We start from the raw sequence: 230,686 nt of genomic DNA, 5'->3' as shown, positions 1-230,686 counted from the left end.
ACTGCTGATTCCGGGTGAGCGCTTTAATAAAGCGATTGTGGATTACTTACGCTTTGCACGTGACTTTAACCAACGGTTCCCGGGCTTTGAAACCGATATCCATGGCCTAGTTAAAAATGCCGATGGCAATAACGGTTACTACGTCGACTGCGTGCGTGCTTAACGAGTTTTAATTACTTCTTTTTCAGGGCGGTGCGGGCACGTTTAATAGCTGCAATGACCTGTTTGGGGGCAGTACCTCCCAAATGATTGCGGGCACCCACTGAACCCTTAGGGGTTAATACCGCAAACACATCCTGAGTAATTAACTTAGATTTGGTGTTTAATCTGCAAGCCTTAATGAGCTCTGCCAGAGTGAGATCGCTTAAAGCACAATCTTTCTCAACGCAGCGTTTGACTGCATGAGCAACCGCCTCATGCGCATCCCGAAATGGCAATCCTTGCTTAACCAAGTAATCGGCCAGATCCGTAGCGGTTGCAAAACCCTCTTCTGCTGCGTATTCCATTGCGGCTTGATTAACCTTGATGTGAGGGACCATATCCGCAAAAATTTGGATCGTTTGGCTAACTGTATCGACGGCGTCAAAGAGAGGCTCTTTATCTTCTTGATTATCTTTGTTATAGGCAAGAGGCTGCCCTTTCATGAGGGTGAGAAGAGCAATCAAATCACCATTCACCCGCCCGGTCTTGCCACGGGCTAACTCAGGGACGTCGGGATTTTTCTTCTGCGGCATGATTGAGCTGCCGGTACAAAACCGGTCTGGCAAATCAATAAAACCAAAGCGTGGGCTGAGCCACAAAATCAACTCCTCAGATAATCTGGAGACATGCATCATGAGGATTGCAGCGTTTGCACAAAACTCAATTGCGAAATCACGATCAGACACTGCATCGAGCGAGTTTTGGCAGACTCCATCAAAACCCAGGGTTTTGGCAACACGGGCCCGATCAATCGGATAGCTGGTACCAGCCAGAGCGGCGGCACCCAAAGGCAATTGGTTCACTCGCGCACGGCAATCGACCAAGCGCTCTGCATCACGGGTAAACATCTCGTAGTAAGCGAGCAGATGATGGCCAAATGTCACGGGTTGAGCTACTTGCAGATGGGTATGACCCGGCATGATGGTATTGGCGTGTTGCTCCGCCAAGTTGAGAAATGCCTCGCGTAAACGTGTGAGGTCACCCAAAATTAAATCAATTTCACTTCTTAGCCATAAACGAATATCGGTGGCAACTTGATCATTGCGTGAGCGGCCAGTATGTAGACGTTTGCCCGCATCCCCGATCAATTTGGTAAGCCTAGCTTCAATATTGAGGTGAACATCTTCAAGGGCTAATTGCCAATCAAAGCGTCCAGACACAATTTCTTTTTCGATCTGGGCCATGCCCTTTTGAATGGCCATGAAATCAGCCTTCGAAATGATTTTCTGGGCAGCCAGCATCTCGGCGTGGGCCAGAGATCCGGCAATATCCACAAGGGCTAGCCGCTGGTCGAAGGCCAGTGAGGAAGTGTAGTGCTGAACTAGGGAATCGACGGGTTCAGCAAAGCGGCCAGACCACGCTTTGGATTTATTGGCTAAAGAATTTTTGGATGAGCTCATAAACACAGTATATTGTGTGTCGTAACAGTTTATTTTAATTCTGAAGTTGCCCTATGAGCCCAACGCGTTTAGTTATTGCCTCTCGTGAGAGTAGGCTTGCCATGTGGCAAGCCGAACATGTTCAAGCATGCCTTAAAAAGTTGTACCCCAGCTGCGAGGTCATCATCCTAGGAATGACCACCAAAGGCGATCAAATCTTAGACCGCGCCCTCTCTAAAGTGGGGGGCAAAGGACTCTTTGTAAAAGAGCTGGAAACCGCTCTAGAAGATGGTCGCGCTGATCTTGCCGTGCACTCATTAAAAGACGTGCCGATGGTGATGCCAGAGGGCTTTGATCTTTCATGCATCATGGTGCGCGAGGACGCGCGCGATGCCTTGGTATCCAATGACTATGCCAGCTTGGCTGAGTTACCCGCAGGAGCAGTGGTCGGTACCTCAAGCTTGCGGCGTGAAGCGATTATTCGGAGTCAGTATCCTCATTTACGGGTTGAGCCATTGCGCGGTAATTTAGATACGCGGATGGCGAAGCTGGACCGCGGTGAATACCAGGCCATTATTCTGGCTGCCGCTGGCTTAAAGCGCCTAGGGATGGGTGCTCGCATTAAAGCACTGTTGCCTTATGATCCCCATACCCCAGCTGCTGGCCAAGGGGCATTAGGCATTGAAACCTTAAGTGCACGCCCTGATGTGAAAGCCTGGCTGGCGCCTTTAAATGATTTACCAACCGCTCTCGCAGTGACCGCCGAGCGGGCGGTATCACGTAAATTGGGTGGCTCGTGCGAGGTGCCTCTGGCGGCTCACGCACAATGGCAAAACCCGCAAGAGCTCTCGATGCGCTCCTATGTGGCCAGTACTGATGGTCGGCAAATTTGTTTGGCTTCTGGTTCGCGTGCGATCAGCAATTATCAAGAAGCGGAAGCATTTGGCCTGGCGATTGCTGATGATCTGATTGCGAAGGGGGCGGCAGCCTTATTGCCGCACTAAATCTGTGAAGGGGTTTGAACCGGCGATCATCGTAACCCGACCGACCGGTCAAGCACGCCGCTTAACTGAATTAATCCAAGCAGCTACGCAGGCAGTTTATCCATCGGTGCGGATGGTGAGTCTTCCCTTGCTGACGATTATTCCAAAAAATGATTTCGCGCTCCTAACGCAATTACGCACAGCCTTACAACGCTCAACACTGATCATTTTTGTGAGCCCCAATGCGATTGAGTGCGCCATGCGAGCCGTTGATGATGCGAACTCGTCTTGGGGGCAATTAGTGAATCCTGGAGTAAAGATTGGGGTGGTGGGGCAGAGCAGTCAAGAGGCGCTGATCCGGCACGGCCTAACCAAAGCATCCATCTTGGTTCCCGCCCACGATGAATCGGACTCTGAGGGTCTATGGAGGGTCCTTCAATCCAAGATCACTGACTGGCCTAAGGAATCTGTTTTGATTATTAAGGGAGAGGGGGGTCGTGAGACCCTAATCGAGCAATTGCGTTCAGTTGGCGCTGGGCTTGAGATCGTATCAATTTACTCGCGTGTTCCATTAGATCTTGCTAGCCCATTATGGCAGTCGTGCACCGAACTTGATCCACTGCATACGTTGTGGACCTTAACCTCGTCTGAGGCGGTGCGGCATTTGGGTGAGCGCTGTAAAGAGGTCAACCGAATTCCAAGACTTGCGATTGAGAATAGCTCGGCTTTGTGCAGTCATGCCAATATCGCATATGCAGCTCAGCAAATCGGTTTTAGAAATATCTCGGTTTGTGAGCCGCGGGACGAGTCGATTAGTCAGTCTGCGGCAGCTTGGTTAGTAGAGCAGGTAAAAAGATTTCCATAACCAGTAGAGGGTGACCGTTGAGTTGGTAGAGTGTGCGTCTGGCCCAAACGCGTTTGGGGAGATCCGCATACCGTCGTTGGCAGGCTTTCCACTCTGGATGATGATGGTCCAAACGAACAATTTGCCGAATGGGGCGAAAGCGCCCTTTGAGAACTTTGGCAAATAAAACGGCACCCAAGGGTTTATGACCCAATTTCAGAATCGTATGGTTACTGCCAATCGAACTTGTGATGGGCAATACGCTACGCGCCATCACAATTGGCTCACCCTGATCGCACAGCAAAATCTCACGAACCCGCGAGCGATGGATTGGGCGTCGAAAGAATTTTTTTTCGGATGCAACTAAATTTTGTTTGCCATCGGCAAGGATTTGTAATTCAAGGTGGCGATCTTCGGGATAGTGAAGTGCTTTCTCGAGTTTGCGTGTGAGCGATCCAGTATCGCTTAACCATTCTTGTAATGCCAATGGAGCACCCAAGGGTGCTCCATGGTCAAGTTGATGCCAGGTCGATGGGGAGCGAGACTTCCGCCACAACATACAAGGCGCTAATTAGTGCTGACGTGTGCTATTTTGAAATGAGCCAGTACGTGAACCAAAGCGCGGCCCTGAACTTTTACGCGCCTGACCCCCAAACTTGGGTTTAGTGCGTTTGGCAGCTCCAGGGCGATGATTAGGTTTATGTGAGCTTGGTTTTTGTTGAGGCTCAAGACCTGCAATTTCAGCAGCAGCCATGGGTTGCTGAGTAAATCGCTCAATCGCTCTAATCTTCACGCGATCACGATGCTCGGCTAGTGTAATGGCAATGCCATTGCGTCCAGCACGACCAGTACGACCGATACGGTGTGTATAGTCCTCTGGTTTCATGGGCAGACCAAAATTGATCACGTGACTGATTCGGGGCACGTCAATTCCACGCGCAGCTACATCAGTGGCGACCAAAATCCGGGTTTGGCCTTTGCGTAATGAATCGAGGCGACGGTTGCGAACGGCCTGTGGCATCGCGCCATGCAAGGCGCTCGCTTGATAGCCATTGGCACGCAAGGTGTCAGCAATCTTTTCGCTTTCTACTTGGGTGCTCGCGAAGACAACTGCTTGATCGAGCTCGGGGTCGGAGAGCAGGTGCTCCAACAGGCGATGCTTGTGCGCCATGTTGTCAGCCCAATGAAGTTTCTGGGCGATATTGGCATGCGCTTCACCAGCATGGGCAAGCTCGATCCGTTTGGCGTCTTTTGTGAGGTTTGACGCTAGGCTCATGATGCGCGGGGCAAACGTTGCTGAGAACATGAGTGTTTGAGAACGACCTTTGCAACGCTCATCAATTGCCTCAAGATCTTCAGCAAAGCCAAGATCCAACATGCGATCAGCCTCATCGACCACCAGGCACTCAACTTGATCTAAGCGAATGGCGCGTGAGTTAAATAAGTCCAGTAAGCGACCTGGAGTCGCTACCACTAAGCTTGCCCCCTTAATCGCTTGGATTTGCTTGCCGTAGGGCATACCACCCATGATGGTGGCAATCCGTAGGCTCTTGATACCGCGCGCCAGATTAATCGCATCGGTGGCAACTTGTTGCGCTAGTTCGCGGGTTGGACACAAGACCAAGATCTTGGGCTGAGCGCGACCAGGTACAGGGCTACCATTGGGATTGGCAAGAACAAGTTGATGAAGAAGTGGCAATAAAAAAGCAGCAGTTTTACCGCTTCCAGTTTGGCTGCTCACCAATAAATCGCCGCCCTCGAGGGCCGCAGGAATAACCTGTGCTTGGACGGGGGTGGCTTGTGTATAGCCCAGCGCCTCAATGTTCTTGAGTAAGGGCGCAGCTAAGTTCAATGAAGCAAATGAATGGTTCGTAATTTCAGCAGAATGTGACATGCAATACCCATCCTCTTATAGGATGGTCTCCGGTTGTGCGCCAAGTTTATGTAAAGGCGCGATGGTCAAGGGCATCGACCATCAGACAAGCGGCAGCGGGGTAAAAACCAAAACGCTGAAAAATGTAAATTGCTGGGGACGATGTTTCAAAAAGCCCTCTATTATGACATGTTTCCTGTTTATGATCTAGTCATGCTGGATTGGATGAATTTGACCCATGTTGGCGTCGTACAGTTGCCAACCTTTATTCTGGGCACCATCGCGATTGTTTTATTGCCGGGCCCAAACTCCCTTTATGTTCTGACAGCCTCATCCAAGCTGGGCTGGAGGGCCGGGGTGTGGGCATCATTGGGCATTGTGGTGGGCGATTCAATTCTGATGATTGCCATTGTTTTAGGGGCTGCATCCCTCTTACAAAACTCTTCTGGCATTTTTATGGCATTACGTTGGCTGGGGGCGATTTACTTGCTGTGGCTAGCTTGGGGCCTGATGCAAACCGCTTGGAATCGTTTGCAAAGGTCCTCCTCACAAAATAGCGCTCCAGCAAGCACCATGCGACTTATACATATGCATCCATTTGTGGCTGCACTCGGTTTATCGCTCACCAATCCCAAGGCCATTTTTTTCTTCATCTCCTTCTTTACCCAGTTTGTCGATCCACAATTTGCCAATCCAGCCCAGAGTTTTTTATACCTTGCCATCATTTTGCAGATGATTAGCATCACCTACTTGGGGGTACTGATTTGGGTTGGTGAAACTCTGGCTCATCGAATGGAGCGCCATCCGCAATGGGCGGCTATGCTGTGGTTTGGGGTTGGCGCACTATTTATCTATTTTGCGTTACGCTTATTGATAGGCGGTTAAGTAAAAACAGTATTGGAGAATCTTGGTGGCAACGATCTTAGAGAAGGCTATATTGGGCGGTGGGTGTTTCTGGTGCCTCGAGGCGGTCTATCAGCGCGTTCAGGGCGTTACGCATGTGATCTCGGGATATGCTGGTGGCCATGTTGTTAATCCCAGTTATGAGGCGGTCTGCTCGGAGTCGACTGGGCATGCCGAGGTTGTTGAGATTGAGTTTGATCCCAGCATTATTTCCTATCGGCAGTTGCTAGAGATCTTCTTTGTAATTCATGATCCAACCACATTGAACTACCAGGGTAATGACGTAGGAACGCAATATCGCTCGGTGATTTATGCCCTTAACGATCAGCAATTGCAAATCGCTAAAAACCTAGTCAAAGAGCTTGAGGAGCAAAGACAGTTTTCTGATCCGATTGTTACGGAAGTGATCATGGCCCCCGTTTTTTATCCTGCGGAAGACTACCATCAGAATTACTATCGCAATCACCCATTTCAGGGTTATTGCATGGCAGTTGTAGGTCCTAAGGTTAGTAAGTTTAAAAAGACTTTCTCATCTTTACTGAAAGATTGAGAGAGAACCTTCTATGGCGCCAAGCGACTAATGCGCCATGTCTCTTGAGCCTTGGTGTACAAAATACGATCATGTAAACGTGAGGGGCGACCTTGCCAAAACTCAATCTTCTCGGGCCTTAAACGATATCCTCCCCACTGGCTTGGTCTTGGGGGATTTTCACCAAATTGTTGTTTAAAGCGTAATTCTTCTTGTTCTAAAAAAGCACGACTTTCAATTTCTCGGCTTTGGGGTGAAGCCCAGGCGCCTATGCGAGAGGCTGGGGGGCGTTGAAAAAAGTAATCATCGCTCTCAGCTGCACTTAGTTTGGAGACAATCCCATTAATCCTTACTTGGCGTTCTAGCTCGTGCCAATGAAATAGTAGTGCCGCTTGTGGGCGGATTGCAAGCTCTTGCCCCTTTTGACTTTCGTAATTCGTAAAGAAACAAAAATCACCTTGGCTGATTCCTTTTAATAAAACCACCCGGGCTGAGGGCGTACCTGATGCATCTGCTGTTGCTAGCACCATGGCATTGGGTTCCGGACATTCTGCCTGACTAGCTTGCTCAAACCAGCTTTCAAACAGGATGATGGGATCGAGAGGCAGCTCACGTTCCGATAGTTGCCCTGCGGTATAGTTTTTCCGTAAATCGGCTAAGTTTTTACTGATTGAACTCATGGATTGAGTATAAAGAGAGCGTATGACAAACGAAAGAGTGCTTGGCCCAAGTACGTGTGAGAGCAATGAAGTGGCAGATCGACGATTTGCTGGGGTGGCTCGTCTTTATGGAGAGGATGCCTTTAAAGCATTTGGCCAAGCCACGGTTGCGGTGATCGGCTTGGGTGGGGTTGGCTCATGGGCTGCTGAGGCTTTGGCTCGCTCTGCGGTTGGGCATTTGGTTTTGATCGATTTTGATCATATTGCCCCCAGTAATGTGAATCGTCAGTTGCATGCCATTGAAGGTAGTTTTGGGAAAGCTAAAGTGCTGGCTATGGCTGAGCGTCTTCAAGCCATTAATCCAATGATCACGATTACCATGCATGATGTATTTGCGGAGCCAGCCAATTTGGAGCAGATCATTCCGCATAACTCTTTTGTACTGGATGCCTGTGATGATGTATCGGCGAAGGTAGCGCTGGCTAGTTTTTGTAAAAAACAGAAGATTCAATTGGTGATGTGCGGAGGCGCAGGCGGAAAGGTCAACCCACGTTTTTTAAATGCGGATGATTTAGCCAAAGCCACACACGACCCCCTATTAGCAAAAATCAGGGCTGAGCTCAGAAAAAACCATTCTTTTACCAAGGACCTGAAGTTGCCGATGGGGATTCGGGCGGTTTACTCCGCAGAGAATATGCGTGGAGACGGAAGTAGTGGCTTGGCATGTTCAGGTTATGGCTCTACAGTGAACGTCACCGCCTCTTTTGGGTTTTTGGCTGCCGCAGAAATTTTGAGTGCAATCCAAAGTCAAACCACAAATTAATAACTAACTAATTGTTTTTGAACAGTTATTTTCAATTCAATGGCGTGTCAACCCTTTCCAATCAATAAGCGTTAAAGGATTAGTCTTCGAAAAAGCCATTCGTAGCTACATTGGTTTTTCCTAGGCTGTAGTAATTCCGTAGGAGACTACGTTTATTAATTTTTACTTTGGAGTTTTACATGAAAAAGATCGTTGCTATGTTAGTTGCTGGTTTGTTCTCTGCTGGTGTTTTCGCTCAAGCTGCTCCAGCTAAGAAAGATGACAAGAAAGACGCTAAGCCAGCTGCTGCTGCTCCAGCTCCTGCTGCTGCTCCTGCTGCTCCAGCCAAGAAGTAATTCTTCTTGTTTAAGAGAACCCCAGCTTGCTGGGGTTTTTTTTCATCCAAAATTTGCTCAGAATCACTAGGGCTATCCCTGTAAGAATTTACTGATTTTTCTGTAAGTAACTATTTTTTTAATGGCAGCTTTCATTGATTATTCAGTAGATTCTCAAAGTTACTTAATTATTAATTTCGTTCTTGATACTTCTATAGTTTTTAAGCACTAGTTTCAAACGTATTCGCTCCATAGACTCTCATGCGGTGGCGTTGTGCCACTGTCATCATGAAAGGAGTTCTCTTGGAGAAGAATGAAGAAGGCTTAAAGCGCCATCTCAAAGTCAGACACATTCGCTTAATGGCTTTGGGTTCGACCATTGGTGTCGGATTGTTTTTAGGATCTGCCACCGCAATTCAAATTGCGGGACCATCAATTTTGCTTGCTTATTTTTTAGCCGGCCTGGTTGCATTCGTGGTTTTACGAACCTTAGGTGAAATGGCGGTTCACGAGCCAGTCACAGGGTCATTTGCCACCTATGCCAATACCTATGTCAATCCCTTAGCTGGATACATGGTGGGTTGGGGCTATTGGACCTACTGGGTGGTGGTAGCTATTGCCGAAGTCACCGCGGTTGGTATCTATATGGGGGTTTGGTTCCCAGATATACCGCAGTGGATTTGGGCGCTATCGTCCATCATCCTGATGGGGCTCATTAATCTGATTGCAGTCAAAGTATTTGGTGAGTTTGAGTTTTGGTTTGCGCTCATCAAGATCATGGCGATTGTGCTCATGATCGCTTTGGGCTGCTCGGTCATTTTCTTTGGGTTTACCAACGATTGGGTACCAATGGGATTGGGAAATCTTTGGCAGCATGGCGGATTTTTCCCGAACGGCTTTAGTGGATTTTTGCTCTCCTTGCATATGGTGTTGTTTGCCTATGTTGGTATTGAGATGATCGGCCTATCGGCGGGCGAGGCACAAAATCCAAAACAGACGATCCCAATGGCTATTGATTCATTGATCTGGCGCATCCTGATTTTTTATCTGGGCGCATTGATGGTGATCTTGGCTATCTTTCCCTGGAATGAAGTAGGTCAGCAAGGCAGTCCATTTGTAGCGATGTTTGAGCGGATTGGTTTGCGTGAGGCTGCAGGTGTTGTTAATTTTGTGGTCATTACCGCTGCCTTATCTGCTTGTAACGCTGGTGTATTTAGTGGTGGTAGATTACTGTATGCACTCTCAGCTAATGGCTACGCACCAAAGCCTTTTGTCAAGCTGTCAAACAATGGTGTGCCGCATCGTGCTGTGATTGGAACGGTTTGCGTACCAATGGTAGGCGTGATCCTGAACTATTTTGTCCCCGAGAAGGCATTCCACTACATGATGGCAGCCGTTACATTTGTGGGCCTCATGGTTTGGATTTCCATTCTGTATACACACTATCGCTTTCGGGCAAGCCTTAGCAAAGATCAGCTTGCTCAATTGTCGTATCGCACACCGTGGTGGCCGTATTCCAGTTGGTTTGCCTTGGCCTTCATCGCGCTCGTCATTGTCTTGATGAGTTTTCATGAGGATGCGCGCATGGCACTCATTGTGGGTCCGATCTTATTAACCATTTATTTGATCCTGTATTTCGTATTGGGGATTGATAAAAAACACGTACTTCAATTAGGAGAGCAAAAATGATTATTGGTATTCCAAAAGAAATTAAGAATAATGAGTTTCGAGTTGGCCTCACCCCTAGTTTGGTGAGTAGTCTGACGCGGCAAGGTCACACAGTGTTAGTGGAGCAACATGCTGGGGCACAAATTGGTTTTGCTAACGAGCAATACGAAGCAGCTGGAGCAAAATTAATGGCAGATGCTAAAGCGGTTTTCGCAGATGCTGAGTTGATTGTGAAGGTGAAGGAGCCACAGCCACAGGAGTGCGCGATGCTTCAAGAGGATCAAACTCTCTTTACCTATTTACACCTGGCCCCTGATCCAGTGCAAACGGAAGCATTAATCAAGTCCAAGGCCATCTGTATTGCTTATGAGACGGTGACCTCATCGAGTGGCGCACTCCCGCTCTTGGCACCCATGAGTGAGGTGGCTGGGCGGATGTCCATTCAGGCGGGGGCGGCGCATTTGGAGAAATCCAAAGGTGGCTCTGGATTATTGTTAGGCGGCATTCCTGGGGTTACTGCGGCAAAGGTATTGATCTTAGGTGCAGGTGTTGTAGGGCGCCATGCCTTACAAATTGCCGTCGGTATGGGCGCCCACGTGAGCATTATGGATCGCGACTTGGATCGACTGCGGCAGATTGATGCACTCTATGGCAATCGAGTCCAAACCCTATTTTCTGATCAGCAGAGTATTGAGAATGCAGTGAGAGATAGTGATTTAGTGGTTGGCGCAGTGTTATTACCAGGTGGTTCGGCGCCAAAATTGGTGACCGCAGCCATGATCGGGCAGATGCGAGCTGGATCGGTGGTGGTGGATGTAGCGATTGACCAGGGCGGTTGCTTTGAGACCTCGCGACCCACCACCCATGCGGAACCCACTTATGTTGAGCATGGGGTGATTCATTATTGTGTGGCTAATATGCCAGGCGCGGTTGCCAGAACATCCACGATTGGTTTAACCAATGCAACCTATCCCTTCATTGAGCAGATTGCTAATCTTGGGGTGATAGAAGCATTGCGCCAGAGCACGCATTTAAGGAATGGCTTAAGCGTCTATCAAGGACAACTCACTTCTGCGCCCGTCGCCCGGGCACAGAAGCGGTTGTACGTCTCAGCAGATGAGGCTTTGCTGCGCCCCGATTTAGTCGAGGTCTGTGACTAAGGAGGCGAGTGTTTCATGGGGGAGGGTTTCGACATGCATGGGGTATCCCTTGTGGTCGCAACCCACCATCATTTGAGCACCGGCCTTTAGCGCCTCTTTCATCGCAGGTGTTAATGGAATGCGCAGGAAGTGCACGGCCGAGGTTTTCTCGGTCGTTGCTCGCTCTAGATCCTCGTCGGCAATTGCATAGACCCGTGGCTGACCTTCAATCTCAATAAAAATCCGATCTTCTACACCAACTAATTTAGCCAGTGCTACGCGACGATCGGCCTCATTGGGATACTCAATCATCATAGTGACCTTAAAGTCCGAACCACTCGGTACCATTGGATTGTAGGCATCTAACTCGTCTTGAATGCCTTCGTCTTCAAAGGTTTTCTCAACGCGTAACATCTCCTGAATCTGATAGCGCATTAAGAACTCGTTTTCAAAAATGAGCGTGAGATGCTCGCCCAAGTGGACGGTACGTAGTTTGCGTTCCGCAATGGCGCGCGCTCTCATTTCAGGGCGTGCTTTGTGATAAGCCTCAAGGCTTAATAAACTATCGCGAGTAATTTTTCCCATTTCAATTGATCCTGTTGTCATGATTTAGAGTCCGTAGGCCTTGGCCATTAGTGTGAGTGGATGAGCCATCGCGGTCTTGGGCAGACCCAGTTCATCCATTCCTTGCGCAATGTGGTGGCCAGCGAGTTGGCAATCGGAGCTAATATAGTTTGGTGATTCTTCAGCCATGCTACGGAATACTGGACGTCCAATCTTCATTGCCATCGCATGAAACTCTTTCTTGACGCCCCAGGTTCCGGAGTGGCCTGAGCAGCGCTCCACCACATTCACTTCGGTTCCTGGAATGAGTTTCAATGCCTCAGCGGTTTTCTGACCAACGTTCTGCACGCGGGAATGGCAGGCGACGTGATAGCTCACATGACCCAACTCCTCTTTGAAGTCTTGGTTTAAGAGACCATCTTTGCTGCGAGCAATAAAGTACTCAAAGGGATCCCACATCGCGTCTTTGACTGCTTGCACATCAGCGTCATCAGGGAACATCAATGGCAGCTCTTGCTTAAACATTAAAGTGCACGATGGAATTGGGGTCACGATGGCATAGCCCTCACGTGCCAACTTCGCAAGTTTGGGGATGTTCTTTTCCTTGTTTTCTTTTACGGACTCAAGGTCACCTAATTCGAGTTTAGGCATACCACAGCAAGCCTCTTTATCAACCAGGGCATACGGGATCTGGTTGTGATTGAGGATCTTAATGAGATCTTGACCAATACCAGGCTCGTTGTAGTTGATGTAGCAAGTAGCATAAATCGCGACTTTACCGGGGGTGCGTTGACCATCTTTCACTGGAAACGCTGCCGATGGCGTCGCCAATTGGGGGAAGGTCTTCGAAGCGTATTCAGGAACCCATGCTTTTTTATCAACGCCTAAGGCGCCTTCCATCATTAAACGGGTGACGCCCATATTGTTCACCGCATTGACCGCTTGGGTCACGATTGGAATGCCTGCAAACTGACCAAGCTTGTCGGTGGAAGATAATAATTTGTCACGGAAGGTGGTTTTCCCTTCTTTGAAGGCAACCGCCTTCGCGCGCAACATCAAATGCGGGAAGTCAATATTCCAAGGGTGAGGTGGGGTGTAGGGACACTTGGTCATGTAGCAAACGTCGCACAGATAGCACTGATCAACCACCTTTTGATAATCGGCTTTTGCCACACCTTCTACTTCACCTTCCTCGGTCGCATCGACGAGGTCAAAGAGGGTAGGGAATGAGCCGCAAAGATTGACGCAACGACGGCAACCATGGCAAAGATCAAATACCCGCTCCATCTCGGCTTCGAGTTTCTCGGTGTTGTAGAAGTCCGGATTGGTCCAGTCCAAGGGGTGTCTAGTTGGGGCTTCGAGATTGCCTTCGCGTAAAGTCATGGAATTGCCTTTAGAGAAAAATTAAGATGCACGCAGTTTAGGGTTTTTTCCTATGATAGCCAAATTGTATTAATTAAAAATATTGATAGATTTTATTTAAATATCTGATTTATATGGATTTTTATGGATTATTCATTTCTACCGGGGTGGTTGCCCTCGCAGAAATCGGGGACAAGACCCAGCTTTTGTCACTCATGCTCGCAGCGCGCTATCCCAAGCATGCCTGGCCGATTATTTGGGGGATCTTGCTGGCAACGCTTGTTAACCATGCGCTCGCTGCTTATGTGGGACATTGGGTTGCTGGGCTACTCAGTCCTGATCTATTGCGTTGGATTCTGGGAATTGGATTTTTAGCCCTTGGCGCTTGGCTACTTATCCCCGACAAATTGGATGAGGACCAAGCTGCAAAAGCAGCAAAAGGGGCTTGGGCAATTTTTGTATTGACCACCAGCTTATTTTTCATTGCCGAAATGGGTGATAAGACCCAAATCGCCACGATTGCTCTGGGAGCGAAGTATGACAGTGTGGTGTCGGTCACGATTGGGACAACTCTTGGCATGATGCTCGCGAATGCTCCTGCGGTATGGCTTGGTAAGCAATTTACCAAGCGCTTGCCAATTACGTGGGTGCATCGTATTGCGGCGATGATATTCATTGTGCTTGGAATGGCGACCTTACTTTGGGGTGGGGATCTTGCGTAAGCGCTAAGTAAAGATCCAACTAAAATCGTTCCATGCGAACCGATTCTGCCAAGCGCTTTTTGCGCTCTCAATACAAAGCTCCCGATTATCAATTTGGCCAAGTAGAGCTTGATTTTGAATTAATGCCGCAACGCACCCTTGTGCATAGTCGCATTGAGGTGATCCCTAGTGAGATCACGCAAACCTCGAAAGACGAGCTTCCCCTTATTTTGCATGGCGAAGATCTCGAGTTCATTAGTCTGCGTATCAATGGCGAGACGCATCGCCATTTGGAGCTAACGCCGGGGAGACTGGTGATTCATGGTTTACCTCAAGGAGGCAAGCAACGTTTTGTGATTGAAATCAAAACCGCATGCATTCCTGAGAAAAACACCTCATTGATGGGCTTGTATGTCTCACGTGGTAATTTCTTCACGCAGTGCGAAGCAGAGGGTTTTCGGAAAATCACGTATTTCCAGGATCGTCCCGATGTGATGGCGCGCTACCGCGTGACTATGCGAGCACTCAAAGCCGATTACCCAGTCTTACTCTCGAATGGCAATTTGATTGCTAAAGAGGATTTGGCCGATGGTTGGCACAGCACCATTTGGGAAGACCCGTTTCCAAAGCCTTCCTATCTGTTTGCCTTGGTGGCTGGAAAATTAGTTTGCTCAGAGGATGTGATTACTTCTCGGAGTGGTGATAAAAAACTATTGCAAATTTGGGTTGAGCCGCGGGATCTGCATAAAACCTACCACGCGATGGACTCGCTAAAGCGATCGATTGTTTGGGATGAGAAGCGCTTTGGTTTAGAGCTTGATTTAGAGCGCTTCATGATTGTGGCGGTGAGTGATTTCAATATGGGGGCGATGGAGAACAAGGGCCTCAATATCTTCAATACCAAGTTTGTGCTGGCGGATGCGCAAACGGCAACGGATACGGATTTTGCCAATGTTGAGAGCGTAGTAGCCCACGAGTATTTTCATAATTGGACAGGCAACCGCGTGACCTGTCGGGATTGGTTTCAACTATCCCTGAAAGAAGGTTTAACCGTCTTTCGGGATCAAGAGTTTTCAGCCGATCAAATAGGTACAGAGTCTGGTCGGGCGGTTAAGCGCATCGATGATGTGCGTTTACTTCGCCAGCTACAGTTCCCCGAGGATGCGGGGCCCATGGCTCATCCGATACGGCCCGATGAGTATCAAGAAATTAATAACTTCTATACAGTAACGGTCTATGAGAAGGGTGCGGAGGTAGTGCGCATGTACCAAACCTTACTTGGGGTTGATGGCTTTCGTCGCGGCATGGATTTGTATTTCAAGCGTCACGATGGGACGGCGGTGACCTGTGATGAGTTCATTGCCGCGATGGCTGATGCGAATGAGCGCGATCTCAGCCAGTTTAAAAACTGGTACAGCCAATCGGGTACTCCGCGAGTTCAAGTCAATGAACAGTTTGATGCACGGAAGAAAGAATATCGCTTGACCCTCAAACAACATTGCCCCCCAACACCTGGGCAGAAGACCAAAAAACCATTTCATATTCCCTTGAAGGCGAGTTTGTTATTTGAAAAGGGCGCATCCATTACTGCAAAAGAAGCAAAGCATTTTGGTCAAGAAGTATTGCTAGAGCTAACCCAGTCAGAGCAAACGTGGGTAGTCAAGCAAATCCCGGCAAAACCAGTGCTTTCGATCAATCGGGATTTCTCGGCACCCATTGTGATTGAGCACGAGCAAAGCGAAGCAGAGTTGCTCGCTCTCATGGCAAATGAGACGGATTCATTTAATCGGTGGGAGGCTGTGCAAAAACTAGCTCAGCAATTGATTTTGGTAGGTCGAGAGCCCGATCGGCGATTGCTAGAGGCCTACCGTGAATTGTTGGTCGATCCGCAATTGGATCCGGCGTTCAAACAACTTCTCTTTACACTGCCAGCCGAAACCTATTTGTATGAGCAGGTTCAGTTGGTTGACCCTCAGCAATTGCATTGGGCGCGTAGAGGTTTTAAGTCTGCTCTAGCGCAAGCGCTTAAATCCGACTGGGAAAAGACCTACCGCTCGCTCCAAACCTCAGCGAGCTATAGCCCGGACGCAATGAGTATGGGTCGGCGCGCTCTCAAAAATGATGCGCTGATGATGCTTTTAGAAACGAAGGACACTCACTGGTATGAGGTGGCCGAAGAGCAATACGAGTTAGCGAACAACATGACCGATCGCTTTGCGGCATTACAGGCCCTTGTATTCGCTCATGCACCCCAGGCTGAGAATGCCTTAGCTGATTTTTATCAGCGCTTTGCGGAAGACCCGCTCGTGGTTGATAAGTGGTTTGCCTTACAAGCAATGCGACCCCCGCAAACCAAGGGTCAGTCTGTGCTTGGTCATGTGCAAGAGCTGATGCGACACCCCGCATTTCAGATGAATAATCCTAATCGGGTGCGCAGCCTCATTCATGCATTTTGTTTGAGTAACCCAGGTGGATTTCATGGGGTCGATGGTGTGACCTATGCCTTTTGGGCCGAGCAAGTGATTGCATTAGATGAGATCAATCCTCAAGTAGCGGCGCGACTGGCCCGTGGCTTAGACCGTTGGCGTCAGTTTGCATCACGCTACCAGAAGCCGATGAAAGCGGCGCTAAAGACCCTAGCAACAGTCAGTCGGCTTTCCCCAGACGTGCGCGAGGTTGTTTCTAAAGCGTTGGGAGACGCTCAACCTAGCGCCTCGCAAAGGCATTGATTTTGCTGGGATAAAATCTCAGTCTGAACGCAGTATTTTCCAAAGGTTCATGCCGGAATAGCTCAGTTGGTAGAGCAGCGCATTCGTAATGCGAAGGTCGTAGGTTCGATTCCTATTTCCGGCACCAGTTTGCCCCTTAAATAAGTGCTTAAAGTACGGGTTTTCACTAGTCAGTACGGGTTTTACTTATGTGAAAATTTTTGTTTGTTGATGTCTGTCAATTTTTGTCTAAAACTTTTATTGAAGAATTAGTCATCAAAGTTGCTACATAACAAATTTAATACTTTGAAAAAACTTTTTGGAGGAGCAGCCATGCGTTTGAAATTCAAGTCCACTTTATTGAGTGTTGCGTTAATGGCAGGTTTTGCTGCCACCACCACCGCTCAAGCACAGGCTAAGTGGGAGCCAACAAAACCAGTTGAATTCATTATCTCCGCCGGTCCTGGCGGTGGCGCTGACCAAATGGCGCGAATGATTCAGGGAATTATTACAAAGAACAACCTAATGAAGCAGTCAGTCATCCCTGTGAATAAGGGTGCTGGCGCAGGTGCTGAGGGTTATCTGGCAATCAAGGAAGCCAAAGGTGATCCCCATAAGATCATTATTACTTTGTCTAATCTTTTCACCACCCCACGCGCAACCGGAGTGCCTTTCAAATGGCAGGACATGACTCCAGTGGCGATGTTGGCTCTTGACCAATTCGTGTTGTGGACTAATACCAGCAAAGGTTACAAGTCTGCCAAAGACTACATCGATGCTGCTAAAGCTGCAGGACCTGGTAAGTTCAAGATGGGTGGAACTGGATCCAAACAAGAGGACCAAATCATTACGGTAGCGCTTGAGAAAGCAACGGGTACTAAGTTCACTTATGTGCCATTTGCTGGTGGTGGCGCCGTAGCGGTTCAGTTGGTGGGTAATCATGTGGATTCCACGGTTAACAACCCAATCGAAGCTGTTGCTCAGTGGCGTGCTGGCTCTCTAACTGCCCAGTGTGTGTTTGACACGCAGCGTATGCCTTACAAAGAGAAAATTACAGCGACTCAATCATGGAATGATGTTCCAACTTGCCGTGAGGTTGGTGTGAACACCGACTATGTCATGTTGCGCGGCATTTTCATGCCACCTGGAGTGACTCAGGCGCAAGTAGACTTCTATGTCGACTTGTTCAAAAAAGTTCGTGAGACACCCGAGTGGAAGAAATTTATGATCGACGGCGCATTCAATCAAACCTTTATGTCAGGTAAAGAGTTTGTCAGCTGGTTAGAAAAGGCTGATGCTACCCATGCTCAGCTCATGAAAGAAGCAGGATTTCTTGCGAAGTAATTATGTGACTTGAAAAATAAGACCTCAATGTGGGGTCTTATTTTTTTACCTAATGATTTAAAACTACTAGAAAAGTACGGTTATGTCAGAGCAATCTAATCAAAACGCTTTATTGAGTATGCGTACCGCCGAAATCGTGGTTGCGCTTGCCTTCCTTGTCTTTGCAATCGTCATCATGCAAGGCAGTATTAAATTGGGGTCGAGCTGGGGTAGCGATGGCCCTCAAGCAGGCTATTTCCCTTTTTACATTAGTTTGATTATTTTGATTTCTAGTGCTGCAACCCTGATTCAGGCGATTCGCCAAAAAGAATTGAGTAATGAGTCTTTTGTAGACAAAGGTCCATTTCGTCAGGTTTTGGCCGTTTTGATTCCCGCCTTTGTTTTTGTTCTCTTAATGCAGTTGATTGGAATCTATGTTTCTGCTGCCATCTACATTACCTTTTTTATGATCTGGATTGGCAAGTATGCCGCCTGGAAATCATTTGCTCTCGGCGTTGCCATTAGCGTAGCGCTCTACATGATGTTTGAGTTCTGGTTCCAGATCCCATTGCCAAGCGGTTCGTTAATTAACCCGCTTGCATTGGTTGGTATTCAATAAACACATTCATCCCAAAAACTAAAACGATAAGAGGAACGTACGGTGGAAGAACTTAACGCACTATTTAACGGTTTTGCAGTTGCGCTAACCCCATTTAACATTATGTTAATGTTAGTCGGCGTGACGCTTGGGGTAATTATTGGCGTCTTGCCTGGCTTGGGTGGAGCCAACGGCATTGCAATTTTGTTGCCATTGACCTTCACGATGTCGCCAACCTCGGCCATCATCATGCTCTCTTGTATTTATTGGGGGGCGTTATTTGGCGGTGCGATTACCTCTATTCTCTTTAATATCCCGGGTGAGCCGTGGTCAGTTGCAACAACCTTTGATGGCTATCCGATGGCTCAGCAGGGTAAAGCAGGTGAAGCCTTAACAATTTCCTTCACCGCATCATTTGTTGGCGCCTTGTTTGCCATCATTATGATTACCTTCTTGGCCCCGATTGTGGCTAAGTTTGCTCTGCGGTTTGGTCCACCAGAGTTCTTTGCGGTCTACCTTTTAACCTTCTGTAGCTTTGTGGGCATGAACAAGGGTTCGCCATTTAAGGTGCTCTCGGCCATGATGCTCGGCTTTGCTCTGGCAGCCGTTGGTATGGATAGCGTGACCGGTCAATTACGTTTGACCTTTGGTTCTACTGAACTGATGCGCGGCTTTGATTTCTTGATCGCGGTGATCGGCCTCTTTGGTATCGGTGAGATCTTGCAATCAATGGAAGAGGGCTTGAATTTCTCGGGCAAGACCGCCAAGATTCGTGCGAAGGTGGTGTTTGAGACCTGGGCGCGCCTGCCTCGTTACTGGGCAACTACACTCCGTAGTTGTTTAATTGGATGCTGGATGGGTATTACTCCCGGTGGCGCAACACCAGCTGCATTTATGAGCTATGGCCTTGCCAAGCAAATGTCCAAAAATCCTAAAGAATTTGGTAAGGGTTCTGAAGAGGGCTTGGTTGCTCCTGAAACAGCAAACAATGCAGCAGGTACCGCTGCGCTTTTGCCAATGTTGTCTTTGGGTATCCCCGGCTCACCTACTGCCGCCGTGTTGTTGGGCGGTCTCTTAATCTGGGGTTTACAGCCCGGCCCATTACTGTTTGTGGAGCAGCCTGACTTTGTTTGGGGCTTGATTGCTAGTATGTACCTGGGCAATATTGCGGCCTTGTTTGTGGTCTTAACCTGCGTTCCCATCTTCGCATCGATTTTGAAGATCCCATTCTCGATCATTGCGCCAGTAATCATTGTGATTTGCTCGGTTGGTGCTTATACCGTGAACAACGCGATGTTCGATGTATGGCTGATGTTAGGCTTCGGTGTCTTGGGTTATCTCTTTAAGAAACTTGACTACCCGATGGCGCCGATGGTTTTGGCCTTGGTATTGGGCGATCGCGCAGAGGATTCTTTCCGTCAGGCGATGCTGGTGTCCCAAGGTCATCTTGGAGTCTTCTTCTCGAACCCCTTGGTCGGTTCGATCACAGGGCTAGCATTGATTCTGTTGTTCTGGCCTTTGATCTCAAAATTGAGACCTCAAAAGGCAGCAGCTGCATAATCACCAAAAGGGGGCGCAAGCCCCCTTTCTTCATCCAGAGCCTTTCTGGATAAAATAACGATATGCTTTTCCCCCACCAAAAACTGATCCATTGGCTTTGTGCAATCGCCTTTTCATGGAGTATTTTTACCCCATCTCTAGCCCAAGCCTTTTTCCAATCGGCCAATACAAATTTTCTGACCATGGAACTGTGTGTGGTGGATGGTTCCAAGCAAACCGTTAATTTAGATACTGAAGCGCCGACTACGATGGCCGGCGACTGTCCCTACTGTGTCGCGCAATCAATGGCGCCATTGAACCTACTAACCAATCTTGGATTTGCAAGCCCTGCAATACCTATTTTGACTCCCAGTCTCTATTTGGAGTCTCCCAAAACTCTCTTTGCGTGGGTCAAGCTCCCCTCTCAGGGACCGCCTTCAAATCATTGCGTCTAATTTAGTGGCAGGGGTTTTGAACCCTTTATGCAATGTAGTTTTCATTTGAAGGATTTATATGAACATCAATTTTTTACAAGCAGTGACAGCAAGTGCTCTGATCGCGTTTTCAAGCTCCACTTTGGCGCACAATGATATGAAGAGCCCAGAGTATCGAATTGGGCAACTCAAGATTGAGCACCCTTATGCACGCGCGACGGCCCCTGGGCAAAAAGCTGCGGGCGGATTTATGAAGATTGAAAACAAAGGGGCTGCTGATCAATTAATTGCAGCAAGCTCCCCAGTCGCTGGCGAGATGCAATTGCATACCATGACAATGGATGGCAACGTCATGAAAATGCGCGAGGTGAAAGTGATTGATGTGCCAGCAAACGGGTCCGTCGAGCTCAAACCAGGTGGTTTGCACCTGATGTTTATGGACATCAAAAGCCCGCTTAAGGCTGGTGAGGCTGTACCAGTTAAGCTGAAATTTCAGAAAGCCGGTGAAGTTGAAATCAAGGTACCGGTGCGCGAGATGGGCTCAGGTTCTGGGCACATGAAGCACTAGTCAGGCCGCAGTAGTCATACAGCCTGCCTCGCTATGGGCGATTCAGGCTGTGTCGAGTTAAGTTAATTAATCCAGATTTTGGTCAGTAACAGCTCCTTTGCTGGCAGAGCTTGCTAAACGGGCATATTTAGCCAATAAACCGCGTGTGTAGCGGGATTTTGGTTGTTTCCAGGCGGCGCGCCGTTTAGCAATCTCTTCCTCAGGAACATTGAGTTGGATTAACAACTTATGCGCATCGATCGTGACCGAGTCACCTTCTTCAATCAGGGCAATGGTGCCGCCTACAAACGCTTCAGGAGCGACGTGCCCGACCACCATTCCCCAGGTACCCCCTGAGAACCGCCCATCGGTGATGAGTCCAACGGTCTCACCAAGCCCCTGGCCAACTAGAGCGGAAGTAGGAGCTAACATTTCTCGCATACCGGGACCGCCTTTGGGACCCTCATAACGAATCACGACCACATCACCATGCTTAATTTTCTGAGCCATGATGGCCTCCATGGCCTCATCCTCGGAGTTGAATACGCGAGCTGGACCTGTAATCGATGGATTCTTGAGGCCAGTAATTTTGGCGACACAGCCCTCGGGCGAGATATTGCCCTTGAGGATTGCCAAGTGCCCTTGGGGATAGAGCGGATTATCTAAAGTCCGAATGACCTTTTGATCGGCTCTTGGTTTGGATGGAACGTCTTTGAGGGTCTCCGCAATCGTTTTGCCGGTGATGGTCATGCAATCACCATGGAGTAGACCGCCGTCTAACAAAATCTTCATAACCTGTGGAATGCCGCCTGCTAGATGCAGATCGGGTGCCAAATACGTGCCCGATGGTTTCATGTCGGCGATCACGGGGACGCGTTTACGAATCCGCTCAAAGTCATCAATGGTCCACTCAATCTCCGCAGCACTGGCAATCGCCAAGAAATGCAAGACAGCATTGGTCGAACCGCCGACGGCCATGATGACACTGACCGCATTCTCAAGGGATTTTTTGGTAATGATGTCGCGTGGCCGAATATTATTTTTGATCGCTTGAACCAATACGCGGGCTGACTCGGCTGCGCTATCGACCTTTTCTTGGTCTACGTTGGACATGGTTGAAGAGTAGGGCAGACTCATCCCTAGCGCTTCAAAGGAGGAGCTCATGGTATTGGCGGTATACATGCCACCACAAGAACCACTGCTTGGACAAGCGTTTTGCTCAACGCCTTTGAGGTCCTCCTCGGTTAAGCGTCCGGAGGTAAATTCACCAACAGCCTCAAAGGCAGAAACGATATTGAGCTCTTTACCTTTGTAATGGCCTGCTTTGATGGTGCCGCCGTATACATAGATTCCAGGAACATTGGTGCGCGCTAGCGCAATCATGCCGCCGGGCATGTTTTTGTCACAGCCACCAATGACCACCACGCCGTCTTGCCAGAGGCCGTTGACACAAACCTCAATACTGTCAGCAATCACCTCGCGTGAGACCAGGGAGTATTTCATACCCTCCGTGCCCATACCGATTCCATCGGAGACTGTGGGCGTACCAAAGACTTGGGCTTTGGCACCCGCTTTCTCCAGAGCATCGATTGCCGCATCGGCTAGTTTTTGTAGGCCGCTATTACATGGGGTAATGGTGGAGTGGCCGTTGGCGACGCCCACCATCGGCTTCACAAAATCTTCCTCTTTGTAGCCCATGGCGTAGTACATGGATCGATTGGGTGCGCGTGCAACCCCTTCGGTCACCATGCGTGAACGCTCATTCATGCGTTTTGGGGTTTGTTTTTGGTCTGCCATGTCATTGTCTCCGCGATTAAATTGCCATCATTTCAAAGCTGTCTTTTCCTGCCCCGCAATCAGGGCAGGCCCAATCGGCAGGGACATCGTCCCATTTGGTGCCAGGTGCAATGCCATCCTCGGGGCGGCCTGCTGATTCGTCATAAATAAAGCCGCAAACAATACAAAGATAAGTTCTCATGGGTTTGTGATTCACGTATTGATGTAGAAAGGTATTTTAGGGATATCCAGCAAAATTAGCCTTATAGCTAATAGCCAGTCCAGTTATGGGGGGTTACATTGTTGATCTATAAGTAATTTCAAGGTAATGATAAGCCATGACGCGATTAACCGGCACCGTGTATCTCATCGATGATGACAACTCGATGAGAGATTCATTGGCGCGGATGTTGCGCGATGTTGGTTACTCGATACAAGATTTTGAGAGTGCCACTTCGTTTTTACAAAATTCATTACCGGTTGCACCGGCAGTCATCATTCTTGATATGCAAATGCCAGATGTGAGTGGTCTCGATTTAATGGAGCTCTTGGAAAAGCTAGGTCGTAAAACTCCGATTGTGTTTTTGAGTGGCCAGAGTCATCCCCAGCAGATCGTCAAAGGTCTTAAAAAAGGTGCGCTGGATTTTCTGTTTAAGCCCTTCAATATTGATGAGCTCTTGCAAGCTATCGATCAAGCTCTTGATTACGACCAAAAACAACTGAAACGTAATTTAAAAGATGGCGAGATCAAGCGTAACTTCAGTTCGCTAACACCTCGAGAGAAAGAGGTCTGCGCCTTGCTCGTGGAGGGCCTCATGAATAAAGAAATTGCTGAGCGCTTAGGCACGACTGATGCCACGATTAAGGTCCATAAGGCCAGGGTCATGGAAAAAATGCAAGCGAACTCGGTTCAGGATTTGGTGAAATTCTATTTGGAGTCCAATTTAACAAGGTAAGTATTAGCCCTAGAGTCGATAGCCAAATATTGTTATTTATGTCATATTCTGAAGTAATTAAGCCGATACGATTGATATACAAGGCATTGATTCAATTACAAATAATTATAAAAACTATATAAAAGTGAGACGCATTTGGTGATGAATAAACGCGTTCCAGATGTTCGAGGAGAGGTTCTTAAAAAGGCTCGTGAAGCCAAGGGTCTCACTGTCTCCGAATTAGCGAGCAAGGTTTGCTTTTCGACTAAACAAATTGAGCAGCTTGAAAATGGTGAGAAAAGCCATTTCTATTCCCTGGCGATTAAAGCGAATGCAGCAAAACGGGTAGCCGATGAGTTGGGCATCAGCCAAGAGGATGTATTTGATTTTGGACCTGACTTGATCGAAGCTGCAAAAGTCCGTCAAGAGACTTCAAAGGAAGTAGTAAGTCTATCTTCGCCACTAGAGGCACAATCGAACTCTTCTGAGCCTGTTAAGGAAGAAGAATCTCAGAAGAAAACTTCTCAACCTAAACGCACGACTCCAAAAAAGACTGCAGACCAAAAGGTGGAGCAGCTTGAGCGGTTTGATGAGACTCCCAAGCCAATTATTAAAAAGAATCGCACTCTCATTTACTTTGGTAGTGCTGCAATCGCCGCCGCCATTGGAATGGTGACTCTGAATATGAATCAACCGCAGCCATTGAAGTCAGTAGAGGTCGCAAAACTGCCATCGGAAACGATTGCAGCAGAGTCCAAAAAGGAAGAAGTAGTAAGTCCGGCACCAACTGCCAACGCCCCAGCACTCGTTGCTTCAGAGGCGACAAATACTTGCCCATCGGAAGATGCCAGTCCAAAAAGTTACCGCATGGCTAGCGCATCAAAGCCTGGCAATATGGTCTATGTGCAAAGCCGAAGTGCCCAAACGATCTGCATTAAAGATGCAAGCGGCAAACTGGAGAAAAAGAGCTTAGAAGCAGGGGGCTCATATTCCTTCTATGGAAAGGCCCCCTTTGTAGTGATGACCTCTGGCTTAGGTCAAACGGATCTCTTTTTTCAGGGTTATAAAGTGAAAATTGATAACCCAAATGCCAAGAGCATTATTTTGGAAGAAGTGGCCTTCTAGACAGCGGCGTCGTCTACTTCACCGGTACGAATGCGGATCGCCTGCTCAACTGGGCTCACAAAAATTTTGCCGTCCCCAATTTTTCCAGTACGCGCTGCTTTGATGATCGCTTCGGTGACGATTTCCACCAAGTTATCGGCCACAACCACTTCCACTTTCACCTTGGGTAAAAAGTCGACAACATACTCGGCGCCCCGATAGAGTTCGGTGTGACCCTTTTGGCGACCAAAGCCCTTCACCTCAGTGACCGTCAGACCAGTAACGCCAACTTCGGCAAGTGCCTCACGGACCTCATCAAGTTTGAACGGTTTAATAATGGATGTAATCAGTTTCATAGTGTCTCCTTTGCCTCCATCATACTCAAGGATCATGACCTATTCATGTCCCCACTATTTTTAGGTCTAGAGCTTCGCTCCAGAAGTAATGGGGTAGCGCCAATCTCGGCCAAAAGCGCGTGCAGTAATTCTGACACCCGGGGGCGCCTGACGCCGTTTGTATTCATTGATTTGAATGAGGCGGGTAATTTTTTGCACTGCCGCAGAATCATAGCCTGCTGCAATGATCTCAGCGCTTGATTGATTCTGTTCCATATAACGCGCCAAGATCGCATCAAGCACCTCATACGGTGGCAGACTATCTTGATCAGTTTGATTGGGGCGCAGTTCTGCCGACGGTGGGCGCGTCAGAATTCGCTCTGGAATCACTGGTTTGATCTGATTGCGATAGCGACATAATTGATAGACCAAGGTCTTGGCAATATCTTTAATCACCGCAAAGCCCCCAGCCATATCACCGTAGAGGGTGCAATAGCCAACCGCCATCTCACTCTTATTGCCGGTGGTAAGAACCAAGCGACCCGTTTTATTGGAGAGGGCCATCAAGATCGTGCCACGCACCCGTGCCTGAATATTTTCTTCGGTGGTGTCGCTCGGTAAATTGGCAAACTGTGCTTGTAGAGCATCTTCAAAAGCCTTCACCGGCTCCTGAATCGAAATCTCATCGTATTGCACGCCCAAGTTGGATGCCAACTCACGGGCATCGAGCCAAGAAATTTCAGCGGTGTAAGGCGAGGGCATCATGACTGCGCGCACTTTCTCTGCGCCCAGTGCATCGACTGCAATCGCTAAGACTAAGGCGGAGTCCACGCCACCTGACAAGCCAAGAATTACTCCTGGAAAACGGTTCTTGTGGACATAATCACGCGTCCCCATCACTAGTGCGGCATAGACTTGCGCCTCGAGAGTTAATGCGGGAGTAATCTCGCCTCGTTGCGGTTCGCCTCCTATAAGCTCAATAAATCCGACCCCTTCCTGAAACTGCGGCATGGCAAACACCAGCTCGCCATAGGAGTTCACAGCGCAGGATCCGCCATCAAAGACGAGTTCGTCTTGTCCACCCACCATATTGAGATAAAGGATGGGTAGGCCACAGGCTTGACTCTGCTCTTTGAGTAGTTCGTAGCGAGTCTGTTCTTTTTGCAAATGGTAGGGTGAAGCATTGAGGACTACCAGTATTTGCGCCCCCGCATTCTTGGCTAGACGCGCTGGCTCTGAATGCCAAATGTCTTCGCATAACAAAACACCTAGTTTTAAACCGTGATGATCAAAAACACAGGCATTCTCACCCGCCACAAAATAACGCTTCTCATCAAATACTTCGTGATTGGGCAATTCCTGTTTGAAGTACGTGGCAATCACTTTGCCATTCTGAATAACTGATGCTGAATTGCGCAGACCCGCATCGGATTCGCAGGGGTGGCCCACAATCACGGTGAGGCCTTCCAATCCCTTTAATTGTTCGCAAAGGGATTGCAAAACGGTCTGCGTCTCTTGAATAAATCCGGGGCGCAGTAATAGATCTTCTGGAGGGTAGCCAGTTAAAGAAAGCTCTGGAGTTAAAAGTAGACTGGCGCCGTGTTCATGGGCATCTTGCGCTGCCTGAAAAATCGCTTGCGCGTTGCCAACGCAATCCCCTAAAAGAGGATTGAGTTGCGCCATGGCAATCTGCATGGGGGAATGAGTGCGCTGACTCATAACCTACGCCATGCACGATTCATATTTATGCCTTCTCTTTCTGATAGCGGGCCATACCATCGGTAATCTCTTTGTGCGCGTCGGCAATCGAGCCCCAGCCTTTGACCTTGACCCACTTGCCTTTCTCAAGATCTTTGTAATGCTCAAAGAAATGCTGAATCTGATTCAAACGCATCTGGTTGATATCCTCGGAGCTCTCCCAATGGCTATAGATCGATAAAATGCGATCTTCAGGAACGGCTAGTAACTTGGCATCGTCACCAGCTTCATCGTTCATTTGTAAGACGCCTAGGGCACGGCAGCTAACCACCACGCCAGGAATCAATGGAAAGGGTGTAATTACCAAGACGTCGACTGGATCACCGTCGCCCGCAATGGTCTTGGGAATGTAACCATAGTTGCAGGGATAGTGCATGGCGGTGCCCATAAAGCGGTCCACGAAGATCGCCCCGGTTTCCTTATCGACCTCATATTTAATGGGGTCGGCGTTCATGGGGATTTCAATAATGACGTTAAAGTTCTCGGGAACCCGTTTTCCTGGGCTGACGTTATCAAGACTCATACATACTCCAAATTAAATAAAAATCGGTCTGCTTAGTAGATACCCTGATCTTAGCAAAGTGGCAAATCACTAAATCTGTTGGATACTTTTGAAAGCTAGGCTTGCTATTTTAAGCCTTTAGGCGAATAGCAAGATTGTCGTATCAAAATTAAATTGAATCCTCAACCAAGTAGGAGTGATTTAGCATGAGTGATGTGACTGTAGGTCTGTATTTTGCCTTAGCGTGCGGCGTCATCGCAGTGGTTTATGGCTTTGTGATGCGTACGTGGATTCTTAAACAAGACACTGGCAATGCCAAGATGGTTGAGATTGCCGAAGCGATTCAGCAGGGTGCGGCTGCTTATCTCGCGCGCCAATATAAAACGATTGCAATTGTGGGCGTAGTGCTAACCATTCTGATGGCGGTCTTCCTCGATTTAGCAACTGCGATTGGTTTTGTGATCGGCGCTGTTTTATCGGGAGCTTGCGGCTTCATTGGTATGAACGTCTCCGTGCGTGCGAATGTGCGTACTGCGCAAGCAGCAACTGAGGGCATGAACCAAGCTTTGAACGTCGCCTTCAAAGGCGGCGCTATCACCGGCATGCTCGTGGTTGGTTTAGGACTCTTGGGCGTCGGTGTATTTTTCATGCTCCTGGTGTCGATGGATAACGGTCAAGACCTCTCGGACGTGTTGCACCCCTTAATTGGTTTAGCCTTCGGATCTTCCTTAATTTCAATCTTTGCACGTCTGGGCGGCGGTATCTTTACTAAGGGCGCCGACGTCGGCGCCGACTTGGTGGGTAAAGTCGAAGCAGGTATTCCAGAGGATGATCCGCGCAATCCGGCGGTGATCGCCGATAACGTAGGCGATAACGTGGGTGATTGCGCAGGAATGGCCGCCGACTTATTTGAGACCTATGCGGTGACCTTAATCGCAACCATGGTCTTGGGCGCACTAATGGTGATGAATGCTCCCGTTGCGGCAGTGGTCTACCCGTTAGTCCTTGGCGGTATTTCGATCATTGCCTCGATTATTGGCTGCTCGTTTGTTAAAGCAAGCCCCGGCATGAAAAATGTCATGCCCGCTTTGTATAAAGGCTTGATCATCTCAGGTGTGATCTCACTCGTTGGTTTTTACTTCGTGACCAACTGGATCATTCCAGACGATGCCTTGGGGATTCCGGGTAGCCAGTGGCGCTTATTTGGCTCATCGATTGTGGGCCTGCTACTCACTGCGGGTTTAGTGTGGATCACCGAGTACTACACCGGTACCGATTACAAACCGGTCAAGCATATCGCTGAAGCCTCCACCAAAGGTCATGGCACAAACATCATTGCAGGCTTAGGCGTATCGATGCGCTCGACAGCTTACCCAGTGATCTTCGTCTGTATCGCCATCTTTGCCGCGTATTACTTAGCAGGTCTTTACGGTATCGCTGTAGCCGCAACGGCCATGCTTTCACTCGCAGGGATTGTGGTGGCGCTCGATGCCTATGGCCCAATTACAGACAATGCTGGTGGTATTGCCGAGATGGCAGGTTTGCCGGATTCGGTCCGCGATATTACTGATCCATTGGATGCGGTGGGTAACACCACCAAAGCGGTCACTAAAGGTTACGCGATTGGCTCAGCCGGTCTTGCATCCTTGGTACTCTTTGCCGACTACACCCATGCTTTAGAAGCAATTGGTCAGCAAGTCACCTTTGATCTTTCGAACCATATGGTCATCATCGGCCTCTTTATTGGTGGCTTGATTCCTTACCTCTTTGGTGCGATGGCGATGGAGGCAGTAGGGCGTTGCGCTGGAGCTGTGGTGGAGGAAGTGCGCCGTCAGTTCAGGGAGATCCCCGGCATCATGGAAGGAACTGCAAAGCCAGAGTACGGCAAAGCGGTCGACATGCTCACTTCTGCAGCGATCAAGGAAATGATCATTCCTTCGCTCTTACCAGTGGTGGTTCCGATTCTGGTCGGCCTATTCTTGGGACCAGCAGCATTGGGCGGACTCTTGATGGGCACGATTATTACGGGACTCTTTGTCGCAATCTCCATGTGTACCGGTGGCGGTGCTTGGGATAATGCCAAGAAATACATTGAAGAGGGTAACCATGGTGGCAAAGGTTCAGAAGCGCACAAAGCTGCCGTGACTGGCGATACCGTAGGTGACCCCTACAAAGATACTGCGGGCCCAGCAGTCAACCCACTCATTAAGATCATTAATATCGTGGCACTCTTAATCGTGCCACTCTTGCCTGTGGTTCGTTAGGTCGTAACGGATCAAATTAAAACGCCCAGCATTGCTGGGCGTTTTGCTTAGGGAGCAGGCTTAAGTCAAGAACAATTACTCGAGACCTTCCAGATAACGCTGCGCATCCAATGCTGCCATACAACCCGTGCCCGCACTGGTAATGGCCTGGCGATAGATGTGATCTTGGACGTCACCTGCTGCAAAGACACCAGGGATATTGGTTGCTGTGGCATTGCCCTCTAAGCCCGAGTGCGTTTTGATGTAGCCATTGTTCATATCAAGTTGACCTACGAACAAATCGGTATTGGGTTTGTGACCAATCGCAATGAAGGCACCTGATACCGCAATTTCTTCGGTGCTGCCATCCTGTTTTTTGATACGAACTCCCGTCACCCCCTTGTCATCACCCAAGACTTCATCGAGGGTGGCGTTGAGTTTGAGTTCAACCTTACCTTCGGCTACTTTTGCCATTAAGCGATCATTCAGAATCGGCTCTGCACGGAACTTATCTCGGCGATGGATGACCGTTACCTTTCGGGCAATGCCAGTCAGATAGAGCGCTTCCTCAACGGCCGTATTACCACCGCCGACTACGCACACATCCTGACCCTTGTAAAAGAAGCCATCACAGGTTGCACACCCTGAAACCCCCCGACCCATGAATGCCTCCTCACTAGGAAGCCCAAGGTATTGAGCGGAAGCTCCCGTCGAGATGATGAGCGCATCACAGGTGTAAGTTCCTGAGTCACCTACCAGACGAATCGGTTTTTCAGTGAGGGCTGCCGTATGGATGTGATCAAAAATGATCTCGGTATTAAAGTGCTCGGCATGCTTTAGAAAGCGATCCATGAGCTCGGGTCCTTGGACGCCATTGGGGTCAGCAGGCCAATTTTCCACATCGGTGGTGGTCATGAGCTGGCCGCCTTGCGCGAGCCCGGTAATCAGGGTGGGCTTGAGGTTGGCGCGGGCGGCATAGACCGCAGCGGTGTAGCCGGCTGGGCCCGAGCCCAGAATCAGTACTTTAGAGTGTTTAGTAGTTGTCGTCATCCCTAAATTATAGAGTTTGAAGGCCAATGCTTGTTTACAATCAGGTGAACATGGCTCGTAGCTCGCTCCCACAAATTAAGACCCCGCTGCCTCCCGAAGGCGGCACTGGCAAGATGTCTCGCTTAATTGCTGAAGTACGCTGGATGCTGATGCTTGCCATCTGCCTTGGCTTATTTGCGGTTCTGATTACCTACACTAAATCCGATCCAGCCTGGTCGCACGCTAGTTTTGAGGTTCCTAAAAATATTGGTGGTCGTATTGGAGCATGGACCGCTGATTTGATGCTCTACATTTTTGGGGTATCGGCATTTTGGTGGGTCGTATTATTTGGTCGGCGTGTGTATCAAGGTTGGCGTGAGCTCTGGAGTGTGCCATTACCAGTTGATCCAGAGGCTAGACCCGAATCCTTTTGGACCCGTTGGTTGGGCTTTGCCTTGACCCTCACCTGCAGCATGGGACTAGAGTCGATTCGGATGCATTCTTTGAAATGGGAGCTGCCCAGACCCCCGGGCGGTATCTTGGGCGAAGTAATCGGGGATCCCCTGCAAATGGCGTTTGGCTTTACGGGCGCCACTCTGATTTTGATCTTTGGCTTGGCAGCTGGCCTCTCTCTGTTTTTACATTTCTCGTGGCTCACGCTTTCTGAGCAAGTGGGACGATTTATCGAGCTAAGTATTCGACGTCTGCGTGAGAAGCGCGAGGAGCAAGAAGATCAAAAGATTGGCGAGCAAGCTGCGGTTGAGCGTGAAGAGCACGTCGAGGAAGTGCGGATTCGGGAAGAAGTGGCACCCAAGGTACAAATCTTTAATCAACCCTTAAAGATTGTGAAGAGTGAGCGGGTTGAGCGCGAGAAGCAGCAACCACTCTTTGTAGAAATTCCGGACTCGGAGTTGCCACCACTCTCGCTTCTTGACCCAGTTCCGGAGGCAAAAGAAACAATTTCTGCTGAGACCCTAGAGTTCACCTCCAGATTGATTGAGCGCAAGCTCGACGATTTTGGGGTGCAAGCTAAGGTGATTGCTGCTTATCCAGGACCGGTTGTGACGCGTTATGAGATCGAGCCTGCAGTCGGTGTGAAGGGCAGTCAAATTGTGAACCTCTCACGCGACCTATCACGTTCTTTGGGTGTCGTGAGCTTGCGCGTGGTCGAGACCATCCCCGGTAAGACCTGTATGGCGCTTGAGTTACCCAATCCAACGCGACAGTCGGTCTACCTCTCGGAGATTTTGAGCTCCCAGGTCTATAACGACAACCATTCTCTACTCACACTAGCCTTGGGTAAGGATATTGCGGGTAGCCCCATGGTTGCAGATTTAGTGAAGATGCCACATTGCTTGGTGGCGGGTACTACGGGTGCGGGTAAGTCGGTCGGGATCAACGCCATGATTTTGTCGATCCTCTTTAAGGCCAAACCGGATGAAGTACGACTCATCATGATCGATCCCAAGATGCTAGAGATGTCGGTCTATGAGAAGGTGCCCCATCTGTTGTGCCCCGTAGTAACCGACATGAAGCAGGCCTATAACGCGCTCAATTGGGCAGTCAATGAGATGGAGCGGCGCTACAAACTCATGAGCAAGTTTGGTGTGCGTAACTTAGCGGGCTTTAACAAAAAGATTATGGAGGCCGAAGCCAAGGGCGAGAAACTCACCAACCCCTTTAGCTTAACTCCTGAGGATCCTGAGCCACTCTACAAGGCCCCCATTATTGTGGTGATCATCGATGAGCTTGCAGATCTGATGATGGTCTCAGGCAAGAAGATCGAAGAGTTGATCGCACGGATTGCACAAAAAGCACGTGCCGCCGGAATTCATTTGGTGTTGGCAACCCAACGTCCGAGTGTGGATGTCATCACCGGTTTGATCAAAGCCAACGTTCCAACACGTATTTCATTCCAGGTGAGTAGCAAGATCGATAGCCGTACCATCCTAGACCAACAAGGCGCTGAGACACTGTTGGGAATGGGTGATATGTTGTATATGCCACCGGGAACGGGTTTACCAATTCGGGTGCATGGTGCATTCGTATCCGACGATGAGGTGCATCGCGTGGTTTCCTGGCTTAAAGAGAAGGGTGAGGCTAACTACATCGAGGGTGTGCTCGAAGGTGCCGATGAGTCCACCATGGACGCCTTAAATGGTGGCGGCAATGGCGGTGGCGAAGCCGATCCACTCTACGATCAAGCCGTTGCTATCGTCCTTGAGAACAAGCGTGCTTCGATCTCGCTCGTGCAGCGGCATTTACGCATTGGTTATAACCGCGCTGCGCGCCTTTTAGAGGATATGGAAAAAGCGGGCCTAGTCTCGAAGATGGGCGGCAATGGTAACCGTGAGATTCTGGTTCGCCCCAGCGAATAAGTCATCAAATCCTAAACAATGAAGCGTTTTATTTTCTATTTCGTCGTCGCAGCATTGGCTATTCCAAATGCGATTCATGCGCAACCCACAACTCCTTCGGGGATTGAACAGCTCAAGCAATTTGTGAAGACCGTGCGCTCTGCCCAAGGTGAGTTTGTGCAGCAACAAATGCGCACCCCCAAACCTAATGAGCCGCAAGATCAATTGAAAATGATTCGGCAAACCTCAGGGCAATTTATCTTCCAGCGCCCGGGGCGCTTTGTGTGGGATACCCAAAAGCCGTATGAGCAAAAACTCATCATGGATGGTAAGCAATTGCTCATGTGGGATAAGGACCTCAATCAATTAACCATCCGATCAGCCAATCAGGCCTTAGCCGCCTCGCCTGCCGCCATCCTGTTTGGGGATGTCGCTCTTGATCAGCAGTTTGATTTAGAGGAAGCGGGCACCAAAACCAATTTGCAGTGGGTAAACCTAAAGCCAAAGGCAAAACCCGGGCAGGGCGATTTACCTTATACGCAAATTGCGATTGGCATGGGCTCTGGATTGCCTAAAGCATTGGAGCTGACCGACGGATTTGGCAGCATGGTGCTCGTGATTTTCAATCAGATGCAAATCAATCCGAGCGTGGATAGTAGCCGCTTTCAATTTAAGCCTCCACAGGGTGCCGAGGTCTTGCGACTAAACTAATGGCTTGAACCCGAAGGAATCGTATGCTAGACCCCCAACTGCTTCGTAAAGATTTAGAAAGCGTTAAGGCACGCTTGGCCACGCGCAAGTTTGAGCTAAATACCAACCTGTTTACACAGCTTGAGAATGAGCGCAAACAGCTTCAAGCAGGTACCGAAGAGTTGCAAGCCAAACGCAATCAATTGGCCAAAGCCATTGGTATGAAAAAAGGCAAAGGTGAGAATGCCGATGCAGAACTTGCTGAGTCGGCGAGCGTTAACCAAGCGCTTGAGAAAAATTCCACTCGCTTATCGACCTTACAAGATCAAATTAAAGACTTGATGCTCAACATCCCGAACTTACCGGATGAGAGCGTACCGGTTGGTATGACGGCCGACGAAAATAAAGAGATGAAGGTCTGGGGTAAACCGACAGAATTTGATTTCACCCCCAAGGATCACGTCGATCTAGGTGCCCCTATTGGGCTAGATTTTGATGCAGCATCCAAAATCAGTGGCGCGCGTTTTGTGGTTCTTAAGGGCAATGCGGCGAAGTTGCATCGTGCACTCGCGCAATTTATGCTGGATGTACACACCGAACACCATGGCTATCAAGAGGTTTATGCGCCGTATATGGTGAGCGCGCAAGCGATGCAGGGAACCGGACAGTTACCCAAGTTTGAGGCTGATTTATTCAAAGTACCGCGTAAGATGGGTGGTGAGCATCCGGATGATGGTGGCGAGCGGATTGAAAACTTTTATCTCATTCCCACTGCTGAAGTGCCGGTGACGAATCTGGTCCGTGATGAAATTATTAATGCAGACCAGTTACCACTCAAGTATGTGGCCCATACCCCATGCTTTCGCTCGGAAGCGGGTAGTTATGGGCGTGATGTGCGCGGCATGATCCGTCAGCATCAATTTGACAAGGTCGAGTTAGTTCACATCAGCCATCCCGAGAAATCGATGCAGGCTTTGGAAGAGCTCACCGCCCACGCTGAGAGAATTCTGGAACTTCTCGAATTACCGTACCGACGCATGCTTCTCTGTACCGGTGATATGGGCTTTGGAAGCGCCAAGACCTATGATCTCGAAGTCTGGATCCCATCACAAAATGCCTATCGGGAAATTAGTTCGTGCTCCAACATGGGCGACTTTCAAGCTAGGCGGATGCAAGCGCGTTATAAAGTCGGTCAAAACAAACCCGAACTACTTCACACTCTAAATGGCTCGGGCCTTGCGGTTGGTAGAACTGGTGTAGCTCTACTGGAAAATTATCAGCAAGCCGATGGCAGCATCCGGATCCCCAAGGTACTGCAGCCCTATATGGGTGGTTTAGAGGTGATTCGCTCGATCGCCTAAAGAACGAGCGCTTTAATCTTTACTCTCTCTGAGTTCTTAGCCAGCACTTTATCGAGCGTCACAATTAATTTTGACTTCATTTCTCTTGCAGCGGATAGATGCAATGCATCGCCCGCGCGAAGGTTGGACTTCGCATCCAGTGTAAAAAGACCAGCAGAATAAAAAGTATTGACTTTAATTGGAAGCAATTCCACATCATTCGAGCAAATTTTTTCAAAAAGAGCCCAGGCTCCCCGACTTTGTTTATGGGTGATTTGTCCAGTTCGCTCTTTAATTGCTAGGGCGCTGGCAAACTCAGTAAAAGTCCAGACCGAGCTAATAAGATTGCTATCAGCTTTTTCATACCAAGCCTCTACAGCTTTGCTCTTGGCCTCGCGCGAACACAGAGCGACAAAAACACTCGTATCGATATAAATCATTTGAATTAGTACCGAGCGGATTCTCGTAATTGCTTAATGACCGATTTGCTCATTGGCATCGACTCGCGAAATTCATGAAGCTCGCGGATGATTGATTTGCGGTCAATCTGTTTAGTCCGTAGCACAATTGTTCCGTCAGGAGCGAGGCTGGCGCTCAAAAAATCGCCTTCAGTAAGATTGGCTTCTTTTAAAAGATGCTGAGGAATGCGCAAGGCAAGACTGTTACCCCACTTTGCTATTTGAATGTCCATATGGAGCTCCCAAAACTTAGGTAATGTATATCTATGAATGTAGATACATTATATGAGACATGAACATACTTAATCAAGGCCATACCAGTCTATCTAAAGGCCTAGGTATAATTGACATTGAGTCGGAGAGGTGGCAGAGTGGTCGAATGTACCTGACTCGAAATCAGGCGTGTCCGTTAGGGCACCGTGGGTTCGAATCCCACCCTCTCCGCCAATGAAAATCATCCAATGCTGCTTACTTTCACTTTCTTCGTTAATGCGTTCATCGCATTTGCAAGTATTCTTTTGCACTACGAGGTGCTTTATAAGCTCAATACGACCATGCCGAAATTACGGCATATCAACTCACACTACAAGGTGCTGATTGCGGTTAGTGTTATTTTTATTGCCCACATTGTTGAGATTTGGATCTTTGCGTTAGGCTATTACATCATGGTGCATTACCCAGAAATCGGCTATTTTGTTGGCACGATCTCAGACCATGGATTATTGCTTGATAGTATCTACCTATCATTTATTACCTATACTACTGTTGGGTATGGCGATATTGTGGTGAACGGCTATTTACGATATTTGACCGGGATTGAGGCGCTTGTGGGTCTCATTTTGATTACATGGTCCGCATCGTTCTTATTTATAGAGATGCAAAAGTACTGGGGTTCGCAAAGCCCAAACTAAATCATCCCGGAGCTTAGAACGCTTTGGTGAAGCGTAAAACGAGTCGTCGACTTTCCATAAAGCCATTCATTGTTGCAAGATCATTTCCATACTGAAGCATGAAGCGTCCAATGCTGGTATGAGCAACGCCGCTCACAAAGTAGCGCTGAGTAACCACAGTGTTATTTCGTTCCACGCCGTTAAAAGCCGTTTCTCCACCCGTAACATAGACATAGGTTGCGGCCACCGTATAAGTTTGATTGATACGATAAATGGGACCAATTTGGGTGCTGTAGAGAGGTTTTTGTGTTAACTGAAGATTAATTAGAGATGAACATGCGGCAGCACATTGACTATTGGCCCCATACCAGACCGTATCAAAGGCAAATGCTGCATCGATACTATTAGAAATGGGACGCTGATAACCGACCTGCAGTGCCTGACTATAGCGATTACTGCCAAGATTAAATGCTTTGGTATTGGAGTATTCGCCAGTGGGCAAGGATAGATAAGCTGCAATCCCTAGATATGTTCGAGTAGCCTGGTTTGCATACGGCCAAATTGCCGTTGCTATGGTGGTGTCGGTCATACCCTGGCTGGCTGGAAACGCTGACAAGGATCCATCCGGAGAAAGTGTTCCTCCACCAGTTTGTACGTAACTCACTGCTGGCAAAGAGCCAATCGTATAGGTATGGCCTAAACGAAAAAGCCCAAGATTAGATTCTAGATTGGGTGATGTACCAGTAGGTACGTTATTGACATACAGGTTATTGTTTTGAGCATTGACATAAGAGATCGTTACAGCTGTTCGTCCAGGGGCTGGGGCTACGATATCGTTGGGCTGTAGATCAATTGCCAAAACATGGCTGCTAATTAGCAGTAATGCTAAAGATATAAGTGGGCAAGATGTATTTTTATAAGACATCAATTACTCAGGAAGGCAATTCAAGTACGATAAGAATATGAAAGTTTTACTGGCATTAAATTTCTTCATCTTTGCTGCAATCCAGCTCGGACTGCTTCTTGGGATACTACATTATCTGCAAGGTGAGTCGAAATCTAAGCCGAATCCCTATTGGCTATTGGCACTTATTACGAGCGTAACAGGACTCACATTTTTTGCGGTTGGACTTTTAAACACCGATGATATTCAAAGAGTGCCACCCATATTCACGCTTGCGAACGCCTTGTTTTATGCTGCGGCCATTCTTCAGGGTTTATTTTTTTACTCATTTAATCATCCTGTAAGTAAATCCTTAAAGTGGGCTCTTGGAGTGTCAATACTTTGTTACGGGATTTTCTTTGAGTACCTCAGGCAGAATTGGACGTTCGAGGCCCGTACTATTTTTGTGGCATCGACTTATGCAATTATTCTTGCCTGGCAGATTCGTGAAGCTCGTATCGTCAATCGTAATCTGGGTTTACAGCAATTAAGGTATTTTCAATACGCAGCAATTGGTGAGGCACTCTTTTTAGCCCCGCGACTCGTTGTTTTATTAGGATCCAGTCATCCAATTAATAAAATGGAGCAATTACCGCAATTGCTCATCATCTTTACGTTCGGTCAGATTTTGATGAACACATTGTCATTTATCGCGATCTGGGGATACTGGTCTGAGAAATTAGCTATTGACAGTCGCCAGACCGAATCCCAAAATTTAACTTACAAGAAACTACTTGAAGAGCGCGAAACCCTAATTGGTTCATTAATTAGGGCGAACAAAAGTAGTACCACGGGCGCCTTGTCAGCATCCATTGCTCACGAGATCAATCAGCCACTAGGCGCTATTCAGATTAATAGCGAATACTTACAAAAAAAGATTTCTGAGGAAGTGGTTGATCGAGAGCTGATAAAAAAACTGGCTGATGATATTTCTAAAGACAATATGCGAGCGGCTCGGATTATTCGAACCCTTAAGGCGATCTTCTCTGAAAAATATGACGCTTTTCCTGAAAAGGTATCGATTGCAGAAGTGATCGAATCAGTAATCCTATTATCCAAATCTGATCTAGGTGAAAAAAATGTTCGTGTCGAAGTTAATATTCCGAACGGGATAAGCATGCCGATGAGTTTTGGAGAGGCACAGCAAATTTTCTTAAATCTGATTAATAACTCGGTTCAGGCTTTACAAGCTAGCACCCAGTCGGAGCGAGTTATTCGCGTTTCTGGACATGAGGATGCTGAGAACATCATGATTCGTTGTGAGGATAACGGACCAGGTGTACCTTCTGATCAGGCTCAATATTTGTTTGATCTATTCTCGGGAACGAAGCGTGAGGGGATGGGGCTTGGGCTTTGGTTATGTGAGTACATCATCGGTCGTCATGGCGGCAAGATTCGTTTCGACTCCGCTTATCAAGGCGGCGCTGCCTTTGAAATCACCTTCCCCAAAACCGAATAAAATAGTGAAACGAGGGAGATCATCATGTCTATTTTCTGGGCTTTACTAGGTATTTTCGCCACCATCGGTGGCATTATTGCGTATGTCACCACTAGCAACGTGATCTATTTTGCGATTGGCTTTCTGATCCTGTTTTATCAAGCGTGGTTTCGATCTAAAGACGATGAAGAGATTAAAACGTATTTCTAATGGGGCTCTAGTAGCATTTTGATGTGATCAATACCGGCCTCCTCAAATGGGAGGCCGATTGCCTTAAAGCCATGACGTTCATAAAAGCCAATAGCGGTTGTCTGAGCGTGCAAAAAGAATTCCTTGATTCCTTCTTGGTGGCCATACGACAACAAAGTCTTCAGTAGTTCGCCCCCAAGACCTAGACCGCGATACTCTTTGAGTACCGCCAAGCGACCAATCTTGCCGTTTCTTAACAAGCGACCTGTTGCAATTGCTTTGCCATGGTCTAGTACAAGCATATGCCAGGCCATTGCATCATCGTCATCGAGCTCGAGCTCTTCGGGGACTCCTTGTTCATGAACAAATACGGTCAAGCGAATCGGGTAGGCAAGGTCTTTCGCCTCATCCCATTGCATGATCCTGATTTCTTGCATGGATAAATCATAAACTGCTATCGTTATGGCCTATGATTCGGATTACTGAGCTCCGCCTGCCAATTGACCATGCACCAGAGGCACTTGAAGCAGAAATTCTGAAGAGGCTTGCAATTGCACCCAAAGATCTCATGCGATTCGAGGTCTTCAAGCGCAGTTACGATGCCCGTAAAAATAGTGCGCTCACCTTAATCTATACCCTCGACGTATCCGTTCGTGATGAGGCGGGTATTCTCAAGCGGCATGCACATGATCCCCATGTACGTCCCAGTCCTGATACTTCGTATCACTTTGTGATTCAACGGGATCATAATCAACCAGCTAAATCCACATTGCGACCCGTCGTGATTGGTTTTGGTCCCTGTGGGATCTTTGCAGCGTTGCTCTTGGCGCAAATGGGATTCAAACCGATTGTGCTCGAGCGTGGCAAGGTCGTACGTGAACGTACTCAAGATACCTGGGGGCTATGGCGCAAAAAGATTTTGAACCCGGAATCCAATGTGCAGTTTGGTGAGGGCGGGGCAGGCACCTTCTCGGATGGCAAGCTATGGAGCCAAGTGAAGGATCCCAAGTTCTACGGTCGCAAGGTCTTGCAAGAGTTTGTGAAAGCCGGCGCTCCCGAAGAAATTCTATATGTCTCGAAACCACACATTGGTACCTTTCGCTTAGTCGGAATGGTGGAGAAGATTCGTCAGGAGATTATTGACCTGGGCGGTGAGGTGCGCTTTGGTCAAAAGGTGGTGGGATTTGATATCAATGATCACGCCCTCAAAGGTTTGAAGTTGGAGACTGGCGAGTATCTCGCGGCCGATCACGTCGTCCTCGCACTTGGTCACAGTGCCCGCGATACCTTTCAAGAGCTCTTTGATGCAGGCGTCTATATGGAAGCGAAGCCGTTCTCGGTTGGTTTTCGAATTGAGCATCCCCAATCCGTAATTGATCGTGCTCGCTTGGGGCCGCATGCCGGTCATCCACTCATAGGTGCGGCAGACTACAAGCTCGTGCATCACGCTAAGAACGGACGCTCAGTCTATAGTTTTTGCATGTGCCCAGGCGGCACGGTCGTAGCTGCAACCTCCGAGCCTAATCGGGTGGTGACCAATGGCATGAGTCAGTATTCACGCAATGAGCGCAATGCCAATGCGGGAATTGTGGTGGGGATTGATCCGAGTGATTATCCCGGCGGGCCGCTTGCAGGCATTGATTTTCAACGCGAGTTGGAATCGAGAGCGTATACCTTGGGGGGGTCGACCTATGAAGCTCCCGGGCAGTTGGTGGGTGATTTCTTAAAAGGTAAGCCATCGACTGAATTTGGCTCAGTCATCCCATCATATAAGCCAGGCGTACATCTCACCGATCTCGCCACGAGCCTACCCAGTTATGCCATTGAGGCGATTCGAGAGGCGATTCCCGCGTTTGAGAAAAAGATCAAAGGTTTTGCGATGGCCGATGCAGTACTCACGGGCGTGGAGACTAGAACCTCATCACCCTTGCAGATTAAGCGTGGACCCAATTACCAAAGTATCAATACCAAAGGCCTTTACCCAGCCGGTGAGGGTGCAGGCTACGCCGGTGGAATTATGTCGGCTGGGATTGATGGCATCAAAGTCGCTGAAGCGATTGCGCTGGATCTCACGAGCGCCTAATTAGATCTCAATATTGTCGAGTACCGAATCAGTGAGGTGACTCGTATCGCCCCAGCGCTCAATTGACCAAGTATTGCCATCATGAGCGATCCAATTGAGCGAGGTATTCGGAACCACCGCGACACGCTCGGCATCTAAAGCTTGTTGGGTGACAATGCGATAAATCATATCGAGAGCACCGCCGTGACTCACTGCCAAAATCTGCTCACCAGTATGCTTCATTAATAAATGATCGAGCATGCGCTTCATCCGATCATGAAACTGCACAATGCTCTCACCGCCACCAAGATCAAAGTCTAAATCACGTACTAGATGACGCTGCCACAATTCAGGTTCGAGCTGGGGTGCATCAGCAAGGAGCAGTCCTTGTAGTTTGCCCACATGGCGCTCGCGTAAATCAGGATGAGCAGTAATCTCCATAGAGTGCGGCTGTGCAATCGTCTTAGCAGTATGAAAAGCGCGCTCCAAATCACTTGAGTAGATGCAATCAAAGCGATGACCGGTTCGTAGGAGGGCTTTGGCTAAGCGCTCAGCCTGCATCACACCGTGGGCATTGAGAGGAATGTCAGTATGACCTTGCATCCGCTTTTGCACATTCCAATCGGTCTCACCATGACGGACAAAGCAAATACGAGTTTGATGATGGGTTGGCATATTAGGCTTTTACAAAAGAAAGTAATTCAGAGTAATCGGATCGGTTAGCTTTGCGGAGGGCATCTATTCCTGCTTGGGAAAAGATGATCAATAGTAATTGATGATGGAAGCGAGAAGCTATCTCATCAATAGACTCATCAGGGTCCAAAGGGGTGGACCCAAACGGATACTCAAACTGAATCACCAAAGATTCCGTCGTGATCCAGCCAAAATCTCTAGCGCAAGAAACTCTAGTTGCTTTTCTTTATTCTGATAATCAACTTGCTGCCCTTCTAGTTCCATAGAGTGAGAAACGGTCGCAAGTCTTTCTCGGGCTAAGTCGTATGCTCGATGTTTAATCATTTCTTCAATTGGTTCACGAGGCACCAAGGCGTAATGCACTTCGCAATTGAGTGCATCGGCTAGCTTTCGAAGGCTTGCCAAAGTAATTCGGTCTTCCATTTCTGCTTTTTCTAACTTTGCTACACCCGCTTGGGTAATGCCGAGACGTTTGGCTAGGGCAGCCGCAGTCATGCCGAGCCCTTCTCGAATCGCCCTTGCCCAGCCAAGATGGGGTCTAGGAAGCCCCCGAATCGCTTGCCAAGGTAGTAAACTACTATCTAATTGATATATATGAAGTTTTTTAAATCGACTGGTCATAAATTAACCTATAAGTTAATATTAAATACTTAATCAGGTTAGGCTAATGTTCATTTTCTCGAACACACGAATACGAGGCTCAATCTTTTTTTGTAGGGTTCTCTTGGCCACCCGAATTTCGTACTCCATTTGGAGATTCATCCAAAAACGGGGATCCATCCTAAAAAATAAACCCAATCGAATGGCGGTATCTGGTGTAACAGGGCGGCGCCCATGAACAATATCGCTAATTCGGCTTGGCGGGACATCAATATCAGCCGCCAGTTGGCGGGCAGTAATTTTCATGGGGATCATGAAGTCCTCCAACAGGATTTCTCCAGGATGAATTTCATCTAACTTATTCATAATGTTTACACCTCAGCTATTGGTGATAATCCACAATCTCTACGTTATAAGCCCCATCACTCTTCCAGATAAAACAAATACGCCACTGGCTATTGATTCGGATAGAGCACTGACCTTTTCGATTGCCTATTAAATGCTCCAAATGATTTCCGGGAGGTACTTTTAAATCCTCAAGACGAGTGACTGCATGTATTTGTAAAAGTTTGCGCCGCGCTACCCGTTCAATCTGCTTAAATCGTCTCACATTCATACTGGCAAATAAGTTTTCTGTTTCTGAGCATTTAAAAGAGCAAATCATTTAGAATGATAATCCGTGTAATAGATTCTGTCAAATAGAACAATACTGGCGATTGGTATGACCAAAATGTAATGAAATCAAAGTAAGAAGAAAAACTACATCTCAGTCTGATAGATAAGACCCGCATGCTCTCGCAGCGCATGAAACTCAATTTGCTCCCAGCGCTGCTGGGCGACATCGAGCTCTGACTTGTGAGCCGCCAAAAAGACCGAGGCACCGACCACATCTTCGGCCATACGGTGGCTGTTTTCAGCAATGAACTTCTTGAGCGCGACCGGATCCTCGGAAGTTACCCACCGAGCCATGGTGTAGCGTGCAGGTAATAAGCGCACTTCGGCCCCATACTCGGTTTGTAAGCGGTGTGCCACCACCTCAAACTGCAACTGGCCAAAGGCACCCAAGAGCATGGTGCCACCACTCATGGGGCGAAACACTTGAATCGCACCTTCTTCGCCGAGTTGCAATAGACCCGTGCGTAGTTGCTTATTACGCATTGGATCAGCCGCCTCAACCATGCGAAAGATCTCCGGGGCAAAAAACGGTAGACCTGTAAATTGCAGCTCCTCGCCTTCGGTCAGCGTATCACCTAAATGCAAGAGTCCATGATTGGGTAAACCAATAATGTCACCGGGAAACGCTTCATCCAAGATATCGCGCCGCTGCGATAAAAACGAGAGGGCATTGTTCGTCCGAATCTCTTTGCCATTGCGTACGATCTTGAGTTTCATACCGCGCTCAAAGTGACCCGAGCAAATTCGCAAGAATGCCACCCGATCCCGGTGCGCAGGATCCATATTCGCCTGAATCTTAAATACAACCGCAGTAAATTTTTTCTCATGCGGGTCGACCTGGCGTTGCACGGCTTTGCGTGATCCAGGGCCAGGAGCTAAATCCACCAAGGTGTTCAAGATCTCACGAACGCCAAAGTTATTAATCGCTGAGCCAAAGAATACGGGTGATTGCTCTCCCGCTAAAAACGCATCTCGATCAAAAGCGGGCATGGCGTTTCTCACGAGATCCACTTCGGTCAAGGCTTCTTCGAGCTCTGTACCAAAGCGCTCTTTGAGCATGGGATCATCTAAGGACACGACGAGGTTCGAGTCTTCGGTAACGCGATCCTCGCCGGCTTTAAATAGGCGCATTTGATTGTTAATGATGTCAATCACTCCAGCAAAGGATTTGCCCATGCCGACTGGCCAAGTAAAGGGCACCACGGCCATTCCCAGTGCTGCTTCAATCTCATCCATGAGATCGAGTGGTTTTTTGACCTCACGATCGAGCTTATTAATAAAAGTCACCAAAGGGGTATGGCGTGCGCGACACACATCAATTAAACGCCTCGTTTGCGGTTCCACACCGTTCGCTGCATCAATCACCATCAATGCGGAATCCACCGCAGTTAAGACCCGATAGGTATCTTCAGAGAAGTCTTGGTGACCGGGAGTATCTAAAAGATTAATGATGGCGTTGCGATATTCCATCTGCATCACCGAGCTTGCAACCGAGATACCACGTTGCTTCTCAATTTCCATCCAGTCGGAGGTTGCATGGCGACTTGCTTTGCGGGCCTTCACGCTCCCGGCAATTTGAATGGCACCCGCATAGAGTAGTAATTTTTCAGTGAGTGTGGTCTTACCCGCATCGGGGTGCGAGATGATGGCAAAGCTTCGGCGGCGGGCAACCTCATCCAAAGTGGATAAGGTCGATGATGAATCGGGGGAGTTAATGGAAACACCTCAGGAAAAGCATCATTATAAGACGCTTAGACGAATAAACCGTTGATAATGATGAGTTATGGCATTGATTACTTTAACGGACGCCAAGCTAGCATTTGGTCATCACCCCCTCTTAGACCACACCAACTTTGCACTCGAGACAAGTGAGCGCGTGGGCTTGATTGGACGCAATGGCACGGGGAAATCCTCCTTTCTAAAGATCCTTGCTGCTATTGAAAAACTCGACGATGGACTGATGCAAGTTCAACAGGAACTGCGCATTGCCTATGTGGCGCAAGAACCGATCCTAAATACCAACAGCAGTATTTTTGAGGCAGCTTCCGAAGGTTTGGCCACCATCAAGCAAATCCGATCGGAGTATGAAACGCTTGCGCAAGCCGATTGGAATGAAGCCAATCAAGAGCGCTTAGATACCCTGCAATCCCAGCTAGATGCCACCCATGGGTGGAACTGGGAACAGCGTGTCTTTGAAATCCTCAACCGCTTGCATCTCAACGCCGATCAAACCATTGGAACTCTCTCAGGGGGCACTAAAAAACGCGTGGCGCTTGCGCAAGCCTTGGTCACCCAACCAGATGTGCTCTTGCTCGATGAGCCCACCAATCACCTGGATTTAGATTCGATTACGTGGCTTGAAGGGCTTCTGAATGAGTACGCTGGGTCGATTGTCTTTATTACCCATGACCGCAGCTTCTTAGATCAAGTTGCAACCCGCATTATGGAGCTCGATCGCGGGGTACTACGCAGTTACCCCGGTAATTACAGTCGCTATGAGTTTGTTAAAGAGGAAGAGCTCAACGCCGAGGCGCTTGCCAATGCACGAGCCGATAAACTACTCGCGCAAGAAGAAGTGTGGGTGCGCAAAGGGGTAGAAGCTAGGCGCACGCGCAGCGTCGGGCGCGTGGCGCGTCTTGAGAAACTTCGAGCCATGCGCGCTGAGCGACGCAATGCGATGGGGCAGGTGAAGCTCTCGATTGCCTCTGGTGAGCGCAGCGGCAAAATTGTGGCAGACCTCGATACCATCTCCAAGTCCTACGTAAAACCGATTGTGAAAAACTTCACCGCCACCATTTTGCGAGGCGATAAGGTCGGCATCTTGGGCCCTAATGGAGCAGGTAAAACGACACTCCTCAAATTAATCTTGGGCGAGATTGCGCCCGATACTGGGATCGCTAAATTGGGCACACGCATTGAGGTGGCCTACTTTGATCAGATGCGCGAGAGCCTCAATCTGGAGGCGACGCTCGAAGACTTCATTAGCCCGGGGAGTGAATGGGTGGAGATTGGCAATCAGCGCAAGCACGTGAAGAGCTATTTAGGGGATTTTCTATTTGCACCCGAGCGCACCAACTCACCCATCAAAACCCTTTCTGGCGGCGAGCGCAATCGCTTGTTGCTCGCAAGACTCTTTGCCAGACCTGCAAATGTCTTGGTGCTCGATGAGCCTACCAATGATCTTGATATTGATACCTTGGATCTCTTAGAGCAGCTTCTTCAAGATTACCAAGGTACTGTATTTTTAGTTAGCCATGATCGAACCTTTTTAGACAATGTGGTCACCAGCATGATTGCCTACGAAGGTGATGCAATGTGGCGCGAATATGAGGGTGGTTACGAAGATTACAAAGTACAAAAGGCACGCTCGGATACGGTGATACCAAGTCCTCTCATGAAAGTGGCCGAAAGTAAGGCCTCCAGTAAACCATCAAATCCAATCATTGCTAGCAAGCCAAAGCTGAGTAGTAAGGAAAAAATTGAGCTGGAAAAATTACCCACTCAAATTGAGGCGCTTGAAGAGCAGCAAGCGATGCTAAGCGAGCAATTGGCCGACCCTGCCCTTTACAAGGGCGATCCGAGTGCGAGCATTGCACTTAAAGAGCGGGCACTGGCGATTGATGCGCAACTCAAAGTGCTAATGGCGCGCTGGGAGCAATTGCTGGAGCGGGAGACGGGCTAGCTAGTTTTTGTCTCAACAACGCTTTACGATCCGGTGCGCTCTGACTCACTTGCACCATCGCTTGCTTCTCCATCATTGGCGGTGTTATCGGTATTTTCAATTCCGGCACACTAATCCCAAATGTAAGACGGGCGCACTGTTGTAGGGTTTTATGTCGTAGCATCCGCCTGGGCATTTGTTGCCAAATGGGATGCTCGGTTTTGAGTTCTGCGTAGTATTCCCGTACGGTAATGGGTTGGATTAGATCTGCGCGATAGATGGAGCATTCCATCCAAAGGGGAACGCCGCCCTCTTCGGTCTCAGTGGCTTGGCTAAAGGTGAGCCCTTTAAAACTGGGTTCCCGGTGGATCATGGCAATCCAGCCATCAATCGGAATATAAACTTCATAGCTTCCATCTAGATTGAGTTCCCAGTCAATCTGGCCCAATAGTGGATTAAGTTGATACCGATTAGCAACCCTTAGAAGCAATTTCAAGACCTCTTCTGGAACCACAGCTTCCTTGGCCCAATGACTGAGTTCTTGGGAGGCTATCGCGAGGGCATTAGCCACCTCCGTCACCAATGGATCGAGAGTGGGTTCGCTTGACCGATTAGGTTGATCCTCTTCCAAAAGATCCTCGGGCAAATCCAGGATGGATAGTCTCTTCATAAAGCTACCCCTTCCATTACTTTTTCTCCAAGGATTGGTTCATGTGGCATCAGTTCCTCCGGTAAATCCTTCACCACAAAGCGCCGACTATTGATGACTGGGTTCTGATAAGCCTTGATGAGTTCGGGATGCTCTAGACCCAAGCGTTTGGTATCAATCCGATAACTGGGCTTGGGAGCTTTCCAAGTGATTACAGGTTTGCCAAGGTAAGTCAGCACTTCAGCATCCGCCATATGTTCCATGAGGGCTTGCTTAATCGCATCAATTTGCTCTTCCTCAGCAAAGGTTTGAGCCTCTAAGGCTTTGAGCTTTCGAATGAGATTCAACGTTTCCGAGGAAGCTTCCAGCGTTTTACCCGAGCTCGCTCGCTGAAAGAGCGCTTGGCAATCGGAAATCGACTGTGGTTTGGGTGGAATGTCTTTTTGAACATGCTCGGTCCAAAAGAAAGCGGCTTTCTCAAATAGTAAGGACTCAAGTTCTAAGTCTCTGGTAATCGTATAGATCCGTAGATCCGATCCTCCCAAGAGAACAGCAACATCAATCTCTGATAGATTGGTAATCCCTAAGTACCACAAGCATTGACATAAGTAGGGTAGGGGAATCGCGTCCGTCCCGGGTTCACCCCAATCCCCTTGACTGAAATGATTAGCGGTTTTGCATTCCAAAAGCTTCTTTGCATTAAGACCACCGTCAGAATGAAAGAGGGATAACCCTTTTTTCTCCAACACAAAACGATCAATGTGTCCGACGCAAAATGAGTAGTTGGGATGAACAAGACTCTCCGGATGATCAACCAAATACTCACCGGTGAGCAAAGCATATTCATCGGCGATAAACGATTCGGCAAACGAACCAAAGCGCAGAGCAAAGCTATCTTTGGTATCCACACGCTTGCGTGTTTTCTCCAGCCAAACATCCATCGCTGAGCGGTACTTCGAGACTCCCAGAATCGCTCCAATGTCGCTGCCACCTAGGAAAGCAGCGCGATTGTGTGTAAAATCTTGATTATTAAGCATTTTTTAATCCTTTAGTTGGTATTTTTAATCAAAATAAATAATAAATTAGTTATTTTGATTAATTCTATAACTTTTTTTATTATGATTACAAGCGCTCAAATACGCGCCGCAAGAGGGTTGTTAGATTGGTCGAGAAAGGATCTAGCCGATCACTCTGGGGTGAGTTTTGCCTCCATGATGCGATTGGAGTCGTTTGATGGCGTTCCCTCTAGCAATGTGAGAACCCTCGAGGCAATTAAAAAAGCTTTTGAAGATGCGGGAATTGAATTTATCGGTGAACCCAACCAGGGTGCTGGAGTGCGGTGGCGCTTGAAGTAATTCTATTTACTTCGCTAGTACCATTAACTCACCAATAGCCGTTGATAGTTGTCGAGAGAGTGTGGTTTGGTAGCGCATGAGACGATCAAGATCATCAAAATTTGGTAAAGCAATATTAAATTTTTCTTTATCAGGATCAAGCGAGTCTCGCAGCTCTTCAATGTATGTGGGGACCTTGCTTAATTCACCATTAAACCAACTATCGAATTGATAAAACTCGTAGTAGTTTTTTGTTTCGATCGATTCAGTATGATTCGTTAGGGCTTTGCGATCTATAGCGTCTCCCAAGATTTCTAAATTGATATCCTTATATAAACCTCTATCGTATTCTCTATGTGAAATTGCTTCAATTTTGTCTTTTAGATACTCATCCATATTTTGTTGATAGAAATCGGCCTCACTGTAAAGATAAGCTCCTAGCAAGGTATCCTGGGTGATTACCCGTGGGTTTTCATCCCATTCTTTAGCGCTAGATTTAATTTTGTGATGTTGAAAAGCTGCCACTAGTTTTTTTGAAAAAAGTGCATCGTCAATTTTTTCAAGTAATGAGCTATCAAGTACTTTTAGCGTTAATTTAAGCTTTAGCTCTAAAAGCATTAAGTTCATTGCCGAAAACTTTTCTTTCTTATCTCTTGCTGGGCTTGCTTGCTCAGATTTGCGATAAAGAATGTCAATTCCATTTTGAATTCTTTCTAATTGAATATGAAGACGCGCAATGCGTTCAATTTGCAAGGGCACTAGCGGATTGGGTGAGTTGTAGTGGGCACTCAACTCTTTAATCAGTTGATTAAAGCGCTCTAATTCATGATGGTTCAGCAGTTGTTTAGTGGTTAAGCCGCTCTTAATCGCATTTCGAGAGCTTACGAGTTTGCCCTTATCGGTATTTGGCCCACCGGTTTTAGGTGCTTGGGGTGCTAGCTTTTTCATTGCATCGCCTTCTCGGAAAAACGGAACATGAATTAGCGTAGCCGATCGTTTGAAATTTTGTAAGCAATTCCACAGAAAAACACAGTTTTTGCAAAACGAACTTCGTATCCTATTGAAAAAATTGAACTTTTTAAATTAGAATCTGAAGAATTTAAGGGCTTTTAGTGTTTAATCAGCCGCACCAATTGAGGGATGCTTACGTTTCGAAAATACCCAAAATGGCTTTAGAATCAACGCTTCACTGCAAATAACTATGTCTATTTACCATCGTATTCTTTCCATTGCCATTTTCGGTGGCGGACTCCTTGGTGGAAGTCTCGCATTGGCTCAGGCAAATCCACCGCCCCCAATTAATCAGCCCCCCGTTGATGCTGGCGCCTTGCAGCAGGGTCTTGAGCGGCAATTACCCATGCCGTCTCCATTGCAGCTTCCGCAGCCTGCACCAGAGCCTGTAAAGCCAAAGGATCCTAAGGCTCAAGAAGTACGGGTCGATGTAAAACGTTTTGTGCTTGAAGGCATCAAAACTATTCCTGAAGAAAAAGTGCAAGCCATCTTGCAACCCTATCTCAATAAATCCTTGACCTTTGATGAACTGCAAAAAGTCTGCGATGTGATCGTTGATTTTTACCGTCAAAATGGATTACTTGTGCAAGCCACCTTGCCACCGCAGCGCATTGCTGATGGCGTAGTTCGTATTGCGATTACCGAAGCGAAGTTAAGTGATGTGATTGTTGATACCACCAAGGGCCCTACGCGTTTTAGTAAAGATAGCGTGCGTGCCTATATTACTGATGTGAATCCGATTGGTTCACCACTAAATACCCAAGCGATTGAGCGTGCCTCTTTGATTCTGAATGAAACACCCGGCGTGATTGTCGAGAGCAAATTAGAGCCCGGTCAAAATCCAGGAGACACCGCCTTACGCATGGAGTTGGCCGATGGCCCACTCATACAGGGAAAGGCCGAGGCGAACAACTACGGTAGCCGCAGCACCGGCCAGAACCAAGGGATTGTGGCCTTTAACCTGAATAACCCCACGGGGATTGGCGATCAGGCTTCGGTCAACGGTATTTATTCCGAAGGCTCGCAATACATTCAGGGCGCATATTCATTACCAGTGACGCGCACCGGTTTGCGTCTTGGTGCATCTGGTACTTACTTGAACTATAAAAATGTTAGTAACTATGGCTATCCCAATGGCGGATATGGTGATGCCTGGACCGCGGGTGTGAATTTAGCGTATCCACTGATTCGTCGCCAAGGCACCAATGTGAACACGACCTTAGGTTATGACATCAAAAGTTACATGAACAAAAGTTTTCTGACCAATGCCGTGATTAGTGCGTATGACATCAAAAACATTACCTTTGGAATTTCTGGTAACCACTACGATGGGTTTGGTGGTGGGGCCATTAGTGCTGGCTCGCTTGGTTTCGTCATTGGTAATTTAGCAATCTCGCCAACCAGTGGCCAAGGTTATGGCTCTAATACCCCCACATCCTTTACTAAGATGACATTTTCCGCAAACCGGAATCAGCAATTCGGTAGCGCAACCGGAACCACGGTATATGTTGGGTTCTCTGGGCAAGTGGCATCGGTCAATCTGAACTCTGCAGAGCAATTTTATTTGGGTGGGCCTTATGGGGTACGCGCCTATCCGGTCGCCCAAGGGGGTGGCTCCCAAGGGGGCTTGGGCACGATTGAGCTGCGCCAACAACTGCCCTATAACGTCTTAGGCTCCATTTTTTTTGATGCGGGCGTCGTCCAACAATATAAAAATACCCCTGCCGGGAATTGGCAGGGGGCCACCAACGCGAATAACACCTATTGGCTAAAAGGCGCTGGTTTTGGAGCCAAATGGAATTATGAGGGCTGGAACCTAGGCGCTATGGTGGCTTGGCAGGTTGGCCAGAACCCCCTCTATACCTATACTGGTCAAAAAGTAGCGGTCGATGGCACCACCACCAACCCCCGCGGCTGGGTCACCGCCAGCTACCAGTTTTAAGTCCTAAAATGCAGTCAATTTTGACCCTTTTGCTGGTCTTTTTGGGCTGGTTTTTACCCGATTTTGTACTCGCTCAAACCGTCTTTGATCGTTGGACCTTGGAGTCAAAAGAAATCATCACCGAGGCGTACACCACGAGTGAATCCAATACCACTTTCGGTATTTTTTGCTCAGCGAATCAATGCATGTTTTATCTGCATCAACCCACGGCGTGCTTACCCAATCAACGCTATCCCGCATTGGTTCGCAATCAAATTCAAGCGCAAGCCATCACCATGAAGTGCACACTTGTGGGTAATAAATTGTTCCTGATTTTGGAGCCCTTTAATGCACTTTTGCAGGCAACGCAAATTGGTGAGCAAATTAGTTTTGCTGTCTCGCTGCAGTCGAATGAATTCATCACAGCGCGTTTTAGTTTGTCAGGAGCTCGCCAAGCAGTGACGCAAGCCTTACAAATTTCATCCCAAAAAGCAGTACCAAAAGTAGCGCCTCCGGCGCAACCATCACCTCCAAAAATACCGCAACCGGTTCGACCCAATGCGAAAGATTCGGTTACATAAAGCAACTCATTTGTTTACAAAAAATAGCGTTCATTTTTGCCAATAATGAGGAGTAAAAATCGGTGCTTTTGATGCTTAATTTGCTTAAATTTTAAGCAGCTTTAATGGACTCGTTTTTGTCCTTTTTCACAAAAATCAGCCCCATCTAGAAATCTCATGAATTTGCCCAAACCTGATACTACAAGGCTTAGCGCTTACCCTTTCACTGGGATGGCTTTTTGCGTGTCGTTTCTGTTAACCTTAGGGTGTAGTCCCAATAGCTAGCAAGCCATATCCAGCTTAGTTTTGCGGACTAAATCCAGTGAGTTTTTTTAATCTAATTAATGAACCAAAAGTACGAATTATTTGAAGACAAATGCTGTAACTTTTCTGATGGAGACGTATCACTTTTCTCTGCGTAGCGCGAGAGATGTCTTCCTCTTGTTTTCTTCAAATCGTAGTCATTCATTCTCAGTCGCAAATTTCATTTCATCGATTTCAATTTCCAAAAAACTCCAAAAAGAAATTTTTGTTGTTTTCTTAATCGGCTCGCAAACGCATTTTGCGATCGCGCAAAATAATCCAAACACACTTCCCACCGGCGGAAAAGTTGTCGCTGGATCAGCAACGATTTCGCAAACAGCGAATGCTACTTCTGCAACGATGAACATCAATCAAACATCGCAACGCGCAGTGGTGAATTGGGACTCGTTTAATGTCGGTAGCAATGCGCAGGTAAACTTTAATCAACCGAATAGCAGTGCAGTTATTCTCAATCGCGTAAGTACTGGTGCGAGTCCATCGGTGATCGATGGTGCACTCAAAGCCAACGGTCAAGTGGTCTTGGTCAACCCCAACGGCGTGACCTTTGGTAAGGGCGCCCAAATCAATGCGGCCGGGGTGGTCGCCACCACCATGGATATGGCCAATAAGGACTTTATGGAGGGTAAATCCACCTATGCGGGTAATGGCAAGGGCAAGGTCCATAATCAAGGCACGATTAGCACCAACGACCCCAATGGCTATATAGCTCTCCTGGCACCTGAGGTCCGTAACGAAGGCTATTTATTGGCCCAAAAAGGTCCCAATAACACCATTGCCATGGCCGCGGGCGAGCAAATTACCCTGGATTTCCGGGGAGATCGCTTGATGCGCGTCTCCGTGGATATTCCCACCTACAACGCCCTGATTGAGAACAAGCGCGTGGTCGAGACCAAGGGCGGCCTAATTATTGTCGCTGCCGGATCTGCTAGAAACCTGATGAACTCAGTAATAAACAATAAAGGTGTCATTACTTCTAGTAATATGGTTGAGAACGGTGGCGTCATTGAGCTCGTTGCTGCCAACGTGACCCAAGCGGGTAGAGTCAGCGCCAATGGCAAAGGCGAGAACAGCACCGGCGGTCAGATCAATGTCGTGGGCGAGACCATTACGCTTGCGTCAAACTCTGTAACCTCGGCAACCGGTAAAGCAGGTGGTGGTCAGATTGAAATCGGTGTTGGCAAAACGATTGCTACGAACACCACTAGCGCACCCCATGTCCAAATTCAAACACAGTTGGCAAGTGCCGTTGCAAATAATGTAATTAATAATTTTGCGAACACCGCTGTAACTGCAGCAGCAACACAAACACAAACTCAAACACAAACATTACGCTTAGATCAACTCCAAGCATCTGCGCTTGCGAAAGCGCAGGCCGCGAGTGATGCGAAACAAATGGCCAAGACCGTCACGATTGAAAGTGGTGCACGTGTTAATGCATCGGCAACCAACACCGGCAATGGTGGCTCGATTGTGATTTGGAGTGAAACAAAAACTGTAGTGGCAGGACTCTTACAAGCACTCGGTGGTAAGAATGGTGGCAATGGTGGCTTTATTGAGACAAGCTCTAAAGGTGAAGTACTCCTTGGTAAGACGTTTACTGTTCAAACCAATGCACCCCGCGGACAAACGGGCCGTTGGCTCTTAGACCCGATTGATCTCACCATTGATCGCACTGCTGCGAATGTCATTTCTGCAGCATTGACTAACAATAACGTGAGTATTGCTGTGAACGGCAATACCTGTCCAAGCTTAGGCAGCTGCACCCAGAATGGCTCTGGTAGCTTAACGCTTGCGAGTGGCGCGGATATCTTAAAAGAGGGCAACACACTCACGACGCTGACGCTTACTGCATCGGGTATTTTTAATCTCAATGCCAATATTAGTGGCGCAAATCTAAACGTCATCATCAACAGCTCGATTGCATATCTCAATGTCGGTACGAGTATTGATGTCAATCAAGTAACCGTGCAAGCACAAACGATTTACGCGAACGGCAACATCACCGCACGTGGTGGCTATGCAAGTAATAGCAATAACAGCATTCGTGCCGCGATTGAGCTGTTAGCGCAAGCGCTTTATATCTCGGGACGTTTGAGCATTACACAAGCGAGCACGAACACATCAACGAATACTACATCGACTGCACTTACCATCAATGGCACGGTGGTGCGGCGTGAAGATTTACCGCAATACCTCACGCAACAAAACAATACATTCGATCTCAATGAAATTGTGTATGCCACAATCGCTGCAAATGATGCAAATATCGTTAACGCGCACAGCAATGTGATTGATTTGTTTGCAACTCAACAGATCACAATGACAAGTAGTGCAGAAATTCGTGCAAATGGTACCACCGGTGGTGTAATTTATTTTTCTGCGCCACAAATCAACACCCAAAATGGGTCTTTAATTCAAGCGCATGGCAATAATGGGCCTGGCGGCGTGATTGCATTTACCGGAAATCAAATCAATTTAGCGGGAACCGCGACTGCCAATGGAAGCAGTGGAGGTTTTGTTGCCGTTTCTGGTGATACAGCAACATTCGACAGTGCAACATTGATCCAAACCAATGGTAGTGCGGGCCCTGGCGGTACTATCAACGTCGATATTGAGAATCATTTGCAAATCAATAGCGCGCAATTACAAGCCAATGGCACCACTGATGGTGGATCCATTCGTATTTTGAGTCGTGCAGGCAACATTAATCTTTACGATTCACTCATCCAAACCAATGGTGGCAGTGGTCGTGGAGGTACGATTGAAATTTCTTCAAATGCAGGCCGTCTAAATTTTGATAGCACCATTTATTCAACTGGTGCAACTGTTGGCGGAACAGTTCAATTAACCGCAAAACACATTCTTCTCGATTCAAATTCAATTATCAATGTCACTGGTGACTTTGGTGGCGGCTCTGTATTGGTAGGTGGTGGTTGGCAGGGCACTGGTAATGTATTTCAAGCAACAACGGTCGCTATGAGTAGCGGGGCATCGATTGATGCAAGCGCTATCCTGAATGGTAATGGCGGTACAGTAGTTTTGTGGAGCAACGTTGCTTCAGAAAATTCATTGACCACTGTAAAAGGTTGGATTTTTGCAAAAGGGGGCCTATTTAGCGGAGACGGTGGTCAGATCGAAACATCTGGCTATAACTTAAGTGTTGACAATGCTTTAATTTCTACTCAGGCTCCAAGTGGAAAAATTGGTGAGTGGTTATTAGACCCTCGGAATATCACTATTAGTTCAGGTTCCGATTACGGCACCTCCTCCTTTACAGCTTCGGCAGACAGTGCTGTTATTAATGTCACCACTCTAACAAATGCATTGGCAAGCAGTAACGTTACTGTGTTCACAGGATCGACGGGGAATACTCAAGCTGGAAATATTACAGTGAGTAGCGCAATAAATGTCGGTGGTGCTAATACACTTACCTTGCGTGCTGCTGGCGATATCGTTATCAATGCCGATATCACGCGTTCATCAACGGGTGGATTAATTCTTCGCACGGGCTCAGGATCAGTTTCTGGTTCAGGCAGTCTAAATCTGAGCGGTGGAACAACTCTCGAGTTGTCTCATGGAAGTACGGTTTCTAACAATATTGTGGTTGGAACTGGTGGCGCCATCATCAAACTATTCCAAGAATTAGATCTTCAAGTCCTTGTTGTTGCTGGCGGTGGCGCAGGTGGAGGAAGTGCTTGGGCCGGTGGAGGTGGAGGCGGTGGTGTTATCTACGGAAATACTTCTTTAGGTTTGGTAACAACATCCATTACGGTTGGTGCTGGTGGATCGGGAAGAGCTGATTCTAGTTATCGTGGCGCTAATGGCGGTAACAGTCAATTTGGCACCACTGCGATCGCATTAGGTGGTGGTGGTGGTGGTGGATATGGATGGGGTAATGATGGTGTAACTGCAAATGGTGCTGCAGGGGGTTCTGGTGGTGGTGCGGGAGAAGATAATTACACATCCCAAATGCAGGGAGGCGCAGCATCAATCCAAACGGCTCCCAGCGGATGGACGGCCTATGGAAATACTGGCGGAAGCGGTTCATATACATCCGGAGTTCAAGCTGGCTCTGGAGGCGGTGGAGCTGGGTCATCTGGAGGAGGTACTTCAGCATACCGAGTGCCTGGAAATGGCGGTAACGGAATTACTTTCAATATTTCAGGATCAAGCCAAACTTATGGCGGAGGCGGGGGCGGAGCAACTTGTTGGAACTGTGGTACCCAGGGTTCAGGAGGATCTGGTGGTGGTGGAGGTGGGGGTGATAGCCTAGGCACATCTGGCACAAATGGATTGGGTGGTGGTGGTGGTGGCTCACAAGGCGTTACAAATGCCTCTGGGGGATCTGGTGTTGTCATTGTTAGATACGCCGGTACAAGTGCCATTGCAACGGGTGGGACGGTAACAACATCGGGCAATAGTCGAATCCATACTTTTTCGACGGTTGGTAGCTCTAATTTTGTTATCAATGGCTCATTCTCTGCTTCATTAACCGGCACCATTTCAGGAGAAGGTTCGTTAACGGTTAATGCTACTGGTGGATCGATCACTTTAGCTGGTGCTAATACCTATGGCGGTTCTACTAGCGTTACAGCAGGTATTCTTCGAACAGGTTCAAATAGCGCACTACCATCGACGACTGCTTTAACTATTAATAGTGGAGCAACTCTGGATTTGTGGGGGTATTCGCCCTCGGTTGGTTCGCTATCTGGCGCTGGAACGATCATATCAAGTAGGATTCCTGCGGAATACAGTCAAACTGGATTATTAGTTTTTCTGAACGCAGAAGATAGTACCTCTTATTCAGGATCAGGATCTACATGGACCAACTTAGCTAATGGCGCTTTAAATGCGACCATTGTTGGAAGTCCCACCTACAACTCTGATGGTTATTTCACATTGAATGGTACGAGTCAGTATTTTGATTTAGGAACTAATTCGTCTTTAAATTTCACATCAAGCTACACTCTAAATCTTTGGGTTCGATTGCCCAGTCAAGTGGATCCAGATCACAGTACATTAGTTAGTCGGTATAACTATGGCGTTGCTGGAAACTATTTATTACGTGTCAATCAAAACGGAAAGCTTGGAACCTATCACAATATCAGTCCTTGGGGATTTGCCTCTACAAGTTCAATAACTACCAATTCGCTATCTCTTGTAAGCGTTATATATAACGGTTCGACTCTTACAACTTACATCAATGGAGTTTCACAAGGATCCTCTAATATCGGCATTGTGGGTGCTTCCACAACAAAAACATTAATCGGCGCCGCATTGAATAGTGGAGCTACCGATTATTTCTTAAAAGGGGATGTGCATGCTGTTCAAATCTATAACACTGCATTAACTTCAACCCAAATTGAGACGTCGGCCCAAGGAGCAAAGCTAACCGTAGGGGGGAATAACGCGGACAGTACATTCTCCGGCGTTATTGGAGGGGCATCCTCCAAAATTGTAAGTTTAATTAAAGATGGTACTGGCACCCTTACTTTGGGTGGCAACAATACCTATAGCGGAGGCACCACGATTAGCGCCGGCACTCTCAAAGTTGGCTCTGCAACTGCATTGGGTGATTCCAGTGGCGCAGTCTCTATTACCAGTGGTGCGGTCTTGGACCTTAATGGTCAAACCATGACGAATACCAATGCCCTTTCCATTAATGGCACTGGAATTGTTAGTGGTGGCGCACTTATCAATAGCAGTACTAATGCTGCTACATACGCAGGACTAGTAACTCTTGTAAGTACCAGTTCAATTGTTGGCGGTAGCGGCACTATTGCACTAACTAATGTAGGTACCATTAGCGGCACCTTTAGTCTCACCTTGGGTGGCGCTCAGGGGGGTTCCATCGCCTCGATTATCGGTATTGGCACTGGTACCCTCACCAAAGCTGATGCAGGTACGTGGGTACTATCCGGGTCGAATACTTATACGGGTGCTACCACCATCAGTGCGGGTACTCTTCAAATTAGTGGATCTGGTCAACTTGGGTCTGGATCTTACTCTGGATTAATCACAAATAATGGCACACTTTTGTATTCATCAAGCGCTGATCAGATTCTGTCGGGCGCTATCAGTGGGACGGGTGCCTTAACTAAAGACACAGATTCAAGTTCAACGCTGACACTATCAGGCCTAAATACCTATAGCGGCACAACGACGATTTCTACGGGGTACTTAGCGTTAGGTGCAGACAATGCGCTTTCCTCAGCCAGTGATTTAGTACTTAATGGCACCCTCAATCTTGCTGGATATTCGGCAACGGTTGGTTCCTTATCAGGCTCCGGCACAATTACAAACGCTCTGAATATCTCCATGAGCAGTTTGATTTGGTATTTTGATGCCGGTAATAATCAATCATACTCAGGCTCTGGCAGTACATGGACCAATTTGAGTGGCGCTGGATCCAATGGCACGATTTCTGGCACCCCCGTTTACAACGCTTCCAATAAGACGATTACCTTTTCAGGCGATGACTTTGTAACGGTGGGCGCAACGGGATTAACAAACTTTACCTCCGGCCTCACCATTTTTTCAAAAGTTAATCTTGGAACGGCAAATGATTGGGAGCGAATTATTGATATTGGGAATGCTAATAATAGTAATAATATTCTCCTGGCACGTGCTGGTACAACAAATAATTTAGCATTCCAAGTCCATAACGGCGTGAATCAAGCAATATCGCTAGACTACGTAATTACCAATGGAGTGGTCAATAATACGCTTACCACCTATGCCGCAACATTATCGGCAGCGGGTGTTCCTGCCGCTTATGTCAACGGGACTGCAGGGGGCTCAATTATTACTGGCACTAACACAGTACCAACCAATATTGCTCGTAGCTCGAACTTCATTGGTGAAAGTAACTGGGTAGCAGATTCTCTAATGCTTGGTGATGTTGGAGTTGTTTTACTGTACGCAAGACCGCTATCTGTCGCGCAAATTTCTGCGTTGAATACGGAAGTTAATCGAACGATTTCAGCATCTACGCTGACGGTTGGTGCTTCATCGAATACCACTTTTTCTGGGGTCGTTAATCATGCGGTCGCTGAAATTGCAATTGTTAAGCAAGGGTCGGGCACCTTAACACTCTCCGGTACCAACACCTACACCGGTACCACCACCGTTAATGCCGGAACCTTAGCGATTACCAATGCTTCCGCTTTAGGAACGACTGCCGCTGGTACTACCATTGCGAGTGGCGGCACACTCGATATCCGCAATGTCAGCATAGGGGCTGAAGCATTCACCATTAATGGTGGCACCTTACTCACAAGTACTGGCACCAGTAGTCTTTCTGGAACGGTAGCTTTAGGTGGAAATGGCACCGTCACCGTGGATGGCACGCAACTCACCCTCAGTGGTGATATTTCAGGTAGTAATGCACTGACCAAATCTGGATCTGGTCTCCTAATCGTTGGTGGTGCTAATACTTACAGTGGTGGTACCACCATCAGCGCCGGTACTCTCAGAGTGGGCTCAGCCACCGCGCTTGGTAATTCCAGTGGCGCCGTATCGATTACTGCAGGCGCAGCACTGGATCTGAATGGTCAAACGATGACCAACACTAACGCTCTAACAGTGAATGGCTCTGGAATTAGTAATGCTGGAGTAATTACCAACTCAAGTTCTTCAACTGGAACGTATGCTGGCGCAGTTAGCTTAGGAAGCGCATCAGTAATCGGAAGTACTACTGGAGCAATCACAATCACAGGCACAATTTCTGATAGTAGTAATTTCGGCTTAGGTTTCGTTGGTAATCAAGCGATTACGCTTAGCAATACAAGCAATACTCTTGCCACGATTGCATCGGGATCCTCCCTGGGCGCCTTAACAATTGTGAACGCTGCAAATCTAAGTATTGGATCAGTCACTGCAAATAGCGTTACCTACAATGGAATTAATTCTACGGGCAGAATTTCAATTCAAACAACGCGTGATTTAACTATTTCTCAGAATGTAGTAACAACGAGCACATCAGCAGTTGCAGCCACCCCAGCATTATTGCTAGCAGCCGGAAGTGCCGATGGTGTTGGTAATGTCACATACAACATCAAATTGAGTGGTTCACCAACCCTCACCGTTGGTTCTGGCGGCATCGCCAACCTGTATTCGGGTGGTACGGATGAAAGCACTGGCTTATCAACCTACATCGATACCAGGACACCTAAGTCATATACCTATAGTGCGACTTTATCAACACAACCAAGTAGTGCTGGATACAACGTGATTTACCGTGGTAGCCCACCTGTGATTTACCTCACGATTGTGGATGGGCAAAGTAGCACCTATGGAACAGCAAGCGCCTTAAGTTTTTGGTACTCCTCAAGCCCAACCTTGTATGGTGAAAGCTATGTACCAAGCTCTCTTTCTGCATACGGCACTGTTCAAAGCTTTACTGCTGGGCAAAGTTCTATTTCACTCACTGGCAGTTTAAGTGGCACTATTGCGATTAGTACTGCGCTGACAGCGGCCACGAGTGCAAATACCTATAGCCTGACCTTAACACCCACGCTCACGCTCTCGGGTTCAAGCTCAACCTTCCAAGCGGGGACTGCTAAGAGCTTTACCGTTAACCCCAAAGCATTGAACATTAGTATCACGAAGGCATACGATGGAACCAATAGTTATACCAATGCCCATTCCTACACCTTAACGGGAATGGCCAATAGTGAGAGTGCGCCAACGATTAGTTCAGGATCAGCCACCATTAATACGGTCAATGTCACGAATACACCAGTCACCTCGTTTGATAGCAATACGTTTGCTTTAAGCAATAGCAACTACACCTTGACCGGTGGTACGGTCAGCGCTGCAATCACTCAACTTGCCTCGGTAACGTACACGGGCGCAAGCGGCGGACTCTGGTCCTCGGGTGCGAACTGGACAGTGACTGGTGGTGTAGCGACTGGCGCCACACCAACTTTGGGTAACGTTGCCACCGTGGTCATTCCCAGTGGTGCATCGGTGACTTACAGTGATGCAATGGCTGGCTTGGCACCAACCAGTGCAACTGCGATTACCAATAATGGATTAGTTACCTTCACAAACACCAGCGCGGTCACCTTGCCCAGCGCGATATCTGGAACTGGGCAAGTCACACTATCTAATAGCGCACCTTTAATTTTGAGTGGTAGCAATTCGTATAGCGGTGCTACCACGATAAATGTTGGCTCGACCTTAAGGGCAGGAAGCACCGGCGCACTCTCTAGTAGTTCTGCATATGTGATCGATGGCACCTTAGATCTAGCAGGCTACTCCGTATCTGCTGGATCAATTGCAGGGGCAAGTAGCGGCGTGATTACTAGTTCTGCTACTGGCACACCAACCTTGACCGTAGGTGGCAATAATTCCAGTACCACCTTCTCGGGAGTGATTGAAGATGGCTCGGCAAGTAGTGTGGCGCTCACCAAAGCTGGAACTGGTGTTTTCACACTTGCTAATGCGAATACCTACAGCGGCCTCACCACCATTAACGCAGGTACGCTAAAGATTACTGATGCTGCTGGATTGGGTTCTACGACTGGTGCCACGACGATTAACTCAAGTGGTGTGTTGGATTTGCATAATGTGGCCGTTGGCACGGAGGCCGTCACACTGGCGGGCGGCATACTTAAGTACGTCACGAGTAGCCTTGCGGGGAACATCACACTAACGGCTGATAGCACTATTAGCGCCACTAATGCTGATGACACCCTTACCTTAAGCGGTGTCATCTCTGGTGGTTTTGGAATAACCAAAACCGGTTTGGGTCTCGTGGTCCTCACCAATGCAAATACCTATACGGGCGCTACCACCATTAGCACAGGTACATTGAGCCTTACTGGTAGTGGCTCTATTGCTACCTCCTCGGTTGTCACTGCCACCGGAACCTTTGATATCAGTGGCACAACTTCTGGCGCAAGCATTAAGAGCTTAGCTGGTGCCGGCTCAGTCAATCTCGGTGCGCAATCGTTATCGCTAACCGCGGCCAATAGCGATAGCTTTAGCGGTTCGATAAGTGGTACGGGCGGTAGCCTCACCTTAGTATCCGGTACCCAAACCCTCTCTGGAACCAGCACCTACTCAGGTGGAACCACGATTAATGGCGGTACCTTGATTGTGACCGGTGCTTCTGCGTTAGGATCTTCTGCTGGAGCGCTTTCTATGAGCGCAAGTGGTGTTTTGGATTTGCGTACTGCGCTTACCGTCGGTAGCTTGACCATGGCCTCGGGTAATACCGTCATTAATACCTCCGGTACCTCGAGTCTCGCAGTGAGCGGTGCGGCGACTCTGGGAAGCGCAATCACAACTTCGGGATCGCAAACCTATAGTGGTGCCGTGACCTTGATTACAAACTCCAGTCTCAATACAACAGATAGCTTGATTAGTTTTGGCTCAACGCTCGATGGTGCATTTGGCTTAACTGTGAGTAATGGCAGTGGCTCGATCACACTTGGCGCAATTGGTGCCAATACGCCACTCACCAGCCTGACTTTGCAAGGCACCGGTAGCAATACTTTGGGTGGCAACATTATCACCAGTGGTAATGTTGATTTAAAAGGTAGTTCGCGTACAACCGGATTCTCAGCAGATCGAACCATTACCACCAGTTCTGGCAATGGAAACGTTACTTTAGGGGAAGTAAATAGCGCCTTTGGCTTAACGATTAACGCGGGTAGTGGCACGATTAGTGCTGATGCCATAGGAACAAGCGCTATGGGAACAAGCCAAGCTTTGGCCTTCATTACCTTTAGCGGAACAGGTATCAATACCATTGGCGGCCTTGAGTTGCGAAGTAGCGGTGCTATTGATTTGGGCTCATCCCGAACCACTAATGTTGCAAATAGCCAAACCATTCGTTTTGACACCAGTCTAAATGCTGGCGCAATAACGATTGCAGCGGCACAAACCTTGACCTTGTTCTCTGTTTCCGGGGATGTTAGCTTAACTAGTATCACGGGCCCAGCTTCAGGAACAAACGCGAATATTACATTTGCAAATGGCGGCATAGTGACGGTGAGCGGCGCCATTACTACTGGAATCGGAACGCTCTGGCTCAATAAGACCACCGGTAACGTGAGCTTTGCCGGGTCCTTGCAAATCTCGCAACTAAAGACCGATGCAGGTTCAAGCTACAACATTAGTATCACCGGTTCGACAAACTCCATTACGAGTTTCTCTACAAGCACGCCCTTTGAAACCAGTGGTACGCTCACCATTGGTGACTCAGCTAGCGACACCTTTACATATGCCGGCGGTTCATTTGCACTAACATCACCTTCGTCCTTGAGTTTAGGTGGCACCATTACCACCAGTACGAGTTCAGCGGGAGCAGGCTATATCACTTTAGGAAGTTCTACGCCTGTCACCCTGAATGCGGATTTAACGTTTAACAGTAGCGCTAGTAATGGTGCAATCACCATTGCAAGGGCAATTGCCGGTGGCGGAAAAGGACTTACCTTAAATTCAGGAACCGGCACCATCTCAATCACGGCAGCTCTATCAGGAATGGGTAACCTAACGTTTATTGGCAATAAAATTGATTGGTCATCCACCGTGGATGGCACAGGCCTACTCACCCTAAGACCATCAACGACAAGCAATTTAATCCATGTGAATGGATCCACCGATGCCACATCGAGTATTTTGGATATCACTGATACAGAGTTGGGTAATTTGGGTTCTAACTTTAGCGGACTCGTATTTGGTGGCGCATCACAAAGCGGTAATATTTTCTTAAAAGCAAATTTATCAAGATCCGTTCCTGTTACATTCCAAACATCCGGAATCATTTATCTGGAGGGCAATTTCACGGGTAGCGGTAGTGCTTCACTTAGTCTTACTGGCCCGGTACAAATTAGCGCCTCACGGACTTTAACCGCAACAACTGTAACAACAAGCTCTACGCTCACCACCGTGAGTGCCGCAGCGTACGATCTCAGTATTAGTGGTAATGCTGTGTTTGGCGGTGCGATCACAAGCGTTCGTAATTTAAGTGTCTCGGGGACTACATCAATCGCCGCGAACATCACCACTAGTGGTACCCAAGGCTATACGGGAGCAGTGACACTCACTGGTACTGGTGCAACTCGTACCTTGCAAGGCACCACGATTACCACGAGTTCCACCATTGCTGGTGGAACCAATGCACTCACGATTACTGGTAACGCCGTCTTTGGTGGGGCGATTACGGATGTCACCACTCTCAGTGTTTCAGGTACCACATCGATCGGTGGCAACATCACCACCACCGGCACCCAAGGCTATACGGGAGCAGTGACGCTTGCAGGTGGGGATCGAACCCTCCAAGGCACCACGATTACCACGAGTTCCACCATTGCTGGTGGAACCAATGCACTCACGATTACTGGTAACGCGGTCTTTGGTGGGGCGATTACGGGAGTCACCACTCTCAGTGTTTCGGGGACTACCTCGATTGGTGGCAATATCACCACCAGTGGTACGCAAGGCTTCACTGGAGCAGTAACCCTCTCTGGCGGTGATCGAACCCTCCAGGGCACCACCATTACCACGAGTTCTACCATTGCTGGTGGAAGCAATGCACTCACAATTACTGGTAATGCTGTCTTTGGTGGGGCGATTACGGGAGTCACCATCCTTAGTGTTTCAGGTACGACATCGATTGGCGGCAACATCACCACCACCGGTACCCAAGGTTATAGCGGAGCAGTAACTTTAACCAACGCAGTGACGCTCACTACAACCAATAATTTAATTACCTTTGGCAGTACGGTAGATAGTGATGGTTCAACGGCACGTAATCTGACGACTTCTGTCGGTACGAATGGCGTGACCTTCACCGGCGCAGTTGGTGGCGCCCAAGGCTTAGGCAATATCTCACTTACCGGTACTGGCATCACTACGTTTAGTAGTACCGTTCGTGCCACGGCGCTTACCCAAAACTCCACCAGCGGCACGACCGCCATTAATGGCGCCTCCATTGATACCACCGGGGGTGCGCAAACCTATAACAATAATGTCACGCTAGGCGGTTCTTCCGATAAGACCCTAACCGCCACTACCGCAACCTTTAACGGTACCGTTTCCGGTGCATTGGGATTAACAATCACCGGCAATGCAGTCTTTGGAGATGCCACTGCGGATACCGTCTCCCTCACGGGTAGCAATAAAAATCTCTCCGTGAGTGGCACGACCGCCATCAATACCAATGCCATCACTACCAGTGGTACGCAAACCTACAGCGGTGCTGTCACTGTCAATACGGCGACTACCTTATCGGCTTCTGGTATTACCACCAGCTCTACCCTTGCAGCTGGCGGTAACAACCTAACCCTCACCACCGATGCGATTGCTTTGGTTGGTAGCCTAAGTGGTACAGGTAATTTAGTGATTCAGCCCAAAACGACCACCACGACGATTGGCTTGGGTACATCAGCTAGCGGTAGCCTGCACCTAAGTGATACCGAACTGGCTCTTCTACCGGGTACTTTTTTTAGTATCACCTTCGGTAGTACCGCAAGCACAACGGGTGCGATTGCTATTAATACCGCCTATACCTTTACCGATCCGCTTACGATTCAGAGTAGTTCTGGAACTATTACCGCTACCAGTGCGCTTAACACCGGCACTAATAGCCTAACGATCTCTAGCGGTGGCGCAGTAAGCTTAGCCGCAATCACATCGGGTACTCTCGCAGTCACGGGATCTGGCGTCTCTGGCATTACGCTCAACGGCAACATCACCACTAGCGGCACCCAAGGCTATACGGGAGCAGTGACGCTTGCAGGTGGTGATCGAACCCTCCAAGGCACGACGATTACCACGAGTTCCACCATTGCTGGTGGCAGCAATGCACTTGCGATTACTGGCAATGCCGTCTTTGGCGGGGCGATTACGGGTGTTACTACCCTTAGTGTTTCAGGTACGACATCGATTGCTGCTGATATTACAACTTCCGGGGCTCAGTCTTATACAGGTAATGTTGTGATTACCGGTACAAATGTGAATTTATCCTCTATGGGTAATTCGAGTACTGGAGCGAATATTAGCTTTGGTGGAAATATTAACGGTACTAATGCCAATGCTAATAATTTATATTTATTAAGTGGCGTTGGTGAAGTTGAAATCGTTGGAAATATCGGAAATTCGATCGCTCTTGGTTATATTGGCTTTGGAGGCTCAGGCAGTTATTCTGCCCCAGTGAATCGATCATTTACGTATACGGGAGGCACACAAACATACATAGTTCCAGCTGGCGTTACATCTATTAATTTCATCGCTAGTGGCGCGTCCGGTGGAAACGTGACAGGAAATAATGTTACTGGCCCGAATAATTTAGGCGGTGATGGCGGTAAGGTCGAGGGTAGCTTGTCCGTAACGCCTGGTCAAACTTTATATATTTACATTGGTGGGGCAGGTGGTCAATTAACTGCTGGCTGGAATGGTGGAGGGACTGGAACATATTGGGGTGGCGGCACCTATGGCGGAGGGGGTGGAGGGGCAACCGATGTACGTATTAATGGAACCGCCTTAAGTGATCGTGTAATTGTTGCTGGTGGTGGCGGTGGTGCTGGTTACAACAATTGCTGTTCATCGGGTGGTGTTGGCGGCGGCCTTATTGGTGGTAATGCTTCTGCAACTGGGAGCGCATTCTACGGATATGGAGGTACTCAATCGGCTGGTGGATCATTTACCAATAACGGTTATGGGGCAACTGCGGGCTCGCTTGGTCAGGGTGGAAATGGCGGTAACTCCGGATGCTCTTCCGGTGGCAGTTGTCCGGGTGGCGGCGGCGGCGGTGGCTACTATGGCGGCGGCGGGGGTCCGGTCGGCGGCGGCGGCGGCGGCTCTTCTTTTACTAGCCCAACACTTGTTAGCTCCGTAACCCACACTCAAGGTACCAATAGAGGTAATGGATCTCTAACATTTACAACCTCGGGGGGAGACTCCTTTACAGCGGGTTCCCAAACAGGTGCGGTACGAATTACTGGATCAATCAATGTTAGCGGAATCCAAAGTGCTGCAACAGCATTTGATTTAGTCTTAGGACTGGCAAATAACAACTCGACTATTGGATCAGCTACCACATTTAATAACACTGGCGCTTTGACCATTGGGTCAGCTGGATCAACCCGTACCTTAACAGTGACTGGTGCACTAGTCGCAACAGCGAGCAGTTCACTCAGGATTGGCTCATCAATTACTACAGCAGGTGCACAAACCTATCGAGCATTGGAGGTTCAAACAAATAATCTAACGTTTGATAGTAATAGCTCTTCGAGTAATGGGGCAATCAATTTCAATAGCACACTAAACAGCACAGCGACAAATACATTTAATTTAGATATAACAACAGGCTCAGGCAACATCACCTTCACGGGTGCAGTGGGTGGTGCGCAAGGATTAGGTAACATCTCTTTAACCGGCACCGGTACCACTACCTTTAGCTCTACGGTAGTCGCTAGCAGCGTGGTGCAAAACTCCACCACCGGTACTACCGCTATTAATGGTGGTTCGATTAGCACTAGTGGTGTGCAAACCTACGGAAACCCTGTTACGCTAGGCGCAGCCACCACTCTTAGTAGCTCCGCCTCCGGCAATATCACCTTCTCCTCGACCGTCAATGGCGCCAAGGATTTAACGGTAAACACCTCAGGCGCTACCGTCTTTAGTGGCATCGTGGGCGGTAACACCAACTTAACCTCGATCACCACCGACGCTGGTGGTACGGTCTCTTTTGGTAATAACATCACCACTACTGGTGCACAAACCTATAACGATGCCGCCACACTCACTGCAGCGGCGATCCTCTCGGCTTCTAGCATCACCACGGGCTCCACCTTTGCTGCCAGCACCTTTGCGCTCACCCTCACCACGGATGCGATTGCCCTAGGTGGCAATGTGAGCGGTAGTGGTGCTTTGGTGATCCAACCCAAGACAGCTACAACCACCATTGGTATTGGTAGTAGTATTACCTCCACCTCCTGTGGTGGGGCAGCATGCAGCTTAGCGATTGACGATACGGAGTTAGCTCGTCTAAGCGATGGCTTCTCATCCATTACCTTGGGTAGTTCCTCGGGTACTGGTGCGATCACTTACACCACTACCACCAATTACACCTTTAATGATCCGCTTACGATCCGCAGTAGCACAAGCAGTGCTTTAGGAACGATCACCGCAACTACTGCTCTTAATACAGGAGCTGAGAGCTTAACCATCACCAGCGGTGGGGCAGTCACTTTAACGACGATTACCTCCGGCACCTTAGCGGTTACGGGTACTGGTATTACCCTGAATGGCAACATCACCACCACCGGTACCCAAGGTTATACGGGGGCGGTGACCCTCTCTGGCGGTGACCGTACCTTGCAAGGCACCACCATTACCACGAGCTCCACCATTGCTGGTGGAACCAATGCACTCACGATTACTGGTAATGCCGTCTTTGGTGGTGCGATTACGGGGGTCACTAACTTGAGCGTCTCGGGGACTACCTCGATTGGTGGCAATATCACCACCAGTGGTACCCAAGGTTATACGGGAGCAGTAACCCTCTCTGGTGGTGACCGCACCCTGCAAGGCAGCACGATTACCACGAGCTCCACCATCGCCGGTGGAAGCAATGCACTCACGATTACTGGTAATGCCGTGTTTGGTGGTGCGATTACGGGAGTCACTACCCTCAGCGTCTCGGGGACTACCTCGATTGGTGGCAACATCACCACCAGCGGTACGCAAGGCTATACGGGAGCGGTGACACTCACTGGTACTGGTGCAACCCGCACCCTGCAAGGCACCACGATTACCACGAGCTCTACGATTGCTGGTGGAAGCAATGCACTCACGATTACTGGTAATGCCGTGTTTGGTGGTGCGATTACGGGAGTCACTACCCTCAGCGTCTCGGGGACTACCTCGATTGGTGGCAACATCACCACCAGCGGTACGCAAGGCTATACGGGAGCGGTGACCTTGGCAGCTAATGCAACACTTGAGAGCTCCGCCTCCGGCAATATCACCTTCTCCTCGACCGTCAATGGCGCCAAGGATTTAACGGTAAACACCTCAGGCGCTACCGTCTTTAGTGGCATCGTGGGCGGTAACACCAACTTAACCTCGATCACCACCGACGCTGGTGGTACGGTCTCTTTTGGTAATAACATCACCACTACTGGTGCACAAACCTATAACGATGCCGCCACACTCACTGCAGCGGCGATCCTCTCGGCTTCTAGCATCACCACGGGCTCCACCTTTGCTGCCAGCACCTTTGCGCTCACCCTCACCACGGATGCGATTGCCCTAGGTGGCAATGTGAGCGGTAGTGGTGCTTTGGTGATCCAACCCAAGACAGCTACAACCACCATTGGTATTGGTAGTAGTATTACCTCCACCTCCTGTGGTGGGGCAGCATGCAGCTTAGCGATTGACGATACGGAGTTAGCTCGTCTAAGCGATGGCTTCTCATCCATTACCTTGGGTAGTTCCTCGGGTACTGGTGCGATCACTTACACCACTACCACCAATTACACCTTTAATGATCCGCTTACGATCCGCAGTAGCACAAGCAGTGCTTTAGGAACGATCACCGCAACTACTGCTCTTAATACAGGAGCTGAGAGCTTAACCATCACCAGCGGTGGGGCAGTCACTTTAACGACGATTACCTCCGGCACCTTAGCGGTTACGGGTACTGGTATTACCCTGAATGGCAACATCACCACCAGCGGTACGCAAGGCTATACGGGGGCGGTGACCATTGGTAACTCTATTACGTTAGCTTCAACAGGAGCATTGACAGCTGGTAATAACATTTCGTTTAGTAGTACGGTCAATGGCGCAAGCGCCAATACTCAAGCGCTGACTATTAATAGTGGCTCTTCTGGAACTATCAGCGTGAGCGGAGCTATTGGAGCAACTTCTTTATCGACGCTAACAATTACCAATTCGGGCGGCGCGACATTTAGTGGCAGTATTACCACGGGGACGAGTGTTGTTATTACAAATACTTCTTCTAGTGCTTTGATTTCTTTTAATGGCAATCTCACAACTGCGACACTCACTGTCAGTGGTACTGCTAATACTTACAACGTTCGTTTAATTGGAGCAACAAATTCAGTTACCAATAGCGTTACCTTTGCCAATACCGGAACCTTGGTCTTGGGTGATGCGGCAAGCGACAGCTTTACTTTTAGTGGGGGAGTTACCGCTACAGAGCCCAGTAGTATTACCCTCGCTGGAAGCTTTACTAGCGGTAATAACTGGAGTGTTGGTGATAGTAATACGGGCGTGACCCTAGCAGCTAACACATCAATTACCACTGCTGCAGCAAATGCCAACTTAACTCTGGGCGGGGCAGTGACGGGGGCCACCTACACACTCACTCTCAATGCTGGTACGGCCACTATTACGTTTGGTAGTACAGCTTCTGGTCTGGGGAATACCTCATTAACAGCTAATGAAATCAATTTCTCCGGTAGCTTTGGCGGAACTGGAACGCTCACAATTGTGCCTGCCACATTATCGCGGGACATTTATTTAGGCTCGGCTGACAATACAACCAATACTTCCGTTCTGAACTTAACAACAACTGAATTAGGGTTTCTGGCAGACGGATTCTCCGCGATTACGATCGGTGGTGAAAGCTATACGGGTAATTACAGTTCACAGGCAGCTTTAAGCTTTAAAGATCCGGTTACGTTCACCTCTTCGGGAACCTTTACCTTAAGTCATAACCTAGCAGCAGCCTCTTCAACCAACGCAGCATTTACGATCAATGGACCGCTCACATGGAATGGCGGAGACATTACCACCAGTTCCGGTTTGATTAGCCTCAATGGCAATATCACTTTGGGTGGTTCGGATACCCGGACGGTTTCTAGTACCAGCGGTATCGTTACCGTGGGCGATGCTACAAGTGATGCCGTCACCGGAAATGCTACCAATCTGACGATCAACAGCGGCAGTGCGATCACCACGATAAATGCCGCACTCAATAACATTGGTGCGTTGGGATTGGGTACTAGCTCACAAACTGGGGCGATTACAGCAAATGAAGTGATAAGCGCACAAAGTTTGTCAACCGGTAATACAGCATACAACCTGGTTTTCAATAGTGGCTCAAACGGAACCTCTTCAGTTGTTAATGCCGTGACATTCAATAACACAGGTGGTCTGACACTCGGCAATGAAGTTGGTGATGTCTTCCTGTTTTCAGGTGGTTTAACTGCTACTGCACAAAATCCTATTTATCTATCAGGCACAATTCGTACCACTGGAAATCCGATCGCTATTGGTGGAGCAAGCTCAACCACTTATTTAATGACAGATGTCACGCTAGATACAACGAATGATGGTGCCGTTCCTGCAGGCGGTACCATTACTTTAGCTGGCTCAGTCTCATCCTCATCCACTCAATCTGCAACATCGGCAAGTGATTGGACTGGTGGCACATCTTATTCTCTAGGCATTTGGGGGACTGTAATTGGTCTTTATGGCAAAGATGGAGAGATCTCGAAAAACTTTGTTTTAACCGGGGCAACTACATTTACATTTAATCTTTACATCGTTGACTCATGGGATGGCGAGGTTTTCCGTATGTATGCAAATAATTCTCTGATTATTAATCAATCATTCCATCACAATACATTCGTTAATTCCCCAATCACCGGTTCTTCCGGAGGTTATTCTTGGACCATCACTCGGGTTTCAGGTGATTCGAATGCTAACTTGGTTGCATTCGGGTGGCCTGATCAACGCTTTACAGTTTCTTTAACTACGCCATCAAATGTTGGAAATTTAGCACTTAGGATTAATTCCACCCTAGACCAGGGAAATACCGATGAGTCTTGGGCGATATCAGGATTTAGTTCTACCACATCATCAAATGGATCGTTAGCACTTAATTCAGGCTCAAGCACGATTTCATCAAGTGCTACGATCGGTTCCTCTGGCGCAGGCATTAAAGCTTTGACAATTACCAATTCTGGTGGTGCCAGTTTTTCAGGTGGCGTTAATGTAGTTAATGCCACTACGATATCCAATTCTACTAGTGCTGCAAACATCACCTTTTCAGGAGGTCTAACAACAGGATCTTTGGTAACAACAGCAAATCCTTATAACCTAATAATCAGTGGCGCGACAAATACAATTACATCTGCAACATCTTTTATAAATACTGGTACTTTGCAAATCGGAACATCAAGCACAAGTACTAACACCTTCTCAGCTGGCTTTACTGCCACTGCACCAAGCTCCGTCACTCTTGCGGGCACAATCACCAGCAATGGCACTACCTCTATTGGAGATGGTGGTACGGCAATTACATTAAGTGCCGATACCACAATTAATACTTCTGGGGCCGCTTCCGGCTCACGGAATCTGACTATAGGTGGAGCTGTGTCTGGTGCCAACAAGACTCTTACCCTATCCACTGGAGATGGCACTCTGTCGACCGTTGATCTTGGCCTAAGTGGCACTGGAAACGGTCTTGGTGCGATCACCATTACCGCGGATGAATTTAACCCCACTGGAAATTTATACGGTCAATCCACATTAGCTATTAGGCCAAGCACCAGTGGAAAAGCGATGACTCTTGGCGGTACCGATAATACAACGGCCGCACTTGATCTCACCCCAACAGAACTCGGTCTGATTCAGCCTGGATTTACTGGAATCACCTTTGGTTCCAGTACCACTGGCGCAATTAGTACCTTATCAAATCTCAATTTTTCGAGCCCAGTAACCTTTGATACGAATGGCACCGCAGCTGTTTACCTCGGAGGCGATTTAACCGGCGGGGGTTCTTCTTCCTTTACATTTGGCGACAGCGTTGTGATTACTGCATCGACGGTTACGGTTCAAACTGCAAATCAGGCTGTTACCTTTAATAGTTTCTTAGATGGCACAAGTAGTCGTACACAAAGTCTAACGCTTAATGTTGGCTCAGGCAGTGTGACGTTTAATGGACCAATTGGCCAAACATCTGATTTGAAAGTATTTACTTTAGAGGGAACGGGCACCTATACGATTAATGCCCCAGTCAATACAGAATCGATTGTTACTGGAGTTGGCGGTACGACAGTGATTGACACCGCTGTTGTTGCGACCATTGGTTCGCAAACCTATAACAATGCATTATTAATTAAGCGTAATACCACTATTTCAACCACTAATGCAGCTATCACCTTTGGCTCCACAGTAAATACAGATTCGAGTGCAACTACACCAACCCTTTCCATTAATTCAGGTTCGGCTACAACTACCTTTAATGGCGCAGTCGGCGGCGTGAAAGTACTAGGCACCACCTCCATTACCGCGGGCTCAGTGGTTACTGGCGCAAGCGGCTCCATTGCGATGGGTGCAAGCACACTCTCAATCACCGCTGATGTAATTAGTATTGGTGCAAATATTTCGGGAACTAACACCCTAACCATTGCTCCAAGAACTGCATCAACGACCATCGGTTTGGCGGGGGGAGTAGGTGATCTAAATCTCGATACGACTGAGCTCAACTTGATGCAAGACGGCTTCTCATCCATCACGATTGGTAGTGCCACTGCTACTGGCAAGATCACAGTTGGCGCTTATACCTTTAAAGATTCCCTAACCCTGATAAATGGTGGTGCGACCTCCAATGGTGGCATGCAATTTACGGGAGCAGTTTCTGTCTTGGGCGGCACCATTGGTGCGAATAATAATTTAACCCTCCATACGCGCGGCACTGTTACTCAAGATAGCGGGGCAAACTTGACGGCTACTGGCCTCGAACTCTTAGGTACGGGAGGTACCTACACACTGACTAATACCGGCAATGCAATTACCACCTTAGCGGGTAATACCGGTACCGTATCGTTTACTGAAGACAATAACTTTGCAATTGGTTCTGTGAACACCACCAATGGTCTAACCACCAGCGGTAACCTCACACTGAGCAGTACTGGCACAGTGACGCAGAGTCAAGCGATTACTGCTGCTGGCCTAGAACTCTTGGGTACGGGCGGCACCTATACACTGACTAATACCAGTAACGTCATTACTACCTTAGCGGGTAATACCGGTACCGTATCGTTTGCAGAAAATGGTAACTTTGCAATTGGTTCTGTGAATACCACCAATGGTTTAACCACCAGCAGTAACCTCACACTAAGCAGTACTGGAACGGTGACGCAGAGTCAAGCGATTACTGCTGCTGGCCTAGAACTCTTGGGTACGGGCGGCACCTACACACTGACCAATACTGGTAATGCAATTACCACCATAGCAGGTAACACCGGGACCGTGGCGTTTACTGAAAACTCTGGATTTGATATTGGTATGGTTGGTGGTACCAGCGGTTTGACGACATCGGTTAGAGCTACTTTAAGTTCTACCAACACTGTCACTCAATCGCAACTCATTAGTACACCAAGTCTAGAGTTACTAGGAACTGGTGGTATCTATACCTTAACCAATACCAACAACGCAATTACTACTTTAGCAGCAAATACGGGATCTCTTGAGTTTTTGGAGAACTCTGGCTTTACAGTGGGTACTGTCAATACTGTTGGCATTACCACAACCGGTAACCTATCTTTAAGCAGCACAGGTGGAATGACTTTTGCTGCCAATATCTCCAGTGGAAATGGTAACCAGACGTTTACGGGCCCGATTACATTAAATGAAGATATCACCTTAACTACCACGGGTGGGAACGTTCTATTTAATGGTTCCACTACAACCATTAATAGTATTTACGTTTCCAATAATCCAACCGTTTCTTTTTATACCGAATCTAATGGCACTGGAACTGTAAGAACCTTTACAGGGACCTATGCTGGATCAAGCGCCTGCGACATGTGTGATTGGGGTATTAATGATCAAGTATCCTCAGTCATTGTTGGAGCTGGTTCTGTAATGACTCTGTATCAGCATGGCGGACTCGGTGGTTGGAGTCAAGAATTTAATAATTCTGCTGGTAACACTCCTCAAACATATAACTTGCCCTATGGTTCAGCAGTAAACAATGACGCAAGCAGTTTTACCCTATCCGGTGGATCATTTGTGGCAAATAAATCATTAACCATTAGTTCGGGAGCAGGTAATGTTACTTTCCAAGGTGCAGTAGGTGGCGCTAGCAATGGTACTCTTGGGGCAATTATTGTTAATTCTTCTGGGATTACTAACTTTAGCGCTGCAATCAATTCATTATCAGTAGAGACTAACTCGGCTGGTTCAACTAGATTGGGTGCAAGCATTACTACCTCGAGTACCCAAACTTATCGTGATTTGGTTACTTTATCGAGCCCTGTCTCTCTGAATAGCTCCTCAGGAAATGGTGCAATTCTATTTAGTTCCACTGTGGACAGTGATAATATTTCAGCGCGTGCTCTAACTGTCAATTCGGGTTCTGGTGATGTTACCTTCACCGGCGCCGTTGGTGGCGCCCAAGGCTTAGGCAATATCTCACTCACCGGTACTGGCACCACTACCTTTAGTAGTACCGTTCGTGCCACAGCGCTTACCCAAAACTCTACCAGCGGCACAACCGCCATTAATGGCGCCTCCATTGATACCACCGGGGGTGCGCAAACCTATAACAACAATGTCACTCTAGGTGGTTCTCTAGATAAGACCCTAACTGCTACTACTGCAACCTTTAACGGCACCGTCTCCGGGGCATTGGGATTAATAATCACCGGCAACGCGGTCTTTGGTAATGGCACGACCGATACAGTATCAATTTCTGGTACTTCTAAAAATCTCTCAGTATCTGGTACCACCGGTATCTATACCAACAACATTACTACCTCTGGTAGTCAAACCTATACAGGTGCAGTGACGGTGGCGACTGCCACTACTTTATCGGGTTCCGAGATTACTACCGGCTCCACGGTCTCGGCGAGTAGCAATAATCTGACATTTACCACCGACGCCATCACTTTGGGCGCCAATGTATCAGGTACGGGTGCTTTAACGATTGCTCCTAAGACAGCCTCTACTTCAATTGGCCTGGCTCACATTGATGGAACTCTCAATTTAACTGCTGCAGAATTGGACTATCTACAAGACGGCTTCTCATCCATCACGATTGGTAGTGCTACTGCTACTGGCAAGATCACAGTTGGCGCTTATACCTTTAAAGATTCCCTAACCCTGATAAATGGTGGTGCGACCTCCAATGGTGGCATGCAATTTACGGGAGCAGTTTCTGTCTTGGGCGGCACCATTGGTGCGAATAATAATTTAACCCTCCATACGCGCGGCACTGTTACTCAAGATAGCGGGGCAAACTTGACGGCTACTGGCCTCGAACTCTTAGGTACGGGAGGTACCTACACACTGACTAATACCGGCAATGCAATTACCACCTTAGCGGGTAATACCGGTACCGTATCGTTTACTGAAGACAATAACTTTGCAATTGGTTCTGTGAACACCACCAATGGTCTAACCACCAGCGGTAACCTCACACTGAGCAGTACTGGCACAGTGACGCAGAGTCTAAATATTGCCGCCAGTGGCCTGCGCTTATTGGGGTCCGGTACCTACACCTTGAATCGCACCAGCAATGCAATTACTACCTTAGCGGCCAATACAGGTGTTCTAACCTTTGCGCAAAATACTGCCTATACCGTGGGTACCGTCACAACGGTTGGGATTACCACCACAGGTAATTTGAACCTCAGTGGAACTGCTGGCTACACCATCTCAAAAGATATTTCTTCAGGTGGTACACAAACCTATACTGGTCCGATTACCTTATCGACTGGTGCTATTGCGCTCACCGCTACCAATAAAGATATCACCTTCAGTGGATCGTCTACCACCATCAATGGAGCGCAAGCGCTCACCATTAATGCGGGAAGTGGGGCGATCAGTTTTGGTGCCGCTGTTGGCGCAGTTACTCCAATCAGTTCTCTGGAACTTCAAGGTAGTGGGGCAAATACCCTAGCCAGTGCAATTACCGCAACTGGTGCAATTGATCTTAAGGGAACTTCGAGAACTACCACCTTGACGGTGGCTACAACGCTTACGAGTAACTCGGCCGGAACGATTACGTTGGGCGATACCAATGGCGCTGTTGCTCTGAGTATTTCTAACGGGGCGGGTGTGATTGATTTAGCGAATGTGGGTACCAGTATGAACCTTACGAGCTTGACTCTGTATGGCACTGGTATTAACCAGCTGCGTGGTAATTTAACTACTACAGGTGCGATTGATTTGAAGGGCACCTCACGTACCACCCAACTATTCTTTAACCCAACCATAACGACCACCAATTCCAACGTTACTACTGGGACTGTTGATGGTGGAACTGGAACCCTTGCGGGAATTTACTCACTAAGCATCACCAACGGCTCTGGAATTATTACCCTTGGTAATGTCGGCAGTACGATTGCACTCTACGAATTAACGCTCAGTGGCACTGGCAATACTGTGGTAGGCAGTATTAATACAACCTATCGCTATAACTTAGGTGCGAGCCGTGGCTTAACGCTGAGTGCGGACACAACCTACATTAACCCATTCAATGCGGTTGTATTAGGCAACATTACCTTAGCCAATGGCGTGACCCTTACACTTGGAAATGGCGGCCCAGCAACAATCACAATTAATTCCATAGCCGGCACTGCAAATGGATCAGCGTCTTATGTAGTGATTAATTCAGTGGGTACGGTAGGCGTAACAACAACGATTGGTACCGACATCGGCACCCTCACCATCACCAACTCAGGTGGTACGACCTTTAATGGAGCAGTGGGTGCAAGCGCTGATCGTATTACTAGTGTAGTGTTAACCGCTACTACCGGCACCATTGAGTTCTCAGATAATCTTTACGCAACCGCCATTACTAATAGTGGAGGCAGTTTTGCACTCAAACTCCATGGCGGTATCACCAATATTACCAATGCTACGACCTTTGGTACTTCAGGAGCACTGTACTTAGGTAATGCCAATAGTGATAACTTAACCTTTACTGGCGGCTTAACGGCTACGGCGCCGAGTACGAAATATTTGGCTGGAACGATTGCTGCGAATAACTTAGCGAGTGTTATTAACCTTGGCACGACCCCAGTAAGTGTTTTAGCCAATACTACATTAGGAGGTACCGCCACCGGCACCATCACCTTAGGTGCTACTACGCTTGCGGATGGCGTGACACTTACGATTGGCACCGGTATTGGTAATACGATTAGCCTCTCATCGATTGCAGGCACTGCCGGTGCCAGCGCATCGAATCTCGCTATCAACACCACCGGTGCAGTCACTGTCTCGAGCACAATTGGTACCGACATCGGCACCCTCACCATCACCAACTCAGGTGGTACGACCTTTAATGGAGCAGTGGGTGCAAGCGCTGATCGTATTACTAGTGTAGTGTTAACCGCTACTACCGGCACCATTGAGTTCTCAGATAATCTTTACGCAACCGCCATTACTAATAGTGGAGGCAGTTTTGCACTCAAACTCCATGGCGGTATCACCAATATTACCAATGCTACGACCTTTGGTACTTCAGGAGCACTGTACTTAGGTAATGCCAATAGTGATAACTTAACCTTTACTGGCGGCTTAACGGCTACGGCGCCGAGTACGAAATATTTGGCTGGAACGATTGCTGCGAATAACTTAGCGAGTGTTATTAACCTTGGCACGACCCCAGTAAGTGTTTTAGCCAATACTACATTAGGAGGTACCGCCACCGGCACCATCACCTTAGGTGCTACTACGCTTGCGGATGGCGTGACACTTACGATTGGCACCGGTATTGGTAATACGATTAGCCTCTCATCGATTGCAGGCACTGCCGGTGCCAGCGCATCGAATCTCGCTATCAACACCACCGGTGCAGTCACTGTCTCGAGCACAATTGGTACCGACATCGGCACCCTCACCATCACCAACTCAGGTGGTACGACCTTTAATGGAGCAGTGGGTGCTGCCACCGTGGCACTCACCAACACCACAGGTACGATTACATTTAATGGCGCACTCACCGCTAGCACGCTCAATACCGAAGCTGTAGGCTACAACCTCGCACTCAATGCCACAGGCACAAGCATTACCAATGCGGTGACCTTTAGCAATACCGGTACCTTAACCTTGGGAGCAAGTGGCGGCACCTTAACGTTTACTGGTGGCTTAACGGCTACGGCGCCAAGTGCACGCACTCTCAAAGGAGCCATCGCTAGTACTGATGCGGCGATGACTTTTGGTGCCATTACATTAGGTGCCGATACAACACTGAATACCAACGCTATTTCGGATACGGCAGATCTTGCCATCGGTGCGGTGACTGGAGCTACCTACAACCTCACCCTCGCTACTGGTGGTGTAGTTGGCGCCACAATTGGTGGCTCCTCAGTCTCAGGTGTTGGCACCCTCACCATCACCAACTCAGGTGGTACGACCTTTAATGGAGCAGTGGGTGCAAGCGCTGATCGTATTACTAGTGTAGTGTTAACCGCTACTACCGGCACCATTGAGTTCTCAGATAATCTTTACGCAACCGCCATTACTAATAGTGGAGGCAGTTTTGCACTCAAACTCCATGGCGGTATCACCAATATTACCAATGCTACGACCTTTGGTACTTCAGGAGCACTGTACTTAGGTAATGCCAATAGTGATAACTTAACCTTTACTGGCGGCTTAACGGCTACGGCGCCGAGTACGAAATATTTGGCTGGAACGATTGCTGCGAATAACTTAGCGAGTGTTATTAACCTTGGCACGACCCCAGTAAGTGTTTTAGCCAATACTACATTAGGAGGTACCGCCACCGGCACCATCACCTTAGGTGCTACTACGCTTGCGGATGGCGTGACACTTACGATTGGCACCGGTATTGGTAATACGATTAGCCTCTCATCGATTGCAGGCACTGCCGGTGCCAGCGCATCGAATCTCGCTATCAACACCACCGGTGCAGTCACTGTCTCGAGCACAATTGGTACCGACATCGGCACCCTCACCATCACCAACTCAGGTGGTACGACCTTTAATGGAGCAGTGGGTGCTGCCACCGTGGCACTCACCAACACCACAGGTACGATTACATTTAATGGCGCACTCACCGCTAGCACGCTCAATACCGAAGCTGTAGGCTACAACCTCGCACTCAATGCCACAGGCACAAGCATTACCAATGCGGTGACCTTTAGCAATACCGGTACCTTAACCTTGGGAGCAAGTGGCGGCACCTTAACGTTTACTGGTGGCTTAACGGCTACGGCGCCAAGTGCACGCACTCTCAAAGGAGCCATCGCTAGTACTGATGCGGCGATGACTTTTGGTGCCATTACATTAGGTGCCGATACAACACTGAATACCAACGCTATTTCGGATACGGCAGATCTTGCCATCGGTGCGGTGACTGGAGCTACCTACAACCTCACCCTCGCTACTGGTGGTGTAGTTGGCGCCACAATTGGTGGCTCCTCAGTCTCAGGTGTTGGCACCCTCACCATCACCAACTCAGGTGGTACGACCTTTAATGGAGCAGTGGGTGCTGCCTCTCTAATTATTACGAGTACTACGGCAGGTAATACAGTGACCTTCGCGGGTAACCTCACTTTAAGTACTGGCATGACAGTGAGTGCTGGCTCTGCTGCTTACAACGTTGCATTACATGGTGCTAGCAACAGCATTGCCGGTGCAACCACCTTTGCCAATACCGGTACGCTCACCCTAGGGAATGATGGTGATACTACGGCGTTTACCGGTGGTGTTACTGCGACTGCACCGAGCGCCATTGCCGTAAACGGCACTGTGAGTTCAGCCGGTAGTGGCGTCATCAACTTGGGCGATAGCGATACTGCTGTGACGATCGGTGGTGTTTCTACGATTGGCGGAACTTCGACTGGTCAAATTACCATCGGGGCGATTAATCTCAATAACAACCTCACGATTGGTACCGGCATTGGTAATGCGATTAGCCTCACCACCGTGACTGGACCATTGACCGGCAGCGCAAATCTCACCATCAATACCACCGGTACTGTCACTGTGAGTGGTGCAGTTGGTACCAACATCGGCACGCTCACCATCACTAACTCAGGTGGTACAACCTTTAGTGGTGCTGTGAGTGCTGCCACCGTGACACTCACCAATACTACTGGAACCATCACCTTCAATGGAGCATTGACTGCTACGACATTGAATACGGCAAACGCAGGTTACCACCTTGCCCTCAATGCTACTAGCGGCACGATCACCGATGCGGTGACCTTTAGCAACACCGGTACCTTAACGCTTGGAGCGAGTGGGGGGACCTTAACGTTTACTGGTGGCTTGACGGCTACGGCGCCATCCGGCGTAACGCTTGCCGGAACGGTTAATACTGACAGTGCAGCTGTGTCAATAGGAGCAACATTAAAAACACTCACTTTGGCTGCAGATGCTGTAATTAATACCTATGCCAACGCAGGCGCAGGCGCAAATATTACTATTCATGGACCAGTTCAAGGAACAACCGCTGGTAACCAGGCGCTAACCCTCAAATCCAAGGGCGGTACGATCTTATTGTCGGGTCTCATTGGTTCTAGCACCCGAGTCGGCACTTTAACCTTAGGTGATGCGAATCAAACAGGTTCAATCACAGTCAACGGTACGATCGTAGCCCAAGCATTGGTAGTTGGCGCAAGTAGTGGTGCGAATGCGTTTGCGATCACCATTAATAACATAGCCTCCGCTGTTGGAACCACAACTATTTCGACAACAGCCGATTTTTATAACACTGGCACGATTCGGTTAGGCGATTTTGATACGGATGTCTTTAGCTTCTTGGGCGGTTTATCAATTGCAAATGCATCACGAGTAACCTTAAGAGCGCAAACGATAAGTGCTACCGCGAGTCCTTTATATATTGCAGTACCGATTACCTTTGAGGCTAGTAGCACACTCAATCCAACAACGGGACGCATTACCCTTGGCGCAGCCACATTAAATTATGGGGTTACCTTAGCCCTTGGCACGGGAGATGCAACCCCGATGACATTGGCCTCCATTTCGGGAGTGGCTGGTGGCAGTCCCGCCAATGTGACATTCAATACCACTAGCGCGGTTAGCGTAAGCGGGGCTATCGGCACTAACATTGGCGCTCTAAGAATTACTAACTCAGGAGGGGTTACCTTTAGTGGAGCAGTAGGAGGTAGCTCCTCGGGAGCTCGCATCACTTCCGTGATCATTACCACTAGCACCGGAACGATTGAGTTTAGTAACAATTTGTATGCCGATGGCATGACCAACGCTGGCGGCACGGCCAATATTAAGTTCTTTGGTTCGGTGACCGATGTGACGAGCGCTGTGACTCTGAGTACTACCGGTGATGTGTACTTTGGCGATAGCACGAGTGATACCTTAACCTTCTCACGCGGTATTACACATACCACGGGGAATAATATTCTTGCGGGTACCTTTACTGCGGGCGATCCCACACAATGTACTAGTAGCGTGAACTGCTCATTCAATATGGGTGGAACGACAAGCTTTCTCAATCAGACCAGCACCTTTGATTTTGGTACCTCATCAATCACACTCAATAATGTGATCTTGGGTGACGGTGTCACACTCAATTTAGGCGGTGGTAATTCAGGGGCGATTACCGTGGCCTCGATTACGGGCACAGCGGGTGGATTACCTTCGAATGTTGTGATTAATACGACCGGTGCAGTAAGTATTACTGGGGCGATCGACACTGATATCGGCACTCTCACTCTGACCAACTCCGGTGGCGGAACCTTCGGTGGCAATGTCACCGTCACGAGCGGCGTCGTAATCAGCGCAACCACTGGAACGGTTGCCTTTAATGGTGTCTTAAGTACACCATCCTTAAGCGTTGCTGCGGGAAGCTACAACCTTGGGTTAAATGCAAGTGATACAAGCGTTACTAATGCGGTGGTATTTAACAATACTGGGACACTGGCTTTGGGCGCATCGGGTGGCACACAAACCTATGCCGGTGGAATAACTGCAACGAGTCCATCGGCCACGACCTTAAGGGGAACGATTAACAGCACCAATAGCTCGATGACCTTCGGTGCTGTTACCTTGGGCGCAAATACCGTTCTTAACACCAATGCAAGCACTAACACAGCGGGCATTACCTTGGCTGCGGTCACTGGTTCATCGTATAACTTAACCCTGTCAACTGGAAGTAGTGCGGCAGGTGCAAGTGTGACTGGTACTAGCTTCTCGGGCACTGGAACCTTAGCTCTTGAGAACATTGGTGGTACGACACGCTTTACAGGAGGCATCACTGCACAAGCTCTGACTGTGGCAAGTAGCGTTAACAATCTTGAGTTATTGGGAGCTACTGGCACGATTACGGATGCGGTGACCTTTAGTAACACTGGTGCGTTGACATTGGGAGCAAGCGGTGGTTCGCAAACCTACAGCAATGGTTTAACTGCAGTCGCTCCTTCGGGCATCACCGTCAATGGCAGTCTCGTACTGGGCGGAACCAGTTCGCTAGGTGACAGTGATACCGCGATTACTCTAGGCAGTACTACAACCTTCAGTGTGAACACTGGCAGCACACTCACCATTGCAGGTTCAATGGGTGGTAGCAACACCAATCTCACCATCGGTGGTGCGGGCAATACTACGATTAGTTCAAGTATTGCAACGGGTAGCGGCACCTTGACCAAGTCGGATGCCGGCACCTTGACTTTAAGTGCAAACAACACCTTTACCGGCGCGACCACCATTAATGGCGGTATCGTGGTAATTCATGCGGATGCTGCACTCGGTACGATTAGTACGTTAAATGCGGCGGCGATCACACTCAATAACGGTACATTGCAAGCCAGTGAAACATTTACCTTAGATAGTAATCGTGGCATCACCTTGGGAAGTTCTGGTGGTGGACTCGCGGCAAGTGCGACGAAGACCTTAACCTACGGTGGCGTGATTACCGGTAACAATCCGCTCACGATCAATGGGGCTGGTCAAACGGGCACCGTGATCTTAACGGGCACCAATGGCGCGAGTACGCTCACCATTGGTGGCGGTACTTTACAAGTAGGCAATGGCGGCAGTACCAATTCCTTGGGCACGGGTGCGATAACCAATAATGGCAACCTCGTCTTTAATTTAGCGGGCGCACAAACGATTAGTCGCGCGATTTCTGGAACAGGCACGGTAGAGTTTGCTGGATCTGGAACCTATACCCTGTCGGGCACGAACTCCTATCAAGGCTTAACGACGCTGACATCGGGCACGCTCATCGTAACCAATGCTGCTGGCTTGGGTTCCAGCGGTCAAGGCATTACCGTGAATGGCGGTATCTTGGATCTGCAGGCGGATGTGGGTGCAGAGCCGATTATTCTCAATGGCGGATCGCTAGCGACTTCCTCAGGGTCGGGCGCATTCTCTGGCACTTTAGTGCTCTCCACCAACACTTCCTTTGATGTTGCTGGCGGCACCTTGACAATCTCTGGAGTGATTAGTGAAACGGGTGGTAGTCGCTCGGTCACCAAAACGGGTAGCGGTACCTTAGTACTAACGAACGCCAACACGTACTCGGGTGGCACCATCGTGTCTGCAGGTACTTTGCAAGCAGGCGCTAATTCAACAGGATCACCTGTCACCAGCGGTCCATTTGGAACCGGCCTTATTACTGTTGCCAGTGGTGGTGCAATTGATCTCTATGGCAAAACAATTGGTAATGCGCTCAATTTATCAGGTAGTTATGGCGCGAATGTGGGTGCGCTCACGAATTCCGTGACGAGCGCAGGGGGTGTGGCTAGTGGTACGGTGACCTTAGCCGCCAACGCTTCAGTTGGTGGCGCTGGCAACATTCTGATGAGTGGTGCACTCACGGGTTCGGCTAACTTGACGCTCATCGGTTCAGCTACTGTGACCCTGAGTGCTGCGAACGATAGCTCCTTCTCGGGTGCGATCACAGTCGATAGTGGAGTGCTCTCGGTGGGTGCCGACACCAACCTCGGTGCCAATACCGGTCGCCTCACCTTAAACGGTGGCGCACTCTTAGCAAATGCAAGTTTCACCTTGCATGCCAATCGTGCACTTACGTTGACCGAGGCGAGTGTCTTGCAAGCGGCCTCTGGAACCACATTGACCTACTTGGGCGATATTACGGGTGGTACTTATTCGCTCACCATCAATGGCAATAGCCAGACCGGCACGGTCGTGCTTGGTGGTAACAGCACCTACGGCAACACACTTTTGAGTAGTGGCATATTACGGGTTGCGGCCAATACAGCGCTGGGCAGCACTGGCACGATTTCATTTAGCGGCGGTACGTTGCAATACAGCGCAACCTACACTGCCGATCATTCAGCCCGCTTTAGTAATGCCGCCAATCAAGCCTACGCGATTGATACCAACGGGGAGACTGTGACCTTAGCTACTGCGCTCACCAGTTCCGGTGGAACGTTGGTGAAAACTGGTACTGGTAATTTAATCTTTGCAGCCGATCAAACGTATACCGGCAGCACCACCATTAGTGCCGGAACGCTCACGTTGGGTGCGGGCGGCACCGTTGGCTCTGTGGCCGGTCCTATTGTGAACAACTCTGTGTTGCAACTGAATCGCGCGGATAGCCAAACGTATACAGGGAATATTAGTGGTACTGGCTCAGTGAGCAAACTCGGTAGCAATACGCTCACCTTAACCGGCAGCCAAACCTATTCGGGAGCCACGACGATTAGCGGTGGTGCGCTGATTATTCGTAACAATGCCCCAAGCTTATCCACCAGCACCTATTCGGGTTCGGGCAGCCTCACGATTGAACCAGTCGGCACGAGCTTCAGTAGTACGCTGACCGTGAGTGACATTATCTTTGATAGCACGTTGGCGGGCGTAACCCTCGGTAAGAGTTCGAATACCTCGAACCTGACCCTCTCGAGCGCCATCAATATTACCGGTCCAGTAACGCTCTATGGCGACACCATTACCCTTAACAGCGCCATTAGTACTCAGAGTTCGAACGCCATTAATGTAGTAGCCGCTACAACCGTTGATTTGACCTCTGGTGCAAGTCTCACCAGTAGCAGTGGCGCGATTAACGTCACGGGTGGCACCGGATACATCTACATTCGCAGTGGTTCTGGCGATGTGGCGAGTTCGACCAACGGCACGATTACCTTTACAGCCGCGCCCAATGGAAACTTATCCAATGACCATCTGAAGTTTGCCAATCGCGGCGTGACCGCCCCTAACATCACGGTCTCGGTGGGACCCTGGAATGTCCTCTTAGGTCTCAAATACAACGATACAGTCGGCTTGTACCTAAGTGACCTGCGTCATTTACGTGCGAGCGATACCTTGACCTACGGTTGCTTGAGTGATTGTGGTGAAAACAGCTTTATGCAAGTTACTCATAGCATCGCAATTGCGGCGACTGATGTAATCGGTAACTTGACCCTTGCGCACTCAACGATTTATATGTACAGCGGTACATCGATCACCTTGGATACTGGCAAGACGCTGACCTTCCAAACCAACAAGGCAAGCTCAACGAGCACGATGGAAGGCAGCATTGGTGGTGCGACTTCACTTGCAAAAACAGGCCCAGGTACTTTGCGTATCGACACCAATAACGCCTACACTGGAACAACAACTATTAGTGCTGGAACGCTCCAAATCGGTAACGCCAGCACCACCGGTACCTTAGGCAGTGGCGCGGTCACCAACAACGGTACCTTAACCTTCAATCGTAGCAATGCCATGACCGTAGCCAATGCGATTAGTGGTAGCGGTAGTGTGGTGCAGGCTGGTACCGACACCGTGACCTTGACCGCAGATAACAGTTACGGTACCACTACCATCAATAGTGGCGCTACCTTGCAAATCGGCAACGCCAGCACCACCGGTACCTTAGGCAGTGGCGCGGTCACCAACAACGGTACCTTAACCTTCAATCGTAGCAATGCCATGACGGTGGCGAATGCGATCGGTGGTACGGGTGCGGTTAATCAAACCGGTAGCGGTAGCACCACCTTCTCGGTTGCCAATACCTATACGGGACTCACCACCGTGAGTGCCGGTACCTTAGTAGTTACTCATGACAACGCCTTAGGTGGCACGGGAACCGGTACCACCGTGAGTGGCGGCATCTTGGATCTCCAAGCCAACATCGGGGCGGAGCCGATTACCCTCAGTGGCGGTGCCTTACAAACCACCACCGGTACGGGTGCGATCTCCGGCACTATCACCCTCAGTAGTGATAGCACCATCACCGTTGATGGCAGCTTAACCCTCTCGGGCGCCATCGGTGGTGCGTATAGTCTCACCAAAGCCGGTAGCGGTACTTTGAGCCTCACCGGTAATAACACGTACAGTGGTGGCAGCACCACGATTAATGCCGGTACGGTGGTTGTGAGTGGTTCGGGTAGCTTAGGTGCCAGCACGAATAATCTCACCTTGAGTGGTACGGCATCGCTGGATCTACAAAAGAGCCTCACGGTGGCGAACTTAGTGCTCGCTAGTGGCAACACCATCACCAATAGCACCGGTACATCAAGCCTCACAGTCAATGGCACCTCGAGCCTAGCTGGCACGATCACCACGAGTGGTGATCAAACCTACACCGGTGCAAGCACCTTACTGGCGAACACCAGCCTCATCTCCAATAGTGGTGCTGGCAATGGCACGATTACCTTTAGTAGTACGGTCAATAGCAACAGTGGCAATAACTACAGCCTCACTACCACCACCGGTACTGGAAGCACTACCTTCAGTAGCGCCGTGGGTGCCACCCAGGCTCTCTTGAGTCTTACCACCAGTGGTGATGCTTCCTTAGGTGGCAATATCACCACCATTGGCACACAGAATTATGGTGGTAATCTCACACTCACCGGATCGGATATCAACCTCAATACCACTAATAGTGCGGTGACGGTGGGGGGTAATGTGATTGCCACACTTGCTTCATCTGGAACGGTATCAGTGACTTTGTATGATGGTTTAAATCAAACCGGTAATACCTATGTCTTTACTGGTGCTGGCAGTTACGACTACAACCCATACTTTGATCGTGCTGTATCTGGAATTGTTTGGAATGATCGCGCTCAGTCCATCAGGGTATCGAATGGCTCAGCGACTGTGTGGGAGCATCAAGTTACGGTAGGCCGTAGCGAAACCTTTACGAGCGGCTCATTTAATATCTCTTCGGGTATCGGTGGGGTGAGCTCCATCGTGTTAACGGGTGGCTCTGCAGCATATGGTAATTTGAGCATTCAAACAGGTTCTGGTGCGATCACCATGAGCGGTACGGTCTCGAATGTTGCAACACTTACCACGAATTCGTCGAGCTCCTCTAATCAAATCGTTGGGGCAATTAGCGGCAGCACCAATGTGGTCAATAATGGTACTGGTACCGTAACGCTTACAGGCGTGAATACCTACACCGGTACCACCACCATTAACGCCGGTAGAGTCGTTCTCTCGGGCAGTGGTGTCTTGCCCACTGGCGGTAATGTCACGATTGCGGGTGGTACATTGGATTTGGGCACAACCAACCTCAACGCGGGTAACCTCACAATTAGCGCCGGTGAAATCCTAAGCACCACGGGTGTATTAACGGGTACCACCTTCACCATTAATAACAACGTTGCTAATCCAATCACAATTGGCGCCATCTTGGCAGGCACATCCGCAACCCTCACCAAATCGGGAGCAGGCACACTTACACTCACCAACATCAATACCTTTGATGGTGCCACCACCATTAGTGATGGTACTTTAGCGCTGTCGGGATCGGGAAGTATTGCAAGCTCGAGTGGCCTCACCAATAACGCTAACTTTGACATTAGCGCAAGTACATCCGGTGCCACCGTGACGAGTATTGCAGGATCCGGTACCACTGCACTGGGCAGCAAGGTTCTCACTATTGCTAATGCAAGTGGATCACTCAGCGGTGTGGTCAGCGGTAATGGCGGCATCGTGCTCACTACTGGAACACAAACCTTTGCGGCTAACAATACCTATACCGGTGGTACTACTGTTAATGGTGGAACGCTCAAGGCTGGAGTTAGCAGTGTGATGAGTGGTGGCTTGATTAGCACCAGCGCGTTTGGTACCGGTGCAATTACGATTGCCAGTGGCGCCACTTTAGATTTAGCAGGGTATACCGTTGCGAATAATCTCAACTTGATTGGTACCGGCACCAGTGCCACGGTTGGTGCACTCACCAGCACCAGCGGCACGACCGGTGTGGCAAGCGGCAGCCTCACATTCACGGGGCATACGTCCTTGGGTGGTACCCATGACTTCACAATTAGTGGCGCAATCGGTGATGGTGGCAATACGTTCAACTTGAATAAAGTGGGCGCAAACACTGTAACTCTCACTAATACTAATTCGTATACCGGCAGCACTACGGTTACTGCAGGTACCCTGAGCATCAGTGGTAGCGGCTCGATCACCAACAGCACGGTTAATAACAATGCGAGCTTTGACATCAGTGGCGTGAGTGGCTCGGGCATTACGGTGATTAGTATGGCTGGCAATAGCTCGGGCACTGTTGCCTTGGGAGCAAAAACGTTAACCTTGAGTAATGCAGCCGGAACATTTGCTGGCGTAATCGACGGTACTGGTGGCGCTCTCGTGATTACTTCAGGCACTGAAGTATTTACTGGAACCAATACCTACACCGGTACCACTACCATCAATAGTGGCGCTACCTTGCAAATCGGTAACGCCAGCACCACCGGTACCTTAGGCAGTGGCGCGGTCACCAACAACGGTACCTTAACCTTCAATCGTAGCAATGCCATGACCGTAGCCAATGCGATTAGTGGTAGCGGTAGTGTGGTGCAGGCTGGTACCGACACCGTGACCTTGACCGCAGATAACAGTTACGGTACCACTACCATCAATAGTGGCGCTACCTTGCAAATCGGTAACGCCAGCACCACCGGTACCTTAGGCAGTGGCGCGGTCACCAACAACGGTACCTTAACCTTCAATCGTAGCAATGCCATGACCGTAGCCAATGCGATTAGTGGTAGCGGTAGTGTGGTGCAGGCTGGTACCGACACCGTGACCTTGACCGCAGATAACAGTTACGGTACCACTACCATCAATAGTGGCGCTACCTTGCAAATCGGCAACGCCAGCACCACCGGTACCTTAGGCAGTGGCGCGGTCACCAACAACGGTACCTTAACCTTCAATCGTAGCAATGCCATGACGGTGGCGAATGCGATCGGTGGTACGGGTGCGGTTAATCAAACCGGTAGCGGTAGCACCACCTTCTCGGTTGCCAATACCTATACGGGACTCACCACCGTGAGTGCCGGTACCTTAGTAGTTACTCATGACAACGCCTTAGGTGGCACGGGAACCGGTACCACCGTGAGTGGCGGCATCTTGGATCTCCAAGCCAACATCGGGGCGGAGCCGATTACCCTCAGTGGCGGTGCCTTACAAACCACCACCGGTACGGGTGCGATCTCCGGCACTATCACCCTCAGTAGTGATAGCACCATCACCGTTGATGGCAGCTTAACCCTCTCGGGCGCCATCGGTGGTGCGTATAGTCTCACCAAAGCCGGTAGCGGTACTTTGAGCCTCACCGGTAATAACACGTACAGTGGTGGCAGCACCACGATTAATGCCGGTACGGTGGTTGTGAGTGGTTCGGGTAGCTTAGGTGCCAGCACGAATAATCTCACCTTGAGTGGTACGGCATCGCTGGATCTACAAAAGAGCCTCACGGTGGCGAACTTAGTGCTCGCTAGTGGCAACACCATCACCAATAGCACCGGTACATCAAGCCTCACAGTCAATGGCACCTCGAGCCTAGCTGGCACGATCACCACGAGTGGTGATCAAACCTACACCGGTGCAAGCACCTTACTGGCGAACACCAGCCTCATCTCCAATAGTGGTGCTGGCAATGGCACGATTACCTTTAGTAGTACGGTCAATAGCAACAGTGGCAATAACTACAGCCTCACTACCACCACCGGTACTGGAAGCACTACCTTCAGTAGCGCCGTGGGTGCCACCCAGGCTCTAGCAAGCCTCACCACCAGTGGAGCGACATCGCTCGCTGGTAGTGTGACCACGACGGGAGTACAGAGTTATGGGGGCGAAGTTTCTGTAATGGGTGACGCTAGCTTGCAAACCACGAATTCCGACATTAACTTTAATAGCAATTTAGTTTTGAGTGCGAGTCTCACAGTCAACGCTGGAACAGCTAATGTAAATGTTTTAGGTAATATTTCTAAGGGAAGTGGTGTGGTGGCCAGCCAGGCTTCATACGAGGCTGAGGTATTAAGCAGTAATCCGTTGGTATTCATACCGCTAACGGATGCAATTAATTCGAGCACAGCAACCAACTTAGGAACTTTAGGCGGCAACGGTACTTATTTCATTGAGAGTTCCGCAGGTGGCCCAGGAAGAACAGCCGGATTGTTTGCTGATACCACTGCGATGTATGTCCCTGGATCCAGTTACTTAACTTATCCGAATCAGGCGGCATTAAATCCGGGTTCAGGCTCATTCACGATAGTTGCATGGGTGAAGAACAATGCTGGCGGTAATGGCATGATCATGAATAAAGAAAATCAATACGAGATTGCAATCCAAGGTAACCGTATTGAGTGGGCTATAGCAAACTCCAGCCCAGGCTGGGCTTGGATTAACGCCAATAACTATTTACCGGCTACTGGTTCATGGACGCAGATCGTCTTGACGAGCAATGGTTCGCAACTCAATGTGTATGCCAATGGATCGGCGATCCAAACAAACTATCCGATTTCTGGGGCGGTATCCACAGGAGCCAGTGCAGCATTGATGGTGGGTAATAGGACCTATGGCCCACAGTATTTCAATGGTGGTATTAGTAATGTGGCTTACTACAACACAGCCCTTACACCAGCGACGATATTGAGTCAGTATCAGGCTGCGACCAGTGGCGTTAATGTGAGCGCAAGTTTATCTGTGACCAGTTCAGCATTAAATGTAGCTGGCTCAGTCTCGAATGTGGCAGCGCTATCAGTCACCACTACCAGTGCATCCAGTAGCGTGGCTGGTGCAATTTCAGGAACAGGTAGTTTTACCAAAACTGGTACTGGCACCCTAGTCCTATCCGGCAACAACACCTACACCGGTACTACCACCATTAGTGCGGGTACCTTAAGTGTCACCGGTACCTTATCGGATAGCACGGCGGTCACCGTTGCGAGTGGCGCGACCTATAACGTCGCCGCCAATGACACCATCGCTTCCTTAGCTGGTGCGGGTAATGTGAGCCTCAATAGCTCTGTCACCCTCACCACCGGTGATAGCAATAACACCACCTACAGCGGTGTGATGAGTGGGGCGGGTAACCTCGTGAAGGTCGGTAATGGCACCTTTACCCTCTCGGGCAACAACACCTACACCGGTACAACGACGATCAATGCCGGTACGGTCGTAGTGACCCACAACAATGGTTTAGGTAGCACCGCTGGCGGTACCACCATTGCCAGTGGTGCAACACTCGATCTGCAGAATGTAGCCGTCGGTGCGGAAGCAATAACCTTAAGTGGTGGCACTCTCAAAGATGTCACTAGCTCCCTAGCCGGTAATGTCACCTTAACCGCCGATAGTACGATTAGTGCTACTAATGTTGGTGATCAGTTCACCTTAAGTGGTGTGATCTCAGGACCTTACAGCATCACCAAGGGTGGTTTAGGAACCGTGATCTTCAGCGGCAACAACACCTACACCGGTACTACCACCATTAGTGCGGGTACCTTAAGTGTCACCGGTACCTTATCGGATAGCACGGCGGTCACCGTTGCGAGTGGCGCGACCTATAACGTCGCCGCCAATGACACCATCGCTTCCTTAGCTGGTGCGGGTAATGTGAGCCTCAATAGCTCTGTCACCCTCACCACCGGTGATAGCAATAACACCACCTACAGCGGTGTGATGAGTGGGGCGGGTAACCTCGTGAAGGTCGGTAATGGCACCTTTACCCTCTCGGGCAACAACACCTACACCGGTACAACGACGATTAATGCCGGTACTTTAGTGGTTGGTGCAGATACCAACCTAGGTACCGCACCTGGATCGGCGACCACGGGTCAACTAGTTCTCAATGGCGGTACCTTAAATACCACTGCTAGCTTTACGCTCAATGCCAACCGGGGCATTACCCTTGGTAGCTCGGGCGGCACCATCGACACCAATAGTGCCACCACCTTAACGTATGGCGGCATCATGGCCGGTACTGGAGCCTTCACTAAAGCAGGCAGTGGCACCCTAGTCCTATCCGGCAACAACACCTACACCGGTACTACCACCATTAGTGCGGGTACCTTAAGTGTCACCGGTACCTTATCGGATAGCACGGCGGTCACCGTTGCGAGTGGCGCGACCTATAACGTCGCCGCCAATGACACCATCGCTTCCTTAGCTGGTGCGGGTAATGTGAGCCTCAATAGCTCTGTCACCCTCACCACCGGTGATAGCAATAACACCACCTACAGCGGTGTGATGAGTGGGGCGGGTAACCTCGTGAAGGTCGGTAATGGCACCTTTACCCTCTCGGGCAACAACACCTACACCGGTACAACGACGATCAATGCCGGTACTTTAGTGATTAGTAGCACTGGCACCCTTGGCGCAGCGACAAGCAACCTCACCATGAGTGCTAGCGCGATCCTGGATCTGCAAACAGCAGTGACGATTAATAACCTTGTGATGAGCTCTGGCAACACCATCACCAATAGCACCGGTACATCAAGCCTCACAGTCAATGGCACCTCGAGCCTAGCTGGCACGATCACCACGAGTGGTGATCAAACCTACACCGGTGCAAGCACCTTACTGGCGAACACCAGCCTCATCTCCAATAGTGGTGCTGGCAATGGCACGATTACCTTTAGTAGTACGGTCAATAGCAACAGTGGCAATAACTACAGCCTCACTACCACCACCGGTACTGGAAGCACTACCTTCAGTAGCGCCGTGGGTGCCACCCAGGCTCTCTTGAGTCTTACCACCAGTGGTGATGCTTCCTTAGGTGGCAATATCACCACCATTGGCACACAGAATTATGGTGGTAATCTCACGCTTACTGGAACAGATATCAATCTCAACACCACCAATAGCGCAGTCGCAATCAGTGGTGGGGTGAGTGCTAGCAATGGAACAACCACGACTTATTTAACTGGTGGCACCACATGGACAACTACTCAAAATGGTAGTAATCCATACACTATTAATAGTATTAACTTAGGCCAAAGTTGGACGTATCAGGCCGATTATCTCGTTAGCGCTATGTCTGGCGATGGATTGAATACGATCCTCTCGTATGGTGACTACAGAGACGGTGTCTTAGTTCGCACGCAAGGAAGGGGTGACAGCCTCTATCTAAAGGGTACTAACTATGGTGCAATTGATTTGTTTGGTAATGGCAACAGCGGAACTGCCGGTATCTATCGAACAGTAAAAGTCACATATACAAACCCAAGCGGTACTGGAACACTAAGCGTCTACACCGACAATGTTTTGAAAGCAAGCATGAGCGTTGCTGGAAACCTATCGCCCGCAAATCAAACTTTGTATATTGGTCGCGCAATTCACGCCTGGGGTGAAGGATTAAATGCCACCATTAAAAATATTAGTATTACTGGCGGTGCAACTGGTTCTGCACTCACCATTAATAGCGGAACTGGCGTAGCCCGTATTAATGGTGCTGTCTCAAATCTCACTAACTTCACTGTGAATTCAGCCTCTGCAACCAATGAGGTTGTTGGTGTGATTAGTGGCTCTACTAATCTTATCCAAGCAGGTACTGGTACTTTAGTACTCTCCGGCAACAACACCTACACGGGCACCACCACCATTAGTAACGGTACCTTAAGTATCACCGGCACCTTAGGCAACGGTAGCTACGCAGGTAATCTCATTAATAATGGCATCTTGCAGGTTAATAGCAGCGCTGATCAAGAGCTAAGCGGCATCATGAGTGGCACCGGCTCTCTGATCAAACAAGGTGGCAACGCTTTAACCCTATCGGGCAACAACACCTACACTGGTAAAACCACCATTGCTGGTGGTCAGCTGTATATCGGTTCGGATGCGAACTTAGGAGCTGCACCCGGTAGTGCAGTAGCAGATCAATTAACCCTCAATGGAGGCTCGCTCTTTAATTACAACGGTGCAAACATTACGTTCAGTGCCAATCGAGGTATTACGCTCTTAGGTAATAACACCATTCAGGTGAATAACGGTAGCGAGATCACGGTGCCCGGCATTATTACTGGCTCTGGCGCACTGACCCTATCAGCGAATAATGGCTTAGGTAGTGTATTGACACTCTCTGGTAATAATACTTACACCGGTATGACTACCATCACCGGCGGTACTCTCGCCATCACTGGCACATTGGGGAATGGTGGCTACGCAGGTGCGATTACCAATGACGGTATTTTAGTACTCAATACCAGCTCTAACCAAGTGCTTTCAGGCGTGATCTCTGGTAGCGGTAGCGTGACACTGAATGGCGGCACCCTCACCCTCAGCGGTAATAGCACTTACAGCGGTGGCACTACTGTAAATGCAGGAACTTTATTTGGTGGTGAAGCAAGTGGCACAACCACCGTCTTTGGTAGTGGTGCGGTGAGTGTAAATAGTGGAGCAGTCTTGTGGTTAGATCGTGCTACGCTGGCAAATGCTATTTATCTCAATGACGCTACTCTGCAAGGCACGAACGGATTTGGTGAGATCTTTAATGGCAATATCACCTTAACGGGTAATAACACCGTTATCGGTTATTACTACGTTACATTCAATGGGGTAGTTAGTGGTTCGGGTAGCCTTACCAAGACCGAAGCGGGAACCCTAACCCTCTCCGGCAACAATACTTACAGTGGAACCACCACCATTAGTAACGGCACCCTAAGTGTCACCGGTACCTTATCGGATAGCACTGCCGTGACAGTGGCCAGTGGTGCTACCTATAACGTCGCCGCCAACGACACCATCGCTTCCTTGGCTGGCGCTGGTAATGTGAATCTCAATACCTTCACCCTCACCACTGGGGACAGCAATAGCACCACCTACAGTGGTGTGATGAGCGGAGCCGGTAACCTCGTGAAGGTTGGTAACGGCACCTTGACCTTGAGTGGCACCAACACCTACACCGGAACCACCACCATTAGCAACGGCACCCTAAGTGTCACCGGTACCTTATCGGATAGCACTGCCGTGACAGTGGCCAGTGGTGCCACGTACAACGTCGCCGCGAATGACGCCATCGCTTCCTTAGCAGGCGCTGGGAATGTCAACCTCAACACCTTCACGCTGACCGCCGGCGATAGCAATAGCACCACCTACAGTGGCGTGATGAGCGGAGCCGGTAACCTCGTGAAGGTTGGTAACGGCACCTTGACCTTGAGTGGCAACAATACTTACAGTGGAACAACAACGATTAGTAACGGTACGGTCGTCGTTACTCATAACAACGGTTTAGGCAGCACCGCTGGCGGTACTACCATTGCCAGTGGCGCAACACTTGATCTGCAGAATGTGGCTGTGGGTGCGGAAGCAATTACCTTAAGTGGCGGTACGCTCAAAGATGTGACTAGCTCTTTAGCAGGCAATGTCACTTTAACTGCTGATAGTACGATTAGTGCTACCAATGCTGGTGATCAGTTCACCCTAAGCGGTGTGATCTCAGGTCCGTACAGCATCACGAAGGGTGGTTTAGGAACGGTAATCCTCTCCGGCACCAACACCTACACCGGTGCCACCACCATTAGTAACGGCACCTTAAGTGTCACCGGTACCTTATCGGATAGCACCGCTGTCACCGTTGCGAGTGGCGCGACCTATAACGTCGCCGCCAATGACACCATCGCTTCCTTGGCTGGCGCTGGTAATGTGAATCTCAATACCTTCACCCTCACCACTGGGGACAGCAATAGCACCACCTACAGTGGTGTGATGAGCGGAGCCGGTAACCTCGTGAAAGTCGGTAACGGCACCTTCACCTTGAGTGGCACCAACACCTACACCGGTACAACGACGATTAATGCCGGTACTTTAGTGGTTGGTGCAGATACCAACCTCGGTACCGCACCTGGATCGGCGACCACGGGTCAACTAGTTCTCAATGGCGGTACCTTAAATACCACTGCTAGCTTTACGCTCAATGCCAACCGGGGCATTACCCTTGGTAGCTCGGGCGGCACCATCGACACCAATAGTGCCACCACCTTAACGTATGGCGGCATCATGGCCGGCACCGGAGCCTTCACCAAAGCAGGCACTGGCACCTTAATCCTCTCCGGCACCAACACCTACACCGGTACCACCACCATTAGTGCTGGTACCTTAAGTGTCACCGGCACCTTATCCGATAGCACGGCGGTGACGGTGGCTACTGGTGCCACGTATAACGTAAATAATGCCGATGGCATTGCCGCATTGTTGGGTGCTGGAACGGTAGCACTCAATGCCAATTTAACGATTGGTGGCACGAATTTAGATAGCAATTTCTCAGGACCCTTAGGCGGCACTGGATCACTCATTAAGACAGGCACCGGTGAGTTGACCTTGTCGGGATCAAATACCTATTCGGGCAATACCGTGATTAATAATTCAGTCTTACATCTTGGGGACGCAGATGCTCTAGGTACTGGTTTGTTAATTATTAGTGATGGAGAGTTGAAGCTAGCGGACGGAATAACGCTAAGTTCCTTGCGCGTGAGTGGTTCGATCCGTATTCGTAAGGACATTCGAACTGCAGGGGTGCAGCTTTACGATGGCAATGTAGTCATCGATCCAGAAAGTGGTTCTACGGTTTCACTCACGAGCTCAAACGCGAACATTACCTTTAATGGATTGTTAGATGGAACTTCAAAAGTAAGTGCAAGTAATCTGACGGTGAACGCGGGTACCGGAACCGTGACACTAAGCGATAGCGTGGGCTCCGTTAATCCTTTAGGTCGATTGGAGGTACGCGCTGCCCAGATAATTATTAAAGGTGATATTTTGACGCTCTTACAACAACGCTATTTTGGCGATGTCACAGTGAGCGATAACGGCAGCGATGGCTTCCTGTATGACTTGTTCATTAGCAATACAAAGCCCGTGGATCAATTTCGGACAATATCTCGTGTTAAGACACGTACCTTTATGTCAATGGATCCGCTCGTTGAATTTAATAACAAGGTCGATGGCGATGCAAAAGATATTTATTCGCTCTTAGTGGCCTCGATTTTTAATGGCTTTGCAAATAACGATGATGAGCGTCCAGTCGTAACCTTTAATGGACCGGTTGGTTCGATTAATGCCTTCTACTCGGCCAATATTCAAACCCTGCAATACAGCGATCGCTTGAGTACGAGTCTTGATATTGGTGGCATCATTAATATAACCAGTGGTGTGCAAACTGCTACTGATCAAAATTACAGTACCGATCGCATGAATATCGTGGCTGACTCCACCACACTGGCAACCACCTTTAAATCCACTCAAACGGGCATGATTAACTTTGATATGTCGCAGGTTGGCGGACAATTCAATGTCAATGGTACAGGTCGAATGATTATTGATGGTGAGACGAATTTCTCTGGCAGTGGTGTTGGACTAGCGGGGGTAAGCCTCCCCGTGCAAGAGGCTCGTGCCGCTGCAGCCGCAGCCGCAGCCGCTAATAAGAGTGCTTTAACGACCACCTTAAAGGTCAATAAACTGTTCAGGCTCAATGATGATGCGGGACCAGGCGGCGAAGTGGTGGTTGCCATGGACGAATCCGTCCAGGTGAGAGATCAGCTGGCCAATGGTGAAGAGTGCGAAGAGGGATCGACACAGCTCGCTTGTGCGCGATAATCGATCTCATTTAATTGAGAGATTTCTAGATGAAACCATTCATACGCTTGCTTTGCTTTGTAGGCATTACTTGCTATTCCTTTTTAATTAACGCTCAGAATAAAAATGAGTTTGGCTTTGTAGCCTCCGTTAATAGCACCCCCATTACCCAAGCACTCTTTGATGCAGCCCTTAAAAATGCCATCGAGCGCGGCGCCAAAGATTCTCCCGAGTTGCAGCAGACCATTAAAGAAGAATTGATTAATCGTGAACTCTTGGTGCAAGAAGCCAAAAAAGAGGGCTTGGATAAAAAGCCGGATTTTATTTTTCAGGTGGATCAGTATGAGAATAATCTTTTGTTGCAAATCTATATTGACGATTACTTTCAAAAGAATCCCATCACTGACGAGCAACTCAAAGCTGAGTATGAGCGTCAAAAGAAATTGGTTGGCGATACAGGTGGCGAAGTACAGTATCGGTTTAGTCAAATTGTCACCACCAAAGAGAGTGAAGCGATGCTGCTCATGAGTCGTTTGCAAAAGGGCGACTCGTTTGCCCAGCTGGCGCGCGAGTTCTCAGCCGATGCGGCGACTAAAAAGGAGGGTGGGAGTGTGGGGTGGGTCAATGCTTCGCAAATGAATGCGAATGTTTTACAAACTCTGCGCCTTCTCAATAAAAACGAATTTGCCAAAAAACCGATTCAAATTGGTAACGCGTGGGTGATCGTACGTTTGGATGATAAGCGCGCGATGAAGATTCCTACTTTTGAAGAATCCAAACCCCAATTGCGGCAAGCGATTGTGCAGCAGTATTTGACCGAGACCGTACGGCGTCTACGTCAGAATGCCAAAATTGTGATGTAAAGATGAGATGAGTTTTCAGTTTCAGACGCGCCTTGGACTGGGCACCTGGCAAATGGGTGAGAGCGCTCGCTCTGAAGCCCAAGAAATTGCTGCAATTGCATCAGCCATTGAGATGGGCTATCAACTCATTGATACCGCCGAGATGTATGGTTCCGGTCAAGCCGAAATCCTCATTGGCAAAGCCTTGCAACGCGTCGGTAAAAATACACGTGACCATCTCCAAATCGTGAGTAAGGTTTTGCCTAGTAATGCCAGTACCAAAGGAACCATCACCGCTTGCGAACGTTCCATCCAGCGCATGGGCTGCGAGTATCTGGATTGCTATCTTCTCCATTGGCAAGGCTCTTATTCTTATGAGGCGACACTAGAAGGATTCATCAAACTCCAGGAACGAGGCCTGATTCGCAGTTATGGCATCAGTAATTTTGATGCGCCTGATGTGAACGATTGGCTTGCAGCGGAGCAAAACGTAGGCAGCCCCTACCAAACGGTATGCAATCAAGTCTATTACGCCTTGAATGCCCGTGGTATTGAATACGATCTCATCCCACTCATGCAGGAAAAGAATATCGCATTGATGGCTTATTCGCCCTTGGGTGGCGGGGGGCTTATGCGCGACCCTAAACTCATTGGGCTGGCTAAAGAAGCTGGCTTGACCCCAGCGCAAGTGGCGCTCGCTTGGGTCTTACGCCAACCCAATGCAGTAGCGATCCCGAAAACCGTTCATCCAGAACGTCTTAAAGAAAATCTATCTGCTGCCAATCTAGTACTGGATGATGCGTTACTTAAGGCGCTTGATCAAATTTTTGCACCACCCATTCAGAAAAAACCGCTAATGGTAATTTAAGGGGTAGTGGGATTACCCAGCGCGCTGCATGGCAGGGTTTTCAAAGACGCCTTCCAGGCGATCTTCAAGCTCTTCGCTGGCTTGTTTCATCGCGGCACGCATTTCATCATCGGGCTGCCAATAATTACGGTTCGAGGCTTCCATAAGACGGTTTGCCATGCGGGCTGACGCAGTGGGATTGAGTTGTGCTAAGCGCTCCCGCATCTTCGGATCCAAAATAAACGTCTGGGTGAGTTGCTTATAGACCCAGGGTTGCACCTGCCCAGTGGTCGCGGACCAACCCATGGTATTGGTGATGTGAACCTCAATCTGACGCACGCCTTCATAACCGTGCTTCAACATTCCTTCAAACCATTTGGGATTAAGCATGCGGGTGCGGGTCTCGAGCGACACTTGTTCTGAGAGAGTCCGTACCACCCCTTCACCTTGGGTTTGATCGCCGATATACACCGGGATCTCTTCACCCCCCTTGGCGCGCTTCACTGCCTTGGTAATGCCACCTAAGGTATCAAAGTAGTTATCGATGGTGGTTACCCCGAGTTCCATCGACTCCAAGTTTTGATAACTCATGCTGACATCCGCTAAGACGCTCTTTAGTAGTGCATTGTTGCAAACCGGTTTACCGGATTTACCGTAGGCAAAACCCTTGCGACGCATATAGGTCTCGGCGAGCTCATCGTCCTCATCCCACACACTGTGCTCAACCAAGTGGTTCACGTTCGCCCCATAGGTACCATCGGCATTGCCATAGACTCGCAGTGCTGCGGTCTCCAAATCACAGCCGTGCTCTTGCATATAGGCGAGCGCGTGTTTACGTACAAAGTTTTGCTCGATCGGCTCATCCGCAGCAGCAGCGAGATACGCTGCTTCAGCTAAGAGCTTAATTTGCAAGGGCATCAGATCCCGAAAGATCCCCGAGAGAGTAATCACGACATCAATGCGTGGGCGACCAAGTTCTGCGAGTGGAATGAGGGTGGCGCCCGCAAGGCGTCCATAGCCATCAAAGCGGGGCAGTGCTCCTAAGAGTGCTAAGGCCTGACCAATTTGCCCACCTTCGGATTTGAGGTTGTCGCTGCCCCACAGCACAAGAGCAATCGATTCAGGGAGGGCTTTTGCATCATCGATATGCCGTTGCAAAATCTTCTGGGCTTGCTTGGCCCCATCTTTGACCGCAAAAGCACTTGGAATGCGGAAAGGATCAAAGCCGTGCAAATTGCGTCCCGATGGTAAGACCTCGGGGTTGCGCATCACATCGCCACCCGGTGCAGGGCGAATGAAGCGACCATCAAGCGCTTTCAGAATACTCGGGATCTCGGTCTCTTCCTGGATCTGCTGATCCCAGTGTTGAAGCTTCTCCAAAATCGCAATGGCTTCCTCTCGAGCCAGCTCTTGAAGATCTTTATTCTTGTTCACGATCGTTTGAATAGACTTGCCTTGCACCAATTGCGTAATTGCTGAATTCGGTAAGGTTTGGCTAAACGAACCAATTGCCATGGCACTCAGTAAATCCACACGCTCGGATTCACTGGGGGTGGAGCCGACCACATGCATGCCATGCGGAATTAAGGTGTACTCCAACTCCAAAATCTGCTCATAGAGTTTGGTGATTTGCTGTTGGATGAAGTTCGCATCGCGCAGTTCCCACAGCGGTTCCGCTTTACACAAATCCATCTGCGCTGCCTGCGCCTGAATGAGAGCGGCCAAATCATGATCCTCTTCCTCGCCACGCTGCTCGGGCGAGAGACCACGCCAGCGCTCAATCGAGGTTTTGAGATCGGCAAGTCCCGCATAAATCCCCGCTTGGGTCACAGGTGGTGTGAGATAGCTAATGAGTGTGGCACCTGCACGGCGTTTGGCAAGAGCACCTTCCGAAGGATTATTGGATGCATAGAGATAAAAGTTGGGTAGATCGTTAATTAAGCGATCGGGCCAGCACGAACCACTCATGCCTGCTTGCTTACCCGGCATAAATTCAAGGGCTCCATGTGTGCCGAAGTGCAGAACAGCATTGGCAGCAAAGTCTTCCCGCAAGTAGCGATAAAACGCAGAGAACGCATGCGTTGGCGCAAAGCCTTTTTCAAAGAGAAGGCGCATCGGATCGCCTTCAAATCCAAAGCCGGGTTGTACGGTCACTAAGACGTTGCCGTACTGCTTACCCAATATAAAAATCCCCGAGCCATTGCTCCATTGCTTACCTGGAGCTGGACCCCATTGCGCTTCAATCTCGCTTAACCAACGCTCGCGCTTGACATGATCATCGGCGCTGATGATGGTGTGCACATTGGCTTCGGCCCCATATTGCTGGGCGTTGCCTTCAATGATTTCTTTACGTAAGGCTTCAGGTGTCTCGGGTACGGTGAGGGTATAACCATCGGCTTTGAGCCCCAACATGGTTTGGTGTAAAGATTCAAAGACATTGAGGTAAGCGGCAGTACCGGTATGCCCCGCATTGGGTGGGAAGTTAAAAATCACTAAACCCACTTTGCGATTGGCTTTATCCGAGTTGCGCAGATCCACCAACTTAGCAGTACGAGATGCGAGCATGGCAGTACGCTCGACGCAGGTAAACATATCTTGCGGGTTGTGGTCTTCGGTAAAGGTGCAGCGTTGATGGCAGCCGGTGCATGTGGTACCTGCTGCACCGGGCCTGCCGCCATACACCATCGGTTGGGTCGCGCCATCCAATTCCGGAATTGCGACCATGATGGTGCTCTCGACTGGCATCAAACCACGATCGGAACCACCCCATTGCGTGAGCGTCTGAAACTCCACTGGGTGGGCAGCGATGTAAGGCACATCAAGCTTCGCAAGTACCTCTTCAGCCGACTTGGCATCGTTGTACGCTGGGCCACCAACTAAGGAGAAGCCGGTCAGTGAGATCACCGCATCGACGGTGACCTGATTGTTTTTCATGAAATAGGTATCAATGGCAGGGCGCGCATCAAGACCCGCAGCAAAAGCGGGCACTACTTGCAAGCCATGGGCTTCTAATGCAGCAATCACGGGATCGTAGTGACCACTGTTGCCAGAAACTAAATAGGAGCGCAGTAATAAAAGACCAACCCGACCACGACGTTTGTTATCGGAGATTACTTTAGGAAGGTCAGAGAGTTTTTCACTCAGACGATTTTTCATGCGCGGGTGATAAACACCCAAATCGGGATACTCCACCGGATCGGTGGGCTTTGCTAAACCACGCAGGACCTCCCGCGGACCAGAGGCGTAACGGTTGATGAGGTAACTAAAGAGATTGAATAAGTTTTCTTCGGAACCGCCCAACCAATATTGCAGGGTTAAGAAATACACCCGCACATCTTGCGCGGTTCCCGGAATCCATTTGAGGATTTGCGGAATGAGGCGCAGCACTTTCATTTGCTTGGCGCCCGAACTAGTTTGCTTCTCGCCCTCGGTCTTGGGTTTGGGGCGCAGTTTCTTGAGGATTGCCATCGGCCCACTGGCGGGCTTACTCATATCAAGCTTACCAATCTTGGTGAGCTTCACCACATCCCCAGCTGACATGGCGCAGACCATCGCATCGCAATCATCGCGCTTCGCTTTTAAAGCTTCAAACACTGGAAGGTAGTGATCTTCCATGAATAACATGGTTGCGAGCACAATATCGCCATGGGCGATGTCATGCACCGCTTTATCAATCAACTCAGGATTGCCGGTAAATTCACTTGCGGCATGGATCTGCAAGGACAGACCTGGAATGGCGCGTTGGAGCTGAAATTGGGCGCGTCGTGCCGCACTATTTAAGTGCGTGTCCATGGTCACCAATACCAAACGAATGGGTACGGCTTCCTTCTTGGACTTGGATTGAACGGCCATAGCTGCCTAACTCGGGTGGGACTCCTCTTTTTATATTGAATTGTGCTAAATGTGTCAACTTATATTGACACTTAGTTCTGTAATACCCATTAAAACTAGGGTTAACCCTTAAAAGTAAACATTCATGGCTTCATTTACCCGAACGATCTATAAAGAAACCGTAGATAACGACGCAAAAAAATAGGCCTGATTTTCAGTGCAGCTTGGCTAGCCTAAATGGAAGCGCCACAGATAGAAAATCGGAGAACGCATGCCCCTAAGGCGATATGCAGGCCTCATTAAGGAAAAATTATTTTCCAAAAGTGAGGAGCAACAAAAGGTCAACCCCCAAAGGGCTGAATGGGATGCCTGTGCAGAAGAGGACTTAAATCATTCTCACGATCAGCGCGTCAAACAATTGGCGGTCGATATTGGAAATCAGCCATTAAGTCTCAAAGCGGGCCCACAGGAACATCTGGATTGGTTGATGCAAACCATTGAGACCAATGTGATCCCACGTCTATTGGTGGCTCATAGCAGTGCGATTGAGGCCAATCGTTCGCCTCTGATGAATGTTCGACTCAACGATCCGCAACGAGTGGATGAACTTACGCACTTAGTATTGCGTGACGATGCAACGAAAGCCGCTGAGTTCGTGCAAGCTCTCTACGAGCAAGGTGTACCCCTCGATGAAATCTACCTTCGCTTATTGGCTCCAGTCGCTAGGCGTTTAGGTGTGATGTGGGTAGAGGATAGTGCTAGCTTTACTCAAGTGACTACTGGTATTTGGCGTATCAAACAATTGATTTATGACTTTAGTCCGCTCTTTCAGGAGTTCGCGCGCACTGACGATCAAGCACCGCATGCAGTATTGGTTCCATTACCCGGATCGCAACATACTTTAGGCCTCTTTATGGTTTCAGAGTTTTTCCGAAGAGCCGGATGGAAGGTGTGGGGTGAGTTGGCGGCAACGCAAGCCGATATCGTTGTTGCCGTGAAGACGCAGCATGTCGATTTAGTTGGGCTCTCAGTCAGTACCGAGGATCAACTACCGGCCTTACATCGCTTTATCAGCTTACTCAAAGCCGAATCACTGAATCCAACGATTGGGGTGATGGTAGGCGGCCCCATCTTTAATGCAAGACCCGAGCTCAAACAGGAAGTGCAAGCCGATATCGTGGGACTTGATGCAGAGGAAGCTTTAGCGCAAGCCGAGTTCTTCTTAGAGAAAAATCAACACCATTAGGTAAAAAGTTCTAAAAGTAATTCCCCCATGTTCATATGGGGTGGCCTTCGAGGGTTTGCTCGATTACCATAGTGGGCGATGGTAAATATGATGAAGAAAAATCCTAAAAACAAACAGCATGATATTCGTGAGTTCGACATTGCCCGATTACTGAAAAGTAAACGGGCAATGACAGAGTATTTAAATCAAGTGATGAATGAGGGTGATGATGCAGAGTTGGCCGCTGCACTAGGTCACATTGCTCGCGCAAAGGGAATAAGAGTTATTTCAGAGACTTAACAGTAAAACGGTAGACCTACTCGCCAACCTTTTATAACTATTCACCTATCGTGGTTCATGCTTAATCCGCATCACACCATAACTTCCCGCCGGTCGCCCAGTCCTCTTTCTTCACATCGGTGATGATGATGTCAACCGATCCAGGGCTGCATCCTAAGGTTTCGCAGGTGACACGAGTTACCTCAGCAACAAATTTGCGTTTTTGCTCGACTGTTCTTCCTTCAAACATTTGCACATTGAATGTGGGCATTTCAACTCCTTGTTTGTGATTTAGTTAATTAATCTTTATAGCTCTCATCAAAGCGATCGAGCATTCGAAGTAGGGCGGGCCACTCTAGTATTCCTTCTTCGGCGCCGCCATCATGTAACTCATCGGCGGCTTTCTGGATCACACTTTGCTTGGGCAGATGCAATTGTGGACTCGAGAGTGCAGCAATCTGAATCTCACACGCTTTAATCAGAGTGGCCATCACCACATAGGCTTCGCCGATGGTACGACCTACGGTGAGTGTGCCGTGGTTCCGCAATAGCATGGCAGGGTGTTTACCAAGGGATTCAGTAAGGCGCTTTCCTTCGGATTCGGTGAGAGCAACACCTTCGTAATCGTGGTATCCCAGATGTCCCATAAAGCGCATGGCATGCTGCGAGAGTGGTAATAAACCGTTCTCCTGAGCGGATACCGCAATCCCAGCGGTGTTATGTAAATGCATCACGCAGTTCGCATCGGGGCGGGCGCGATGCACTGCCCCATGAATCGCAAAGCCGGTTGGATTAACGCGGTAGGGTGAGTTGGGATCCACAATCTCACCTTGGGTATTGACCTTTACCAAATTCGATGCGGTGATTTCATCAAACTGATAGCCAAACGGATTGATGAGATAGTGATTAGGTTCATTGGGAACCGTTGCTGAGATGTGGGTATAGATCAAATCATCCCAGCCCTCAAATGCACACAAACGGTAACAGGCTGCTAAATCAATCCGGGTTTGTTGTTCTGCAGGACTCACGTTTAATCACCACCCGGATGATCAGTTTTACTGGGAAATTTATTGGAGGCATAACGCACTAATGCATTGGCGAGTGCTAAGACGAAAATGGTGAGGCCCATTAGCAAGATGCCCATGTCCGCCTCATGCTTGGTGCCAACCAGATCGATGATCAGCCGCGTGACGGCAGTAATGGCAATGTAAATCAAGAAGCGCACGGGCATGTGATTGGTCTTAAAGTAAATCCCGACCATTGCACCAATTTCAAGGTAAATAAATAGAAGGAGTAAATCTTGAACTGAGGCATAGGGCTTATGCATCATTTCCAGAAAGCTCATCCCAGCGGCCCATACGGTGGCCGCGCCAATTGCAAAGAGGGCAATTCGATGAAATAAGGAAACAAACAGATTGCCAGTTGGAATAAACCAAGACTCGATGCGCTCTTCAACGCTTTTAATGCTCTTTGGGGTCTTATCGCTCATCGTTTTTCCTCAATTGGGCTCATTGCCCGTTAGATGCCTTATATTTAACCTTAATTTGGCGACAAACCAATAAAGTTTATTCAAGGAGCGCTTGCATGACCCGTAACTACCCCTTCTCAGCCATTGTGGGCCAAGAGGATATGAAGCTTGCTATTTTGGTAGCTGCATTGGAGCCTAGTATTGGCGGTGTACTGGTGATGGGAGATCGCGGCACCGGGAAGTCAACTGCGGTTCGAGGTCTCGCAGCACTCTTACCCACCATGACCGTTGTGAAAGACTGCGCGTATGGATGCGATCCCAAAGCGATGGCAGGCCTATGTGCTATTTGCAGTTCGGGAGCAAAAACCAAACCCAAAACGGAGCTGCGCCCCGTTCCAGTGGTTGATCTTCCCTTGGGCGCGACTGAGGATCGTGTACTGGGTGCGTTGGATATCGAGAAAGCTTTAACACTTGGTGAGAAAGCCTTTGAGCCCGGCTTGTTAGCGAAAGCCAATCGCGGATTTTTGTACATCGATGAGGTTAATCTGTTGGACGACCACTTGGTTGATCTACTCATTGATGTCGCTGCTTCGGGGCAGAATGTGGTTGAGCGCGAGGGTTTGAGTGTGCGCCATCCTGCCCGATTTGTATTGGTAGGTAGTGGCAACCCTGAAGAGGGCGAGTTGCGCCCCCAACTCTTAGATCGTTTTGGCCTAGCCGTGGAGGTGAAAACCCCAAGCGATATGCCCAGCCGTGTCGAGATCATTAAACGACGTGATGCCTTTGAGCGTAACCCCGAGGCCTTCATGAAGATCTGGGATAAAGAAGACGCGAAGATTCGGGAGATGATGGCCAATGCGCGCAAGAAACTAGCCAGCGTTAAGGTTGATGACAAATTGCTACACGATGCCAGTACGCTGTGCGCGCATCTTGGTACCGATGGCCTGCGCGGCGAACTCACGCTGTTGCGCGCTTCACGCGCAGTCGCTGCCCTCGATGGGAAAAATAAAGTCACGCGCGATCATCTTAAGCGCATTGCAGTGCCTGCCCTACAACATCGCTTGCGTCGCAACCCTCTCGACGAATCCAGTTCGGCAACGCGTGTGCAACGGGCACTTGATGAGTTATTTGCTTAAGGCATGAACCCTTACTGGTTAACTTGCCTGCACGTTGCGCAGTTAATGACTCTCGCACCCCATGAATTTGGTGGGGTGATTGTGCATGCGCGCTCCGGACCTGTGCGCGAGCGCTGGTTACAAACCCTTGAACAGCTTGCACGCCATCATGGTTTAGCAACACCATTACGGAAGATCCCCAGCGGTATCTCAGATGAGAACTTACTAGGTGGTTTGGATATTGAAGCCACCATCATCTCGGGGAAGCCAATCTTTCGACCGGGGCTCTTAAGTCATTGTGATCAAAGCCTCGTGATTTTGCCAATGGCTGAGCGAGTGGAAGCAGGCACAGTGGCCCGTATTGCAGCCGCCCTCGATCATGGCGCCATTCAGGTTGAGCGTGATGGTCATGGAGAACGCATTGCCTGCGCGATGGGAGTGATCGCTCTTGATGAAAGTATTGAAGAAGACGAGAGTGTGAATCCAAAATTGATCGAGCGCTGCGCGTTTTATATTGATTTGGACTCGATCGCATGGCATGACTTACCAGATGCCAAACTCGATGCAGAGTTCATTGATCTCGATCGCATATCGATTCAAGGGCGGGTAGAGCAAATCACCCTCAGTGATGAACAATACGCCGCGCTCGTCGGAATTGCGGCGCAGTTAGGCATTGTTTCCTTGCGCGCGGTGCAATTTGCAGCAAGAGCTGCGAGGTACTTGGCCGCGATGGATCTCGAATGGCATGAGAGTGAGCCCAGTCAAGAACATCTTGAGCGCGCGGTGACCCTGGTACTGCTACCGAAAGCAACCCAAATACCTAATATGGCCGACGAGACTCAGGCTGAGGATGAGTCCAATCCTGAACCAGACCCCGAAGAAAACGAGGAAGCTAATTCAGAGGAGACTTCATCTCAGAATCAAGAGACAGTTCTTGAAGATCAAGTATTAGAAGCCGCACAGGCAGCGATCCCTCGCGAGCTGCTTGATCGACTCACTCAACTCGCGTTGGTACGCCAAAAAAATCACTCAGCTGGTAAGGCAGGCGCGAGTCAATTGAGTAATCTGCGTGGTCGACCAATGGGCTCAAAGCCCGGTATGCCCTCTGGTAATCAACGATTGAGTTTGATGGATACTCTGCGCGCTGCAGTACCCTGGCAGCGGATTCGTCAAGCCCAACTTAAGAGTAGTCAGAATCCGTCTCAGCCAAAAATCCTCATTCGTAAGGATGATCTGCGCATCAAACGCTATCGACAGCGTAATCAAACACTCACCACTTTTGTGGTCGATGCCTCGGGCTCTGCGGCGATCAATCGTTTAGCCGAAGCAAAAGGTGCAGTGGAGTTACTGCTTGCAGAGTGCTATGTGCGACGCGATCAGGTAGCACTCATTGGTTTTCGGGGAAGCGAAGCAGAACTGTTGTTAAGCCCAACCCGTTCCCTGGTTAGAGCGAAGCGCTCATTAGCGTCACTGCCTGGTGGGGGCGGCACACCGCTAGCCCTTGCGATTGATACAGCTTTTGCACTGGCGAAGGGATCACTTAAAAAAGGCATGACCCCCACCTTGGTGTTCTTAACCGATGGTCGCGCCAATATTGCACGCGACGGCACACCAGGTCGCACCCAAGCGCAAGTTGATGCTGAGCAATCCGCAAAGCTAGCATCGCAGATCAAGGTACGCAGTTTATGGATTGATACCTCGCCGCAAGCGCGCGAGGAGGGGGGGCATATTGCCCGACTGATTGGTTCGTACTATTTGCCCTTACCGCATGCACGCGCGTACGAACTCTCGCAAGCAGTCTTAGGTGTTTTGCATACCTAGAGCCAATTACTTCTTCAGGGCGCGTAGCTCACTTAAGATTAGATCAGCGGTCTTGGCAGTTTCCACTTCGTGCATGATGTGACCACCTGGCCAATAGATCACGGTGGATTTAGGAAAGTACTGGCTGATGATTTTCTTCAAGCCCATTTCTGGGACCCATTGATCACTCTCACCAATCACCCAAATTAACTTGCTTGAAAGGTTTGAGCCGGCTTTGAGTACTTGATCAATGTTGGCCGAGGCCATAAAGTTCATGGCACCGCGCACATGCTCGGGTGATTGAAAGAGGCGCCGATAGTAATTGCGATTCGTTTCTGGCAAATTGGTATTGGTGGAATCTAGTAATCGATCGGTCATACCTGAGAGTGGTGCAAGCTTTGCCAGAATCGATGCCAGCGTTGCTGATTTAGTGACTGGCCCCAACATGGGTCCAAAAAATTGGGTGTAGCTCGGCGGCGGCGGAATTAGTGAGGGATTTAGACCAATAATCACTTGTGGTTTGGTGGGTGCCAGATTAGCAAAGGCGAGTGCTAGGGGAGCGCCAGCAGAATGACCAACGACGATGGTTGGCCATGCCATTTTGAGTTCGCCAATCAATGCAATCAAATTACTTGCAATCTGTTCGAGTCGTAAAGAATCGACTGAAGCCCCCAGAGTAAAGGCGTGCCCTGGTAGATCGACGCTAAGAACTTGCGCCTCTTGATTGAGTAAAGGCGTGAGCTCGCCCCAAGAGTGTGTGGAGGAACCGGTGCCATGCAGTAACAAAATTACCGGCCCTTTGCCTGAGATTTGGACGTGCCAGGTGAGGTCGCCCACGGTGACGGAGCGGCTAATTTGGCGGTTTGGCCAGTCGTAGGGAATGCGATTAATGGAACTCATTAGGGTTTTCCCTAGATATGATTGATTGACCCTCTTGCATTAGCTGTCTATATTCATCATCATGATAAGTGTAAAAAAATATTTACACTTTTTTACCCGTATTGCGACCCGATTAACTCTGAAAGCCGGCCATGAGCTCAAAAATCAGCCCCAGTCAAGCGATGCAAGAACGCATTGAAAAGGGCTTGCATCAAGCGCTTGCCATCGCAGAGTCTAAGACAGCCCCACAAAATTTACAAAGGGCATTGCATCATGCCGTGTTCCCGGGGGGTGCGCGCATTCGGCCGCAACTGTGTTTAGCGGTCGCTGCCGCCTGCGGCGATGACGATCCGGATTTATCGATTGCCGCTGCGGGCGCGATTGAGCTATTGCATTGTGCATCCCTGGTACACGATGATTTGCCCTGTTTTGATAATGCCATGGTGCGCCGTGGCCAACCCTCAGTACACGCCGCATTTGGTGAGCGCATTGCCGTGCTTGCGGGTGATGCACTCATTGTGTTGGCCTTTCAATACATGGCTTCGTGCAGCATGCGCTCACCACTGCGCTTAGCACCACTTCTAAAAACGATTGCCGCATCTGTCGGTGCGCCGCACGGTATTGTGTCGGGTCAAGCGTGGGAGTGCGAATCCAAAGTCCAACTATCGCAATACCAAAAAGAAAAAACCGGTTCACTCTTTGAGGCGGCAACCGCAGCGGGCGCACAAGCCGCAGGAGCGGATGCCGATACTTGGAAACCACTCGGTGAGTGGTTGGGTGAAGCCTATCAAGTGGCTGATGACATTCGCGATGTATTGGCTGATCAAGCGACGATGGGTAAACCACAAGGTCAAGATTTAGCTCATGATCGACCAAGCTCTGCGCGAGATCTTGGATTGGTGGGCGCGGTTCAGCATTTTGATGAGTTGGTCTACAAAGCAATTCATTCGATACCGTCGTGTAAAGGCGAGAAGATGCTACGCACTCTGGTCGCAAAAGAGGCAGAACGCTTGATTCCGGAAGCATGGTTTATCAATACGAGTCGACCGCTGCATCACCATGCCACTGTCTGAGCGTGTGTCCGAAGACACGCAAACCCATCACCGCTCATTGAAAGACACCTTCGCCGATTGGCGTAATAGTGTCATTGCCTCACCCCGATTTCAGCGCTGGGCTGCGCGCTTTCCATTGACACGCTGGGTCGTGCGGCGTCAGGCCTCCGCACTCTTTGATGTGATGGCGGGCTTTGTGTACTCCCAAATCTTATTGGCTTGTGTCAAAGTCAATTTGTTTGAGTTGCTCGCAAACGGCTCTTTGTCTAAAGCACAATTGCAAGAGCGCATTGCGTTACCGCCCGCAGGCCTCAATCGTTTACTCGACGCAGCAGTTGCCATTCGTCTTTTAACAAAACGCGACAACGAGCACTATGCACTTGGCATGCTAGGAGCGCCTTTAGTTGGTAATCGTGCACTCGTCGATATGATCATTCATCACGGCGATTTCTATCGTGATCTGCAAGATCCGTTAGCACTCTTGCGTGGTGATATTTCTGGGAAAGCGGCGATGGCCGAGTATTGGCCCTACATTGATCATGCAGAGGGCCCCAAACCAGAATCGCTATCGGCCGAGCGCGTTGCGAACTATTCAAAGCTCATGGCGCACACTCAACCTTTAGTCACCGCCGAGGTAATCGATGCCTACTCGTTTGCTAAGCACCGCCAATTACTCGACATTGGTGGTGGGCAGGGCGCGTTTGCGACTCAACTTGCAAAACTTTATCCGCAGTTGCGGTGCACGATTTTTGATCTTCCTGGTGTGGCTGAGTTGGCCACCACTCAGATTGCTAAAACGGATCTATCAAACCGTATCCAAGCGATTGGGGGGAATTTCTTTGATGGTGAATTGCCCAAGGGCGCCGACGTAGCCACCCTGATTCGAGTCATTTTTGATCATGATGACTCCCGGGTCAAAATCTTATTACGTAATGTTTTCAATGCCTTAGAGCCAGGAGCGAGCTTGATTCTGGCAGAACCAATGGCTAATACCCCGGGGCAAGAAGCGATGGGGGATGCCTACTTTGGCTTCTATTTGCTCGCAATGGGTCGGGGTAGACCGCGTTCCCAAGCGGAAATTACCCAAATGCTGATCGAGGCCGGCTTTGAGGCTGTTCGCCTATTGCCATCCGCTATCCCCTTGAATGCACAGATCTTGCATTGTAAAAAGCCAATGATTTCAGTGGCTTAGAGTTTAAAAGCCAATTTTTGCCCAAAAAGCCTTGTAAATACTAGGGGTCATTAGTAGAAACCCCTAGATGAATTATCCCTAAAGTGGTGAAGAATGAGTCATGTAAATAAATATTTACACATAAAATATGTAAATAAGAAATGACACTATGAACACAATCTATCAAGCAAAGGCCATCGTGCTCGAGAAGCCCGAGAGCGTTGTCTTGAGTGAGCTGAAGTTATCACCCGTCACCGAGACGGATGTTGTGGTTGATATTGAATGGAGCGGTATTAGTACAGGCACTGAAAAACTTCTATGGAGTGGGCGCATGCCCCACTTCCCGGGTATGGGTTATCCACTCGTTCCGGGTTATGAGTCCGTCGGCAAAATTTATCAAGCAGGGATTCGGTCAGGGTATCAGCCCGGTCAGCGTGTATTCGTACCTGGGGCGCGTTGCTTCGGTGATGTGAAAGGTCTCTTCGGTGGCGCAGCATCACGCGTAGTGGTACCGGCCAGTCGGGTGATTGGCGTGGACAACAAATTAGGCGCAGAAGCCGTTTTGTTTGCATTGGCAGCAACTGCGCATCACGTCACATCGGCTGAAGGCAGTCAACAGCCCGATCTGATTATTGGCCATGGTGTTTTGGGCCGCCTGATTGCACGCATTGCCGTACTTGCTGGAAAAAGCCCAGTGGTTTGGGAAACCGATGCTGATCGTCGCACCGGAGCAATTGGTTATGAAGTGATTGATCCAAAGGCAGACCAAAAACGGTATTACAAAACGATTGTGGATGTGAGTGGCGACGCTTCATTACTGGATACCTTGATTTTGTGTCTGGCACCCGGCGGTGAAATTGTCCTGGCTGGCTTTTATGACGCACCCATGACCTTCTCATTCCCACAAGCATTTATGCGCGAAGCCCGCATTCGAGTAGCAGCGCAATGGCAGCCTAAGGATTTATTAGCCGTGAAACATTTAGCCGAGTCGGGTCGACTCTCACTAGATGGATTAATTACGCATCATGCATCACCTGCGCATGCGGATAAAGCCTATCGCCAAGCGTTTAGCGATAAAGATTGTTTAAAGATGGTCCTTGATTGGAGAACCTTGCAATGAGTCCAGCAACCGCAAAATTAGAAGGTGTGCCAGCCGAAGCAACGGTGCAATTTGTCAATCTCAAAAAAGAGGCTGACATGGAACCAGACCCAGTCCACAAAGGACCGGTGACCAAAGAAACCCAAATCATCGCCATTTACGGCAAGGGCGGAATTGGTAAAAGTTTTACCCTCGCCAATCTTTCTTACATGATGGCACAGCAAGGTAAGAAAGTACTGCTGATTGGTTGCGATCCGAAGAGTGATACGACCTCCTTATTGTTTGGAGGCAAAGCCTGCCCAACGATCATTGAAACCTCCTCGAAGAAAAAGTTATCGGGTGATTCTGTATCGATTGGCGATGTGTGCTTTAAACGCGATGGCGTATTTGCGATGGAACTCGGTGGCCCTGAAGTAGGGCGCGGTTGCGGTGGTCGCGGCATCATTCACGGTTTTGAAACCTTGGAGAAGTTGGGTTTTCATGATTGGGGATTTGATTACGTTCTCTTAGATTTCTTAGGCGATGTGGTGTGCGGTGGTTTTGGATTGCCGATTGCACGCGATATGTGTCAAAAAGTGATCGTGGTGGGTAGCAATGATTTGCAATCCCTCTACGTTGCCAACAATGTCTGCTCCGCCGTAGAGTATTTCCGTAAGCTGGGCGGTAATGTCGGTGTCGCAGGCATGGTGATCAATAAGGATGACAACACCGGTGAAGCCCAAGCCTTCGCAGAAAAAGTAGGCATTCCGGTCTTGGCAGCGATTCCTGCGCATGAGGATATTCGGCGTAAGAGTGCTAGCTATGAAATCATCGGCCGTCCTGGTACGCAGTGGGGACCGCTGTTTGAAGAGTTGGCGACCAATGTTGCCGATGCACCGCCGGTACGACCCAAGCCGCTCAGCCAAGACGATCTCTTAGGGCTCTTCTCATCAGACATTACTGGCCGTGACTACGTACTTGAGCCCGCTACCGAAGTTGACATGATGGGCAAAGACGCGGTCGTCAAGAAAACCCTTGAAGTGGTGTACGACAAAGTTTAAGTTCATGAGTAAACCCATCATTCCTATCGTGCCAGAGCAGTTGGTCAACGATCCATCCCAAGGGGATGGCGTGGGATGTCATGCGGGTGAAAAGCAAATGATGGATGCAGCAAAGTCTGCGGGCAAAGCGGAGGTATTGCAACGCTATGCACAGGACTATCCCAAAGGGCCGCACGATCAACCACAAAGTATGTGCCCAGCCTTTGGATCATTGCGGGTTGGATTGCGCATGCGTCGCACCGCTACCATTTTGTCGGGCTCTGCCTGCTGTGTGTATGGCTTAACGTTTACCTCGCATTTCTATGGTGCGCGTCGTAGCGTGGGTTATGTGCCATTTAATTCCGAGACCCTGGTCACTGGAAAACTCTTTGAAGATATTCGGGACTCGGTGCACGAACAGGCCGACCCCAGCAAGTACGATGCGATTGTCATTATTAATTTATGTGTCCCCACTGCAAGTGGCGTACCGCTGCAGTTGCTGCCTAAAGAAATTAATGGGGTACGTATTATTGGTATTGATGTGCCAGGCTTTGGTGTGCCAACCCATGCTGAGGCAAAAGATGTACTAGCCGGTGCCATGTTGCAATACGCCCGCCATGAAATCATGGCTGGTCCCGTGCAAGCGCCGCGTACTGGCGTGCAAACCAAACCGACCATCACGCTTTTAGGAGAGATGTTCCCAGCCGATCCCGCAGTGATTGGCGCCATGTTGGAGCCGATGGATCTTGCGGTAGGCGCTACAGTACCAACGCGTGAATGGCGTGAGTTGTATCAAGCGCTCGATTGCAAAGCAGTCGCAGCGATTCATCCGTTTTATACAGCCAGTATTCGGGAGTTTGAAGCCGCAGGTCGACCCATCGTTGGATCTGCGCCGGTTGGTTACGAGGGAACTGCTGCATGGTTAGAAGCGATTGGCAAAGTAACCAATACACCGCAAGACCGAATTAATGCCGCTAAACACAAAATCTTGCCAGCGATTAAAGCAGTGCTTGGCGCAACCCCGATTAAAGGTCGTATTACCTTAAGTGGTTACGAAGGCTCTGAACTTCTAGTCGCACGCTTACTCATTGAGAGTGGTGCAGATGTTCGGTATGTTGGATCTGCCTGTCCCCGCACAGTCTGGAGTGATGCGGATCGGGAATGGTTAGAAGCAAAAGGTGTGCAAGTGCAGTTCCGTGCCTCGCTTGAGCAGGATTTAGCCGCGATGGCTGAGTATCAGCCTGATTTAGCCATTGGGACAACACCGGTCGTACAAGCTGCGAAGCAAGCATCGATTCCTAGTCTGTATTTCACGAACCTCATTTCAGCACGTCCTTTAATGGGGCCTGCAGGCGCTGGATCGCTAGCGCAAGTAATTAATGCCGCGATTGGAAATCAAGCACGCTTTGATGAGATGAAAGCCTTCTTTGGTGAAGTAGGTGCAAGTCACAATGCCGGTGTTTGGGAAAGCGTTCCCAAAGATCGTCCTGAGTTCAAAGCCGAGACCCGTCGCAAGTTAGAAAAAGCGATCAAGAAGCGCAAAGCCGAGGAGATGATCTGATGTACGTCATTGATCACGATCGCGCTGGCGGCTACTGGGGAGCCGTATATGTGTTCACGGCCATCAAGGGATTGCAGGTGGTTATTGATGGGCCAGTAGGATGTGAGAACTTACCCGTTACCTCGGTCTTGCATTACACCGATGCCTTACCGCCGCATGAGTTACCCATCGTAGTCACCGGATTGGCTGAAGAACAATTAGGTCGTGAAGGAACCGAAGGTTCGATGAAACGTGCTCATGCCACCTTAGATCCTGATTTACCTGCCGTGGTTGTGACCGGATCAATCGCCGAGATGATTGGTGGGGGCGTTACACCTGAAGGTACAGCCATTGCCCGCTTCTTACCGCGTACGATTGATGAAGACCAGTGGCAGTGCGCTAATCGCGCAATGTATTGGTTATGGTCAGAGTATGGCATTAAGAATGTGCCGGCACGCAAACCCCGCAAAGAAGGGGAGAAGCCACGCGTCAATATTATTGGTCCCGCTTATGGCACGTTTAATATGCCGAGCGACTTGGCTGAGATCCGTCGCTTAGTCCAAGGAATTGGCGCCGAGATCAATATGGTGTTTCCACTCGGTAGTCACTTAGCCGATGTGTCGCGTTTAGTCGAAGCCGATGTCAATATTTGCATGTACCGCGAGTTTGGGCGCATGCTCTGCGAAGCCCTTGATCGCCCTTATTTACAGGCACCGATTGGTCTTCATAGTACGACCAAGTTCTTGCGCAAACTAGGTGAGTTGCTTGATCTTGATCCCGAGCCATTTATTGAGCGTGAGAAGCACACCACGATTAAGCCAATTTGGGATCTGTGGCGCTCGGTGACGCAGGACTTTTTTGGGACCGCAAATTTTGCGATTGTTGCAAACGAGACCTACACGCGCGGGATCTCTCATTTCTTGAGCGAGGAGATGGGGCTGCCATGCAGCTTTGCCATTTCACGTAAGCCTGGTCAGAAAACCGATAGCGAAGAAATTCGTAAATTGGTAAAAGAAAAAGCGCCTCTCGTACTATTTGGTAGTTACAACGAGAGAATGTATCTAGCCGAAGCGGGTGGTAAGGGTATGTATATCCCTGCATCATTTCCTGGCGCAATTATTCGGCGCCATACTGGCACGCCATTCATGGGATACGCCGGCGCAACCTATTTAATCCAAGAGTTTTGCAATGGGCTCTTTGATGCACTGTTCCATATCTTGCCCTTAGGTACTGAAATGGATAAGGTCGACTCCACCTTGGCACGTGGTCAAGCAGCGAATGCCTTCTTGTGGGATAGCGACGCACAAACCATGGTTGCTAATTATGTTCAGAAACAACCGGTCTTAGTGCAAATCTCGGCAGCCAAGCAATTACGTGATCGCGTCGAGCGCGATACCGAATCCTCAGGTGAAGCGCGAGTCACTGCAGAGCGCGTGCGCCTGTCTTGTCCTGAGATTGTGCAAGAGAAAACACCCAACCCCATATCGGAGAAAGTATGAATCTGACTACTTTGCTCCATCCCCAATGTGGCAGTTCCATGCCATATGCCCTTGTCGCGCGGGCTTTGCGCGGTGCTAGCCGAAAGGCTAATTTTGAAGGAGGGATCTCGAATGAGTGATCACAGAGGCTCTATTTCTGGTCTTACCGACGACGAGGCGAAAGAATTTCACCAGTTTTATGTCCAAGGTTTGGTCGGGTTTACTGCAATAGCGGTCATTGCTCACATTTTGGTGTGGGCTTGGCGTCCTTGGTTCTACTGAAATCGGAAGTAACAACGTAAAGGTAACGATATGAAAGATATCCATTTAAACCACTCGGTACAGGAGATCGCTAAGAACGATTCAATCACGTTCAAGACGATTTTTGTCTTGTGTTTTGTGGTGTGTTTTGTACTCGCGCTCTTTACTGTGTTCTTACCGGGTCAGTGGAGATCCTGGTTACCAGGATCGGAAGAGAAGTCAATGATCGACGGCGTAAGGTCTGCGGTTTATAGCTTTATGTCGTATTTAACTTAGGAGAAATACCATGTGGAGAATTTGGAAACTATATGACCCATTACGGGCTATGGCTATTCAAGGAATCTTCCTGTTCGGTTTGGCAGCAATGATTCATTTGATTCTGCTAAGCACAGTTCGTTTTAATTGGCTTGATGGTTTAAGTCAGGCTGAGTATGTAAAACAAACTGGTAACAGTGGAGCAGCTAAACCACCAGCAGTACCAGCAGCAAAGTAGTAAGCATCATGAAAACCGTGGTGGATAGGACTTGACTACATATCGAGTCTTATCTACCAATTAAAGGAAGGACTAAAAAATGGCCATGCTCAGCTTTGAACGAAAGTACCGAGTACGAGGGGGAACCCTGGTTGGCGGAGATTTATTCGACTTTTGGGTGGGCCCTTTTTATGTCGGATTTTTTGGTATCACCACGATCTTCTTTACCTTTTTAGGCACTGCACTCATTTTGTGGGGCGCATCGCAAGGACCAACTTGGAACTTGTGGCAGATTAATATCGCCCCGCCCGATTTGAAATACGGCCTAGCACCCGCTCCACTGATGGAGGGAGGACTGTGGCAGTTAATTACGATTTGTGCGCTAGGCGCATTTGGATCATGGGCACTTCGTGAAGTCGAGATCTGTCGCAAATTAGGTATGGGCTTTCATGTGCCATTCGCCTTCTCAGTCGCGGTCTTTGGGTATTTCACGCTGGTTGTGATTCGTCCCGTATTGATGGGCGCTTGGGGGCATGGATTCCCCTACGGTATCTTGAGTCACCTCGATTGGGTCTCAAACGTCGGCTATCAATACTTGCACTTTCACTACAACCCTGCGCACATGATTGCGATCACCTTATTCTTTACGACGACCCTTGCACTTGCTATGCACGGTGCATTAGTGCTGTCGTCAACGAATCCGCAAAAAGGCGAGTTTGTTAAAACCCCCGAGCACGAAGATACCTTCTTTCGAGATTTGATTGGCTACTCCGTTGGTACCTTAGGAATCCACCGACTTGGTTTGTTCTTGGCATTGGCGGCGGTCTTTTGGAGTGCCGTTTGCATTGTTATTAGTGGGCCATTTTGGACTCGTGGTTGGCCAGAGTGGTGGGGTTGGTGGTTAAACCTCCCCATTTGGTCATAAAAAGAATCGAGGGATAAGAATATGGACTATCAAAATTTATTTACCCAGGTTCAGGTGGTTGCTGAACCGCATCATGGCTCACCACTTAATCCCAGAAAGGATGAGCGCGAGCGGATTGGCAAACCCTTTTTAGTCCATTTATTTGGGCGTCTAGGCAATGCGCAGATTGGCCCCATTTATTTGGGAACCATTGGCATCGCCTCTTTATTCTTTGGCATGATCGGCTTTCAGATCATTGGCTGGAATATGTTGGCCTCGGTGAACTGGGATCCCATCCAGTTTGTGCGCCAACTCTTTTGGTTATCGCTTGATCCGCCCTTGCCGAAGCATGGCCTGAACTTCATCATGCCGCTCTCTGAAGGCGGTTGGTGGATGATGGCTGGTGCATTCTTAACTGCATCGGTACTGTTATGGTGGTGGCGAACCTACCGACGTGCGGTTGCACTTGGCATGGGTACCCATATTGCTTGGGCTTTCTTGTCAGCAATTTGGTTGTTCCTCGTCTTAGGCTTCTTTAGACCGCTATTAGTGGGCAGCTGGAGTGAAGGCGTGCCCTTTGGTATCTTCTCGCATTTGGATTGGACCGCTGCATTCTCTTTGCGTTACGGTAATTTGTTTTACAACCCATTTCATATGCTCTCCATTGCCTTCCTGTATGGATCAGCACTGTTATTTGCCATGCATGGCGCAACCATCCTAGCGGTTGGTCGCTATGGTGGTGAGCGCGAGATTGAGCAAATTGTGGATCGCGGTACTGCATCGGAGCGCGCCGGACTATTTTGGAGATGGACCATGGGCTTTAATGCCACGATGGAGTCCATCCACCGTTGGGCTTGGTGGTTTGCCGTATTGGTCCCACTGACCGGCGGTATCGGAATTTTATTAACGGGTACTGTGGTTGATAACTGGTACTTGTGGGCAGTGAAGCATGGGGTTGCACCTGCATATCCTGATGTCTATAGCATCCCCACGGTTGACCCAGCAGCAACATTTGTGCCACCTCCACCTGTTGCGAAATAAGGAGCAATCATGAACTCAATTCAACGCATATTGGGCATTGCTGCTCTGGCCGGAGCCACATTATTTCTAACGGCATGTGAACGCCCGCCAGTGGACTCGGTGCAGAGTGGCTTCCGTGGCACCGGTATGGCAATGGTGTACAACCCACGTACGTTAGAGGCGCAGGCAGAAAAGAATCAGGTACCGGTATCGATTCCTGCTGATGCGGATGGTCCAAAAGCTGGCGCTGTCTACAAAAACGTCAAGGTCTTAGGAAATCTAAGTGTTGCCCAGTTCACTAACTTCATGGTGGCAATGACCAGTTGGGTTGCGCCTGAGCAAGGCTGCGCCTACTGCCACAACGTCGCAAATTTTGCTGAAGACTCGAATTACACAAAAATTGTCTCGCGCAAGATGATTCAGATGACCCAACGAATTAACGTCGAATGGAAATCCCATGTGGCAGACACTGGGGTAACCTGCTATACCTGCCACCGTGGTAACAACATTCCACAAAACGTTTGGTTTACCGATCCTGCTAAGCCTCAGGGCAGTGGGTTCTTAACGGGCAAGAATGGCCAAAATACCCCCTCACAATCAGTGGGCGGGAGTGATTTGCCCTATGACCCATTCACCCCTTACTTATTAAAAGCTGAAAACATTCGCATGAATGGACCAACGGCTTTACCCACTGGCAATAAGAACAGCATCCAGGATACTGAAAAGGTATTTGGCTTGATGGTGCATATGTCGAACTCATTGGGTGTGAATTGTGCGTATTGCCACAATACCCGCGCAATGCCTGAGTGGTCGCAAAGTCCACCGCAGCGGATGACCGCATGGTATGGCATTCGGATGGCGCGTGACATTAATAACAACTACATGGTGCCGATTACCAATGTATTCCCGGCCCATCGATTGGGACCCGAAGGGGATGTGGCAAAAGCGAATTGCGCAACCTGTCATCAGGGAGCCTATAAGCCTCTCTACGGAGTTTCGATGCTCAAAGATTACCCATTCTTAACAGGCACGCCTGCACCGCGCGTTGCACCAAAGCCTGCTGAGAAGAGTAATACTGTAGCGATGAAGTAAGGAATGATGTAACCGGTACTTATGGCGTCCTTCGTGGCGCCATTTTTTTCTAAATTAGGAAGCCATGCTCAAACGAACCTATCTGCCCAGTGATGACCGCCCGATTGCGGTGGTGATTGGGAGTGGTTTTGGTGGTTTAGCTGCAGCGATTCGGCTTTCACATAAGGGCTACCGCGTGAAGGTATTTGAGAAGCTCGATAAGCCCGGTGGGCGCGCCTATGTACATCAACGCGACGGTTATACCTTTGATGCCGGGCCCACCATTATTACGGCTCCCTTTTTACTTGAAGAGTTATGGGAGCTATGTGGTGAAAAACTTGAGAATGATGTTGATCTGCGGCTGATGGATCCGTTTTATCGAATTCGGTTTGATGATGGCAGCCATTTTGATTACACAGGCGATCTGGTGCGCATGCGTGATGAGGTTGCTAAGTTTAGTCCAGCAGACTTGCCGGGCTATGATCGTTTTCTAGCTGAGGCCGAGAAATGCTATCAGCTGGGCTTTAAAGAGCTCAGTAATGTTGCCTTTGACTCCCTAAGTGATTTATTCGAGGCATTCCCATCGATGGTGAAGATGAAGGCCTGGGAGAGCATCTACACACTGGTTGCAAGACATTTGAAGAACGACAAGTTACGCCAAGTGATGAGTTTTCATCCATTATTAATTGGCGGCAATCCCTTTTCGGTAACAGCGGTGTACTCGCTCATTAATTCTTTGGAGCGCAAGCACGGCGTGTTCTCAGCCATGGGCGGTACCGGCTCCCTGATTAAGGGCTTAGTTCGTTTATTGGCCGATTTAGGGGTGGATGTGCAATGCAACCAGGAGGTAAAGCGCATTGAGGTGCGTGATGGCAAAGCCGTTGGTATTACGCTAGCAGATGGTAATTTTGTGCCAGCCGATATCGTGGTCTCGAATGCTGATGCCGCTTGGACCTACCAGAAGCTGATTGAACCGCAGCATCGCAAGGTTTGGACCGATAAGAAAGTAGCTCGTAGCAAATATTCAATGAGTTTGTTTGTTTGGTATTTTGGAACCAATCAGCAATATCCTGACGTCCCCCACCATATGATTTTGCTGGGCAAGCGTTACCGCGAGTTGCTGGAAGATATCTTCAAACGTAAAGTGCTGGCGAAGGATTTCAGTCTCTATTTACATCGCCCAACTGCGACCGATCCGAGTCTTGCGCCCACAGGTCATGACACCTTTTATGTCTTGTCACCCGTGCCAAACTTAGACAGTGGCACAAACTGGCAAGAGACTGCAGAGTCTTATCGCCAGGCGATTGCAGAGTATCTGGATCAATCAGTACTGCCTGGTTTTCAAAAACATGTCACCACCTCGTTTTGCACCACACCGCAGGATTTTCAGGATCGGTTGTTGTCAGTCAAAGGTGCTGCCTTTGGATTTGAGCCGCTCTTATTGCAAAGTGCGTGGTTTAGACCGCATAACCGTAGCGAAGATGTAAAAGGACTGTATATGGTGGGTGCCGGCACCCATCCTGGCGCCGGAATTCCGGGTGTTTTGTCATCTGCGAAGGCTTTAATGTCAGTGGTTCCCCATCCCATTAATGTGGCGAAGGGGTATGCGCAATGAATCGCAGCTCGAAGCGCTTTGATCAGGACCTCAGTGAGTGCGTAGAAACCATGCGCGATGGCTCCAAATCCTTCTTTGCTGCCTCGCGTGTATTGCCCAGTCGTGTACGGGATCCTGCTACGGCTCTGTATGCATTTTGTCGGATCACCGATGATATTGCCGATGCAGCAGATGCTACTGAGCAATCGATTATCACTCTACAAAAGCGATTAGATGCCATCTATTTAGGTCAACCGATTGATGAGGCGGCTGATCGGGCGCTAGCAGAGGTGGTGCGTGCCTTTGATATCCCTAAAGAGTTACCACTCGCATTGATTGAGGGGTATACATGGGATACGCAATACCGCACCTACGAGACCTTTGATGAGTTGCTCGATTACTGTGCGCGCGTCGCTGGTACGGTTGGCGCCATGATGTGTTTGATCATGGGAAAGCGTGAGTCCGAGACCGTGGCGCGTGCTTGTGAACTTGGCCTTGCGATGCAATTAACCAATATTGCGCGTGATGTGGGTGAAGATGCGATGAACGGCAGGATCTACCTGCCCATCGAGTGGATGAGGGAGGAGGGGCTTGAACCCAAGGAGTGGTTAGCAAACCCACAATTTAATGAAGCAATCTCTCGCGTAGTGGCGCGACTTCTCAAAGAGGCCGACAAACTCTACACGCAAGCCGAGATTGGAATTGGTGACTTGCCGTGGGACTGTCGCCCAGCGATTGCTGCAGCACGTCTGATTTATGCGGAGATTGGTCGTGAAGTCGAGCGCTTGAACCTGGATTCTGTATCAGTTCGGGCGGTGGTCTCAAAGCAACGCAAACTGGTCTTATTAACCCATGCCACTTCAGCCATCATTGCGAAGTTCTCGATCCGACGTTTTAACCCAGAAGCACATCCCTCGATTCAGTTCTTAATTGAGGCAGTCAATAAAACACCGCACATCCGTCATTACGGTGGAACTATTCACGAAAGACTGACTTGGGTCGTTGATCTACTCGAGCGAGTTGAGGAACGGAAGCGGGATGCAGAAATGACCGTTGCCGATCGTTTTATTCAACCACTGCGTTAAGCACGAATCAATTACTTCACCCTCGGCATCCGCCAAGGAAGCATAAACTGCACGGCCCAAGAAGAAAGTCTTGGAACATCGAGCGTCTCATGAAATGAGGTCACGCGCTCACCGAGTAGCTCGCTACTGAGAACCGAGCGTGCATAAAAAGGCGTATCTTCCAGTGTTTCCAAGATCTTGAGTTGGGCATCCTTCGGGTTACGCATTTGCCTCTGAATCCGCCAACCTGTTTTGGGTAGAGCTTGACGAGGAGGGGGTTCAAAGTGCTCAATACGACCATCCGGAGTAAAAATGAGCCCCAAGACTCGTTCTATCCCATTACGCTGGCGCACATCATAGATGACTGCAGTACGCTCACCACTTAATTGTGCACGTGACCAATCCCAATCTTTAAACGGAATTGCAATCGGTTCATCTCCTTCATTAGAATCAAAATAAGCATTACCTTTCCATTGAATGTTGGGTGACTCTAGTTCAACCTCGATACGCGCGGCAGGGGCTAAGGGTCCCCAGCGATGCTTATGCAGATCATCTAGATGGGTTGAGAAATTAAATAATTGTTTTGGGTATAGTTTGAAGTGCCCAACGACGCGTTGACCAAAGGGAATAGCGCGTTCCACAAAATCAACCCGCAAATGGTCACCATTCCAATGGAGGCTGCTAGGTCCAATCACAAACTCAGTTTGATTCCGAGAAATACTCGCTGCGCTACGCTCGGTCATGGTCCAGCGCTTATTACCCGGACTATAGATCGCCAAATTAATCGCACAATGGTTTTCTGGATCAACATGGGCATGGCGACGGCGTGCTAAGGCATAGTATGGGGAGAACACGCTCCCCACAAATGCAATCATGACCAGACCATGCTTGCCATCATCACTTAAGGCATCGACGTACCACCAGAGATAAGCACCCGACCCGACCGCTTGGTCAAACCGAGGTGACCCATCAGGGTTGCGGCCGCCATACGACCCGAGAGGGCCGCCATGGGCACTCCCGCTCCCGGATGCGCGCTGCCCCCCGCTAGATAAAGACCCGAAATCGCTGTTTGGGCTGCTGGCCGTCGAAAGGTATCCATCCAACCATGGTTCGCTTGGCCATACAGAGCCCCACCGGTTGCTGGAAAGAGGCGATGAAAGTCCTGTGGCGTAGTGCGCGTTACCGTTGCATCCGCTAATGAGAGATTGAGGCCACAGTGTTCGAGTAGGGAAAGGGATTTTTCTTGACATGATTCAATCTCGGCTTGAGTGGGTTGTTGGTGATCACCAGTGGCTGGCGCATTGACTAAACACAAGAGTCGCTCTCCTTCGGGGTGCGAAAGATGATGGTCGGTTTGATCTTGGGCGCAAATGTAAACCGTTGGCTTTTGTGGCAAACGCTTGCGGTAGAAGATATCCGTGAACTCGCTATCGTAGTCTGAGTCAAAAAATACATTGTGCCGAATCAGTGGGAAACCCTGAGGCTTCGCAAACATCGACCAGGTAATTGCGGATAGTGAGCGGGTGGTTTGGGTAATTGGAGAGGCTTGACGATTGGCTTCACCCAATAAGCCAGTTTGTAGGGCCATGACATCGCCATTAAAGATAACGGCTTGCGTCTGAATCGTTTCGCCATTACTTAAACGCACCCCTGAGACCTTTCGGTTGCGTTGCATAATCTCTTCGCAGTTCACGCCGCAGATCAAGCGTACCCCTTTGGAGCGCGCCAGATCCGAAAGTGCTTGAGTAATGGCGATCATGCCGCCTTGCACTGCCCAGACCCCTTGCATTTCCACATCTGCGATGAGCATCAGGGTTGCAGGCGCCTGAAACGGTGAGGAACCGCAATAGGTGGCGTAGCGCCCAAAGAGTTGATGTAAGCGGGGGTCTTTAAAGTAGCGACCTAGACTTTTCCAAAGATCATTAAATAGACCAATTTCATACAGTGCTTTTGAGCCAGTTGGTCCTAAATCACTCATCATGCCCATCATCGAGGGCCGTTGCGACAACATATAGGGTTTTTCTAAGGCGCGATAGAGTTTGCGGGTTTGTTCGCAAAAATCAATGAAGCGCCTTGCCTCTGCAGCACCGGCAAAATCTTCAATTGCTTTAGCCGATTCATCACGATTGGCAAAAAGATCTAAACGCTCGGATTTGCTCCATGCATGGCGGGCTAAAATTTTGAGAGGTTCTATTCGCAGCACATCCTCTAGTCGTGTGCCCGCATTGGCAAAGATGCCGTCAAAGACCCAGCGCATGGTAAATACGGTTGGCCCAGAATCCACTCCATGACCGGCACAATCAATCTGTCGGATCTTGCCCCCAAGGCTTTGCTCTTTCTCAACCACGATGACCTCTAGACCGGCGCTAGCAAGTTCAAGAGCGCTCACTAAGCCACCGATGCCGCCACCGATCACCACAATGGGTTGATTACCAAGGGATTTAGGCAAGCGTTCTTCCTTTCCATGAACCGGTTGCGTCAAATGGTTGAAAGCGCACAAACATGGATTCCGAAAAATATTGACCTTGCATGGCGGATTTGATGGCTGCCAAGTGTGCGCCCGAGCGCGCGTAAGTATCCATCGCTGCCTGAGATTCCCAGATGGTAAAGGTTGCTTGCCGTAAGATCGGCGCCTCACCAACACCTGCAGAGATTAGGCAGCCCTCGGTATGCAATAAATCAACTTCTGCAGGTGGTGCCTTGGTCCAAAACGATATTGCTTTTGAGGGCTTAATTGATGCCCGCGTAAGTGAGGCGATTGGCCCTGAGCTTGGTGGAGCAATCGACTCACTCAATTGATGGCCAGACCATTGGCCTTTAACTGAATAAGCACGCAATTTGACGGTAAATAGTTCATGGGCATGTTCTTGATACCACTTTAGCAAGGGGGATTCGCGAACAAATGCATTTGCATGCTCCAAAGAATCAAAGAGACTAAATAAACCTTGATGGGTTCCACTGGGGCTCACCGAGAACCCGGCATTCTTCCCAGACCCCATGTGTTTTTGGAGCAATAAGCCGCTTGGTCGATAGGTGCTAAATCGGTTGAACATCAGACGCGCAATGCCGGCGAGTTTGGCTTGCGGTTGGATGCTGACCAAGCTCATGACTGCTACCTGTGAAGACATCTTATTCCTCGATGTCGCTATCTTTGCTTTGATCGCTCAGATTATATTTACGTAATTTAATGTAGAGACTTTGCCGAGAGAGACCAAGCATCTCAGAAGCAGAGACTCGATTGCCACGCGTGAGCTCGAGTGCGGCTTTAATGCAAAGCTGCTCAATCAAATCAGTCGTCTCGTTAATAATTTCTTTTAAAGGTAAGCGGCCAACCAGTTGTGTGAGTTCTTCACTCGAGCGTGTAATTGACTCTTCGGGTTGGATCTTTGAGCGAATGCGTGAGCCAACCTCACGAATCGTAAATCCTAAGCATGCATGTGGGTAGGCAACCGATACAGCAGAGATCTCAACCGGATGCAAAGTACCAAACGAGTCTCGAATCGAGGTTGCAAATAACTTAATAGATCCCTTTTCTTGAAGATTGGAGAGCATGACACGTAAATCGACACTCGAACGCTCAAGCCAGCGCTCCAGAGGCTCATTTAAGATTTGATCGAGCTTATCAGCCATGATCAGACGCAAGAATGCTTGATTCGCTGTTAATATTTTCCCGGCTGAGTTGGTCACAATAAAGCCATCGGGCGCATTTTCGAGCGCTTGAATCACTAATGATTGTGCGCCTGCATCTTGACGGTCAACAAATTCACCCGAGCGCTTAATCGTGATTAATAGTAGGGATTGGTTTTCATTACGAAACGGTGCGGCTGATAAAAATGCCTCTTGGCCATTTAAAAGCTGAGTGCTGAGGTCAGCCGCAGTGCTTGTATATGCAACCTTACTGAGTAATGACTGCGCTTGAATGCGATCGCCCTTGGCTAAATAGTCAATTAAAGAGCGACCGTTGAGTTTTTTAATGGATTCATTTAGCAAATCAGCAGCACGAGGGTTGGCCTCAACAATCTTGAACGTATTTGCGTCAAGCACTAATACGGCCTCGGAGGCCATTTCAAATAAAACACGATACCGCGTTTCAAGTTGGCGCAGGCGAGTGTAATCACGCTCAATCGCTTGCTGTGCGTCGACTAAGCGTTGTTGGAGGAGGGAGATCTCGCGTAAATCACGAGCGAGCGCAATAATCTGCCCTGTACTTCCAATTTTCAGTGTTGCGCAGAGGAGGGGCAAATCACTGGCGCCCGGCATCGCAACATTAATTTGCCGAAAGCGCGAGAGGGAGGACTCATTGGCATCCGTCAAGAGCGCCTGAATCTTCGGACGGCTTTCTACAGTGACCACATCGACCCAAGATTTACCAACCCAGTTTTCTAAGTTGGGGCTTCGTAAATCGGGGTTACCAAACGCAATACTTTGAATCACACCCTCTGAATTTAGGGTGAGCGAGATATCTGCCGAAGCCTCGACGAGATTAGCAATCTCTTCCGGGTTGAGCTGCCCAAAGGTGTGGGCGGTGCTGGCAATATTGGTCACGATCTCAGTCTTTTATTCGTTTTTCTTAAACTCGCGATTTTAAGATATTCTCAGCGGCAATTACCGCATCTGGGGCGCTCAAAGTGCAAATGTCTGCAGCGCATTGATCCATTAATTCTGGCTTAGCATTAAAGAGTGCACCCCCAGCCATAATCCCAATTTGGGAGTTGGCTGAACATTTCCGAATCGCCTGGACCAATTCCTGCATAGCGTCCCATTGCAGCTCATACGAAATTGAGATTCCAACAATATCAAATGCTTGCTCACGGCAAAGCGTAAGGATTTCCTCTTTGGAGGGGTTGGCTACTGTCGTGACATCCCAGCCTGCTTGGATAAAGAATTCGCTCAACATCAACACCCCCATGGTGTGTTGGGAGTGGGGCATTGCAAATAACAAGGCTCTCCCTGAGAGGGTTTTGTGTTCACTTTCATTATTCCGAAAGTCCGGGCTAAGTTCTTGCATGATGCGCTGAACTCGACCGAGGGCAAGGGTCACGGTTGTAAAACTTTGCTCATCGAGTTCCCAATAGCAGCCTAAGCGCCTTGCTGCCGGTGCAATTAAGTCGAGATAGATCTCGTTTAATCCCCGACCTTCAAGGCGCATGGCTTGAATGTAGCCTAGGCAAATATCGTTCGAGCTATGAATGAGCAATTCAGCAAAGTGTTTGACCTCATCACTGGATATCGGCACCCCAGTTATTCTGGAAGCAACATCCGGGTGGCTGTGGCCATGCTGCATCAGAAGGCGGGGAATAATTTGTGCCTCGATGGTTTTATTCAGTAGATTATTGAGTTCATGGGAGGTGGACGAATCCACCTTTTGGGAAATCTGGGTATTGAAGCGCGGTTTTTCGTGCCATGGTTGGCCTTCCTTGCCTTCTGATGCCTGATTATTGTTTCTCGGTAGATTAAATTGATCCACTCTTAACCCCTAAGCCATTTACATATGTTGCGATGCAATATTTATCGCATTCCAAGCACCTTTTTTTAGATGACTCCTTTCAGAAATCCAACTAAAAATAGGCTAATCCAGGCCAAAAACCTTCCTTTTTTGACCAATTTCCCTAAGGTTTACCACTAGGAGTCTAAACTGTCAAAATAATTTGACATATATAAGGGTTTATTCCTAGATTTGTCTACATAAAAAAGCGTAAACTTAGGTTTACATATTTATATAGGAGCCAGGCTGCGTAAGGAAAAAAGCACATGGCAAGTCAAATTCACCCCCTTTATACACCCGAAGAGCGAATTCGACGAGATCGTTCGAAGTGGACCTTGGTTCAGGGGATCTTGGCGCCTGTGCAATTTGTCATTTTTTTGGTGAGTTTGTATTTCGTGATTCGATTTTTAATCACGGGGCAGGGCGAGTTTGCCGCCAATGTCTCGATCGTGATTAAAACCTTGATTCTCTACACGATCATGATCACCGGCAGCATTTGGGAGAAAGAGGTATTCGGTAAGTATCTTTTTGCCCACGCTTTTTATTGGGAAGATGTGTTTAGCATGCTGGTTTTGGCATTGCACACCGCCTACCTAATCGCATTAACGTTTGGGTTTTTAGAGCCCCGCGCACTGATGGTGTTGGCCTTATCGGCTTATTTGGCGTATGTGATCAATGCCGCTCAGTTTTTATGGAAACTGCGCCAAGCTCGCTTGCAAGAGTCAAGTCAAGGAACAGAGCGGGTGATGGCATGAATCGCGTGATTCCTTTGCAGCCTACAACTGATGCGTGCGACTCATCAGACCGTGCAATTCTCAAAGAGCGTGGTCAACGCGAGGTGTTTTGTGGCTTAACCGGCATTATTTGGCTGCACCGCAAAATCCAGGACGCATTTTTCTTAGTGGTTGGCTCTCGAACTTGCGCACACTTGGTGCAATCGGCTGCGGGCGTGATGATTTTTGCAGAGCCCCGTTTTGCCACTGCGATTATTGATGATCATGATTTGGCAGGCCTCGCCGATGCCAATGAGGAGCTCGATCGGGTAGTTAATCAACTCCTCACCCGCAGACCCGATATCAAAATGCTTTTCTTGGTGGGCTCATGTCCATCCGAAGTGATCAAGCTCGATCTCTCACGCGCCGCCGAGCGTTTAAGTAAAACCCACACGCCACGCGTACGCATTCTCAATTACTCGGGTAGTGGAATTGAAACCACTTTCACACAAGGTGAAGACACTTGCCTTGCCGCACTTGCCAAAGAAATTCCGCAGCATGCACAAGATCATCCGCCGCAAGAAGAGGTGGATCTATTGATCGTTGGTTGCTTGGCCGATATTGTGGAAGATCAGTTCTCCCGAATCTTCAACGAGCTGGGCATTGGATCCTATGCATTCTTTCCGCCCAGACGGTCGGGTGATATTCCACGCCTAGGGCCCAATACTCGGTACTTGCTTGTACAACCATTCTTAACCGAAACTGCTCGAGTCCTCGATGATATGGGTGCAAAGCGGATTCCAGCTCCGTTCCCACTTGGTGTTGAAGGGACAGAGGCTTGGTTTGCCGCCGCGGCTAAGGCATTTGGAATCGATCCAAATCATGTTGAGAAGGTGATTGCACCTAAACGTCAACGCGCAAACTTGGCGCTGGAGCGCCAACGACAAGTTCTCAATGGCCGCTCAATCTTTTTCTTTCCAGACTCGCAATTGGAAATTCCCCTAGCAAGATTCTTGCACCGCGAACTGGGTATGCAGCTGACTGAAATCGGGATGCCCTATATCCATCGCCAACATCTGGCGGAGGAACTGGCTTTGTTGCCAGCCGAAGTGAGCTTATCGGAAGGGCAGGATGTGGAGAAGCAACTCGATCGCTGTCGTAATTATCGTCCCGATATGGTGGTTTGCGGCTTGGGTTTGGCAAATCCACTCGAGGCTGAGGGGTTGACTACGAAGTGGTCGATTGAATTGGTGTTCACACCGATTCAAGGGTTTGATCAAGCGGCTGATCTCGCTGAACTCTTTGCGCGGCCATTGGTGCGCAGAACTAAATTGGCGGCTTAGGAGAGCTCATGAAATTAACGCTCTGGACCTACGAAGGACCGCCTCATATTGGTGCGATGCGTATCGCAACGGCAATGGAGGGCGTGCATTACGTCCTGCATGCACCACAGGGCGATACCTATGCAGATCTGCTCTTCACCATGATCGAGCGCATGAACAAGCGCCCACCAGTGACCTACACCACCTTTCAGGCACGTGATCTTGGTGGTGATACCGCTGAGTTGTTCAAAGATGCAGCGCGTTCTGCTTACGCACGTTTTAAGCCCGACTTACTCATGGTGGGTGCGTCATGTACCGCTGAATTGATTCAGGATGATCCAGGTGGATTAGCAGCTGCACTGCAATTATCAGTTCCTGTATTGCCATTGGAATTGCCCGCCTATCAGAAGAAAGAAAACTGGGGCGCCGCAGAAACTTTTTATCAAATGGTGCGTTTGCTAGGCAAAGACTACGTTTTATCCCCTGGAGAGAAACGCAAACCACGGCCTGCTGGATTGCCACCAAGTTGCAATATTTTGGGACCAACCGCTTTAGGATTTCGGCATCGCGATGATTTGGTGGAAATTCGGAAGCTACTACGACAGATTGGTGTGAGAGTCAATGTTGTCGCACCCTTGGGCGCTAAACCTGAAGACATTTCACGCCTGCATGAGGCAGACTTTAACGTGGTGCTCTATCCCGAGGTGGCTAATAGTGCAGCCCAGTGGTTAAGTAAAAACTTTGGGCAGCCCAGTACTAAAACCATCCCAATCGGATTTAATGCAACACGTGCCTTTATCGAGGAGGTATGCACCCTAGCGCAAATCCATTGCGATATCGATGAGTTGACAAAACGCTCACGCGCACGCTGGTATGCCTTATCGGTGGATTCAACCTATTTAACGAATAAACGTGTCTTCATCTTTGGTGACGCAACTCATGCAATTGCGGCTGCAAAAGTTGCATCCCAAGAAATGGGCTTCCAGGTCGTTGGTCTTGGTACCTACAGCCGAGAGTTGGCCAGGGAAGTGCGAGAGGCCGCAAGTCAGTATGGCATTGAAGCCTTAATTACGGATGATTACCTAGAGGTCGAGCAACGCATTACCGAACTACAGCCTGAGTTGATTCTGGGTAGCCAGATGGAGCGCCATATCGCTAAACGTCTGAAGATTCCATGTGCTGTTATCTCAGCACCAATTCATGTGCAAGATTTCCCAGCACGCTACTCGCCACAAATGGGATTTGAGGGGGCCAATGTTCTCTTTGATACCTGGGTCCATCCATTGATGATGGGCTTAGAAGAGCACTTGATTGGTATGTTCCGCGAAGACTTTGAGTTTCATGATGGCGCAGCTCCATCTCATTTGGGCCATGGACATCAGCGCACCCCCGCGAACGAAGCGAGCGTTGTATCTGAGCCTGCACCGGTTCCTGAGGTGGCAGTAGCTAATGGCGCCCCTGTGACTGAGAGTGTGTGGGAGCCAGAAGCACAGAAAGAGCTCAATAAGATCCCATTCTTTGTGCGCGGTAAAGCCAAGCGCAATACCGAGCGCTTTGCGATTGAGCGCGGTTTACCAACGATTTCTTTAGAAACTTTGTATGACGCAAAAGCCCATTTTGGACGCTAAGCGCACTGGAGCCATGTTATGAACGTAGTCAATATTCCCGTAAGTGAGATGAAGTCACGACGAGCTGACGGAGAGGGCAGTGTTCAGGTACAACTTGATCCCAATTTAAAGATTGGGAAGGCAAAAGTCTTTGCGGTTTATGGCAAGGGTGGAATTGGTAAGAGCACGACCTCCTCCAATCTCTCCGTGGCTTTTTCCAAATTAGGTAAGCGTGTGATTCAGATTGGTTGTGATCCAAAGCATGACTCCACCTTCACGCTTACTAAAAAATTGATGCCGACTGTGATTGATGTCTTAGAGAAGGTTGATTTTCATTCAGAAGAATTGCGCGTCGAGGATTTTGTCTACGAAGGCTACAACGGTGTCATGTGTGTCGAAGCCGGTGGCCCTCCGGCAGGTACGGGCTGCGGCGGCTATGTGGTAGGCCAGACCGTGAAGTTACTGAAAGAACATCATTTACTCGATGACACCGATGTGGTGATTTTTGATGTCTTGGGCGATGTGGTGTGTGGCGGCTTTGCAGCACCCTTGCAACATGCGGATCGTGCACTGATTGTGACCGCTAATGATTTTGATTCGATCTTTGCGATGAATCGCATTGTGCAAGCGATTGGAGCTAAGGCCAAAAACTATAACGTGCGTTTAGGCGGCGTGATTGCTAATCGCAGCGCTGGTACCGATCAGATTGATAAGTTCAATGAAAAAGTGGGCCTCAAAACGATGGCGCATTTTCCAGATCTTGACGTGATCCGTCGCAGTCGCTTAAAGAAATCAACGCTCTTTGAGATGGAGCAATCGCCAGAGCTCGACAAAGTACAGCAAGAGTATCTCCGTTTAGCGGCAGCCCTCTGGGCGGGCGCAGATCCCCTGCCAGCAGTGCCCATGAAGGATCGTGACATTTTTGATCTCTTGGGATTTGATTAATTAAGGCATCAGCATGCAAGAGCATTCGTATCTCGAAAAACGCAGTCAGTTGCAGCAGTACTTTGATCGAACTGCCTTTGACGCTTGGGCAAAATTAACGTCCACTGCACCGGTAAGTGGTATTCGTAAAACGGTACGGGCAGGGCGCGATGAGATGCGTAATGTCCTTTTAGGCTACCTGCCTAATGATCTCCATGGACAGCGGGTTCTGGATGCGGGTTGCGGGACTGGTGCACTCGCGGTCGAGTTAGCCAAGCGTGGCGCGCAAGTGATGGCTACCGATATCTCACCAACCTTGATTGATCTAGCACGCGAGCGCTTACCGACCGATTTGGGTCGGGGGTCAATCGAGTTCTTTGCAGGCGATATGTTAGATCCGGCCTTGGGAGATTTTGATCACGTGGTTTGTATGGACTCCATGATTCATTACCATCGCCGCGATATTACGAAGGCACTTGCAGGACTTGCGCAGCGGACGCGGCAACGGATTGCATTCACCTTTGCGCCCAAGAACCCATTTTTATCCACCATGATTGCCGTAGGACGTTTATTTCCACGCGGTGATCGTGCACCTTTTATTGAGCCAGTTGCTGAGCAAACGCTGGCGAAGTTAATTACACGCGAGCCTGATCTGAGTGCCTGGAAGATTGATGCGACCCAAAAGATTGCACGCGGGTTTTATATTTCGCAGGCGATGGTGCTAAGTCGATGATGCGAGTGATGAACCTTAATCTATTCTCGGCCTGGCGACGAATCTCGCCACGGTTTATGCCATTTTCTGATGTGGCAACCAAGGATTTGCCTTTAAGTAAATGGCTACGCTTGGCATTGTTTCAAGTATCGGTGGGGATGGCGACCGTGATGCTGATTGGTACCCTCAATCGCGTGATGATTGTCGAGATGGGCGTGCCCGCGAGCCTGGTTGCGCTGATGGTGGCGCTACCTTTATTGTTTTCCCCGTTTCGTGCTTTAGTGGGATTTAAGAGCGATCACCATCGTTCCTTTTTGGGCTGGAAGCGCGTTCCTTACATTTGGTTGGGTAGTTGGTTGCAGTTTGGCGGTCTCGCCATCATGCCATTCTCTCTGATTCTATTGTCAGGGGATTCCAATTGGCCTCATTGGTTCAGTTACATTGCCGCAGCACTCGCATTTTTGTTAGTAGGCGCTGGGATGCAAATTACCCAAACTGCCGGCTTGGCGCTCGCCTCCGATTTAGCAACGACAGAATCCCGTCCACGGGTGGTAGCCCTCATGTATGTGATGTTTCTAATCGGTATGGTCTTTAGTAGCGTGATATTTGGACTATTGCTAACAAACTTCTCACCACTGCGTTTGATTCAAGTGGTGCAGGGCGCCGCAGCCCTAACGATGGTACTGAATCTGATGGCGCTGTGGAAACAAGAGGCACGCCAATCAAAGACTAAGGAGCAGCTTAATCAAGAGCCAATCACTCGCTTTAAAGAGTCTTGGAGCCGATTTGCCAAGCAAGACAAGGTGATTCGATTCCTGGTTGCGCTAGGGATGGGAACCGCAGCCTTTAGTATGCAAGACATCATTTTGGAGCCTTATGGAGCGGAAGTACTTCACTTATCAGTGAGCGCTACCACCTTGTTAACCGGCTTGACCTCGATTGGAGCCTTATTGGCATTTATGTTGGCGGCCAAGGTCTTAAATCGTCGGATTGATTCGCATCGCTTAGCTGCGATTGGGGCGCTCTGCGGGATCTTTGCTTTTACTTGCGTCATCTTCTCTGAGCCATTACTGGCGCCTAATTTATTTCGAGTCGGCGCATTCTTGATTGGTTTTGGTGGGGGATTGTTTGCGGTTAGCACTCTCGCAACCGCCATGAGTTTTGATTCCTTGGGTATGAATGGTTTGGTCATTGGTGCGTGGGGTGCGGTGAGCGCTACTGCAGCTGGTCTAGCAATTGGACTCGGCGGGGTGATTCGGGATGTGGTCTCGACCTTAGCAGTATCAGGGTCACTCGGATCCGTTTTGGTCTCACCGGGAACAGGGTACAGCTTTGTCTATCACATTGAACTGTTTTTGTTATTTGCAACCTTAGTTGCGATTGGTCCTTTGGTCGTGATGAAACGTCCAAAGCCAACGCTATCAGATTCGAAGTTTGGATTAGCAGAGTTTCCAAGCTAATTCATTGTTAAAGAGGGGAGTACGTTATGGGAACTGGAGCAATTACACAATACGTGGATGTCGCGCAATTAGCCCTGTATGCATTTTGGGTTTTCTTCGCCATCCTCATTTATTACCTCACCATTGAGAGTAAGCGTGAGGGATTTCCGCTTGAGTACGATCAAGCCGGCAAGGTGCGTCGTGCCGAAGGCATTGCAGCGATGCCTAAGCCAAAAACCTTTAAGACCCAATTTGGTGGCGATGTCACGGTGCCTCGAGATGAGCCCTTCGAACGTTTGGCTGCTAGACCAGCAAACGGGATGAATGGCGCACCGATTGAGCCAACCGGCAACCCAATGCTCGATGGTATTGGCCCAGGCGCATATGCCAATCGCGCTGATGTGCCCGATCACATGCCAGAGGGCGGCCCTCGCATTGTCCCAATGCGCTTGTTGGGTGACTTCAGTGTAGCCAGACAAGACATTGATCCGCGTGGGCTCAATGTAGTGGGTGCCGATGGCGTACGTGGTGGCACCATTAAAGAGATTTGGGTTGATCGCCTCGAGATGATGATTCGGTATCTGGAGCTTGAGACCACCCCTGAAACAGGTGCACGTCGTGTGCTATTGCCCATGAACTTTGCTCGGGTCGGTCGCAATCAGGTATCTGTGAAAGCAGTCTTGGGTAAGCACTTTGCTAAAGTACCTGCGACCAAGAGCATGGAGCAAATCACCTTGCTCGAAGAGGAAAAAATTATGGCGTACTTTGGGGCAGGTACCTTGTACGCCACTCCTGAGCGCAGTGAGCCACTGGTGTAATTGGAATGAGCACCATCTACCAATCCCCAGAGCATGAGTTCGAGGCACAGCCCGGATTGCCCGAGCCATTGCCTGAAGATGAGCGTATTCTTTGGCAAGGAAAGCCAGACCTCAAATCATTTGCACTGCATGCAGCGCATTTGCAATGGTTTGCACTTTACTTTTCTGCCATGGTGGTTCTCAAGATTATTGCGATTAGTCGCTCTACGGGCGGATGGGCTGAGGAATGGCCTGGCTTTGCCTGGGCTCTGGGACTGTCTCTGTGCGCATTGACCTTGTTGGCCTTGCTCACCTATTGGTCGGTGAACGCAACGATGTACACCTTAACCAATCGACGTCTAGTGATGCGCATTGGAATTGTGCTGACGATTACATTTAACTTACCCCTCAAGCGTTTAGCTCAAGCAGGTGTCCACATTTATCCAGATGGTAGTGCGGATATTCCCATCAAACTCAATGCGGATGACAAAATTCCATTCTTGCATTTATGGCCTCATGCCCGCGCTTGGAAGTTGGCGCATCCCGAGCCCATGATGCGATGCGTACCGGACGGTGCCAAGGTAGCTAAGTTATTTGCAGATACCTGGGCAACAATGAATCAAGTTGAGTTACGTCCCCAACCCATCATTCAGCCCGAGTCGTCCGCAAGTTCTTATGGACAGGGAATGGCGATCGCAAAGGTATCCCAATCGCGTCCATGAGCCGCTCATCGTCACCCCTTCTCAGCAAAACAACGGTTCTGGTGCTCGCACTCGGAGTGTTTGCCGCGTTCATTGCTTGGGTGATTACGCAGTCTCAACAGATCGCGCGCTATCCCGATGCGCCAGCAAAAATGATTAAGCAACTCCGATTTGAAGATCGTCCCGATGGCTCAATTGCGGTAGTCGACTATCAATCGAAGCAGCAAGTTGATGTGATTATTGGGGAGGCTGGCTTTGTGCGCGGAGCATTACGGACCTTGGCGCAAGAGCGCAAGCGTCGCGAGATCGGTAGCGAGCCACCTTTTGAGTTAATTGCCCGTCAAGATGGGCGCTTAACCCTTGCCGACCCCAGCACCGGACGCATGATTGATTTGGAATCTTTTGGGGTTATTAATTCACAGCATTTTGCACGCCTTCTTCGGACGGATGCAAATCAAACCCAACAACGTTGATATTGGAGAACTAGATGGAATCCGCAGAAAGCCTATTACGAGACCAGATTCCGGCGACCCCGCAAATTAATGATTCAACGAAGAAGGCATTGCAAGATGCCATGTTGAGTCCGCGTTTTTACACCACCGACTTTGCCGAAGTGGATCGGACTAATATTGATGCATTGCGCTCGGAGTGGAATGTTCTAATGGCAGAGTTTGCAGCCGATATTAATTCTGATCACTTTCAGCGGCCTGCTGATATGAGCAAGAACTATTCCAATGTGGATCCGGAGCTCTATGACGAGTTTGTTGATTTCTTGATTAGCTCGATTACCTCGGAGTTCTCAGGATGCATTTTGTACGCCGAGATCAAGCGCAAGGTGAAGAACGAGGATATGAAGTTACTCTACGGTTATATGGCTCGTGATGAGTCGCGCCATGCAGGCTTTATTAATCAGTGGTTAAAAGATTTTGATATCGGAATTGATCTTGGTTTCTTAGCGAAGGCTAAAAAATACACGTATTTCAAGCCCAAATTTATTTACTATGCGACCTACCTTTCGGAGAAGATTGGGTATGCCAGGTACATTACGATCTTTCGAGAGCTTGAGAAAAAACCAGAACTCCGTTTTCACCCGATCTTTTTGTGGTTTGAGAGATGGTGTAACGACGAGTTTCGCCATGGCGAAGCGTTTGCATTAATTATGCGCGCCAACCCCCATTTATTAACGGGGCTCAATAAGTATTGGATTCGGTTCTTCTGCTTAGCGGTCTACAGCACGATGTATGTCCGTGATCATTCACGACCACAGTTGTACAAAGCAATGCAAATCTCACCCACTGACTATGACAAAAAGGTCTTGCGGATTACCAATGAAATTACTAAGCAGGTATTCCCCATCTCTCTGAACTTAGATGACCCCCGTTTTTATGAGTGCATGAACCGCATGCTGGCCTTATTCCAAAAAATGGATGTGTATAAAGCCCGCGGAGGTTTCATAGCAAAAGTGATGGTGCCGCTCTTAGGGGTGCGTGCTGGCCTAGTCTTTGCCCGCGCCTATTTCTTACCCGTGCACAACCACGAGTTACCCCGTAATGTCCGCTTGGTCCCCAGTTGGTAACGAACGATGAGTCTGAGTAGCTTTCTCTTTCCGATGCTCTACACCATCTTCTTATGGTGGTTTGGCACCGGAATCATTTTGTTACTCAATCAACGTCCACGCTCGACCCATCAGGCGACCTTTTGGATGAGCGGTATGGTTTTGCTCTTTGCTTTGGTTGGCTTAAAAACTAGCGCCAATCTCAATACAGTGGCTGGAGCGTATTGCGGATTTACTTGTGCTTTATTGGTTTGGGCTTGGCAAGAGATTGGATTTTTATTGGGGTATGTCACCGGCTCCAGGCGCACTCCATGCCCGCCCGATTGCAGGGGTGTACGTAAAGCGATTTATGCGTTTCAGACCATCTCACATCATGAGTTGGCTCTCATCATTCTCGGAATTGCTGTTGCGGTCGCTACATGGGGTGGCAGTAATTTAGTCGGTTTATGGACCTTTCTCATCCTCTGGGCGATGCGGCAAAGCGCCAAGCTCAATGTGTTTTTAGGGGTATTGAATCTAAATGAGAAGTTCTTGCCTGTGCATCTGCAATACATGCATAGCTACTTTACCAAGCGGTCTATGAACCCCTTATTACCAATTTCGATTCTCTTGTCAGGTTTAGTGGCCTTACCACTTTGGCAGCATGCGTTTGCCATTAATGCCAATGCATATCAAATTGCGTCCTCGACCATTTTGGCGACCTTACTATCGCTTGCCATCTTGGAGCACATCATGATGGTCCTACCATTTTCAACTGACGGATTATGGAAATGGGGACTTCGGTCTTAAACCAAACTTCGCAACGGTCTTGGCCAACTCCATTTGCAATTCTGGAGTTGCTCAAGCCCATTACATGGTTTCCACCCATGTGGGCATTTGCCTGCGGAGTGATTGCAACTGGTGTCGCCATCACCGAGCGTTGGCAGATATTACTCGCTGGTGTATTGCTAGCTGGTCCGATGGTGTGTGCCACTAGTCAGGCGATCAATGACTGGTTTGATCGACATGTGGATGCGATTAATGAGCCCAATCGTCCGATTCCATCGGGACGTATGCCTGGACGTTGGGGTCTGTACATTGCCATTCTTTGGACTGGATTATCGCTTCTAGTGGGTTGGTGGATAAGTCCTTGGGCATTTGTTGCTACCTTAATTGGCCTATTCTTAGCTTGGGCTTATAGTGCGCCACCGTTACGCCTCAAACAAAATGGTTGGTGGGGCAATGCAGCTTGCGGCTTATCGTATGAAGGTCTTGCATGGTTCACCGGTTCCGCGGTGATGTTGGGGGACGTGTTTCCCTCAACCGCATCGATCATCTTAGCCTTGCTTTATAGCATTGGCGCACACGGCATCATGACCTTAAATGACTTTAAGTCGATTGAGGGTGATCGCCAAATGGGTGTGCGTTCATTACCAGTGCAATTGGGTATCAACGGAGCGGCTTGGAATGCCTGCTTGATGATGATCATCCCGCAATATCTAGTGGTTGGATTCTTGTATTGGCATGGCAGTTCATTTCATGCATTGGCGATCCTGGTCTTAATCATTGCGCAATTGCTCATGATGAAGTATTTCTTGGGGGACCCCGTAAAGCGCGCTTTATTCCTAAGCGGCTTTGGTGTCCCATTGTTTGTGAGTGGCATGATGGTCAGTGCTTTTGCAGTAGGTCGATAAGATGACGTCACATACGACCACCCTCAATTGGTTTGGAATCGCTCGCTTAGGTCTGGTGCAAGCCTCCTTGGGTGCGGTGGTGGTATTAACCACATCGGTTTTGAACCGAGTGATGGTCATTGAACTCGCGCTTCCTGCCTTATTACCTGGATTACTAGTGGCGATGCACTATCTGGTGCAATTTATCCGACCCCGTATGGGTTTTGGGTCGGATCGCAGCGGTCGTTCAACACCCTGGATTCAGGGTGGGATGTTAGTTCTGGCGAGTGGGGGTGTGTTAGCAGCAAGTGCTGTCGCTCTCATGAGTCGTGATGTCAGTTGGGGTATTGGTCTTGCTTTTATTGCGTTCATGATGATTGGCTTGGGAGTGAGTGCAAGCGGTACTGCCTTACTGGTACTCCTGGCAAAACGCGTGGATGAGAAACGCAAAGCTGCGGCCGCAAGTTGTGTTTGGCTGATGATGATCTTTGGCTTTGCCATGACCGCTGGAATTAGCGGAAAACTGCTCGACCCATTTTCCTTTGAACGCCTCATCATGGTGTCGCTTGGGGTGTCGTGTTTAGCCTTAGTCATCAGCTTCATTGCGCTGCATGGGCTTGAGCCTAAATCATTGGCGCAAGCGGCACAAAACGCCAATGAACCCAAGCTGCGCTTTAAAGAGGCCTTAGCCGAAGTATGGCAAGAGTCCCGAGTGCGCCGCTTTACCGTATTCGTCTTCATTTCGATGTTGGCATATAGCTCGCAAGATTTGATCTTAGAGCCATTTGCAGGTACTGCGTTTGGTTTAACGCCTGGAGAAACGACAAGCCTATCAGGCCTTCAGCATGCAGGTGTGCTTTGCGGGATGCTTTTGTGTGGATTTGTTACGAGTAGAAGTAAGAATCCCAACTTATCGTCCTTGCGGATGTGGACGGTAGGCGGTTGTATCGCCTCGTCACTCGCCATGTTGAGTTTGGTGATGTCTGGATTAGTGGGTCCAGGTTGGCCATTCTTTAGCACGGTATTTATATTGGGCGTATCCAACGGTGCGTTTTCAATCGCTGCGATTGGCTCCATGATGCAATTTGCTGGCATGGGCAAGGAGCGTCGCGAAGGTGTGCGAATGGGAGTTTGGGGCGCAGCGCAAGCGATTGCCTTTGGTCTGGGTGGCATTTTAGGAACTGGAGCGAGTGATCTTGCGCGTTATTTATTAGGCGACCCAGTGACCGCCTACGCGAGTGTGTTTTTCATTGAAGCCATTTTATTTATGGCTGCTGCCATCTTGTCCTTTTATATCCGACCCATTGAACGAATTACCAAGTCCCAGTCGATTGAATCATCAATCCCTCGTCAGCTTATTTCCCATGGAGGATCATCATGAGTACCCTAGAAACCTTTGATGCAGTGGTCGTTGGTGGCGGGCCCGCGGGGGCGACTGCTGCGGGCGATCTTGCCAAAATGGGGCATACGGTCTTACTACTTGATCGTGCAGGGCGTATCAAACCCTGTGGTGGTGCAATCCCACCCCGTCTGATTAAAGACTTTGAGATTCCCGATGAGTTATTGGTGGCTAAAGCCCGCTCGGCCCGCATGATCTCGCCCAAAAATAATCAAGTGGATATTCCGATTGAGGGTGGCTTTGTGGGAATGGTCGATCGCGATCAATTCGATGAATGGCTTCGAGTCCGAGCAGCCAATGATGGCGCTACGCGTCGCACTGGTATTTTTGAGAAGATCACACGCGATACCGATGGCACTGCAATTGTTCACTATCGGATTCACTCAACGAATCGGTCTGAGCCAGAGAAGACTGGCGCAGTCCGAGCGAAGGCGATTATTGGTGCCGATGGCGCGAAATCAGGAGTAGGGCGTCAAGCTATCCCTGGGGCCAAAGATGTGGACTATGTGTTTGCCTACCATGAGATTGTTCGGGTACCTGAGGCACCTCCTCAAGGTTATGACGGATCGCGTTGCGATGTGTTTTATCAAGGGACACTATCTCCTGACTTCTATGGTTGGATCTTTCCTCATGGCAATACCATGAGCATTGGCACCGGCAGTGCGGACAAAGGGTTTTCATTGCGGGGTGCCGTTGGCCAATTAAAGAAATTGACCAATTTAGAGAACACTGAGCTTCTTCGTCATGAAGGTGCACCGTTACCGATGAAGCCACTTAAAAAATGGGATAACAATCGGGATGTGATTTTAGCTGGCGATGCCGCTGGAGTCGTTGCTCCCGCCTCCGGAGAGGGGATCTATTACGCCATGGTGGGTGGCCGCCTAGCCGCAGAATCAGTGCATGAGTTATTGGTGACAGGAAATGTCAAAGCACTAGCCCAAGCACGTAAGCGTTTCATGAAAGAGCACGGTACCGTCTTTTTGGTACTTGGGATCATGCAACGTTTTTGGTACGGCAACGATAAGCGGCGTGAGCGTTTTGTAAAAATGTGCGAAGATAAAGACGTTCAACGTCTAACTTTTGAGTCGTACATGCATAAGAAATTAGTCCGCAAAGACCCCATGGCCCACATCAAAATCTTCTTTAAAGACATGGCCCACCTTTTGGGTATGGCTAAGGTATGAGTGCGGAGTGGTTTGCACACTATAAGCCGATCATTTTTGCTGTTGTTTGGGGTTTAGTGCTCGCATTGGCTGGAGCATGGGCTACCGATATCGGTGAGTGGTATAAAAGTTTGCAGCAGCCCGCCTGGAAACCGCCCGATTGGGTATTTGGTCCCATGTGGTCCACCATCTTTATTCTTGCGGGCATCGCTTTTGTGATGGCCTATCACCGAGCTCCTAATCAAGAGACCATTCGCATGTTGGTCATTCTCTTTATTGTGAATGGCTTATTTAATTTCATCTGGAGCGTGTTGTATTTTCGGATGGAACGACCCGACTGGGCTCTGATTGAGGCGGTTGGCTTATGGCTTTCTGTATTAGCGATTGTGCTGGCCACCCGTTCGTATTCGCCGATCTCTAGCCTCTTAGTATTGCCATACTTGGCTTGGGTCTCGGTGGCCATGCTTTTGAACTGGACCACGATTCAATTAAACGGCCCATTTGGTCGGGGTTAATAAAAAAGCCAAACATTGCGCTTGGCTTTTCTCGGGGCAGGGTACTTATTAACCCAAGCTATCCGCCCAAATATTACGAGCCCAACCCCAGGCATAAACACCCTCAAGTTTGGTGGGTTCGGACGATAAGCCACCAGAACCAGGAACAGTCTTGAAGGTCTTATCTTTAGCATCGTACTGGTGGACGCTAGCAACGTGGACCACCTCGTCTGCATTGACGAAGCTATAACAGGTGTTGGTGAGCACAGGTGCTTGATTAATCTCAAAGCCGCCGAGCTCAGCAACCACAGCTGCTGCTGCAACCTTCGCATGCGAGTTCGCCATATGACCTGATTTTGGCATTGCTGGCGCAATCTGAATCGAATCACCAAGAACATGAATGTCTTTGGCGGCAGTAGATTCAAAGTTGATGTAGTTCACATTCACCCAACGGGCGTTCGAGTTGGCAATGCCGGTCTTCACCGCAATATCACCTGCACGCATGAGGGGCAGAACATTCAATACATCAGCCTTAACATCGTTTTGCACATCAAATTTGAGAGTCCTTGTTTTGCTATCAACCTCAACCACGTTGTGCTTGGGGCGGTATTCAATCATGCCGGGATACATCGATGCCCAAGCTTTCTTAAATAGACCGCCCTTGGAGGTCACATCATCATTCGCATCCAAGATCAATACCTTGGACTTGGGCTTAAATTGCTTAAAGTAACTGGCCACTTGGCAGGCCCGCTCATAAGGCCCAGGAGGGCAGCGATAGGGTGCCATTGGGATGGAGATTGCGTAGACGCCACCATCTTTCATAGACTCCAGTTGTTTGCGAAGCAGGACGGTTTCAGCACCAGCTTTCCATGCCTGAACCGTAACCCCTTCTTGGTTGGCCTTATCTAAGCCTTTGATGGTATCCATCATGAGACCAATGCCAGGTGACAGGATTAGCTTGTCATACTTCATTGAGCCGCCGGAGGCAAGACGAATAGTCTTTTGCTTTGGATCAATGGCGGCCACCATATCCTTCACAACCTTAATGCCGTGACGCTTCGTCAAGTTGTCATAGGGGGTTGAGATATTCGAGATGGTGGTATGGCCTCCAATCACGAGATTGGAGAGTGGGCAAGAAATGAACTCAGGATTGGGTTCAATTAAGGTAACTTGGGCGGTATTGTTTGAGAACATCCGCACATACTTGGCAGCGGTTGCTCCACCATAGCCACCCCCAACCACGACCACATTGGCTTTACTGATATTGACAGGAGGACTGCTTGCGCAACCGGCTAATACGCCGAGAGAAGCAGCTGAACTAACACCTAGAAAGTGACGACGATCCATTTTTTTATCCTCAATTATTTTTTGCCAAGTACATTGGAAATGGTTTGAAGTTGCTCATCGGTATAGCCTTTGGCCAACTGATGCATGATGGTGCCAGTTCTGGCGCCGCTCTTGAAGGCCTTGAGTTGGGTGAACATCGCATCGGGCGTTAAATGATTAATTTGTGGCATCCCTGCATTGGGTACGCCAACGCCATTGGTGCCGTGGCAATTAGCACAAGTAGCTGCCAAGGAAAGTTGATTGATATTAGCTGGACTGGTCTGACTCGCGGCAATACCGCTAAAGGTCAGCAAACCTGTGGTGCCAATGCTAAGCCCTACGAGCTTGAGCTGACGTGCAGATGGAAAGTGCATTTTAATAATCTCCATTGGTTTTAATGCGAACAACAAAAAGCTTTAGTGATATTAAATGATTGATGGGCAATATTTAAAAGAATGTCTCACGAATTCAATACTTATTAGTCATAATGATATAACCCAAGGAATCCCCTGGGATTAAGGTTTTCCCTAGGTTTTGTGCAAATCTATTTGGGAAATGAAGAGGCCTAAACGCCAGACTAATAAACTAGCGACTATGCAAACGCCCATTTCTATTCCGTCGATTCTGTTTGGGCTCGTTCTAGCATGCATTACTTATCTGTATGGGGTTGATAGTCGCTTTGCTCCCAAGAATGGCGATGAATACCCTTATACCCATATTGTCCGCATGACCAATGCATCCGATGCATGGTTGCCGCTGCAATCAGAAATGATCGGTATTAAAAATACCAAGCCGCCATTATTATTTTGGCAGGGCATGCTCTCAAGCGAGCATGGCAAGGCATGGTCGCTATTTAATTTGCGCTGGCCCAGTTTAGTGTACACCGCACTCACAGCTCTCCTAATTGGGTTGAGTGCAATAGCGATTAGTAGAAATCGTTCGGTTGGAGTGTTGGCCAGCATCATTTGGCTTGCCTTTTTTAATACCTACCGCTATGGGCGCCCCTACCTGGCCGAGCCCCCAGAGATCTTTTGGCTCTCCCTTCCATTTTTTCTGTTACTCATCGTTGGCAAAAGACTGGCTGACTCTAGATTCTTATTCCCATTAATCACAGGCTTTGCCTTTGGTTGCGCATTGCTTTATAAATCGGTGGCCTACATTGTTCCTGCCTGCCTCGTATTATCCCTGTGGTACTGGCAATGGCGCGATCGTCGGGTGATGGAATGCATTCAGCGTGACCTCCTTAAAGTGATCTCGATTGGCCTGATTGCATTAGGCTTATTTGCACTGTGGTTTGTGTTGGATCCGGACCCGCTGGCGATCTGGAATGAGTTCGTCATTGGTGAAAATGCAGGTAAGTTCGCAGCCAGAAATACGAGTTATTTAAAAGACTTCGTCTGGAGTGGTGATAGTGTAGGCATGCTCTTAGTGACGGGAGTAGCTAATGCCGGATTTTTAACATTCGCGGTATTCAACCTCTTTTATCTGGCAATCCGTGATCGCAAGCCAATGAGCACCGAAGAGAAGTTGCTATGGATTTGGATCGCAGTGTTCTTCATTATCTTTTCTCTTCCAAGTCAGCGCTCAGGCCGATATCTGCTACCGATCATGCCAGCGATTGCGATCTTACTGGCTATTCATTGGCAGCAACTCAATCGCTGGACCTTATGGATTGGCTTGGTATTGCAGGGCGTTGTCTTGGTGGCTTTGGCATGGCTCTCTTGGAACATCTATCTTTGGTCCTATCCCGTATGGCATTGGTTCTTACTGCTTGGTGCAATCGGCATCGTTCTAGCTGGGCTAGTTCAGACCCGTTTTACCAAGACAGCAACATTACTGGCTTGTTTTCTCACGATGCTGAGTTTAAGTAGTAGCATCATGCCGCTTGATGGCGTGGCAGGGCGGTTTGATACCAAAACCATTACCGCACTCCAAGGTAAAACGGTGTGGTTCCCTTGCGACTTTCGAGCTAAAGACGAGGAGTATCGCTTTTTGATTCCAGGCGCTGAAATTAAGGGCTATCCCGCGAGCGAGGCTAAAAATCTCACCCAGTTGGCTAATCGCTATGCCTATTTTGCAGTTCAGGCCCCGGTGAATACCAAGTTTGCCCCATGCCCCGATTGTGAGGTGATTGGTGAGCGCCTTGAGATGCGTGCCCGACACTCGTCTGATGAGATTAAGGCGATGCTATTGGGCCAAGTGAGCGACAATCTCTTTGTGAAAGAGTACATCGTGTTTGCCCCATTCAATATCGGTAAAGATACCTCCACCGAGAAAGATGCATGTCGATGATGCGGGTGTTGGCATTTGTATTCTTAGTGGTTGCGATCGCAATGGCGTATTTTCAGTTGGACGATCATCCGGCTTGGGCTGATTTTCAAGTTCCTAGCGAGTCAACCAATACCGATCCAATCCTATCGTCCATTCCAAGCCCATCGAAAACGAAGACCATCGTTAATGCGCCTACATTGCAGGGCTTAGCGGAGTGGTTACCTGATACCACAAGACCCTCGGTGCATGCGGCAAGCGTCATTCCATTAAAAGACGGAAACTGGCGTGCGTTTTGGTTTGCTGGTTCGCGAGAGGGCGCGGCCGATGTGGTGATTCAGAGTGCAGTGTGGGATTCAACAAACAAGCAATGGGGTCCAGCGAGCGTGGTCCTCGATCGAGAGGGCGCGCAAGCAAGTCTCGGACGATACATTGCCAAGCTTGGTAATCCTGTACCCATGCGCAATATCAATGGGCAATTACAACTTTATGTGGTAGCGGTATCGATCGGCGGTTGGGCTGGTAGCTCCATCAGTGTGATGCATTCGGATGATGATGGATTGACTTGGACTGGCCCAAAACGTCTCATCACTACACCCTTAATTAACCTCAGTACCCTAGTGAAGGGTTCTGGATTTTTGTTTGCCGACGGCACCATGGGAATGCCGGTCTATCACGAGTGGATTGGTAAATACGGAGAGTTATTGCGGCTTGATCCGAGCGGTCAAATGCTTGATAAACGACGCATGACCTCGGGCCGTGGCACTTTGCAACCCATTGTCTTTATTGATGATGCCAAGCATGCGAGCGCTTATTTTCGTCAAGCTCGTCGAACGGGCGCCAAGCAAATTCCGGTGAGCTACACCACTAGCGCTGGTGAGCGTTGGGAGTTAGCGCCTGACTTGGGTCTACCCAATCCGAATGCAGCCATCACTGGAGTGGAGCTATCGGATCGAACTCGTTTGATGGTCTTTAATGATTTAGAACACGGACGTCATCGCTTGGTCCTCGCCGCGTCATGGTCCGGCCAGACACAAGCAGATAGCAGCCAGCCAGCTAAGAGCAACTACTCTCCATGGAAGACGATTGCCGTGCTTGAGGATGAGACGGCCTCAATGACCAACCCCAAGGAAGAGTTTTCCTATCCCTATATGAGTCTGAATCAACAAGGCCAAGTCTTGCTGGTCTATACCTGGAATCGCAAGCGAATTAAGTCGATTCTTTGGGATGCTGGTAACTTACAGTCGTATCTCCAGCATATAAAAGCAGAAACGGATCAAACCCCATGACCTTGGCTACCCTCATTCATCAGCTGCCGCTCATCGAGATCAGTCTTGTGACGAGCATTATTTGCTTACATCTAGTTCGCTCCATACTCAATAAGGCTCATGGCTTGATTGCGGGCTTGTTCTTTGTCACCATTGCATCACTCGTTTTATTGGCCCCATTCGCTGCAATTGGTGCACCTTGGAACTTACCGTTTGCAGCTTACATTCGTGGCGTGACTGGCGATTTGAGTATTTTGAGTCTGTTGCTAATTTTATTTACATGGAGTGGATGGAGTGCATTTCGAATCGCAAGCGCGACCCCAATACTGATTGCAGTGATAGCTATCCTGTTTTATCCATTTGCTTTGGGACTTACCTTTTTTGACCCCTACGCTTGGGGTTACCACTCTAGCGTTTTTGCAGGAACTGTTTTGTTGATCGCCGCAATTTATTTCTTTGCCAAGCACTCCTGGGAAGCTCTGATGTTATCGATTGCCGTGATTGCTTGGTCCATTCACTGGCATGAGTCGAATAATTTATGGGATTACCTCTTGGATCCGTTTCTCGCTGCCTGGGCAATTGGATTAAGTATTCGATGGGTGATTTGGGGCAGACCCAAACAAAATGATCTGGATGGATGGGGCATCGATACAAGTCTGATGGCGCGTCGCAAACGCGGTCGGATGTTTGGCTAATGCCCAAATAAAAAGGCCGGTTTGCACCGGCCTTGGAATCATTGAAAGTCCAACAAATTAATCAGGAATGTTGGCTTTACGAATGATCGGACCCCAACGGTTGATCTCGGCATCCAAGTGAGCTTTTAGCGACTCACCGTTTTGCTTCGCAACGGGAACGATATCAATGTTCGAGGAATCCAAGCGAGCCTTCAGATCAGGATCGGTCAACGCCTTCTTGAGAGCAGCATTAAGTTTCTCTAGAACTGGTTTTGGTGTGCCAAGGGGAGCATAAATACCATGCCATACCTTCACATCAAAGCCTTTCATGCCTTGTTCATCCAAGGTTGGAACATTGGGGAGGGCGGAAAGACGCTTAGGAGTGGTTACGCCATAGACCTTCACCTTGCCGTCTTTAATGAACGGAATGGTTTGGGTGGTTTGGTCACACAAAATGTTAACTTGACCACCAACTAAGTCAGTCAAGGCTGGGCCTGTACCTTTGTAAGGAACGGTTGTCACGCGCACACCCAAACGGCTCTGAAAAATCAATCCGCACAATTGAGATACAGCGCCGGGGCCCGCATTGGCCATGGTCACTTTGTCTTTATTGGCGCGAATGTAGGCCTCAAGCTCTTTGAAGTTGTTAGGTGGGAAGTTTTTGCTACCTAAGAGCACCATTGGTACGTCAGCAACTTGACCGATGTACTCAAAGTCTTTGAGGGGGTCATAGGGAAGCTTGTCATATAGAGCTTGAGCAGTAGCCATGCCCATGTGATGGATATAAATGGTGTAACCATCGGGTTTGGATTTAGCAACTTTTGCAGAAGCAACAGTACCACCTGCACCAGGAACGTTTTCAACAACAACCGATTGACCCAAGGATTTACTCATTTGGGTTGCCAATAGACGAGCAATGGTGTCGGTTGGGCCACCAGCAGCAAATGGGACCACGAGGCTAATTGGTTTATCAGGGTATTTTTGTGCGTTTGCAGTGCCGCTTAACAACACACCAGCACCCATCACCGCAGCAAGTAATGCATTCAAAGGTTTTTTCAAGTTCATTCAAAAGTCTCCGTTAGGGATAAAGCAAACGCCATTTTGCCATGGTTTTGTGGCGGTAAACCTAGGGATTACCAGCCAAACTTAGGATGCGGCGCGCCAACATGACAACTGGCCGATCGATCATCTTGCCATCCACCTTGGCGGCTTGCCCCCCAGAGGCTTGATCTGCCGCAATCACCCGTTGGGCCCAGTCGATCTCTTGGGGGGTGGGAGTAAATGCTTGTTTCACAACAGGTATTTGCTTCGGATGAATGCATAACTTGGCGCCAAAGCCAAAGCGTCCAGCTTTTTGTGCATGTGCAAAAATGAGAGCTGTATCGGTCGTCGATTGAGTAACCCCATCGATTGGTGGGGCTATCTGCGCTAATTTTGAGGTCAAAGTCATCATAAATCTGGCGGTATCTAGTTCCGTTTCATTCTCATCGCAGCTGATGCCAAGCTCAACTTGCATATCAAAGTTGCCGAGCGCAAGCCTTAATACCTGCTGCGAACTTGCGATGTCATTCAAATGATGTAGGCCCAGCGGGGTCTCGATCATGGGAATGAATGCGGTGTTGGGGAGCTCTTCGGCAGCCCCATTGATATGATCGCGCGTCTCCGTTTTGGGGATCATGAGGCATGGTGCTTGCAACTCTTTGAGTAATACCAAATCCGCTGCATAAAACGGCGAACCTGGTGCATTACAGCGGACCACCAGCCGCTCTTTATCAGAGTCTGAAATCAATGACCAATGTTGTTTGAGTAGTTCGCGCGCTTTGGGCTTGTCGTCTAGACCAACCGCATCTTCTAAATCAATGATGACGCCTTGCGCTCCACTGGCAAATGCTTTGCTGTAGCGCTCCGGTTGATTCGCTGGAACAAACAAGAAGCAACATGCATCACTTAGTGGTAAGTGGGGGAGGTTCATGGCAGCAATCCTTATTTTGAAAAAATAAACGGTACAGCACTTGCCTGACGAATATCGAATAACAATGCAATGGCTTTGCGCATTTCAGGTTCGGTAGCACCACCACTAAACGCAGCTAAACGTAGAGCTTTTTCTTGGATTTCCGCTCGCGAAAGCGTATTGCCTGGATCACCTTTAGGCTCATCGACGCGACCCTCATAAATACGACCATTTTTAAGATAGACCTTGACCTTACCAATCCAGCGCTGCGGATAAGCTTGATCAACCTCGGGATCTAAAACCATACTCACCCGATTACGTAGGGCACGAATCTCGGGATCATGAAAGTGTTTAGCGAACTCATCGAGACCGGCAAATTGATATTTACAAATTAGCGCTAGAACCGTGCCCATTGAAAATTTGGACTGATGTAAGGTAGTTGCCTCACTAGCGGGTCCAAGAACATCGATCGCGCCCTGATGGACCAGGGTCTCGATGCGGTCAATCTCATTCATCTGCACAGCGTGTTTCTGAATCACTTGCAATAAAGCATCTGCTGCGGGATGGGTATGCCGACACGAGGCATGATATTTGAACGAGGTCTCCGCCAAACACCAACGCGAGCCTAGTCGATCAATTAATTTTTCAGGATTGGCATCGGTTGATGTGCCTGCTGCAAGACCTTGAACGCCCTCGAGTATTTTCTGGGCACCAGTAAATCCGGCTTGTGCCAAGTAGGCGGACATCAGGCCAGTGGCGCTGGCATGCGCAGTATGCAGCTGCTTGGAATCCGCAGCATCACGCAAGAACTCCCAAAGGCCAGCCGATTGCGTACCAGCCGAACCAAAGGCATGCAGCATTTGCTCCGGACTCAATTTGAGCAAACGACCGACAGTTGCGGCAGCCGCTAAGGTACCAGCGGTACCCGTAGTATGAAAAATTTTGTAGTGGGAGCGGCCCAAGAATTCACCGACTCTAATGCCGACCTCGTAGCCAACCACAGCAGCGGTTAAGAACTCACGGCCACTCAGTTGTTTGGCCTGCGCAAGCGCTAATGCCGCTGGAAATACGATGGTTCCTGGATGAAAGACCGAGCCATTATGAACATCATCTTGTTCAACAACATGCGATGCTGCGGCATTGGCTAGGCATGCCAGAAATGGACTCGACATCGAGCGCGACACAATGATTTCTGCGGATCCGGCAACCGCAGGTTGTGACACTGGTCCCATCGATTGGGCAAATTGCGTAATGATCTCAACTGGTTTTGCACCTTTGCCGCCAATCGCAGAAGCAAACCAATCGACTAATAAATCTTCCGCCCGTGCAATAACATCTTCGGGAATGTCTTCAAATTGCAATTGGCTTGCAAAGCGCGCAAGTTCAGCAGAGTAATGGGTCGTCATCGCTATTTGCTCAATACTGCTTTGGCTTGCATCGTTAGCCAACCCTCATGATCTTCTGCCCAGACCCGCAAGGTTTGACCGCTAGGATCATCACCATCTAACGCGGCATTCACTTTCATGCGATGGATGTCAAAAGTTGGACGAATTGCTCTGAACTCGAAGGATTGCAGCTTTCTGCTGGGGTGATGCTCTCTAACTAGATCCACTAAGAGCGTGGCGATCAAAGGGCCGTGCACGATCAAACCTGGGTAACCTTCCTCTTGGGTGACATAACTGCGGTCGTAATGAATACGGTGTCCATTAAAGGTGAGTGCGGAGTAACGAAACAAAAGAACTGGATCGGGATTAATCACCTTGGTCCACTGCGCATCGCGAGGGGCGGGTGTTGGAGCTGGTGGTTTCTCATCAGGACTTGGGGCTGCACGGTACACAATGTCATGCTCTTCGGTTAGTGCAAGCCCTTTTTGATTAGAAATTTGATGTTCAACCAGGACAAACAGCAAATCACCAGTTCGTCCTGATTTGTGAGTGACCGACTTAATCGTAGATACGCGTTCGATCGCATCACCAATTTGCAGTTCACCCACCCAACGCAGTCGACCACCGGCCCACATGCGACGTGGCAGTGGCACGGGTGGCAAGAAGCCGCCGCGCTTGGCATGACCATCCGGACCAATTTCGGACTGTTGAGGATGTGGCAAAAAATACAACCAGTGCCATAGCTCTGGCAAAAAGATACCCGGTTTTGGCTCGGGATCATTGCGGTCGAGGGTTGCAGAAAGAGCGCGGTAAGGTGCGGCGGTCACTTGATCTGGATAACGCTCGGATTTACCAATCCACTCTTGGAGATGGGATAGTGTGGCTTCGTCGATTCTCATGACACCATTATGCCAAGTTTGGCATCAGACTTATCAATCAATATCTAGGAAAACAGCCCACCATTGGCAGCAAACAGAATGCCCAAAAGTCCCGCTAGACCTAAGGTACGAATGACACCCCATTGGAGTCGTAGCATCAGAACTAAAGACGCCAAACAAATGAGAAGTGCAAATACCGATAAGCCACCCGAGAAGCCTTTCGGAAAAAATACCTGATAGGCAAAGAACACCCCAAGGTTGGCAATCACACCAACCACCGCTGCGCTGATCGCGGTCAGTGGTGCGGTAAAGCGTAAATTACCGTGGGTTGATTCAATCAAAGGGGCACCTAAAAAAATAAATAAGAACGATGGCAAAAAAGTAAACCAGGTCGCCACGCAAGCCCCCAGTACTCCTCCCCAAAAACCGAGGCCACCCAAGACCGTGTCATTAGCAAACCCTGCCAGAAAGCCCACAAAAGCAACCACCATGATGAGCGGCCCTGGTTTGGTCTCGCCCAAGGCCAAGCCATCCATCATTTGTGGGGCTGTTAACCATTGGTAATGTTCGACAGCACCTTGAAAGACGTAAGGCAGGACTGCATACGCGCCCCCAAAGGTTAGGAATGCTGCTTTGGTAAAAAACCAAGCCAATTGTGGATAGAGCGATTTCCAACCCTCAATCAGAATCAAAACGACTAGTGGGATGACCCACAATAAAACCCCAATGCTTAAATGTCGATAAAGACGGTTTGCATCATGGCGAGCATGCTCTGGAGTAGGGGTGTGATCACCAATTAGAGCTTCAATACCAGAGTCGCTGCGATGAGATGGTGTGTGGGCCTGATGCGCAAACAGGGATGGGTGGCGTTGACCTAACCAAAATCCAAAGAGTCCAGCGCTCACAATAATGAGTGGGAATGGAACATTAAAAACAAAGATGGCGATAAAGGATAGGAAGGCAAGCCAGGCCAGTATGGCGTGACGAATACTGCGTTTTGCAATGCGGATGACCGCCACGATCACAATCGCGGTCACCGCCGGTTTGATTCCCTCAAACAGCGCAGCAATCAAAGGGGTTTGACCAAACTCCAGATAAATCCATGAGAGCGCAATCAGAATCAAGAGCGAGGGCAGAATAAATAAGGTGCCCGCCAGAATGCCACCCCAGGTTCGATGCATCAGCCAACCTAAATAAGTAGCTAATTGCTGAGCCTCTGGGCCAGGTAGCAGCATGCAGTAATTAAGGGCATGCAAAAAACGACGCTCGGAGATCCAACGTTTTTTCTCGACAAGCTCATCATGCATCATGGCAATCTGAGCGGTCGGCCCGCCAAAACTAATAAACCCGAGTTTGAGCCAGTAGGCTAGCGCCTCTCGTAGCGGTATTTGTGGTTGGGCTTGATCCGAAGAATCGATTTCTAAACCTCGTCCATGCCACCAACGACTTGGCTAAAGCCGTTATCGACATAAATAATCTCAGCGGTAATACCGCTGGCTAAATCGGATAGCAAGAATGAGGCGGCATTACCGACATCATCGACGGTCACATTGCGTCTCAGAGGAGCGGTTTTTTCAACCGCATCTAGAATTTTTCCAAACCCTTTAATGCCCGAGGCGGCCAGAGTTTTAATCGGACCAGCTGAAATACCATTGACCCGAATGCCTTTGGGTCCCAGTGAGCCTGCTAAATACCGAACCGATGCCTCGAGGGATGCTTTGGCTAGCCCCATGGTGTTGTAGTTTGGAACGTTACGCATTGAACCTAAATAAGTTAGGGTAAGAAGGGCGGCATTCGGGCTTAACATGGGGAGCGCTTCTTTTGCCATTGCTGGAAAGCTATACGCTGAGATATCGTGCGCAATCTTGAATGCTTCCCGACTCAAACCCTCCAGAAAATCGCCAGCAATTGCCTCGCGGGGGGCAAATCCAATTGAATGGACAAACCCGTCAAATTGGGGCCAGGATTTTCCAAGATCTTCAAACAGAGCATGGATCTGTTCGTCGCTACCGACATCGCAATCAAAAATGAGTGAGCTATTGAATTCTTTAGCAAATTCTGTGATGCGGTCCTTAAAGCGTTCGCCCACATATATAAATGCCAGTTCTGCACCCTCGCGGTGGCAGGCCTTAGCAATGCCATAGGCGATTGAGCGGTTGGAGAGGAGTCCGGTAATGAGGATGCGTTTACCGCTTAAATAAGCCATGATGAGTCCTTTACTTCAAAATTGATTTGCTATCTACAATTGTTGCATATGCTAAGCCAATTACCCCTGCGATCATTACCAAGCCAATTTGGGGCGCATTGGCGGTCTCTTTTGATCACGCTACTGTGCTCAATGCTCATTTTCCCTCTGGGAGTTGAGGCCGCTCAGGGCATCGCGCAATATGGCAAACCCAAATATGCCGATGGTTTTGCCCATTTTGACTATGTCAATCCGAATGCGCCACGCGGTGGAACACTCACGCTACCCAATCCAGACCGCCGCACCAGTTTTGATAAGTTCAACCCCTTCACCTTGCGGGGTGTGACTGCCCCTGGCATCGGTGCTTTGATGTTTGAGTCATTGGCGGTGAGCAGTGCAGATGAGGTCTCGAGTGTCTATGGCTTAATCGCCGAAGATATAAAAGTAGCACCAGATCAGATGTCGGTGACCTTTCGTTTAAGACCCGAGGCGCAGTTCTCCGATGGCAGTCCGATTTTGGCTGACGATGTCAAACACAGTTTTGATACGCTCATGAGTAAACTTGCCAATCCGCAGTACCGCACCATTTACGCCGATGTCAAACAGGCGGTGGTGGTATCGGAGCGCGTGATTCGGTTTGACTTTAAGACCCGCAATAGCGAGTTACCTTTGATGGTCGGCGGTATACCTGTTTTTTCTAAGAACTGGGGCAAGAAAGCCGACGGCAGTCATACTCCCTTTGACAAGATTACCTTTGAACATCCAATTGGTAGCGGCCCTTACTTAATTGAGTCCTATCGCGCAGGTAAGTCGATGATCTACAAGCGTAACCCGAACTACTGGGGCAATAAGGTGAATGTGCGGGTGGGATTCTTTAATTTTGATCGGATTGTTTACAAACTGTATAGCGATGATGCAGTGCGCTTAGAGGCATTTAAAGCAGGTGAGTTTGATGCGCTTGTGGAGTACCGCGCTAAAAATTGGGCGAAGAGTTATGTGGGCCCTAAATTTAATAATGGCACCCTAATTAAAAAAGCATTTCCAAATCACAACGGTGCTGGAATGCAGGGTTTTGCGATGAACTTGCGTCGTCCTATTTTTCAGGATGTACGAGTTCGCAAAGCTCTTGGATATGCATTGGATTTCGAATGGCTCAATCGCCAACTCTTCTACGATCAATACAGTCGGATTGAAAGTTATTTTCAGAACAGTGATTTGAGTGCTAACTACCAGGGTGAGACCGTGCCCACCGCCGCTGAACTCAAACTCCTAAAACCCTTACAGGCGAAGTACCCTCAATTTGTGCCCGAGGCGGTGTTTGGGGCAATGCCGCCAGCACCGAGTACCACACCGCCCAGTAGTTTGCGTAGCAATCTTCGCAAGGCGAAAGAGCTATTGGCAGAGGCTGGGTGGACCTATCGCGATGGCGCACTTCGTAACGCAAAAGGGGAGGTATTCCGTTTTGAAATCGTCGAAGATGGCCCATTCTTTTTGCGGATTCTGACCGCCTATGTACGTAATCTCGAGAAGTTAGGGATTAAGGTAGATATTCGCACTAGCGACTTTGCACTTCATCAAAAACGCATGGATGACTATGATTTTGATATGACCACCATTCGCTTTCCCGACACCCAAAGCCCGGGGAACGAGCTCTACGATCGCTTTGGAAGTGCAGCAGCCAAGGAGAGAGGTTCTGATAATGTCATCGGCGTGCAATCTCCGGTCGTGGATGCGCTGATTGATGCGATTGTGCGCGCTGAAACGAGAGAGCAGTTGCAAGCCGCAACCCGTTCACTCGACCGCGTGCTGTGGAACAGCTACTATGTAGTGCCGCATTGGTACAGTCCAACCCATCGCATTGCATACCGTAAAGAAATGGGCTACCCCAATCCGCCCTTGTATTACTCAGCCGAATCATGGATTTTGTCAACCTGGTGGTTACAGGAGGCGCGCAAATGAGCTCCGAGATTCTGATCTACATCATTAAGCGGGTTTTGCTCATGATCCCCACCTTGCTTGGGGTTTTAACTCTGACTTTTGCAGTGGTGCAATTTGTTCCTGGTGGGCCTGTCGAGCAGCTGATGCTCGAACTTAAGGGTAAGGGCGATGCAGCGGTCGGTGGTGAGTCCTCGGGAGGTGGCGTGACCTATCGTGGACGTCAAGGGGTGGATGCCGAACGGCTTGAGCAAGTCAAAGCCTTATATGGGTTTGATAAACCTCCGCTTGAGCGCTACTTCATGATGCTCAAACGCTTTGCGCAATTTGATTTGGGACAAAGCTACTACCAACACAAAAGCGTTTGGGATTTGGTGATCTCAAAGCTACCTGTCTCGATCAGCATTGGTCTTTGGACTTTCTTTATCAGTTATTTAGTGTCGATTCCCCTGGGGATTGCTAAAGCGGTCCGCGATGGCACGCGTTTTGATCGCGTCACCAGCACGATGATTTTGGTGGGCTATGCGATCCCGGGATTTGTCCTGGGGGTATTGCTATTGGTACTCTTTGGCGGAGGAAGTTTTCTGCAAATCTTTCCTCTGCGCGGCCTGACCTCCGATAACTGGAGTGAGCTTAGTTTGATTGGCAAAGTGTTGGATTATCTATGGCATTTGGTCTTGCCCATCACCGCGTCCGTGCTAGGTAGCTTTGCAGTGATTACGATGCTTACGAAAAATTCTTTTTTAGAAGAGATTCGTAAGCAATATGTCTTAACCGCCCGAGCAAAAGGGGTGAGTGAGAACAAGGTGCTGTGGAAGCATGTCTTTCGGAATGCCTTAATTCCTCTGATCACTGGATTTCCTGCCGCATTTATTGGCGCCTTCTTTGCTGGCTCACTCTTAATTGAAACCCTGTTCTCTCTCGATGGCTTAGGTTTACTTTCCTATGAAGCAGTGATGCGCAGAGACTACCCTGTAGTGTTTGGCACGCTCTATCTGTTTACCTTAATAGGTCTAATTACAAAGTTAATTTCTGATCTTTGCTATGTGCTGGTCGATCCCCGTATCCAATTTGGCTCTGGGGGTGGATCGTGAGCAAATGGCTGCGCTTTAAAGCGAATCGCTTGGGCTATGTCAGCTTATGGATATTCTCGATCCTGTTTGGTTTGAGTTTATGCGCAGAGTTGATCGCGAATGACAAACCTTTAGTGGTGCGCTACGAGGGTAAGTTCTATTTCCCCTTAGTCAAAAATTATCCAGAGACCGTCTTTGGGGGCGACTTTGCTACGCGCACCGATTATCTCGATCCGGATATTAAAAAGAATATTACCGATGGATCGAACTGGGCCATTTACCCCCTCATCCCCTATAGTTTTGAGACCCTCAATTACTTTGCCAAAGAGCCTAATCCAGCAGCACCCTCGGCGGAGAACTGGTTAGGTACCGATGATCGGGGGCGTGATGTATTGGCACGCCTCATCTATGGATTTCGTTTATCCATTCTGTTTGGCATGGCGTTGACTGCAGTGGGTGTAGCGGTTGGAGTACTCACCGGCGCATTGATGGGATTTTTTGGGGGACGCTTTGATCTCATTACCCAACGCATCATTGAGATTTGGTCAGCGATGCCCGAGTTATATCTGCTTATTATTTTTGCTTCGATCTTTAACCCTAGCGTGCTCTTACTGATTATTTTGTTAGCGGCATTTGGATGGATGGGTTTATCCGACTACGTGCGTGCCGAGTTCTTTCGTAATCGCGCTCTTGAGTATGTGCGTGCGGCTAAAGCCTTGGGACTGACAAATGCCCAGATTATGCGGCGGCATATCTTGCCAAATAGCTTAACCCCTGTCATTACTTTTTTACCGTTCCGGATGAGTGCGGCGATTCTGTCACTCACGAGTTTGGATTTCTTGGGATTGGGAGTGCCTCCTGGAACTCCTAGCTTGGGGGAGTTGCTATCGCAGGGTAAGGCAAACCTTGATGCCTGGTGGATTTCGGTGTCGACCTTCGTAGTGCTCGGGGGCACCTTACTCTTATTAACATTTATGGGCGAGGCATTGCGAGATGCCTTTGATTCTCGCAAGAGCAACCCGTTAACAGGGGCGCGCGCATGAGCTTATTGCGCTATGAGCAACTCTCGATCTCGTTTGGTACTGGGCGACGAGAGAAGTATGCCGTTCGTGAACTCGATCTGAGCATTGCGCCAGGTGAGCGCATTGCCTTGGTTGGTGAATCCGGTTCCGGAAAAACACTCTCCGCACTGGCGCCGCTGCGCCTCACCCCAGAAGGTGCTCGTCTGCAGGGCCGGATTCTCTGGCAACGCGAGGATGGCACAGAAGAAAATCTATTAGATTTATCGATTGAGCGTATTCGGGAGGTTCGGGGGCGGGAGATTGCGATGATCTTTCAGGAGCCAATGACCGCGCTCAATCCCTTGTTTACCATTGGCAATCAAATTGTTGAAGCAGTTCAGGTGCATGAGCCCTTAATGCCTTTGGAGGAATGCCGCCAGACTGCCATTACGCTTCTGAAGAAAACCGGGATTTTGCAAGCAGAAGAGCGTTTTTATGCCTATCCCCATCAGTTATCGGGTGGTCAGCGTCAACGCGCCATGATTGCGATGGCGTTGGCATGCAAACCACGTTTGTTGATTGCCGATGAGCCAACCACTGCTTTGGATGTGAGTTTGCGTCTTCAGATTTTGGATTTACTGCGCGATCTGCAAGAAGAGGCCAAAGAGCGGGGTGGCATGGCGATTCTATTAATCACGCATGACCTCAATTTAGTGAAGCATTTTGCAAACCGGGTAGGGGTCTTAAATCAGGGGTGTCTGGTGGAGGCTGGATCAACGCATGAAGTTTTCTCGCACCCCACGAATCCTTACACGGAGCAATTGGTGAACAGTCAGCCTGAGCGTGAACTGCTACCGGTAGTGCCATTGGCCCCCGTTTTATTAACCGCTCATCGATTAAGTGTCTCTTACCCGCAATCCAATTTTGCTAGTGGTGGCTTGCGCTGGCGGGATTGGTTTAGTAAAGCGAAGCGCCATCAAGTCCTCAAGCCCTTAAGTCTGCAACTCAAGCAAGGGCAAACGATTGGTGTGATTGGTGAATCTGGTTCTGGGAAAACAACCTTGGCCATGGCCATTCTGGGATTGCTTGGAGAGACAAGGGCCAAGGTGGAAGGTGATGTCTCGGTCTTGGATCAATCGTGGTCAACGCTAACTCCAATTGAGCGTCGTGCAATGCGCGCCCATTTGCAGGTGATTTTTCAGGACCCCTTTGGTTCATTATCACCACGCATGACCATTTTTGAGATTGTGTCCGAGGGTTTGAGTGTTCATCAACCGCATTTGTCTTATGGCGAACGGGAGACCCGAGTGGTTGAGATCTTGCGTGAAGTTGGTTTGGATCGTTCCGCTCTCCAGCGCTATCCCCATGAGTTTTCTGGTGGGCAGCGCCAACGAATTGCGATTGCGCGCGCACTGATTCTGAAGCCACAAATACTGGTGCTCGACGAACCCACTTCGGCCTTAGATGTTTCGATCCAAAAACAGGTCTTAAAGTTGCTTAGTGAACTTCAAAAGAAGTACAACCTTGCTTATCTCATCATTAGTCATGATCTAGCGGTGATCCGGGCAATGTCACATGAACTCATGGTGTTACGCTCTGGAGAAGTGGTGGAGTATGGCGAGACTGAGGCGATGGTTCGTGATCCCAAAGAGCCCTATACCAAAGCATTATTTAAGGCGGCGGAGCTGACCTAGAAATAAAAATCGATATAAAACAATTACTTAAGAATCAATATTCGGGATGAACTTGCTTTCCCTTTTGGTTCGGTTTTGCTAGAATCCATTCATGCCTATTCGTAAGCACATGATCCGTTTACCTTTTCAATTCCTAACCGCCATGGTTTTGGGTGGATTGGTATCGATTGCCAGTGCTAACACTGCTACAGATACAGTAGCTAAAGAGGCCCCAAAACCAGAAGTTCGGATTGAGGGCAATTCTTCCTACTTTGCACGCTTTACCCATCAGGTGGTGGATTCGGTATCCACCAAAACCGAAGCCCTGATTAATGAGGCGATGCAATTAATTGGGGTGCGATATCGCTGGAATGGTGATTTGCCACAATCCGGTTTGGACGCGAGTGGCTTTGTGCGATTTGTGTTTAAAGATAAATTGGGTTTTTTGCTCCCACCTAAGTCCTCGCAAATGAGTAAAGTGGGTAAGCCTATTTCTCGGGAGGAGTTAGAGCCCGGTGATTTGGTGTTCTTCAATACGATGCGCCTCACCTTTTCACACGTTGGTATTTATGTGGGCGATAACAAATTCATTCACTCCCCATCAAAGGGTTCAGCAGTCCGAGTTGATGACTTAGCAAGTGCCTATTGGGATAAGCGCTTTGATGGTGCGAGACGCTTAGATGGAACTGATGAGTTAAGCAATGCTGAGCGTAATGCCCTCATTCAGGAAGCAAAAAAGTTACGCGCTCAGCCACGTAAGCTTTAATCCTATTTCAATCCTCGAAGCTTTTCTTTAATCTCACCCACTTTTTCTTGGGCGGCGAGCTCGCCAGCGAGGATAGCGGCGTTACGCGCTCTAAAGTCAGCACTTCCCATCTGCTTAAGTTGAGGCGTAATCACAATATCTGCCTTTGCTAACTCGTATTGATTGATGCTCTGCTGCATGATGCTGATGGTCTGTTGCAATAAACCAAGCGTGCCCGTGGCATTAAATGCGCTCGCATCGGAAGAAATATTGACGGCAATCACAAAAGTGGCACCCATCTCATGCGCATAACGGACGGGCACGGGAGCGACTAATCCGCCGTCGACATATTCACGTCCTTGAATCAGTGCGGGCTGAAAGACCCCGGGCACAGCGCAGGATGCCCGCACCGCTAGACCGGTATCCCCTCGACGAAAGAGAGCACCTTTACCGGTTTGTAATTCCGTGGCAACAATTCCGAGTGGCAGGGTCATTTGTTCGATGGATCGATTCTGGACCTCGCGATTGACCATGCTTTGCAATGCATCGCCTTTGATTAATCCACCAAAGCGCCCGGCAAAGGGGTAGGCCCAGTCTGCAAGGGCTGCCTCATCTAAATTGAGCCCAATCCGATTGAGCTCCAGTCCGCTATAACCAGAGGCATATAGAGCGGCAATTACGCTTCCTGCGCTTGAACCTACCACGAGATTGGGACGAATTCCTTGAGCCTCGAGGGCCTTAATTACTCCAATATGTGCAAAACCCCGGGCAGCACCAGAGCCAAGAACCAGTGCAATGACTGGGGGTTTAGGGCTGTCACGAAACATACTGCACCCAGGGAGGGCGCTGATTCCAGCAAGACCTAAGCCTTGAAAAAACAAGCGACGATTTGGAGAAAATAAGGACATTTGGCTATTGTATTGACCCTACCCTATAATGGAGTGACAGGTGTAAATTGCTTCGCAAGCGACTTGACCTCCTTGGATGGCTGGCCTTTTCCCATAATAAGAATTGCTGTGAGTGATGCCGGCGCAGTCCATAAACACCCCAACCTTTTTTGACGATTGTGAATAAGCCTCTAAACAGCCTAGCTGTTTGATACAACATATGGATAACGATCACTACAAGCGGGTCATCGAGACCGCCTTAATTTGCGCCCAAGAACCACTAACGGTGAATGAGCTAAGCCGACTCTTTGTGGATCCGCCTTTGGCTAATGCAGACCTGCAGAATATTTTGTTGGAGATTCAGAAAGAGTGGCAAGACAAGGGGATGGAGCTGGTTAGCATTGCAACGGGCTGGCGTTTCCAGAGCCGCCTTCAGATGCGCGAGTATTTGGATCGTCTCACCCCAGAAAAGCCACCAAAGTATTCAAGGGCAGTGCTTGAGACCTTAGCGATCATTGCCTATCGTCAGCCTGTCACTCGAGGAGAAATTGAGGAAGTGCGTGGCGTGGTTGTGAGTAGTAATGTGATGCGTCAGTTGGAAGATCGTGGCTGGGTGGAAGTGGTTGGTCATAAAGAGACGATTGGTCGACCAGGCCTTTATGCCACCACCAAACAATTTTTAGACGATTTGGGTCTAAAAGATTTGCAAAGCTTACCAATGCTCGAGGATGGCTCCATATCCGCAGAAGCATTAGGACAAGCCGTAATTGAGTTTGATGCCGATGCCACGGTGGAGACCGTTATTCCGCTTGAGTCGTCCACTGAGAGTTCTGAGAATGACAAGTCCTGAAAACGATTCTTCCCAAGTAAGTGCCATCCCAGATACAGCCGATGGCCCAACTTCGCGAGACGAGGGCGGTGAGCAACGCAAAGATCGGGGTCCGCGGCGGTTTAATAAATTCAATAACAAATCCCGTCCAGGCAAGTTCAACAAAAATAAGCGTCACTCCGGAGGTTCCGCAAATGAAAATCCGAAGGCAGCTGCATCAGTCTCTCCTGAGTTAATCGCCGAGACCGAGGCCTTATTTGCAGCTGTGGTCTCCGGGGAGTTTGATGCTGCTCTTGAAGCCCCTGAGCCTGTAGAGGCCGTTCGTGATGATCCTGCAGAGATATCGCATGAGGCTGGTGTTGAGCGGCGTGCCGGTAAGGCGGGCGAGGAGGAATCTGAGGAGCCTGAGTCTTTAAGTGATCTTGAGCGTCTGCAATTTGCGAGCGTTGATGAGTTACCCCTGAGTTTGCGCGATGAGGTCTGGTCTGATCTCGATGGTTTAGATGATGATGCAGATGATGAAGATACGGTTAAGCTTCACAAGGTCTTGGCTGACGCAGGAATGGGATCGCGTCGCGAGATGGAAGATCTAATTATTCAGGGTCGCGTCTCGGTCAATAGTATGCCGGCCCACATTGGGCAGCGCGTTGGCCCCAGCGATATTGTTCGTATCAATGGTAAGGTCGTGCATCGCAAGATCCCGACGAAGCCCCCTCGTGTGATTCTGTATCACAAACCCGCTGGAGAAATTGTGAGTCAGGCTGACCCCGAAGGACGCCCCAGCGTGTTTGATCGCTTACCAAAACCTCGCCAAGGCCGCTGGATTGCTGTAGGCCGTTTGGATTTCAACACCGAGGGATTATTACTCTTCACGACCTCAGGAGAACTTGCTAATCGCTTAATGCATCCACGTTATGGAGTTGAGCGTGAATACGCGGTGCGTATTTTGGGTGAGCTATCGGCGGAATCTGCCGAACAATTAAAAACAGGTATCACGCTTGATGATGGACAGGCGCGTTTCTTGCGTTTGAGTCAAGGCGGTGGTGATGGCGCGAATCGTTGGTACTCAGTTGCATTGACCGAAGGGCGTAATCGTGAAGTGCGTCGGATGTTTGAGGCAACTGGTCATGTGGTGTCACGTCTGATTCGAACCCGTTACGGTATTTTTATGTTGCCACCGCGTTTGCGTCGCGGGAAGTGGGAAGAGGTGCCGATGGAGAGCGTGGCGCAACTGATGCGGATGGCTGGTCTGAAGCTGCCCCAGAATATGGCAAAAGATAAAGGTCAGTCTCAGGGTCGATCCTCGCGAATGGACCCAGTGAGCGATCCCAACTTTCAGCCTGATCCCATGCAAACCTCCGTATCGTATTGGGGATCCAAGGAGGCGCTCACGCTAGCCACTCACCATGGGCATGGGGTATCGCACTTACCTGGTCAAGGTCGAGGTGCAAATGGTGGTGGAGGGCGCGGCGGCTTTGGGCAAAAACCCTCGCACTCCAGAGGAGGCAAATCGGGCTCACCCCGCTCGAAGGGTCAAAAAGTTCATCACGCCAGTGGCTTTAGTGCCCCAGCGGGCAATAGCACTGGGGGTCAGCGGCGACCCAATAAGGGTAAGCCGTTCAAGGGCCCACGCAAGCCCCGAAATTCAGGTGAAAGTTTCTGATTTCTCAGTGATTTTTCTGATTCAGGTATAATTCACACATACACCGGCTGATGTTGACATCAACGTAGGCTGGCCTGTTCTGGTAATGAGGAATATGGGCTTGTAAGCCCATTTTTTTTTGCCAAATGCGTTGTAAATGCAGTTTTATAACAGCGGTTGATTTGTGGGGAAGATGTGAAAGAACAGCAGATTATTTCTGCCGAGGTGCGTAATTTGGGCTACTCGCTCGTTGATATTGAGCGTGAGGGCCGTGGTTTATTGCGGGTCACGATTGAGAACCCCGACTATGAGCGCATGATCACCGTTGAGGATTGCGAGAAGGTGAGTCATCAGTTGACCTACACCTTTGCGGTTGAGAACGTGCCGTACGAGCGACTCGAGGTCTCGTCACCTGGTTTAGATCGACCGATTAAGTCTGGTGATGATTTTGTTCGGTTCGCAGGTTTGGAAATTGAACTGAAGTTACGAATTGCAGTAGGTAATCGAAAGAATTTTAAAGGGGTGTTGCAAGGCCTGATATCTGGGGTTGTCAACACACCGGATGCAAAGTTTAGTTTGTTATTTGAGGCGAGCGATGGCTCTCCAGCCGAACTGGAATTTAGTTTGTCTGAAGTAGAAAAAGCTCGTTTGGTCCCTGTTATTGATTTCAAAGGAAGAAAATCATGAGTCGTGAAGTTCTCATGTTGGCAGAAGCCCTGGCCCGTGAAAAAAATGTTGATCGTGAGATCGTATTTGAAGCTCTTGAGTTGGCGCTTGCCTCGGCAACCAAAAAACGGTACACCGAGGATGTTGATATTCGAGTTTCGATTGATCGCAACAGCGGTGAGTATGAGACCTTCCGCCGCTGGTTGGTGGTTCCCGATGAAGCTGGTCTTCAGGAGCCCGATAAAGAAATTTTGCAATTTGAGGCCAAAGAGCAAATCTCCGATATTGAGACGGGCGATTACATCGAAGAGCAAATCGAATCCTTAGCCTTTGGCCGGATTGGTGCCCAAGCCGCTAAGCAGGTGATCTTGCAACGCATTCGCGACGCCGAGCGTGAGCAGATTTTGAATGACTATCTGGAGCGCGGTGAAAAAATTATGACCGGCACCGTCAAGCGGGCGGATAAAAATGGCCTGATCGTGGAATCGGGTCGTGTCGAGGCATTACTGCGTCGTGATCAAATGATCCCCAAAGAGAATTTACGCTCTGGCGATCGTGTGCGTGCTTATATTCTGAAAGTGGATCGTGAGGCACGTGGTCCTCAAATTGAGCTCTCGAGAACATGCCCTGACTTCTTGATTAAGTTGTTTGAGAACGAAGTGCCCGAGATCGAGCAGCGTTTACTAGAAATTAAGGGTGCTGCTCGCGATCCTGGCATCCGAGCCAAGATTGCTGTAGTGACCCATGACAAGCGCATTGATCCGATTGGAACCTGCGTTGGTGTACGTGGCACTCGTGTAACCGCAGTGCGTAATGAAGTAGCGGGCGAGGCTGTTGATATTGTTCTATGGTCTGAGGATCCAGCTCAATTTGTGATTGGTGCATTAGCGCCTGCACAAGTGTCATCGATCGTGGTTGATGAAGAGCGTCATGCGATGGATGTGGTGGTTGATGAAGAAAACTTAGCAATCGCAATTGGTCGTAGTGGTCAGAATGTACGTTTAGCTAGCGAGTTAACCGGCTGGCAAATTAACATCATGACCCCAGAAGAGTCTGCCGAGAAGTCAGAAAAAGAATCCGTGGCGGTGCGCCAACTCTTCATGGACAAACTCGATGTGGACCAAGAGGTCGCTGATATTTTGATCGAAGAGGGCTTTAATTCTCTTGAGGAAGTTGCCTACGTGCCGCTTTCTGAGATGCTTGAGATAGACGCATTTGACGAAGATACCGTCAATGAGTTACGGACTCGCGCGCGCGATTCCTTGCTGACCATGGAGTTAGCAAAAGAAGAGCGTCTTGAGGAGGTCTCGCAAGATTTGCGCTCGCTTGAAGGTCTCTCCACCGAATATATTGCAACCTTAGCCGAGAACCAAGTGCATACGCGCGATGATCTGGCTGGATTGGCTGTAGATGAGCTCGTTGAGATGACGGGTATGGATGAAACAGCAGCCAAAACGCTCATTATGAAGGCGCGCGAACATTGGTTTAATGCATGAGGGGAAGCGCATGGCGACAACAACTGTAAAAGCATTAGCCGAGGAGCTCAAACGCAGCCCCGCTGATTTATTGGAACAACTCAAGGCCGCTGGAATCGATAAGGAATCCGAGGCTGACAAGATCACCGATAAAGATAAGACCGCGTTACTGGCTTACCTTCAAAAAGCACACGGCAGTGCTGAGCCTGGTGTGCGTAAAAAGATCACTCTTACCAAGCGCGAGACCAGCGAAATCCGTCAAGCAGATTCAGCGGGGCGAACCCGCACCGTGCAAGTTGAGGTGCGCAAAAAGCGTGTTTTAGTTAAGCGTGATGATGCTGGTAAGGCAGATGAGCCGACTGAGGCAAAGCCAACTGCAGCAGTTGAGACCAAGCCTATTCTTTCCGATGAGGAGTTAGAAAAGCGTGCCGCGGAGGCTGCTCGTCAAGCGGAACTCTTGGCGCGACAAGAAGCCGAAATGAAAGCGGCGAGTGAGGCCAAGCAAAAGAAGATAGAAGCTGAGCAAAAGCCAAGCAAGGTAGAGGCCGAGCAAGAGGCTGCTAGCAAAGAGCAGGCCAAAAAGGAGTTGGCTGAACTGCAATCACGCCGCGCGGCGGCAGAGGCTGAGGTGTCGGCAATTCGGGACATGATGAGTGCCCCGGCGCGCGTACTAAAAGCTCCAAGTGAGATCGCCAGTGAAGAGGCTAAAAAAGGCACTTTGCATAAGCCAGTTAAAGCAGATGGCGGCGATGATAAGAAAAAGCCCACGAAGGTTGGCGGCAAACTGATTAAGTCTTCTGAGACTTCCTCCACCTGGCAAGAAGAGGGTGCAAAGCGCAAGGTTGGCCTAAAAACACGCGGTGACCTTACTGGCGGCTTAGGCGGCGGATGGCGAACAGGCGGGGGTCGTAAGAAGCAGCAGCATCAAGACGATAACCCAGCGAGCAATTTCCAGGTACCCACTGAGCCGATTGTGCGTGATGTGCATATTCCGGAGACCATTACCGTAGCCGATCTAGCCCACAAAATGTCAGTCAAGGGCGCTGAGGTCATCAAGTTACTCATGGGCATGGGTCAGATGGTGACGATTAACCAAGTGCTGGACCAAGATACTGCGATGATCATCGTGGAAGAGATGGGCCATAAAGCCCATGCTGCTAAATTGGATGATCCAGAGATTGATCTTGGTGCGGCGGCTGAAGATGCCCCATTGATGCCAAGACCACCTGTTGTAACCGTAATGGGTCACGTCGATCACGGCAAAACATCGCTCTTGGATAAGATCCGAGTTGCGAAAGTGGCCGCTGGTGAGGCAGGCGGTATTACACAGCATATCGGCGCGTATCACGTCGAGACTCCACGTGGTGTCATCACATTCTTGGATACCCCAGGTCATGAAGCCTTTACAGCCATGCGTGCACGTGGTGCAAAGGCGACCGATATCGTCATCCTAGTGGTGGCTGCTGATGACGGTGTGATGCCGCAAACGCGTGAAGCGATTCATCATGCGAAAGCCGCCAATGTGCCCTTAGTGGTAGCGATCAATAAGATCGATAAACCCGAAGCCAACCCCGATCGCGTGAAAACCGAACTGGTGAGCGAAGAGGTAGTACCTGAAGAGTACGGTGGTGACTCACCATTTATTGGAGTGTCTGCAAAAACTGGTGAAGGTATCGACGCCTTGCTGGAAAACGTGTTGTTGCAAGCGGAAGTGTTGGAGCTTAAGGCTCCTAAAGAGGCACCTGCCCAGGGGATTGTGATTGAAGCGCGTCTAGATAAAGGGCGTGGTCCAGTCGCTACTGTATTGGTTCAATCTGGCACATTAAAGCGCGGTGACATGTTGTTGGCTGGTCAGTCCTATGGTCGCATCCGTGCGATGTTGGATGAAAACGGCAAATCAACCAATGAAGCAGGACCATCGATTCCGGTTGAGATTCAGGGTTTATCGGAAGTGCCCGATGCTGGAGAGACCTTCCAAGTAGTCGCTGACGAGCGCAAAGCCCGTGAGATTGCCCTGTTCCGTCAAGGTAAGTTCCGAGACGTCAAGTTGGCCAAGCAACAGGCGGTCAAGTTGGAGAACATGATGGAGACCATGGGCGAGGGCGCCGTCGAAGCTAAGATTTTGCCGATCATTATTAAAGCCGATGTGCAGGGTTCGCAAGAGGCTCTCTCACAATCTCTGCAAAAGCTTTCTACCGATGAGGTGAAGGTGCAGATCGTACACGCTGCCGTTGGTGGTATTACAGAGACTGACGTCAATCTCGCGATTGCCTCGAAGGGGGTGATTATTGGATTTAACGCAAGGGCTGATGCGGTAGCACGTAAGCTGGCTGAGAGTAATGGCGTGGATATTCGCTATCACAACATTATTTATGATGCGGTCGATGAAGTGAAAGCAGCCTTAAGCGGCATGTTGACACCAGATAAGAAGGAAGAAATTACTGGATTGGTTGAGATCCGACAGGTCTTCCATGTGTCCAAGGTTGGGGCCATTGCAGGCTGTATGGTGCTTGATGGGATCGTGCGCCGTAACTCACGGGTGCGCTTATTACGCGACAACGTCGTAGTGTGGACCGGTGAACTCGATTCCTTAAAGCGCTTCAAAGATGATGTGAAAGAAGTGAAAGGTGGATTTGAATGCGGCCTTTCCTTGAAAAACAACAATGACATCCAAGAGGGTGATCAACTCGAGATCTTTGAAGTGACTGAAGTAGCGCGTACTCTTTAATCATCATGCACAAAACCAGTCCTCATCGCCATCAGCGTCTCGCAGATCAAATTCAGCGCGATCTTGCAGAGTTGATCCCCCGGGAATTGCGTGACCCCTTGAATGGTTTAATTACCATTCAAGCGGTGGAGCTATCGCCTGATCTCGCGCATGCGAAAGTGTATTTCACGGTTTTGGGTGGTGATCCACAGTATGCGCTGGGATCGCTACAAGAGAAAGCCGGATACTTACACTCTCTTCTCTTTAAGCGGATGCATACCCATACCGTACCTACTTTGCATTTTGTGTTTGATACCTCGATAGAGCGGGGCGCAGAGATGTCACGATTAATTGATCAGGCCTTGGGCTCAAAGCCCAATTAATAGCGATGGCGCAACGAATTGATGGGGTGGTCTTATTAGACAAACCCAATGGTATGAGTTCCCAAGGTGCGGTCACTGCGGTTAAGCGCTATTTTCAGGCAGAAAAGGCTGGTCATACCGGTACCTTAGACCCAATGGCAACAGGTCTGTTACCTATTTGTTTGGGTGAGGCCACCAAGTATTCTCAAGATCTTTTGGACGCTGATAAGACCTATATCGCAACCCTGCGCTTTGGCATCGAAACTGATACGGGTGATGCTGAGGGGCAGGTATTAGCCGAGCGATCGACTGCCGAAGTCGTGGATGATTTGATGGCCAAAACACTCTTGGAGGCAATCCTACCTAAATTCATGGGTGATATTGAGCAGATTCCACCAATGTACTCGGCATTAAAACGCGATGGTAAACCCCTTTACGAATACGCCCGTTCGGGTGTGGAGATTGAGCGTGAGCCCCGAAAAATTACTATTTACTCGATTCGTCTTGTCGCTATTCATTGGCCCCATGTAGAGATCGAAGTCCACTGCAGCAAGGGAACCTATATCCGGGTCTTGGCTCAAGATATTGGTAACGCATTGGGTTGTGGTGCACATTTGAGCGCCTTGCGACGCACCAAGGTTGGCCATCTGAGTTTGGAGCAGAGTTGCACCCTAGAGTCCCTTGAAAATACCTCCACGGTATTGCTCCCAGTCGATGCCTTATTGCAAACTCTGCCTGAGTTGACAGTAGATGACCAACAGGCCAAACGCCTAGAAATGGGTCAGCGCGTGCCATGCGCACTCAATCGTGCCAGCCAGTGGGCTAATTCTTTATTTCGGATTTATCGCAGCCAAGCTTTGCCGCAAAACTTTATTGGAACGGCAGATTGGCGCAGTGGGGTGTTGCACCCCCGACGATTTATCGCTCAACGACTTTTGAACCAAAACTAATTGATCTTTTTGTAAAGCAACTCATGACCAAACGCGCACTTCGTAATATCGCCATCATCGCCCACGTTGACCACGGCAAAACCACTCTGGTTGATCAACTCTTACGGCAATCTGGAACCTTTCGTTCGAATGAAAAGATCTCCGAACGAATCATGGATTCCAATGATCTCGAGAAAGAGCGTGGTATCACCATCTTGGCTAAAAACTGCGCTGTGGAGTATGAGGGTACACACATCAACATTGTGGATACCCCAGGGCATGCGGACTTCGGCGGCGAGGTTGAACGCGTTCTCTCGATGGTCGATGGTGTATTACTGCTGGTCGATGCGGTTGAAGGCCCGATGCCCCAAACCAGATTTGTGACAAAGAAAGCCCTTGCCTTGGGTTTAAAGCCCATCGTTGTCATCAATAAGGTGGATCGTCCTGGTGCCCGTTGTGATTATGTGATTAACGCAACCTTTGAACTCTTTGATAAATTGGGCGCAACCGAAGAGCAGTTAGACTTCCCGGTCATTTATGCCTCTGGCTTAAATGGCTATGCCGGCACCGATGAGAATGTGCGTTCTGGCGATATGCGCCCACTCTTTAATGCAGTACTAACGCATGTGCCAGTGCGCGATGATGAAATCGATGCCCCATTGCAGTTGCAGATTTCATCGATTGATTACAGCAACTATGTCGGCAAAATTGGTGTGGGTCGGATTCGGCGCGGAAAAATTAAACCCGGTACCGATGTGGTTTGCATCAATGGTCCCGATGGCACACCTTTTAAGGGTCGCATCAATCAAGTGCTGAAGTTCAAGGGTCTTGAGCGCGAAGTGGTTGATGAAGCCATTGCGGGTGACATTGTTTTGGTGAATGGTATTGAAGACTTAGCAATTGGTACCACGATCTGCGCACCTGAGCAGGTCGATGCCTTGCCGATGCTGAAGATCGATGAGCCAACCCTCACCATGAACTTCATGGTGAACACCAGCCCTCTCGCGGGCCGTGAAGGGAAGTTTGTGACCAGTCGGCAAATTCGGGAGCGCTTGGATCGCGAGCTCAAATCCAATATGGCGTTGCGGGTACGTGATACGGATGACGATACCGTATTTGAAGTATCGGGTCGGGGCGAACTCCATCTCACTATTTTGGTTGAGAACATGCGACGCGAGGGTTATGAGTTAGCGGTGTCACGACCCCGTGTAGTGTTTCATGAAGAAAATGGCGTGAAGTTAGAGCCCTACGAGAACCTCACGGTGGATGTGGAAGATTCCACACAAGGTGGGGTGATGGAAGAGTTGGGTAAGCGCAAAGCCGAGCTCCTGGACATGGTGAGTGATGGTAAAGGGCGTACGCGTCTTGAGTATCGGGTTCCAGCGCGAGGCTTGATTGGATTTCAGGGGGAGTTTATGACCCTGACCCGTGGTAACGGACTCATGAGCCATAATTTTGATTCGTATGGCCCCGTCAAAGATGGAATTTTGGGTGAGCGCCACAATGGCGTATTGATTAGTCAAGACGATGGCGATGCGGTTGCCTATGCATTGTGGAAGCTACAAGACCGTGGCCGTATGTTTGTATCGCCCGGCGACCCTCTCTATGAGGGCATGATTATTGGGATTCATAGTCGTGATAATGATCTAGTGGTGAATCCCATTAAAGGGAAGCAGCTCACTAACGTGCGCGCCTCTGGAACCGATGAGGCAGTGCGCCTTGTACCGCCCGTGCAACTCACCTTGGAATACGCTGTGGAATTTATTGCCGATGATGAGTTGGTTGAGGTTACCCCAAAGAGCATCCGCTTACGCAAGCGCTTCCTGAAAGAGCATGAGCGTAAGAAGGCCTCGCGCGAGGAAGTGTAAGTCGGATCCCCATCAGAAAAATGTAGTAACATTGCTACATTTAATAGGTTATGGGGAATAAAGTGCCAAAGACCTTATCAAGCCGAGAATTTAACCAAGACACCAGCGGTGCAAAGAAAGCCTGTCAATCAGGCCCGGTATTTATTACGGATCGCGGCAAGCCCTCGCATGTATTGATGCGATACGAAGACTACCAACGCGTGATCGGTCAGCAAAAAACCATCCTTGATCTTGTGGGTATGCCTGGATTAGCCGAGATCGAGTTCGAGCCTGAGAAAATAAAGCGCTTAACGAAGCCAAGCAATCTTTCCTAATGTACCTTCTCGACACCAATGTCATCTCTGAGCTCAGAAAAGCGGGCACGTCCAAGATTCATCCACAAGTTCATGATTGGGCACAATCGATTGCCCCATCTCGGATGTTTCTCTCGGTGATTAGTATTCTAGAAATTGAACAAGGCATTCTGTCGGTTGCGCGCCGAGATAAAAAGCAGGGCCAGTTATTAAAAAAATGGCTGATGCAAATGATTCTCCCGGTATTTGCTGATCGAATTATTCCAATTGATGTTCCAATTGCACTTCGCTGCGCTGATCTCCATGTTCCCAATCCATCTTCTGAGCGAGACGCCATGATTGCAGCGACAGCGATTGAGCACCGTTTGACTTTGGTTACGCGCAATACCAGCGACTTTGATCCAACGAAATTGAAGTTAATCAATCCTTGGGACTGATTGCATGAGTACCAAGCGCTTAGCCGTTGCTCCCATGATGGAGTGGACCGATCGTCATTGCCGGTCATTTCATCGAATGCTGACTAAGCGCGCCGTACTGTATACCGAGATGGTAACCACAGGGGCGCTTTTACACGGTGACCAGCCACGGCATTTGGATTTCAGTCATGAAGAGCACCCAGTGGTTTTGCAACTCGGTGGGAGTGATCCTGCTGAGCTCGCCCAATGTGCAGCACTTGCCCAACAATGGGGCTATGACGAAATTGATCTCAATTGTGGTTGCCCCTCCGAGCGGGTCCAAAAAGGGGCGTTTGGGGCATGCCTAATGGCTGAACCCGAACTCGTAGCCCAGTGCGTGAGTGCGATGCGTGCTGCCTGCGATCTGCCGATTTCGGTTAAGCATCGTTTGGGGCTTGATCAAATGGATGCGGCCCAATCGTCGCGTGACTACCAATTTGTATTGGATTTTGTATTGGGAGTAGCTGCTGCGGGGGCTTCTCAGGTTACGATTCATGCTCGCAATGCGGTCTTGAAAGGCCTATCACCTAAAGAAAATCGCACTAAGCCCCCATTGCACTATGAGGTCGCCAAGCAATTACGTCGCGACGCACAAAAGCGCTATCCAAATCTAAACGTATTACTCAATGGTGGCTTAGAGTCCAATCACGATATGGCGCAGCATTGGTCTGATTTTGATGGTTTTATGATTGGTCGCGCCGCCTACCATTTTCCGGCCATGCTCTTGGGTTGGGATGATCTCATTGAAAGTAATGGCAATGCAGTGGGTTACCTCTTTAGTGAGGCAGATTGGCATCGAGTGCAAATTGGCTTGATTCAATACAGTCAAGCATGGTTGGCCGATTGCCAAGCCAACCACAAACCGTTTTATCTTGGAGCCATCACCCGTCACATCATGGGCTTAGCGCACGGGCGCGCTGGATCGCGCCGGTGGCGTCAACGCTTATCCGATCATCATGCTTTGGCAAAAGTGAAGACAGCCGATGCTATTGAAACCTTCTTTTTGGAGGCCAGTATGGAGCTGGGAGATTGGGCGCTATTTGAGCCCCCGTCAATCGGTTCGGGAGCATAGTCGTTATAATGCGTTTGTAGCAATGGTGGACGTAGCTCAGTTGGTAGAGTCCCAGATTGTGATTCTGGTTGTCGCGGGTTCGAGTCCCGTCGTTCACCCCATTCGCTACTGACTTGGTCTCACGTCAATTACCTCAATAATCGCCGTATTGCGATCTGCTTCCCCGATGATGAGTTCACTGCGGTCCTGAACAGTAGGGATCACAATTTCTTCACAAATTGGTTTAGAACTAAACACGTTAAAGAAGCTGCAATCCTTTTTGGTCGCTGCGGATGTGGCATGTTCGAGCGGGGAGCGCCCTGTAGTCACGGTTGAGGTAACGCTAACTGCGGTCATTGGGCTCGCTGCCGCCGCAGATCCTGCAGCGGTACCGACACTACTGGCGGCTGCCATGAGAGGGGCCGCACAGCCCTGTAACGTGACAAGGCTGATTAAGGTAAAAAAACAGAGTAGGGTGAGCGCCCCATGGTTGCTGATTAATTGCTTAATTGGATTAGTTTGCGCGACACGCAAGGTTATAAACTCCTGCCGGCCAATCGCCGCTCACGATTGCCTCAAAACTGCTATTTGGGGTCTTGATTTCATCAACCACCTTGCCTTCACCACGCTTACCCGACATAAATTTGACCTCTAAGGGGCGATATTGAACTTGCCCGCAATGGTATTCATTCAGGCCAATGATGGAGTTCACGGGTAACTTGGTTTTAGGTTCAACCCCAGGCTTCTTCAGATCGAGCATCGATAGAACTTGTACCTTATCCCCAGATTTCTTGATACTAGATTTATCAATCAAAATCGTGATGAACTCATTGCTTCCCAGTTCATCCCAGGCAGCTAAAGCAACATTAGAGGAAAGAGCAAAGATTGAAACACTGAGAAGTTGAAGAATAATTTTCATGATAATCCTCTGTAATTAATAGGGATTGTAATGGGTCGATGCCATAACTCAAAACGACTTGGTCTTGAGGACCAATTCACGCTGGACCTGTTTGGGCTTCATTGCCAATGGGATGACTTGATTTTTTGCCCATGCATCGCTTAGATTGCGATAGCGTTGACTTTGAACCCAACCGGACTGACCTGTCGGAAACATGAAGACCGATTGTTCTGGATCATTTAGGTCATAGATTGCTCGCAGACTGGGCGCATGATTGGCCGCAAAAGGCGCTTTGGGATTGTTCAGCACAGGACGTCCAACATTGACCGTAAAGGCATCTCCTGGAAATGGAACGCTGACATTAAATAGACTTGATAAAAAGGGAATGTTTTTAAAAGGACGATGCTCGGAAACGGCGTGATGCGCTTTACCCCAGCGCCAATCATTCGTTGATTTTCCATAACGCTGACTCAAATCATTTAAGGCACGCTGCAATGCAAGATTGGCGGCACCTTGGCAATTTTCTATCTCAGTTGTGGTGTGCACATCACACCACGGACTATTGGGATTGCTGATTTGATTGAGGAGCGCTCCCCGAAAATGGCGCCTGCCATATTCCTCGGTAAATGAATCCCCTAAACGAGAGAATAAGATTCGTGTTAATTGATCAACCCAGGCATTGAAGACCAAAGCGGCTACCGAATCCGCACTCATCCCTCCATTAAAACCATCGATCGCTGACTGGATACTAGGCTGCAGGACATGACTCGAGCGAGCACTCTTGAATAAGGCCAAGAGGGGCTGCGCCCCCAAGGAAAGCACATCGCCTTGCATCGCTTGCATGGAATTACGATCATGCTGGTCTTTTGCCCCAATCATTGCTTCGATGCGGTCGTATCGAAAGGGGAGATCCCAATCTCCAGTTAGTGGGTTTGGATTCGTTGCAGAGATAATTTCTTGATTGGCGCTTGCTAGCCACTCTGAGCTTGGATTCGAAAAGCTGGGCAATTGCTCAAACGGCACATAGGTCGTCCAATCATATTGGCGCTCCCACCCTAGAGCCGGCGCAACCCCATAGAGACCTTGGTGTAGTTGCCTACGGGGTGCAATTCCAGCAACTTGCAATGCAATATTGCCTTGAATATCAGCCATAGCCACGCTTTGCATGGGAGCATAGTGATGACGCAAGGCAGCCTTCAATGAGTCAATTGAATCGGCACGATTCATGAGGATGCCGCCCATCAAGGTTTGATTCTCGATATCCAAGGCCGTCCAGCGTAGGGCTAGTGCATAACGCTGCGTATCAATCACTTTCTTAGCGCGGGCATGACTGTCCGAAATGATAGGACCATGGCGACTTTGCCTAACCACAAATCGTAGCGGTGGCTTATCTTTAATCTGAATAATCTCCTCGCGCGCCAAAAAAGAGATCGCACCGTCTGGGCCAATATATTGATTGAGATTGCTCGGATCAATCTTTTCCAAATATAGATCTTGCACGTCGGGGCCAGTATTGGTAAATCCCCAGGCAATTTTGTCGGTCTTTCCTAAAACAATCGCCGGGATACCTGGCAAGGTGGCGCCGATTACATTTAAACCCGGAGCCTCTAGGTGCGCAAAGTACCAAGTTGATGGTGCACTTAGACCCAAATGCGGATCATTCGCCAGCAGAGGTTTACCAGAGACCGTTTTTTTGCCTGTGAGTACCCAGTTGTTGGAGCCCAAGCCCTCTTGCTGATCACTAAGCCACCCAACAGTATCGGCCTGTTTTAGTAAGTAAGGCTCATCCTCTCGAGATGCTTGAGCTTTAGATTGAGAGGGTCTAAAAACCTGATGCTCTCGATACAGCTTGGCAAAATCCATCGAAGTAACTGGATTGCTGCCAGGGTAGGGTGGCATGACTTGCCAAATCTCAGCCGTGTTGAGATATTGCGAGAGCTCTAAGCGAAATAATTCTTTTTGCCAGTTGTCACCCAGATCCAATGCCATTATCAGAGACCAGGCAACGCTATCCGCAGGAGACCAATAACCAGGTTTCGATCCGGTCAAAAAATACTCGATTGGTAAAGCCCAGCCAAGTGACTGATTGCCAGCATTGATGCCATCCGCATAGGCTTGCAACAATTGCTTAAATTCAGCAGGGTAGCGTTCGAACTGTTTCTCGGCTGCTTGTTTAATGCCTAAGGTGCGGATAAAGCGATCAAGCGAGACCGTGCGTTCACCCAAAATTTCAGAGAGACGCCCTGAAGCTAAGCGCCGACTAATTTCCAGTTGCCAAGAGCGTTCGGTAGCATGCACAAATCCCAGAGCGTAATACGCATCTCGTTGCGTTTTTGCTTTAATGTGCGGGACGTCGTTCTCATCAAACCGAATGTTTACCTCTTGAGCTAGACCGGCACTAATGAGCGATCCAGAATAATTGGATTTGGCGCTCATCCAGTAGCCGACCACAAGCAAAGTAATCAATGCGATTAAAACTACAAACGCAATTACAAAAAAGCGTAAGAAGCGCGATAGTTTAATCATCGATCTAGAGGATTTCATCAGGACTCATGCTGGCATAAAAAACCCCGCCGAAGCGGGGTTGAGATCTCAGACTATTACTTGTACAGAACCCCTGGTAACCACAAACCAATCTGTGGGAATGTGTAGAGCAAGACAATAGCAATTACTTGGATGCCCATGAATGGCAACATGCCCATGAAGATTTGGTTTAAGGTGACGTGCGGAGGTGCAACGCCTTTGAGGTAGAACGCTGACATCGCAACCGGGGGTGAGAGGAAAGCGGTTTGCAAGTTCAGAGCAACCAATAAACCAAAAAACAATGGATTGATACCAAAATTATCGAGCAATGGCACAAAGATCGGCATGAAGATCACGATGATCTCAGTCCACTCCAGTGGCCAACCCAATAAGAAAATAATGATCTGAGACAGTATCAAAAACTCAATCGGGCTTAAGCCAAGCGAGAGCACCCATTTCTCAACTAAATCTTGGCCACCCAATAGGGCAAAGGCTGCCGAGAAAATCGATGAACCGACAAACAACCAACAGACCATGGCACCTGTCTTCGCGGTCAGAAAGACCGATTCCTTGACCACAGTGAAGTTCAGTTGTTTATATGCGGCAGCCAATACAAACCCACCAATTGCACCAACTGCTGCTGCCTCAGTCGGCGTAGCCAGACCGAAAACAATTGAGCCCAACACAAATAGAATAAGGATTGCCAATGGGAAAAAAGATCCTAAGAGCATCTTGAAGATCTCGAGGCGAACCCAGGTCAGTAGGGCGTAGTAGACCAACAAAATCGCACCAAGGATGCCAGTCATGATCCAAAACCACAATGGCGCATCAACAGGCTTGGGCGGCTCAGCAGCTTTTGCAGGCTCTTCGCTAGCACTTACTTGCGCAGTCGCAGGTTTTTCATCCTCGGCGCCTGGTGGTAGCGAAAGGCCTGTGCTGGATGACTCTTTTTCAGCACCGGGAGGCTCGCCAAGACCCGTCGAGCTTGATTCGCCTGAATAATCTGAACCACTTCCCGCAAATCCCATCGGCATGAGATCCATCTCGATTACTTCAGCGGGTTTGGTCGCGATTTGATAGATCGATCCGGTAAAACCAATAAATACAATTAACGGTAAGAGGGCAATAATGATCGATTTAGCAATCTCTTTACCGCTGACGTTGAGATTACGCTTGCCTTTAAGACTCATCAAAAGCGCCGGAATTACTTTCTGGCTTAATTTTTCACCGAGCTCGGTATAGCTCATTGGTAGCGGAACCTCGCGCTCCTCTTTTGCAAGAGGTGGCATTAATTTGGGCTTGAGTTTTGCCAAAATAATGACATAACCAATGTACAAAGTTGCCAGCATCAACCCAGGAAAGAAGGCGCCTGCATAAAGCTGAACTACCGATACCCCAGCTGTTGCTCCATATACAATTAAAAGCACTGAAGGGGGGATCAAAATACCTAGGCAACCGCCAGCGGTGATGCATCCGGCAGATACGCGGGTGTCATATCCAGACTTCAACATCTGGGGTAAAGCAAGTAAACCCATCAGAGTCACAACGGCACCAACAATACCTGTTGCAGTAGCAAATACTGCACACGTAAAGATGGTGGCGACTGCAAGAGATCCTGGGACTCGAACCAGAGCAAGGTGGAGCGAGCGGAACAATTTTTCAATTAGGTTCGCGCGTTCGACCAAATACCCCATGAACACAAATAGCGGAATCGAGATCAGAACATCATTGGTCATTACCGCATAGGCGCGTTGAACCATTAAGGACAGCGTATTTTGTAATGCTAGCTCTGGATTTTGAAAACTATAGGCAAAAAAAGTAAAAATCATGCCCATGCCCATGAGGGTAAAGGCGGTGGGGAAGCCCAACATAATGGCAACTACGACTAAGGAGAGCATGAGTAAGCCGATATGACCACTTTCAATATTTCCCCACGGCATAAGGATGAGGGTGGCCACTACCACTAGGGTCATGATAGAGAAGCCGAATAATAATTCTTTACGCATAGTGCTTATTCCTTGTCTTTACCAACCATGGCTTTGAGGGCGTCAACGTCGACTTCCTCAACGTCCTGCTCGCGTGAGGGCCACTCGCCTTCCCGTATGCAAACGATGCAACGAAAAATTTCAACAATTCCTTGCAAGAGAAGAACAACGCCTGCAACCGGAATGATGGTTTTAAAAGGGTAGATCGGAGGACCATCCGCAGTAATGGACGAATGTTCCAAAATTCTCCAAGAATCTGCTGCGTAACCGTATCCAGCGTAAGCAAGCGCGATTACACCAGGAATAAAGAACACTACGTACAAAATTAAATCAAAGATTGCTTGGGTACGAGGCTTTAAAAAGCCATACAGAATATCGCCGCGCACATGACCATTCTTTGCAAGGGTATAGGCGCCGGCCATCATAAACATGGTCCCGTACATCATGATTTGTGCATCAAAAGCCCAGGGATTGGGGCTATTCAAAACATAACGCGAAAATACCTCAAAACCGATAAGGGCAGTCAGGGCCAAAACTAACCAAGCAAAGCAGTGCCCAATAAATGTCGAAATTTTATCGACCGTTAAAAAAAGGTTTTGCATAGCTGTACCTACTGTTTATATATAAGAAATGGGATGGTTAAAAATAACCATCCCATCAAATCACTTCAACCGGTATTCTATCAAGAAAACCGGTTTTACTCAGCCTGTCTTAGGCTTTCTTGGCTGGCTGACCAAAATAGTGGTCATAGGCCATGCGACGACCAGTTGTGGTGTCTAGATCCCACTTCACAGAGCGTTTTGCAAATGCCTTTTGTGAGTCAACAATCCTTTTGAAGAGTGGGTTTTCTGCAGATTTCTTCGCAACCACATCATCAAATACTTTCAGCTGTGTACGCAATACTGAGTCTGGGGTCTTAAAGAACTTAACACCTTGCTTAGTTTGCATCTCTTCATAAGCGGATGAGTAGCGATCCACAGCTTTCCATGACATATCTGCAGATGCAGCATCTACCGCGTAGTCGAGGACAGCGCGAAGTTTCGCTGGCAATGCGTTGTACTTGGTGCCGTTAAACAGAATCTCAAATTGTTCAGCATTCTGATGGTAGCTCTGCAACATGCAAACCTTGGATACGTCTGGGAAGCCCAATTGACGATCTGAGGAAGCATTATTAAATTCCGCTGCATCCAAGAGGCCGCGATCCATTGCCGGAATGATTTCGCCACCAGGCAAGGCGTTTACAGAAGCACCCATGGCGGTGAACATATCAATGGCAATACCAACGGTACGGTATTTGAGGCCTTTTAGATCCTCTGCTTTGGTAATTGGCTTCTTGAACCAGCCGAGAGGTTGTGAAGGCATTGGGCCATACACATAAGACTTCACGTTGGCACCAACGGTTTTATAGAGCTCCTCGAGGAATTGTTGGCCACCGCCGTATTTATGCCATGCGAGCAGCATGTTCGCATCCATACCAAATGAAGGGCCTGATCCCCAGAGAGCTAGTGCAGAGTTCTTACCGTAGTGATAAGCAACTACGCCATGTCCACCATCGAGCGTACCTTTTGATACTGCATCCAAAAGTCCGAATGCAGGAACCACGGCGCCAGCAGGTAAAACATCAATCTTGAGTTCGCCACCGGTCATATCATTTACTTTTTTCGCGAAGTCGAGTGCGTACTCGTGGAAGATATCCTTCGCAGGCCAAGTAGATTGGAAGCGCATCGTTTGTGGCGCTGCCTGACCTTTAGAAATCATTGGAAAGCTTAGAGCGGCTGCTCCAGCGCTACCGACTGCTGCACCTTTTAAAAATTTACGACGTGGTGCTTGTTTTTTGGTTTCGGACATTCATATCTCCTAGTTAATATCAATTTAATACTGCGTGTAAAGCAGATGGAAATTGTAGGATTATTAGAAAGAATCATATATGGGGTAAACCCTTTGTTTGCATGGCTTCATGGTTATTTTTAAAGGCTGTGCGGTGAGGGTCAATTCTCTGCTCGTGATACGATTCAATCTGCGATTCATTGTTGCGATGCATCACCATGCGTAAACTATTTATTACAATGTTGGATTGCGTTTGCCCGAGTGGTGAAATCGGTAGACACAGCAGATTTAAAATCTGCCGCTCATAAAAAGGGCGTGCCGGTTCGATTCCGGCCTCGGGCACCAATTACGGATTTCGGACGCAGCGAAATCCGATGTAGACCACCACGGTGTTCTCAGGCTTGGTTGCCACATTCCCCTCCATTTGCTGTTCTGGTCCGTACCACCACGAGGCACCGCGGGTAATGCGCTCACTGTTAACTTTAGTTGACGTCCATTCCCATACATTGCCCCCCATATCCGATAGGCCATTCACCCCTGGCTGAGTCGTCCCGGCTGCAACATGGCCATCGCCACGGAGCAAACTTCCTGGTGGGGCCAAGCCTTTGTAGTTCCCACAGGCTGAACTTAAGCAATGGGAGCCCTTCGGGGTGCTGCCATTTGGGTAGGGGTAGCGCTGCCCCCGCTGAAAACCGGCCGGCGGGGTTTTACGTTGCTCCAAAAAGGCTGCCTCAGTCCATTCTTTATCAGTCGGTAAGCGTTTGCCAAAGAATTCGCAGATTGCTTGGGCCTCAAAAGCATTGAGGTGGACGGCCGGTTCATTGTCACCAGCTGATACCCCGTAGGGAGTACGCCAAGTCCAGCCAGGTTTTTTCACAAAGCCTAATTCATAGGAGGTGCCGCCACCAGCTTTCTCAGCTGCGCTTTGAAATCCGGTTGCAGCGGCATAGCGTTTGACCTCGCCTATCGTCATCTCATGCTGATCCCAAAGAATACCGTGGACCTCAAGACTCGGAATGGTTGATTTTGCGGACTGTGCGAATGTATGGAAGCTCAGTGTCAGTAATGACAATATGCAAATTTTGCTAATTGTGAGAATATTCATAAAAGTTTGTTAATCTCAATATTGATGTACAAGCATTTTTGCTGAATTCCAAATCTTTTGCACAACGGAATTTTTAAGCAACCAAGCCCATGAAAAAACACATTCTCTTTCTTCTCAGTGCGCTCTTTTTAGTTCAAACCGTTTGGGCGAATCCGGAGCCGACTAAAAATACGCGAGAGACTGCAAAAGCGGATGCACCCATGACTGCAGAGGTATTGGCAGTCTTTTTTACTCCGCCGACGGGAGCAGCACGGGGATTAATTCGTTATTTGGATGGCGCCAAGAAAAGTATTCAGGTGATGACCTATAGCTTTACCTATTTGGAGATTGCAGACGCGCTTGCGAGAGCAGCCAAACGCGGCGTGGAAGTGCAGGTGATTCAGGATGGGCCAACTGCAGCAAATAACTTTGATGTGATCCCGGTATTGCTTAAGGGAGGCGTATCAGTACGCGGCAATAAAGCCCACCGTATTTTTCATCATAAGGTGATGATTATTGACGGCGAGATTGTGGTGACCGGGAGTTATAACTTCACCAACAGTGCCGAGAAAAGTAATGCCGAGAACATGATTATTTTGCGCTCGACTCCTTTAGCGCAGCAGTATTACAAAAACTTTGTTTCGCATTGGGAGCGCAGTTACCCGATTACCACGCCGCCTGAGCGTAAGACAGTCAAACCCAATTAATCAGGCTCGGTCACAAACCCTAATTTTGTTAAGCCCGCTCGACGCGATGCGGCAAGCACCTGAGCAACCGCATCGTAGCGTACCGATTTATCAGCCCGTAGGTTGATCTCGGGTTGCGGGTCTTTCTTAGCGGCTTTATCCGCATACGCGGTAAAGGTTGCTAAGTCGATGGGTGTGCTATTCCAAAAGATTTGGCCTTTGCCATCAATCGTCAACTGAACCGACTCAGGCTTTACTTCATTGCGCACGCTATTCGCTTTGGGAAGTTCTACCTTCACCGCTTGTTGAACGACCGGTAGGGTGATCATAAAAATAATGAGTAATACCAACATGACATCCACCATGGGTGTCATGTTGATCTCGGCCATCATGCCATCTTCTTGCTGATCGTTTGAGGGATTACTAAAGGACATGATTAATCTTTCTGGGCAACGCGTGCACCAGTGACAAAGTAAGCCAGGAGATCGTTGGCAAAGCGATTGAGGTCGGCAACTACTAAGCGATTAGTACGATTAATGGTGTTGTAGCCAAGGACTGCTGGAATTGCAACTGCTAGACCAAAAGCGGTCATGATGAGTGCCTCACCGATTGGGCCGGCGACTTGATCGATCTGTGCGCTCCCAGAGCTGCTAATCGCAATCAGGGCATGATAGATTCCCCAGACGGTGCCAAACAAGCCGATAAATGGTGCGGTTGCCCCAGTGGACGCTAAAAAAGTTAATCCTTTTTGCAACTGTGCCGTTGAGGTATCAACCCCATTTTTTAAACTGCGTGCCATCCACTCGGAATAATTGAGGGTTTGGAATAGTTCACGATGACTAGCACTTTGGTTCTGATGATGCGCCGAAGCTTCGTTGCCAGTCTTTGCAACCATAAAGAAAGGATTGATGGCATGATTACTCAAGCTATTAAGTCCCTCATCAAAGGAGCGGGCTCGCCAAAAGGAATCTAATTCACCCTTGAGACGTTTGATATTACGTAATCCCCACAGGCGACTGATCAAAATGACCCAGGTCACGATTGACATAAATAAAAGTAGAAGAGCCACAAAGTGCGTGACGAAGTCACCTTGGGTCCAAAGATGGTGAAGGCCAAACGCGTTGTTCATATTAGGGGCTCTTTAGGTTGAATTTAATTAATAGATTGGTTGAGATTTTAGTGGGACTGCCGTTAATGGTGTACGGTTTAAATCGATAGCGCTTCCCAATTTCCATCGCGGCTCGATCAAGCCTGGGATAGGAGCTAGACTGCAGTAATCGCGCTTCTTCCACTTCACCGGACTCGCTAATGATGAGCCTAACCACCACCTCACCTTGCTCGCCCGCCCGTTTTGAGAATGAAGGGTAATACGGATCAGCGTCGGGCTGATAGACCACCACCAATTTACCAATATCGGTTTGGATGGGGGTGCCACTGACACCTCCGCCTGAAGTGGGGGGCGCAACATTGGCTGTTTGGGAGCTATCGGAAGCCTTGGTGGGCGGGGTTTCTGCTGAGGCGGCTGCCTTTGGAGCGGGCGTTGGGCTTGGCGCAGGAGATTCGGTTTTCTCTAGTTTTTTGGGTTGTGGCTTTGGGGTTGGTTTGGGTGCCTCAACTGGAACCTTAGGGGCTGGGGGTGCGGCTGTCTTAGCGGGCGCTTGCGGTGCCTCTGGAGCCAGAAGATTTGCCATGACGCGCTCGTCATTTTGATAATCCGGCGGCTTAGGACTTAAACCAAACTGAAAGGGAATGATTAATGACAAGTGCGCCAGAATCACCAGAGCAATGATGATGCGCTCATCCCGTGAGAAGGGAAGGTGCCAATGTGCGGAACTTGCAGAGGCCATGCTCAAATCATCAATGATTGTTGGTCGACGCTACGGGGTGACAGGGGAGTTTGCAATAAACGCTCTGCCATTGCGAGTAATGTATCCGCATTTGCAGTGCTCAGCAACTTTAATGACGCGACCCCTGATTCTTCAGCTAGTCTGTGCTGCAGAAGCTGCCGACTTAATTGACGAACCACCGCATCACTGGTATCGACGATGGTAATGGATGTACCAATGAGTTCCTTAATCTGGTTTTTCAGAAAAGGGTAATGCGTACAACCCAGAACTAAAGTGTCTGCTTGCGCCTCAATAATTACTTTCAGATGCGTTTGCAATAGCGCACGCATGGCTGGAGATTCGATTTGTCCATCCTCGATGAGCGCCACCAGGCCGGCGCCCGCTTGTTTAATAAAGCGACAGTGACTGGGTAATGTGGCTAAGAGCGCATTGAACTTATCGCTATTGAGAGTTGCCTCGGTAGCGAGCACGCCTACAACACCATTTTGGGATTGCATGGCGGCTGGTTTAATACCGGGCTCGACACCAATGATGGGTATTTGAAGCTCAGAGCGGATTTGCGCAATCGCTTCTGCGGTTGCGGTATTGCATGCCACCACAATGGCATCGCAACCTTGATCAGCCAGGTAGCGACACATCTGCAAACTGCGCTTGGCAATCCAAGACGCAGATTTTTCTCCATAGGGCGCGTTGGCAGAATCCGCTAAGTAAATGTAATGATGCCGGGGTAACTGCTTGAGCGCCTCATCCAAAATGGATAAACCGCCAACCCCAGAATCAAATACACCGATCGTTGCCAAGGTTGCTTACCAGTCAGTCTATTAAGCGACGCTCACTGGAATCTTGCCAATTTTCATTTGCCATTCTTTAGGACCCGTTTCATGCATGGAGATCCCTTGAGAGTCAACCGCTACAGTCACTGGCATATCGACCACATCGAATTCGTAGATGGCTTCCATACCTAAATCTTGAAATGCAACCACCTTCGCATGGGCAATCGCTTTCGATACTAAATAGGCTGCGCCGCCCACCGCCATGAGATATGCAGAGCGATGCTTTTTGATGGACTCGATCGCTACGGGGCCGCGTTCGGCTTTACCAATCATGGCGATCAAACCGGTTTGCCCCAACATTGTCTCGGTAAATTTATCCATTCGAGTGGCGGTGGTTGGGCCTGCTGGGCCGACCGCCTCACCACGCACGGGGTCAACAGGACCGACGTAATAGATCACGCGATTTTTAAAGCTAACAGGTAAAGACTCGCCTTTAGCCAGCATATCAGCAATGCGTTTGTGGGCCGCATCACGGCCGGTGAGAATCTTGCCATTCAGCAATAGCGTCTGACCCGGTTTCCAGCTGGCCACCTCCTCGGGTGTTAATGCATTGACATCGATGCGCTTAGATTGCTTAGTATCAGGTTGCCAAGCAACCGCAGGCCAGTCGCCTAGAGATGGGATATCAAAATGAGCTGGGCCGTTACCGTCAAGATGAAAATGAACATGCCGTGTCGCCGCACAGTTCGGAATCATTGCCACTGGTAAAGAGGCGGCGTGTGTGGGGTAGTCCATGATCTTCACATCAAGAACGGTTGCGAGTCCACCAAGACCTTGAGCGCCGATCCCTAATTGATTGACCTTTTCATAGATCTCAAGACGTAATTCATCAATGCGATTTTGGGGTCCGCGCGCAATGAGTTCTTGAATATCAATGGGCGCCATCAAGGATTCTTTAGCAAGCAACGCTGCTTTCTCAGGCGTGCCACCAATTCCGATTCCGAGAATGCCGGGAGGGCACCAGCCAGCACCCATCGTGGGAACTGTTTTTATAACCCAATCCACAATGGAATCAGATGGATTGAGCATCACCATCTTCGCCTTGTTCTCGGAACCTCCCCCTTTGGCTGCGCAGATCACCTCAAGATCATCGCCTGGCACGATCTCATAATGAATCACCGCAGGCGTGTTATCACCCGAGTTTTTGCGCTTACCGGCGGGGTCTAAGAGCACCGAGCCACGCAATGGATTATCAGGATTCATGTATGCGCGCCGCACACCCTCATTGACCATGTCAGCAACACTCATGGTGGCGCCGCTCCAGTTGATGTTCATACCCACCTTCAGGAAGACCACTGCAATCCCGGTGTCCTGACAAATTGGCCGCTTACCCTCGGCACACATTTTGCTATTGGTCAAAATTTGAGCAATCGCATCTTTTGCTGCTAGGCCTTGTTCAAGCTCGTAGGCACGCCCCATGGCTTGAATGAAATCCCGAGGATGGTAGTAGGAAATAAACTGGAAAGCGTCCGCAATGCTTTGAATCAGGTCGTCTTGGCGTATCGTAGGCATAGGAATATTTCAAAAAGTGGAATGAAATGAGCATTTTAAGGGTTTGCCATAGGGCAAATCAGGACTTAATTCACTTATCGTCATATGAAACGATAGACGGATTGTTTGTTGTGTTGTCACTATAAGTTTTTAGAGAGGGTGTTATTCGTATGGAACCATTAATGCAAGAAAACCGGATTTTTAATCCACCCGCTGATTTTGTAAAAAACGCCGCCATTTCAGGAATGGACGCTTACAAAAAGTTATGCGCAGAAGCTGAGAAAGATTACGAGGGATTTTGGGGGCGCTTGGCTAAAGAAAATCTCTATTGGAAGCAAGTGTTCACGACAGTGCTCGATGAGTCCAAAGCGCCTTTTTATAAATGGTTTGAAGATGGCACAACCAATGCCTCATACAACTGCCTTGATCGTAATTTGCAAAATGGCAATGCGAACAAAACTGCCATCATTTTTGAGTCGGATGATGGCAAAGTAACCAATGTCACCTATCAAGAGCTGCATGATCGTGTTTGTCAATTGGCGAATGCTTTGCGCAAACGCGGTATTAAAAAGGGTGATCGCGTCATCATTTATATGCCGATGTCAGTCGAGGGCGTGATTGCCATGCAAGCATGCGCTCGTATTGGTGCCACACACTCGGTGGTATTCGGAGGCTTCTCTGCCAAATCGCTGCAAGAACGCATCATTGATGCGGGAGCGGTGGCAGTGATTACTGCCGATGAGCAAATGCGTGGCGGTAAAGCCTTGCCTCTAAAAACGATTGTGGATGAAGCGCTATCACTCGGTGGTTGCGAGAACATTAAAAACGTGATCATCTACAAGCGTACGGGCGGCAACATTCCGTTTAAGGCCGGCCTTGATTCGTGGATGCACGAGGTGACCGCTAATGAAGCAAAAACCTGTGATCCAGAATGGGTGAGCGCTGAGCATCCCTTATTTATTTTGTATACCTCGGGCTCAACCGGCAAGCCAAAAGGCGTGCAACATTCTACCGGTGGCTATCTACTGTGGGCCATTCTCACGATGAAGTGGACCTTTGATATCAAGCCAAGCGATATCTTTTGGTGCACGGCCGATATTGGTTGGGTCACTGGCCACTCTTATATTGCTTATGGCCCATTAGCAGTCGGTGGAACGCAAATTGTGTTTGAGGGTGTGCCTACATTCCCAAATGCTGGCCGTTTTTGGGAGATGATCCAAAAACACAAGGCCACAATTTTCTATACGGCACCCACTGCGATTCGTTCTTTGATCAAAGCATCAAATACGGATCCAAGTGTGCATCCTAAAAATTATGATCTCAGCTCATTGCGTCTTTTGGGATCGGTGGGCGAGCCGATTAATCCAGAGGCATGGATGTGGTACTACGAGAACATTGGCGGCTCGCGTTGTCCGATTGCCGATACCTTCTGGCAAACCGAGACCGGTGGTCACATGATTAGCCCATTGCCCGGTGCAACCCCGATGGTTCCTGGCTCTTGCACCTTGCCATTGCCTGGCATTATGGCTGCCATTGTGGACGAAACGGGTAACGATATGCCCAATGGGCAGGGCGGCATCTTGGTAGTGAAGCGTCCATGGCCATCGATGATCCGTACGATTTGGGGTGACCCCGACCGCTTTGTCAAAGCGTATTTCCCAGACGAGTTTGGTCGCAAACTTTATTTGGCGGGTGATGGTGCGATTCGAAATAAAGATACAGGCTATTTCACGATTACTGGCCGTATCGATGACGTTCTGAACGTTTCAGGGCATCGTATGGGCACGATGGAAATTGAATCAACCCTCGTTGCCAATCCGCTAGTCGCTGAAGCTGCTGTTGTAGGGCGCCCTGATGACATGACCGGTGAAGCGATTTGCGCTTTCGTGGTTCTCAAGGGTAAGCGACCCGAAGGGGAGGAGGCCAAGAAGATTGCCACCGAGTTACGAAATTGGGTAGGTAAAGAGATTGGTCCGATTGCAAAGCCAAAGGATGTGCGTTTTGGTGATAACTTGCCAAAGACCCGTTCTGGAAAGATTATGGGCAGACTCTTGCGTGTGATTGCCAAGGGCGAGGACATCACACAGGATACCTCCACGCTTGAAAATCCAGCGATCTTGGAGCAATTAAAGAAGTCGCTGTAAGCGTCACAAAAGCAACAGAAATCATCTGCCACTCTTCGAACCGTATAATGAACGGTTTCGGAGAGGTGGATGAGCGGTTTAAGTCGCACGCCTGGAAAGCGTGTGTAGGTTAATAGCCTACCGCGGGTTCGAATCCCGCCCTCTCCGCCAAATGGCAATGAATCGCTTTAAATCGCGATCCACTCTTTAGCTTTCAGGTCATTCAGTTAAATTATCTGTATGAGGCCTCATGTGAACAAAAACCGGCTTGGTGAAGAGATCAAAAAAATGCTGATCTTGTTCATCTATTTTTCAATCTGGTTCTGCGCGCTTGCATTTCTGAGTTTCTCGGTGGAGCGTTTGCAAGGCTTTCCCTATATCCATATTGGCTTGGCTTTAGTGAAAGCATTGTTGTGTGCCAAGTTCATGCTGATGGGCCAGATGTTATATCCGATCGAGAGTAAGCGTGATAAACCGCTCATTGGGCAGATCCTGCCTCGCTCGATTGTCTATGTAGGTGTCGTAGTTTTGTTGAGCGCTCTCGAATCCGGGATAGAGGGTTGGTTTCATCATCGTGGATTTATTAGCTCTTTAGCTAATTTCGGAAACGGTGACCCCATCCATATACTGGCACTGAGTTTGATCTATTGGTTAATTGTGTTGCCTTACCTCACATTTATGAGCTTGCAATCGGTCATCGGGTCGCCGGAGATGAAAAAGATTTTTTGGGGCTAATTGCGAATTGATGCGATTGTCCAGTGTTCGACCTTTTCGTATTTCTCTAATCTTCAGTGCGGTACTGGCAATTTTGGCCAGTGCTTTTTGGATCATTGGCAGCACCTGGGCGCCTACTTGGATCAAAAAGCAAATTGAGGAATATAGCCAGCGACTAGGATATTCGTTACAGATTCAATCCATTAGCGTCAAACCCTTTCAATTAACTGCTCGGGTGGAGGGTCTGCGCCTTCAACAAATTCAGGGCAAACAATTATTCGCATTAGATGCCGGTCTGATTCGTCTGCACTGGAGCAAATTAATGACCGGAGAGTTGGGGATTCGTGATCTACAACTCACGAATCCATCGATCTTGCTTGAGCGCCCAGATGGCGATGGAGCGAAGTGGAACTGGATGCAATTGATTGAGACGATCAATGCCCAAAAACCACCATCGACACCCACCAAATCAAAAACAATCAAAGTATCCGTTGATCAATTCGGAATTCAAGGGGCGCGTCTTCAGTTTCGCGATGGGCAAACCAAGTTTACTGATGATCTAGGACCGTTTTCTCTCAATCTAAAACAACTTAGTAATTATCGACAAGCATCTGATGAGCCTGGTGTGGAGGGTTTGTATGAGCTCGATCTGGGCAAGGTTGACGTGCTCATTCCATCACTCAATAAGATGGTGCTATTTAACAACGTTCAAGCCTCGGGAGGAGTTAGTAGTCCAGAGCCTGAGCAACTTACGGCGAAGTTAAACCTCAAACTTGATGCTGGCGTATTGGATTTCCTTTTTCATCTAGAGCCTAAACAAAATTTAATTAAGATTGATGTGGCCATCGATAACCTGTCTGTGGCCCCAATCGTTACTTTGTTGCCAGCCAACAATCCTTTGCAGACCAACTCGGGTGTCATGGCTGGCAAATTGGAGTATCAAACTCGCCAAGGGCTATGGTCAACCGTGGGTGAGTTAAGCCTTAAGAATATTGAAATCACCGAAGGTAAGCCGCGGCAGCCCTTCATGAAATGGCGCCAAGCCGATCTCAAGCAAATTGATCTTCGTAAATTAGCGAGTGGTAAAACATCACTCACGATTGATGAGGTGTTGTTTGATCAACCTGACTTTAAGTACGAACTTGATGAGCAAGGGTTCTCGAACATTCGTCGAATGTTTTCTAAACCTGCTCCAAGCCCAGCTCCAGCCTCAGAGTCACCGAAAAGTGCAGCAGAAGTAAAGCCGTCAAATTTTGAGCTCGACATTAAAGCCATCAAATTGCGAAATGGCATTGTGCACTATGCCGATTTGGGTGTAGTGCCACAGTTACAAACCGATATTCGTAAACTCAATGGTTCCTTGCTCGGCGTGAGTAATGTTCCTGGCCGCTATGCAGCGATTGCTCTTGATGGATTGATTGCAGATCATGGCAGTTTTCGAGCCAAAGGTCAGGCTGCTTTTGAAGACCCGCGCCGCAACCATGACGTGTCATTCGAATTTAAGAATGTTCCACTGAAGGCTACGAATGCCTATTTCATGAAATACGCCGGGTATGCGATTCAAGATGGGCGCTTGGACCTGATGTTGAACTATAGGGCTAAGGATGCTGAGCTAGTTGGCCAAAATCGTTTCGTCATCAAAGATATTGAGCTCGGGGAAGAAGTGCCTAATTTTCAGGGGCGGCGCTTACCCCTGCGACTAGCGATTGCCTTGCTAGAGGACTCCGATAATGTGATTGATATTTCACTGGGGATCAAAGGGAATGTTGATTCTCCAGAGTTCTCGGCGACCGGTCTCGTTTGGCAAGCAATTCGTACTGTGCTCACCAATATTGTTACCGCACCGTTTCGAGCATTAGCCTCCTTATTGGGGCTTCAAAGCGATACGCCGATTCATGCAGTATTGGGCGAGAGCTCTTATTTACCAGTTGATCAAGAGAAACTCGATAAATTAGCAGGGGTCTTAGTAAAACGTCCCCATGCCACGATTGAGTTTGTTGGCGCCTATGATCCCAATGCCGATAAGGCAGCCTTAGCTAGGGCGCGTGCTGATCGCGCTATTTTGAATGCTGCCGGATTTAAATTGAGCCCTCAGGAACCTCTCCCTATCCCCAGTCTTTCGGACCCTCGGGTTCAATCTGGAGTCAAATCCGCGTATGGGCAACAAGTCGGCCGAATTAAATTAGCCCAGCGTTTGATTTCGCTGCCTGACAATGAGGCGCGCTATCAGCAACTGCGCAATGAGCTAATCGAAAGTTATGCGGTGAGCGAGGCCGAGCTATTGCAATTGGCAAGCGCACGAGCCAATCGCGCTAAAGAGTTAATGGTTGCACAGCAACCTAATTTAGCCGAACGAATTACCATAGGAGCATCTAAGGCGGTCAGTGCTGATCAAGAGGGTATTCCTTTGGGTATTTCCTTGGGTAGTAAAAAATAACACCAACAAAGTACATTTATTTTTGAGTTAATTAGCCCCGCCTCATTTATTGCCGCTTGCACAATCGTGTTGGTGGCGTACTTCATTTTTGGAGTGACCGGTTTTGGGTCATCGATTATTTCGGTGCCGGTGCTCGTATTATTCTTCCCCTTACAGGTCGTCGTGCCGATTATGGTGATACTCGATCTGTGTGCGGCATTCTATTTGGGCACAAAGTCCTTTGATGCAGCCGACAAGAAAGAACTCGCCTGGTTACTGCCATTTAGTTTTATCGGTATGGTGATTGGTATCACCTTGCTCTTGAAGGCTCCGCCGGAGCCTTTGCTGATCACCTTGGGCGCCTTTGCCGCATTCAATGGCTTGCGAGTGTTAACCAAGAAAAAATCGGCACCCATGCATACCATCTCGCAGTATTGGTCGATGCCCTTTGGTATTGCCGGAGGGATTTTTACAGCATTGTTTGCTACAGGCGGACCCATCTATGCATCGTATTTAGCGATGCGTTTTAACCAACCCAATACACTCCGCGCAACCATGGCCTTTGCCATTCTGATTTTTGTGTTCTTACGTCTGATCTTTATGTTGGTTACAGGCCTGATATTGAACTGGGAGGTTTTAGGTCTGGCATTATTTCTGGTGCCCTGTATGGTGATTGGTCTTTGGGTTGGCTCAAAAACCCATCGGCGCCTGAGTATTCATCATATGCAATTGGCCTATGGCAGCATTTTGGTATTTGCGGGATCGGTCCTCTTAATAAAGCAAATGTTTTAGGTGATAGACTCGACGTATGACAATGAAAATATTGATTGCTGGATTAGTGATTGCCAGTAGCTTAGGCTTATCAGCCTGTGGTACGGTACAGTCCGCCGCGCAAGCCGATTGCACGGCAGTGGGCTTACGGGTAGGAACGCCCGATTTTGAAGCCTGTTTTAAAGCCCGTGTCCGGGAAAGGGAAATGGACTACAGCAATACCTTTTTGCCTAGTTCCAATTAATCTAAACAGGTAGAAGCTGGACTCCCTGCCAAACTTCAGGGTTAACCCTGATTCGGGAGATCTTGAGCCATATCAATTACTTAGATGGGTAGATCAATTACATTGATTTCAATCATTAAAAGGTCATGTAGAACGATCTTTTAAATAACTATTTAGAGAGACTAAAACAGCATGAATCACCCTAAGCCCTCTAGCGAAATCAAGGCGGTTGCCATTGCAAGTGCAGATGACCTTCGTGAGCGAATTCGGCAAAAAAGTAAATTAAAAGGGCGACAGGCGGATGATGCATCCTTAGCCGAAGTTAAAAAACTGATCGGTGATGGCCCATATCGACGTGACCTACTAATTGAGAACTTGCATCTCATTAATGACGCCTACCGCGCTTTGCATGATCGGCACTTAGCGGCACTGGCCAAGCTAATGAACTTGCCGATGGCCGAGGTTTATGAAGTTGCCACGTTCTATCATCACTTCGAAGTCGTGCGCGGCAATGATCCGGTTGCTGATATTACGGTGCGGGTGTGCGATGGATTGTCATGCGAGCTAGCTGGTGCTAAACAGTTATTGGAGCGCTTACCAACGATTCTTGGTAATGCGAAGACCAAAGTGATTGCAGCTCCGTGTGTAGGTCGCTGTGAGCAAGCACCAGTGGCGGTGGTGCATCAATACCCCGTATTGTTTGCTGACGCAGAAAAAGTATCGAAAGCGGTTAAAAATCGTCAACTGACCCATCCCAAGGCAAAGGATGATGCTCAATTTGAGCCCGCAGACTTTGCGCAGCACGCCGTGAGTCCTGAGCAAAAAGCCAATGAGGTATCTCCTGCGTATGTGGGTTATGAGGCCTATTGTGCAAAAGGTGGTTACGCCTTAGTCAACGAGTTTGATAGTGGTAAGCGCGAGGTTGAGTCCATTATTAAGGCGATGGAAGATTCTGGTTTGCGCGGTCTTGGTGGTGCTGGATTCCCGGCTGGGCGCAAATGGCGGATTGTGAAGGATCAACCGGCACCTAAGCTCATGGCGGTCAATATTGACGAGGGTGAGCCCGGAACATTTAAAGACCGTACCTATTTGGAGCGCGACCCTCATCGCTTCCTTGAGGGAATGTTGATTGCTGCGCGCGTAGTTGGAATTGATGCTTGTTACATCTACTTGCGTGACGAGTATCACGGCTGCCGCGAGTTGCTTGATGCTGAGATTAAAAAACTTCAAGCGCATGCATCGTTCAAGTTGCCGCTGATTGAGTTGCGCCGAGGAGCGGGTGCCTACATCTGCGGCGAAGAGTCCGCCATGATCGAGAGTATTGAGGGTAAGCGGGGCGAGCCTAGAATGCGTCCTCCTTACATTGCACAAGTTGGTTTATTTGGTCGACCCACGCTTGAGCATAATTTTGAGACCTTGTATTGGGTACGCGACATTATTGCGCGTGGACCACAATGGTTTAGTTCCTTTGGCCGTCATGATCGCAAAGGCTTGCGAAGCTTTAGTGTGAGTGGTCGAGTGAAATATCCAGGTGTCAAACTTGCACCAGCTGGTATCACCATTCAGGAGCTGATTGATGAGTATTGCGGTGGTATGCAAGAAGGTCACACTTTCTATGGCTATTTGCCGGGAGGTGCTTCAGGCGGTATCTTGCCAGCGACCATGAATACCATTCCATTAGATTTTGATACTTTGCAGCCTTATGGTTGTTTTATCGGTTCTGCAGCTGTAATGGTCTTTAGTCATCAAGATAAGGCGCGCGATGCAGCCCTAAACGTGATGCGCTTTTTTGAGCACGAGAGTTGTGGTCAATGCACCCCATGCCGGGTTGGAACTAGTAAAGCTGCGCAATTGATGCAAGCACGTGTATGGGATCAGGCTACTTTGGAGGATCTGTCCACGGTGATGGTGGATGCCTCTATCTGTGGTCTTGGGCAAGCAGCACCAAACCCCATCCGTTGCATCCATAAATATTTCCCCCACGAAATTGCATAACCGCTTAGATAGGGAGCTTAAGGCGTGAACGCACCAGTCAATCCGCAAGAACTTGCATTGCAAACCGTTGAGTTCAAACTCGATGGCAAGACAATCGTTGCCTATGATGGTGAGACCATCTTAAAAGCAGCCAAACGTCATGGAATTGATATCCCCCATTTGTGCTTTAAGGACGGCTATCGTCCCGACGGTAATTGCCGCGCATGCGTGGTCGAGATCAATGGCGAGCGCACCTTGGCGCCCAGTTGCTGCCGAGCCGCTACTGCTGGCATGGAAGTCAAAGCCAATAGTGAGCGTGCCCTAAAGAGCCAAAAATTAGTGCTTGAGATGCTTCTCTCTGACATGCCCGATGAAGGCTATAAATGGGTCGGTGATAGCGATGCTGAACGTGAGCGTCAGCAACATGGGGAACTTAGTGAATGGGCCAGCCGTCTTGATGTAGCGGTTCGTCCTGAACTCAAGGCCTTGCGCCGTCACCAACCACCGGCTGATTTGTCGCACCCTGCGATGGCTGTTAATTTGGATGCGTGTATTCAGTGCAACCGTTGTGTACGCGCTTGCCGTGAAGAGCAGGTCAATGATGTGATTGGCTACGCGATGCGTGGCGCACATAGCGAAATCGTATTTGATTTGAACGATCCGATGGGTATTAGCACTTGCGTCGCTTGTGGCGAATGCGTACAAGCCTGTCCAACCGGTGCTTTGATGCCCAAAACCCACATTGGTTCTCAAGCTGTTGATCGTAAGGTAGATTCGGTATGCCCATTCTGCGGGGTGGGTTGTCAAATTACCTACAACGTGAAAGACGAAAAAATTGTAAGCGTGGATGGTCGTGATGGCCCTGCAAATCACAGTCGTCTGTGCGTGAAGGGCCGATTTGGCTTTGATTATGTGCATAACCCTCAACGCTTAACCAAGCCGTTGATTCGTAAACCTGGTGTAGCAAAGGACGAGCATTCGATTGAGTCTGCAGGTAAAAATCCTGAGGATTGGAGCGAAGTCTTCCGTGAAGCTACTTGGGAAGAGGCCTTGGATCTTGCAGCCGGTAAATTAAAGGCCTTACGTGATCAACATGGCAAGAAGACTTTGGCAGGATTCGGTTCGGCCAAAGGTAGTAACGAAGAGGCCTACTTATTTCAGAAGCTCGTACGGACCGGCTTCGGTAGCAACAACGTCGACCATTGCACCCGCTTATGCCATGCATCGAGTGTTGCTGCCTTGCTCGAAGGTGTTGGTTCTGGAGCAGTGAGTAACCAGGTCAATGATATCGAGCACTCTGGCTTAATTCTGGTGATTGGTTCTAACCCAACCGCCAATCATCCCGTGGCCGCGACTTGGATGAAAAACGCTGCTAAGAATGGCACCAAGATTGTGTTGGCCGATCCACGCGTGACCGATATTGGTAAGCACGCTTGGCGCACCTTGCAATTTAAGCCAGATACCGATGTTGCCATGCTCAATGCCATGATCTATACGGTGATTGAAGAGGGCTTGTGCGATCAAAACTTTATTTCTCAGCGCGCTTCAAACTTTGAAGCCCTTAAAGAGAATGTCAAGGGTTACAGCCCTGAGGCAATGGCACCAATTTGTGGCGTGCCTGCCGCAACCCTGCGTGAGGTAGCGCGCGAGTTTGCTAAATCTAAAGCCTCGATGATTTTATGGGGCATGGGTGTGAGCCAACATGTGCATGGCACCGATAATGCCCGTTGTTTAATTGCATTGGTCAGTATTACCGGTCAAATTGGTAAGCCTGGCTCCGGTTTGCATCCACTGCGTGGTCAGAACAATGTCCAAGGTGCCAGTGACGCGGGATTGATCCCCATGATGTTCCCGAACTATCAGCGCGTTGATAACGCCCAGGCACATGAGTGGTTCGAGAAGTTTTGGAACACCCCCTTAGATAAAAAGCCTGGATATACCGTAGTTGAGATCATGCATAAGATCACAGCACCAGATTCGGATCCTGACAAGATTCGGGGGATGTACATCATGGGCGAGAACCCCGCCATGAGTGATCCCGATCTAAACCATGCGCGCCATGCTTTGGCATCGCTTGATCACCTTGTCGTGCAAGATATATTTATGACCGAGACCGCGTGGTTAGCCGACGTTATCCTGCCAGCAAGCGCATGGCCTGAGAAAACCGGCACCGTGACCAATACTGACCGTATGGTGCAGCTGGGTAAGCGCGCTCTCAATCCACCTGGTGATGCAAAGCCTGATTTGTGGATTATTCAGGAGCTTGCTAAGCGCATTGGCTTGCAGTGGGGTTACCAAGGCGAGGAGTGCGGTGTTGCTGAGGTCTATGACGAGATGCGTCGCGCCATGCATGCCGTGATCAATGGCATTACCTGGGATCGCTTGCAGCGTGAGTCATGTGTCACTTATCCATGCTTAAGCGAGGATGATCCAGGCCAGCCCATCGTGTTTGACGAGAGCTTCCCAACCGCTGATGGCAAAGTAAAACTGGTGCCTGCCGATATTATTCCGGCCAATGAGCGACCTGATACAGAATATCCTTTTGTATTAATCACAGGGCGCCAGCTCGAGCATTGGCATACTGGTAGCATGACCCGACGCGCAGGGGTTCTGGATGCGATCGAGCCCATGGCGACCGCCTCGATGTGTGGTGAAGACATGGCAAAGTTGGGTTTAAACCCAGGGGATGTGATTACTGTGAAGTCCCGCAGGGGTGAGGTTGGGATTCATGTTCGGCGGGATGATGGCACACCCAGTGGGGCTGTATTTATGCCGTTTGCTTATTACGAGGCAGCAGCTAATCTGATGACCAACCCTGCGTTGGATCCTTTTGGCAAGATTCCAGAGTTTAAGTATTGCGCTGTGGCAGTTCATAAAGGCGGCAAGCCAGCACAGCACATTGGTTATGACCGAACGGTAAACGATGCTATGCTCATTCAATGAGCGTAGCGCATGACCAACATCATCCTGTATTAATCATTGGGGCCGGCTTAGCCGGCCTTACTGTTGCCCTTCACCTCGCAGACCGTCAACCGGTGATCTTGATGGCCAAGCGCCGTCTGAGCGAAGCAGCAACTGCTTGGGCGCAAGGCGGGATTGTTGGGGTTCTCGATCAAGAGGACAGCATTGAATCGCATGTGGTCGATACAGTCAATGCCGGAGCAGGACTCGTTGTTGAGTCGGTAGCGCGTTACGTTGCCGAGCAGAGTGCGCAAGCAATTCATTGGTTGGTTGAGCAAGGTGTCCCATTTACTCCTGATCAATCTGGTCCCGAAGGATTGCATTTAACCCGTGAGGGTGGGCATAGTCATCGACGCATCGCCCATGCTGCGGATGCAACTGGTAAGGCAATTCATGAGGTATTGCTAGATAAAGCCAGAGCACATCCCAATATCCGGATTCTTGAGAACTGGATTGCACTCGATCTCATCACCAATAAGCATTTACAAGTGCCCGCAAAGTACAAATCGAATCGTTGCTATGGGGCGTACGCACTTGATATTGAGAAGGGTCGGGTAGAAACGATCCTAGCCAAAGCTGTGGTGCTGGCAACGGGCGGCCTGGGAAAGGTCTATCGTTATACCAGTAATCCCGATACCGCCACTGGTGATGGAATTGCGATGGCATGGCGCGCAGGCTGCCGGATCGGCAACATGGAGTTCGTGCAATTTCATCCAACCTGTTTGTATCATCCAAGCGATCGCACCTTCCTGATTACCGAGGCGATGCGTGGTGAGGGCGGAATCTTGAAGTTGCCCAATGGTCATCGATTTATGCCGGAGCATGATGATCGTAATGAGCTCGCTCCCCGCGATATCGTGGCACGAGCCATCGACTTCGAGATGAAAAAACATGGCTTGGATTATGTGCATCTCGATGCAACGCATCTTGGTGAATCATTCATTCGGGAACACTTCCCCATGATTTACTCACGCTGCCTCGCTTTGGGTATCGACATCACCAAACAACCAATTCCCGTGGTACCCGCTGCACATTACACCTGTGGAGGGGTTGTCACTGACCTTAAGGGTCGCACTGATTTAAGCGGCCTATATGCGGTAGGTGAGGCAACCTACACTGGATTGCATGGCGCTAATCGCTTGGCCTCTAACTCATTGTTGGAATGTGTGGTGATTGGTAAGGCTGCTGCAGCCGATATCCTAGAGCAGGGCGATATTGAACAAGCTCCAGTGCGGCTATGGGATGAAAGTAAGGTTGAAGACGCTGATGAGCAAGTCGTCATTGCGCATAACTGGGATGAGTTACGCTCCTTGATGTGGAACTACGTGGGCATTGTGCGAACCACACGTAGACTCGAGCGCGCCTTGCACCGCATTGAGCTCTTGCGTACTGAGGTCCAAGACTACTATGCCAATTTCAGAGTAAGCCGAGATTTAATTGAGTTACGCAACTTACTTGAGTGCGCTGAACTAGTGGTCCGCTCGGCCTTATTGCGTAAGGAGAGTCGAGGCTTGCACTTTAGTCGTGACTATCCAAAAACCTGGCCGGTTTCATATCCAACCATTCTGACCCCGATTCAAACTCAGCGCTCTACGTAATACGATCGATGCGCATTGAGTAATCGATTGCCTGAATATCCTTAGTCAATTTGCCAATTGAGATTCGGTCAACACCCGTTGCTGCAATAGCACGGAGTTGATCTTGGGTAACGCCACCAGATGCCTCTAAGAGAGCTCGGCCGCCAGTGAGCTTTACGGCCTCGCGCATTTGATCGAGAGTAAAGTTATCGAGCAAAATACTCTTAGCGCCGTGATCGATCGCCTCTTGGAGCTCTACGAGACTTTCCACTTCAATTTGTACATCCACCCCTGCGTTGAGTTGATTGGCAGCAGCTAATACCGCCACAATACTACCTGCCGCAGCGATGTGATTCTCCTTAATCAAGATGCCATCCCATAAGGCCATCCGTTGGTTCTGACCATGACCGATTCGAACCGCATATTTTTGGGCTTGCCGCAGCCCTGGGATCGTTTTGCGGGTATCCAAAATGGCGCAACCCTTGGGATTAGGGCTAGCATCTGCAATCGCCTCAACGTAGCGGCGGGTGGTGGTTGCGGTTGCAGAAAGGGTCTGCAAAAAGTTCATGGCGGGGCGTTCAGCGCTAAGTAGGGAGCGAGCGTTTGATGAAATTTCACAGACCAGATCATTGGGCGCCATCCAATCACCCTCGGAGAAGAGCCAATGAATTCGTGCCTGCGCATCCAGAGCATGAATCACCGCATCAAACCATGCAGTTCCACACAGTACGGCCGGCTCACGCACAATTAATCTGGCATGGGCCGTTTGATCAGCGGGCACCAGATTGGCGGTCCAATCGCCGCGACCCAAATCTTCATAGAGGGCATGACGCACATTGCGAGCAATCGCCTGATCTAAGGATTCGTTATCAGAAAACATGGAAAAATACTTAGGCAGCACCAATATTTTTAATGAAGCCGTGCTGAGCTTTGGCCAATAATTCAGGGTGGGTGGAGGTAAAGTCCAGCATGCGTTTAATGCATGCCAGCGCTTCAGAGCGAATGGGCTCTTTCACCTCGATCTCGCCAAGGCCATGCTCCAAGCAATTTAAAATGCCACGTAAGCCATTCATGGCCATCCAGGGACAATTAGCACAACTTTTGCAAGTGGCGCTCTCACCAGCTGTTGGGGCGGCAATCAACTTTTTATGGGGTGCCAATTGACGCATACGGTGAAGGATGCCTTGATCGGTCGCTACGATGTACTCAGAGGCGCTACCTTCTAGTACCGCTTTGATCATCGCCGAGGTAGAGCCAACGATATCCGCTTGATCGACCACATGTTGCGGCGACTCCGGATGAACTAGAACCATGGCATCGGGATACTTCTCACGCATTGCCGCGAGCTCAACCGCTTTAAACTCATCATGAACAATGCAGGCGCCATTCCATAGAATCATGTCAGCACCAGTTTGCTCTTGAATGTAACGCCCTAGATGCCGATCGGGTGCCCACAATATTTTTTTACCTTGCTGGTCTAAATGGTGCACGATCGCTAGGGCGCAAGAACTGGTTACCATCCAATCCGCCTGTGCCTTCACTGCGGCACTCGTGTTGGCATACACCACGCTGACTCGATCCGGATGAGCGGACTTGAATTTCCGAAAGTCATCCGCGGGACACCCTAAATCAAGTGAGCAGGTTGCCTCAAGATCTGGCATGAATACGCGCTTCTCAGGACTCAGAATCTTTGCGGTCTCACCCATGAATCGCACACCCGCAACGATCAAATTCTGAGCAGTATGATTTTTACCAAACCGAGCCATCTCTAAAGAGTCAGAAACAAAGCCCCCAGTTTGCATCGCAAGGTCTTGAATATCACCATCGACGTAATAGTGCGCCACAATGACCGCATCTTTTTCCTTTAACAAAACCTTGATCCGCTCGATTACATCCTGCTTTTCTCCCAAAGCAAGGGGTGCAGGCGTTTTGGCCCACGCCTGCGCAATACAGGTAGCTCCCGATGCATCTTGCTGGGGATAATCATAAAAACTACCGGTCGAAAGTGATTGATTCATTGTGCTCATCTATCAATCTTAACTCGCAATCACTTTCGCGATAGAATCCCATCCTTAAAGGGGATTTCTATGAAACGAATCATGTTATTGGCAAAGTTACATCGGGTCGTCGTGACCGAGGCCGATTTGCATTATGAGGGTTCTTGTGGGATTGATGAGAATCTCATGGATGCCGCCGATATGCGTGAATACGAAAAGATAGAGCTCTACAACATCAATAACGGCGAGCGATTTTCCACCTACATTATTAAGGCACCCAGAGGCTCAGGTGCGATCTCCTTAAATGGTGCTGCTGCTCGTAAGGCCCATGTAGGAGATCATCTTATTATTTGCACCTACGGACCGGTTGATAATGCCGAGTCTAAAACTCATAGCCCCAAAATTGTTCTAGTGGATGAACAGAATCAGATTAAAGAAATTAAAAAGATTTAAGTGGGTCTGCTAAAACGGTAATTTTGCATCGGGCTTCACCGCCAAAAGAGCTGCTTTGAATTCTTGTTGGATTCGTTGAATCGCTTCTTCAGAATCAGCCTCAAATCTGAGTACCACAATCGGTGTTGTATTCGAGGGGCGAGCCAAACCAAAGCCATCGGCATACTCAACCCGTACGCCATCAATCGTATTCATCGATTGGGAACTTGGAAACTTGGGATTGGCTTTAATCTTTTCAAGTAAGACAAAAGATTCACCCTCGGCACATGGCAGTTGCAACTCTGGGGTGCAAATGGCATTGGGTAGGGCGTTGAGTACTTTGCTTGGGTTATCAAATTGACTGAGGATTTCTAGCAAACGAGCGCCGGTATAGAGGCCATCATCAAATCCAAACCAACGGTCCTTAAAGAAGATATGACCACTCATTTCCCCGGCTAGAGGGGCACCAGTCTCTTTCAGCTTGGCTTTGACCAAGGAGTGGCCGGTCTTCCACATTAGCGGCTCACCTCCATGTTTACGGATCCAAGGAGCGAGGTTGCGAGTACATTTGACGTCATAAATGATTTGGCCCTTGGGATTGCGACTGAGTACATCCTTGGCAAACAGCATCATTTGCCGATCCGGAAAAATCACCTCGCCATCTTTGGTTACCACACCCAGTCGATCAGCATCGCCATCAAAGGCAAGTCCAAGCTCATTGTTGGTCGTTGCGAGATTGCGAATCAGGTCTTGAAGATTTTCAAGGTGGGCAGGGTCTGGATGGTGATTCGGAAAACGTCCATCAACCTCACAAAAGAGCTCTTGCACCTCACAGCCCAGAGCTCGGAATAACTCTCCAGCAAACGCGCCACCCACACCATTGCCACAATCGACGGCGATCTTCATGGGTCTAGCTAAGCGAATATCACCAACAATGGTTTGCAAATATTGGGGGAAGATATTGAAGCTGGAGCGTTTTCCATTGCCTTGCCGAAAATCATCCGCTTCAATTTGCTGGCGTAGCCCCTGAATCTGATCCCCATAAATGGCTGAACCACCGAGCACCATCTTAAAGCCGTTGTAATTAGGCGGATTATGACTACCCGTAATCATGATGCCGGATTTCGGTTGGCAATTTCCAATGGTCTGATGGGTGGCGAAGTAGACCATTGGGGTGGCGACCATCCCAAGGTCAATCACATTAATGCCTGTGGATAGCAAACCCTCGGTCAGGGCCTCAATCAGAACTGGGCCAGAGAGTCGACCGTCACGGCCAATTACAACATCCGTTTCTCCCAAATCGCGCATTTGACTTCCAAAAGCCTGACCAATTGCTTTAGCAATTGATGGATTCAGGGTTTCATCAATAATGCCGCGGATATCGTAGGCTTTAAAAATCGAGGCAGGAACGTTCATGGATTATTTCTGGAAGTAATGGATTCTGGCAGCGGTGATGGAATCAAATTCAGCACCGGAAGTGTCTTTTTGTTGAAGAGCGCGCTCAATGGGTTTGGCTAGTACCTTGCCGAGCTCAACCCCGGGCTGATCAAAGCTGTTCATGCCCCATAGCGCTCCCAAGCAAACGGCACGGTGTTCGTAAAGAGCAAGTAAAGCACCCAAATGATAGGCATCAAGCTTGGGTAGCACAATTAAATTGCTAGGTCTCTTTCCAGGATAGCTAAGATTGGGGTCGCTCGCATCACGGCCTAGGGCCAACGCCTGAGCTTGGGCCAAGCAATTGGCTAAGAGGGCATAGTGATGCTCCTTAGCTTCTGGTAGGGCGCTCATCGGCTCTTTAATCGCAATCAGATCAACCGGAATGAATTCCGGTCCTTGATGTAGTAACTGGAAATACGAATGCTGGGCATTGGTACCGGCGCTACCAAACACAACAGGGGAGCTCAGCGATACCGGCTTACCAAGGCGATCGACTTGCTTGCCATTACTTTCCATATCCAATTGCTGCAACCAATACGGGAAGAGTTCCAAGGCGTGCGCATATGGAATCACTGCATAAGATTTGGAATGATGTTTGCTTTGTTGATAGTACAAAGCCAATGCCATTAGGATTGGGAGATTTTGATTGGGACGAGCACTGATCGCATGGCGATCCATGTGATTGGCTCCCAACAAAAATTGTTTGAAGGTCTCAAACCCATATTGCAAAGCAATGGGCAGACCAACCGCAGACCATACCGAGAATCGCCCACCTACCCAATCCCAAAATGGAAAGACATGCTCTGCTTGAATGCCAAAGTCTTCTGCCGCTTGGACATTGCTAGTAATCGCAAATAGGGAGTTTTGGATCTGCGAGCTCGTGAGGTTCTTCGCTTTGAACCAATTAAGAACAGCGCGTGCGTTCATTAAGGTCTCAGCCGTGCCAAATGATTTGGACACAATCAGTACCTTAGTGCTATTCGCCTGAGCACGTTCTAATACATGGCTCAGTTCTGCGCTATCCACATTAGCCACAAAATGAACCCGCATCCCGCGATTGAATTTGTGCGCTGAATGGGCTAAGGCTTGCACTGCAAGTCGTGGGCCAAAGTCAGAGCCCCCAATCCCAATATGAATTAAATCTGTTACCCCCACCCATTTATTGCATAAACCCTCGATTCGTTGCCAAACCTCGGCAATCTCTGGCATTACATCATTGCCATCAACCAGTATTGGGGATTTATCGAGATTACGTAGTGCCGTATGAAGTGCAGGGCGGTGCTCACTAGTATTAACATGTTCGCCAGCAAAGACAGCATGGAGATGATTGCTGAGCTGCGCTTGCTCGGCTTTGGCAAATAAGTTCTTCCAATCTTCAGATCCAATCCCCTGATAGGCAAGATCCAATACGATGCCAGCTGCTTGCAAAGAGCCAAAAACCGCGGTTGAGGGGTTATCGAATGATTTTGCGTTGGAGAATGCGGTCATATATAGATTTTATCAATAAGGGCTTCGAAAGCATCAAGATTTAATTTCAGTGAAATGGTACGATTTGGCATCAAAAAACAAGCAATTAATATGGATAAACTGGATTGTGTCGTCGTTGGTGCGGGAGTTGTGGGCTTAGCAGTGGCCCGCGAAATGGCATTGCAAGGTCATGAAACCGTATTGCTAGAGCGCGAAGCATCATTTGGAACCATTAGCAGCTCCAGAAATAGCGAAGTCATCCATGCAGGCATTTATTACCCTAAAGATTCGTTAAAAGCAAAACTGTGCGTTGAGGGTAATCGCATGCTCTATGAGTATTGTCGCGACCATCAGGTGGGAACCCAGCGCTACGGTAAATTAATTGTGGCAAGCGATCCACAGCAGGTTGATGATCTGCACGGTATTTTTTATCGTGCCCAGCAAAATGGGGCACGTGAGATTAGCCTCATTACAGCCAAAGAGGCCAATGCGCTAGAGCCCGATCTACGAGTTGCAGCAGCGATTTTGTCCAAAACGACTGGCATTGTCGATAGCCATGCCTATATGCTCTCATTGCTTGGCGGCTTTGAGGATGCAGGAGGAATGGTTGCTTATTTGTCTCCGTTAAATCATGCACGCGTGATTCCTGGAGGGTTTGAGCTAGAGGTGGGCGGTGCCGATGCGATACAACTGCAAACTAAGTATCTAATTAATTGTGCGGGTATGAGTGCGCCGGCCGTAGCGCAACGCATTCACGGAATATCGGCCGAGCACATTCCCAAAGCCTATTTTGCAAAAGGCAACTATTTCTCCTTAGCAGGTAAGTCACCCTTTCGACATTTAATTTATCCCGTCCCAGAGCCGGGCGGATTAGGGGTGCATTTGACCCTCGATATGGCGGGGCAGGCTAAGTTTGGCCCCGATGTGGAATGGCTTGATATCGATGCGGAAGATCAAATTAATTACGCAGTCGATCCCACTCGCGGTGAGCGATTCTATGCAGCCATCCGACAGTACTGGCCAGGTCTTCAAGACGGAGCGTTGCAGGCTGATTATTCAGGGGTGCGCGCCAAGATTGTCTCGAAAGATCAACCCGCAGGGGACTTTCGTATCGATGGCCCTAATGAGCATGGTATTGAGGGCCTCTACAACTTCTTTGGCTTTGAGTCACCCGCACTAACCTCAAGTTTGGCAATCGCGAAATATCTAAAGGGCTTACTTAATCCTTAGGCCTCAATTCTTCATCCAAGCTTCAACTCCCCTATAATTGCTCCTTCAGAGGAAGCGTGGCAGAGTGGTTGAATGCACCAGTCTTGAAAACTGGCGAGGATGAAAGTCCTCCGTGAGTTCGAATCTCACCGCTTCCGCCATCATCTATTTCAAGAACAATTCCTGCAGGTCATTGAGATAGCGCATGCCCAGTGGGCTAGCTTTGAGTCGCGTTGGATCTTCGTCCAATAGCCCCTTGCGGAGAGCCTCTGTAATTGGTTTGCTAATCGTATTAAGCCCGAGGCTCGTTCGCTCCGAGAACATACTTGTTGGCACCCCATCCATTAATCGCAGTGCTCCCAACATGAACTCAAACGGTAAATCGTCTTGCGTGAGTAAACGATTTTCAATGACAGCATGACCTTGTTCAGTCATCTTGCTAATATAAGTCTCAGGGTGGCGCTCACGAATCTGCCGTGTGATGCGATTTGGATAGGAAATCTTGCCATGTGCACCCGCACCAATGCCAATATAGTCTCCAAACTCCCAATAATTGAGATTGTGCTTGCATTGTTGTTTGGGCTTGCTATAGGCCGATACCTCATATCGGTCGTAGCCATGCGCTGCCAACATTTCTAGAGCGGATTCAAACATGGCATCACTCTCATCTTCGTGCGGAAGTGCTGGCGGGTGACTCGCAAAATAGGTATTCGGTTCGAGTGTTAGGTGATAGAGCGATAGATGCGATGTATTAAATGCCAGAGCTTCTCTGAGATCGGCTTGTGACTGGGCAAGGGTTTGCTGTGGAAGAGCGTACATCAAATCAAGATTGATGCGTTCAAAGTGATCGTGTGCGATTTCAATGGCACGGCGCGCATCCTGCTGATTGTGAATCCGCCCCAACGCCTTGAGATGATCTGAGTTAAAGCTCTGGATCCCAAGCGATACACGGTTAATGCCGATGCTAGCGAACTCGGCAAACTTCGCTGATTCCACTGAACCTGGATTGGCCTCGAGAGTGATTTCTGCATGAGGTTCCATCGGGATGAGTGCCCGCACGTGCGATAAGAGATGATCAAGACCCTTGGGGGATAAGAGACTGGGAGTGCCGCCCCCAATAAAAATCGTGTGAACTCGACGACCCCAGACATTCGGTAGCTCGGTTTGAAGATCTGAGATAAGCGCTTCGATATACCGGCTCTCGTTAAATCCACCATCCTTAACCTGATGCGAATTAAAGTCGCAATATGGGCACTTACGCTCACACCATGGGAAGTGGATATAGAGCGAGAGAGGGGGAAGTGCGGTTAGTGCGATACCAGAGTTAATCATCGGTTTTCTGAAAAAACGGATCTTTCTCTAATTGCTCCATGAGCTGAACCAGCGCCTGGCCGCGATGGCTAATGGCATTCTTGCGCTCTGGGCTGAGTTCTGCTGCGGTCATCTGATGTTTAGGGAGATAAAAGTAGGGATCGTAGCCAAAACCATGTTGACCACGCGCTTCGTCGATGATCTCGCCGTCCCAATGGGTTTCAACGACGATTGGGTTGGGATCATCGGCCTCGCGAACCACCACTAGGGCGCATACATAGTGCGCTTTACGATTTAGCTCGCCCGCGAGTAATGACAGTAGCTTTTGGTTGTTATCGGTGTCTGAGCAGTGCTCACCGGCAAAGCGGGCTGAGCGAACACCGGGCGCACCACCTAAGGCATCCACACAAATGCCGGAGTCATCGGCAATGGCGGGTAGACCACTGAGCTTGCTGGCATGGCGTGCCTTTTCTAGCGCATTATCGATAAAGCGGTCAAATGGCTCCTCTGCCGCACTAATCCCAAGCTCCCCCTGGGGGATGAGTTCAATCGCAAAGGGTTTAAATAGTTGTGCAAACTCTCTGAGCTTCCCAGCATTATTCGAAGCTAAGACCAACCGTCGACTCATGCGGCTAAGACGCTTTTCTGGATGCGTGTTAATTCCTCAATACCTGCTTGGGCAAGATTTAATAATGCCTCGAGTTCGGTACGCGAGAATGGAGCGCCTTCAGCGGTTCCTTGCACTTCAATCATGCCGCCACGACCGGTCATCACCACGTTCATATCGGTGTCGCACTCTGAGTCCTCTGCGTAATCGAGATCGAGAACCGGAACGCCCTGGTAGATACCTACCGAGATCGCCGCAACACTATCAATCATCGGGTCGGAGGCAATCATCTTCTGATTGAGCAAATGATTGACCGCATCGTGGGCAGCCACATAGGCGCCGGTAATTGCCGCAGTCCGCGTTCCGCCATCGGCTTGCAATACATCGCAATCGAGATGAATAGTGCGCTCACCGAGTAGTTTAAGATCAAAGACACTGCGCATGGCTCGTCCAATCAATCGCTGAATCTCTTGAGTTCGCCCACTTTGCTTGCCCCGGGCGGCTTCACGATCAGAGCGAGTATGGGTGGAGCGGGGCAGCATGCCGTATTCCGCGGTGACCCAACCCTCGCCAGAGCCTTTTTGATGGGGCGGCACTTTTTCAAGAACGCTTGCCGTGCAAAGAACTTTGGTATCCCCAAACTCAATAAGAACCGAACCCTCTGCGTGTTTTGTAAAAGAGCGGGTAATGGTGATGGGCCGCAGATCGCGTGCTTGGCGTTGGCTAGGACGATTCATGTGGGAGTTCCTTTTTTGCAATTTACAATGCCTACATGATATCGAGCATGACTGGCTACGGCAGCGCTTCCCATCCCATTGAAGTGGGCGAGGGGGGGTATGCGAATCTGCAGGTTGAGATCCGGGCGGTCAACAGTCGCTTTTTGGATTTGAGCTTTCGGATACCCGATGAGTGTCGTGCTGCTGAAGGCGCTTTGCGTGAGCTCCTTAATAAGCACTTAAAGCGCGGTAAGGTCGAGTTTCGGGCTGCATGGCGGCAAAGCACTGGTGAGCATGCGCGCTCCCAAACCATCTCGATCGATCCAGCAAAGTTGATCGCCTTAAAAGATGCACAAGCCATGATTCAGGAGCAATTTCCTGCGGCCGAAGAGTTGCGCGTCGCCGATATCCTGCGCTATCCGGGTGTTGTAACCGAATCGGAGACCGCCGAGGATCAATGGCAAAGTGCCACCCTAAAGGCTGGCGAAGAGGCCTTACGGCAATTAATCCAATCACGGCAAATCGAGGGCCAAGCACTCGCTAAGGTATTAACGAATGCTCTCGATGCGATGCAAGACATGGTTACCCGGCTTGAGCCCCGCATCCCAGAAATCGTGACCCTCTACCAAAATAAATTAGTCACTCGGATCGAGGAAGCATTGGGCGTGCATGCAACCCAAGCCAATATCCCCTTTAATGCTGAGCTAATGGAGCGTATCCGGCAAGAGGTTGTCTTATATGCGGTACGGATTGATGTTGCCGAAGAATTGGCTCGTCTCAAAACGCATATCCAGGCGGCAAGGACGGCCCTGGCAGAGGGCGGGGCTGTCGGTAAGCGTTTAGACTTCTTAATTCAGGAGCTTAATCGCGAGGCAAACACCCTCGGATCCAAGGCGGTCCATGAGGATTGCACGAACACTGCCTTGGAGCTCAAATTATTGATTGAGCAAATGCGCGAGCAAGTGCAAAATTTGGAGTGATGACCATGAGTGCTCCAACCACCTATCAGGGCAGTATGCTGATGATCGTGGCCCCTTCGGGGGCTGGCAAATCCTCTTTAGTCAATGCGCTATTGGAGTCCGATCATCGATTACAGCTTTCGCTGTCGTGCACTACGCGTGCGCCGCGTGCCGGTGAGTTGGATGGGCGTGATTACTCCTTTATTACCAAAGAAACCTTTTTGGTTAAACAAGCGGCCGGTGATTTTCTGGAGTCCGCCGAGGTGCACGGCAATCTCTATGGCACCTCGCGTTCGTGGATAGAAGGTCAAATGCAACAAGGTCAGGATGTGATCCTGGAAATTGATTGGCAGGGCGCACAGCAAATTCGTAAACTAATTCCCCAAGCGATTTGGGTATTTATCTTCCCACCCTCTATTGAGGCTCTTGCGGAGCGTTTGCACAAGCGCGGCCAGGACGATGAGATCACGATTGCCAAGCGCGTTGCAGCCGCTCATATTGAGCTGCAACATGCTCACGAAGCCGACTTTATTGTGATTAATGAGGTCTTTGCCGACGCCTTAAAAGACCTGCAGGCGATTGTGGCAGCCAGCCGGCTACGGACGGGGCCGATGATGGCCCGTTATCCAGCCTTAGTCAAGCGACTTGGGGCATGATGGGCTGTCATCGGGTATCCTATCGGTATTAATCTAAATAAGTGAGTTCAGAATGGCCCGTATTACCGTAGAAGATTGTTTAAAAACCATTCCCAATCGTTTTGAGTTAGTCCTCGCTGGCACCTATCGGGCCCGCCAATTGGTTCAGGGTCACGCAGCCCGAGTCGACGCAAAAGATAAGGCAACCGTGGTTGCATTGCGTGAGATCGCTGTTGGGGTAACCGATCGGGATATGCTGACCAAAGTACCTCTCTAATCCGGGGGTCCCGCTGTGGCGTCTACAGTCACCACAACGGGTTCGCTAGACGAAGTCTCGTCTAGCCAGATTCGCACAGGTAAGCCTTTACCAAGCGCCAATCCCGCTCAAAGCGTGATTGCCTCTTTGCTGGAGCAATCCAGCCGCCATCTCTTTGGCCCTACCTCGCAACCGACTTTGCCGCCTAAGCAGCAAGTTGTATCGATTACGAGCTTGACCGAGAAGCTTCATTATCTGAAGCCCGAGGAAATTAACCAAATTAAGAAGGCCTTTCAGTTTGCGGATGCCGCGCACTTAGGCCAATATCGCCATAGCGGGGAGCCTTACATCAGCCATCCGGTCTCAGTCGCTGAGCTCTGTGCAACCTGGCGCTTAGATGCCCAAAGCATCATGGCCGCTTTGCTCCATGATGTGATTGAGGATTCTGGTTGCACCCAGACTGACCTCGTGAATCAGTTTGGGGCGAAGGTGGCTGAGCTAGTTGAGGGTTTAACCAAACTCGATAAATTAGAGTTTCAAAGTCATGCCGAGGCCCAGGCTGAGAGCTTTCGGAAAATGTTTATGGCCATGGCCCGTGATGTGCGGGTCATCTTGGTCAAGTTAGCTGACCGAACCCACAATATGCACACCCTCGATGCGGTGCCGATTGAAAAACGACGCCGGGTTGCATTGGAAACCATGGAAATCTACGCCCCGATCGCACATCGTCTGGGGCTTAACTTAATCTACCGTGATCTGCAAGACATCAGCTTTAAACACTCAATGCCCATGCGCTTTAGGGCCATTGAGAAAGCAGTAAAGAAGGCGCGTGGCAATCGCCGTGAGATGGTGGATAAGATTCTGGATACGGTACGGATGCAGTTTGCGAAAGCCGGGATCGAAGTTGATTTGCAGGGTCGTGAGAAAACCCTATTTAGTATCTACAACAAAATGCGTAGTAAGCATTTGAGCTTCTCGCAGGTTTTGGATGTTTATGCGTTCCGAGTCACGGTACGAACCGTGGATGAGTGCTATCGTGCCCTCGGCATTTTGCATGCTATCTATAAGCCCATGCCTGGGAAGTTCAAGGATTACATCTCGATTCCTAAACTCAATGGCTATCAGTCCTTGCACACCACTTTAGTCGGTCCATCCGGAGTGCCAGTGGAGTTTCAGGTACGCACTGCGGATATGCACGCCGTAGCTGAATCTGGAGTGGCAGCCCATTGGGCCTATAAGGACGGTTCACCCGAACTGAGTGAAGTGCAAAACCGTGCGCACCAATGGCTGCAGTCGCTCGTGGATATTCAGGACAACAGCGGTGACTCCCAAGAATTCTTAGAGCACGTCAAGATTGATTTATTCCCCGATGCTGTCTATGTGTTTACCCCCAAAGGGCAAATACGGGCGTTACCACGGGGCGCAACAGCCCTCGACTTTGCCTACTCGATTCATAGTGACCTTGGTAATACCTGCGTGGCAGTCAAGGTGAATAATTTACAACTACCGTTACGCACTGAACTCAAAAATGGCGATATTGTGGAAGTGATCAATTCCACAACCTCTCAACCTAATCCAGGGTGGTTAGAGTTTGTGCGCACCGGTAAGGCCCGAGCAGCGATCCGCCATTCATTGAAAACCAAGCACTATGCCGAGGCGTTACAGTTAGGCGAACGTTTATTGGCGAGCGCATTGCGACAACAGGGAGTTGATGCGGGGCTCCTTACTCCCGAGATTTGGGAAAAGTTACTGCATTGGACTGGTGATAAATCGCGCGAGGAGGTCTGTGTCAATATTGTGCTGGGCCGACGTACCGCTGCCGAGTTGGCGACCCGTCTAAAAATTCTGATTGGTGAAGAGGGCGGGGCGGAGCAAATGCGCTTGGGCTCAAATGATTGGGGCAGCTCTGATCAAGAGACGCAAACACAAGCCCTCGTCGTGGATGGCCGTGAGGGCATGTCAGTAAGCTTTCAAAGCTGTTGCCATCCAATTCCTGGGGATGACATCATGGCCTATCTTGGTAAGGGTGAGGGGCTGCAAATCCACACTCAGGACTGTAAGGTAGCTCATCGCATGCTGTCCAAAGATAGCGATAAGTGGGTTGGTGTGCAATGGAGTAAAGATACCAACCGAGAGTTTGATGTGGACATTACAGTGGACACTAAGCAAGGAAAAGGGGTGTTGGCCCGCGTTGCGAGTTCGATCACTTCAGCTGACTCGAACATCCTCAATGTCTCAATGGACGATAAATACAAAGAAGACTCGGTCACGATGCGCTTCACGATTCAGGTATTAAACCGTTTGCATCTCTCGCGCGTATTGCGGGGCCTGCGCGCGAATGCCGATGTATTTCGGGTAATCCGTAATAAAAGCGTTTAGTAGTCCTCGTAACGCACATCCAGAATATCAATTTCTTTGGCACCTGCTGGCGTTTGAATGCGGACCGTATCGCCTACTTTGGCCTTGATTAGTGCTTTCGCAATTGGCGAGATCCAGCTCACATAGCCTTTCTCAAGATCGACCTCATCGATGCCAACAATCCGAATTTGGGTATCAACCCCGTCACCATCACTATAAACAACGGTTGCTCCAAAGAAGATCTGCTCGGGATCGCCGCCATTTGCAATACGTTCTTGGTTATTGACCACCACAGCATTCTCAAGACGTTGATTGAGGAAGCGAATGCGCCGATCGATCTCACGTAAACGCTTCTTGCCGTAAATGTAATCACCGTTTTCAGAGCGATCCCCGTTGGATGCTGCCCAATGCACCACCTGCACAATTTGTGGGCGCTCTTGGTCTAAAAGCTGTAAAAGCTCGGTTTTTAGAGCCTCATGCCCAGCCGGTGTGATGTAGTTCTTCGTATCCATGGCATAATTCTGCCTCATGCGGCTGTAGCTCAGTTGGATAGAGTACTTGGCTACGAACCAAGGGGTCGTGGGTTCGAATCCTGCCAGCCGCGCCATATTCCTAGATCTGCCCTTGTGGCAGATTTTTTGTAAGTCACGATTCTTTGCTTTAATAGTCAGAATATGGCTTCATCTACCACCATCACTTCATCAATCCCGGTTGCAAGCTGGCATGTATCCGGAGCGATTGCTTGTGTAACCCTATCGGGCCGAATCAGTGCTGATACCTTGGGGCACACCTGGCAAGACGTTCGCAATCGGCAAATGCAATGGTTAGGGCAGGGGGCCGAAAGTAAAACGCTGCAAATTAATGGTGCAGCCATTGAGTACATTGATGGTGCAGGTTTGGCATTCATCATTGATTTGCAACATGCCCAAGCCTTGCAAGGTGGGGCGATCGAACTGCAGGGATTTAGTGCCACCCATCAAAATCAATTAAAACGCTTTGCACCGTTTGAGAAATTATTTCCGAAGGAAGACGCAGTTCCAGATGTGGGAGTGCTAGTTAAGACCGGCAAGGCAGCTGTCTTTTTGTGGAACGATATTCGAGACATTATCTTTTTTACTGGCCAAGTTGCCAGCGAACTCGCTTGGGCTGCACGCAATCCCCTAAAAGTCCGTTGGCAAGATTTTGCCAGCGTTGCTGTACAAGCGGGTCTTGCGGCAATGCCGATTGTTGGATTGGTGGCATTTCTGATTGGTGTGATTTTGTCCTTTCAGTCAGCCATTGGTATGGAAAAGTTTGGAGCCATTACCTTTGTCGGTCCGCTCGTTTCCTTGGGGATCTTTCGAGAGTTGGGACCCTTGATTACTGCCATCCTATTGGCAGGTCGATCCTCTGCCGCCTTTGCAGCTGAAATCGGTACTATGACCGTCAACAGTGAAGTGGATGCCTTAGTAACCGCTGGATTAAACCCCATTCGTTTTTTGGTTCTACCCCGAGTCTTAGCAGGTTTGGTTGTGGCACCCATCTTGACCATTTATGCCGACTTAGTTAGCGTCTTTTCATCCTCGCTCACCATGTTGATCTATGGCGTACCTTTGGTGAACTTTTATGAAGGTGTGCTCAATACTGTGCTACTGGAGGATATTTTTTCTGGATTAACCAAGGCCACCCTATTTGGTGTCGTGGTCGCGAGTGTGGGTTGCTTGCGGGGCATGCAAACGGGCACTGGAGCAGCCGCAGTGGGTATCTCGACCACGCGCGCAGTAGTAAGTAGCATTGTGATGATTACAGTGGTGGATGGTATTTTTGCCTATGTCTCATACCGAACAGGTTTCTAATGAATCCAATTGAGGTCAAAAATCTAACCGTTGGCTATGGCAGCAAGGTGCTGTTACAAAACCTTAATTTCTCGGTAGCCGATGGGGAGATCTTTATTATTCTTGGCGGGTCCGGTTGTGGAAAATCGAGCTTACTTAAAAATCTGTTTGGACTCTATCAACCTCTTGCCGGCGATGTCTGGATTGAAGGGATGAACATTACCCAAGCGATTGGTCAGGAACGCCAAGACATCATGACCCATTTTGGGGTGATGTATCAGCAAGGCGCATTATTTGGTTCGATGACCCTCCTTGAAAACGTCCGACTCTTTATGGAGGAGTACACCGACCTCAGCGATGACGAGATGGACTTATTGGCGCGTTGCAAATTAGACCTAGTGGGTTTATTACCCTATGCCAATTACATGCCCAATGAGATTAGCGGAGGGATGCAAAAGCGGGCGGCGATCGCGCGCGCCATGGCCTTAGACCCGAAGATTTTGTTTCTAGATGAACCGTCCGCTGGCCTTGACCCGATTACATCCGCTGATTTAGATCAGACCATTTTGGATTTGGCCAAAAATTTGGGCATCACGTTTGTGATCGTTTCCCACGAGTTGGCCAGTATTTATGCGATTGCGGATCGAGTGATTATGTTAGATAAAGATACTAAAAGTATTATTGCGCAAGGCGATCCTCGTGTCTTACGAGATACCAGTACCGATCCCAAAGTGCATCAATTTTTTAATCGCGTTATGTCGAAGGAAGCAGCATGAGTCAATCGAATCCAAATTACTTTCGCTTGGGATTGTTTGTGTTTGCCGGCTTTGCTGCCATTCTTGCCTTGATTTTGGTGTTTGGAACTGGCCAGCTCTTTAAGAAAACAACGATGGCGGAGACTTATATTGAGCAATCAATTACGGGATTAGATGTAGGTGCCCCAGTACGATTTCGGGGGGTGAAAGTGGGGCAAGTAACCTTTATTGGCTTGTCAGGTGCCTTGTATGAGTCCAATGAACCGTTCCCTGAGCGCAAGGAGTATGTCGTAGTGCGGATGCTGATTGATGGTGATGAAGAAAAATTATTAGGACCCACTAAGCAACTACCAAAGGACTTGCGCGCTCGTGTGAAAAGTCAGGGGATTACCGGCGTGAATTATGTCGAGCTCGACTACGTGCGTGATATGAATAACTATAAGTCTCTCCCATATAACTGGAAACCTGAGTATTTAGTGATTGATTCCCTACCTAGTCAGACCGACATTTTTTTCTCAGGAATTCGTAAGGTATTGGATAACTTGGGCGAGATGAATTTAGTAGAAACTCAGAAAAAATTTGATGTGCTGCTGACCAATCTCAACACCATCATTGGTGGCGATGGTAAAGACAATTCCGGGATCGCAAAATCGGTTGAGCGCTTAAATGTATTGCTTGGCAGAATTGATGAGGTCGCTAATAAAGCAGAGCTTGAGCTCTTGATGCGCGAAGTGATTGCGACCACGGTCATTCTTCGTCAAACCTTATCGAGTATGCAAGGCGACACCATTACCTCAATCGATAATCTCAAGCAAATTACCGATCAGTTGAATGATTTTGCCAAAGTGGCTAGCCGATATCCGAGCAGCATGGTTTGGGGAGAGCCCCCACCGCGCATTACCTTGCCCCAAACTGGAGTTCAAAAATGAGCTTTGCATTACGTCGCCTCACGCGAGTCTTGGTCCTGTTGACTGGCATTTCTATCTTGGCGGCTTGCGCCCCCACCCGACCCAATCTTGAAACTAGCACTTGGTTGATTGATCCAAAGCGAACTGGGGAGCCCCGTAAACCCAATACCGATTTTTGGTTAAAGGTTGGGCCAGTATCGGTCAATGGACCATTTGATAGTAAATCCATGGTTTATCGCTTGGCCGATCAGCGCTATGAGAAGGATTTCTATAACGGCTATATTTCCAGTCCAGCGGAGATGGTTGGTAATGCGACGCGTCAGTGGATCAGTGACGCCAATATTTTTAAAGCAACTGTTAATCAAAGTAACACCTTCTTTCCGTATTACACCCTCCAGGTTAATGTCACTGAGTTTTATGGGGACTATCGCAATCAAGCAGAAGCGGTTGTTAGCATCGAGTTCTATTTGGTCGTTCTGTCCTCAGGCTCCCAAAATCCCATCTTGATGAACAGCCGTTACACACAGCGCGTTCCTTTAAAGGATAATCGTCCCAATACGCTAGCTAATGGTTTGCAACAAGCGTTTGCGACTATCTTGCAGCGGTTTGAAGCCGATTTGGATGCGGGTACCAAGAACCTGCCAAAACCATTGGTTCAGATGAAGTCAATCAATCAATAAAACAACGAATAAGGGGATGCACGATGGACTTGGGAATTAAAGGAAAGACCGCGTTAGTGCTGGCATCAAGCCGTGGTTTAGGGCAAGCCATGGCGACTGCTTTGGCACGTGAAGGCGTACACGTTGCAGTAACCGGTCGCAATGCCGAGGGTCTCGCGCAAACGGTCAAAATGATTGAATCGGTTGGCGGCAAGGCGCTTGCCTTAAATTGGGATCTCGCCGATCTCAATGCGATTGATGGCCATGTTCAAACGGTTGAGAGCCAACTAGGCCCAATTGATATCTTGATTAATAACACTGGGGGGCCGCCACCCACAACGGCGAGCGGTCAAGATCCACAGCTATGGCAAAAAAGTTTTCAGGAGATGGTTCTCTCCCTCATGAAAATTACCGATCGGGTCCTGCCGGGCATGCGCGAGCGTCGATGGGGCCGGATTATTACCAGTACCACTTCTGGAGCCATCGTGCCAATTCGTAATTTAGCAATTTCGAATACGCTTCGTGCCGCGTTACTAGGTTGGTCCAAAACCTTGGCTGCCGAGGTGGCAGCCGATGGTGTGACTGTCAATGTCATCATGCCAGGTCGCGTGGCCACTGATCGCTTGCGCCAACTTGATGAAGCGCGCGCTAAGCGTGAGAACATCTCTTACGATGCGGTCGTAAGTGCCAGTCTGAAGACCATTCCCGCAGGCCGTTATGGTGATCCAAAAGAGTATGGCGATACCGCTGCATTCTTGGCGAGTCAAAACGCTTCCTACATTACGGGGTCAGTAATACGGGTGGATGGCGGTCAGGTGCCTAGCATTTAATACAGATGCAGATGCTCTTTAAGGAGCTGCGCGCCAAAGAGCTCTTTTGGCTCTTTGTGGCCCTCGTGCTTTCAGTAGCTGCGCTCTCTAGCGTTAGCTTTTTGGCCGATCGGCTCCAACGCAGTTTTGAAATCGATGGCCGTACACTGCTGGCTGCCGATCTATTAATTGCTGCGGATCAGCCGATCTCGCCTGCATTAATTGAGGAGGCAAGGTCCAAAAAGCTCAACATTGCCCAAACAGTCGTATTCCCAAGCATGGTGAGTCATGGCGGGGAAAGTAAATTAAGTTCATTAAAAGCGGTGAGCGCTCTTTATCCTCTTCGGGGCCAGTTGCAAATTAGTCGTCAAGTCATTGATGGCAGGGTCGACGAGCGATCGATTGAAGAGGTCACTGGGATGCCTCCTAAAAATACGGTTTGGGTTGACCCGGCTGTGTTGATTTCTCTGCGTGCCAAGTTAGGTGACTCACTAAACATCGGCGATCGTCAATTTCGGATTGATGCGGTGATAGTGCGAGAACTGGATCGTGGTGCAGCTTTTATGAACTTTGCACCTCGAGCAATGATCAGTATTGATGATTTGGCAAGCACTGGGCTGATTGGTTTTGGAAGTCGCGTTACCTATCGCCTACTGGTTTCTGGAACAGATCGTCAAATCCGGGACTATCAAGATTGGGCTCTCAATCATATTGAGCAAGAAAAACTGCGCGGTATTCGGATTGAGTCCTTGGAAAATGCTCAGCCGATGATGCGCAAGACCTTGGAGCGAGCAGAGCGCTTTTTATCACTAGTAGCCTTAATGACAGCACTGATCTGCGCCTTGGCAATTGCACTTGCAGCCAGACGCTATGTTCTCAAGCAAGCGGATAGTTGTGCGGTATGGAAATGCTTTGGCGCAAGTCAGGGACAAATTTTGCGCAAGCAACTGCTTGTTCTCACCCTCATTGGCGTGGTAGCCACCATTCTTGGCGGATTGATCGGTTGGTTTGCTCAAGAAGCCTTAATGCAGCTCCTGGGGGGGCTTATTCAAACTCGTCTACCTTTGCCATCGGTTTGGCCGGTGGTCTGGAGCATTGCATTTGCTCTGTTACTCCTCTTTGGCTTTGCTGGGCCACCAATCTTGACCTTAAGTCAGATCTCTCCATTGCGACTAGTGCGTCGAGAGTTTGGCAAAGTACCGTTAGCGGCCAAATCGATTGCGCTGTTTGGACTCATTAGTTGCTTGGCTTTGGTCTTTTGGGCAACCCGCGACCTTAAGTTACTCGTTTGGGCAACCGGTTCATTTGGGATTGGCGCCTTACTCTTTGCGGGGCTCGCTTGGCTTGGTCTGTGGGGCCTCGAGCGCTTTAGCCAATCACGCTATCTAGCGAGGATTGGCTTTGTGACCCGCTTTGCGATTAGTACACAATCGCGCCGCGCTGCTTTTGCCATGATTCAGGTGAGCTCTTTGGCATTGGCCATCATGGCACTCTTACTGATCTTTTTGTTACGCCAAGACCTATTGCAAAGTTGGCAAGCTAATGTCCCTGATAATGCCCCCAATCGATTTTTGATCAATATCCAAAATGATCAAAAGGCAGACGTGCAGCGCATGTTAAATATCGGTGGCATTGCGCAGGCGCAACTATATCCGATGGTTCGGGGTCGACTCACGCATATCAATGAGCGTGAGGTCATGCCCGATAACTATCAAACCGACAATGCACGCCGCTTAGTTGATCGAGAATTTAATCTCTCGTATACCAATCAATTACCCAGTGACAATCAATTGGTTTCTGGTCAATGGTTTGGCAATTCGGCAACTCCACAAATTTCGATTGAGAGTGGTATTGCGAAGACCCTTAATCTGCGCATGGGCGATCAAATGAGTTTTGACATCGCTGGCCAAAAAATTACTGCACCTATTACCTCGATGCGCAAGCTCGATTGGGGATCCATGCAGGTTAATTTCTTTGTGATCTTTCCGCCTGCGGCCTTGGATGATTTCCCTAAATCTTGGATTACCTCCTATCACCAACCCAGAGAGCGTGAGAACTTGGATCTCAAGTTAGCTCAGACCTATCCTAATTTGACGATTGTTGATATTGAGAACTCGATTCGTCAAATTCAGGAGGTCTTAAATCGTCTAGCGAGCGCATTGGGTTTGTTATTGGTGTTTACCTTGTGTGCTGCTATTTTGGTGCTCTTTGCTGCAATTGGATCTACGCAAGACGATCGTTTTCGGGATGCGGCTCTGCTTAAGGCAGTGGGGGCATCAAAACGAACCTTGGCGCAGCTCGTGGTCATTGAGCTCACCACCATTGGATTTCTATCGGGACTATTAGGCGGCTTGGCAGCAAGCGCAACTACGTGGGCCTTGGGCCGCTACCTATTGGAAATTGAGTTCTATTCTTTTGGTAAAGCAATTGGACTTGGTATTGTTTTGGGCGTGTGCGTCAGTTTGCTGGCTGGTTTTCGTTTACAGCAAAAGATCCAGACCGCGAGCACGATGGAATGTCTACGCGAGGTTTAGTCCGCTTTTGGAGCGGCGGCCTCCTTAACCTTTGATTTGGGTGGCAACTGAATTAACTTCGTTTGTGCCATGCGATCGGGTATGCCTTGACGATATTTGCGATCCAAATACATACTGAGCGGCCAAAGGAAAAGAGAAACCGCAAACAGGAGCCCAATGATTTGCCAACCCCGCAGCGGATAGATGGCGTGGATGATGAGGCAGGGTACGATCCACAGCGAGCCGTAGACGTAGCGCCACAGCGCCTGATTTTTGGCTAGCAGACCACCATCCTCAGCGACGATTTGGATGCGCCAGGTTTGCATGGCTAAGGTTTGTCCGTTGCGTCGCCAGTACCAGACAAAGTAAAACCCCAGCACACCATATAAGTAGAAAAAACTGAGCCAACTGGGGATCGCGATACCAAATAGAACCCCGATTAATAAATTGGGGACCATAAAGGTGAGCGCTAATACTCCAACGAGTAGAAGTTGTTCATAAAGATTACAAAATACGCGTCGCCAAAATCGAGGTGGCGGTAAGGCATTGAGCTCTGCGGGGTTCATCCCCAGAGTTTATTTGATTGTGGAGTTTGGTGCGGGCCCTGAGGGGGTATTGATGACCGCGCGCGGCTGAATTGCAGGTGCGGTAGCTGCGCTTGATTTTCTTTTATTGAGTTCTTGCTGAGCAAGCTTTTGCTTTTCTTCTTCGGAGAGTTGTTGATAAGCTTCCCAAGCAGCCGCTTTTTGTTCCGCTGGGATTTGTAGGCTCGTCAGATAGTTATCGCGTGCGATACGCCGATCTTTTTGGGGCAGCTTTGCCCAATCGGCCATTCGTCCCTGGAGCCGTTCTTGCTCGGGGGAGGTCATATAGGGGTAGCGATTCGCGACCCGTAACCATTTTGTTTTACGGTCATTGCTCAAGGTTTCCCAATCACTCTCCAATGGCGCAAGTACGGTTTGCTGCAGTGGGTTTAATTGATTCCAGGCGAGCTTATCGACTTTCTTGCCAACAGTTGTCGGGGAGGGCTGGGTTACTCCAGTATTCTGCGCATGAGCCCCAGAGTTCGACAGTGCGATGAAGAGAGTGAGAAGGGCTGGTGCTAGAAGTCGAAATTGCATCGCTAAATTTTTTCGTCGTCGGACTTTTTATCATCCGTCTCTGGTTTGGCGAGGGTCTTTAGTTTTAGGAACGCCATAAAGCCGTTATCAACAAATGCATCGGGTGGAACGTCATCGGTTAGGAGGGCAATATCGACATTGGCAATATCATTGATGCGCAAGTCTTCTTGCCATTCGGTGATGGCAATTAAGCCAAGAACTACGACGGTAATGGGTACGAGCCAACCAGTGAATGACCATATGGGTTTATTCCAAGATGAGGTCCGAAAGCTACGATGCGTCGTTTGGAGTTGTGCAACAAATACAGGTTCAGGCTTGGCGCGACTGAGCGCAGTCGCACGAGCATCTTGCAAGCGCGATTGGATATCGCTGCTGAGATTTTCTGATTGAGCGCTTAATAGACGGGTTACCCGCTTTCCAAACTCTTGCTCAACTGGATCTAAATTTTGTTTATTCTTGTTCATCATCACAACACAATTCCTCTGGCCCTCAATGCAGCTGCCAAGGTGTGGGCGGCTCGGGAGCAATGGGTTTTTACACTGCCCTCGCTGCATCCCATGGCAAGGGCTGTTTCAGAAGTACTCAGTTCATCCCAATAACGCATGAGGAAGGCCTCTCGTTGACGACTTGGCAATTTTGATATTTCTGCCTCAAGGATAGCCAATAACTCTTGATTGGCTAATGCCGCACTGGCATCTAGGGGTATTGGACCTCCATCCCGGATCTCAATAAGCTCCAAAGGATCAAAGTCTTCCTCGCCATCATTACCCGATCCCAATGCTGAGAAGGGGGTCTCGTGGGCGGAGCGCACTTTTTGGCGACGAAACCAGTCATGAATCCGATTTTGCAGAATTCGGGTAAAAATCAGCGGCAACTCTGCGGCCGGCCGATCGCCGTATTTTTGAGTCAAGCTAATCATGGCATCTTGCACCACATCAAGGGCAGCGGCCTCATCCCGAACTGCATAGACGGCCTGTTTGAAGGCTTTTTTCTCAATGCCAGCCAGAAATTGGTCGAGTTCTTGGGCAGAAGCCATGTGAATTACTGCGGATTAATGAGTGTGTTTTTGTGGTTTCGTTATTCGTTTTCGACCCAAAATAGTGCCTAAACTCGCTCATTCTAGGCTATTGCTTTACAATGGAGAGCTTACCGCAAAGAGACCATCCAAGAAGTGGCAGTCTTTTTTCTTTGCGGCAGTGCCGTTCGAACCCGGACCATAAGTAAGGGACAGAACAGCCTAAACAATTTTTTGCCGAAAATTGCAAAGGAAAATGACAATGAATACGAGTAATGCTGAATTCTTAGCCACCAAAGGTGGTCAGGCCGCAACCGGGTCTCAAACCGACTCTAACCCAAGCCCCACAAAACAATCCGCCCCTGAAATGATTGGTGCTGAGATGTTGGTGCATGCCTTGCATGCCGAGGGGGTGGAGTACGTATGGGGATATCCTGGTGGTGCGGTTCTCTTTATTTACGACGAGATCTTCAAACAAGATAAGTTTGAACATATTTTGGTTCGTCACGAACAAGCGGCAGTTCATGCAGCTGATGGCTATGCGCGTGCCACCGGTAAGGTCGGTGTGGCATTGGTTACCTCCGGCCCAGGAGTCACGAATGCGGTCACTGGGATTGCGACCGCTTACACCGATTCGATTCCGATGGTCATCATCACCGGTAACGTGCCAACCTACGCGATTGGTGAGGATGCCTTTCAAGAGGCCGATACCGTGGGCATTACACGACCCATCGTCAAACACAATTTCTTGGTCAAGGACATTAATGACCTTGCCATCACACTTAAAAAGGCTTTTCATATTGCACGCACTGGTCGTCCTGGCCCCGTGTTAGTCGATATTCCAAAAGATATCTCGGCCACTAAAGCACCTTTTGTTTACCCCGATAGTTTGAGCATGCGTTCGTACAATCCGGTGATCAAGGGTCATAGCGGCCAAATCCGCAAAGCCGTCTCTTTATTACAAGAGGCTGAGCGGCCTTATATTTATACGGGTGGCGGGATCATCATGGCCGAAGCTGCCAAAGAGCTTAAAGAGTTTGCCGAACTCTTGGGCTATCCCGTAACCAATACTCTCATGGGCTTGGGTGGATTCCCGGGCACGCATGAGCAGTTTGTGGGCATGCTTGGAATGCATGGCACCTATGAAGCCAATATGGCCATGCAGCACTGCGATGTGTTGATTGCAATCGGCGCCCGTTTTGATGATCGCGTGATTGGAAACCCAGCACACTTCGCAAGCCATCCACGCAAGATTGTTCATATTGATATTGATCCATCGGTGATTTCAAAGCGCGTTAAGGTGGACGTTCCGATTGTCGGTGATCTCAAAGAGATTTTGGTCGATATGAGCGCGCAATTAAGAGCGGCACCAGCACGCAAGAATCAGGCGAAGGTGAAGGCGTGGTGGGATCAGATTAATGAATGGAAGAAGCGCGATTGCTTGAAATACGATCGTGACTCGCAAATCGTGAAGCCTCAATACGTGGTTGAGAAGCTTTGGGAGTTGACTAAGGGCGATGCCTTTGTGTGTTCAGATGTTGGCCAACATCAGATGTGGGCGGCCCAGTTTTATAAGTTTAATGAACCGCGTCGCTGGATTAACTCGGGTGGTTTAGGCACCATGGGCGTTGGTTTGCCTTATGCCATGGGAATTAAAAAGGCGTTCCCGGATCAGGAGGTCGTCACCATTACCGGAGAGGGTTCGATCCAGATGTGTATTCAGGAGCTTTCAACGCTCACTCAGTACAACACGCCGATTAAGATCGTTTCCTTAAACAATCGGTATTTAGGCATGGTGCGTCAATGGCAAGAGTTGACCTACAGCAAGCGCTATTCCAGTTCATACATGGACTCACTACCCGATTTTGTGAAGTTGGCTGAAGCCTATGGCCATGTGGGGATGCGGATTGAGACCAAGGCCGATGTGGAGCCAGCGCTCAAAGAGGCCCTCAAATTGAAGGATCGCACCGTATTTATGGATTTCCAGATTGATCCACAGGAAAACGTTTGGCCGATGGTGCAAGCGGGTAAGGGTATTAGCGAGATGCTGCTTGGAAGCGAGGATCTCTAATGCGTCACATTATTTCTGTTTTGCTCGAGAACGAGCCAGGAGCGCTCTCGCGAGTCGTTGGTTTGTTCTCAGCGCGCGGTTACAACATTGAGACATTGAGCGTTGCGCCGACTGAAGACCCGTCTTTGTCGCGCATGACCTTGGTCACGATTGGTTCGGATGATGTGATTGAGCAAATCACCAAGCATCTCAACCGTTTGGTCGAGGTGGTGAAGGTCTTTGATTTAACCGAGGGTCCTCATATCGAACGCGAGCTCATGATGATTAAGGTGAGGGCCGTTGGTAAAGAGCGCGAGGAGTTAAAGCGTACTGCGGATATATTCCGAGGTCGCATTATTGATGTGACTGATAAAAGTTACACGATTGAGCTCACAGGCGTAAGTAGTAAGTTGGATGCCTTCATTAGTGCAATTGATCGTGCATCGATTCTTGAGACGGTCCGCACAGGCGGCTCGGGAATTGGGCGCGGCGAACGTATTCTGAAAGTTTAGTTTTAATCACTCTGTATTTAATTTAAGGAAATCGTATGAAAGTTTTTTATGACAAGGACGCCGATCTGTCCCTGATCAAGGGTAAAAAGGTAACCATCATTGGTTATGGCTCGCAAGGCCATGCCCATGCACAAAACCTCAACGACTCCGGCGTGAAAGTCACCGTCGGTTTACGTAAAGACGGCTCATCCTGGAAAAAAGCAGCGAATGCGGGCTTGCAAGTGAAAGAAGTTGCTGAAGCAGTGAAGGACGCAGACGTTGTGATGATGCTGTTGCCTGACGAGCAAATTGCCGAGGTGTATAAAAACGAAGTACATCCCAACATCAAGCAAGGCGCTGCTTTAGCGTTTGCTCATGGCTTTAATGTGCATTACGGTCAAGTGATTCCTCGCGCGGATTTGGACGTGATCATGATTGCGCCTAAGGCTCCTGGCCACACTGTGCGCAGCACATACACTCAAGGCGGTGGCGTGCCCCATTTGATTGCGGTTTATCAAGACAAGTCGGGCTCTGCACGTGATTTAGCTCTATCGTACGCAACTGCCAATGGCGGTGGCCGTGCGGGTGTGATCGAGACCAATTTCCGTGAAGAGACCGAAACCGATTTATTTGGAGAGCAAGCGGTACTCTGTGGCGGCACCGTCGAGTTAATCAAAGCCGGATACGAGACCTTGGTGGAGGCCGGTTATGCTCCTGAGATGGCCTATTTTGAGTGCTTGCACGAGTTAAAGCTCATCGTGGATCTCATTTATGAAGGCGGTATCGCTAACATGAACTACTCTATTTCAAATAATGCAGAGTACGGTGAGTATGTCACTGGTCCACGGATTGTGACCGAGGAAACCAAGAATGCAATGCGCAAGGCCTTGCACGACATTCAGACGGGTGAGTATGCCAAGAGCTTCATCCTTGAAAATCGGGCTGGCGCACCAACCTTGATTTCGCGTCGTCGTTTGACTGCTGATCATGAGATCGAAGTTGTGGGTGCGAAGTTGCGTGCCATGATGCCTTGGATTGCGAAGAACAAACTCGTTGACCAGTCGAAGAACTAAGTTCAGAAGGTAATCATCCGATGATGTATCCACACCCCATCATTGCCAAAGAGGGCTGGCTCTACCTGGTTGTGATTGGGGCTGTGGCTTTTGTGGTCCATCGCTATGCTGGTTTTTTCTGGTCATGGCCATTGTGGCTATTCTTTGTCTTCACCTTGCAGTTCTTTCGTGATCCACAACGAATTGCCCCCTTAGGTAAGGATCTTGTTTTATCGCCAGCCGATGGCCGCATTGTGGTGGTTGAGAAAGCCCATGATCCGTATGCCAATCGGGAAGCCTTAAAGATTAGCGTGTTCATGAATGTGTTTAATGTGCACTCCAATCGCTGTGCCGTGAGTGGCCTTGTTAAGCAGGTCACCTATTTTCCAGGTAAGTTCTTTAATGCCAGCATTGATAAGGCCTCGACGGAGAATGAGCGTAATGCGGTCGTGATTGATGCCAATGGCAAAACGGTCACCTTGGTGCAAATCGCAGGTTTGGTTGCGCGACGCATTTTGTGCTACATACGTGCTAATGATCGCGTCAAGCGCGGTGAGCGCTATGGATTTATCCGCTTCGGATCGCGGGTGGATGTGTATTTACCTTTGGAGGCCGAGCCCTTAGTGAGTGTTGGCGAGAAAGTCTTTGCAACCAATACCGCGCTGGCACGTTTGCCGGGTTTAGATTAAGTCATGACCCCACGCCGCAAGTTCCGTCCGGACCGTTCTCGTTTTCTGCGGAGTAAAAATACGCGACGCGAGGAATGGGATTCTGTGGAGGATTTGACGGAGGATGATCTCGTCGTCGAGCCACCGCGTCCACGTAGCAAAGGCATTTATTTATTACCCAATTTATTTACGACGGCGGCATTGTTCTGCGGGTTCTTTGCGATTGTGAACGCTATGAACCATCGCTTTGAGGTTGCAGCGATTGCTGTCTTTGCTTCGCTGGTGCTCGATGGCATGGATGGCCGAATCGCGCGAATGACCAACACCCAAAGCGCGTTTGGTGAGCAGTATGATTCTTTAGCTGATATGGTCTCATTCGGTGTGGCCCCAGCCTTAGTGGCGTACGAGTGGGTCTTAAAAGATCTTGGTAAGTGGGGCTGGTTAGCAGCATTTACCTATTGTGCCGGCGCAGCACTGCGCTTAGCCCGCTTTAATGCCAATATTGGTGTGGTGGATAAAAAGTTTTTCCAGGGCTTGCCAAGTCCAGCAGCTGCAGCGCTCTTGGCGGGTTTTATTTGGTTGGCGGACGATAACAAGATACCAGTCAAGGACTCTGCGATTCCGTTAGTAACCTTCTTCATTACGATTTATGCAGGACTCACCATGGTCTCGAATGCCCGTTTTTACAGTGGCAAAGC

179 protein-coding genes and 7 tRNA genes (2 of these 186 running past the window's edge) are annotated in these 230,686 nt (G+C 49.2%); 118 read left to right on the top strand and 68 right to left on the bottom strand.

What is annotated here, in order from left to right; translation table 11 throughout:
* On the top strand, window positions 1-163 hold the final stretch of the coding sequence (locus QUE66_RS07155) for an arginine/lysine/ornithine decarboxylase (RefSeq protein ID WP_286223372.1). The gene continues 2,090 nt to the left of window position 1, outside the view; only the last 163 of its 2,253 coding nucleotides appear in the window; the start codon falls outside the window, past its left edge; its stop codon occupies window positions 161-163.
* Between the two features lie 10 nt (window positions 164-173).
* Here QUE66_RS07155 and argH read toward each other — a convergent pair whose 3' ends face one another.
* Window positions 174-1,601, bottom strand: coding sequence for an argininosuccinate lyase (gene argH / locus QUE66_RS07150; protein ID WP_286223371.1), 1,428 nt, complete (start codon window positions 1,599-1,601; stop codon window positions 174-176).
* Between the two features lie 53 nt (window positions 1,602-1,654).
* Here argH and hemC point away from each other — a divergent pair, with 53 nt between their 5' ends.
* Complete coding sequence (hemC, locus tag QUE66_RS07145; protein WP_286223370.1) at window positions 1,655-2,584, top strand: hydroxymethylbilane synthase; 930 nt, start codon at window positions 1,655-1,657, stop codon at window positions 2,582-2,584.
* A gap of 4 nt (window positions 2,585-2,588) precedes the next feature.
* Entirely contained in the window at window positions 2,589-3,428 is an 840-nt protein-coding gene (locus QUE66_RS07140; protein ID WP_286223369.1) for a uroporphyrinogen-III synthase, read from the top strand.
* On the opposite strand, the gene QUE66_RS07135 is transcribed toward QUE66_RS07140, so the two are convergent.
* Window positions 3,376-3,966, bottom strand: a complete 591-nt coding sequence (locus QUE66_RS07135; protein ID WP_286223368.1) for a chorismate--pyruvate lyase family protein — start codon at window positions 3,964-3,966, stop codon at window positions 3,376-3,378. The genes QUE66_RS07140 and QUE66_RS07135 overlap by 53 nt on opposite strands.
* A 12-nt stretch (window positions 3,967-3,978) precedes the next feature.
* The gene (locus QUE66_RS07130) at window positions 3,979-5,301 is read right to left on the bottom strand and encodes a DEAD/DEAH box helicase (protein ID WP_286223367.1); all 1,323 of its coding nucleotides are present in this window, start codon (window positions 5,299-5,301) and stop codon (window positions 3,979-3,981) included.
* Between the two features lie 141 nt (window positions 5,302-5,442).
* Here QUE66_RS07130 and leuE point away from each other — a divergent pair, with 141 nt between their 5' ends.
* Window positions 5,443-6,165, top strand: coding sequence for a leucine efflux protein LeuE (gene leuE / locus QUE66_RS07125; RefSeq protein WP_286223366.1), 723 nt, complete (start codon window positions 5,443-5,445; stop codon window positions 6,163-6,165).
* Between the two features lie 22 nt (window positions 6,166-6,187).
* A complete protein-coding gene (gene msrA, locus QUE66_RS07120) occupies window positions 6,188-6,733 on the top strand; it encodes a peptide-methionine (S)-S-oxide reductase MsrA (RefSeq protein ID WP_286223365.1) in 546 nt (181 codons plus the stop codon).
* Window positions 6,734-6,744: 11 nt separating this feature from the next.
* On the opposite strand, the gene pdxH is transcribed toward msrA, so the two are convergent.
* Window positions 6,745-7,392 (bottom strand): pyridoxamine 5'-phosphate oxidase, encoded by a 648-nt coding sequence (pdxH, locus tag QUE66_RS07115; RefSeq protein ID WP_286223364.1) that lies wholly within the window; start codon window positions 7,390-7,392, stop codon window positions 6,745-6,747.
* A 22-nt stretch (window positions 7,393-7,414) separates the two neighbouring features.
* Here pdxH and QUE66_RS07110 point away from each other — a divergent pair, with 22 nt between their 5' ends.
* From QUE66_RS07110 to ald, 4 genes are all read left to right on the top strand, one after another.
* Window positions 7,415-8,194 carry a tRNA threonylcarbamoyladenosine dehydratase gene (locus tag QUE66_RS07110; RefSeq protein ID WP_286223363.1) on the top strand — a complete coding sequence of 260 codons (780 nt, stop codon included), beginning with the start codon at window positions 7,415-7,417 and terminating at the stop codon, window positions 8,192-8,194.
* Between the two features lie 179 nt (window positions 8,195-8,373).
* Window positions 8,374-8,529: a hypothetical protein gene (locus tag QUE66_RS07105; protein ID WP_286223362.1), complete on the top strand. Its 156-nt coding sequence runs from the start codon at window positions 8,374-8,376 to the stop codon at window positions 8,527-8,529.
* 267 nt (window positions 8,530-8,796) lie between these two features.
* Window positions 8,797-10,197 (top strand): amino acid permease, encoded by a 1,401-nt coding sequence (locus tag QUE66_RS07100; RefSeq protein WP_286223361.1) that lies wholly within the window; start codon window positions 8,797-8,799, stop codon window positions 10,195-10,197.
* The gene (gene ald, locus QUE66_RS07095) at window positions 10,194-11,336 is read left to right on the top strand and encodes an alanine dehydrogenase (RefSeq protein WP_286223360.1); all 1,143 of its coding nucleotides are present in this window, start codon (window positions 10,194-10,196) and stop codon (window positions 11,334-11,336) included. The genes QUE66_RS07100 and ald overlap by 4 nt, the downstream gene beginning before the upstream one ends.
* On the opposite strand, the gene QUE66_RS07090 is transcribed toward ald, so the two are convergent.
* Together QUE66_RS07090 and QUE66_RS07085 are read right to left on the bottom strand one after the other, a co-directional pair.
* Window positions 11,316-11,921, bottom strand: coding sequence for a DUF3501 family protein (locus QUE66_RS07090; RefSeq protein WP_286223359.1), 606 nt, complete (start codon window positions 11,919-11,921; stop codon window positions 11,316-11,318). The genes ald and QUE66_RS07090 overlap by 21 nt on opposite strands.
* A gap of 3 nt (window positions 11,922-11,924) precedes the next feature.
* Window positions 11,925-13,262, bottom strand: a complete 1,338-nt coding sequence (locus QUE66_RS07085; protein ID WP_286223358.1) for a heterodisulfide reductase-related iron-sulfur binding cluster — start codon at window positions 13,260-13,262, stop codon at window positions 11,925-11,927.
* A 113-nt stretch (window positions 13,263-13,375) separates the two neighbouring features.
* Between QUE66_RS07085 and QUE66_RS07080 the strand changes: the two genes are divergently transcribed.
* From QUE66_RS07080 to QUE66_RS07045, 8 genes are all read left to right on the top strand, one after another.
* Entirely contained in the window at window positions 13,376-13,963 is a 588-nt protein-coding gene (locus tag QUE66_RS07080) for a TMEM165/GDT1 family protein (protein WP_286223357.1), read from the top strand.
* A 32-nt stretch (window positions 13,964-13,995) separates the two neighbouring features.
* Window positions 13,996-16,671 carry an aminopeptidase N gene (gene pepN, locus QUE66_RS07075; RefSeq protein WP_286223356.1) on the top strand — a complete coding sequence of 892 codons (2,676 nt, stop codon included), beginning with the start codon at window positions 13,996-13,998 and terminating at the stop codon, window positions 16,669-16,671.
* Window positions 16,672-16,722: 51 nt separating this feature from the next.
* Window positions 16,723-16,798: transfer RNA gene (locus QUE66_RS07070), tRNA-Thr, on the top strand.
* Window positions 16,799-16,983: 185 nt separating this feature from the next.
* Window positions 16,984-17,994 (top strand): Bug family tripartite tricarboxylate transporter substrate binding protein, encoded by a 1,011-nt coding sequence (locus tag QUE66_RS07065; RefSeq protein ID WP_458574679.1) that lies wholly within the window; start codon window positions 16,984-16,986, stop codon window positions 17,992-17,994.
* Between the two features lie 82 nt (window positions 17,995-18,076).
* Window positions 18,077-18,592 carry a tripartite tricarboxylate transporter TctB family protein gene (locus QUE66_RS07060; RefSeq protein ID WP_286223355.1) on the top strand — a complete coding sequence of 172 codons (516 nt, stop codon included), beginning with the start codon at window positions 18,077-18,079 and terminating at the stop codon, window positions 18,590-18,592.
* A 42-nt stretch (window positions 18,593-18,634) separates the two neighbouring features.
* Window positions 18,635-20,131, top strand: a complete 1,497-nt coding sequence (locus QUE66_RS07055) for a tripartite tricarboxylate transporter permease (protein WP_286223354.1) — start codon at window positions 18,635-18,637, stop codon at window positions 20,129-20,131.
* Between the two features lie 62 nt (window positions 20,132-20,193).
* Window positions 20,194-20,565 carry a DUF2946 family protein gene (locus tag QUE66_RS07050; RefSeq protein WP_286223353.1) on the top strand — a complete coding sequence of 124 codons (372 nt, stop codon included), beginning with the start codon at window positions 20,194-20,196 and terminating at the stop codon, window positions 20,563-20,565.
* Between the two features lie 58 nt (window positions 20,566-20,623).
* Window positions 20,624-21,112, top strand: coding sequence for a copper chaperone PCu(A)C (locus QUE66_RS07045; RefSeq protein WP_286223352.1), 489 nt, complete (start codon window positions 20,624-20,626; stop codon window positions 21,110-21,112).
* Window positions 21,113-21,178: 66 nt separating this feature from the next.
* Here the strand turns inward: QUE66_RS07045 and ilvD are convergent, their stop codons facing one another.
* Window positions 21,179-22,858: a dihydroxy-acid dehydratase gene (ilvD, locus tag QUE66_RS07040; RefSeq protein WP_286224752.1), complete on the bottom strand. Its 1,680-nt coding sequence runs from the start codon at window positions 22,856-22,858 to the stop codon at window positions 21,179-21,181.
* A 46-nt stretch (window positions 22,859-22,904) separates the two neighbouring features.
* Window positions 22,905-23,069, bottom strand: coding sequence for a rubredoxin (locus tag QUE66_RS07035; RefSeq protein WP_108508877.1), 165 nt, complete (start codon window positions 23,067-23,069; stop codon window positions 22,905-22,907).
* A gap of 136 nt (window positions 23,070-23,205) precedes the next feature.
* On the opposite strand from QUE66_RS07035, the gene QUE66_RS07030 reads away from it, so the two are divergent.
* On the top strand, window positions 23,206-23,823 hold the full coding sequence (locus QUE66_RS07030) for a response regulator transcription factor (RefSeq protein WP_286223350.1): 618 nt from the start codon (window positions 23,206-23,208) through the stop codon (window positions 23,821-23,823).
* A 141-nt stretch (window positions 23,824-23,964) separates the two neighbouring features.
* Window positions 23,965-24,927 carry a helix-turn-helix domain-containing protein gene (locus tag QUE66_RS07025; protein WP_286223349.1) on the top strand — a complete coding sequence of 321 codons (963 nt, stop codon included), beginning with the start codon at window positions 23,965-23,967 and terminating at the stop codon, window positions 24,925-24,927.
* Here the strand turns inward: QUE66_RS07025 and QUE66_RS07020 are convergent.
* From QUE66_RS07020 to ppa, 3 genes are all read right to left on the bottom strand, one after another.
* Entirely contained in the window at window positions 24,924-25,262 is a 339-nt protein-coding gene (locus tag QUE66_RS07020; protein WP_286223348.1) for a P-II family nitrogen regulator, read from the bottom strand. The two genes, QUE66_RS07025 and QUE66_RS07020, sit on opposite strands and share 4 nt — an antisense overlap.
* 66 nt (window positions 25,263-25,328) lie before the next feature.
* Entirely contained in the window at window positions 25,329-26,960 is a 1,632-nt protein-coding gene (locus QUE66_RS07015; protein WP_286223347.1) for an NAD+ synthase, read from the bottom strand.
* Window positions 26,961-26,985: 25 nt separating this feature from the next.
* Window positions 26,986-27,522, bottom strand: coding sequence for an inorganic diphosphatase (ppa, locus tag QUE66_RS07010; RefSeq protein ID WP_286223346.1), 537 nt, complete (start codon window positions 27,520-27,522; stop codon window positions 26,986-26,988).
* Window positions 27,523-27,707: 185 nt separating this feature from the next.
* On the opposite strand from ppa, the gene QUE66_RS07005 reads away from it, so the two are divergent.
* Window positions 27,708-29,765 carry a sodium-translocating pyrophosphatase gene (locus QUE66_RS07005; protein WP_286223345.1) on the top strand — a complete coding sequence of 686 codons (2,058 nt, stop codon included), beginning with the start codon at window positions 27,708-27,710 and terminating at the stop codon, window positions 29,763-29,765.
* A 75-nt stretch (window positions 29,766-29,840) separates the two neighbouring features.
* Here the strand turns inward: QUE66_RS07005 and trxB are convergent, their stop codons facing one another.
* A complete protein-coding gene (trxB, locus tag QUE66_RS07000) occupies window positions 29,841-30,794 on the bottom strand; it encodes a thioredoxin-disulfide reductase (protein WP_286223344.1) in 954 nt (317 codons plus the stop codon).
* A gap of 50 nt (window positions 30,795-30,844) precedes the next feature.
* On the opposite strand from trxB, the gene QUE66_RS06995 reads away from it, so the two are divergent.
* Genes QUE66_RS06995 through serS form a run of 3 tightly spaced genes read left to right on the top strand, consistent with a single transcriptional unit; the run spans window position 30,845 to window position 35,181 of the window.
* Window positions 30,845-33,151, top strand: a complete 2,307-nt coding sequence (locus tag QUE66_RS06995; protein WP_286223343.1) for a DNA translocase FtsK — start codon at window positions 30,845-30,847, stop codon at window positions 33,149-33,151.
* An 18-nt stretch (window positions 33,152-33,169) separates the two neighbouring features.
* Window positions 33,170-33,841, top strand: a complete 672-nt coding sequence (locus tag QUE66_RS06990) for an outer membrane lipoprotein carrier protein LolA (protein WP_286223342.1) — start codon at window positions 33,170-33,172, stop codon at window positions 33,839-33,841.
* Window positions 33,842-33,864: 23 nt separating this feature from the next.
* Complete coding sequence (gene serS / locus QUE66_RS06985; protein WP_286223341.1) at window positions 33,865-35,181, top strand: serine--tRNA ligase; 1,317 nt, start codon at window positions 33,865-33,867, stop codon at window positions 35,179-35,181.
* Here the strand turns inward: serS and QUE66_RS06980 are convergent.
* Both QUE66_RS06980 and QUE66_RS06975 read right to left on the bottom strand, forming a co-directional pair.
* The gene (locus QUE66_RS06980) at window positions 35,178-35,600 is read right to left on the bottom strand and encodes a type II toxin-antitoxin system VapC family toxin (protein ID WP_286223340.1); all 423 of its coding nucleotides are present in this window, start codon (window positions 35,598-35,600) and stop codon (window positions 35,178-35,180) included. The two genes, serS and QUE66_RS06980, sit on opposite strands and share 4 nt — an antisense overlap.
* 5 nt (window positions 35,601-35,605) lie before the next feature.
* Window positions 35,606-35,851, bottom strand: a complete 246-nt coding sequence (locus QUE66_RS06975) for an AbrB/MazE/SpoVT family DNA-binding domain-containing protein (RefSeq protein ID WP_286223339.1) — start codon at window positions 35,849-35,851, stop codon at window positions 35,606-35,608.
* A 124-nt stretch (window positions 35,852-35,975) separates the two neighbouring features.
* Between QUE66_RS06975 and QUE66_RS06970 the strand changes: the two genes are divergently transcribed.
* Both QUE66_RS06970 and QUE66_RS06965 read left to right on the top strand, forming a co-directional pair.
* A tRNA-Ser gene (locus QUE66_RS06970) sits at window positions 35,976-36,065 on the top strand.
* Between the two features lie 14 nt (window positions 36,066-36,079).
* Window positions 36,080-36,529 carry a potassium channel family protein gene (locus tag QUE66_RS06965; RefSeq protein WP_286223338.1) on the top strand — a complete coding sequence of 150 codons (450 nt, stop codon included), beginning with the start codon at window positions 36,080-36,082 and terminating at the stop codon, window positions 36,527-36,529.
* 13 nt (window positions 36,530-36,542) lie between these two features.
* On the opposite strand, the gene QUE66_RS06960 is transcribed toward QUE66_RS06965, so the two are convergent.
* A complete protein-coding gene (locus tag QUE66_RS06960) occupies window positions 36,543-37,433 on the bottom strand; it encodes a transporter (RefSeq protein WP_286223337.1) in 891 nt (296 codons plus the stop codon).
* Between the two features lie 37 nt (window positions 37,434-37,470).
* Between QUE66_RS06960 and QUE66_RS06955 the strand changes: the two genes are divergently transcribed.
* Together QUE66_RS06955 and QUE66_RS06950 are read left to right on the top strand one after the other, a co-directional pair.
* The gene (locus QUE66_RS06955) at window positions 37,471-38,910 is read left to right on the top strand and encodes a sensor histidine kinase (protein ID WP_286223336.1); all 1,440 of its coding nucleotides are present in this window, start codon (window positions 37,471-37,473) and stop codon (window positions 38,908-38,910) included.
* Between the two features lie 24 nt (window positions 38,911-38,934).
* A complete protein-coding gene (locus tag QUE66_RS06950; RefSeq protein ID WP_286223335.1) occupies window positions 38,935-39,099 on the top strand; it encodes a hypothetical protein in 165 nt (54 codons plus the stop codon).
* Here QUE66_RS06950 and QUE66_RS06945 read toward each other — a convergent pair.
* On the bottom strand, window positions 39,096-39,515 hold the full coding sequence (locus QUE66_RS06945) for a GNAT family N-acetyltransferase (RefSeq protein ID WP_286223334.1): 420 nt from the start codon (window positions 39,513-39,515) through the stop codon (window positions 39,096-39,098). The genes QUE66_RS06950 and QUE66_RS06945 overlap by 4 nt on opposite strands.
* 32 nt (window positions 39,516-39,547) lie before the next feature.
* On the opposite strand from QUE66_RS06945, the gene QUE66_RS06940 reads away from it, so the two are divergent.
* Window positions 39,548-41,161: an NAD(P)/FAD-dependent oxidoreductase gene (locus QUE66_RS06940; protein ID WP_286223333.1), complete on the top strand. Its 1,614-nt coding sequence runs from the start codon at window positions 39,548-39,550 to the stop codon at window positions 41,159-41,161.
* On the opposite strand, the gene QUE66_RS06935 is transcribed toward QUE66_RS06940, so the two are convergent.
* From QUE66_RS06935 to QUE66_RS06915, 5 genes are all read right to left on the bottom strand, one after another.
* The gene (locus QUE66_RS06935; RefSeq protein ID WP_286223332.1) at window positions 41,162-41,815 is read right to left on the bottom strand and encodes a histidine phosphatase family protein; all 654 of its coding nucleotides are present in this window, start codon (window positions 41,813-41,815) and stop codon (window positions 41,162-41,164) included.
* 180 nt (window positions 41,816-41,995) lie between these two features.
* Window positions 41,996-42,454, bottom strand: coding sequence for a mobile mystery protein A (locus QUE66_RS06930; RefSeq protein ID WP_286223331.1), 459 nt, complete (start codon window positions 42,452-42,454; stop codon window positions 41,996-41,998).
* Window positions 42,455-42,487: 33 nt separating this feature from the next.
* Complete coding sequence (locus tag QUE66_RS06925) at window positions 42,488-42,799, bottom strand: HigA family addiction module antitoxin (RefSeq protein WP_286223330.1); 312 nt, start codon at window positions 42,797-42,799, stop codon at window positions 42,488-42,490.
* Window positions 42,800-42,815: 16 nt separating this feature from the next.
* Window positions 42,816-43,097, bottom strand: coding sequence for a type II toxin-antitoxin system RelE/ParE family toxin (locus QUE66_RS06920; RefSeq protein WP_286223329.1), 282 nt, complete (start codon window positions 43,095-43,097; stop codon window positions 42,816-42,818).
* Window positions 43,098-43,192: 95 nt separating this feature from the next.
* Window positions 43,193-44,788, bottom strand: a complete 1,596-nt coding sequence (locus tag QUE66_RS06915; protein WP_286223328.1) for a peptide chain release factor 3 — start codon at window positions 44,786-44,788, stop codon at window positions 43,193-43,195.
* Between the two features lie 103 nt (window positions 44,789-44,891).
* Here QUE66_RS06915 and QUE66_RS06910 point away from each other — a divergent pair, with 103 nt between their 5' ends.
* Window positions 44,892-46,790 carry an ATP-binding cassette domain-containing protein gene (locus QUE66_RS06910; RefSeq protein ID WP_286223327.1) on the top strand — a complete coding sequence of 633 codons (1,899 nt, stop codon included), beginning with the start codon at window positions 44,892-44,894 and terminating at the stop codon, window positions 46,788-46,790.
* On the opposite strand, the gene QUE66_RS06905 is transcribed toward QUE66_RS06910, so the two are convergent.
* Window positions 46,738-47,439: a recombinase RecT gene (locus QUE66_RS06905; protein WP_286223326.1), complete on the bottom strand. Its 702-nt coding sequence runs from the start codon at window positions 47,437-47,439 to the stop codon at window positions 46,738-46,740. The two genes, QUE66_RS06910 and QUE66_RS06905, sit on opposite strands and share 53 nt — an antisense overlap.
* On the bottom strand, window positions 47,436-48,455 hold the full coding sequence (locus QUE66_RS06900) for a YqaJ viral recombinase family nuclease (protein WP_286223325.1): 1,020 nt from the start codon (window positions 48,453-48,455) through the stop codon (window positions 47,436-47,438). The genes QUE66_RS06905 and QUE66_RS06900 overlap by 4 nt, the downstream gene beginning before the upstream one ends.
* A gap of 81 nt (window positions 48,456-48,536) precedes the next feature.
* Between QUE66_RS06900 and QUE66_RS06895 the strand changes: the two genes are divergently transcribed.
* A complete protein-coding gene (locus QUE66_RS06895; protein WP_286223324.1) occupies window positions 48,537-48,773 on the top strand; it encodes a helix-turn-helix domain-containing protein in 237 nt (78 codons plus the stop codon).
* Window positions 48,774-48,779: 6 nt separating this feature from the next.
* On the opposite strand, the gene QUE66_RS06890 is transcribed toward QUE66_RS06895, so the two are convergent.
* Window positions 48,780-49,700: a hypothetical protein gene (locus QUE66_RS06890; protein WP_286223323.1), complete on the bottom strand. Its 921-nt coding sequence runs from the start codon at window positions 49,698-49,700 to the stop codon at window positions 48,780-48,782.
* A gap of 253 nt (window positions 49,701-49,953) precedes the next feature.
* Here QUE66_RS06890 and QUE66_RS06885 point away from each other — a divergent pair, with 253 nt between their 5' ends.
* Both QUE66_RS06885 and QUE66_RS06880 read left to right on the top strand, forming a co-directional pair.
* Complete coding sequence (locus tag QUE66_RS06885) at window positions 49,954-51,705, top strand: ShlB/FhaC/HecB family hemolysin secretion/activation protein (RefSeq protein WP_286223322.1); 1,752 nt, start codon at window positions 49,954-49,956, stop codon at window positions 51,703-51,705.
* A gap of 8 nt (window positions 51,706-51,713) precedes the next feature.
* On the top strand, window positions 51,714-52,265 hold the full coding sequence (locus QUE66_RS06880; RefSeq protein ID WP_286223321.1) for a hypothetical protein: 552 nt from the start codon (window positions 51,714-51,716) through the stop codon (window positions 52,263-52,265).
* Window positions 52,266-52,705: 440 nt separating this feature from the next.
* Here QUE66_RS06880 and QUE66_RS06875 read toward each other — a convergent pair whose 3' ends face one another.
* Window positions 52,706-52,915 (bottom strand): hypothetical protein, encoded by a 210-nt coding sequence (locus QUE66_RS06875; protein ID WP_286223320.1) that lies wholly within the window; start codon window positions 52,913-52,915, stop codon window positions 52,706-52,708.
* Between QUE66_RS06875 and QUE66_RS06870 the strand changes: the two genes are divergently transcribed.
* The 3 genes from QUE66_RS06870 to QUE66_RS06860 are packed head-to-tail and all read left to right on the top strand — an operon-like array spanning window position 52,908 to window position 101,006.
* A complete protein-coding gene (locus QUE66_RS06870) occupies window positions 52,908-99,317 on the top strand; it encodes an autotransporter-associated beta strand repeat-containing protein (RefSeq protein ID WP_286223319.1) in 46,410 nt (15,469 codons plus the stop codon). The genes QUE66_RS06875 and QUE66_RS06870 overlap by 8 nt on opposite strands.
* Window positions 99,318-99,346: 29 nt before the next feature.
* A complete protein-coding gene (locus tag QUE66_RS06865) occupies window positions 99,347-100,159 on the top strand; it encodes a peptidylprolyl isomerase (protein WP_286223318.1) in 813 nt (270 codons plus the stop codon).
* Window positions 100,160-100,166: 7 nt separating this feature from the next.
* Window positions 100,167-101,006 (top strand): aldo/keto reductase, encoded by an 840-nt coding sequence (locus tag QUE66_RS06860; protein ID WP_286223317.1) that lies wholly within the window; start codon window positions 100,167-100,169, stop codon window positions 101,004-101,006.
* A 12-nt stretch (window positions 101,007-101,018) separates the two neighbouring features.
* Here the strand turns inward: QUE66_RS06860 and QUE66_RS06855 are convergent, their stop codons facing one another.
* Window positions 101,019-104,837, bottom strand: coding sequence for a magnesium chelatase subunit H (locus QUE66_RS06855; RefSeq protein WP_286223316.1), 3,819 nt, complete (start codon window positions 104,835-104,837; stop codon window positions 101,019-101,021).
* 250 nt (window positions 104,838-105,087) lie between these two features.
* Between QUE66_RS06855 and QUE66_RS06850 the strand changes: the two genes are divergently transcribed.
* Window positions 105,088-106,062, top strand: a complete 975-nt coding sequence (locus tag QUE66_RS06850; protein WP_286223315.1) for a cobalamin B12-binding domain-containing protein — start codon at window positions 105,088-105,090, stop codon at window positions 106,060-106,062.
* An 87-nt stretch (window positions 106,063-106,149) separates the two neighbouring features.
* Entirely contained in the window at window positions 106,150-106,341 is a 192-nt protein-coding gene (locus tag QUE66_RS06845) for a helix-turn-helix domain-containing protein (protein WP_286223314.1), read from the top strand.
* A gap of 61 nt (window positions 106,342-106,402) precedes the next feature.
* Here QUE66_RS06845 and QUE66_RS06840 read toward each other — a convergent pair whose 3' ends face one another.
* Genes QUE66_RS06840 through QUE66_RS06830 form a run of 3 tightly spaced genes read right to left on the bottom strand, consistent with a single transcriptional unit; the run spans window position 106,403 to window position 107,809 of the window.
* Window positions 106,403-106,591 (bottom strand): 4-oxalocrotonate tautomerase, encoded by a 189-nt coding sequence (locus tag QUE66_RS06840; RefSeq protein ID WP_108508852.1) that lies wholly within the window; start codon window positions 106,589-106,591, stop codon window positions 106,403-106,405.
* A gap of 28 nt (window positions 106,592-106,619) precedes the next feature.
* The gene (locus QUE66_RS06835) at window positions 106,620-107,348 is read right to left on the bottom strand and encodes a class II aldolase/adducin family protein (protein ID WP_286223313.1); all 729 of its coding nucleotides are present in this window, start codon (window positions 107,346-107,348) and stop codon (window positions 106,620-106,622) included.
* A 2-nt stretch (window positions 107,349-107,350) separates the two neighbouring features.
* Window positions 107,351-107,809: a phosphate-starvation-inducible protein PsiE gene (locus QUE66_RS06830; RefSeq protein ID WP_286223312.1), complete on the bottom strand. Its 459-nt coding sequence runs from the start codon at window positions 107,807-107,809 to the stop codon at window positions 107,351-107,353.
* A gap of 95 nt (window positions 107,810-107,904) precedes the next feature.
* On the opposite strand from QUE66_RS06830, the gene bchI reads away from it, so the two are divergent.
* Both bchI and QUE66_RS06820 read left to right on the top strand, forming a co-directional pair.
* Complete coding sequence (gene bchI / locus QUE66_RS06825) at window positions 107,905-108,924, top strand: magnesium chelatase ATPase subunit I (protein ID WP_286223311.1); 1,020 nt, start codon at window positions 107,905-107,907, stop codon at window positions 108,922-108,924.
* Window positions 108,925-108,927: 3 nt separating this feature from the next.
* Window positions 108,928-110,724: a magnesium chelatase subunit D gene (locus QUE66_RS06820; RefSeq protein WP_286223310.1), complete on the top strand. Its 1,797-nt coding sequence runs from the start codon at window positions 108,928-108,930 to the stop codon at window positions 110,722-110,724.
* A gap of 6 nt (window positions 110,725-110,730) precedes the next feature.
* On the opposite strand, the gene bchO is transcribed toward QUE66_RS06820, so the two are convergent.
* Complete coding sequence (gene bchO, locus QUE66_RS06815; RefSeq protein WP_286223309.1) at window positions 110,731-111,603, bottom strand: alpha/beta fold hydrolase BchO; 873 nt, start codon at window positions 111,601-111,603, stop codon at window positions 110,731-110,733.
* A 131-nt stretch (window positions 111,604-111,734) separates the two neighbouring features.
* Between bchO and QUE66_RS06810 the strand changes: the two genes are divergently transcribed.
* From QUE66_RS06810 to QUE66_RS06745, 14 genes are all read left to right on the top strand, one after another.
* Window positions 111,735-112,655, top strand: coding sequence for a polyprenyl synthetase family protein (locus QUE66_RS06810; protein ID WP_286223308.1), 921 nt, complete (start codon window positions 111,735-111,737; stop codon window positions 112,653-112,655).
* Window positions 112,642-113,826 carry a methyltransferase gene (locus QUE66_RS06805; protein WP_286223307.1) on the top strand — a complete coding sequence of 395 codons (1,185 nt, stop codon included), beginning with the start codon at window positions 112,642-112,644 and terminating at the stop codon, window positions 113,824-113,826. The genes QUE66_RS06810 and QUE66_RS06805 overlap by 14 nt, the downstream gene beginning before the upstream one ends.
* Window positions 113,827-113,974: 148 nt before the next feature.
* Window positions 113,975-114,925, top strand: a complete 951-nt coding sequence (gene bchC / locus QUE66_RS06800) for a chlorophyll synthesis pathway protein BchC (RefSeq protein ID WP_286223306.1) — start codon at window positions 113,975-113,977, stop codon at window positions 114,923-114,925.
* The gene (locus QUE66_RS06795) at window positions 114,922-115,944 is read left to right on the top strand and encodes a chlorophyllide a reductase iron protein subunit X (protein ID WP_286223305.1); all 1,023 of its coding nucleotides are present in this window, start codon (window positions 114,922-114,924) and stop codon (window positions 115,942-115,944) included. The genes bchC and QUE66_RS06795 overlap by 4 nt, the downstream gene beginning before the upstream one ends.
* Window positions 115,945-115,948: 4 nt before the next feature.
* Window positions 115,949-117,484 (top strand): chlorophyllide a reductase subunit Y, encoded by a 1,536-nt coding sequence (bchY, locus tag QUE66_RS06790; protein WP_286223304.1) that lies wholly within the window; start codon window positions 115,949-115,951, stop codon window positions 117,482-117,484.
* Entirely contained in the window at window positions 117,484-118,962 is a 1,479-nt protein-coding gene (bchZ, locus tag QUE66_RS06785; protein ID WP_286223303.1) for a chlorophyllide a reductase subunit Z, read from the top strand. The genes bchY and bchZ overlap by 1 nt, the downstream gene beginning before the upstream one ends.
* A 111-nt stretch (window positions 118,963-119,073) precedes the next feature.
* Window positions 119,074-119,223 carry a light-harvesting antenna LH1, beta subunit gene (gene pufB / locus QUE66_RS06780; RefSeq protein WP_108508840.1) on the top strand — a complete coding sequence of 50 codons (150 nt, stop codon included), beginning with the start codon at window positions 119,074-119,076 and terminating at the stop codon, window positions 119,221-119,223.
* Window positions 119,224-119,253: 30 nt separating this feature from the next.
* Window positions 119,254-119,478, top strand: coding sequence for a hypothetical protein (locus QUE66_RS06775; protein WP_199908496.1), 225 nt, complete (start codon window positions 119,254-119,256; stop codon window positions 119,476-119,478).
* Between the two features lie 10 nt (window positions 119,479-119,488).
* Complete coding sequence (pufA, locus tag QUE66_RS06770; RefSeq protein ID WP_108508839.1) at window positions 119,489-119,695, top strand: light-harvesting antenna LH1, alpha subunit; 207 nt, start codon at window positions 119,489-119,491, stop codon at window positions 119,693-119,695.
* Window positions 119,696-119,774: 79 nt separating this feature from the next.
* Window positions 119,775-120,599, top strand: coding sequence for a photosynthetic reaction center subunit L (gene pufL, locus QUE66_RS06765; RefSeq protein ID WP_286223302.1), 825 nt, complete (start codon window positions 119,775-119,777; stop codon window positions 120,597-120,599).
* A 21-nt stretch (window positions 120,600-120,620) separates the two neighbouring features.
* A complete protein-coding gene (pufM, locus tag QUE66_RS06760) occupies window positions 120,621-121,619 on the top strand; it encodes a photosynthetic reaction center subunit M (RefSeq protein WP_286223301.1) in 999 nt (332 codons plus the stop codon).
* A 9-nt stretch (window positions 121,620-121,628) separates the two neighbouring features.
* The gene (gene pufC, locus QUE66_RS06755; RefSeq protein WP_286223300.1) at window positions 121,629-122,690 is read left to right on the top strand and encodes a photosynthetic reaction center cytochrome PufC; all 1,062 of its coding nucleotides are present in this window, start codon (window positions 121,629-121,631) and stop codon (window positions 122,688-122,690) included.
* Window positions 122,691-122,754: 64 nt separating this feature from the next.
* Window positions 122,755-124,284, top strand: coding sequence for a phytoene desaturase (locus QUE66_RS06750; protein WP_286223299.1), 1,530 nt, complete (start codon window positions 122,755-122,757; stop codon window positions 124,282-124,284).
* Entirely contained in the window at window positions 124,281-125,348 is a 1,068-nt protein-coding gene (locus QUE66_RS06745; RefSeq protein WP_286223298.1) for a phytoene/squalene synthase family protein, read from the top strand. The genes QUE66_RS06750 and QUE66_RS06745 overlap by 4 nt, the downstream gene beginning before the upstream one ends.
* Window positions 125,349-125,359: 11 nt before the next feature.
* Here the strand turns inward: QUE66_RS06745 and QUE66_RS06740 are convergent, their stop codons facing one another.
* Genes QUE66_RS06740 through QUE66_RS06720 form a run of 5 tightly spaced genes read right to left on the bottom strand, consistent with a single transcriptional unit; the run spans window position 125,360 to window position 130,794 of the window.
* Window positions 125,360-126,202, bottom strand: a complete 843-nt coding sequence (locus QUE66_RS06740) for a carotenoid 1,2-hydratase (protein ID WP_286223297.1) — start codon at window positions 126,200-126,202, stop codon at window positions 125,360-125,362.
* A 26-nt stretch (window positions 126,203-126,228) separates the two neighbouring features.
* Entirely contained in the window at window positions 126,229-127,776 is a 1,548-nt protein-coding gene (gene crtD, locus QUE66_RS06735) for a 1-hydroxycarotenoid 3,4-desaturase CrtD (RefSeq protein WP_286223296.1), read from the bottom strand.
* Window positions 127,769-128,455, bottom strand: coding sequence for a spheroidene monooxygenase (locus QUE66_RS06730; protein WP_286223295.1), 687 nt, complete (start codon window positions 128,453-128,455; stop codon window positions 127,769-127,771). Before QUE66_RS06730 ends, crtD begins: the two co-directional genes overlap by 8 nt.
* A gap of 1 nt (window position 128,456) precedes the next feature.
* A complete protein-coding gene (ppsR, locus tag QUE66_RS06725) occupies window positions 128,457-129,872 on the bottom strand; it encodes a transcriptional regulator PpsR (protein WP_286223294.1) in 1,416 nt (471 codons plus the stop codon).
* 25 nt (window positions 129,873-129,897) lie between these two features.
* Entirely contained in the window at window positions 129,898-130,794 is an 897-nt protein-coding gene (locus tag QUE66_RS06720) for a cobalamin B12-binding domain-containing protein (RefSeq protein ID WP_286223293.1), read from the bottom strand.
* Between the two features lie 284 nt (window positions 130,795-131,078).
* Here QUE66_RS06720 and bchF point away from each other — a divergent pair, with 284 nt between their 5' ends.
* From bchF to QUE66_RS06645, 15 genes are read left to right on the top strand one after another with little or no spacing between them, the layout of a single operon-like run.
* Window positions 131,079-131,567 (top strand): 2-vinyl bacteriochlorophyllide hydratase, encoded by a 489-nt coding sequence (gene bchF / locus QUE66_RS06715; protein ID WP_286223292.1) that lies wholly within the window; start codon window positions 131,079-131,081, stop codon window positions 131,565-131,567.
* Window positions 131,564-132,868 (top strand): ferredoxin:protochlorophyllide reductase (ATP-dependent) subunit N, encoded by a 1,305-nt coding sequence (locus QUE66_RS06710; protein ID WP_286223291.1) that lies wholly within the window; start codon window positions 131,564-131,566, stop codon window positions 132,866-132,868. The genes bchF and QUE66_RS06710 overlap by 4 nt, the downstream gene beginning before the upstream one ends.
* Window positions 132,869-132,876: 8 nt before the next feature.
* Window positions 132,877-134,475, top strand: coding sequence for a ferredoxin:protochlorophyllide reductase (ATP-dependent) subunit B (gene bchB / locus QUE66_RS06705; RefSeq protein ID WP_286223290.1), 1,599 nt, complete (start codon window positions 132,877-132,879; stop codon window positions 134,473-134,475).
* 48 nt (window positions 134,476-134,523) lie between these two features.
* Entirely contained in the window at window positions 134,524-135,399 is an 876-nt protein-coding gene (gene bchL, locus QUE66_RS06700; RefSeq protein ID WP_353506812.1) for a ferredoxin:protochlorophyllide reductase (ATP-dependent) iron-sulfur ATP-binding protein, read from the top strand.
* Between the two features lie 13 nt (window positions 135,400-135,412).
* Window positions 135,413-136,111 (top strand): magnesium protoporphyrin IX methyltransferase, encoded by a 699-nt coding sequence (gene bchM, locus QUE66_RS06695; RefSeq protein ID WP_286223289.1) that lies wholly within the window; start codon window positions 135,413-135,415, stop codon window positions 136,109-136,111.
* Window positions 136,112-136,119: 8 nt separating this feature from the next.
* Window positions 136,120-137,550, top strand: a complete 1,431-nt coding sequence (locus tag QUE66_RS06690) for a BCD family MFS transporter (protein WP_286223288.1) — start codon at window positions 136,120-136,122, stop codon at window positions 137,548-137,550.
* Window positions 137,551-137,576: 26 nt separating this feature from the next.
* A complete protein-coding gene (gene puhA / locus QUE66_RS06685; RefSeq protein WP_286223287.1) occupies window positions 137,577-138,347 on the top strand; it encodes a photosynthetic reaction center subunit H in 771 nt (256 codons plus the stop codon).
* A 5-nt stretch (window positions 138,348-138,352) separates the two neighbouring features.
* Window positions 138,353-139,048: a photosynthetic complex putative assembly protein PuhB gene (gene puhB, locus QUE66_RS06680; RefSeq protein WP_286223286.1), complete on the top strand. Its 696-nt coding sequence runs from the start codon at window positions 138,353-138,355 to the stop codon at window positions 139,046-139,048.
* A complete protein-coding gene (gene puhC, locus QUE66_RS06675) occupies window positions 139,045-139,500 on the top strand; it encodes a photosynthetic complex assembly protein PuhC (RefSeq protein ID WP_286223285.1) in 456 nt (151 codons plus the stop codon). The genes puhB and puhC overlap by 4 nt, the downstream gene beginning before the upstream one ends.
* Window positions 139,501-139,514: 14 nt before the next feature.
* Window positions 139,515-140,603 (top strand): magnesium-protoporphyrin IX monomethyl ester (oxidative) cyclase, encoded by a 1,089-nt coding sequence (acsF, locus tag QUE66_RS06670; RefSeq protein ID WP_286223284.1) that lies wholly within the window; start codon window positions 139,515-139,517, stop codon window positions 140,601-140,603.
* Window positions 140,604-140,609: 6 nt separating this feature from the next.
* A complete protein-coding gene (gene puhE / locus QUE66_RS06665; RefSeq protein ID WP_286223283.1) occupies window positions 140,610-141,371 on the top strand; it encodes a putative photosynthetic complex assembly protein PuhE in 762 nt (253 codons plus the stop codon).
* On the top strand, window positions 141,353-142,255 hold the full coding sequence (gene chlG / locus QUE66_RS06660; protein WP_286223282.1) for a chlorophyll synthase ChlG: 903 nt from the start codon (window positions 141,353-141,355) through the stop codon (window positions 142,253-142,255). Before puhE ends, chlG begins: the two co-directional genes overlap by 19 nt.
* Window position 142,256: 1 nt before the next feature.
* Window positions 142,257-143,615 carry a BCD family MFS transporter gene (locus QUE66_RS06655; protein WP_286223281.1) on the top strand — a complete coding sequence of 453 codons (1,359 nt, stop codon included), beginning with the start codon at window positions 142,257-142,259 and terminating at the stop codon, window positions 143,613-143,615.
* Window positions 143,612-144,817 carry a geranylgeranyl diphosphate reductase gene (locus tag QUE66_RS06650; RefSeq protein ID WP_286223280.1) on the top strand — a complete coding sequence of 402 codons (1,206 nt, stop codon included), beginning with the start codon at window positions 143,612-143,614 and terminating at the stop codon, window positions 144,815-144,817. Before QUE66_RS06655 ends, QUE66_RS06650 begins: the two co-directional genes overlap by 4 nt.
* Entirely contained in the window at window positions 144,814-145,311 is a 498-nt protein-coding gene (locus tag QUE66_RS06645; protein ID WP_286223279.1) for a TspO/MBR family protein, read from the top strand. Before QUE66_RS06650 ends, QUE66_RS06645 begins: the two co-directional genes overlap by 4 nt.
* A 48-nt stretch (window positions 145,312-145,359) precedes the next feature.
* On the opposite strand, the gene QUE66_RS06640 is transcribed toward QUE66_RS06645, so the two are convergent.
* Window positions 145,360-146,637, bottom strand: coding sequence for an NAD(P)/FAD-dependent oxidoreductase (locus tag QUE66_RS06640; protein ID WP_286223278.1), 1,278 nt, complete (start codon window positions 146,635-146,637; stop codon window positions 145,360-145,362).
* A gap of 14 nt (window positions 146,638-146,651) precedes the next feature.
* Window positions 146,652-146,990: a c-type cytochrome gene (locus QUE66_RS06635; protein ID WP_286223277.1), complete on the bottom strand. Its 339-nt coding sequence runs from the start codon at window positions 146,988-146,990 to the stop codon at window positions 146,652-146,654.
* A 220-nt stretch (window positions 146,991-147,210) separates the two neighbouring features.
* On the opposite strand from QUE66_RS06635, the gene QUE66_RS06630 reads away from it, so the two are divergent.
* The 3 genes from QUE66_RS06630 to QUE66_RS06620 are packed head-to-tail and all read left to right on the top strand — an operon-like array spanning window position 147,211 to window position 150,847.
* Window positions 147,211-148,908 (top strand): ArnT family glycosyltransferase, encoded by a 1,698-nt coding sequence (locus QUE66_RS06630; RefSeq protein ID WP_286223276.1) that lies wholly within the window; start codon window positions 147,211-147,213, stop codon window positions 148,906-148,908.
* Window positions 148,899-150,173, top strand: a complete 1,275-nt coding sequence (locus QUE66_RS06625; RefSeq protein WP_286223275.1) for an exo-alpha-sialidase — start codon at window positions 148,899-148,901, stop codon at window positions 150,171-150,173. Before QUE66_RS06630 ends, QUE66_RS06625 begins: the two co-directional genes overlap by 10 nt.
* A complete protein-coding gene (locus QUE66_RS06620) occupies window positions 150,170-150,847 on the top strand; it encodes a hypothetical protein (RefSeq protein ID WP_286223274.1) in 678 nt (225 codons plus the stop codon). The genes QUE66_RS06625 and QUE66_RS06620 overlap by 4 nt, the downstream gene beginning before the upstream one ends.
* A gap of 57 nt (window positions 150,848-150,904) precedes the next feature.
* Here the strand turns inward: QUE66_RS06620 and QUE66_RS06615 are convergent, their stop codons facing one another.
* The 6 genes from QUE66_RS06615 to fabI all read right to left on the bottom strand — a co-directional run bounded on the left by QUE66_RS06615 (window position 150,905) and on the right by fabI (window position 157,246).
* Window positions 150,905-151,891: a Bug family tripartite tricarboxylate transporter substrate binding protein gene (locus tag QUE66_RS06615; protein WP_286223273.1), complete on the bottom strand. Its 987-nt coding sequence runs from the start codon at window positions 151,889-151,891 to the stop codon at window positions 150,905-150,907.
* A gap of 61 nt (window positions 151,892-151,952) precedes the next feature.
* On the bottom strand, window positions 151,953-152,798 hold the full coding sequence (locus tag QUE66_RS06610; RefSeq protein ID WP_286223272.1) for an HpcH/HpaI aldolase/citrate lyase family protein: 846 nt from the start codon (window positions 152,796-152,798) through the stop codon (window positions 151,953-151,955).
* 11 nt (window positions 152,799-152,809) lie between these two features.
* Window positions 152,810-154,183: an MmgE/PrpD family protein gene (locus QUE66_RS06605; RefSeq protein WP_286223271.1), complete on the bottom strand. Its 1,374-nt coding sequence runs from the start codon at window positions 154,181-154,183 to the stop codon at window positions 152,810-152,812.
* A gap of 2 nt (window positions 154,184-154,185) precedes the next feature.
* On the bottom strand, window positions 154,186-155,061 hold the full coding sequence (locus QUE66_RS06600; RefSeq protein ID WP_286223270.1) for an HTD2 family dehydratase: 876 nt from the start codon (window positions 155,059-155,061) through the stop codon (window positions 154,186-154,188).
* 44 nt (window positions 155,062-155,105) lie between these two features.
* Complete coding sequence (chrA, locus tag QUE66_RS06595) at window positions 155,106-156,428, bottom strand: chromate efflux transporter (RefSeq protein WP_458574889.1); 1,323 nt, start codon at window positions 156,426-156,428, stop codon at window positions 155,106-155,108.
* Window positions 156,429-156,460: 32 nt separating this feature from the next.
* Window positions 156,461-157,246 carry an enoyl-ACP reductase FabI gene (gene fabI / locus QUE66_RS06590; protein ID WP_286223269.1) on the bottom strand — a complete coding sequence of 262 codons (786 nt, stop codon included), beginning with the start codon at window positions 157,244-157,246 and terminating at the stop codon, window positions 156,461-156,463.
* 132 nt (window positions 157,247-157,378) lie between these two features.
* On the opposite strand from fabI, the gene QUE66_RS06585 reads away from it, so the two are divergent.
* The 5 genes from QUE66_RS06585 to QUE66_RS06565 all read left to right on the top strand — a co-directional run bounded on the left by QUE66_RS06585 (window position 157,379) and on the right by QUE66_RS06565 (window position 163,673).
* Window positions 157,379-159,184, top strand: a complete 1,806-nt coding sequence (locus QUE66_RS06585) for an extracellular solute-binding protein (RefSeq protein ID WP_286223268.1) — start codon at window positions 157,379-157,381, stop codon at window positions 159,182-159,184.
* 8 nt (window positions 159,185-159,192) lie between these two features.
* On the top strand, window positions 159,193-160,254 hold the full coding sequence (locus tag QUE66_RS06580; protein ID WP_286224750.1) for a microcin C ABC transporter permease YejB: 1,062 nt from the start codon (window positions 159,193-159,195) through the stop codon (window positions 160,252-160,254).
* Window positions 160,251-161,276 (top strand): ABC transporter permease, encoded by a 1,026-nt coding sequence (locus tag QUE66_RS06575; RefSeq protein ID WP_286223267.1) that lies wholly within the window; start codon window positions 160,251-160,253, stop codon window positions 161,274-161,276. The genes QUE66_RS06580 and QUE66_RS06575 overlap by 4 nt, the downstream gene beginning before the upstream one ends.
* Entirely contained in the window at window positions 161,273-162,928 is a 1,656-nt protein-coding gene (locus tag QUE66_RS06570) for an ABC transporter ATP-binding protein (RefSeq protein WP_286223266.1), read from the top strand. Before QUE66_RS06575 ends, QUE66_RS06570 begins: the two co-directional genes overlap by 4 nt.
* Window positions 162,929-163,019: 91 nt before the next feature.
* Complete coding sequence (locus QUE66_RS06565; RefSeq protein WP_286223265.1) at window positions 163,020-163,673, top strand: C40 family peptidase; 654 nt, start codon at window positions 163,020-163,022, stop codon at window positions 163,671-163,673.
* Between the two features lie 2 nt (window positions 163,674-163,675).
* On the opposite strand, the gene QUE66_RS06560 is transcribed toward QUE66_RS06565, so the two are convergent.
* Complete coding sequence (locus tag QUE66_RS06560; protein WP_286223264.1) at window positions 163,676-164,560, bottom strand: patatin-like phospholipase family protein; 885 nt, start codon at window positions 164,558-164,560, stop codon at window positions 163,676-163,678.
* Between the two features lie 199 nt (window positions 164,561-164,759).
* Here QUE66_RS06560 and scpB point away from each other — a divergent pair, with 199 nt between their 5' ends.
* The 12 genes from scpB (at window position 164,760) to QUE66_RS06500 (ending at window position 176,938) form a co-directional block, all read left to right on the top strand.
* Complete coding sequence (scpB, locus tag QUE66_RS06555; protein ID WP_286223263.1) at window positions 164,760-165,389, top strand: SMC-Scp complex subunit ScpB; 630 nt, start codon at window positions 164,760-164,762, stop codon at window positions 165,387-165,389.
* Window positions 165,376-167,031 (top strand): pseudouridine synthase, encoded by a 1,656-nt coding sequence (locus tag QUE66_RS06550; protein WP_286223262.1) that lies wholly within the window; start codon window positions 165,376-165,378, stop codon window positions 167,029-167,031. The genes scpB and QUE66_RS06550 overlap by 14 nt, the downstream gene beginning before the upstream one ends.
* A 174-nt stretch (window positions 167,032-167,205) precedes the next feature.
* Window positions 167,206-167,697 (top strand): ribosome maturation factor RimP, encoded by a 492-nt coding sequence (gene rimP, locus QUE66_RS06545; protein WP_286223261.1) that lies wholly within the window; start codon window positions 167,206-167,208, stop codon window positions 167,695-167,697.
* The gene (nusA, locus tag QUE66_RS06540; RefSeq protein WP_108508796.1) at window positions 167,694-169,172 is read left to right on the top strand and encodes a transcription termination factor NusA; all 1,479 of its coding nucleotides are present in this window, start codon (window positions 167,694-167,696) and stop codon (window positions 169,170-169,172) included. The genes rimP and nusA overlap by 4 nt, the downstream gene beginning before the upstream one ends.
* A gap of 10 nt (window positions 169,173-169,182) precedes the next feature.
* Complete coding sequence (gene infB, locus QUE66_RS06535; protein ID WP_286223260.1) at window positions 169,183-171,879, top strand: translation initiation factor IF-2; 2,697 nt, start codon at window positions 169,183-169,185, stop codon at window positions 171,877-171,879.
* A 5-nt stretch (window positions 171,880-171,884) separates the two neighbouring features.
* Window positions 171,885-172,241, top strand: a complete 357-nt coding sequence (gene rbfA / locus QUE66_RS06530; RefSeq protein ID WP_108508795.1) for a 30S ribosome-binding factor RbfA — start codon at window positions 171,885-171,887, stop codon at window positions 172,239-172,241.
* A gap of 5 nt (window positions 172,242-172,246) precedes the next feature.
* Window positions 172,247-173,170 carry a tRNA pseudouridine(55) synthase TruB gene (gene truB, locus QUE66_RS06525; RefSeq protein ID WP_286223259.1) on the top strand — a complete coding sequence of 308 codons (924 nt, stop codon included), beginning with the start codon at window positions 172,247-172,249 and terminating at the stop codon, window positions 173,168-173,170.
* Between the two features lie 23 nt (window positions 173,171-173,193).
* The gene (typA, locus tag QUE66_RS06520; protein WP_286223258.1) at window positions 173,194-175,017 is read left to right on the top strand and encodes a translational GTPase TypA; all 1,824 of its coding nucleotides are present in this window, start codon (window positions 173,194-173,196) and stop codon (window positions 175,015-175,017) included.
* Window positions 175,018-175,079: 62 nt separating this feature from the next.
* Window positions 175,080-175,331, top strand: a complete 252-nt coding sequence (locus QUE66_RS06515; protein ID WP_286223257.1) for a type II toxin-antitoxin system Phd/YefM family antitoxin — start codon at window positions 175,080-175,082, stop codon at window positions 175,329-175,331.
* Window positions 175,331-175,747, top strand: coding sequence for a type II toxin-antitoxin system VapC family toxin (locus QUE66_RS06510; protein WP_286223256.1), 417 nt, complete (start codon window positions 175,331-175,333; stop codon window positions 175,745-175,747). Before QUE66_RS06515 ends, QUE66_RS06510 begins: the two co-directional genes overlap by 1 nt.
* A gap of 4 nt (window positions 175,748-175,751) precedes the next feature.
* Window positions 175,752-176,837, top strand: coding sequence for a tRNA dihydrouridine(20/20a) synthase DusA (gene dusA / locus QUE66_RS06505; RefSeq protein ID WP_286223255.1), 1,086 nt, complete (start codon window positions 175,752-175,754; stop codon window positions 176,835-176,837).
* 25 nt (window positions 176,838-176,862) lie between these two features.
* Window positions 176,863-176,938: transfer RNA gene (locus tag QUE66_RS06500), tRNA-His, on the top strand.
* A gap of 4 nt (window positions 176,939-176,942) precedes the next feature.
* On the opposite strand, the gene QUE66_RS06495 is transcribed toward QUE66_RS06500, so the two are convergent.
* The 6 genes from QUE66_RS06495 to QUE66_RS06470 all read right to left on the bottom strand — a co-directional run bounded on the left by QUE66_RS06495 (window position 176,943) and on the right by QUE66_RS06470 (window position 184,070).
* Window positions 176,943-177,350 carry a hypothetical protein gene (locus QUE66_RS06495; RefSeq protein WP_286223254.1) on the bottom strand — a complete coding sequence of 136 codons (408 nt, stop codon included), beginning with the start codon at window positions 177,348-177,350 and terminating at the stop codon, window positions 176,943-176,945.
* Entirely contained in the window at window positions 177,331-177,735 is a 405-nt protein-coding gene (locus QUE66_RS06490; RefSeq protein ID WP_286223253.1) for a surface-adhesin E family protein, read from the bottom strand. Before QUE66_RS06490 ends, QUE66_RS06495 begins: the two co-directional genes overlap by 20 nt.
* Window positions 177,736-177,783: 48 nt before the next feature.
* The gene (locus tag QUE66_RS06485) at window positions 177,784-180,240 is read right to left on the bottom strand and encodes a penicillin acylase family protein (RefSeq protein WP_286223252.1); all 2,457 of its coding nucleotides are present in this window, start codon (window positions 180,238-180,240) and stop codon (window positions 177,784-177,786) included.
* Window positions 180,241-180,314: 74 nt separating this feature from the next.
* On the bottom strand, window positions 180,315-182,243 hold the full coding sequence (locus QUE66_RS06480; protein ID WP_286223251.1) for a TRAP transporter large permease: 1,929 nt from the start codon (window positions 182,241-182,243) through the stop codon (window positions 180,315-180,317).
* Between the two features lie 5 nt (window positions 182,244-182,248).
* The gene (locus QUE66_RS06475) at window positions 182,249-182,824 is read right to left on the bottom strand and encodes a TRAP transporter small permease subunit (protein ID WP_286223250.1); all 576 of its coding nucleotides are present in this window, start codon (window positions 182,822-182,824) and stop codon (window positions 182,249-182,251) included.
* Window positions 182,825-182,933: 109 nt separating this feature from the next.
* Window positions 182,934-184,070 (bottom strand): TRAP transporter substrate-binding protein, encoded by a 1,137-nt coding sequence (locus QUE66_RS06470; protein WP_286223249.1) that lies wholly within the window; start codon window positions 184,068-184,070, stop codon window positions 182,934-182,936.
* 234 nt (window positions 184,071-184,304) lie between these two features.
* Here QUE66_RS06470 and QUE66_RS06465 point away from each other — a divergent pair.
* Window positions 184,305-184,394 (top strand) — tRNA-Leu (locus QUE66_RS06465).
* Window position 184,395: 1 nt separating this feature from the next.
* Here QUE66_RS06465 and QUE66_RS06460 read toward each other — a convergent pair.
* Entirely contained in the window at window positions 184,396-185,154 is a 759-nt protein-coding gene (locus QUE66_RS06460) for a formylglycine-generating enzyme family protein (RefSeq protein WP_286223248.1), read from the bottom strand.
* A gap of 89 nt (window positions 185,155-185,243) precedes the next feature.
* On the opposite strand from QUE66_RS06460, the gene QUE66_RS06455 reads away from it, so the two are divergent.
* Entirely contained in the window at window positions 185,244-185,840 is a 597-nt protein-coding gene (locus QUE66_RS06455; protein ID WP_286223247.1) for a phospholipase D family nuclease, read from the top strand.
* Here QUE66_RS06455 and QUE66_RS06450 read toward each other — a convergent pair.
* The 5 genes from QUE66_RS06450 to QUE66_RS06430 are packed head-to-tail and all read right to left on the bottom strand — an operon-like array spanning window position 185,837 to window position 190,011.
* Complete coding sequence (locus QUE66_RS06450; RefSeq protein WP_108508781.1) at window positions 185,837-186,253, bottom strand: ExbD/TolR family protein; 417 nt, start codon at window positions 186,251-186,253, stop codon at window positions 185,837-185,839. The two genes, QUE66_RS06455 and QUE66_RS06450, sit on opposite strands and share 4 nt — an antisense overlap.
* Window positions 186,254-186,255: 2 nt before the next feature.
* Complete coding sequence (locus tag QUE66_RS06445; RefSeq protein WP_286223246.1) at window positions 186,256-186,948, bottom strand: MotA/TolQ/ExbB proton channel family protein; 693 nt, start codon at window positions 186,946-186,948, stop codon at window positions 186,256-186,258.
* A 1-nt stretch (window position 186,949) separates the two neighbouring features.
* A complete protein-coding gene (locus tag QUE66_RS06440; RefSeq protein ID WP_286223245.1) occupies window positions 186,950-187,666 on the bottom strand; it encodes an energy transducer TonB in 717 nt (238 codons plus the stop codon).
* 2 nt (window positions 187,667-187,668) lie between these two features.
* Entirely contained in the window at window positions 187,669-188,466 is a 798-nt protein-coding gene (gene murI / locus QUE66_RS06435; RefSeq protein ID WP_286223244.1) for a glutamate racemase, read from the bottom strand.
* A gap of 21 nt (window positions 188,467-188,487) precedes the next feature.
* Window positions 188,488-190,011, bottom strand: coding sequence for a fumarate hydratase (locus QUE66_RS06430; protein ID WP_286223243.1), 1,524 nt, complete (start codon window positions 190,009-190,011; stop codon window positions 188,488-188,490).
* Window positions 190,012-190,160: 149 nt separating this feature from the next.
* Between QUE66_RS06430 and acs the strand changes: the two genes are divergently transcribed.
* From acs to nadB, 9 genes are all read left to right on the top strand, one after another.
* Window positions 190,161-192,134, top strand: coding sequence for an acetate--CoA ligase (acs, locus tag QUE66_RS06425; protein WP_286223242.1), 1,974 nt, complete (start codon window positions 190,161-190,163; stop codon window positions 192,132-192,134).
* A 59-nt stretch (window positions 192,135-192,193) separates the two neighbouring features.
* Window positions 192,194-192,284, top strand: a tRNA-Ser gene (locus tag QUE66_RS06420).
* An 81-nt stretch (window positions 192,285-192,365) separates the two neighbouring features.
* The gene (locus QUE66_RS06415; RefSeq protein ID WP_286223241.1) at window positions 192,366-192,848 is read left to right on the top strand and encodes a hypothetical protein; all 483 of its coding nucleotides are present in this window, start codon (window positions 192,366-192,368) and stop codon (window positions 192,846-192,848) included.
* Between the two features lie 10 nt (window positions 192,849-192,858).
* Complete coding sequence (locus tag QUE66_RS06410; protein ID WP_286223240.1) at window positions 192,859-195,264, top strand: DUF748 domain-containing protein; 2,406 nt, start codon at window positions 192,859-192,861, stop codon at window positions 195,262-195,264.
* Window positions 195,265-195,336: 72 nt separating this feature from the next.
* Window positions 195,337-196,035, top strand: a complete 699-nt coding sequence (locus QUE66_RS06405) for a sulfite exporter TauE/SafE family protein (RefSeq protein WP_286223239.1) — start codon at window positions 195,337-195,339, stop codon at window positions 196,033-196,035.
* A 16-nt stretch (window positions 196,036-196,051) separates the two neighbouring features.
* A complete protein-coding gene (locus tag QUE66_RS06400; protein WP_286223238.1) occupies window positions 196,052-196,258 on the top strand; it encodes a hypothetical protein in 207 nt (68 codons plus the stop codon).
* A gap of 171 nt (window positions 196,259-196,429) precedes the next feature.
* Complete coding sequence (locus QUE66_RS06395) at window positions 196,430-198,232, top strand: NAD(P)H-dependent oxidoreductase subunit E (RefSeq protein WP_286223237.1); 1,803 nt, start codon at window positions 196,430-196,432, stop codon at window positions 198,230-198,232.
* Window positions 198,233-198,256: 24 nt separating this feature from the next.
* Entirely contained in the window at window positions 198,257-201,154 is a 2,898-nt protein-coding gene (fdhF, locus tag QUE66_RS06390) for a formate dehydrogenase subunit alpha (protein ID WP_286223236.1), read from the top strand.
* Complete coding sequence (nadB, locus tag QUE66_RS06385) at window positions 201,151-202,770, top strand: L-aspartate oxidase (protein ID WP_286223235.1); 1,620 nt, start codon at window positions 201,151-201,153, stop codon at window positions 202,768-202,770. The genes fdhF and nadB overlap by 4 nt, the downstream gene beginning before the upstream one ends.
* On the opposite strand, the gene nadC is transcribed toward nadB, so the two are convergent.
* Both nadC and nadA read right to left on the bottom strand, forming a co-directional pair.
* Window positions 202,763-203,629 (bottom strand): carboxylating nicotinate-nucleotide diphosphorylase, encoded by an 867-nt coding sequence (nadC, locus tag QUE66_RS06380; RefSeq protein ID WP_286223234.1) that lies wholly within the window; start codon window positions 203,627-203,629, stop codon window positions 202,763-202,765. The two genes, nadB and nadC, sit on opposite strands and share 8 nt — an antisense overlap.
* 10 nt (window positions 203,630-203,639) lie before the next feature.
* Window positions 203,640-204,767: a quinolinate synthase NadA gene (gene nadA, locus QUE66_RS06375; protein WP_286223233.1), complete on the bottom strand. Its 1,128-nt coding sequence runs from the start codon at window positions 204,765-204,767 to the stop codon at window positions 203,640-203,642.
* Between the two features lie 69 nt (window positions 204,768-204,836).
* On the opposite strand from nadA, the gene panD reads away from it, so the two are divergent.
* On the top strand, window positions 204,837-205,199 hold the full coding sequence (panD, locus tag QUE66_RS06370) for an aspartate 1-decarboxylase (protein ID WP_286223232.1): 363 nt from the start codon (window positions 204,837-204,839) through the stop codon (window positions 205,197-205,199).
* A 9-nt stretch (window positions 205,200-205,208) separates the two neighbouring features.
* Here panD and QUE66_RS06365 read toward each other — a convergent pair whose 3' ends face one another.
* Together QUE66_RS06365 and pgi are read right to left on the bottom strand one after the other, a co-directional pair.
* Window positions 205,209-206,594: a phosphomannomutase/phosphoglucomutase gene (locus QUE66_RS06365; protein WP_286223231.1), complete on the bottom strand. Its 1,386-nt coding sequence runs from the start codon at window positions 206,592-206,594 to the stop codon at window positions 205,209-205,211.
* Window positions 206,595-206,597: 3 nt separating this feature from the next.
* Window positions 206,598-208,103 (bottom strand): glucose-6-phosphate isomerase, encoded by a 1,506-nt coding sequence (gene pgi / locus QUE66_RS06360; protein WP_286223230.1) that lies wholly within the window; start codon window positions 208,101-208,103, stop codon window positions 206,598-206,600.
* Window positions 208,104-208,193: 90 nt separating this feature from the next.
* Between pgi and QUE66_RS06355 the strand changes: the two genes are divergently transcribed.
* Together QUE66_RS06355 and QUE66_RS06350 are read left to right on the top strand one after the other, a co-directional pair.
* Window positions 208,194-209,312 carry an NAD(P)/FAD-dependent oxidoreductase gene (locus tag QUE66_RS06355; RefSeq protein WP_286223229.1) on the top strand — a complete coding sequence of 373 codons (1,119 nt, stop codon included), beginning with the start codon at window positions 208,194-208,196 and terminating at the stop codon, window positions 209,310-209,312.
* Window positions 209,313-209,362: 50 nt separating this feature from the next.
* Window positions 209,363-209,452 (top strand) — tRNA-Ser (locus QUE66_RS06350).
* A gap of 4 nt (window positions 209,453-209,456) precedes the next feature.
* Here the strand turns inward: QUE66_RS06350 and hemW are convergent.
* From hemW to rph, 3 genes are read right to left on the bottom strand one after another with little or no spacing between them, the layout of a single operon-like run.
* Complete coding sequence (gene hemW, locus QUE66_RS06345) at window positions 209,457-210,623, bottom strand: radical SAM family heme chaperone HemW (protein WP_286223228.1); 1,167 nt, start codon at window positions 210,621-210,623, stop codon at window positions 209,457-209,459.
* Window positions 210,616-211,230 carry an RdgB/HAM1 family non-canonical purine NTP pyrophosphatase gene (rdgB, locus tag QUE66_RS06340; RefSeq protein ID WP_286223227.1) on the bottom strand — a complete coding sequence of 205 codons (615 nt, stop codon included), beginning with the start codon at window positions 211,228-211,230 and terminating at the stop codon, window positions 210,616-210,618. Before rdgB ends, hemW begins: the two co-directional genes overlap by 8 nt.
* Entirely contained in the window at window positions 211,227-211,946 is a 720-nt protein-coding gene (rph, locus tag QUE66_RS06335; RefSeq protein WP_286223226.1) for a ribonuclease PH, read from the bottom strand. The genes rdgB and rph overlap by 4 nt, the downstream gene beginning before the upstream one ends.
* 35 nt (window positions 211,947-211,981) lie before the next feature.
* Here rph and QUE66_RS06330 point away from each other — a divergent pair, with 35 nt between their 5' ends.
* The 4 genes from QUE66_RS06330 to QUE66_RS06315 all read left to right on the top strand — a co-directional run bounded on the left by QUE66_RS06330 (window position 211,982) and on the right by QUE66_RS06315 (window position 216,154).
* Window positions 211,982-212,905: a YicC/YloC family endoribonuclease gene (locus tag QUE66_RS06330; protein WP_286223225.1), complete on the top strand. Its 924-nt coding sequence runs from the start codon at window positions 211,982-211,984 to the stop codon at window positions 212,903-212,905.
* The gene (gene gmk, locus QUE66_RS06325; RefSeq protein WP_286223224.1) at window positions 212,905-213,540 is read left to right on the top strand and encodes a guanylate kinase; all 636 of its coding nucleotides are present in this window, start codon (window positions 212,905-212,907) and stop codon (window positions 213,538-213,540) included. The genes QUE66_RS06330 and gmk overlap by 1 nt, the downstream gene beginning before the upstream one ends.
* Window positions 213,541-213,592: 52 nt before the next feature.
* Window positions 213,593-213,796 carry a DNA-directed RNA polymerase subunit omega gene (rpoZ, locus tag QUE66_RS06320; protein WP_108508758.1) on the top strand — a complete coding sequence of 68 codons (204 nt, stop codon included), beginning with the start codon at window positions 213,593-213,595 and terminating at the stop codon, window positions 213,794-213,796.
* A 69-nt stretch (window positions 213,797-213,865) separates the two neighbouring features.
* Window positions 213,866-216,154 carry a RelA/SpoT family protein gene (locus QUE66_RS06315; RefSeq protein WP_286224749.1) on the top strand — a complete coding sequence of 763 codons (2,289 nt, stop codon included), beginning with the start codon at window positions 213,866-213,868 and terminating at the stop codon, window positions 216,152-216,154.
* On the opposite strand, the gene greB is transcribed toward QUE66_RS06315, so the two are convergent.
* Window positions 216,151-216,645: a transcription elongation factor GreB gene (gene greB / locus QUE66_RS06310; protein ID WP_286223223.1), complete on the bottom strand. Its 495-nt coding sequence runs from the start codon at window positions 216,643-216,645 to the stop codon at window positions 216,151-216,153. The genes QUE66_RS06315 and greB overlap by 4 nt on opposite strands.
* 18 nt (window positions 216,646-216,663) lie before the next feature.
* Here greB and QUE66_RS06305 point away from each other — a divergent pair.
* The 7 genes from QUE66_RS06305 to QUE66_RS06275 all read left to right on the top strand — a co-directional run bounded on the left by QUE66_RS06305 (window position 216,664) and on the right by QUE66_RS06275 (window position 223,612).
* Window positions 216,664-216,740: transfer RNA gene (locus QUE66_RS06305), tRNA-Arg, on the top strand.
* Window positions 216,741-216,807: 67 nt separating this feature from the next.
* Window positions 216,808-217,968: an ABC transporter permease gene (locus tag QUE66_RS06300; RefSeq protein WP_286223222.1), complete on the top strand. Its 1,161-nt coding sequence runs from the start codon at window positions 216,808-216,810 to the stop codon at window positions 217,966-217,968.
* The gene (locus tag QUE66_RS06295; RefSeq protein WP_286223221.1) at window positions 217,968-218,723 is read left to right on the top strand and encodes an ABC transporter ATP-binding protein; all 756 of its coding nucleotides are present in this window, start codon (window positions 217,968-217,970) and stop codon (window positions 218,721-218,723) included. The genes QUE66_RS06300 and QUE66_RS06295 overlap by 1 nt, the downstream gene beginning before the upstream one ends.
* Window positions 218,720-219,631: an MlaD family protein gene (locus QUE66_RS06290; RefSeq protein ID WP_286223220.1), complete on the top strand. Its 912-nt coding sequence runs from the start codon at window positions 218,720-218,722 to the stop codon at window positions 219,629-219,631. The genes QUE66_RS06295 and QUE66_RS06290 overlap by 4 nt, the downstream gene beginning before the upstream one ends.
* Window positions 219,628-220,290 (top strand): ABC-type transport auxiliary lipoprotein family protein, encoded by a 663-nt coding sequence (locus QUE66_RS06285; protein ID WP_286223219.1) that lies wholly within the window; start codon window positions 219,628-219,630, stop codon window positions 220,288-220,290. The genes QUE66_RS06290 and QUE66_RS06285 overlap by 4 nt, the downstream gene beginning before the upstream one ends.
* A gap of 23 nt (window positions 220,291-220,313) precedes the next feature.
* Complete coding sequence (locus tag QUE66_RS06280) at window positions 220,314-221,099, top strand: SDR family oxidoreductase (protein ID WP_286223218.1); 786 nt, start codon at window positions 220,314-220,316, stop codon at window positions 221,097-221,099.
* Window positions 221,100-221,104: 5 nt separating this feature from the next.
* Entirely contained in the window at window positions 221,105-223,612 is a 2,508-nt protein-coding gene (locus QUE66_RS06275) for an ABC transporter permease (RefSeq protein ID WP_286223217.1), read from the top strand.
* Here the strand turns inward: QUE66_RS06275 and QUE66_RS06270 are convergent.
* The 4 genes from QUE66_RS06270 to QUE66_RS06255 are packed head-to-tail and all read right to left on the bottom strand — an operon-like array spanning window position 223,609 to window position 225,748.
* Window positions 223,609-224,157, bottom strand: coding sequence for an RDD family protein (locus QUE66_RS06270; protein ID WP_286223216.1), 549 nt, complete (start codon window positions 224,155-224,157; stop codon window positions 223,609-223,611). The genes QUE66_RS06275 and QUE66_RS06270 overlap by 4 nt on opposite strands.
* 9 nt (window positions 224,158-224,166) lie before the next feature.
* Window positions 224,167-224,712: a DUF3106 domain-containing protein gene (locus QUE66_RS06265; protein ID WP_286223215.1), complete on the bottom strand. Its 546-nt coding sequence runs from the start codon at window positions 224,710-224,712 to the stop codon at window positions 224,167-224,169.
* 2 nt (window positions 224,713-224,714) lie between these two features.
* The gene (locus tag QUE66_RS06260; protein ID WP_286223214.1) at window positions 224,715-225,179 is read right to left on the bottom strand and encodes a DUF3619 family protein; all 465 of its coding nucleotides are present in this window, start codon (window positions 225,177-225,179) and stop codon (window positions 224,715-224,717) included.
* Complete coding sequence (locus QUE66_RS06255) at window positions 225,179-225,748, bottom strand: RNA polymerase sigma factor (protein WP_286223213.1); 570 nt, start codon at window positions 225,746-225,748, stop codon at window positions 225,179-225,181. The genes QUE66_RS06260 and QUE66_RS06255 overlap by 1 nt, the downstream gene beginning before the upstream one ends.
* Window positions 225,749-225,989: 241 nt before the next feature.
* Between QUE66_RS06255 and QUE66_RS06250 the strand changes: the two genes are divergently transcribed.
* The 5 genes in view from QUE66_RS06250 to pssA are tightly spaced (at most 35 nt apart) and all read left to right on the top strand, a layout consistent with a single transcriptional unit that may run on beyond the window.
* A complete protein-coding gene (locus QUE66_RS06250; RefSeq protein WP_286223212.1) occupies window positions 225,990-227,798 on the top strand; it encodes an acetolactate synthase 3 catalytic subunit in 1,809 nt (602 codons plus the stop codon).
* Complete coding sequence (gene ilvN / locus QUE66_RS06245; RefSeq protein WP_286223211.1) at window positions 227,798-228,289, top strand: acetolactate synthase small subunit; 492 nt, start codon at window positions 227,798-227,800, stop codon at window positions 228,287-228,289. Before QUE66_RS06250 ends, ilvN begins: the two co-directional genes overlap by 1 nt.
* A gap of 35 nt (window positions 228,290-228,324) precedes the next feature.
* Window positions 228,325-229,341: a ketol-acid reductoisomerase gene (ilvC, locus tag QUE66_RS06240; protein WP_286223210.1), complete on the top strand. Its 1,017-nt coding sequence runs from the start codon at window positions 228,325-228,327 to the stop codon at window positions 229,339-229,341.
* A gap of 20 nt (window positions 229,342-229,361) precedes the next feature.
* Window positions 229,362-230,009, top strand: a complete 648-nt coding sequence (locus QUE66_RS06235; RefSeq protein WP_286223209.1) for a phosphatidylserine decarboxylase — start codon at window positions 229,362-229,364, stop codon at window positions 230,007-230,009.
* A 3-nt stretch (window positions 230,010-230,012) separates the two neighbouring features.
* A protein-coding gene (gene pssA, locus QUE66_RS06230; protein ID WP_286223208.1) for a CDP-diacylglycerol--serine O-phosphatidyltransferase crosses the window boundary here: on the top strand, window positions 230,013-230,686 show its 5' portion. It continues 202 nt past the right edge of the window; 674 of the gene's 876 nt are visible here — the first part of the coding sequence; its start codon is at window positions 230,013-230,015; the stop codon falls past the right edge of the window.

This window comes from Polynucleobacter sp. HIN6, assembly GCF_030297575.1.
Taxonomy (GTDB): Bacteria; Pseudomonadota; Gammaproteobacteria; order Burkholderiales; family Burkholderiaceae; genus Polynucleobacter.
The sequence above is the reverse complement of the archived record's forward strand: the minus strand, read 5'-3'. Positions and strand labels throughout refer to the sequence as shown.

Excerpts from the sequence above, each read along its gene's own strand:
- argH (WP_286223371.1), bottom strand. The coding sequence starts at position 1,601 with ATGAGCTCATCCAAAAATTCTTTAGCCAATAAATCCAAAGCGTGGTCT.
- hemC (WP_286223370.1), top strand. The coding sequence starts at position 1,655 with ATGAGCCCAACGCGTTTAGTTATTGCCTCTCGTGAGAGTAGGCTTGCC.
- QUE66_RS07135 (WP_286223368.1), bottom strand. The coding sequence starts at position 3,966 with ATGTTGTGGCGGAAGTCTCGCTCCCCATCGACCTGGCATCAACTTGAC.
- QUE66_RS07130 (WP_286223367.1), bottom strand. The coding sequence starts at position 5,301 with ATGTCACATTCTGCTGAAATTACGAACCATTCATTTGCTTCATTGAAC.
- leuE (WP_286223366.1), top strand. The coding sequence starts at position 5,443 with ATGTTTCAAAAAGCCCTCTATTATGACATGTTTCCTGTTTATGATCTA.
- pdxH (WP_286223364.1), bottom strand. The coding sequence starts at position 7,392 with ATGAGTTCAATCAGTAAAAACTTAGCCGATTTACGGAAAAACTATACC.
- QUE66_RS07110 (WP_286223363.1), top strand. The coding sequence starts at position 7,415 with ATGACAAACGAAAGAGTGCTTGGCCCAAGTACGTGTGAGAGCAATGAA.
- QUE66_RS07105 (WP_286223362.1), top strand. The coding sequence starts at position 8,374 with ATGAAAAAGATCGTTGCTATGTTAGTTGCTGGTTTGTTCTCTGCTGGT.
- QUE66_RS07100 (WP_286223361.1), top strand. The coding sequence starts at position 8,797 with ATGAAAGGAGTTCTCTTGGAGAAGAATGAAGAAGGCTTAAAGCGCCAT.
- ald (WP_286223360.1), top strand. The coding sequence starts at position 10,194 with ATGATTATTGGTATTCCAAAAGAAATTAAGAATAATGAGTTTCGAGTT.
- QUE66_RS07090 (WP_286223359.1), bottom strand. The coding sequence starts at position 11,921 with ATGACAACAGGATCAATTGAAATGGGAAAAATTACTCGCGATAGTTTA.
- QUE66_RS07085 (WP_286223358.1), bottom strand. The coding sequence starts at position 13,262 with ATGACTTTACGCGAAGGCAATCTCGAAGCCCCAACTAGACACCCCTTG.
- QUE66_RS07080 (WP_286223357.1), top strand. The coding sequence starts at position 13,376 with ATGGATTTTTATGGATTATTCATTTCTACCGGGGTGGTTGCCCTCGCA.
- pepN (WP_286223356.1), top strand. The coding sequence starts at position 13,996 with ATGCGAACCGATTCTGCCAAGCGCTTTTTGCGCTCTCAATACAAAGCT.
- QUE66_RS07065 (WP_458574679.1), top strand. The coding sequence starts at position 16,984 with ATGCGTTTGAAATTCAAGTCCACTTTATTGAGTGTTGCGTTAATGGCA.
- QUE66_RS07060 (WP_286223355.1), top strand. The coding sequence starts at position 18,077 with ATGTCAGAGCAATCTAATCAAAACGCTTTATTGAGTATGCGTACCGCC.
- QUE66_RS07050 (WP_286223353.1), top strand. The coding sequence starts at position 20,194 with ATGCTTTTCCCCCACCAAAAACTGATCCATTGGCTTTGTGCAATCGCC.
- QUE66_RS07045 (WP_286223352.1), top strand. The coding sequence starts at position 20,624 with ATGAACATCAATTTTTTACAAGCAGTGACAGCAAGTGCTCTGATCGCG.
- ilvD (WP_286224752.1), bottom strand. The coding sequence starts at position 22,858 with ATGAATGAGCGTTCACGCATGGTGACCGAAGGGGTTGCACGCGCACCC.
- QUE66_RS07035 (WP_108508877.1), bottom strand. The coding sequence starts at position 23,069 with ATGAGAACTTATCTTTGTATTGTTTGCGGCTTTATTTATGACGAATCA.
- QUE66_RS07030 (WP_286223350.1), top strand. The coding sequence starts at position 23,206 with ATGACGCGATTAACCGGCACCGTGTATCTCATCGATGATGACAACTCG.
- QUE66_RS07025 (WP_286223349.1), top strand. The coding sequence starts at position 23,965 with ATGAATAAACGCGTTCCAGATGTTCGAGGAGAGGTTCTTAAAAAGGCT.
- QUE66_RS07020 (WP_286223348.1), bottom strand. The coding sequence starts at position 25,262 with ATGAAACTGATTACATCCATTATTAAACCGTTCAAACTTGATGAGGTC.
- QUE66_RS07015 (WP_286223347.1), bottom strand. The coding sequence starts at position 26,960 with ATGAGTCAGCGCACTCATTCCCCCATGCAGATTGCCATGGCGCAACTC.
- ppa (WP_286223346.1), bottom strand. The coding sequence starts at position 27,522 with ATGAGTCTTGATAACGTCAGCCCAGGAAAACGGGTTCCCGAGAACTTT.
- QUE66_RS07005 (WP_286223345.1), top strand. The coding sequence starts at position 27,708 with ATGAGTGATGTGACTGTAGGTCTGTATTTTGCCTTAGCGTGCGGCGTC.
- trxB (WP_286223344.1), bottom strand. The coding sequence starts at position 30,794 with ATGACGACAACTACTAAACACTCTAAAGTACTGATTCTGGGCTCGGGC.
- QUE66_RS06995 (WP_286223343.1), top strand. The coding sequence starts at position 30,845 with ATGGCTCGTAGCTCGCTCCCACAAATTAAGACCCCGCTGCCTCCCGAA.
- QUE66_RS06990 (WP_286223342.1), top strand. The coding sequence starts at position 33,170 with ATGAAGCGTTTTATTTTCTATTTCGTCGTCGCAGCATTGGCTATTCCA.
- serS (WP_286223341.1), top strand. The coding sequence starts at position 33,865 with ATGCTAGACCCCCAACTGCTTCGTAAAGATTTAGAAAGCGTTAAGGCA.
- QUE66_RS06980 (WP_286223340.1), bottom strand. The coding sequence starts at position 35,600 with ATGATTTATATCGATACGAGTGTTTTTGTCGCTCTGTGTTCGCGCGAG.
- QUE66_RS06975 (WP_286223339.1), bottom strand. The coding sequence starts at position 35,851 with ATGGACATTCAAATAGCAAAGTGGGGTAACAGTCTTGCCTTGCGCATT.
- QUE66_RS06965 (WP_286223338.1), top strand. The coding sequence starts at position 36,080 with ATGCTGCTTACTTTCACTTTCTTCGTTAATGCGTTCATCGCATTTGCA.
- QUE66_RS06960 (WP_286223337.1), bottom strand. The coding sequence starts at position 37,433 with ATGTCTTATAAAAATACATCTTGCCCACTTATATCTTTAGCATTACTG.
- QUE66_RS06955 (WP_286223336.1), top strand. The coding sequence starts at position 37,471 with ATGAAAGTTTTACTGGCATTAAATTTCTTCATCTTTGCTGCAATCCAG.
- QUE66_RS06950 (WP_286223335.1), top strand. The coding sequence starts at position 38,935 with ATGTCTATTTTCTGGGCTTTACTAGGTATTTTCGCCACCATCGGTGGC.
- QUE66_RS06945 (WP_286223334.1), bottom strand. The coding sequence starts at position 39,515 with ATGCAAGAAATCAGGATCATGCAATGGGATGAGGCGAAAGACCTTGCC.
- QUE66_RS06940 (WP_286223333.1), top strand. The coding sequence starts at position 39,548 with ATGATTCGGATTACTGAGCTCCGCCTGCCAATTGACCATGCACCAGAG.
- QUE66_RS06935 (WP_286223332.1), bottom strand. The coding sequence starts at position 41,815 with ATGCCAACCCATCATCAAACTCGTATTTGCTTTGTCCGTCATGGTGAG.
- QUE66_RS06930 (WP_286223331.1), bottom strand. The coding sequence starts at position 42,454 with ATGACCAGTCGATTTAAAAAACTTCATATATATCAATTAGATAGTAGT.
- QUE66_RS06925 (WP_286223330.1), bottom strand. The coding sequence starts at position 42,799 with ATGAATAAGTTAGATGAAATTCATCCTGGAGAAATCCTGTTGGAGGAC.
- QUE66_RS06920 (WP_286223329.1), bottom strand. The coding sequence starts at position 43,097 with ATGATTTGCTCTTTTAAATGCTCAGAAACAGAAAACTTATTTGCCAGT.
- QUE66_RS06910 (WP_286223327.1), top strand. The coding sequence starts at position 44,892 with ATGGCATTGATTACTTTAACGGACGCCAAGCTAGCATTTGGTCATCAC.
- QUE66_RS06905 (WP_286223326.1), bottom strand. The coding sequence starts at position 47,439 with ATGAAGAGACTATCCATCCTGGATTTGCCCGAGGATCTTTTGGAAGAG.
- QUE66_RS06900 (WP_286223325.1), bottom strand. The coding sequence starts at position 48,455 with ATGCTTAATAATCAAGATTTTACACACAATCGCGCTGCTTTCCTAGGT.
- QUE66_RS06895 (WP_286223324.1), top strand. The coding sequence starts at position 48,537 with ATGATTACAAGCGCTCAAATACGCGCCGCAAGAGGGTTGTTAGATTGG.
- QUE66_RS06890 (WP_286223323.1), bottom strand. The coding sequence starts at position 49,700 with ATGAAAAAGCTAGCACCCCAAGCACCTAAAACCGGTGGGCCAAATACC.
- QUE66_RS06885 (WP_286223322.1), top strand. The coding sequence starts at position 49,954 with ATGTCTATTTACCATCGTATTCTTTCCATTGCCATTTTCGGTGGCGGA.
- QUE66_RS06880 (WP_286223321.1), top strand. The coding sequence starts at position 51,714 with ATGCAGTCAATTTTGACCCTTTTGCTGGTCTTTTTGGGCTGGTTTTTA.
- QUE66_RS06870 (WP_286223319.1), top strand. The coding sequence starts at position 52,908 with ATGAACATCAATCAAACATCGCAACGCGCAGTGGTGAATTGGGACTCG.
- QUE66_RS06875 (WP_286223320.1), bottom strand. The coding sequence starts at position 52,915 with ATGTTCATCGTTGCAGAAGTAGCATTCGCTGTTTGCGAAATCGTTGCT.
- QUE66_RS06865 (WP_286223318.1), top strand. The coding sequence starts at position 99,347 with ATGAAACCATTCATACGCTTGCTTTGCTTTGTAGGCATTACTTGCTAT.
- QUE66_RS06860 (WP_286223317.1), top strand. The coding sequence starts at position 100,167 with ATGAGTTTTCAGTTTCAGACGCGCCTTGGACTGGGCACCTGGCAAATG.
- QUE66_RS06855 (WP_286223316.1), bottom strand. The coding sequence starts at position 104,837 with ATGGCCGTTCAATCCAAGTCCAAGAAGGAAGCCGTACCCATTCGTTTG.
- QUE66_RS06850 (WP_286223315.1), top strand. The coding sequence starts at position 105,088 with ATGCCCCTAAGGCGATATGCAGGCCTCATTAAGGAAAAATTATTTTCC.
- QUE66_RS06845 (WP_286223314.1), top strand. The coding sequence starts at position 106,150 with ATGATGAAGAAAAATCCTAAAAACAAACAGCATGATATTCGTGAGTTC.
- QUE66_RS06840 (WP_108508852.1), bottom strand. The coding sequence starts at position 106,591 with ATGCCCACATTCAATGTGCAAATGTTTGAAGGAAGAACAGTCGAGCAA.
- QUE66_RS06830 (WP_286223312.1), bottom strand. The coding sequence starts at position 107,809 with ATGAGCGATAAGACCCCAAAGAGCATTAAAAGCGTTGAAGAGCGCATC.
- bchI (WP_286223311.1), top strand. The coding sequence starts at position 107,905 with ATGACCCGTAACTACCCCTTCTCAGCCATTGTGGGCCAAGAGGATATG.
- QUE66_RS06820 (WP_286223310.1), top strand. The coding sequence starts at position 108,928 with ATGAACCCTTACTGGTTAACTTGCCTGCACGTTGCGCAGTTAATGACT.
- bchO (WP_286223309.1), bottom strand. The coding sequence starts at position 111,603 with ATGAGTTCCATTAATCGCATTCCCTACGACTGGCCAAACCGCCAAATT.
- QUE66_RS06810 (WP_286223308.1), top strand. The coding sequence starts at position 111,735 with ATGAGCTCAAAAATCAGCCCCAGTCAAGCGATGCAAGAACGCATTGAA.
- QUE66_RS06805 (WP_286223307.1), top strand. The coding sequence starts at position 112,642 with ATGCCACTGTCTGAGCGTGTGTCCGAAGACACGCAAACCCATCACCGC.
- bchC (WP_286223306.1), top strand. The coding sequence starts at position 113,975 with ATGAACACAATCTATCAAGCAAAGGCCATCGTGCTCGAGAAGCCCGAG.
- QUE66_RS06795 (WP_286223305.1), top strand. The coding sequence starts at position 114,922 with ATGAGTCCAGCAACCGCAAAATTAGAAGGTGTGCCAGCCGAAGCAACG.
- bchY (WP_286223304.1), top strand. The coding sequence starts at position 115,949 with ATGAGTAAACCCATCATTCCTATCGTGCCAGAGCAGTTGGTCAACGAT.
- bchZ (WP_286223303.1), top strand. The coding sequence starts at position 117,484 with ATGTACGTCATTGATCACGATCGCGCTGGCGGCTACTGGGGAGCCGTA.
- pufB (WP_108508840.1), top strand. The coding sequence starts at position 119,074 with ATGAGTGATCACAGAGGCTCTATTTCTGGTCTTACCGACGACGAGGCG.
- QUE66_RS06775 (WP_199908496.1), top strand. The coding sequence starts at position 119,254 with ATGAAAGATATCCATTTAAACCACTCGGTACAGGAGATCGCTAAGAAC.
- pufA (WP_108508839.1), top strand. The coding sequence starts at position 119,489 with ATGTGGAGAATTTGGAAACTATATGACCCATTACGGGCTATGGCTATT.
- pufL (WP_286223302.1), top strand. The coding sequence starts at position 119,775 with ATGGCCATGCTCAGCTTTGAACGAAAGTACCGAGTACGAGGGGGAACC.
- pufM (WP_286223301.1), top strand. The coding sequence starts at position 120,621 with ATGGACTATCAAAATTTATTTACCCAGGTTCAGGTGGTTGCTGAACCG.
- pufC (WP_286223300.1), top strand. The coding sequence starts at position 121,629 with ATGAACTCAATTCAACGCATATTGGGCATTGCTGCTCTGGCCGGAGCC.
- QUE66_RS06750 (WP_286223299.1), top strand. The coding sequence starts at position 122,755 with ATGCTCAAACGAACCTATCTGCCCAGTGATGACCGCCCGATTGCGGTG.
- QUE66_RS06745 (WP_286223298.1), top strand. The coding sequence starts at position 124,281 with ATGAATCGCAGCTCGAAGCGCTTTGATCAGGACCTCAGTGAGTGCGTA.
- QUE66_RS06740 (WP_286223297.1), bottom strand. The coding sequence starts at position 126,202 with ATGATTGCATTTGTGGGGAGCGTGTTCTCCCCATACTATGCCTTAGCA.
- QUE66_RS06730 (WP_286223295.1), bottom strand. The coding sequence starts at position 128,455 with ATGTCTTCACAGGTAGCAGTCATGAGCTTGGTCAGCATCCAACCGCAA.
- bchF (WP_286223292.1), top strand. The coding sequence starts at position 131,079 with ATGGCAAGTCAAATTCACCCCCTTTATACACCCGAAGAGCGAATTCGA.
- QUE66_RS06710 (WP_286223291.1), top strand. The coding sequence starts at position 131,564 with ATGAATCGCGTGATTCCTTTGCAGCCTACAACTGATGCGTGCGACTCA.
- bchB (WP_286223290.1), top strand. The coding sequence starts at position 132,877 with ATGAAATTAACGCTCTGGACCTACGAAGGACCGCCTCATATTGGTGCG.
- bchL (WP_353506812.1), top strand. The coding sequence starts at position 134,524 with ATGAAGTCACGACGAGCTGACGGAGAGGGCAGTGTTCAGGTACAACTT.
- bchM (WP_286223289.1), top strand. The coding sequence starts at position 135,413 with ATGCAAGAGCATTCGTATCTCGAAAAACGCAGTCAGTTGCAGCAGTAC.
- QUE66_RS06690 (WP_286223288.1), top strand. The coding sequence starts at position 136,120 with ATGAACCTTAATCTATTCTCGGCCTGGCGACGAATCTCGCCACGGTTT.
- puhA (WP_286223287.1), top strand. The coding sequence starts at position 137,577 with ATGGGAACTGGAGCAATTACACAATACGTGGATGTCGCGCAATTAGCC.
- puhB (WP_286223286.1), top strand. The coding sequence starts at position 138,353 with ATGAGCACCATCTACCAATCCCCAGAGCATGAGTTCGAGGCACAGCCC.
- puhC (WP_286223285.1), top strand. The coding sequence starts at position 139,045 with ATGAGCCGCTCATCGTCACCCCTTCTCAGCAAAACAACGGTTCTGGTG.
- acsF (WP_286223284.1), top strand. The coding sequence starts at position 139,515 with ATGGAATCCGCAGAAAGCCTATTACGAGACCAGATTCCGGCGACCCCG.
- puhE (WP_286223283.1), top strand. The coding sequence starts at position 140,610 with ATGAGTCTGAGTAGCTTTCTCTTTCCGATGCTCTACACCATCTTCTTA.
- chlG (WP_286223282.1), top strand. The coding sequence starts at position 141,353 with ATGGGGACTTCGGTCTTAAACCAAACTTCGCAACGGTCTTGGCCAACT.
- QUE66_RS06655 (WP_286223281.1), top strand. The coding sequence starts at position 142,257 with ATGACGTCACATACGACCACCCTCAATTGGTTTGGAATCGCTCGCTTA.
- QUE66_RS06650 (WP_286223280.1), top strand. The coding sequence starts at position 143,612 with ATGAGTACCCTAGAAACCTTTGATGCAGTGGTCGTTGGTGGCGGGCCC.
- QUE66_RS06645 (WP_286223279.1), top strand. The coding sequence starts at position 144,814 with ATGAGTGCGGAGTGGTTTGCACACTATAAGCCGATCATTTTTGCTGTT.
- QUE66_RS06640 (WP_286223278.1), bottom strand. The coding sequence starts at position 146,637 with ATGGATCGTCGTCACTTTCTAGGTGTTAGTTCAGCTGCTTCTCTCGGC.
- QUE66_RS06635 (WP_286223277.1), bottom strand. The coding sequence starts at position 146,990 with ATGCACTTTCCATCTGCACGTCAGCTCAAGCTCGTAGGGCTTAGCATT.
- QUE66_RS06630 (WP_286223276.1), top strand. The coding sequence starts at position 147,211 with ATGCAAACGCCCATTTCTATTCCGTCGATTCTGTTTGGGCTCGTTCTA.
- QUE66_RS06625 (WP_286223275.1), top strand. The coding sequence starts at position 148,899 with ATGTCGATGATGCGGGTGTTGGCATTTGTATTCTTAGTGGTTGCGATC.
- QUE66_RS06620 (WP_286223274.1), top strand. The coding sequence starts at position 150,170 with ATGACCTTGGCTACCCTCATTCATCAGCTGCCGCTCATCGAGATCAGT.
- QUE66_RS06615 (WP_286223273.1), bottom strand. The coding sequence starts at position 151,891 with ATGAACTTGAAAAAACCTTTGAATGCATTACTTGCTGCGGTGATGGGT.
- QUE66_RS06610 (WP_286223272.1), bottom strand. The coding sequence starts at position 152,798 with ATGAACCTCCCCCACTTACCACTAAGTGATGCATGTTGCTTCTTGTTT.
- QUE66_RS06605 (WP_286223271.1), bottom strand. The coding sequence starts at position 154,183 with ATGACGACCCATTACTCTGCTGAACTTGCGCGCTTTGCAAGCCAATTG.
- QUE66_RS06600 (WP_286223270.1), bottom strand. The coding sequence starts at position 155,061 with ATGAGAATCGACGAAGCCACACTATCCCATCTCCAAGAGTGGATTGGT.
- fabI (WP_286223269.1), bottom strand. The coding sequence starts at position 157,246 with ATGGCTTATTTAAGCGGTAAACGCATCCTCATTACCGGACTCCTCTCC.
- QUE66_RS06585 (WP_286223268.1), top strand. The coding sequence starts at position 157,379 with ATGCTCATTTTCCCTCTGGGAGTTGAGGCCGCTCAGGGCATCGCGCAA.
- QUE66_RS06570 (WP_286223266.1), top strand. The coding sequence starts at position 161,273 with ATGAGCTTATTGCGCTATGAGCAACTCTCGATCTCGTTTGGTACTGGG.
- QUE66_RS06565 (WP_286223265.1), top strand. The coding sequence starts at position 163,020 with ATGCCTATTCGTAAGCACATGATCCGTTTACCTTTTCAATTCCTAACC.
- QUE66_RS06560 (WP_286223264.1), bottom strand. The coding sequence starts at position 164,560 with ATGTCCTTATTTTCTCCAAATCGTCGCTTGTTTTTTCAAGGCTTAGGT.
- scpB (WP_286223263.1), top strand. The coding sequence starts at position 164,760 with ATGGATAACGATCACTACAAGCGGGTCATCGAGACCGCCTTAATTTGC.
- QUE66_RS06550 (WP_286223262.1), top strand. The coding sequence starts at position 165,376 with ATGACAAGTCCTGAAAACGATTCTTCCCAAGTAAGTGCCATCCCAGAT.
- nusA (WP_108508796.1), top strand. The coding sequence starts at position 167,694 with ATGAGTCGTGAAGTTCTCATGTTGGCAGAAGCCCTGGCCCGTGAAAAA.
- infB (WP_286223260.1), top strand. The coding sequence starts at position 169,183 with ATGGCGACAACAACTGTAAAAGCATTAGCCGAGGAGCTCAAACGCAGC.
- rbfA (WP_108508795.1), top strand. The coding sequence starts at position 171,885 with ATGCACAAAACCAGTCCTCATCGCCATCAGCGTCTCGCAGATCAAATT.
- truB (WP_286223259.1), top strand. The coding sequence starts at position 172,247 with ATGGCGCAACGAATTGATGGGGTGGTCTTATTAGACAAACCCAATGGT.
- typA (WP_286223258.1), top strand. The coding sequence starts at position 173,194 with ATGACCAAACGCGCACTTCGTAATATCGCCATCATCGCCCACGTTGAC.
- QUE66_RS06510 (WP_286223256.1), top strand. The coding sequence starts at position 175,331 with ATGTACCTTCTCGACACCAATGTCATCTCTGAGCTCAGAAAAGCGGGC.
- dusA (WP_286223255.1), top strand. The coding sequence starts at position 175,752 with ATGAGTACCAAGCGCTTAGCCGTTGCTCCCATGATGGAGTGGACCGAT.
- QUE66_RS06490 (WP_286223253.1), bottom strand. The coding sequence starts at position 177,735 with ATGAAAATTATTCTTCAACTTCTCAGTGTTTCAATCTTTGCTCTTTCC.
- QUE66_RS06485 (WP_286223252.1), bottom strand. The coding sequence starts at position 180,240 with ATGATTAAACTATCGCGCTTCTTACGCTTTTTTGTAATTGCGTTTGTA.
- QUE66_RS06480 (WP_286223251.1), bottom strand. The coding sequence starts at position 182,243 with ATGCGTAAAGAATTATTATTCGGCTTCTCTATCATGACCCTAGTGGTA.
- QUE66_RS06475 (WP_286223250.1), bottom strand. The coding sequence starts at position 182,824 with ATGCAAAACCTTTTTTTAACGGTCGATAAAATTTCGACATTTATTGGG.
- QUE66_RS06470 (WP_286223249.1), bottom strand. The coding sequence starts at position 184,070 with ATGTCCGAAACCAAAAAACAAGCACCACGTCGTAAATTTTTAAAAGGT.
- QUE66_RS06460 (WP_286223248.1), bottom strand. The coding sequence starts at position 185,154 with ATGAATATTCTCACAATTAGCAAAATTTGCATATTGTCATTACTGACA.
- QUE66_RS06455 (WP_286223247.1), top strand. The coding sequence starts at position 185,244 with ATGAAAAAACACATTCTCTTTCTTCTCAGTGCGCTCTTTTTAGTTCAA.
- QUE66_RS06450 (WP_108508781.1), bottom strand. The coding sequence starts at position 186,253 with ATGTCCTTTAGTAATCCCTCAAACGATCAGCAAGAAGATGGCATGATG.
- QUE66_RS06445 (WP_286223246.1), bottom strand. The coding sequence starts at position 186,948 with ATGAACAACGCGTTTGGCCTTCACCATCTTTGGACCCAAGGTGACTTC.
- QUE66_RS06440 (WP_286223245.1), bottom strand. The coding sequence starts at position 187,666 with ATGGCCTCTGCAAGTTCCGCACATTGGCACCTTCCCTTCTCACGGGAT.
- QUE66_RS06430 (WP_286223243.1), bottom strand. The coding sequence starts at position 190,011 with ATGCCTACGATACGCCAAGACGACCTGATTCAAAGCATTGCGGACGCT.
- acs (WP_286223242.1), top strand. The coding sequence starts at position 190,161 with ATGGAACCATTAATGCAAGAAAACCGGATTTTTAATCCACCCGCTGAT.
- QUE66_RS06410 (WP_286223240.1), top strand. The coding sequence starts at position 192,859 with ATGCGATTGTCCAGTGTTCGACCTTTTCGTATTTCTCTAATCTTCAGT.
- QUE66_RS06400 (WP_286223238.1), top strand. The coding sequence starts at position 196,052 with ATGACAATGAAAATATTGATTGCTGGATTAGTGATTGCCAGTAGCTTA.
- QUE66_RS06395 (WP_286223237.1), top strand. The coding sequence starts at position 196,430 with ATGAATCACCCTAAGCCCTCTAGCGAAATCAAGGCGGTTGCCATTGCA.
- nadB (WP_286223235.1), top strand. The coding sequence starts at position 201,151 with ATGAGCGTAGCGCATGACCAACATCATCCTGTATTAATCATTGGGGCC.
- nadC (WP_286223234.1), bottom strand. The coding sequence starts at position 203,629 with ATGTTTTCTGATAACGAATCCTTAGATCAGGCGATTGCTCGCAATGTG.
- nadA (WP_286223233.1), bottom strand. The coding sequence starts at position 204,767 with ATGAATCAATCACTTTCGACCGGTAGTTTTTATGATTATCCCCAGCAA.
- panD (WP_286223232.1), top strand. The coding sequence starts at position 204,837 with ATGAAACGAATCATGTTATTGGCAAAGTTACATCGGGTCGTCGTGACC.
- QUE66_RS06365 (WP_286223231.1), bottom strand. The coding sequence starts at position 206,594 with ATGAACGTTCCTGCCTCGATTTTTAAAGCCTACGATATCCGCGGCATT.
- pgi (WP_286223230.1), bottom strand. The coding sequence starts at position 208,103 with ATGACCGCATTCTCCAACGCAAAATCATTCGATAACCCCTCAACCGCG.
- QUE66_RS06355 (WP_286223229.1), top strand. The coding sequence starts at position 208,194 with ATGGATAAACTGGATTGTGTCGTCGTTGGTGCGGGAGTTGTGGGCTTA.
- hemW (WP_286223228.1), bottom strand. The coding sequence starts at position 210,623 with ATGATTAACTCTGGTATCGCACTAACCGCACTTCCCCCTCTCTCGCTC.
- rdgB (WP_286223227.1), bottom strand. The coding sequence starts at position 211,230 with ATGAGTCGACGGTTGGTCTTAGCTTCGAATAATGCTGGGAAGCTCAGA.
- rph (WP_286223226.1), bottom strand. The coding sequence starts at position 211,946 with ATGAATCGTCCTAGCCAACGCCAAGCACGCGATCTGCGGCCCATCACC.
- QUE66_RS06330 (WP_286223225.1), top strand. The coding sequence starts at position 211,982 with ATGATATCGAGCATGACTGGCTACGGCAGCGCTTCCCATCCCATTGAA.
- gmk (WP_286223224.1), top strand. The coding sequence starts at position 212,905 with ATGACCATGAGTGCTCCAACCACCTATCAGGGCAGTATGCTGATGATC.
- rpoZ (WP_108508758.1), top strand. The coding sequence starts at position 213,593 with ATGGCCCGTATTACCGTAGAAGATTGTTTAAAAACCATTCCCAATCGT.
- greB (WP_286223223.1), bottom strand. The coding sequence starts at position 216,645 with ATGGATACGAAGAACTACATCACACCGGCTGGGCATGAGGCTCTAAAA.
- QUE66_RS06300 (WP_286223222.1), top strand. The coding sequence starts at position 216,808 with ATGGCTTCATCTACCACCATCACTTCATCAATCCCGGTTGCAAGCTGG.
- QUE66_RS06295 (WP_286223221.1), top strand. The coding sequence starts at position 217,968 with ATGAATCCAATTGAGGTCAAAAATCTAACCGTTGGCTATGGCAGCAAG.
- QUE66_RS06290 (WP_286223220.1), top strand. The coding sequence starts at position 218,720 with ATGAGTCAATCGAATCCAAATTACTTTCGCTTGGGATTGTTTGTGTTT.
- QUE66_RS06285 (WP_286223219.1), top strand. The coding sequence starts at position 219,628 with ATGAGCTTTGCATTACGTCGCCTCACGCGAGTCTTGGTCCTGTTGACT.
- QUE66_RS06280 (WP_286223218.1), top strand. The coding sequence starts at position 220,314 with ATGGACTTGGGAATTAAAGGAAAGACCGCGTTAGTGCTGGCATCAAGC.
- QUE66_RS06275 (WP_286223217.1), top strand. The coding sequence starts at position 221,105 with ATGCAGATGCTCTTTAAGGAGCTGCGCGCCAAAGAGCTCTTTTGGCTC.
- QUE66_RS06270 (WP_286223216.1), bottom strand. The coding sequence starts at position 224,157 with ATGAACCCCGCAGAGCTCAATGCCTTACCGCCACCTCGATTTTGGCGA.
- QUE66_RS06265 (WP_286223215.1), bottom strand. The coding sequence starts at position 224,712 with ATGCAATTTCGACTTCTAGCACCAGCCCTTCTCACTCTCTTCATCGCA.
- QUE66_RS06260 (WP_286223214.1), bottom strand. The coding sequence starts at position 225,179 with ATGATGAACAAGAATAAACAAAATTTAGATCCAGTTGAGCAAGAGTTT.
- QUE66_RS06255 (WP_286223213.1), bottom strand. The coding sequence starts at position 225,748 with ATGGCTTCTGCCCAAGAACTCGACCAATTTCTGGCTGGCATTGAGAAA.
- QUE66_RS06250 (WP_286223212.1), top strand. The coding sequence starts at position 225,990 with ATGAATACGAGTAATGCTGAATTCTTAGCCACCAAAGGTGGTCAGGCC.
- ilvN (WP_286223211.1), top strand. The coding sequence starts at position 227,798 with ATGCGTCACATTATTTCTGTTTTGCTCGAGAACGAGCCAGGAGCGCTC.
- ilvC (WP_286223210.1), top strand. The coding sequence starts at position 228,325 with ATGAAAGTTTTTTATGACAAGGACGCCGATCTGTCCCTGATCAAGGGT.
- QUE66_RS06235 (WP_286223209.1), top strand. The coding sequence starts at position 229,362 with ATGATGTATCCACACCCCATCATTGCCAAAGAGGGCTGGCTCTACCTG.